Genomic DNA, 217,500 nt, shown 5'->3' with positions numbered 1-217,500 from the left:
CTTATCCCTTTATCAATTTACACGAGAGTGAAAATTCTAAATTTTATGTTATATTATTATTATAGGAGTGTGGTGAGAATGAGCATTAAGTATTCAAACAAAATCAATAAAATCCGGACCTTTGCATTAAGTTTAGTATTTATCGGCCTCTTCATTGCATACTTAGGTGTCTTTTTCCGCGAAAACATTATTGTTATGACAACGTTTATGATGGTTGGCTTTTTAGCTGTTATCGCTAGCACTGTCGTTTACTTTTGGATTGGTATGTTATCTACTAAGACTATCCAAATTATTTGTCCAAGCTGTGATAAGCCAACAAAAATGCTCGGCCGTGTCGATGCATGTATGCACTGCAATCAACCTTTAACACTAGATCGAGATCTAGAAGGAAAAGAATTTGATGAAAAGTATAATAAGAAGAGTTATAAATCATAAGTATCAAGGGAAATACGAGTTTGCAACACTACAAACGTTTCAACTCATTAAAAAGTTGATTTATTAAGAAATCAACTTTTTAATTGTTTTATTAAATTTATTACACCTATTTTTTCGAAATAACAGTAAACATCCCTGTCATGTTAGGCGAATAATCTTTAAAATCATATTTTTCGTAGAATGACGTTTTACCTTGCGACGCAAACAAACCAATGAATGCTTTATCTGGAGCATTCTGATTTAAGTATTCTACTAAAGTATTCATTATTTTCTTTCCAATACCATTCTTTTGATACTCTGGATGAACCACTATATCTTGAATATAGAAATAGATAGCCCCATCCCCAACAATTCTCCCCATGCCGATGATTTGATTATTATCCTTGACTGTTATACAGTAAATCGAATTTTGAAGTGATATTTCCGCCACCTCAAAGTTCATATAATTAGTCCATCCCACAGAATCACATAAATATTTATATTCTTCCAATGTTGGAATGTCACTTTTAATCTCATATTTCTTCAAAATGTCCCCTCCAAGAATTCATTTCCACCAATACAAAGTAAATTCGACAAACTTTTATCTATCCCTTCTTACTAACTTAGCACTGTAAATCCTGATTAACCTCACGCTAATCCTTATATAATAAAGAAAGAGGCTGACGTATAGCCGTCAGCCTCTTTCTTTATTATATATTACGCCTTATGACACTCTGGACAAACGCCATAAATTTCTAAGCGATGACTATTGATAACGAAGCCTGTCGTTTTCGCAGCTTCCTCTTCCAGCTTTTCCAAGCCTCCATAAGGAAAATCAACAATCTTACCACATTTTTCGCAAATTACATGATAATGTTGACTTGTAACATAATCAAATCTACTTGAAGCGTCTCCATAAGTTAATTCCTTTACAAGTCCAACCTCTTTAAACACACGTAAGTTATTATAGACAGTTGCAACACTCATATTTGGAAACTTACCTTCTAATGCTTTATAAATATCATCCGCTGTTGGGTGCGTCATTGATTCCACAAGGTACTCTAAAATAGCATGACGCTGTGGAGTAATGCGTACACCCGTATTTTTCAGCATTTCTAGCGCTTCTTTTAATTCTTCTTTGACCACCGTCATGCACCCCGATTCTATACGGATTATTATTTTATAATTCTTATAAAGAGTGTACTCCTTTTCTTATAAATCGTCAATATTTCTACTATAAGTATGTGGTTTATTTTTATATTCAGGACTTGTTTTTATGTATCTTTCCCTTTTTCTTCATATATTAAATAGAAAAAAGTGCGACATAATCGCACTTGGAATACTATCATCTGAGGAGGTATGCCCTACACTTCCACTTTATGTAAGGCAGTAAAATATGTATAGACACTTGCCTTGTTTCTGCATATTTTATCTCCAACGTAGATTTATTTTATATAAGAAAGAACATCCTCAATATGTCCTTTCACTTTCACTTTACGCCACTCTTTTACAAGTTCACCGTCTTTATTAATAAGGAATGTAGAACGCTCGATTCCCATATACTCTTTCCCAAAGTTCTTTTTTAACTTCCAAACATCGTATAACTCTGCTACTTTATGATCTTCATCTACTAAAAGGGTAAATGGCAATTCATGTTTCTCAATGAATTTCAAATGTCTATTCGCTGAATCAGGACTTACTCCAAGAATAACCGTATCCTTCTCTTGAAATACTCCATACGCATCACGAAAATCACATGCTTCAGTTGTACATCCTGGCGTCATATCTTTCGGGTAAAAATAGAGAACTACATTTTTACCGCGGAAATCAGCTAGGCTAACTTCTTCTCCGTTACTTCCCTCTAATGTGAATTCTGGTGCCATTTCTCCTACTGTAATCATTGTTATCACTCCTACTCTTTTCCTTTACTATAACAAATGCTTCCTTATTTTTCATTGTCTATTACAGACCTCATCACAAAAGCAAAAGGGAGTGTATATCCAATTAGCGCTTCTGCAATTGCAATCCATCGCCCAATTCCAATCGGAGATATGTCACCATATCCAACAGACAATAAAGTAACTGCGCTAAAATATAAACAAACTTCAACGAGTTGAAAAGAATGAGCGTTCAAACTTTCTCCGTCCTCTTTCAAAACTGCGAAACCCATTTCCTCTAATACAACGTAACTTAATCCAAACGCGATCAGTACTGTTGTATAGATCAAAAATAATGTGGCCAAATTATACAGCGAAAAAAAACGCGTTGAATCTGAATAGGAACTCCATAATAATTGGACACTTTTCAAAATAGCGATTGCTGCAATTAATAGAATAAATCCCCATAACATGTCCTCCACCTCATTTTATATGTATGAGGTGGAGGACTGATTTATCCCTTAGAAACGAACAAGCTTCTATAATTAATTACCCGCGCCACGGTATCTTTTTACTCCTTGGTTCCAGAGGTTGATTGCAATTGTAAAACAGATAACACCAACAAGTGGCGTCGCGAATGCATAACTATTCCATTCTGTTTTTCTTAAAAAGTACGCTGCTGGATATACTCCAACAAACGCGAACGGTAAAACAAACGTTAAAATGAAACGAATTACACGATTATAAATATTAACAGGATAGCGCCCGTAATTACCTATGTTATACATAAGGGGCATAATTGAACTTTTCGCATCCGACCAAAAACCAAGGCTCGCAAGCGTAACAAATATCCCTCCATATACAAGTGCTCCTCCTCCTACCATCAATATAAATAAGAAGAAATCATACCAGTAAAAAGATAATTGTAACTCCACAGCTGCATATCCCATTACAACAATCCCTGTAATGGCTCCAATTAAAGATTCAAGTTCCATTCTTTCTAATATAATTTGAAATAGGCTATGGATCGGTCGCGTTAATACACGATCCATCTCCCCTTTAATAATGTATCGATCATTAAAATCCCATATATTAAAGAAAGCTGAAAAGATGGCAAATGGTACTAAAAAGAAACCATAAATAAAGATTACCTCTTCTCGACTCCATCCCTTCAATGCTTGTGTATGCCCAAATACAACGAGAATAAATATTAAATTAACTGCTTGAAGCGATAAATCAGAAAGTAAACCAACGATAAAATCGCCTCGATACTCCAATTTCGTTTTTATATATTGACTTGCATATTGTAAAAATAAGTTTATATATAGCATCTCATCATCCCCCTTGTACAATTAGACGTTTTCTCGCCGTTCTCCACATGAGTACAATTGGAATAATAAGTACAATCGCCCAAATCACTTGAAATACTAAAGCCTCATACAACTTACTCCCCTGTATACCTTCAGAAAAAATCATACTTGGAATATAACTAATAGCCTGAAACGGTAAAAACATCATTGCTTTTTGGGCCCATAACGGATAAAAACTAATTGGTAATAATAGACCTGAAAATAAATCAATAACAACGCGTTTTGCATACATAATCCCACTATTATTAAATAGGAAAAACGTAAGCATTCCCGTCATTAAATTAATTTGTGTATTAATAATAAAACTAAATATTAAGGATAAGAAGAAATATAACCAAGTTTGAAAATTCGTTGTAATTTGCAACGAAAATAATAACGTAACGATAACCATGCCTGGAATGGAAAAGAAGGCAAAACGGAATATCCCCTCGCCAAGACCTTGCATAACTTTCATTCCCAAATAGTTATACGGACGAATTAATTCTACAGCCACACGTCCTTCTTGAATCTCCATCGCAATTTCCCTATCTATATTATTAAAATAGAAGGCACGTGCCATCCACGCGATTGCGATATACGTGGTCATTTGCGAAATAGATAAACTTTCAATATTCTCTTTTCCGCTATAAATTGCTTGCCATAAAAAATAGTAAGCACCGATATTAATCGTATAAATTAAAATCCCACTATAGTAATTTGTACGATACGCAAGCATCATTAAAAAGCGAATTCGAATCATTTCAATATACTTACCCATGCGTAATACCTTCTTCATAAATGTTACGAATAATTTCCTCTGTAGACACTTCGTTAATTTTTAAATCTTTAATTTGAAAGGCTTGTACTACTTTAGAAATCAGCATTGAAATAATAACTTCTTCATTCGGAATTTTTGCAACCCATGCATTTTCCTCTTTTGCTTTCGACCAAACGACATGATTATCTGGCATAACCATTGATAAAGCTTGATAGGAAACTGGTGCAACAAACTGAAAGTGTATTTCCTTCTCTGCTCCCCACTGCGTACGAAGATTATTTAAAGAACCGTCATACATAATATTTCCTTCATCCAGCATGATAACACGCTCACATAAAGCTTCAATATCCGTAATATCATGAGTAGTTAATAAAATTGTTGTTTTATAACGTTCATTCATTTCTTTTAAAAATTCACGTATTTTCAATTTCACAAGTACATCTAACCCAATTGTTGGCTCATCTAAAAATAATAACGGTGGATTATGAATTAAGGCTGCTGCTAATTCACAACGCATTCTTTGACCGAGAGATAATTTTCGAACTGGTTTATCTAATAAAGGCCCTATATCTAACGTTTCAATTACGTGCTCCATATGCTCCTTATACTGAGCGTCTGATACACCATACACTTTCTTTAATAAACGAAACGATTCTTGGACTGCAATATCCCACCAAAGTTGCGAGCGCTGTCCAAAGACAACACCAATTGTTCTTACAAATTCTTCTCTTTGTTTATGTGGATTCATTCCATTTACTGTGATTTGCCCTGATGTCGGAGTCAAAATCCCCGTAAGCATTTTAATTGTTGTTGATTTACCAGCACCGTTCTCACCGATATAACCAACCATTTCACCTTGCTTTACAGTAAAAGATACATCATTTACTGCTGGTACTATTTTATAATTACGATTTAATAAATCGCGAAATGCACCCTTTAAGCCCGGACGACTTGAATAGGCTGTAAACTCTTTACGTAACCCTTGTACCTCAATTACCGATTTCATAATCGGACCCCCCTCCTAAATGTCACAACGAATAGTTTACCCAACTGCCTTCGCTATCACAAACAATACGTCTTTTCGAAAAACATGTTAGAATAATACATAGATTTTTGTAAGGAGATGAATTGTAGTGAAATTCACAAAGTCAGAAGAATTACATAAAGAAGCTTTAGAGCATATCGTTGGCGGTGTTAACAGTCCTTCTCGTTCTTTTAAAGCAGTTGGCGGCGGCGCTCCTGTTGCTATGGAACGCGGGAAAGGCGCTTATTTCTGGGATGTAGACGGAAATAAATATATCGATTATTTAGCAGCATACGGTCCTATTATTACCGGACATGCTCATCCGCATATAACAAAAGCAATTACAACAGCTGCTGAAAATGGGGTACTTTACGGAACACCAACAGCGCTAGAGGTAAAATTCGCAAAAATGTTAAAAGAAGCAATGCCTGCATTAGATAAAGTCCGTTTTGTAAACTCTGGTACAGAAGCAGTGATGACAACGATTCGTGTTGCTCGTGCTTATACAGGTCGCACAAAAATCATGAAATTTGCTGGTTGTTACCACGGCCATTCTGATTTAGTACTTGTGGCAGCTGGATCTGGTCCTTCTACTTTAGGAACTCCTGACTCAGCTGGCGTACCACAAAGTATCGCACAAGAAGTTATTACCGTTCCATTTAATAATGTAGAAACTTTAAAAGAGGCGTTAGATAAATGGGGTCATGAAGTAGCAGCTATCCTTGTAGAACCGATTGTTGGAAACTTCGGTATTGTAGAGCCTAAACCAGGATTCCTTGAAAAAGTGAATGAACTTGTTCACGAAGCTGGCGCACTAGTAATTTACGATGAAGTTATTACTGCTTTCCGCTTTATGTACGGTGGTGCTCAAGACTTACTTGGTGTGACACCTGACTTAACAGCGCTTGGTAAAGTTATTGGCGGCGGTTTACCGATCGGTGCTTACGGTGGTAAGAAAGAAATTATGGAACAAGTTGCTCCGCTTGGACCTGCATACCAAGCTGGTACAATGGCAGGAAACCCTGCTTCTATGGCATCAGGTATCGCTTGTCTAGAAGTGCTTCAACAAGAAGGACTTTATGAGAAATTAGATGAACTTGGTGCAATGCTTGAAAAAGGAATTTTAGAGCAAGCAACGAAACATAATATCGACATTACATTAAACCGTCTAAAAGGAGCTTTAACTGTATACTTCACAACAAATACAATTGAAGATTACGATGCCGCACAAGATACAGACGGTGAAATGTTCGGTAAATTCTTCAAGCTTATGCTTCAAGAAGGAGTTAACTTAGCACCTTCTAAATACGAGGCATGGTTCTTAACGACAGAACATACAAAAGAAGATATTGAATATACAATCGAAGCTGTCGGCAGAGCATTTGCTGCCCTAGCAGACAATAAATAATCCCGTCATTAAAAGGAAAAAAGAAAGCTCACCTTTCTTTTTTCCTTTTTTCTATTTCATAAATCCCGTATTAATAGTATAATTATTCATAATTATCTGTTTTATATTCTTTTACAGCATTACTATCTCTGTGTACAAGGTGATTTGCACCTTAAATAGTAAGATTATTCTAACTTTTACAAGAGGGGGGATTGACGGATGCTCAATACAAAAAATACATGGACACCGTCTTTATTTCGAGATTATAGAAATGCAGAACACGATGCGTGTGGAATCGTTTCCGTTATGGAGAAACGAAAAATTGCTACAAAAGAAAACATTGACCTTTGTATTCAATCACTCGTCAAAATGAATCATAGAGCTGGTTTCATTAATGGTGAGGGCGATGGCATCGGCATTCACATTGATGTACCAAAAGCGCTTTGGAATGAAAAACTAAAAAGTAGCGGATATAATCCAACGATTGTGGATCATCCCCACTTTATCGTTGGACATTTTTTTCTAAATAAAAAAGAAAACATTACTATCTTAAAAGATTATATTCGTACGCAATTAAACAACAAAAAATTTACAATCATTTTCGAAAGTGATGATGTAACAAACTCCGATGCACTCGGTCCACTTGGTAAACAAGAAGAACCTTTATTTTGGCAAGTTGCCCTTATCGCAGAAAACGAAATTACAAATATTGAGCAAACATTATTTTCTGTCACAATAAAAATAGAGGAAAACGAAGCAATTCATGTTGCTTCATTAAGTCGTGATCATGTTGTATATAAAGTTCTAGGTGCTGGCGATACACTTGTTGCCTACTATAATGATTTACAACATTCACTTATCGCTTCAACTATGACATTAGGACATAACCGCTACTCTACTAATACATTATCTAATTTTTTTCGTGTACAACCATTTAGCATTCTCGGACATAATGGTGAAATTAACACAATCGCAAAATTACGCGATCAAGCTGAAATGATTGATGTACCACTTACTGCTGGAGGCAGTGACTCTCAAGATTTAAACCGCACCTTAGAAACTCTACTTGTTCAATACGACTACAGTTTATTTGAAGCAATGGAAATATTGTTCCCTCCAATTATTAATGAAATTAAACTTTATGAAACACCTTTACAAGATTTATATACGTATATACGTGAAGCATGGGGACATTTTGCACAAGGACCAGCTGGCATCATTTCCCGTTTTAAAGATGAAGCTGTTTTCAGTGTTGATTCCCTTGGATTACGCCCAGTATGGAAAGTAGAGACAGAGAGCTCTTATATTTTCTCTTCTGAACCTGGAGTTGTATCACCAACTAAATATGTAGCAGAACCAAAACCACTCGCCCCTGGAGAAAAGGTTGGATTAAAATGGAATGAACAAGATGAACTTGTTCTTTATGAATATGACAAATATCAAATCCAAGTATATAACCGTTTTAAAAAGCGAATTGATACTACCAATTACCATTTAAATTTATCTATCCCTGAAACGAAAAAAATCCAAGGGCTATGTGATTCTGTTCAAGTTGAAACGAAACAATACGTCGCTTTCGGATGGGACCGAGAACATATTCAGCTCCTTGAACAGATGGCAACAAAAGGCGTTGAGCCAATACGCTCACTTGGGCATGACTCACCACTTGCCGCACTCGATACTGATAGACGAAATATCGCTGACTTTATTAAAGAAAGTGTAGCTGTTGTTACAAACCCTGCAATTGACCGTGACCGTGAAATTGAACACTTCTCTACACGTACTGTACTTGGAGAGCGTCCAAGTTTATTAAGCGGCGCAAAACGGCCATTTGTAGTTGAAATGCTTTCACCAATTATTTTAGAAGGCAGCGTGGCACAACCTATTGCAGAGGAATTACACACAATTACGTATGAACAACTCATAGAGCTATTTATGACTCATAACTCTATCGCCACAATCTCTGCTACATTCAGCTCGTCAGAAACCCTGCAATGTGCATTAAGCCGCATTAGTTCTGAAGCGATAGCTGCTGTTAACAATGGTGCTTCTCTACTAGTATTAGATGACGCAAAAGCTCATCTAAATGAACGCTTGTGGATTGATCCACATTTAGTTACCGCTAAAGTACATCAAGCATTAAGTGAAAATAAATTACGCCGCAATTGTTCTCTCGTTATACGTTCTGGTGCCCTTCGCTCCTTACATGACATTGTAACGCTATATGGATTAGGAGCAGATAGTATTAATCCATATTTATTATTCGCGACTGTAAATGATGGAACAAAAATACCAATTACGAATCTGTATAATGCACTTAATAAAGGACTAGAAAAAGTCATTTCAACAATTGGAATTCATGAGTTACGTGGTTACGGACGTCTCTATTCATCTATTGGGTTACATGAGGAAATTGCAAATATATTACAAATTACAAATTTCTTCGGTTCAAATGATTTAGCTTTTTCACTTGAATCACTTACTGAAGATGCAAAAATACGAGCAGAGGATTATAACAATCCTAAAATTAGAATGCGAAAATCATTTCATATATTCCCGCGAATTTGGAAAGCAATTGGCGATGTTGCAAAAGGAAATTCTTATGATGATTACCGTGACAAGTTAAGTGAACTAGAAGAGAATAATCCAATCGCAATCAGACACCTTGTTCAAACGAAACAAACAAAACATGTCGTTCCAACTGAAGAAGTATCTATCGGCATTCAAAATCATAATTTACCATTTATTATTAGTTCTATGTCATTTGGTTCTCAAAACGAAATCGCCTTTCGCGCATATGCAGAAGCGGCCGATCAGCTAAATATGATTAGCTTGAACGGTGAAGGCGGCGAAATTAAAGATATGATTGGGAAATACCCACATACACGTGGACAACAAGTGGCATCTGGACGATTTGGAGTAAATGCCGAACTACTAAACTCATCAAACTTAATTGAAATCAAGATCGGTCAAGGCGCAAAGCCTGGGGAAGGTGGACATTTACCTGGTTCAAAAGTGACAGCCAAAATAGCTGAAGCACGTAATGCGACAATCGGCTCAGATTTAATTTCACCTTCTAATAACCATGATATTTATTCAATTGAAGATTTAGCTCAAATGATTACAGAAATTAAAACAGCTAATCAACTTGCCAAAGTAGCCGTGAAAGTCCCTGTCGTTCCTAATATCGGAACAATTGCTGTCGGTATAGCCAAAGCTGGTGCTGATTTTATTAACATTAGCGGATTCGATGGCGGAACAGGTGCTGCACGTATTCACGCATTGCAGCATGTAGGTCTCCCTGTAGAAATTGGTGTTAAAGCCGCTCACAACGCTTTATTAGAAGCAAGTATGAGACATAAAGTAGAGATTTGGGCAGATGGTGGTATTCGAAGTGTAAATGATGCCTTGAAAATCATGCTCCTCGGAGCAAACCGTATTGGATTTGGCACACTATCAATGATTGCAATCGGCTGTACTACTTGCCGTGGGTGCCATCTAGATACTTGCCATGTTGGAATTGCGACACAAATCGAGTCTGAAGCACAAGCAAAAGAACACGGATTACGCCGCTTCGTTCCGCGCGAATTAGAAAGCGCAGTTGCCGGCCTGTTAAATTTATTCACCTCTTTCGGTGTAGAACTACAACGATTAACAGGACAGCTTGGATATACAAATTTACAAGCAATTGTTGGGCGTTCTGATTTATTAGAGCAAGTTCGAGGCAAAAATTTATTAAACTTATGTAATTTACTACAAATACTAGAACATCCATCTGTTACAACAACAGAAGACGTGCCGGAAAAACAATTTAAAACCGTTCATTCCGCTGACTCAAAAGAATTAGTAGGCGTTGGTGTAGAGCAACGCGTTATGGGTGGTCTAGAATCATGTTATCGCGTTCGCAGTAAACTATATGAAGCTACTCAACTTGAACCACTTACATTAAAGTATACGAATGGTTCTATTCCCGGAAATGGGTTAGGTGCTTACAATAGTGAAAATTTATTTATACACGTAAATGGCGGCGCACAAGATGGCATTGGTAAAACTTCCTTTGGTGGTGGGATTTATATAACGAAATCAAAAGGAAAAGACGGAGTATATTATAACGGTTCTGTCGGAAAAGGATTTGGATATGGCGCACAAAAAGGGGCACTATACGTACAAGGGAACGCTGATGCTCGCGCTGGCATTCGCCTTTCTGGGGCAGACATGATAATTGGAGGTAGAATAACAAAACCACTCCGTGAAAAAGAGCAAGGAAATATAGGTGCATACTCCAATATTAAAGGTTTTGCTTTTGAATATATGACAAATGGGCGAGCGCTTGTTTTAGGTGACCCTGGTCCATGGATTTGCGCTGGCATGACTGGCGGTGTTGTTTATTTGCGTCGCGATTCAAACTTAGGCTTAACAGAACAAGCCTTAAAAAGAAGAATCGCAAAAGGCGCAAATGTTACATTACAACCAATTAGTAAAAATGGTTTGAAAGATGTAACTGAATTATTGCTAGACTATATTCGTGTACTAAACGAGCACGAGCAATATGAGGAAGTTGCTTTGTTAACACCATTATTAGATGATATACAGAACCAGTTTTTTGAGATTATCCCGAAAAAAGAACAGGCAGATCCATCTATCTCAACAGAGTAACATGAGTAATTTTCATTATTAAGAAAAAATTGACGAAGTACACTTCTCATAGTAATCTATAGTAACAATTTGAGACCTGCTGAAATTCAGCAGGTCTTTTTACTAAAAACTGATGTTTAAAAGAAATTAGGAAAAATTATAAAGTGAAACTTTAATTAGCCTACAGCAATTGAGCGTTTACCGGCATCCAGCTACTGAATTTAGAGGCGGGAATCTTACTGTTCACAATTAACGCGATAAAATGAATACTAATTTCTTTTAACGTCACTAAAATATCACTTGCTAACATATTGTAATGAATGTATAGTATCATGTTGTACATTCATTATGACAAGAGAAAGGATCTTATTAAGGGTATGAAACTTGGTGCTCGCATTTTAAAAACGGGTATTGCCATCACGTTAGCTTTATTTGCTTGTATTTTACTTCAATTACCGAGTCCGGTATTTGCGGGAATTTCAGCTATCTTTGCTGTTCAACCGTCTGTATACCGTTCTTATTTAACCGCACTTGAACAAATTCAAGCAAATGTAATCGGTGCGATATTTGCTATCGCATTTGCTACTGCTTTTGGACATAATCCTTTTATTATTGGATTAACATGTATATTAGTAATTGCTCTTACACTGCAATTACGATTAGAAAACACAATATCAATTGCTTTAGTAACAGTTATCGCCATTATGGAGTATCAAGGCGAAGATTTCTTTAGTTTTGCCTTACTTCGCTTTGCGACGATTATGATTGGTATTATTGCGGCTTCACTTGTAAATTTAGTATTTATGCCGCCGAAATATGAAACAAAACTTTATCATCGTATCGTTGATAATACTGAAGAAATTGTAAAATGGATTCGAATGAATAGCAGGCAAGCTTCTGATTTTACAACGCTAAAAACTGATATTGATCGTATGAAAGAAAAAATGATCAAATTAAACCATTACTATTTGCTGTATAAAGAAGAAAGAAGCTACACGAAAAAAGTAAAGTTCGCAAAAATTCGTAAGCTCGTTTTATTCAGACAAATGTTAGCGACAACAAGCCGTGCTTTAAGTACGTTAAAATCATTACACCGTACTGAAAACGAACTGCGTTACATGCCAGAAGAGTTTCAGGAATCTATCCAAAACGAACTTGACTCATTAACGCATTATCATGAACAAGTTTTATTAAAATTTATTGGTAAAGCAAAAAAACAACAATCAGTTGAAATGCTTGATGAAGTTGAAACGGGTAAACAAGAATTAATTGATATCTTTATGGAATATCAAAATAAGGACGATGAAGAAGCATATAAAACATGGCTACATCTCTTCCCTCTTATTTCTTCCATTATTAACTATAGTGAAGAAGTAGAGCATTTAGATTTACTTGTAGATAGCTTCTACACATACCATAAACCAGAAAAAGAACTCCAAATCGATGATAAAAAAGAAGACGAATAAAAAAACAGCTCCTTTTATGCTAAAGGAGCTGTTTCTGTTATATGTTGAAGTTGATATAAATTGTAATAAAATCCTCTTTTTCGCATTAACTCTTCATGAGAACCAGTCTCTTTAATCTCACCTTCTTCAATGTAAATAATCGTATCAACATGCGTAATCGTCGCTAATCGATGTGCGATTATAATCGTCGTCCTGTCAGCAGCTAACGTCTGAAGCGCCTCTTGAATATACCTTTCATTTTCTAAATCCAATGCCGAAGTTGCTTCATCCAATATAAGTACCGACGGATTCTTTAGAAACACTCGTGCAATTGCCACACGTTGTCTTTGCCCGCCCGATAGCTTTACACCACGTTCTCCAACGACAGTATTATAACCCTCTGGTAAGTCTATAATAAAATCATGAATTTGCGCAGCTTTGGCAGCTGCAATCACTTCTTGCTCTGTAGCTTTCGGATTTCCATATAATATATTTGCTCCAATTGTATCGCTAAACAATAAATTATCTTGCAGTACAATTCCAATATTACTACGTAAATTTCTCATATTATACTTTCTTACATCTATCCCATCTACATAAACCGCTCCCTCAGAAACATCATAGAAACGCGGGATCAAACTAGCAAGAGATGACTTTCCTCCCCCACTCGCTCCTACAAGCGCTACTTTCTCTCCAGGCTGCATAGTTAATGACAAGTTGTGTAATATCTCTTTTTCATCTGCATTATAACGAAAAGAAACATTATCAAATACAATTTCTCCATTTAATTTTTTCGTTTGTACCGCATTTGGCACATTAACAATATCGTATTTTTCATCTAACAGTTCAAACACACGGTCCATCGATGCAAAAGATTGTGTTAATGTTGTAGATGAATTAACAAGGCGGCGAAGCGGACTATATAAACTATCCATATATCCAACAAAAGCTACCATCGTCCCTAGCGTTAACTGCCCTTGAATTACTTCATATGCTGCAAAACCAATCACAAGTAATGGACCTAAATCTGTTAACGTATTTACTGCCGAGAATGTTCTCGCCGTCCAACTTGTATGGGTTAATGCTTTCGTTAAAAACTCATTATTTCTTTTTTCAAACTGCTTCCCCTCATACTCTTCTAACGCAAAGCTACGTGTCACTTGCATTCCTTGAATACGTTCATGCAAATACCCTTGCATCGTCGCTAACGCTTGTGAACGCTCTTTCGTCAATTTCCGAAGACGTCCGAAAAAATATTTCACTGCAATTACATAAATAGGTAAAATCAATAATGCAACAAATGTTAATTTTATATTCATAGAAAACATAACAATGATGGCAATAGCAATTGTTGCAGTATCTAACCAGACGTTCATCAAACCAGTAATTACAAAATCCTTCGTTTGTTCTACATCATGGATGACACGCGAAATAATCTCTCCTGTTTTTGTATTGGAGTAATAACGTAAACTTAATTTTTGTAAGTGACCAAAAATATACTTCCGCAAATCATACAGTATTGTATTTGCGATACGCTGCGCGAAATATTGACGATAATATTCAATCGGTGGTCTTAATACCGCAAAAATAAAAAAAGCAATTCCAATCGCTGTTATTAATTGAGATGTTTTATCTTGAAGTGAACCTCCGCCTTGAATTACATCATCGATAATATACTTTAATAACCACGGCATAATAAGTGGGATACCAAACTTAACTAGTCCAATAATAATTGTAATAGCGATAAGCCATCGATATGGTTTAACAAATTGTAAATATCTTTTTATGCCCTGCACATAATCCCCCCTCTAATAGGACAAACCTGCCGGGAAGCCCCCTGCAGGTTTGTTTTAATTTCTGTACATTAAATATCGTTCATACCACATATCTACGAAGTCTGGTGCGAACGGACCTTTTCTTTGATGAATCCACTGTGTTAAATGTGCTACATTTCGTTTTAAAATTGTATCGATAACAGGTGGATACTGCATAATTTGACTATGTTTTTCATACTCATCTTCATCTAGAAGCGTATATGTCATATCTGGATACACTTTAATATCTAAATCATAATCAATATACTTTAATGCTTCAGAATCATACGCAAAAGGGGAGCTTAAATTACAATAATAATATACGCCCTCTTCCCTAAGCATCCCAATCACATTAAACCAATAGTTGGCATGAAAATAACAAATTGCTGGTTCACGCGTAATCCATGTTCGGCCATCCGATTCTGTAACTACTGTACGATCATTCGCTCCGATCACAAGACTCTGTGTCCCTTTTAAAATTGTTGTTTCTTCCCACATTCTATGAATGGAGCCATTATGTTTATAACTATGTATTTGTACTTTTTCTCCTTCTTTGGGAAATCCCATATATGCTCCCTTCTTTCAACTGCAAATGCCCTTTGAACGGCATTCACTTTTCTTCTATTATAACTTTTTTGTCAAAATTTTAAAACTAAAGGGATAAGACTCTATTTTCCACACTGAATATGCAGGAGGTTTATCGTTGAATACAATAATACCCAATCTTCTCAGAAAACAAGGATTGTACTGTATTATTTATAAACGAGGACATGTAATAGAAAAAGCCCCTCTCTATTTGAAGGACTTTTCACCTGAAGGCAATAATATATCTTATCCTAAATTTGAAATCATTTTTTCAGTTGTAAAAGATTGGATTACACTATTCGTTTGTTCTTCAAATTTCTCATGTAACATCTTCAACGCTACTTCTGTTCTATATATTTCCTGACGGATAAAATGCAGTTCTTTTTTATCGCACGTATCTTTTTCATTCATTTCAATTTGTTGATACTTCTCTAAGTGTGATTGCAATTTTAACAGCTCATCCATCGTTTCCAATTGTTCTCCCACCAACTTATCAAAATCGTTCATTACTTACCCCCTTTTGAATTTCTTCATCAGTTATTATTCCTAATTACATATTTCTAATCTTTAACTTCCTTCTCCTTTGACAACATTTGTTGACTTATTAGAAGTTATGTCGTTCACTTTCTTTTCATTACAATGACCCGCACACAAAGAAAACACTTCTCTCGAATTGGAGAAGTGTTTTTCTTTCATTACTCGTTTGAACTAGAAGATTGTGATTGTTTTGCAGCTGACTTAGCATTTTGTTTTTTCACAGCATGCACGTCTGTTTCAGTTGCAAATTCTGTACCATAACTAGCGTTTGCACTTTGTGCACCAGAAGCTTGTGCTTTCTTTGCTTCTGATTGTGCGTTTGCTTGTTTTACTGCTTGTACATTTGTTTCAGTTGCAAACTCTGTACCATAACTAGCATTTGTACTTTGAATGCTAGCACCAGAAGTTGCCTTGTTATAACCTTGTTGTTTTTTACTCATCTTTCTCACCTCCACAATCAATAATGTAACCAATTCAACTAGAAGCTATCCGTAATTTTCTTTTAAAAAAATTCCGCATATATCTCTTGTTACTCATTCAAACTATAGAAAATGGAGGTGGAAATATGTATATAGGACGCGATATGACTGAACTAACGACGCTTTCAAAAAACGAATGGAAAGAAGATGAATTAGCTTATTTTCATCATTCATTACAACAGATTTTGCCCTATTTAAATGCGGAAGGGCAAAGTATTTATAAAGAAATTGTAATAGAGATCGAATCAAGGGGCGGCTTACAAGAAGGTGATGCCAGTTGGACTCATGGGACAAAAATTTCTTACGATTAAAAAAGTGTTCCCAATTTAGGGAACACTTTTTTGTTTATTGCATTGTAATTTTCTCAACACAACTCTCATAAATCGTACGATGCGATTTAGAGAAAGGTAACTGCTCAAATGCTTCTTTCGATACAAGTTTCAATGTATCTGTTTCAACAATATCACCGGTTACTTTTCCGTAAAATACAAATATATCCCAAGTACGATGAGTAAATGTATGTTGTACATTCATTGCGTACTCATCAATAGAAATCGAAAGCTCAAACTTTTCTTTCATATAATCTATAAGCTGTTCTTTCTGACTTCGAATCCCTTCGCCAAGTTCAATATTCGGAAACTCCCACATATTAGCTAATAATCCGCTACTTGGACGTTTATTAATAACGTAACGACCATCTTCAGTTTGAAGTACTCCTGCAACAAGCGGTACCATTGTAGGAGCTTTCGCTTTACTTTTTACTGGTAGTTCTTTTTGAACACCTTCAGCATATCCTCTGCAATGCTCACGTACAGGACAAAGTAAGCAAGATGGATTTTTGGGAATGCAAATCAATGCACCTAACTCCATCAAACCTTGATTAAAATAAGATGGATTTTCTTTCGAAATAATTTCACGCACAATCCCTTCAAAAACTTTTCGAGTCTTTGGTTTTGCAATATCATCCCATACTGATAAAATGCGAGATAATACACGCATAACATTTCCATCAACTGCCGGCTCTGGTATACCATATGCGATACTTAAAATAGCGCCTTTTGTATATGGTCCGACACCTTTTAACTTTTCAATTTTCTTTACATCACTCGGTACAACCCCGCCGTATACTTCTTTTACCTCTTTTACTGCCGCATGTAAATTACGTGCTCTAGAATAATATCCTAAACCTTCCCATGCTTTTAATACTTCTTCATCATCTGCGTTCGCTAACGCTTCAAGTGTAGGAAACTTCCCCATAAAATTTGCGTAATATGGTTTTACAGCTTCTACTCTTGTTTGCTGTAACATAATTTCCGAAACCCAAACGCGGTATGGATCTTTATTTTTTCTCCATGGTAAGTCGCGCTGTTCTTCTTCAAACCAACCAATTAAATCATTTTGAAACTGCTCTATATTAAAATTTTTTAGTATTTCAAGTGTCAAACTTGATCCCCCTCATTTTTTTGCATATAAGTACTATTATAAAGATTTTAGGAAAAAATTTAAGTAAGATGACATAGGAAATTGAAGGCAAAGGACTTGAGGTATCGAATAAAAAGAGTTACATTAATAAAAAACGGAGGTGGATTTCTATGGACACAGCCACTCACCTTGTTATGGGTATCACTTTAGGTAGCTTAGCAACATTAGATCCAGCCATAGCACAAAGTGATATTGGCCCACAAGCTGTTATGCTTGCTACAATTGCTGGTTCCAACATTCCTGACATTGACACAGTTTTAAAATTGCGTAATAACGCTAAATATATAAGAAATCATCGCGGAGTTACTCATTCCATTCCCGCGGTAATTCTTTGGTCATTCCTTATAAGTGGCATCTCTTTCGCCTTCTTTTCAGACGCTCCATATCTTCATCTACTACTTTGGTCATTTATTGCAGTCTTCCTTCACGTCTTTGTAGATATTTTCAACGCCTATGGTACACAAGCATTACGGCCTTTCACAAAAAAATGGGTCGCACTCGGCGTGATTAATACATTCGATACCGTAATTTTCTTTATCCATATACTTGCAATTGCTTGCATGCTCGTCGGTTCTCATAAAGGATACACTGCCTTAGCAGCATATATATTAATGATTGTTTACTATATCGGACGAATTATGATGCACAGAAATATAAGAAGCGTTGTACACAAACGTTTCAAAAATGTCGAAAAGATTATCATTTCTCCTTCTTACCGATTTTATCATTATCATTTAGCAGTCGTTACAGCTGATTATTACTACGTTGCGAGATGGCACCGTGGTAACATCATGATATATGACAAGTTCGATCGGGTACCGTTCCCAGACAATGATATTATGCGAGCAGCTAAACAAGATGAAAACATCTCGGCCTTCCTATCTTTCTCTCCTGTATATCGCTGGGATATTTTTGATCATGATCATTATTACGAAGTACGATTCATTGATTTACGGTATCGAAGTAAAGATTATTATCCATTTGTCGCGATTGTTCAGCTCGACCATAATTTAAATATTATTAGTTCCTATACAGGATGGATTTTTAGTGAAGAAAAACTTCGAAAAAAACTGGAATTACTTCCACATTAAAAAAAGCGACTCAAGTCGCTTTTTTTAATGTTTCAAATGATCTTCTTGATTAATTAAATGACTATACTTCGGATTGTTTGTACGCATTTCATGAAGGCGTACACCATGATTATTAATCCATGATCGTACCACTTGCTCAGTCATTTCCTCACCTTGATAACGCCCTGATTTTGCATAAGTTGTTTGAAAATCTTCCCAAAGTAATTCAACCCATGCACGAGCTTGTCCGTAAGAAAGCTTGTCATTCTTGTCTAATAATTCTTTCGTTAATGCTTCATAAATATCATTCATGTTCTAATCTCCTTTTACCTATTTATCCCTTCATTTCTAAAGGATAGTTTCTTCTGTTTTGCACATTCTATAAGTGATACTTCTTAAAGAGGTATCAACTGATGAGGAGGAGGGCGTTCGCAATGGGTAAACAAGCCGAATTTTGGTCTGAGTCAAAAAACAACAGCAAAATCGACGGTCAGCCGAAAGCGAAATCACGCTTCGCTTCGAAGCGACCTAACGGCACAATTAACACGCACCCACAAGAACGTATGCGTGCTGCAAATCAGCAGGAAGAGTAGTACAAATTAAATTAACTTCCTACACGAGGTGATAAAGATGAGCTACCGTGATCGCTTAGATAGTCGTTCTGAATTATTTAACCATACGTGGACTCGTCCAAAACATGCGAAAGCGCAAGTTAACGGACAGACGCAACAAACCCAGTCTCTCATTATATTGGCAAATGAATGTAAAAAACGCCAATTTTAGAATCTCCTATCTCCTTTAACGCCTACCAAAGATGAAAACCAGAGAGATATGTGCTCTCTGGTTTTTATTTTTCTTGCAATAAGGAAATTGGTATGCCAATCTCTTCATTATCATTTTGCTTATATCCCCAAGCAAATACCCCATTGAAATACGTAATTTTAAATAATACACCAGGTTCTTCTACTAATTCATATATTTCACCAATACGGAACTTGTTTATATCCGTCATATAAGCACGAGCCATTGCCATTTTTCTCATTAATACATCAAATTCATTGACAATCCCAAGCTGCTCAGCTTTTACTGCTTGCTCCTTCAAAGCGCCAATTTCTTCCCTTAGCTCATGCGGTGTCATTTCACTGTAGCGTTTTGGCATATTCATCTTATTCTCCTCATTCCTCTTCGCGTTTCATTTGCAAAAATATCTCAATTTCATCAATAGAGAATCCTTTTCTATATAACGCTTGTTTCATCTTGTTTTCAAATGTCCATCCATCATGCTTCTTATATTTCTCATAATATTTATTCCCATGATAGTGTAACGCTTCTTGTTGCTTTTCGTCATCTCTTTCGTCTTTCAATTCTTCCAAACAAATTTGAATTACTTCTCTAGAATATCCTTTTCGAACAAGCATCTCATCTAACTTTAGCTTCATTTGTAAAAAAGAATGCTTTTGATAAGATTTTTTCTTCTTTTCTATGAGAAACAAGGCATTCTCAATTTGCTTTTCCTTCGGATATTCTTGTAAACTGTGCATAATAAGTAAATCTTGAACACCTTTATTTAACAACTCTCTTTTAATAACAGTTGGACCTTTTCGATTCACATTACTTTGCGTTCGCGTATATAAAACAGCGTACTCTTTATCATTAATATATCGGTCATGTAATAATTTCGAAACGACTTCAGAGATGATGGCTTGTCCCACTTCTTTTTTTCGTAAAAAATCTTCTATTTCTTGTTTTGTTCTCATTTGATAGGATAAATAGGAGATTGCTTGTAAATATGCTTTTTGTACCTCTTCATTGTACAAAATATTTCCTAACTCTATTTCATCAATTTCTAAGCCTTTTTGTAATCCATGTTTCATTAAGATTACTTGATCCACACTAAACCCGTACTCTTCACCTTGGCCTTTATCAATATAAATATTAAATCGTTCTTTCGATCGTTTTTGTACTTCTATTTTTGTAATGACAGCCATACTCTCACCTCTCTATTATTTTAACATAGTCGAGGAACATTTTTTCTTTTCAAGAATATATATAATGAGGAGGAAATACTTGTGAAAATCGCAATTTCTGGTGGTACAGGCTTTATCGGTAAATATCTTTCTACTTTTTTTGTTCAAAAAGGATATACTGTTTACATCCTCACACGAAAAAAAACTACTGAAACTTCCGACCCTAACCTTCAGTATGTTCAATGGACACCAGATTTACAAACCTTCCCCCTCTCTTCTATTGATGTAGTTATTAATCTAGCCGGAGAGTCTATTAATAGTAGATGGACAAAGAAACAAAAGAAAGCCATTTTAAACAGTAGAATTCAAACAACAAAAGGACTCATTAAACAATTGCAGGCACTCCATAAAAAACCACATACATTTATTAATGCAAGTGCTATTGGATACTACGGAACATCTGAAGTAGAGTCTTTTACTGAGCAACAAGAAACTCCCGGAAATGACTTTTTAGCAGAAACAGTATTTTTATGGGAACAAGAAGCAGCTAAAGCATGTTCTCTCGGAATAAGAACAATTTACACAAGATTTGGCGTTGTATTAGGTGCAGATGGCGGAGCCTTGCCAAAAATGTTACTTCCCTATCAATTCTATATCGGCGGCACCATTGGTTCTGGGAAACAATGGTTATCATGGATTCATATAGACGATGTCGTTCGTATGATGGATTTCATCATGCACAAAAAAGAAATTGATGGTCCTCTTAATATGACAGCACCAACACCTATAAGAATGAAGGAATTTGGAAAGACCATCGCTGCTGCAACGAGAAAACCACATTGGCTGCCTGTCCCTTCATTTATGCTTCACGCCTTATTAGGTGAGATGAGCATACTTGTACTAGAAGGGCAACATGTATTACCTAGTAAAGCAATTAAACATGGATATCAATACACATTTCCGGCAATAGACCATGCATTACAAAATATACTTTCGCATACAATGTAGTACTTCTAAAACACAATTTTACATGGGCCCTTTTAAAACTTTCATTTTCTAGGATCCGAAGCATTACCATACAAATAACCTTTCAGTTACTTTCCCTCAACTTCCATTAGCATTATAAAGTAACAGAAATGAGGTACCTATGAAAATATTGCTCAAACAAGCCATTGTATACCCTATTACATCTCCAAAGTTTCAAGGCGATGTACTCGTTACAGGAGAGCGAATTACCGAGGTCAAACCTTTTATTCAACCTACTCAAGATATGACCGTTATAGATGCACGAGCACTCCATCTCTTACCTGGCTTTATTGATGTCCATACTCACCTTGGTCTCTATGATGAAGGTACTGGTTGGGCTGGAAATGATGCCAATGAAACATCTGAAGTTTCAACACCACATATTCGTTCTTTAGATGGAATCCATCCTCTCGATATCGCCTTTCAAGACGCTGTACAAAATGGAATTACAACCGTTCACGTTATGCCTGGCAGTCAAAATATTATCGGGGGTACTACTTGTGTAATAAAAACAGCTGGAACTTGTATTGATCATATGATTATTCAAGAACCTGCTGGTTTAAAGATTGCCTTTGGAGAAAACCCTAAAAAAGTCCATAGTAATGGAACAAAAGAATCCATAACACGTATGGGGATTATGGGGTTACTTCGGGAATCATTCTATGAAGCACAACACTACGGACACGAAGCTGATTTTCGAATGCTTCCTATTTTAAAAGCATTACGTCGTGAAATACCCGTACGTATCCACGCTCACAGAGCAGATGATATTAGTTCTGCGCTACGCTTTGCAACGGAATTCAACCTCGATCTACGTATTGAACATTGTACAGAAGGACACTTTCTTGTTGAAGAGCTTTCGAAACACAATTTGAAGGTTTCAGTTGGTCCCACTCTGACACGCCGTTCTAAAATCGAACTAAAAAACAAGACATGGGATACTTACCATATATTATCCAAAAATGGTGTGGAAGTTTCTATAACAACCGATCATCCTTATACACCCATTCAATATTTAAATATTTGTGCCGCTGTCGCAGTAAGAGAAGGATTAGACGAGAAAACAGCACTAGAAGGAATCACCATATTCCCAGCGCGAAATTTGCGTTTAGAGGATAGAATTGGAAGCATCGAGGTTGGAAAAGACGCCGATCTCGTGTTATGGACTCATCATCCTTTCCATTATTTAGCCAAGCCTGTACTAACTATGATTGATGGAAAAATAATTTACAAAAAAAATAAAAAAAACTAGTTTATTTTTTTGACTAGATAAAGTATTATACGATTATAAACTGAATGAAACCATAATCAATTTGTGTCGTGATTATCATTTTCAAATTGATGAATGGGGAAGGCAAATGGTGCGCCACCAGCGTTAGAAACTGGTTCTAGTGGGTTCGATTCCCACCCCGAAATTTTTTAAAGATTGATATAAAAATTTCGAGGGTGGGGTGTTTTTTCGTCATGCTACCCTCGTGTGAGGAGGAGTTAGTATGTTGAAAAAACGCGACTTACACGACAGCCACGTTCTATACGAGTTAATGGTGGATCCAGCTGTCTTCCCTTTTGTGCGTCAAAAGGCTTATTCTTATGAAGAATATTTATTCTTAACGAAACAAACGATTGAAGCTGAAGAGCGTGGTGAATTAATTTCACGCACAATTTTAGATGAATGGGGTAACCCTATCGGAACAATTACTTTATTTGATGTGCAAGAAAAAGCTGGATTTCTCGGGACATGGCTTGGCAAACCATACCATGGAAAAGGCTATAATAAATTGGCAAAAGATTCATTTTTTAGTGAACTTTTCTACGAATTAGATATTGAAACAATTTTCATGCGTATTCGTAAAATAAATATTCGTTCTATTAAAGCTGCAGAAAAACTGCAATATGTGAATCTAGCAAACGAAACAAGAAAAGCCGTATATGATGAAATTAACGCAAACGAAGAAGTATATAACTTATATGAAATTCCAAAAGATCAATACACACTTGCTACAATGCGAGATACAACCTTCCAAGATGCTCATCAATTAAAAGAAGCATAATCTAAATTTTCTGAAATGATAATCAATCATTAACATTTCCCATATGCGTATATCCCCTCATGTCTTTGGAAACGATAAATAGTAACTTTAAGACACGAGGTGATTTGTAATGGATAAAAAGAAACGTGATAAAGCAAAAAACACATTATCTAGTACACAAGAAGTTCTCTATCAACGCGAATTTCAAAAAGCAGATCGTGCAGCAGGATATCGCTCGAAAAGCATTTAAAGTGAAAATGAATAATTAGAAGTTTCCCCCCTAATTATTCATTTTCATTACATAATTTTCTCGACTGATAGAAGTAAGCAAAAAGGCCCCTTATGCTTATGCATAAGGGGCCTTTTTGCTGTGGACAACTTTATCCACAAAACTGATGCAATTGTTAGTAATTTTCAAAAACACTTAATATTTTTCTATATTAAAGCATATATCAGCTGTTTTAATTGTGGATATTTTTCTAAAAATTGTGGACAATGTGGATATAGTTGTTAATATTCCGACTTTACTGTTTAATGAAAGCGCAATTATTTTGTGGATAACTGGCTAAATTTTCTTTGAAAATAATAAAGAACCCTCTTTACATATACAAAGAGGGTTTCATATTAAGTAAAAGATTGTGCAAGAGCAGGTGATTTAATAGGTATATGACGCGGTTCTGCATGATTTTCTGCCAAAATTGCATCTACAATATGACCAGCTGGCTCTGGAAGATAGATGCTTTTCATTGCTTCTTTCATTTGAAGAAGCTTCACATCATCTTGTAATAATGCCTCTGTTTTTGCGAAAACCTCACTATCATCGCGAATGACAACTGCTGCTCCTTTTTTTTCAAAGTACATCGCATTTTCATTTTCTTGTCCTGGAACAGGCTTATATAAAATGACAGGTACTTGCAACGCTGCTGCTTCACTTAATGTTATTCCGCCTGGCTTCGTAATCATACAAGAAGTAACTCGGAATAATTCATCAATATTTTCAACATACCCAAACACTTTTAATGCATCGGAATTTTGCTTCTGTAAACTTAATAAATCATGTTTTAAAGCTTCATTTTTTCCACAAACGACAACTACTTGTAAATTAGGCACTGACATAAATGATTGGCATAGTTCTTTTACATTTCCTAATACCCCATGAGCACCTGCTACAATTAGTAAAATCTTTTTATTCTTACATAACTGATATTTATTATATATGATGTCTGAATTTACCTTTAACTCAAAACTACTCCGAATTGGAATTCCTGTTTCAACAATTTGTTCCGCAGGTACACCGATATCAACCATCAATTCTTTCACGTAATCCGTTGCAACAAAATAACGATCTACTTCTCGATGAATCCATATTTTGTGCACGCAAAAATCCGTTAATACGTTATAGACAGGAATTGAAATCCCCGTTTGTTTTTTCAATTCTGGTACAGCAATAATTGGAAATGTATTAATTACAATATCTGGTTTCTCCACCTGTAACAGTGTTTTCAAACGTTTTCTTCCAAAGTTCGCATACCAAGATGCTATTTTCTTATCATAAATTTTTTCTACCCCGTAATAAAACAAACGATATAATTCTTTTCCTATTGTATAACTTTTTAAATATAGATATTTTGTAATGTCAGTTATAAATGGATGTGATTCTCCAAACAAGTCGCATACAATAACATCTTCAATTCCTTTTTGGCGAAATGTTTGTTCTAATGTTTTTGCTACTTGCACATGACCATTACCGTAATGTGCAGTTAATATTAAAACCTTGGGGTTTTTTATCAAACAAATCCACTCCTAGCTTTTTGTTTCTCCATATTGCATATACGACAATAGGAAAAACATTTTCCTTAAAAATTACATAAACAGATTCTAATAATTCCCTTTTCAGCTATGTACCTGTCGTGGATATGCAAAGCATATAAGATTGACCCCTTAATCCTATCTGTGCTCATATCTTTACATTATACTTTCCTATAAGAGCTTTCGCAATAACTTACAAATCTTCTCTATTCCATGATACTCACTCTTTTACTTCTTAATTCTTTTTACTATTTTGATTTCCCTTTACAATTATGTAAATTTATCCACTTAATCCGTACAAAATTATGGATATTCTACTTTCAGTATACTCTTTTATCAATATATACTCTAGATTTTATTGTAAAGAAAGCAAAAAGCCTAATCCAATATTTGGATTAGACCGCTTGTAAAATATGTTTAGCATGTTCTACATTTTTCTCAGTAGGTGGTTCTACATTTGCGAGTGGGTACTTGTGTCCAAGCGCCTCCCATTTATATACACCAAGCTTATGATATGGTAACACTTCAACTTTTTGAACATTAGACAGACTTTGAATAAAGCTAGATAGTTTTTGTAGATCCTCTTCATTATCCGTAACACCAGGAACTAATACGTGTCGTACCCAAATCGATTTATTCTTATCCGATAAATAACGAGCAAATTGTAAAATATGTTCATTTGGTTTCCCTGTTAATTTACGATGCTTTTTGGAATCGATATGTTTCAAATCCAATAAAACTAAATCTGTATAATCCATTAAAATATCTAGCTTATTTTGGAATTCTGGTTCCTCAGAATAACACCCACCAGAAGAGTCGATTGTTGTATGGATACCAGCCTCTTTACACTTTTTAAACAACTCAATTAAAAAGTCTAGCTGTAATAATGGCTCTCCACCGCTAACTGTTATACCGCCTCCGGAGGCTTCAATAAATGGAAGGTAACATGTCACATCCTGCATCACTTCTTCAACTGTTATTTCTTTACCTTTACCGATTTCCCACGTATCAGCATTATGACAATATTGACAACGTAATAAACACCCTTGTGTAAATATGACATAACGAATCCCTGGGCCATCAACAGTACCACAAGACTCTACAGAATGTATTCTTCCTTTTACCATGTTACTTCCTCCTTTATTGAAACAGCCTCCCTTCGCTATGTATTAAAAGCGAAGGGACACTTTTTTCATTTACATGCTTTCATGCATTGTACGGTTAATTACATCAATTTGTTGTTCACGAGTTAATTTAATAAAGTTTACAGCGTAACCAGATACGCGAATTGTTAATTGTGGATATTTCTCAGGATGTTCCATTGCATCCATTAATGTTTCACGATTAAATACGTTAATATTTAAGTGATGGCCTTCTTTTACTGCATAGCCATCAAGCATAGATACTAAGTTACGTACTTGTACATCATCTTCTTTACCAAGTGCTTTTGGAATAATAGAGAATGTATTAGAAATACCATCTTGTGCATCTTCATATGGTAATTTAGCTACAGATAATAATGAAGCTAATGCACCTTTTGTATCACGTCCATGCATTGGATTTGCACCTGGTGCAAATGGTTCTCCAGTACGGCGTCCATCTGGAGTGTTACCAGTTTTCTTACCGTATACAACGTTAGATGTAATAGTTAAAATTGACATTGTATGAACGGAATTACGATATGTTTTATGTTTACGCAGTTTATTCATAAATGTTTTCACGAGATTTACAGCGATCTCATCTACACGATCATCATTGTTACCGTATTTTGGGAAGTCTCCTTCAATCTCGAAGTCAACTGCAATACCATTTTCATCACGGATTGGTTTTACTTGTGCGTATTTAATTGCACTTAATGAGTCTGCTACTACAGATAGACCCGCGATACCTGTTGCCATTGTACGAAGAACATTTGTATCATGAAGTGCCATTTCAATACGTTCATAGCTATATTTATCATGCATGTAATGGATAACATTTAATGTGTTTAAATATAGACCCGCTAACCATTCCATTGTCATATCAAACTTATGCATAACTTCTTCGTAATTTAGTACTTCAGAAGTAATTGGTGCGTACTCAGGACCAACTTGTGCTTTTGATTTTTCATCTTTACCACCGTTAATCGCATATAATAATGCTTTCGCTAAGTTTGCACGAGCTCCGAAGAACTGCATTTGCTTACCGATTCTCATTGCAGATACACAACAAGCAATTCCGTAATCATCGCCGTAATCAGCACGCATAATGTCATCATTTTCATATTGAATTGCTGATGTTTTGATGGACATTTTCGCACAGTAGTTTTTAAAGTTCTCTGGTAATTGTTTAGACCAAAGAACTGTTAAATTCGGTTCTGGAGCTGGTCCTAAATTATCTAATGTATGCAAGAAACGGAATGAGTTCTTTGTTACTAATGGACGACCATCTAATGCCATACCACCGATAGATTCAGTTACCCAAGTTGGGTCACCAGAGAATAATTCATTATAATCAGGTGTTCTTGCGAATTTCACAAGACGTAATTTCATAATGAAGTGATCTACAATTTCTTGTACTTCTTCTTCTGTTAAAGTACCATTTGCTAAATCTCTTTCAATGTAAATATCTAAGAATGTAGAAGTACGTCCAAGACTCATTGCAGCTCCGTTTTGCTCTTTAATCGCTGCAAGATATGCGAAGTATAACCACTGGAATGCTTCTTGTGCATTTGTTGCTGGTTTAGAAATATCGAAACCATGAGAAGCAGCCATTTGTTTTAGTTCTTGAAGTGCACGCATTTGCTCAGATAACTCTTCGCGTAAACGCATTGTATCTTCGCTCATTACACCACCAGTTAAATTCAAATCAGCTTTTTTCGCTTCAATTAAATGATCAATACCATATAATGCTACGCGTCGATAGTCACCGATAATGCGTCCACGACCGTATGCATCTGGAAGACCAGTAATAACACCTGATTTACGTGCATTTCTCATTTCTGGTGTATAAGCATCAAATACACCTTGGTTATGAGTCTTTCTCCAATCTCTAAAAATACGACTAAGTTCTTTGTCCATTTCGTATCCATAAGATTCACAAGCTTGTTCTGCCATACGAATACCACCATATGGTTGTAAAGAACGTTTAAATGGTTTATCAGTTTGGAAACCGACTACTTTTTCAATATCTTTATTTAAGTATCCTGGGTCATGTGATGTAATAGAAGAAACAATTTTTGTATCCATATCAAGAACGCCACCGTTTTCACGTTCTTTTGTTGTTAAATCCATTACTTGATCCCAAAGTTGTTTCGTTGCTTCAGTTGCTTCTGCTAAGAAAGATTCGTCTCCTTCGAAAACGTTTACATTATTTAAAATGAAATCGCGAACATCAATCTCTGCTTTCCATTTTTCACCTTTAAAGTTTTCCCATGCGTTTTTAACATTTTCTAATACTTGAGTCATCCTAATCTCCTCCATTTTTGATTAGTACAGGACTAAGATTTTTTATATAACAGCTTACACACTTAGAATACTACTTTTTTACGAAAGTGAACGAAATAGTTGTGACATGTTTGTGAAATGTTGAGCAAACTACTATATATATAGTGTTAACTTCATTTAAAAGTCTTTAAAATTAACCCTTTCCTTAATTGTATTTTTTTGGTATCCTTATATACGAGTCCTATTTTGTAATATAAGAACAATACCCATTGTAGAGCTGTAATACTCTTATCTCCTAATCTGTTATAGTTTTTATAACAGAACAAAAAAGTGTACACATGTTGTACACTTTTTTTGTTACTTCTATAAAACATCTCTTTTTCTATTGCCATCATAGAATCCGCCACGATTGTCTGTTGATGCAATTATTTGCTCTAGTCCTTCTATATGATCACCTATAATTCGAAGTACAGCTGGAGGATGACCTATTTTTGCAAAATGTTCACTGGGACGAATACGGTTCATCTTATCAACCTCAACACGACATACACATGCAATTTCAAATCCAGAAAGAAGAGCCTTCACCTGTGCTACACAAGGTGACAATAAAGATTTATATCCAATTGCTTTCAAACACTTGTGGCTAAATGCATTAGGTACCGCAATAAGTGAGCCTACCCCTAAATCCTTTCTATCACAAGCTAAATTTAGTGCATACTTAAATGCAGTTACAAGATGAAGTGGTACTCTTAAATCTAAATAATGATTTAAATCATTTAATGCGACGTCCTTTCCATCTGCAATAGCTTTTGCAAAAGGATATAGTTCACTAGCTGGAATAACAAAATCACCATCTATAAATAACACAATTTCTCCTTTTGCAAAATAAGTTCCAAGTGAACGCCCTACATCGTTTCCAAGGGCTTCTTTATATACAATGGTTGTTGCGCCTTTGTCTTTTGCAATCGTTGCTGTTTTATCTGACGAACCATTTACGACAACGATGATTTCAAAAGGTTCAATTTTACGAAGCTCTTCTATAACCTTTCCAATTGTTTTCTCTTCATTTTGTACAGGAATAACAACCGATAGTTGCTTTTCTCTATACAAATTGGATGTAACGCCCCATCCTTGATAAAAATCTTCGAAATTTAAAGTATGATAGACGCTATCCCTTTTCCTCTTTCCATCATAATATCCCCCGCGTATATCACTGCTTACTATTCGTTCTGCAACTGCTTCTATATGATCACCTATCATTCGTCTTTCAGATTGAGAAAGGTTCGTGCCATATGCAGCATGTTCAATCGGTCGAAATTTATTCGGCGTAATAACATCAATAGCACAATGACGGTTAATTCTCCATTTACTTTGTGCTATACGTAAATGAGCTACAATAGGATTAACTAAACATTCATATCCAATACTTTGGACGACTTCTTTCGTCAACGCATGAGGTACAGATAATAAAGAATCTATCTTTAATTCTTCACGCTCTAACATTGCATTTAATATTTGACGCCACACTGTAACGGAATGGGGTTTTTGTTTCTTTAAAAACAATGCGTCCAAATTATTTAAAACGATGTCAGTCTGATCATGTAAAATTGGATTAAGAAACAATTGTAATTTGGAAGTTGGAATAGCAAAGTCCCCATCTATAAATAGTAATACATCACCTATCGCATGTTTTGCGCCAACTGCACGCCCAACATCGTTTCCTAATAGTTCTGTATACCTGATTACTTTACAACCTAGCTGATCAGCAACCTCTTCTGTACCATCATTACAACCATTTGCTATGACAATAATCTCTACTGGATTTAACGGTTTTACCGATTGAATAACTCCTGAAATCGTATCTACTTCATTACTTGCAGGAATAATAACTGATAGCGACTTAGCCATTGTTTTCTTCACGAAACCATTTAATAGTTTCTTTCAATCCTTGTTCCCACGTTACTGTCGCTTGAAATTGAACAAGTTCTCTTAACTTTGTTACGTTCGGCCTTCTATTCGGAATTTCTTCAAAGCCATGTGGATATACTTCCTCAAAAGGAACTTGTACAATTTTCGAAGAAGATTTCGTTAGTTTTTTTATTGTTTCTGCTACTTCTTTTATACTCTGTTCGTTCTCAGAACCTATATTAATAATCTCACCATTTACCTTCTCATCCATTGCCCGAATTGTTGCTTCTACCGCATCACTCACATACGTAAAGCAACGTGTCTGCTTTCCATCTCCATATACGAGAATGTCTTCTCCTTGCAAAGCTGCACGGATAAATCGCGGGATTACTCCTGCATATGGACCATCTTTCGCTCTTGGACCATAAATATTAAAATAACGAACAATCGTTACAGGTAAGCCTTCTAATGCGTATCCTAAACATAATGTTTCTTCTAACGTTTTACAAACTGCATAACTCCAACGAATTTTAGAAGTTGCCCCGTACAATCGATCTCCTTCTTCAGAGAAAGGCGGTTTGCCTTTACCATATACTTCTGAAGTAGATGCAAAAACTACTTTCTTCTTTCCTTTTAATGCTGCTTGTAAAATGTTTCTCGTTCCGTCAAAATTCGTTTCAATGAGCTCTATACTTTTTTCCATTGTCGTTTTAACACCTAAAATTGCTGCTAAATGAAACACTACATCATGTTGATTTACTAATTCATAAATAGAGTTTTTATCTAAAACACTTATTGGAATAACCCGAATCTCTCTCATTAGCTCATTATGATACTTATTTTTCCCTTTATAGAAGTTATCCACAATCGTGACTTCATAACCCCTTCTCACCAACTCTTCAGCTAAATGAGATCCAATAAATCCGGCCCCACCTGTAATTAAACATTTCTTACTCATACACTCACCTTCTTTACGATTCCCCGTGTATCTATTACTCGGTTCATTCCTTTAAAAAGCTTCCAATCGATATTAGAGTGGTCAGTTAAAATTAAAATACAACCTGCCTCTTTAACTGTTTGTTCATCCAAAGCAACAGATTGATACACCTTATCTCCAATTTCCGCGGAAGAAATATATGAATCATGGTATTTTATCTCGTATCCTTCTTTTATTAGTAATTGAATAATTGGCAAAGCCGGTGATTCTCTCAAATCATTTACATCTTTCTTATATGCGATTCCTACAATTAAAACTAGTCCGGGTGATTGCACCATGCCCTTTACTTTCCGGACTATTTTCTCTGGCATTTCTTCATTAATTACATGTGCCGCCTCAATTAATTGACTAATTGCCCCATTCTTTTTTATTCTCCATTGAAAATATAAGGGGTCTACGGGAATACAGTGCCCCCCTATCCCTGGTCCTGGCCAATACGGAGTAAATCCAAAAGGTTTTGTAGATGCCGCTTCAATGGCCTCATAAAAATCAATCCCTAAACTTTCACATAATGTGTTTAACTCATTTACTAAAGAGATGTTAACTAAGCGCTGAATATTTTCAAATAACTTACACATCTCTGCTACTTTCGGCGAACTAACAGGTACAACTACGTCAAAAATGGTACTATATAAATCCTGTACTTTTTGTTTACACTTTTCTGTTTGTCCACTAATAACTTTTGGAATAGATTGAACTGAATATTGACTATTTGCTGGATCAATTCTCTCAGGGGAATATCCGATATAGAAATCTTCTCCTACCTTTTGGCCAGCTTGAGAAATAATAGGAATAATAACTTCCTCAAGTGTGCCTGGATATGTGGAACTTTCAAAAATGAAGGTTTGTCCTTTTTGGAGATTTTGTTGTATATAATGCGAAGCTGAAATGAGGGCACTTAAATCTGGTTCTCTTCGTTCATTAATTGGAGTTGGAACAGTAACAATAACATAATCACTACTTTGGAAATCAGTAATACCTTTATCTGGTGTATTTACTATTAATTTATTTTTAGTCAATAAACTTTGCAACACTTTAGAAGAAACATCTGGAATATAACTTTCTCCTTTTATAATCGATTCTATTTTTCTAGTATCTTTATCTAATCCAAGTACGGTATGTCCTCTTTCTGCAAAATGGACTGCTAAAGGAAGACCAACATACCCTAATCCAATAATAGCTACTTTACTACTAGCATTCATCTGTATTCTTTTCTTCCTTTCTCAATTGTTGAATAGTGTCTCTATCGCGATCTCCATCTGTAAAACTCCCACGTTCGTCTGTATATTGCAATAGATAAGCAATCGCCTCAAGTTGATCACCGAAAATACGGTCAAATGCCGGAATACGCCCATTTACAAATCCATGTTGCTCCGGGCGTACCCGATTGGTTTTTATAACATCTACAAATTCTACTGCTGTAATAGAAAAAACCTCCAAAATAGCTTTCATTTGAGCTAATGGCGGAATAACAAGCGAGTCATATCCTATTTTCTCTATTACCCTTTTATGCATAGCATGTGGTACTGCCGTTAATGAGTTATTCCATAAATCCGGTCTTTTCGCTACTAAATTCATAAAATATTTCCCCATACTAATTGGATCTGCAGGATGAAACATATCTAATAAGCATTGTAAATCATTTAAAACCACGTCACTTCCATCTTCAACAGCTTGCAAAAATGGAGTGAGTTTTTTTGCTGGAATAACAAAATCACCATCAACGAATAAACAAATATCGGCTGTGGCATGCATAGCTCCTATTGCTCGAGCTACATTATGTCCGAGTGCTTCCTCGAATTCAATAACGATAACATTCTCTAACTTTGCCTGTTTAACAGTCTCAAAATCTGCTCCATTCGCGACAACAATAATTTCATCTACCCCTGCTTTTTTCACTTCTTGTATAACAGATCTTATCGTCATTTTTTCTTCTGACACTGGTATAATCGCACTATATTTCGCTTTTTCCTTCTCTAATACAACTGGTTTATAGTTCCCTATAAACTCCCTATCCCTGTTTCCCTCCGAAAAACCGCCGCGTTTACCATATGTTTCGATTACATATTGCAAAGCACGTAAATGATCACCCATAATACGGCTAGTCGCTTTCGGATAAGGAGAACCAGGTGATGTTCCTGTATGCACAGGACGAACCTTATTTGTGTGAATTACATCGACCGAAGCCGTATCAACAATATCTACTCCTCTAGACATCGCTATCGCTTGAAATAGTGCTGGATCTGCTAAATTCCACCACCCAAGTTTCTCGATAACTTCCCTGCTCATCGCATGTGGAATTGCGATTAAAGATCCAACAACAAGCTCTTTTTTATTCAAATAGCGATTCAACATGAACTTTCCAACTGTCGTATAATGTGGTCTCATCTTTAAATAAACCGACCATGTTAAATTATTCACAACAATTTGATGCCCTTGTCGAATTCCTTTCACGAAACGTTGTAACTCTTTACTATCAATAACAATATCACCATCTAAAAACAAAACAATTTCACCTTTTGCTTCTCTAGCCCCAATAGCCCGTCCAACATCATTGCCAAGAGAATGTTTATAATAAATCACGTGACAATGATGTTGTAACGCTATGTCTTTCGTTCGATCTGTCGAGCCATTATCTACTACAATAATTTCGTAAGGCTTGAACTTCTCCACTTCTACTAAAACTTGTGATAAAGTACTCGCTTCATTGTGCGCTGGAATAACAACTGATACTCTCATACTTGTATCACACTTACCCTTCCAAGCGAACATAAGCAATAATAGGAGTACGCACGATTACATCTTCCGGTGGTCCATAAGAAGGAGAAGTACGAACACTTACTGCCCCATCCGTCACAGATAACAGAATGCCTGCAACAATTTCTACAGCTGTAACAACTTGCACTAACTCACCAACATGGTTACGCAATTCATCAGTAAATAACATATATAAGTCTCCTTTCTTACGCTTCTTTTATTGATATAATACTTGTAAATGGTAATAAAACTTCAGTTCCTATACCTTCTTGCAATGTTAAGAAATCATCACCAACTGCTACAATCACACCTGTTAATTGTCCAACTGTCACCGTAATTTCAACGTTTTTACCTAAATACTGCTTTGCAATTTCTTTAAAAGGTGATGTATTGCATTCTTTTAAAATGTTACAAATAATAGATTGAAATTGGCTTGATTTTATAAATTCTTCCGTAGCTTGCTTAGAGTTTCTTTGAATAAACCTTGCAAAGTTTTGCGAAAATAAAAGTCGTTCCACAGCAGGCAATAATTTATCATCTAAAAAATAGCTTAATTGTCTATTAAACAATCTTGATAATTTATGCCAATATTTTCTGAACAGACACATACACTTCTCCTCCTATTATTTTTAGATTATAAAATTTTACATCCATACATCTTAATGTATACAAAATAGATATTTTTGTGATAGGTAAGGCATACATTTTCTAAAAGAAATATTTGTTTCAGGGCAAAAAAAAAACTATCCAAAAGGATAGTTTCTTACACTTCAATATTTCGCAACATCGTATAAATGTCATTATTCACTTTACCAAATGATTTAATGTTGTTTTGAATGTTAGATAATAAAACAACATACACACTACCGTTTTTACTAAATCCATTTAAACAATTCCAACCTGGCATTACACCGTGATTCGAATAGCTTCCTGGGTCTACGTACCAGCCAAATCCGTAATCTTTTTTCACGGCTGTAAACATTTGATCGTAACTCGCTTTTGAAATTAACTTTCCAGAGTATAACGCTTCGTTAAATAAATATAAATCATGTGCACTCGTATATATATCACCACAACCATATAGTTGTGACATGCTCGGAATATTAGGTGTTGTCATATTATTATTTACTATTTTATAACCCGTTGATGGGAATCTTGTTTGTTCTAACGCTGTGCCAAAACCAGAATGTTTCATACCGGCAGTAGCAAAAATATGTTGTTTAATATATTCTTCAAGCGACTGTCCACTTACCTTCTCGGCAATGTATGCAAGTATAGAGTAGTTCGAATCGGAATACTTCCACTTCTCTCCTGGACCACTAATACGCTTTTGATTTCCTATTCGCTTTATCAGTTCTTCATGAGAAATATCTTCTTTTCCTTGCTCATATTCGGGAATCCCTGATGTATGTGTTAATAGATGTTTTAGCTGAATACTATTACCTTGTGGAAAATCTGGAATATACTTCGCAACAGTATCTTCTACTTGTAATTTATTTTGATCTTTCAATTGCATAATAGCAGTTGCTACAAACGCCTTTGAAATAGAGCCAATATAAAAAGTCGTCTCTGAATTATTCGGTACTTGCTGCTCTTTATTTGCCATACCGTACCCTTTATTCAGAAGAACTTTTCCGTTCTTCACAATAACAGCTGTCCCGCTAAATCCTGCGTTTTGTAAATACTGGTCCAATTGAGCGTTTTCATTAATTTCTTGAGGTGGTCCTTCAGCAGGCTGTTCCGCAGCTTGCGCTTGCTTCACTTGTTCTTCCTGCTCTTTTTGTTTTTGCTTCTGTACGTCTTGTTTCTTTTTTTCTTCTTTCTTTTTTAGCTCTTCTTGTTTCTTCATTTCTGCTGCCGCTTTTAAAGTTTCTTCTTTCTTATTATGCGCAACAATTTTTGTATACATGAAATATACAAGTGATAATAGTAAGACGAGAATGATTGTCCTTTTTATGTATACAATCGGCCGATTTGCTTTCCCATTCGCATTATTTTTTTCCTGATCCATAATTGCTTTTTTCCCCTTACTCACCAATAATTTAATTCCTCTACTAAAGATTTATTTTAGTAGATTATGGATAATCCATTCTATATCATCCCTACTTTATCACGCACTACACATATTACCAACCCATATGTACAAAAAAGAAAAAGAAAATTTACAAAAGTAAGATTCCCGTTAAATTGTTAACAAAAAAAGAGGATATCCTGTAAAAAATTGATGTTATCAATCTTTTTAGACATCCTCTTATCTCATTATTTATACGTGTTTTTTCATATCATCGGCAACAGATTCAACATTTGTACCTACGATAACTTGTACACTTGTATTACTTAATTTCATAACACCTTTTGCACCAGCACGTTTTAATGCTGCTTCATTTACTTGACCAGCATCTTTTACTTGTAAGCGTAGACGTGTTGCACAGTTATCAATAACTGTTAAGTTTTCTTTTCCGCCTAAAGCTGCTACGTAAGTTTCACCAATTGAACCTGCAACTGGAGCTTCTTCACCTTCAGCTACTTCCTCTTCGTCTTCACGACCAGGAGTTTTTAGGTCGAACTTCTTAATTAAGAAGTAGAATACAACGAAATAAATTACTGCGTAAATTAAGCCGACTCCCGCTAGTAATAATGGTTTTGTTGCAATACCGAAGTTTAAGAAATAATCGATTGCACCGGCACTAAATGTGAAACCATCGTGAATACCAAGAGTTGTTGTAATGAATAAAGAAAGACCTGTTAATACAGCATGAATACCATATAATACTGGTGATAAGAACATGAATGAGAATTCAATTGGTTCTGTAATACCAGTTAAGAATGAAGTTAATGCTAGACCACCTAACATACCTGTAACCATTTTACGTTTTTCTGGTTTAGCAGCCGCAATCATTGCGAAACATGCTGCTGGTAAACCGAACATCATAACTGGGAAGAAACCAGTCATAAACATACCCGCTGTTTTATCTCCGGCAAGGAAGCGAGCAATATCACCATTTACAACATTACCTGCTGCATTTGTAAAGTCACCAAGTACGAACCAGAAATATGTGTTCATTACATGATGTAAACCGATTGGAATTAATAGACGGTTTAATAAACCAAATAGCCCTGAACCAACTGCCCCTAAATTAACAATTCCATGAGCTAATGCATCGATAGCATTTTGAATTGCTGGCCAAATTTGTGCGAATAGAATTCCTAATATTAACATCACAACCGATGTAACAATTGGGACGAAACGTTTTCCAGCAAAGAACCCTAACCATTCTGGAAGTTTAATCTTATGGAATTTATTATAAAGAAGTCCCGCTATAACACCAACAATAATACCACCTAAAACTTTCATATCCACTTTAGTCGATAATTCGGCTGCCTTAGATACTTGTGTCATTGTATCTGCAAGCTTAGATGGATCAACATTAGCGCTATTACCTATTAAATCTTGGACTTTGCCTAATTTATCTTGTAATTCTACAGTAGAATACCCCTTACTAAGTGCATCAATACTGTTTTTCATAACTAGATAACCAATTGCACCTGCAAGACCTGCTGCACCACTACCATCAACTGAAAGACCGATTGCAATACCAATTGCAAAAATGAGTGCTAAATTATCAAAAACTGCTGCACCGGCCTGTGCCATAACAGGAATATCAAATACATCTGGTTGCCCTAAACGAAGCAATAATCCTGCTGCTGGTAGTACGGCGATTGGAAGCATTAACGCTTTACCAATACGTTGTAAAAACTGCAACATTTTAATTCCCCCTATCAAATTTATGAAATCGTTATCATTATAAGTACGCCTTAGAAAACGCTTTCTATTTACATAACCATAATAACATATAGTTGTATAGATGTGTAGTTTTTATTTTCGAATTTTTTATGGATAAATCTCCTATTTCCAAACTGTTATATAAAAGGGGAATTCTCCTTTTTTAATACAAAGGACTTGAAAGAACGACCTACTATAGAACATATAACTTTCGTTTTATCATTCCACTTTTTCATGTTATTATTTATTTCCGAGCATATCGGGAAAAGTAAACTTAGTTAATTCGAAATAGGAGCGTTGGTACTATGCAGTGCATTGAAACAAACAACTTACAACAGTTGTTAGAACAAGTAAAACCATATACGAAAAAAGGAAAACTTGCTACTTATATCCCCGAACTAGGAAATGCAAATCCAGACGATTTAGGGATTGCCATTTTCCATAAAGAAACAGAATATATCCATGCAGGCAACTCACAAACACTATTTACTCTTCAAAGTATTTCCAAAGTAATTACACTTGCCCTTGCCCTTTTAGACCGTGGTGAAGAATATGTATTTTCTAAAGTTGGAATGGAACCAACGGGTGACCCATTTAATTCTATTATTAAGTTAGAAACGACAAGTCCATCCAAACCCCTTAATCCAATGATAAATGCAGGAGCATTAGCTATTACAAGCATGTTAGCAGGAAAAGATAACGAGGAAAAAATGGAACGTATTCTTCATTTTGTACGTGAAATAACAGATAACCCTACTATTAATTATTCCTCTAAAGTTGCCGATTCAGAATTAGAGACAGCTTATCTAAATCGTTCGCTTTGCTATTATATGAAACAAAACGGTATTATCGATTGTGATATTGAAGAACTTATGGATTTATATACTCGTCAATGCGCAGTTGAAGTAAACTGCATCGATTTAGCACGTATCGGCTTAATTTTTGCAATGGATGGATATGATCCATATAAAAAGAAACAAATCATCCCTAAACATATTACAAAAATTTGCAAAACATTTATGGTCACATGTGGTATGTATAACGAATCTGGTGAATTTGCAATACGCGTTGGTATCCCTGCAAAAAGTGGTGTAGCGGGTGGTATTTTCGGCTGCGTAAAAGGCGATATGGGAATCGGCATTTTCGGACCAGCTTTAGATGCAAACGGAAATAGTATTGCTGGTTTTAAAATTCTTGAACTTCTTTCTGCTCAAGAAGGCTGGAGTATTTTTTAATCGCGAGTTATCCTGCTATACTAGCAGGATTTTTTATTTCACCAAAACCTCACTTTTGTCAGTTATCAATCCTCTTACAAAAACAGTGCTGAAAGTTTCTCTATATCATGCATATTTGTTCCCCCCTCCTGAATAATATAGTACAACCTAGCGCTATATGTGGAGGTGTGAAAGATGAAACTAATATTTCAAATGGGAAAACAACCTGTTCTTGAAAAAACAATCCTTCTTTTTATATTGAGTATTGTAGAAAGCTTGAAGTTAAAAGTTGTTTCACTCGACGAAGCTCACCGATACATATTCAATTTAGAAGTACTTGAATTATTAATGGATCGGAACATCGATGATCAAGTACTTGAACTTATTCATTTCGGGATGGGACTTGAAGACATTCATCATGTGCTTCCTGAAGAACTTGAGCATACTATCGAGGAATTAAAATGGCTTTGCATCCAAGTGTTAAGTGAATACAGTATGCATGAAGAATCAGAGCAATTAATTGAAGACATACGCTAAAAAGCACCTATGTAGTATGTAGGTGCTTTTTATTTATTAAGAAGTAAATATCCGATGTCGATATATGCAATTTATTCAAGTATTTCCGAGGAAATGCTCGAACATTGCTTTTCTATTTTCACAACAACTGATCAATCCCAATAAGTATTAATAACACTCCTGCAATAACCGTCGCCCATTTCCCTAAGTATGCTGCTAAATATCGTTTCCCTACATATACAAAACCACTTATGCAAATAAAACTAAACACCCCAGAAATAGTCGCTGTAAGCCAAAGGTTTAAATTTGTTACTCCAGCATCGAACCCACCTGCGATATTATTAATAGACAATGCAACCCCTAAAACAAGTGCTTCAGAAAAACTAATTGTTTTAGATCCATCAAAATCTGCTTTTTCTGGATCACGTAAAATTCCCATAAGTACATTATCATCTTTAGAACCTGCTATATTTTTTTGACTCAAGAAAGGCTGGCATAAAATAAACACCCCGATTATCCCTAAAACGATTGCTCCAATCAAGTTTGCTGTAAACTCTGAAATAAATAACGCAATCCAGTTCCCAAAAAATCCAGCTAGTAAAGTAAATAAAAACCCGAAGAATGCGATGATAAAATTGTTAAACCACGAAATACGAATTTTACGAATGCCATACGCAATTCCAACACCTGCATTATCTAAATTAGAAGCGATCCCGATTAAAAAAATTGAAAATAAGCCTGCCGTACTCATAAATAGTCACCCCTTTTTCTCACTTTTCAATGCATATTATGAAAATGTTGAGCAACTGTGCCTGTCTGTTTCATATACTTGTAATAAATGCTCAACATTTTTTCAACACTAAAAAAGGAGTGCCTACACTATGGCTAATGAAAACCCGAATGATCGGCTTGGTAAATTAATAAAAAAACTTTTAAAAGAACGCGCCCTATCTATGCGCCAACTAGGAATACTTACAAATATTGATCCTGCAACAGTCTCAAGAATTATTAATGGCAAACAACCGCCAAAACAAAAACATCTACAAAAATTTGCAGAATGTCTTCAAGTTCCACCCCAATTGTTATTTGATGAAATGTACCCTGATTCTCCTCACATAAATAAAGAAAAAACGGATATGTACACATCTCTTGATACCATTCAGCAAACTTTACAATCCTCTAACTTATTCGATTTCGATTACACTACAACTCGCGTAAAACAAGAACTCGAAAATTACGAACGCTATGCCCAGACAACAGAAGGCGAAAATCGTATTCGTGACAGTTTCGCAAGCAAATTAGAGCAAATTGATAGTGCTGGTCCTTTTATTGAACAATTAACAGATATGTATCAACAATTTTGCAATGAAACCATTTCAAAAGAAGAACGTGCAGTTCTTGGGAGCGCATTACTTTATTTCATTTTATCGACAGATATTATTCCCGACTATCTCTTTCCAATTGGCTATTTAGATGATGCGATTGCCGTTGAATTAGTAAAAGAGAAATTACTTGAAATGAAACGAAAGACATAGCAAAATAAAGAACTATTTCAGTTGTTTATATTCAACTCTGAAATAGTTCACTAAAAAATCGTACAAGTATACATACTCGTACGATTTTACTATACAAATCTATTTTTTCGTGTGGCACCATTCATATATAAATGTTGTTATCACTTTTGTAAATTCAATTAACTGTTCAATTTCAACTTTCTCATTTACAGAATGTGCTTCTTCTAATGTACCTGGTCCATATATAATCGCTGGAATGTGAAACTCACTAAACCAACCGCCATCAGTTACCGTTGCAGACATATCTAAAATTGCATTTTTTGATAGAATAGACTCGTGTACTGAGCTAAGTTTTTTTACAGCTTTATGTTCACTATCTACTTCTAATGAAGGGAAAATTTCACCACGATCTACAATCATTGATTCTCCGCCCCACTTAAATTGTGGCGGATTTTCACTTAACCATGGATCGGCAGCTGCCACCTTTCCAATATACTCTTCAATTTCGTTTATTATTTGTTCATGTTTTTCATTCGGATAGAAGTGCACTGTTATCCACAATCGGCACTCATCCGCAATAAACGCCGCATGCCTTCCTCCCTCAATAACAGCTGGATTAATTGTTGTTGTTCCAGATGGATAGCCTTCATATGTTTTCATAACTGCCCAGTGGCGCTCTAATTCTTGTAAGCTTTGTACAATTTTCATCATTTTTTCAATCGCACTCGCTCCAAATAAACGTCCTCCAGCATGGATCATTTGTCTGCGCGTTGCATCATGAAACGTTTGTGGACTTTTCACTGTAATCCATCCAGTAATGACACCACCTTGTCCTTGCATATGTAAATCGCTCGTATCCACTACTACTGCAAAATCAGCATCGTAACCCCTTTTGCAGCATTGAAGTGTACCTGCTTCTCCAACTTCTTCTCCAATTACCGATTGAAAAGTTAAATCTCCAGGTAATTCAATACCAGCTTCTTGTAAAAGTTGAATGGCAAATAGCGCTCCAGCCAGCCCACCTTTCATATCTGCTGCGCCACGTCCAACTAACCAGCCATCTTTTATAAATGGATCAAATGGATTTGTTTCCCATGCCTCATCTGCTGACACTTCGGCTACATCCATATGTCCATTAATAATAAGACTTTTATATGAGTCACTTTTTATCCCTTTTTTTACCCCAACAACATTCGGATCATTCGGATATACATCCCATTTATCAATACTAAAATTTCGTTTTCTTAAAAACTCTGCAACAAATTCTTGTGCTTCATTTGTATTTCTCGCTGGCGGTGCTGGTGTTTCAAAACGAATTAATGTTTTTGTAAGTTCTAACAATTCCTCTTTCCTTGAATCTATTTGTTTTAACAACTGCGAAACTTCTGGATTCATCGCTAATTCCCCTTTGCATACATAGTATGTTTCCAGCTTTATTTTCACAAAAAAAGAGACTGTTTACAATTTTACAGTCTCCTAATTAATCACTATTATAAACTCTCTACTTCCGTTGTATTTGTCTTTTCAATATGCTCTACATTACTTCCCTTATTTCTTGTAGCACGATAAAACAGTAAACAAACAATCATAAATGGGATACCACAATACAATGCCATTCTTTGTTCTGGAATAAAGGCCATGCCAACGATTACTGTTAAATTTAATACTAACGCAAGAAGTGGTACAAATGGATACAATGGTGTTTTAAATTTCAAGTCCTTAACATCCCCGCCCCGCTTCATGTATGACCTTCTAGCTAATAAATTTGATAAAGCAATAGATGCCCAAACTAGTATCGCTCCGAATCCAGCGATAGAAAGCAGCCATAAATAAACTGTATCTTCCGCATAAATACCTGATAGTAGTGAGAGACACCCTACAATTGTGCTTACAATTAATGCATAAATAGGAACACCGTTTTTAGATAACTTTCCAAAAATCGGACTAATCATTCCTTGATTAGACATAGACCATAACATACGCGAAGTTGCATATAATCCTGAATTCGCAACGGATAGTACTGCTGTAATAATAACGAAATTTATAATATCTGCTGCATAAGGAATACCAATTTTATCAAATACAACTACGAATGGACTTTCTATTACTCCTGCTTGCTGCCAAGGGAATAGTCCAGCAAGAATAAAAATAGATAGTACAAAGAAAACAAGTATACGCCAAACTGTATTGTTAATTGCCTTCGGGATCGTTTTCTCTGGATTTTCACTCTCACCTGCTGCAATACCAACTAATTCTGTTCCTTGGAAAGAAAAATTAACTGCAATCATTGTAATTAAAATGGCTGATAATCCATTTGGAAACAATCCACCATAATCAGTAAAGCTAGAGAACATTGGCGCTGGTTCATTCCCTTTCATATCTAGAAACCCAAACATTGCTGCCCCGCCCAAAATAATAAATGCAATAATTGTAATTACTTTAATACTTGCAAACCAAAATTCCACTTCCGCAAAACTTCTTGAAGATAACGCATTAATAGCAAAGAGCAGTACCGCGAACACTACACACCAAATCCATGACGGTACATCAGGAAACCAACGTTTCATCAAAATACTAACTGCAATTAATTCAATACCTATCGTAGCAGACCAGTTTAACCACGACATCCATCCGACTACATAACCTGCTGCAGGAGAAATATGCTTTGTCGCATACGTTTGATAAGACCCTGCGTCAGGCATCGCAACCGCTAACTCTCCAAGACAGAGCATCGTTAAATACATTACAAATCCACCGACAAGATACGCTACAATTGCTCCTCCAGGTCCAGCTTCATGAATCGTATAACCTGATCCTAAAAAAAGTCCTGTACCAATAACTCCACCGAGTGCAATCATAAATATGTGCCTGCTTTTCAATTCTCTTTTTAATCCTTGGTTTTGATCCATCATATAAATCCCCCCTTTTCACTTTGCCAATCCATTTAATGTAAGCGTTTTTAAAATTCTTCACCGTAAAAATAATGATTTAAAAGAGCAAAAATACACATCACTTACATTAATCACTGCCTGTTACTAAAAGGTCATCCCTTACTGTTATTAATAACTTTTGATCAGCAATAGCTTGTCCTTCTACTACTTCTAATGATTCAATATAACCACTGATTCCTATCTTAATTTCTACTTTCTGTTTATCTATCGTTTCAATTAACGCTAATTTCTCCCACTCGTATACGTAAGAACTTTCCGTAACAAATAACTTCTCTACTTTTCCATAACAAGGACTATACACACCTTCTATAACTGTCTTCACTTTATAAATCCCTCCCTCTTATTAATTGACACCGAAACGTTGTATATCCTGTAAAAATTCATATTCTCCCCTCTAGAGATTTCAAATATTATTTATGCAAAATGCGTACCAAGTCTCTAATTCATATATTAAATGAGAGTTTTACACAAAAAAGCGTGCACAACCGCAAAATTTTTCTATCATTTGAAAAGTTTTAAAAGGAAAATAGCAAAAAAATTTTGCGGTTTTATAAGAATTTTAATAAAATTATAAAAAGTCAGTCTTCATAGGGTGAAATGAGGAGAAGATAATCTATGCGTACAGAAGACATTAATTTTAAACAGATCATTGAAATGAACATGCTATATGAAACTTTACTCAATGAACTCGATATCGGGATTCATATTATTAATGAGGAAAGTAAAACGATTATCTATAACCGCAAAATGATGGAAATTGAATCAATGGAACGCTCAGATGTATTATATAAAAGTCCTTTAGAAATATTTGCATTTGAAGAAAATAAAAATAGTACTCTTATAGAGGCATTAAAATTAGGAAAAACAAACAAAAATATAAAACAAACGTATTTTAACAATAAAGGACAAGAAATTACAACGATTAACGATACTTTCCCTATAATAGAAAATGGAAAAATTAAAGGCGCTATTGAAATATCAAAAGAAATTAGTAACTTAAAGCAAACAATAAGAATGGGCCCTTCTCGAAAACAAAGTACTAAATTTACCTTTGATCACATAATTGGTGATTCTGAAGCCATTCAATCAATCATTACTGAAGGAAAAAGAGTAATTCGTACATCTTCCTCCATACTTCTAGTAGGAGAAACAGGCACTGGGAAAGAACTATTTGCACAAAGCATCCATAATGAAAGTCAGCGTTCAACAAAACCCTTTATTTCACAGAACTGTGCCGCTATACCTGATACACTCATGGAAAGCTTATTATTCGGTACAAACCGAGGTGCATTTACAGGAGCTATCGATAAAGCTGGTTTATTTGAAGAAGCGAACGGAGGAACTTTGTTATTAGATGAAATCAACTCATTAAGTCCAGCACTTCAAGCGAAGTTACTACGAGCTATACAAGAAAAAACAATACGAAGAATCGGAGGCACACACGAAAAAGAAATTGATGTTCGTATTATAGCAACTATCAATGAAGATCCTTTCGAAGCCATCGCACATAATCGATTAAGAGAAGACTTATATTACCGATTAAGCGTCGTAACTTTATGTCTTCCGCCTTTACGTGAAAGAAAAGAAGATATTCTAGCTCTTGTTCAGCACTTTATTGAAAAATATAATACTCAATTCGGGCTAAACGTAACCGATGTAGATGTAAATGTAAGAGAATTTTTCTATGCATACGATTGGCCTGGGAACGTACGGGAGTTGGAACATATAATTGAAGGTTCCATGAACTTAATAGAAGATGAAACCATCATTACAGCGTTTCATATGCCTACTCGCTTCCGTGAACGAATAAAAACAGAATTCAATATGCAACATGCACTAACTAATCACAATACTGATGCACCAAAAACTTTAAAACACACAATAGAAAAAATGGAAAAGAACTACATTAACCAAATTCTTAAAGAGAATCATGGCAACATCTCACAAGCTGCAAAATTTTTAGGATTAAGTAGGCAAAACTTACAATATCGAATTAAAAAACTGCATTTACACATATGAAATGAACATGTCTCCAAGTGTAAAAACAACTTGGTAAAATATGTTATAATAAACATATAACATGCTAGAAAGGGGCTATATATATGAGTAATGATAAAAAATTAAAGTTATTACAATACTTATACTTTTTCCCTGCCATGCTCTGTATGATGTTATTCATTAATGCCGATGTAAGCAGCTCTCCTTATGCAAAACTATTTGGAACAATTAGCGGCTCCTTTGCAGCTATTATGCTTGCTGCTTTTTGGAATTTGAAGATACGTATAAAAAAAGAGAAATCTTCGTAATACTAAAAAAATCGAGCTACTTAGCCCGATTTTTTTATTTGCCATTAAAACTCAACATTCTCCAAATACAAACCACTCGCCTCAGCAAGACAATTAATTTGATTACGTTGTTTCGCCTCTAGAATTTGTGGAATTGCTTCAGCATCTAATTGTCCTAATCCAACTTCAATTAATGCTCCAACAATTTTTCTTACCATGTTATGAAGGAAGCCGTTACCACTTACTCTAATTTGTACAAACCCTGCCTCTTCCATCACATCAAGTGTATATACTTCTCGAACCATAGATTTTTTCTTTGATTTCGCATTTGAAAAAGCAGTAAAATCATGTGAACCAACTAAATGTTTCGCAGCTGCTTTCATGCTTTCCACATTTAATTTTTTATTCACATGCATGCTGTATTTACGCATAAATGGATTTGTATGCTCTTCATTCCAAATTTTATACAGATATGTTTTTGCTTTAGAATTGTAACGAGCATGGAAACGATCATATACTTCTTCCACATTCGTAATGCTAATATCATTAGGTAAATATTGATTTAAATATTTTTTCACTTTATGTTCCACTAACTTCTCATCACTTTGAAAGTTAGCAACTTGATTCAAAGCATGTACACCAGCGTCTGTTCTACTACAACCGATAATTTCAATTTCTTTTCCGATCATTTCAGATATGACACTTTCGATTTTTCCTTGAATCGTATTATCGTTATTACCGAGACGTTGCCATCCTTTAAAACGTGCACCATCATACTGAATCGTTAATTTATAATTATGCATAATATTCTCCTTCATAGAAAATATTCCCTCATACCATGAGGGAATATTAATAAACTTTACTTTCTAACAAGCTTCACTACATTTTCTACGTGAGCTGTATGCGGGAACATATCAACTGGTTGCACATACTCCACTTCATAGCTCTTCATTAATGCTTGTACATCACGTGCTAATGATGAAGGATTACAAGACACGTACACAACTTGTTTCGGCTTCACTTTTAAAATTGTTTCCAGTAATTTATCATCGCAACCTGTACGTGGTGGATCGACAACAATTACATCTGGACGCCATCCTTCTTTTACCCATTTCGGTAACCATTGTTCAGCTTTACCTGCTTCATATTTCGTATTTGTAAATCCGTGGCGCTTCGCATTTTTTCTTGCATCTGCAATCGCTTCTGGAATTACATCCATACCACGTACTTCCGCTGCATCATTTGCAAGCCAAAGACCGATTGTACCAACACCACAGTAAGCATCCACAATCTTCTCGTTTCCTGTTAACGCAGCTGCTTTTTTCGCCTCATTATATAAAACAACTGTTTGTTCTGGATTCAACTGGAAGAATGCACGTGCTGATAATTCAAATGATAAATCACCAAGTGTTTCTTGAATTACTTCTTTTCCAGCTAATTTAAATGTTTTGTCTCCAAAAATAACAGATGTTTTACGCCAGTTTACATTTTGCATAATTGATTTAACCGCTGGCATCTGTTTTTGTACTTCTGCAACAAATTGTTCTTTATTTGGTAATTCTTCTTTTGTTGTAATAAGTGTAACTTGTACTTCCCCTGTTTGAACTGCAGTACGTGTTACAATTGTGCGTACTAAACCTTTTTGTTTTTTCTCGTTGTAAATAGAAACATTTAATTTTTCTAAAATACGTCTTACAACTTTTGTCGCTTCATTCGTTGCTTTATGTTGAATCATACAGTGAGCAATATCAATTAACTGATGTGAGTTTTGTTTATATAGCCCTGTAATAACCTTTTCGTCTTTACGCCCCACTTGTAATTGACTCTTATTACGGTAATGCCATGGATTTTCCATGCCAAGCGTTGGACGAATTTTCTCTTCCATACTGTTTTTCATGTACTTCTCAAATGCTTGTACAACGATATCACGCTTTTGATTCAATTGTTCTTTATAATCTAAATGTTGCAGCTGACAACCGCCACACTCCTCATATACTGGACACGGTGCTTTCACACGATGCGGTGAAGCTTTACGAACTTTTTTCACTTTCGCTTCAGCGAAGCCACGCTGAATTTTCGTTGTTTCTGCAACAACTTCTTCCCCTGGTAATGCCCCTGGAATGAAAACAACTTGTCTCTTAAAATAACCAACGCCTTCTCCGTTAATCCCAAGACGTTTAATTGTCACAGGAAACGTTTGACCAACTTCCAACTTACTCTCATGTTGCTTTTGTATCATTATTACACCTCTACTCTATACTTTTCCATAAATATAACGCTGCATAACTGCAGTATGGTTCACACTCTTGTTTCACTTTTTCTAAAAATGCATCATCAGGTTTATCATCTAATTGAAATATACCTTGCACTGCACGCTGAATCCCAATGTCCGCTTTCGGGAACATATTTTTCCGTCCAAGCCCAAACATTAAAAAGTTTTGCACTGTCCATGCACCAATTCCCCTAATTGGCAACAATTGTGCTGAAACTTCTTCTTCCGTCCCATTTTCTATACTCGCTAAATTTAATGTACCACTGACAATACTTCGACCTAATCCTACTATATATTCAGCCTTTCGCTGACTAAACTTCTGCTCTCTCAATTCTTCTATTGAAATATTTGCTACTATTTCCGGAGTGGGGAAAAAGAATACACCGTTCTTCTCTGTTCCATACCGTTTCACAAATTGTTCTGTTAACACAGTAGCAAATTTCAAATTTATTTGTTGGTGAATGATACAGCGAAGAAGACAAGCAAAATAATCAAATTCTAAAATAATTGGAGTATAAGCATATGTTTCAAATAGTGGACGTAATGATGTGTTTAAAAAATGATTTTGTATATCTTGAAACGGTTCATTCCAATGAAAAATGGCCCTCATTCGTTTCATGACTTTCTCCGGATTTCCTGTCTGACTAGAAATCCAAAACTGTGGATTTTGAACAGTACCAATCCCTTGTAAGCGAACAATAACCTGTTCCTCGTCTATACAAAGCGGGATATAAATGACTTTCTCATCTAATTGAATGACGTTAAGAGGATCAAAAGATAAACGTTTTAATACTTCTTCAAAATGATACGGATACTCTAACGTAACATGTTCGCTCCACATACGTTTCCCCATCCTTTTTACACATCATTATAGCATGAGAAAACCGTAAGCATACATGCTTACGGTTGATTGCTTTTTACTAAGTCATCTAGACTTTTAAAATGATACCCTTTCTCGCGCAAATCATCAATGATTTTTGCAAGTGCTTCTGCATTATCTTTTGATATTGCATGAAGTAATAAAATAGATCCTGGGTGAATCATCGTCATAACATTATTATGCGCATATTGCCATCCTCTTTGCTGATCCACTTTCCAATCCAAAAATGCAAGTGACCAAAATACATTATAGTAGCCCATTTCTTTCGTAAGAGCTAACGTTCTTTCACTAAATACGCCGCGCGGAGGACGTACATATTTCACTTCTTTTTGCCCAGTTACTTTTTTAATTTCTTCCGTTACACTCGTTAATTCTTCACGAAGCTTCTCATCATTTACCGCTGTAAAATCAGGATGACTCCAAGAATGATTTCCAATAATGTGTCCTTCATCCTTCATTCTTAACAATAAATCTTTTTGTGTTTTAATGTAATGCCCCGTTACAAAGAAAGTTGCTGGTACTTTTTTCTCTTTTAATACATCTAAGATTTTCCCTGTGTATCCATTCTCATATCCATTATCAAATGTTAAATAAATATCTTTTTTCTTCGTATCTCCTAAATAAAACCCGCCATTTTTTTGCAGTAAATCCGTATATAACTTTCCTGCATCTGGTACTGTTTCATTTTTAGGACGCGGGATTCCCCAGTTATGTGGAGTATTTGTATAAGCCAATGCCGAAACTGGAACAAGTGCCATCATAATTGAAAAAATGAGACCGATATATAACCATTTATATTTCATAAATAGTCTCCTTTCCATATATAATCGTACCTGTAGTTTCTGTTTACTTACTTACTTTCATGCTGTGCATGTTTTTCTATATATACCAAAAAATGCATCTCGAAAGATTCGAGATGCATTTTTGTTTATTTAAATACCGGCTCTTTAAAGCTCGCTAATTTTTCAAGTGATGTTTTATCAACATCTGCATGTAAACTATTACCATGAGAGTCCATCGTTACAACTGCTTTAAAACCTTCAATGCGTAAATGCCACATTGCTTCTGGAATACCAAATTGTAAGAAATCAACATCTTTCACTTCTTTAATACATTCAGCATAATATTGCGCCGCACCGCCAATTGCGTTTAAGTACACGCCGCCGTGTTCTTCTAAAGCCGCTAATGTTTTCGCACCCATACCGCCTTTTCCAATAACAGCGCGAATACCAAATTTCTTCATAATATCGCCTTGGTACGGTTCTTCACGAATACTTGTCGTTGGACCTGCCGCTTTAATTTGCCAATTGTCATTGTCATCTTTCACAACAACTGGACCACAGTGGTAAATAATTTGTCCATTTAAATCTACTGGACAATCATTATCCATTAAATGCTTATGGATTGCGTCACGACCTGTATACATCATGCCATTAATTGTTACAACATCACCAACGCGAAGTCCACGAATTTGCTCTTCTGTAATTGGTGCTTGTAATACAATCTCACGTTGCTCTGTTTTTTCTTGTGCTTCATGCTGAAGTGTATCTTCACCTTCTTGATATAACCAATCCATAATTTCACCTGTTTCAGGATGGATTGTTACACCTAGGCGGCGATATGCCCAGCAATTATACGCCACAGATACGTAGAAGCTAGCCGGCAGGCGGTTATACACGCCAATTTTACAGCCCAGTAAAGTTGTTTCTCCACCAAATCCCATTGTACCAATGCCAAGCTTATTCGCATTTTCTAATATGTACTCTTCAAGTTGTTGTAACTCTGGTACTGGATTGACATCATCTAATGTACGGAATAATTGATTTTTTGCTAATTCATAACCTGATGTGCGGTCTCCCCCGATACCAACACCAATTACACCAGCACTACATCCTTGACCTTGTGCTTGGTATACTGCATGAAGAAGGCATTTACGAATTCCTTCTAAATCACGGCCAGCTCGTCCAAGTCCTTCTAGTTCACACGGTAAGCTATATTGAATATTTTTATTCTCACAGCCACCACCTTTTAGGATTAAACGTGCATCAATATAATCTTTTTCCCATTGTTCAAACTTAATAACCGGTGTACCTGGTCCTAAATTATTTCCACTATTGTCTCCAAAAAGAGAGTCAACAGAATTTGGACGAAGTTTACCATCTTTTGTCGCCCGCTCAAGCGCATTATAGATAGCTTCCTTCAACTTTAATTGATTCACACCAACTGGTGTATAAATTTTAAACGTTGGCATCCCTGTATCTTGGCAAATCGGTGAGATGTTATCATCAGCCATTTTAATATTATTTGTAATTGTGCCAAGTGCCATCGCAGAACGAGTCCCTGCATTTTCTCGCTCTTTCGCTTGTTGAATCGCACGACGAACATCTTTCGGTAAGTTCGTTGACGTTTCAACAATTAGTTGATACATGCTTTCTTGAAGCTTTTCCATTGTTACTTCCCCCTCAATTGTGAACGCTACCAAAACGTTATGAGCTGAAAATTCCATTGTTATGCTCTTTAGCTTTTTATTTGTTTCACGCTATTAAAGCATAAATGAAATTTTTCACAACTTGATTATACCTCTTTTTCTATCGTCCTTCTATTATCCGCACAGAAAAAGGCTACCAAATTGGAATTGGCAGCCTTTTTAATATATTATTCGTCTTTTTTAAATTGCTCACATTTTAATTCTAATTCATCTAACATTGCAAGAAGACGATCTACATCTTCTAATTCTACTTCTTCAGGTTCAATTGTATCAATTACTTCAATGAACATATTTAAACGCTCTTTTAAATATACTAATTGTGTATCTTTATCTTGAATTGCTTTTCCCATGAAGGCACTCTCCTTTTAATTCGAGTTGCTTTTATTATACCGCAAAAATGATTGCTATGGGCATGAAATTTCATCAATTTTGTCACAGTCATCCACTATAATGTAAGCCCTCTCTCTTTTCACGCTAAAAAGTTTCGCTTTATAAAAAGCACATATTCTTCTATTATAGAGAATGGACAAATTGTTATTTCAATAGTCAAAGGAGTATTTCATATGACGATATCACAAAAAATGAAGCCGATTACTCCTTCTTACGATCCATGGGAAGCGTATATGGACCTTGAAGAGTACGGCAAACTACTATTAACAAATGTTGAATTTACAACGACGACGTTATGCAATATGCGCTGTGAGCATTGCGCTGTTGGTTACACGTTACAGCCGAAAGACCCAAATCCGCTTCCGATGGATCTTTTATTAAAACGATTAGATGAGATTCCTCATTTACGTTCTTTAAGTATTACTGGCGGAGAACCTATGCTTTCAAAAAAATCCGTCGACAACTATGTAACACCACTCTTAAAATACGCCCATGAACGAGGCGTTCGCACTCAAATCAACTCTAACTTAACTATAGATTTAGCACGTTACGAACAAATTATTCCTTATTTAGACGTGTTGCATATCTCTCATAACTGGGGAACAATTGATGACTTCGTTGAAGGCGGATTTGCAATGATGGAGCGTAAACCTACTTACGAACAACGTGCAAAATTATTCGAAAGAATGATTACAAATAGTAAGGCTCTATCAGATGCAGGTGTACTTGTATCTGCCGAAACAATGTTAAACAAAAGAACTCTACCACATATTGAACATATTCACCGTCAAATCGTCGAAGAGATGGGCTGTAAACGTCATGAAGTTCACCCAATGTATCCAAGTGACTTCGCGAGTAATCTAGAGATTTTAACAAAATCTGAAATTCGTAATGCAATTGAGCATTTACTAGAAATTCGCGATGAAAATGTATGGATGTTATTTGGAACGTTACCTTTCTATGCTTGTAGCGATGACGAGCGAGACATTGCCACATTTAAAAAATTACAAGAGAGCAAAAATGTCACTGTTCGTAATGATCCAGATGGCCGTTCTCGTTTAAATGTAAATATTTTCGATGGAAATATTATTGTGACGGACTTTGGTGATGTTCCACTTCTAGGAAACATACAAACAAACACATTACAAGAAGCATATGACAAATGGAGTGCTTCAAAAACAGCAAAATCATTAAGCTGTCACTGTCCTGCAGTAAAATGTCTTGGACCAAATGTTCTTGTAAAAAACAGCTACTATCCGACAGAAGATTTCTTATCAAAAACAGCAAACATTACATTATAAAAAAACGTCAGCTTATAAGCTGACGTTTTTTTATGTTATTGCGAGTGGGAAGAAGAAATGAATTTAAAAAATAAATAATCATGAATTGGAATCGCCGCTCCAATTCCCTGAGAAGTAATATTTTTCACAACAAGTCTTTTTTGATTTCCCTTTAATACAAGATACACTTCTCCAAATGTTACTTTTCCCTTTTCATTTACCGCTGGTGTATAAGCGTATAAATATCCGAGTTGACTCGGACTAATATTATACACACGCTCATGTCCAGTACCATAACCAATAGTTGTTTTAAACGAAAGGGGCAATTGTACTTTTTCAAGCGCTTTGAGAAGCATCATTTTTTTCACATCTGCAGCATCTTTCATATCTGCTGTTAAATCGCCTTCAACCGTCTTTTGTGTTTCTTGCTTATAGCGAAGTGGATATAAACGGTCTCCTCCGCGATTATCATACACATTTCGATTCACTTGTTTATATTCCCAATTAATCGATGTGTCTACTGATTCATAATGTAAAGCCCATTGACCTAAATAAATTTTTGCCCGGTACCCTACTGCAAGCGGCGCATTTGAAATTGTCGTTTCATTAAACATCCGAATTAAGTCTGGATTTTCAATTTTAATATTAGCTGTTTTCAATAGTTCTTGAGCAAACTTACTTGGCTGTAAACGTGGCAAATCTTGCGCATCATTTGGAAATGTATTGTCTTTTGAAATATTTAAAACAGATGAAGGCATTTTTGTTCCTACTGTTGTCTTTGCAAAACTCATGTTAGGAAATAATAAAATAAACGAGACCATAGTTGAAAGACATATGCTGTATACTCGTTTCACCTGTCTGGCTCCTTCCTATGTAAAGGTATATATACTACTTTGTTTATTGTTTTCTCTGAGCACAATTGTTATGCCTATTTTTCATAATAAATAAAAACCAATTCCCATAATGACATACGCCGCTAGTAAAGTGCCGCCTTCAAACCAGTTTGTATCTCCATCATTTGAAATCGCAATCGTTAAGAAAACGGCTGTAATCATAGATACAAGTTCTGGTATGGTAAATACTAAAGGCATCCTCTGCGCGAAGAACATAGATAGCAATACTAGTACAGGAGCAACAAACATGGCGATTTGTAATGTAGAACCTATTGCAATTTCGACTGCAATATTTACTTTATTTTTATAAGCCATAATAATTGCAGATGCATGTTCCGCTGCATTTCCAACAATTGCAACGATAATAACCCCTATAAATAATTCTGACCAACCAAATGATTTTGCAACAGTTTCAAAAGTATGCACGAGCGCCTCTGATACATAAGCTACCGCCAGTGTTGCTATCGCTAAAATAAGGAGTGCCTTCCCTTTCGACCACTCTGGCTCTTCTTCATGCGCTACTTCGTCACTTTTATGTTGATATACACCACGGTGCGTAACTAACTTAAATAGTAATGCAGCAATGTACATGATAATCATAATAATAGAAACACCTATACTTAATTGATACGTCTTGCCAACGTCCATCTTCATTGAAAAGATCTCTGGAATAACAAAGGCCACGACAACAGCAAATATTAATAAAGCTGAATTATGCCTTGCATCGTAAACGTTAAAGCTTTGCCTTTTATATTTAAGTCCACCTACAAAGAAGGATAGTCCTCCTACTAATAATAAATTTCCAAGTACAGAACCCGTTAAAGAAGCTAACACCACTTCAATTAACCCTGCTTGAAGTGCAAAAATTGAAATGATAAGTTCAACAGCATTACCGAAAGTAGCATTTAATAATCCGCCTATTCTAGGACCAGATACAATTGCTAAACTCTCTGTTGCTCTCCCCATAAAACCAGCTAACGCGATAATCGTAATACAATACACAGCGAACATAATTGTTTCTGGCCAATGAAGTGTTTTTCCAAGTACAGATAGTGGTACACCTATAAGTGCTACTATAAGAAATATTTTATTAAACATGCTTTTCACCCTTCCATCGTATGTATTTCTCCACAATATTATTATTATTCTTCTCCTAACTTGTCCGATTTCATCACAATTACGTTTAAAAAATCGGATTGAAGAAAACAGTATGAAAGATATTTAAATTATCTTGTTTAAACAGACAGAATTATAAATTGTGAAAAGGGGTTAAAATTATGCACTTAAAAGAAAAAATCGCAACTATTATTCAAGGTCAACGTACCGGTGTATTATCTACAGTACGAAATGAGAAACCTCATAGCGCCTTTATGATGTTTTTCCATGAAGATTTTGTACTGTACGTTGCAACAGATCGACAATCAAAAAAGATAACAGATATTGAAAACAATCCTAATGTCCATGTATTACTCGGACGAGAAGGGAAAAAGTTAGATGAAGATTATATTGAAGTTGAAGGATTAGCTTCAATTGAGGAAGACTCGACATTAAAAAACAAGTTTTGGAATAATAGCTTAAAACGTTGGTTACTCGGTCCTGAAGACCCTAATTACGTATTGATAAAAATCAATCCCGACACAATTTATTACATCGATGGTGCCGGTACGACGGAGCCTGAGTTTTTACGACTATAAAATAAAACAAGCCCCCCTTAGGTGGGCTTGTTTTGTCGAAAAGTTCTTTTGAAAAAAACAATAAAATAGGTGGAACTTTCTAAAGATTCTGTTATATAATAGCAGTAACTTAAATAAACTGTATTAAAACAGATTGAGAGGAGAAATAAAATTGATGAAGAGAGAAGAACGCAAAAACATGATTGAGTTTATTGAAAAGAAAAAAGGGATTGAGCGTGACGAATTACTGTTTATGACAGACGATGAAGTAGAACATATTTATAATGTAACGTACTTTTTATATGAGGAAATTGCAGAGTAGTATAATAATCCCCACCTTATTAAAAATATAAGGTGGGGATTATTTCGTTATTTAGCCCACTATTTACAGGCAGTAAAACTCCCACCTTAAAATTCAGGTGGAGCAAGAAGTTAAGTTGAAGTCGTGCTTCCTATAAACCTCAATTGCTTCAACTTTATACATGAGAATCATTTTCATGTATAATACTGTAAGATTGGAGGGATTTTACTATGAGTTCGTGGCTCTTATTTGCACTATTATCAGCAATTGCTGCTGCCCTTGTATCGATTTTTGGAAAGTTTGGTTTAGACGGCATCGATGCAAACGTTGCAACAACAATTCGATCTATTATTATGGCATTATTTATGATAGGCGTTATTATCATACAAGGTAAATTTCAAAATATCGGCGACGTACTGCTAAATAAAAAAGCACTGCTATTTATCACATTAAGTGGGATTGCAGGTGCTTCGTCATGGCTATTTTATTTTCTTGCCCTCAAAACAGGAAAGGTTTCACAAGTAGCTCCTGTCGATAAATTAAGCGTCGTATTTTCTATCATTCTCGCTATGATTATCCTCGGTGAAAAGTTAAACTTTATGACCGGTGTTGGTGTAGTCTTTATTACAGCTGGTGTATTATTTATTGCTTTCAGCTAAAAAAACCGCTATTAGCGGTTTTTCTTTTTCTTTATGTACAACCATACAACACATGTAACAACTGCTGAAATTAATAAAATCCATATTCCATAATGATGTAAACTATACTCAACGAAGCGCCACTTCTCGCCTAACTTCCAGCCAAGCCCAATAAAAACACTTATCCAAATGAGCGCACCACCGTAAGCGTACAAACAAAAACGCCAAAGTGTCAAATTTGATACCCCAGCAAAATATGCTGTTAAATGACGTACTCCCGGTATAAAATAACCAATCATTAAAAGAAATGGCCCATATTTTTCAAATAAAATATGTGTTTTTTCAATGTGATGTTCTTTAATTCTAATTTTCGGTCCATATTTCTTTAAAACAGGGAGCCCAAGTTTTAAACCTAATATGTAGCTTAACGTGATCCCTAACATCGCACCAGCCATCCCACTTAAAAAAGCAGCAGTTCCTGACATAACTCCTTTTGAAACATTATAACCAACAAAGGTCAATAAAAACTCGTCTGGTATCGGTAATCCGACAATCCCACCAGCCAAAGCTATAACAATTCCAAAATAGCCATAATGCGCGATTAACTCGCCAATATGTTGTTCCATTCGGAAGACACATCCTATGCACGATCGTTATTCCACATTGTACCCTTTCTATCTTTAAGGCAAACATGGTATACATATTCACTATACATTGTTTTTATAATGAACTCTACTTCTATTCTTTCCTTTAACAGAGATAAAATTAAACTTCAATCCGCGTGGGTTTTCTTCATCCTCTACTGATTATTAGCCTACATCCATCAGGCTTCTACAGGTATCTCGCCTCCGACATAATTCACTTACATTCACTAATTTTGAGATTAGATTCTTACTGCCTGCAAATGTCCTGATAAAAAATAAAAATTCATATGCGTGTTTTTTTGTTACAATAAAGGAAAGTTACTTTTCGCAACGGTTTAACTCTCAAGAAAAATGATATATCTAGCAAAAACATAGTTTGGTCTATATAATACAACTTCTACCTATTAAAAGAACATGAACCCTTTTACATACAACATCATTTTTCTAAATTATACAGGGGGGAACGAACATGACCATTGAAAATCAATTTATTCAAAAAGTTTACTATAAAACATTTTTAACAGAAGAAACTTCTACTCCTGCATCGGAAGTACTCGGTGAAGCATATATAAATGAATCTAAAAATGAATTCTCCAACATTTCTAATATTCGATTTGCTCAAGGTGAATTTTATTATCAAAATAAAGATTTTGAAGCAGCTATATTTAAATGGGAAAAAGTTAATAATACTCTTGCACTTTGGGCAACAAAAAATATTGCAGATGCTTATTTTGAACTAGGATTCCTACCAAAGGCAGAAGAAATTTATCAATCTATTCAAACAGAAGATACAACTCTTACGATGGAAGTTTCATTACAACTTCTTTCTCTTTATATCGAACAAGATCGTTTAGGACTTGCTTTTAAGACGATTAGTGAAGCTGTTGCATTCCAACCGGATTACCCAAATATTACTGCAATTGCACGTTCTTTCTATGAAAAACAAGAAGATTGGAACAACGCTATCGAACTAGCTGTTCAAGAAGGTATTCGAACACAATCTTTACACTGGTTTGATACATTAATAAATTACATAAACAAAGGATTTACTAAAAATATTAAGCCTGAATATTTCTATGAGTCTTTAAAAGCTCTATATGCTGTTGATCAAGCTCAATTTAAAGAACTTGTTATTGCTCTTTGGAATAGCTACCAACATGAATCCTTATACCTTCCTTGGATTCAAAGTATTAATCATTTATTCTTGCATATTGAAACAGACAATAATGACGATTGGAATGAAATTTCTACTCGCTATCAAGAAACATACTTTGCATTAATTACCGGAAATCATTTTATGCATGAATTAAACGGACTTGTACCAAATCTATTAACGAATTGGTTCAGTTTAACGAAAGCAAAAGATTCTCTAGTTGTCTCTGCAGCAGTATTAGCATGGAATGAAGTCTCACCTACAACTTTAGAATCATTACTCGTAAAAAGTGCTGGATCCTTACTTTCTAATACATCAGCTGAAGCAGATGTAAATATGGAAACAGTTTCTCATTTATTCGAAACAATCGCTGTATGGGCTGAGAAAAATGATGTAGATTTAAGTCATCAATTTACGCTACTCGTCCATGAACTATGTGATTTAAATGTCACACCACTACTAATAGCTGGAACTAGTGACCATGATAAAACATCATTTGTTAATTCAATATTAGGAGAGAACATCTTAACTGAAACTTTAACAACTCCTATTCTATTTAAAGACGCTAGTCAAACTGAAATAACAGAATTTACCGAGTTAGATATCAGAAATATCTCTAACCTTGATGAATTCCATCAAATAACGGCTACATCTGCTCAGTCAGAACTTGAGAAAAAATGTATAGAAATTAAGCTACCAAGTAGATTTTTAAGAAAAAATAAGTTTACATTTCTTATTACACCATCCATTCAAGGACAATTGGATAAAAACAATGCATACTTTGAATACTTACAAGCAGCAGATAGCCTTGTTTACGTATTAAATTCTTCTTCACCATTGCATAGTGAAGAAATTGATACGTTAATTTATTTACGTGAACAAGTACCAAACTTACAAATTCACTTCGTATTACACACAAATAATACGACTACTAATGAAAAACTAATTAGTAAACTTAAAGTACATTTTCCAGATGCACAATTCTTCCCATACTCTCCTTCGCAAGAGAGTAGTCAGCAACTTGGAGATGTAACAGAATCTATTCTCTCTAATCTTGCAAAACGCGATATAGAAAAAGAACGTATAGAAAAGCTAATATGGTTTACGCAAAAGACAATTGCTTATCTCATAAATGAACGTGTGGAATTAGAAAATACATTAGTAAAATCCGTACGCTGGAATAAACACATCTCAGTGAAACTTACTGGATTTATTAATAACCTTACTGCTCTTGAAAAAGATAAAATTCGCTCTATTACCGAATCCTATCTTTTAACGAAAGAAGAAATTACACGAGATATACATTCTCAAATTCCTGAATTATTACAGAGCTGCTCTGATCTTGTTCAAGAAGATAGTGATTTCAAACTAGTTCATGAAGAATTAAATGCTGCAATGAATGAACGAGTTCAAAAGCATGTACAACAGGTACTTCTTCCTAAATTTACTGGATCTATTCAAGAATGGATTGAAACAGCACATAATGAATTTATTCAAGCTCAAGCTTATTTAGATGAAATGAGTGAAACGTTTAATAAATTATATAAAGAAGAACGTATGAAACTTCCTTGCGATTTCAAATTATTAGATGATTGGAATCGAGATGTTGTACGAATGACAAATCGAATTACAGTAACGAACATCAATATTTTATTACGCTTTACACCAACACAGTTTTTCTTAAAAAGTGCCGGAAAATTATTTGGTAATATGCAAAAAAACCAATCTATGCTCGCCAACAAATATAAACAATATATTGAAACAGAAGACTATACAGAAATTGCTCACACAATTTCAAAACAATTCTTCCTACAATTTGAAGTATTTGAAGGTGCATTAGAACGTGATATCATGATGTTCTTTAAAGATCCACTTAGCATATTGAAACAAAATGTGGATGCAGCTCAACTTGAGATAAAGGAAGACGAGCAAACATTAGCAACGCTAAGAAGCAATCCAGAAACATATCATGATCCTTTGGCGTTATTTAAACTACAATTGCTACAACATAAATTCGTTTTAAGTACTACAAAGAAACATGAAGATATGTTTGTATCTAACGAATCTCCTACTGTTTAACAAAAAAACCAAGCAAACTAAAATTTGCTTGGTTTTTTACTTTATTATTTTCATATGTTCAAACGGATAATAAATGCCTGCTAACTTTCCTAACACATCTTCTCTATCAATAAAACCTAAACCATTTCTACTATCTTTACTTATTAAGCGATTATCTCCCATAACAAAAATCTTATTTTTAGGAACTGTAATCGGTCCAAAGTCCTCTGTTAAATTCATAAGTTTTTTTTCTGCTTGTTTTTTATTACTATCCAAATACTCTTCATCTATCACTTCAGAATTCACATATAATTGATCATTTCTCATCTCAATTATATCTCCAGATAATCCAATCACTCTTTTGACATAAAAATTATCTGTTTTCACAACAATAATGTCTTCTCTCCCATAGCTTTCAAATTGTTTTGCTAACTTATTAACAATTACCTTATCTCCATCTTGCAACGTCGGCCTCATGGATGCTCCTTTTACAGTCGTCGGAAAAAACACAAAAATTTTCGCCAAAAACACCAATAAACACGCAATTGCAATAGTTCCAAAGAATTCACGCCAACGTTTTTTCTTTTGCATCATTTCACCATCTCATCATCTTTTTACTTTTATTATAAATAATACAACCGATATTTTTCTACAAAATTCTGAATTATAAAATTATAATATTAGAAATTTCAAAATGGTAATACTGATCAAATTAAACAAGCAAAAAAGATACTCTCAAAATAGTCTATTCACTATTTTGAGAGTATCTTTTTATAATCCCACATATACAATACACATTTGAGCAGCTACATATGTAAACCAAATCCAAAGTGGCTCATACTTCAATTTACGCCCTCCGATATCTGTCACGCCAATAATAAAATCAGAAATCACAAACAGTAAACCACCAAACGCTGGTATCCACCATATTCCTGTATTTTCATAATATAAGGCGAATGCAAAGCAAGCCATTCCTCCAACCCACAATCCGTAAATTAGAGCTCCTATCGTAAACAATTTATCCTGTTTATCATTTCGGATAAAGAAGAACCATCCTACAATTAGAAAGAGCCCATATACGAGTAAGCCAATCCAAAAACCATTCCACGAAATTCCTGTTTGCAAAAATGCTTTTACATAAAAACAATGAGCAAGAGCGAAAGTAACCATCCCACCAATTAACCTGTGACCAATTGGAATCAGCCCAGCCATAAACAAATCTCCCACAGTCGATAAAGTCATACCAAGTGCAACCCACGTACTATACTCTACAGATGGATCTTGTAACCATATCCAAATTGCACTACCTGTTAAAGAAAAACTAAGAATAAGACGGATTGCTAAAGGTAACGGCATATTATCTTTCGTTCTTTTTGTCTGCCGCATTGCATAAATTGCACCAATTAAAAAAAGAAGTATTTGCCCAATTAACACCACGTAAAGTAGATTCATAATATGTTCTCCTCAATAAATGCTTTTTGTATCTTTTTTCGTTACACTTAGTCTATTATCCTTTTTCTATAAAAAAAGAAGAACAGTACTGTTCTTCCATTGTAATCGCTTTTCTGCTTTCTATGCTACTTGTTTTTCTTTCTCTATTTTTTGCTTAGCTGGCGTCCGATTTACCACAATAATTCCCGCGGCTACACATGCTAAACCGAGTAACACAAATGAATGAATTGCTTCACCTAAAATCATGCTCGATAATAACACACCAAATACGGGTATAAAGAACATATACATAGATACTTTTCCAACCTTATTGTACTTCATAATTGTATTCCAAATGCAAAAACCAGCTGCAGATAAGAAAGATAAATAAATCAGCATAAGTAGTGCATGTAGACTAAATGTAAATGGCATTACTCCAACTTGTAAAGCCCCTATACATAATAATCCTATAGAACCAAACATCATTTGGTATGCTGTCATATAGCCAACATCTAACGTTTTACTACCTTCTTTCGCTAATATGTTTCCATATGAATACAGCATTGCTGCACTAAGAAGTAATAAGCTTCCGATTCCAAAATGAAATGATAAGCTACCATCACTCGGCACATTTACTAAAACGACGCCACAAAAGCCAATCGATACGCCAATTATTTTTCTCATATTGAGGGCATCATCTTTATATAAAAAATGGGCGAGTAAAATTTGAAAGAATGATGATGTCCCTGAAATGATAGCTCCTTCAATTCCCGAACTATAACTCATTCCAATATAAAAACAGATATATTGAAGAAACGTTTGGAATAAACCAATTTGTATTAACTGTTTCCCCGTTCCTTTTTTGAAGCTCATATCTTTTCCTAACACTTTAAAGAATAATAAGAGCATGAATCCAGATAAAAAGAAACGATAACCGGCAAATAATATTTGCTCTCCAACTTCTTGTGGTTGAATTCCAAGTTCAACATAACTTAATTTAATAAAAGGAAATGCGCTTCCCCATAAAAAAGTTGCTACTATTGCAGCAATAAATACGCCAATCGGATGGGTAAAAAATTTCTCTGTCTTCACTTGTTGTCTTCCTTTCCGACCTTTTTATGAACAATATTCATATATACCAAAGGAATTGCGAAAACACAAGTTTTCCGTTTATACTTGAAACAAAACCGTACCATCTCATAAAAACATATGATATACTATAGAATAATTACAACATAAGAACGATTAAAAACAGATTCAACAGAAATGCTGCTATCCATTATGGATGGCAGCTTTCGTCGTTTTATAGGGGTTTCGATTTTGATTATTTTTCTCAATAAGAATTCGGAAGGAGCGAGTAGTAATGAACTCAGAAGTAAAAACGTTACACGCAAAAGAAACAATTTCTCATCCCTCTTTATGGGACACATTAAAAAAACATTATGAACTTGTATTTGCAGTAGCATCTGGTATTTTTATTTTAGTTGGTTGGTTATTTACAAAGAACGATGCAATGAATGTAGGTATTACTTGCTATATCCTTGCTTATATAGTTGGTGGATATGCAAAAGCAAAAGAAGGAATTGAAGATACGATTGAAGAAAAAGAGCTAAATGTTGAAATGCTAATGCTTTTTGCAGCTATTGGTGCTGCAATTATTGGCTACTGGGCAGAAGGGGCTATTTTAATCTTCATCTTTGCACTCAGCGGTGCTATGGAATCTTATACGTTAAGTAAGAGCCAAAAAGAAATTTCCGCTCTTCTTGACTTACAGCCTGAAGAAGCATTACGTATTTCCACCGGAACTGAGGAACGTGTTCCTGTTGGAGAGTTACAAATTAACGACATTATTTTAATTAAACCCGGTGAACGTGTTCCTGCTGACGGTACGATTCATAACGGTGAAACAAATATCGATGAGGCAGCAATCACAGGAGAACCTATTCCAAATGAGAAAAGACATGGCGATGAAGTATTTGCCGGTACTGTAAATTTACGTGGTGCTATCGAAGTTAAAATTACGAAGCCGAGCGATCAAACATTATTCCAAAAGATTATCCGTCTCGTCCAAAGTGCACAAAGTGAAAAATCACCATCACAACTATTCATTGAAAAGTTTGAAGGAACATACGTAAAAGGTGTACTACTCGTTGTTGCGCTTATGATGTTCGTTCCTCATTTCTTACTTGACTGGAGCTGGAATGAAACGTTTTATCGCGCTATGATCTTACTTGTAGTCGCATCTCCTTGTGCGCTCGTAGCTGCCATTACACCAGCTACGTTATCAGCCATTTCTAACGGAGCGAGAAACGGTATTCTCTTTAAAGGCGGTATACATTTAGAACGCCTTGCTTCTGTGAAAGCAATCGCGTTTGATAAAACAGGAACATTAACAGAAGGTAAACCTACCGTAACAGATGTATATGTTCGAGAAAATATAACAGAAAAAGAAGTGCTTTATATTACAGCATCAATTGAAAGTCACTCTACACATCCTTTAGCTGAATCCATTGTTAAATATGCACAACATGCGTACGACATTACTTTAAAAAAACCAGAAAAGGTTGAAGATGTAACTGGTTTTGGTCTAAAAGGAATATTGGAAAACAACGCTTATAAAATAGGTAAAGCTGATTTTATCGGTGAAGAAACAAAGACATTTCATAATGGTATTTCTGCCTCACTTGAAAAAGAAGGTAAAACTGTCGTTTATATTAGTGATGAGGAAGGCATTCTTGGACTTATCGCTTTAAAAGATACGCTTCGCCAAGAAACAATAGCTGCTATTCGTGATTTACAAAGCATTGGTGTCGAAGCAATTATGATTACTGGAGATAATGAAGAAACGGCAAAAGCAATTGCCTCTGAAAGTAATATAAAGGAATATTACGCATCATGCTTACCAGAAACAAAAGTTGAAACGATTAAAAAGTTAAAAGAAAAATACGGTACAGTAGCAATGGTTGGAGACGGTATAAATGATGCACCTGCCCTAGCTACTGCTAGCATTGGTGTCGCAATGGGAGAAGGAACAGATGTAGCTTTAGAAACTGCAGATGTTGTACTGATGAAGAACGAACTATCTCACCTTTCCCAAGCAATTCGTTTATCAAAACGAATGAACCGTATTGTGAAGCAAAACGTAATCTTTTCGCTAGCCGTTATTGCCATGCTAATTTGTTCAAACTTCTTGCAATTTTTAGCTCTTCCATTCGGTGTTATTGGCCATGAAGGAAGTACGATTCTTGTCATTTTGAATGGCTTACGATTACTAAAAGGAAGCAAATAAAACGGGTCCCTCATAGAGGACCCGTTTTTTTTAGTGATAGCTATTATGACCGTTCGCACTGCTACTCGTTTTATGCTTTGGATGCGAACTGCTCTTTTGTTTATTATTACTTTTATTATTATGGTTCTTTTTATTATTACTCATGAAATATCCCCCCTGTTCCTTTTTATTATGGAACAAGAACTCATTATTCATTACGGGAATTATTGTCACCGGTTCTATAATGGTGGAGTAAACCATTAATTTCACCGCCAAGTAAAATTACCCATCCAGTTAAATAAAACCATAACATTAAAATAATGATACCACCGAGACCACCATATGTATTGGCGTAATTCGCAAACTTATCTACATAATAAGCAAATGAGTAAGACACCACAATCCATCCTACAGTAGCAAATAACGCCCCTGAAATAACTTCTCTTCTTTTTAACTTTCGATCTGGTGCAAATGTATATAAGAAACTAAACAAAGCAAATAGTACGAAGAAACTCGCTACTAATCGTGTAATGCTCCATACGAAAGAAAAACTATCTGATAAACCGAGTGCTTTAAACACTGCTGCTCCAATAACTTGTCCGAATACCGGAACAATTAACGCAAAGACAATCATAAAAATAATAGCTAATGTAAACACAATTGATAACGCTCTTGTTGTAATAAAAGAACGTGTTTCCTTTACGTCATAAGCGCGGTTAAAAGCATTCATAACCGCATTAACACCATTTGAGGCAAACCATAACATGGATAATAAACCAAATGATAATAAACCACCATTTTGCTGGTTTACAACTTTATCTACATTTACCTCAATTAAGTTCATTGCATCATCTGGTACATAAACCTCTAATAAACTAAGCACATCCTCTGTTTGAATGGGAATAAATCCAAGAAGCGTAATTAAGAAAACGAGCCCAGGAAAAATTGCAAGCAAGAAGAAATAAGCGAGCTGTGCTGCCAAGCCCGCTACATCATCGCGCATCGTCCGGTCATATAAATCTTTACCAAACGAATAAGTACGATTTCTTCTCACCTTTTCTAAAATTTTTCTCATATATGTTTAAACGCTTTTCTTCTCTTCTTTATCTTGCTTTAACTCAATGTACGCTTCAGTTTTTTTTTCCACTGCATTTGAGTCTTTTATAAATAATTCACGCGCTTCTTTCATACCACCATCTTCAGCAACTACTGGCTCTTCTTCTGCTTTCAGCTCATCTACCTTTGGAGATACAGCTTGAATTTCAATCGTTTCTGGCTTTTCTTCTGGCTCAACTTTTTTCTTACTAAAAATTTCTTTCGTTTCTTTTAACGTCTCTACAACAGATGGCGTTAATTTTTTAATTTCTGCTACTTTCGCTTTTACCACATTGAAATCAGCAAGTTCGCGTCCTTTATCTGTAACAGTTTGCACTTTTTCTTTGATCTTTGCATTTTCACCAATTTCAATCATCTTTGTTTTTGCTTTTTCTGCTGTATTTTTTACTTTTTCACGGTTTTCTTTCTTTAACATGGATACAGCTACACCTGCCGCTACACCAATCGCAATGTTTCGAGCAATATTATTTTTCTTTGCCATATTCCTTCACCCTTTCATTTCTTATGTTAGAAAGTATTTCTTTCTAAGCTTCCTCATATTCCTTGTTCATTTCGAATGAAAGCTAATAGCTTTGCACACCCTTCTGTTACAAGGTCATATACTTCTTGGAAATTCCCTGTATAGTAAGGGTCAGGAACGTCTGTCCAGCCACCGTCTGGAACAAAGTCGGACAGCCTACCAATATAGCCTCCAGTTTTACCTAAACTTTTTAAATCTGCTATATTCTTGTTGTCCATGGCAATAATATAATCAAACTTTGTTAAGTCTTCTTTTTCTACTTGCCTTGCTTTAATTCCTTCAAAAGTGACTGCATTTTCTTTTAAAATTTTTTGTGTTCCTTTATGTGGCGGATGGCCAACATGCCAATCTCCAGTTCCTGCAGAATCAATGACAATTTTCTCTTCAAGTCCCTCTTTTACGACAAGATTTCGAAAAATCGCTTCTGCCATCGGAGAACGGCAAATGTTCCCAAGACAAACAAACAATACTTGAACCATGTTTTTGTTTCTTCCCTTCTTGGTGCATTTCTTCATATATACTTATAGTATAAACAACCAATTATGAAATATAAAGGAAATCCCTACTAATTTAATAGGATTGAAAAGATCCATTAACGAAAATGATAAAAAATGTTAAGATAGCCTTATGTTATTTTAAAGGGGGACACTTCGGTGGATTTATCCGTAAAGTCAGAAGAAAACGTTGAATACATGGTCGAAGCTATTAAAGAAAAATTACGTATGGTTAATGCTGGAGCGATGAGAGCTGCTAGTTTTAACGAAGAAATGTACGAAGATTTACGTGACATTTATGATCATGTTATGAAACGTGAAACATTCAGCATTAGTGAAATGCAAGCTATTACAGAAGAATTAGGTACATTAATTAAAAAGTAAAAAAGCCTCTCTTATATGAGGCTCTTTTTTATTTCCAACAAATTCATGACAACTCTTCTCTTTCCCTCAACCAACTGTAAAATATTGTACAATAGAAGTAGAACCTCACCTTAGATTTTTTCTCCATACATACTACTCACAAATAATAGCAACACTACCATTGCTAACTGTTTTTACTGGAGGTGCTTACTTATGAGCAATTGGTACAGTAAGACGAAAGATCAAACATTGATTGACCTAGAAACAAACGAACAAAACGGTTTAACAGATGAGATTGTAAGTGAACGTTTAAAGCAATACGGTTCTAATGAATTAGCTACAAAACAAAAACGCACTTTATGGCAGCGTATTTTCGCCCAAATTAATGACGTCCTCGTATATGTCCTTATTATTGCTGCCCTTATTTCTGCCTTTGTAGGTGAATGGGCGGATGCCAGTATTATCGCGCTTGTTGTAGTTTTAAATGCTGTTATCGGTGTTGTCCAAGAATCGAAAGCAGAACAAGCTTTAGAGGCATTGAAAAAGATGGCAACACCTAAAGCTATCGTCAAGAGAAATGGTGAACTAAAAGAAATTCCATCTGAGCACGTCGTTCCAGGGGATATTGTTATGCTCGACGCCGGACGATATATCCCATGCGATTTACGCCTTATTGAAACCGCAAATTTAAAAGTTGAAGAATCTGCTCTAACTGGCGAATCTGTCCCTGTTGATAAAGATGCAATCTACCACCCTTCCATGCAAAGTGATGAGCAAGTACCACTCGGCGATCAAAAAAACATGGCATTTATGTCCACTCTTGTAACATACGGAAGAGGCGTCGGTGTTGCTGTTGAAACTGGAATGAACTCACAAATTGGTAAGATTGCTACCCTTTTACATGAAGCAGACGATGATATGACACCACTTCAAAAAAGCTTAGCACAAGTCGGAAAATATTTAGGCTTTGTCGCTGTAGCTATTTGTATAGTTATGTTCCTCATCGGTTTTTTACAAGGCCGGGATACGTTAGAAATGTTTATGACTGCTATTAGTTTAGCCGTTGCAGCTATTCCAGAAGGCTTGCCAGCTATCGTTTCCATCGTTCTTGCAATTGGTGTGCAACGTATGATTAAACAAAACGTTATCATTCGGAAACTACCAGCTGTTGAAGCCCTCGGTTCTGTCACAATTATTTGTTCAGATAAAACAGGTACGTTAACGCAAAATAAAATGACCGTTACTCACTTTTATAGTGATAACACATACGATCGCTTAGAAAGTTTAAATGTAAATAATGATGCGCAACGTCTATTGTTAGAAAATATGGTGCTATGTAATGATGCTTCTTACACTAACGAATCACAAACGGGAGACCCGACTGAAATTGCACTTCTCGTTGCTGGAACCACTTTTAACATGCAAAAAGATCATTTAGAAAAAATACATGAACGTGTTAACGAAGTACCTTTCGATTCAGATCGTAAAATGATGTCAACCGTACATACATACGATGAAGGCTACTATAGCATGACGAAAGGCGCTATTGATAAGCTCTTACCTCGATGTACCCATATTTTTAAAAACGGCAAAATCGAGATTTTAACTGATTCTGATAAAAATCAAATATTAGAAGCTGCCGGAGCAATGTCTCAAGAAGCTTTAAGAGTACTTTCATTCGCATTTAAACAATACAATTCAAACAATGTGGATATAAACCATCTTGAAGAAAATCTTATCTTTATTGGTCTTGTCGGTATGATTGATCCACCACGAACTGAAGTGAAAGATTCAATTACAGAATGTAAAAAAGCCGGTATTCGCACAGTTATGATTACTGGTGACCATAAAGATACCGCCTTTGCAATTGCCAAAGAACTTGGCATTGCTGAAGAAATATCGGAAATTATGATTGGAACTGAATTAGATAACATTTCTGATACAGAACTAGCTAGCAAAATTAATCATTTAAATGTATTCGCTAGAGTCTCTCCAGAGCATAAAGTGAAAATTGTAAAGGCATTACGCGCGAAAGGAAATATCGTTTCTATGACTGGTGATGGCGTCAATGATGCACCATCTTTAAAGCAAGCCGATGTCGGCGTAGCGATGGGCATTACAGGAACAGACGTTGCAAAAGGGGCAGCGGATGTTGTGTTAACAGATGATAATTTTTCATCTATCGTGAAAGCTGTTGAAGAAGGTAGAAATATTTATCGCAACATAAAAAAATCAATTCTCTTCCTACTCTCTTGTAACTTCGGAGAAATTATCGCTTTATTTTTAGCAATTTTACTCGGCTGGGCAACACCACTACGACCTATTCATATTTTATGGGTGAATTTAATTACAGATACACTGCCTGCATTATCACTTGGGGTTGATCCTGAAGATCCAGATGTGATGAAGGAAAAACCACGACATGCAAAAGAAAGCTTATTTAGTGGCAGCGTTCCTTTCCTAATTTTCAATGGAGTTATCATTGGACTTTTAACGCTAATAGCTTTTATCGCCGGAGCAAAATTCTATACTGGAGATACAAATTTATTCCCTCTTTTCCCAGAGCGAATTGATGACGATGCTCTATTACACGCTCAAACGATGGCATTTGTCGTTCTTAGTTTTTCTCAGCTCGTTCATTCATTTAACTTGCGTTCAAGAACGAAATCAATTTTTTCAATTGGGATCTTTACAAATAAATATTTAGTTTTCTCCCTTCTTATCGGTGTTCTTATGCAAGTTTGTATCATCTCCATCCCGCCCCTTGCAAATATATTCGGTGTACATGCATTAACGATGCGAGATTGGGGATTTGTTCTCTTATTGAGTATCATTCCACTTATTGTGAATGAGATTATTAAATTAGTGAAGAGAAACTAAAAGGCAATGAGGAATATTCCTCATTGCCTTTTCATTTATCCTTGTAATTCTTTTTTGATATTCTCCGTTAATGTAGCCATACGCTTGCGGCTTTCTTCACGCTCACGTTTATTTTGTTCTTCAATTTGTTGTGTTTCTTGCATACCTCTTGAAATAATGTTCCAAGTTTCCTCAAGCGTTTCCATCTTAATACTAGAAGAACCTGATAATCTCGCTACTTCTACACTTTGCGTTGCGATATTTTGTGCATTTTTCTTAAGTAATTCATTTGTACGGCGATCAAGTTCAGCCATAGAATCTGCAACAAGCTTTTGACGTTTCGCATTTACTGCTTGAATGATACCATTTTTAAAGATAGGAATCGTTGTAATAAATGCTGTATTGATTTTACCAATTAATTTATTATTACCACGTTGAATCATGCGAATTTGCGGCGCTGTAAGTAGCGCAACCATACGCGCTTTTTCTAAATCATCAATACGTTGCTCTAAAATTTCAACCGAGTTTTTAAGCGACTCTAATTCAATACCTGCTAATTGATCATTATTACGCACGCGCTCTTCATACATCGGAACTAATTCTGTATTTAAACGCTCTAATAACATTTCTCCTGCTACTACGTACTTCTCTAAGTCTAAATAATATTTTAAGTTTTGCTCATACAAGCCATCTAACGTTCCAATTGATTTTTTCATCTCATCTTGGTACTTCGTAATTTCCACATAAACCTTATCAATTTCGCGGCCCATCGTTTGATATTTACTAAAGATTTGTTCTATCATTTTATCCGCTTTTTTGAACATGCGCGAGAAGAAACCACTTTTTTCTTCTGCAAAGTCTTTACTATCAAATCTGTCCATAATTTTACCAAGTTGCTTTAACAATTCACCAGAATCTTCTATCTTTGATAATGACATTGTATGTAAAATTTGATCAGCAAAACGTGAAATTTCCATAGAAGGTTCTTTTCCAAGTTCAATTAATTCCAATTGATCTTTAATATCTACTGCGTTATAAATACGTTGCACATCTGCATCTTGTCTAAGTTGCAAGCGAACATCTTGTGCGGTTTGCTCATTCAATTCAGTTTTCGAATCTAGTACGACTGGGTTATTCATATGGTATTCTCCCTTTCCTTATAAAAATGGACGAAATAGTCCTTTTATTGTTTGTGATAAATTTTTATAGGCTGATGAACCATGAAACTCAAGATCGAAATTAACTTCTTCAAGCCAATGGGAATCAAATGCTCCCGCTTCAACATATGGTTCAATATCGTTTCTGCCCGTGGGATTGAAATGGAATACATCTACTCCAATTTGATTTAAAAATAGTAATAAAACAGCGTCAGAACGAGTTAATTCTCCGCTCTTCTCATTATTAAATATAACAATTTTCGGTACATCTTGTGAATAATCAAATTTCTCAAGCTGTTCTAAAATATTGGGTGGTATTTGAGAAAGTTGTGCGAAAACATATAGCGCTACATCTTGTTTCGTCTCTTTCGCAATTGGTTTGCACATTTCACTTTCGCACGTATGGATAATCGCCTCTGCAATCCCATGTTGTAAACCTTCCGGTAAACGCTTATGCGGCCACCAATGGCTATTCATAATTAGATCAGGATGTAATTTTCCAGCTCGGTCCAATGCATCTCGATAATGATATTGGAAGTTTGCTTTTTGCTCTTTCGTAAACGGGAATGTATTAATTAATAAACTGTTATCAAATGATGTAACAGCCTTTAATCGTTGAAAATATTCTTTATCATTCTTTGAAACGCCTGATATTTTCGCAAATAAAGAAGGAATATAAATATGTTTATTTTCAACAAAGAATGTTGGACGTACAAATGCCTTTTCTTTCGTAATTAAAAAGAGTTCATCATATGTCGTTTTTAACGTACGTGCTACAGGTGTATACGAACGGAATTGCCACGGTTTATATAATAGTGAATTATCGTGGTGAAGTACTTGTTCAATTTCTTTCGAAGCTTGATACGCTACTGTTGCAACACGCTCGCGGCGGCGATCAGGGAATGGTTCAAGAGAAATGCGACCCGGATGGGACACAATAAAAGTTCTTCCCTCTTCATCAATATTTTCAAATCCATCTTTTCCTTCGGGGTGATAATAAAGCACATCACAACCGAGCATAATAAGAAAATATAAGAAATATATACGGCTTTCCTGTGCATCACCATACCAAACGATACGTGGCATCTGTTTCTTATAATTAATCGTAGAGAACCACTTCGCTACGTAATTTTCGCTTAGTTTAATTATGTCGATTAAGAAACGACGGAAGCCTTCTGTCTTTAACGACTGATTATGTTGTTTCTCATATAATTTCAATACTGCAATAAACGTCGTATGTATGTAATGCTGTAAATCAGGATTGTCTACTTTCGGTAAAAGTTGTTTCCCAGATAAGTGTGCAACTAGCCTATTTACTGTCAGACCATTTGGTGCTTCTTGATGTAATCCGAACACTTCTTGAATATGACGAAGCTTTTCCGAATCAATCACTTTGTTTAAATTTTGTTCGTGTAAAACTTCGATTCCTTTCGCTTCACTATAATCAAACAGTTCATTAAAATATTCATCTACATCATTAGGAACACCAAGGATTCGACATGCTATATAACTAAATTTCATCTCATTCTCTGTCAGCTCATATTGTGGGCGTTTTTCTAAAAGCGTTTCAAATTGCTTTAAATCTGATTCATCTTTTAATGCATATGGTTGAAGTGTAAAACGTGAAAACACAACAGTTCACCTCCAAAAACATTTACGTTTTTTCTAAGTCCTTCTTCTATTATAAACTATTTTTGGTTATAAAAAATGGGCGCTCGCAAAACGAGCAAACCCATTTCAATTATTTATTGTCTTCTTTAGTAGCTGCAACTTCTTCTCTAGCTTGTCCAGAATTCTTCATGTAGTGAAGTATAAATGTTGCTCCAAATGCTACAACTAAAATAATAAAGAATAGTGTATGACTAATCTCAATCTCGATTAAAGACAGTAACATTTTTGCTGCAATAATTAAGATTAAAATGTATGCTGTCGTTTCAAGCTCTGGAATACGCTCTAACAATTTTAAGAATACACCAGCAATACCACGCATCATTAAAATACCTAGCATTCCGCCTAATAGTAAAATCCAAACTTCATTAGATACACCAAATGCAGCAAGTACGCTATCTACAGAGAATGCGATATCCATTAATTCAACCATCGCAACTGTTCCCCAGAAGACACCAAACATTCTAAAGAGAATACTATTTTGATTCATACCGTGAGCTTCGTCTTCTTCACTTGCACCTTTACGCTTATCAATAAAGTATTTTACTGATAACCAAGCAAGGTAAAGTGCACCAAGAAGTTTTACCCACCATAATTTAATTAAGAACATCCCGATTCCAATCGCAATAAAGCGGAACACATAAGCTCCAATAAGTCCATAGAATAATGCTTTTTTACGTTTTTCTTCCGGAAGGTGTTTTACCATTACCGCTAACACAAGTGCGTTATCAGCAGATAACAACCCTTCAAGTACAACAAGTGTACCTATTAATCCCCAAGATACTGGATCTTGCAACACTTTAATCCACATGTCCAAGTCGAAAAACTGAGCATACGTATCAAGGATTCCTTGCAAAATACTCATCTTACCTTTATCCCCTATTCTTTGCTAGATTTATAGAAAGGTCAAAAAAAGGAAACGAATATCGTTTCCTTTCTATGCATCCAAGCCATACGCTCTTACAAGCGCACCTAAACCACCTTGGAATCCACTTCCTACTGCATTAAACTTCCACTGTCCATTATGACGGTATAATTCACAAAAGACAACTGCTGTTTCGATGGAGAAATCTTCCCCTAAATCAAAACGAAGAACTTCTTCATTCGTCTCTTCATTCGCTAAACGAACAAACGCATTTCCAACTTGCCCAAAGTTTTGACTACGGCCTTCTGCATCATAAATCGTAACTGTAATAGCAATTTTATGAACATCTGCTGGAACCTTCTTCAAATCTACAACAAGTTGCTCATCGTCGCCTTCGCCTTCGCCTGTACGGTTATCTCCTGTATGTAAAACAGATCCACAAGGAGACTGTAAATTATTATAGAAAATAAAATCAGTTTCCTTCGTACATTTTCCGTTTGCATCTAATAAAAAGGCAGATGCATCTAAATCGAAATCTGATCCACCGTCATAAGATTTAATATCCCATCCAAGACCAATTACTGCTTTTGTTAAACCAGGGCTTGTCTTACCTAAATCGATTTTCTGTCCTTTTTGTAATTGAATAACCATCTATATTCACCTCTATATTTTTATCTTTAAAAATATATCCATCGGTATACACGCATTTCACCGATGGATATATAAATCAAATCTATTACTCTACATCTAAACCAAAATTATTACATAGAGACGCTAATCCACCTTGGAATCCACTTCCGATTGCATTGAATTTCCAGTCACCTGCATGACGATATAATTCACCTACTACTACGGCTGTTTCAATAGAGAAATCTTCTCCTAAATCGTAACGAATTAATTCTGCATTCTTTTCTTCATCTAAAATACGTACGAAAGAGTTAGAAACTTGTCCAAAGTTTTGGCTGCGTCCTTCTCCATCGTAAATCGTGATTGTGAAGCAAATACGTTCGATATGTGCAGGTACATTTTTCAAATCTACTTTAATCGATTCGTCATCGCCTTCACCTTCGCCAGTTCGGTTATCTCCTAAATGCTCTACAGCACCATTCGCACCTTTTGGGTTATTATAGAAGACGAAATCCTCTGCACCTGAAACTTTACCGTTAGCACCTACTAAGAAAATACTAACATCTAAATCGAAATCGTTTTGTCCATCATAACGATTCGTATCCCAACCAAGTCCTACAAGAACTTTTGAAAGACCTGGATTCGTTTTTGTTAAGTCTACCTTTTGTCCTTTTTTCAATGAAATTGATGCCATATACAATTCCTCCTCGGTTATTTTATTGATAACGTGATACAATCTCACTTAAGTTTTTATCTTGTGTTCCTTCTCCAACTGCTGAAAACTTCCATTCACTTCCGTGACGATACATTTCACCTGCAATTAGAGTCGTTTTGCCAGCATAATTATCCGATAAATTATAGCGTGCTAATTCTTCACCAGTTTGCGGGTTTTGAATACGAATATATGCATTACGAATCATCCCGAAATCTTGACGACGATTTACACAGTCATAAATATTTACAACGAATACTAAACGATTAATACGGCTCGGAACTTTATGTAATTCTACGAAAATTGTTTCGTCATCACCAGCGCCTTCGCCTGTTAAATTATCTCCTGAATGAATAATACTACCACAAGTAGAAAGTTTATTTCCGAAGTAAACTAAATCATTTTTGTTTAAAAAACGATCTCCTTCTAACATAACAACAGATGCATCACAATCTACATTTGGTTTACTTCCAAATAATGAAGACAGAAATCCACCTGATTGCCCAATTGGATCCCAGCCTAAGCCAACCTGTAGTTTTGCTACTTTTGGTTGTCCTTTCGTTAAATCGATCTTTTGACCTTTTTCTAAAATAATAGGCATGAAGTTTCTCCCTTTCTACAAAGCATTTTCCAAATCGGAAAATATTGTATTCTTCTCTTATATTGTAGCATTATTTACCTAGCGATAAAAAGGATAAATTCTCAGTTATATGAAAACATTCATATAATTTACTTATGATGATGTAAGAAGTGGTAAATAGCACCAATCATTCCTGCACAATTACCGTTTTGTGCAAGTTCAATCTCACAATTATTATAAATCTCTTGATTTAAGTATTTACTGACCTCCTCTTTTACTTCTTTTAAAAACTCATTTCCTCTATCGGTAATTCCTCCACCAATAATAATCGTTTCTGGATTAAAAATATAAGCAAGATTACTAATTCCAATCGCCAAATGTTTAAAGAAGATCCCAACTGCTTGAGCAACTTCCCGATCTCCTTTATCATACAACTCGAAAATTCTTTTCCCATTCCACTCGCCTTTGCCTTTATATTTTCTTACAAGCCGAATTAATCCTGAAATCGAAGCAACCTCTTCAAACGTTTTTCCTTCTATTAACATATTCCCCCATTCACCAGCACTAAATGAATGTCCTCGGTACAATTCTCCATCTATAAAAATTGCTCCCCCAATTCCTGTTCCAAGGGTGAGCATAATAAAGTTCTCTTTCTCTCTTCCACTACCATTCCACTTTTCTCCAAACGCTGCACAATTCACATCATTGTCAATCGATACTGGAACTTTTAATATCTCTTGCAATCTATCAATAATAGGAATAGTACTATATCCCGGAATATGATCCGCACCTCCCGTCATAATTCCTTTATTAATATCAACAATTCCCGTAGTGCTAATACCAATTCCTGCAATAGTATGTTCATTCATTATTTTTTTGGATACATATATAAGTTTTTGAATAATTTGTTCTCCGCCTAAATGAATTTCTGTTGCAACTGTTTTACGCTTTAATACTCTCCCTATTTCTGAAACAATGCCATACTTAATTTGCGTACCGCCAATATCAAACGCTATGTACTCTTTCATCTACTGCCACTTCCTCTACCGTTATGAATGTAAATTCCCCGCCTCTACTATTTGTAGGAAATCTACATTAACTCTTTTCTGCTTTGACAAATACACCACCTTTTTCTATATATAGTTTTTTTTGCATAAAACTCTTTTTCCTAAGAAATATTACAAAGGGATGTATTTTAGATGGAATATTAATTTCTTAGGAGGAAAACCATGACGAAAATCTTCATTTTAGCATCAACACTCTCTTTATCTTTTTTTAGCGGTTTAAATATCGGTAATGCTGCAACTGAGAACTTCCAACCATTAACAAACGCTATTGTACAAAATAGCGATCATTTTGCCGAAGGAAATTTAAAGGATAATAATAAACCTCCAGGAAATAACGGTTCTCAGGACGATAGTGGTTCTGGCGGCAATGGTTCCGGCGGTAATGGTTCCGGCGGTAACGGTTCTGGTGGCAGTGGCTCTGGTGGCAATGGTTCCGGCGGTAACGGTTCTGGTGGCAGTGGCTCTGGTGACAACGGTTCCGGCGGTAACGGTTCTGGTGGCAGTGGCTCTGGCGGCAATGGTTCCGGTGGTAACGGTTCTGGTGGCAGTGGCTCTGGCGGCAATGGTTCTGGTGGCAATGGCTCTGGTGACAATGGCTCTGGTGACAATGGTTCTGGCGGCAGTGGCTCTGGTGACAACGGTTCCGGCGGTAATGGTTCTGGTGGTAGCGGCTCTGGCGGCAATGGTTCCGGTGGTAATGGTTCCGGCGGTAACGGTTCTGGTGGCAATGGTTCCGGTGGTAACGGTTCTGGTGGCAATGGCTCTGGTGGCAATGGCTCTGGTGGCAATGGTTCCAGTGGTAACGGTTCTGGTGGCAATGGCTCTGGTGGCAATGGCTCTGGTGACAATGGTTCTGGCGGTAACGGTTCTGGTGGCAGTGGCTCTCAAGGTGGCAATCGTGTTAAAGGTGATAGCAGTTCTCAGAAGGGCAACGGTTCTCAAGGTGGTAATGTAAAAGATAATACAAAAAAACAAGGTGATAAATTACCTAATACTGCAACGCATTACCCTATATCTATTTTAATGGGTCTTTCAACATTCCTAATTGGTATGTTACTGTTTATTCGTCGTAAAAACGTAAAATAAGAACAACATCCTTCCATCTAAAAAGTACATGAAATACTGTATAAAACCAAAAAGGGCTTTGGATTGCATTTTATTATGCAGCCCAAAGTCCTTTTTATCACCTATCAAAAGAGTATTAATACGCTTTTCCCCAATACACCATTTGTTTAGCTTCTTTACCACAACAAATACATTCTTCAGCTAAATGCTCTTGCTCAAAAGGCATACAACGTGAAGATACTCCCACTTCTTCTTTTAGTTTCTCTTCACAAGCCACTTCCCCGCACCACATTGCTTTAATAAAGCCTTGCTTTTCGTCAGCTACTTTTTTCATCTCTTCGAAATTTGTCACAGCATACGTATTCTCATCGCGAAATGCTTTTGCTTTATTAAATAAAGAACTATGAATTTCTTCAAGTAATGCTGGAATACGTTCTTCTAATTGATCCATTGGTACAAATTCTTTTTCCTTCGTATCTCTTCTTACAAGTACAACTTGGTTCTTTTCAATATCTTTAGGACCAACTTCTAATCGAATTGGAATACCCTTCATTTCATACTCATTAAATTTCCAACCAGGCGTTTTATTACTAGCATCTATTTTTACTCGTGCAACCTTTTGAATATGTCCTTGTAACTCTGTTGCTTTTGCTAAAACTCCTTCTTTATGCTGAGCAATTGGTACAATAACAACTTGCACTGGAGCGACTTTTGGTGGCATTACAAGTCCATTATTATCGCTATGAACCATTATTAGCCCGCCTATCATTCTTGTTGATACACCCCAAGATGTTTGGTGCACATATTGCCATTTACCGTTACGATCTAAAAACTTAATATCAAATGCTTCTGAGAAATTCGTCCCAAAGTTATGAGAGGTTCCTGTTTGAAGCGCTTTTCCATCATGCATTAAACTTTCAATTGTATAAGTTGCCTTTGCTCCAGCAAACTTCTCTTTTTCTGTTTTTTGTCCTTTAATAACCGGTATCGCTAAATAATCCTCACAGAAAGAAGCATATAAGTTTAAAATATTTAATGTTTCAGCCTGCGATTCTTCTGCCGTTTCATGGATTGTATGACCCTCTTGCCATAAAAATTCAGTCGTACGAAGGAATGGTCTAGTTGTCTTCTCCCAACGAACTACTGAACACCACTGATTATATAACTTTGGCAAATCATTATAGGATTGCACAATTTTTGAAAAGTGCTCACAGAATAAAGTTTCAGATGTAGGACGTACACAAAGTCTTTCCGCTAACTTTTCATCCCCGCCATGTGTAACCCATGCTACTTCAGGAGCAAATCCTTCAACATGATCCTTCTCTTTTTGCAATAAACTCTCTGGGATAAACATTGGCATATATACATTTTCATGGCCAGTTTCTTTTAACTTCTCATCCATCACCTTCTGCATATTCTCCCATAAGGCATAACCATACGGACGTAAAATCATGCACCCTTTTACACTTGAATAATCAACAAGTTCGGCTTTTTTTACAATATCGGTATACCACTGCGCAAAGTCCTCTTCCATCTTCGTAATGGCTTGCACTTGTTCTTTTGCCATAGTCAGTCTTCCTCCTTCTAGAAAATACAAAAAAGCCCGCGTCCCTAAATAGGGACCGAGCTTTGCCGGCGTTACCACCCTGATTCATGCACAAAAATTGCGCATGCTCTCTTTTTGATAACGGGAAATTCCCGCTGCATATGCAGAACTCAAAGGCAGGTTCCATATTGCCTTTTTAAGAATCTTTCAGCCTGGCGGATTCTCTCTCTGCTAAAAAGGTTGAATATGTACTAGTCCTTTTTCATCGTTATAACGAAATAAATTTGTTGATTATCATAATACAAATTCTTTTTTAAAACAATAGCTAATTTTCTTATTATTATATATTCTTTTCATTTTTTACAGTTTTATACGTAGCTTTTTCGAGAGATTTTTACAAGTTGATGTGCAATCATACCAATAAGTGTACCTAGTAGAACGAAGAAACCAATAAATCCATATCCCATTCCTTCCCACCCACCAATAACCATCATGGTAACAGGAAATGATGCTAAGCAAAGAAGTATTACAATCAGTGCAAATATAATATCAAACTGTTTGTCTGGAAAACGTTTCTTTAGTAAATATGAAATAGCAAATACAAGGAGAATTGTGATGCCACCAATGATGTAAAATATACCGAATCCATCTAACCAGTCCATACTATTCCCTCCGTCCATAGATTCCCTTATACTTATTATATGTTTAATTTTTCTGAAAATAAACAATAAATTTTATTCAGAAACATATTTTTATTACTAGGTATTAATAGTAATATATAAGAATAGGTTTTATATAATTAGGAGGATTACTTTATGGATAAAGCATTAACGAATCGTGTCATTATTTTATCATTCGACTGTTTATCAGCTTTAGATTTTCCTATACTACAAAAACTACCTCATTTCCAATCTCTAATAAAAAAGGGCACGGTTGTCGAAAAAGTAGAACCAATTTATCCTTCTGTAACATATCCAAGCCACTCAACAATCGTAACCGGTAATTACCCTACCAAGCATGGTGTTGTTAGTAATACGTTACTTCAACCAGGACGTGAATCACCTGATTGGCATTGGTACCGAAAATCGATAAAAGGAACAACATTGTATGATGAAGCGCGTAAAGCAAATTTAACGACAGCTGCCCTTCTATGGCCTGTTACTGGGAGAGCAAACATTGATTACAATTTACCAGAAATTTTCCCCAATAGACCGTGGCAAAATCAAGTATTAGTTTCCTTATTTAGCGGTAGCCCACTATACCAATTAGATTTAAATCGTCGTTTCGGCCATATAAGAAATGGTTTATCACAACCAGAGCTGGATGATTTCGTCCTCGCCTCTGCTGTACACACCATTCAGACGAAAAAGCCTAATGTTATGTTCGTACATTTCACTGATTTAGACACGCAAAGACATTATCATGGCTTTGAATCTAACGAAACAATAGCTGCAATTCATAGACATGATGAGCGGCTCGGGAAAATTATTCAAACTTTAAAAGACAGTGACCTATACGAAGAGAGTACAATTATCGCTCTTGGTGACCATAGCGCTTTAAGTGAAAACAAAGCAATTCAATTAAATGTGCTATTCCAACAAAAAGGCCTCGTATCTATAAATAAAAAAGGGCTATTAATAGATTGGAAGGCCTATTGTCAAAGTTGCGACGGGTCTGCCTATGTATATGTGAAAGACAAAAATGATACGGATACAATTCGAGAAGTACAACTACTCCTTGAAGAACTGCTGCAAAATAAACAGAATGGAATTGAATTTATACTTCATGATGAAGCTGCGAAAGACTGCGGTGCAGATGGTAATTGTTTATTTATGTTAGAAGCGCAAGAGGGGTATTATTTCACTGAAAATTATACAGGAGATTTTATAAAAGAAATTACTGAAAAAGATGTTACGCCTAGTAAAAAATATACATTTGGTACGCATGGATACTCTCCAACAAAACCTAACTATGAAACAATTTTTATCGCTGCTGGAAAAGGAATAAAAACCGGCGTTACCGTCCCGTATATGAGACTTATTGATGAAGGTCCAACTATCGCTAGACTACTCGGTTTACACTTAGGCGAAACAGACGGATCAATTGTAGAGGATTTACTCCAATTGTAAAGAACTGTGTATATATGTAAAAGTTCTGTAAAAATCATCACTGTTTCTCTTTTTATAATTTTTATTTTTGTACACTGTTAGTAGAACAAATTTAAGGGGGAACACTATATGAAAAAAATGTCCAGACAAGAAAAAAGCTGGATATTATACGATTGGGCGAACTCGGTATATTCGCTCGTCATTACAACTGCATTATTTCCAATTTACTTTAAAGCAGCTGCAAAAGAAGCCGGGCTATCTGGTGCAACTTCAACAGCATATTGGGGATATGCAAACTCGTTCGCTACATTTTTAATTTCTATACTTGCTCCTATTCTCGGCACAGTTGCTGATTATAAAGGATTTAAAAAACGATTTTTCACATTCTTCTTTGGACTTGGTATCGTATTTACAAGTATGTTAGCAGTCGTTCCAACATCTCAGTGGTACTTATTATTAGGATGCTATATGCTCGCCTTAGTTGGTTTTGCTGGAGCCAACATTTTCTATGATGCATTTTTAGTAGATGTCACTTCTGAAGATAGAATGGATCGAATTTCTACAAGAGGTTTCGCTTTAGGCTATATTGGGAGTACTATTCCTTTTATCGGTTGTATCGCTCTTATTATTCTTGCTCAAAAAGGAACTATCCCTTTATCAGTTGGCATTGCTAGTCAAATTTCATTCGCGATAACTGCTCTTTGGTGGGGGTTATTTACAATTCCAATGCTTAAAAACGTAGAGCAAACACACTATATTGAGCGTCATCCAAGACCTATTAAAATGAGCTTCAAACGTCTTACTGATACTTTTAAAAATATTAAAGAATATAAAACTGTATTTATGTTTCTAATTGCTTACTTTTTCTATATTGACGGAGTCGATACAATTATTACTATGTCTACAGCTTACGGGACCGACCTCGGTATCAGTGCAACGAATCTATTAATCATATTATTTGTAACACAAATTGTCGCTTGTCCATTTGCGTTACTATACGGAAAACTATCTGAAACATTTACTGGTAAAAAAATGTTATATGTCGGTATCATTATTTATATCATTATTTGCACATATGCTTATTTCTTAAAAACGACACTTGATTTTTGGATTTTAGCAATGTTAGTTGCTACATCTCAAGGTGGTATTCAAGCACTAAGTCGTTCATACTTTGCAAAACTAGTACCAAAAGAATCTGCTAATGAATTCTTCGGATTTTATAATATATTTGGGAAGTTTGCCGCAATTATGGGCCCGGTATTAGTCGGTGTTACAACGCAATTAACAGGAAAAACAAACGCTGGTGTTCTTAGTATTATTGTATTGTTTATTATCGGTGGATTCTTACTCACTAGAGTTCCAGAAAATAATACATCCGTTACACCACCTAGTCCAAAGACTAAAACGCTATAAGAAAAGATCCTCTTCTCATAAGAAGAGGATCTTTTTTATTTTTAACGGTGCGCCTTATAATGAACGACTCTACTGCTTGTACAAAAATAATTTATCAACAGTTGTTCCTAATACTTCAGCTAAACGGAATGCTAACGCTAAGCTTGGATCATATTTATTATTCTCAATTGCATTTATCGTTTGTCTAGAAACCTTGCATTTATCAGCTAATGCGCCTTGTGAAATATTATTTTCAGTGCGTAATTCATAGATTTGATTTTTCACACCATTGCTCCTAACCTGTAAAATTGTTTTTACAACATCAGTATATAATTGGCTCATATAGTTGTCAAAAGTTCCTCAAAGAAAAAGGGAGCAATTTTGCTCCCTTACAATAGTTATTTCGAAGCTAACGAATTTGTTAGTGCCTCTTTATTAGCAACATCTTCTTTTTTTATTTGCATACGTAGAACTGGCCCTATCGCTAATAAAATAAGTGCCATCGCTATACAAAATACAGTAACTAGTGAAGTTAGTTCCTTTAATCCTCCAGCTAGTGAAGTTCCAATTAGCATTGCCCCCATAAACAGTGGTAAAATCGTCCCATTTACTCTTCCAACCATATTTTCTGGTACAAGTTGAATCATAAGCGTACCGACAACAATATTAACACAAGCTAAACAAATACCTGTTCCAAATCTCATGAAACTAGTAATCCAAAATGATGTAGATAGCCCTTCTACTAAAAATGATATCGCTAATATGCCCATACCGAATACAAACATCTTTTTCGGATTCACTTTTGAAGCGAAAATTGCAGCAACAATACCACCGATTAACATACCTATTCCATCAGCTGCTGCTAAATATTGAACAGCTTCTTTTTCCATGCCTAAACGTTCAATTACAAGGAATACTTCTAATGGATTCGTTAATCCAACAGCTAAACCCATAATTGTAAAAGTGATCGTAATCATACGTAAATTTTTCGTGTGAAGAACGTATTTCCACCCTTCTTTTATATCATTTTTTAATGAATCTCTTGCCACTTGCTCTTTTTCAACCCATTTTGGTAAAAATGAAAGGGCGATAGCAGATAACCAAAATAAAATGATTAAGCTATATAGTGACGTAAATAAACCAAGTTGTGTATACACAAGCGATCCTACCACTGGCCCAAAAATTAGAAATAATGACTGTAATGTTTGGTTAAATGCAATCGCATTTGCTACCTGTTCTTCTTTTACATAGCGCTTAAATATACGCGAAGATGAGGGCTGAGAAAACTGACCTACAATCGCGGAAATGAGTGTTGCAAAAAATATAGCCTGCCAATAATCCAGCTTTAACAACAGGACAATTCCTATAATAGACAGTACACTCAACACATCTCCAGCGACCATTGTTCTTTTCGGATTCCAGCGATCTGCTAATGCACCACCAATGAACGAGAAAATAAAGATAGGTGCATACTCCATGACAGATAATAGAGACACTGAAACTGGATCATTATTCGTTCGCTCCATTATGAAATATAAAAGAGCCATATTTCTGATCCAAATTGCAAATTGTTGTAAAATATCAGATGCCATAACGAGCATAAATGCTCGGTTTTTAAATAAAGCTTTCACTTTCATTCCCCTTCCATAAACCGACCGTTCGGTCTATTTTTTTTGTAAGAAAAGCAACTGACTTATTATTCAGCTGCCATTCCTTTTAACAATACATCTATTGCCTTTTTATAAATACGTTTCAACTCTTTATAATCTAACTCGTAGTAAAGTACTCCAAGCCCTGATAATAATCCGTTCACAATATACATAAGATCACGAGTATTATCTTCACGGAACTCTCCAGACTGTATACCTGCTTCAATTAATTTCTCAAACATAACATATGATTCTCTAGTTAAAGCTAACAGTTCATCCAGAATCTCTTTACTTACAACTTGGCTCATAGAGAATTCCTCTATTGCATTTGAAATTGGTTGCTGTATGTCCTCTACATGATATTCCGCGAGACCATATAGTTTTTCAGTACTAGTGCTATACAACTTCTCTTTTTCATTCCATTTTTCAAGCCAATCATACGTATGCTGTTTCACTACAAATAAAAATAAATCTTCTTTACTTTTAAAGTGATAATAAATACTTCCTTTACTTCGCTCTGTAATTTCACAAATCTCTTCCATAGATGTAGCTGCGTAGCCCTTCTGTGAAAATAGACTTTCTGCTTTATATGCAATTTCTTTCTTTATCTCTTCTGCGCTTCTTCTCATATTCACACCTCTTTAAACCGACCGTTCAGTCTAATAATAACAAATCAAAAACCTCTATCGCAAGAGGCTATATTCCTTATTTAAGAAAACGTACTTTCAAACCAAGTTCGAATCATATGTATTGTTCCAAATTTAAATGCTAATTTAACAAGAATTACACCTCCCGCAGCTAATAAAAATAACACTACTTTCCCCTTATTTTTCACTTTCGGTTCCCTTTTCATTTCCATTCCCCTTAATATGTTAAAAATATTAATCAAACGTTTGTTTAACTGTGTTTATGCATATGTAAGCCGACTAATCAAACGTTTGTTTAAAAAGAAATACGCCTATATAAGGCGCATTTTCATCAATCACCACCGCCACCGCAGCTTCCTCCGCTATCTCCCCCAAAAGACCCTCCACAATCATGTGAGCCACCATCATGCGAGCTATCATTATCAGATCCAGCAAAGAAAAATAATGGTGATGAGCTGTTAGATGAATTATGAATGTTATTTTGTTTTGTAAGATTTACCTTCTTTTTGTTCGATCGAACTGCTGTTACGATTATTCCAACTACAACAAATAATAGTATGACAATAATAAATTCCATATAAAAGCCTCCCTTATTCCTCGAATAATTGAATGGTTCTCTCTAAATTTTCAAGTGAAATGAAGCGTGATTCACGAAGAATTTCTTTTCCATTATGAAATAATAAAATTGTTGGCCCTGTAAATACTCCATATCGCCCCGCAATCTCTTGCATGTCTTGTAGTAATATCTCTATTTTCTCTACGTAATCATAATTCTCTAATAAGCAATTTACTTTTCTTAGCATAACATCACAAACACCACAATTTTTCGTTTTAATAAAAAGAAGTACCAATTGTTGTTCTTCGATATAGGTCGCTAATTCTTCTATCGTTTTAAATGTAGTCATCTTATCCCTCTTAGCGTAGTTTACGAAATACTTTGTCTTGATACATACGAAAAGCTGAACTATCTTTAATCTTTCTCTTTTCCATTACCTGCTGAAAACGTAACGTTTTTATTGTTAACTCTTCTCGTAATTTCTTTCTCTCTTCTTCATCATAACAGCAAGCAATTAGATCCTCTATTTTTAATATATCTTTTTGTAGTTCCATCTCTGGTGGAATCATTCCCGCATTTTTTAAAATTTTATAACTCATTCTAAGTTCTGGAGGTACCATTGAAAGATCTTCTAATTGTAGTGGTTTTCCTTTTCCCGGAAGATAATCAAGATCACCATTCCGTATCGCTTGTCGAATTTTTTCTTCAGCAATGTTCAAAAACACATCCACACTGTCCCCTCCTTTACATATTTTTACTATTATTTTACATGATATTTCCTTATCTTTCTACGTCTTTAATAATTGGCTCCATACAATTTTTTCTCAAATTTATTTATAATGAGCTATTTCCTCCCATACCAATCTTTCGTTTTCATATATAGTTTGTATTCAAGCCTTTTTGTATTGAGAAAGTCTTTTACAACTGAATAAAGCGTTTACACTAAATCTTACATTTGTTACGATTTAATCACCCCCAGCTCCCTTGTATAGACTTCGTGATGTCTGATCATTTTATCTAGACGTTTCATACGTCTAGATTCATTTTGATTTATTGGCGTATGCCTTTAAATATATCTTTTATTTTGAAAGGAGAAATGGCTATGAGGTCTCAAAAATTCACACTGCTATTACTATCTCTACTACTTTTCTTACCTCTTTTTCTCACAAATTTTATTACTCCAAATCTCGCATTAGCAGATTCACCAAAGCAAAGTCAAAAAATTGTTGGGTACTTTCCTTCGTGGGGCGTTTACGGACGTAATTATCAAGTTGCTGACATTGATGCATCAAAACTTACTCACCTTAACTATGCTTTCGCGGATATTTGTTGGAATGGAAAACATGGAAATCCTTCTACCCATCCTGATAATCCAAATAAACAAACGTGGAACTGTAAAGAATCTGGTGTACCATTGCAAAATAAAGAGGTTCCTAATGGTACTCTCGTACTCGGTGAACCATGGGCTGATGTTACCAAATCGTATCCTGGCTCAGGTACAACTTGGGAAGATTGCGATAAATATGCCCGTTGCGGAAATTTCGGAGAACTAAAACGATTAAAAGCTAAATATCCTCACTTAAAAACAATTATTTCCGTTGGTGGCTGGACTTGGTCTAACCGCTTTTCTGATATGGCCGCTGATGAAAAAACAAGAAAAGTATTTGCTGAATCTACAGTAGCTTTTCTTCGCGCATATGGGTTTGATGGCGTAGATTTAGACTGGGAATATCCGGGCGTTGAAACGATTCCTGGTGGTAGTTATCGTCCTGAAGATAAACAAAATTTCACTCTCCTTCTTCAAGACGTCCGAAATGCTTTGAATAAAGCAGGTGCTGAAGATGGCAAACAATATTTACTAACAATCGCGTCAGGTGCAAGCCAACGCTACGCTGATCATACAGAGCTAAAGAAAATTTCTCAAATACTCGATTGGATTAATATTATGACATATGATTTCCACGGTGGATGGGAAGCTACTTCTAATCATAATGCAGCTCTATACAAGGATCCAAATGACCCAGCAGCAAATACGAATTTTTACGTAGATGGTGCTATAAATGTTTATACAAATGAAGGTGTTCCAGTCGATAAACTAGTATTAGGCGTACCTTTTTACGGACGTGGATGGAAAAGTTGTGGAAAAGAAAATAACGGACAATATCAACCTTGCAAACCAGGTAGCGATGGGAAACTTGCTTCTAAAGGTACTTGGGATGATTATTCTACCGGTGACACAGGTGTCTATGATTACGGTGATTTAGCAACCAATTACGTTAATAAGAATGGTTTTGTACGCTACTGGAATGACACAGCTAAAGTACCTTACTTATATAATGCGACTACAGGCACATTTATTAGCTACGATGACAATGAATCTATGAAATATAAAACAGACTATATAAAGACGAAGGGTTTAAGTGGAGCAATGTTTTGGGAACTAAGCGGGGATTGCCGTACAAGTCCAAAATATAGTTGTAGTGGTCCAAAATTACTTGATACGCTAGTAAAAGAATTACTTGGTGGACCTATTAGTCAAAAAGATACTGAGCCACCAACGAACGTTAAAAATATTGTAGTTACGAATAAAAATTCAAACTCAGTTCAATTAAACTGGACTGCATCTACTGATAACGTAGGAGTTACGGAATATGAAATTACTGCTGGAGAAGAGAAATGGAGTACAACAACAAATAGCATTACAATTAAAAACTTAAAACCTAATACGGAATACACATTTTCAGTAATTGCCAAAGATGCTGCTGGAAATAAATCACAACCTACCGCTCTTACTGTCAAAACGGATGAAGCTAATACGACACCTCCTGATGGAAATGGCACTGCTACATTTTCAGTCACTTCGAATTGGGGCAGCGGTTATAACTTCTCGATTATAATCAAAAATAATGGAACGACTCCTATTAAAAATTGGAAATTAGAGTTTGATTATAGCGGCAATTTAACACAAGTTTGGGATTCTAAAATTAGTAGTAAAACAAATAATCATTATGTAATTACAAACGCAGGATGGAATGGCGAAATTCCTCCTGGTGGATCTATTACAATCGGTGGTGCAGGAACAGGTAATCCTGCCGAACTTTTAAATGCCGTCATTAGCGAAAACTAGACGTAATATCCATTAATTATTTCACTAAAGTTTGAATTTAGGTTCGAGCAAGACTTCCTAAATTCAAACTTTTAATTTTATGAAAAATCAAAAATATCATAATAACCTATTATAATTATATTTGGTTTCTAATATGAAGTTTATATGAAGTTCATTTGAATTTTACATGAATTTCCTTTAATTTCTATTGTCTTCCTATAATATCCACATTATCCTTTACATATAGGAATTATTTTCATTCCATTTTGAACTATCTATATATATAAAGAAAGATAGTCACCTGTTAGGGAAAGGCTTTCGTATTATTATAAATATAACAAAAGAAAAAGCACGCTTATAAGCGCACCATAAGAGTGCTTCTTCATACAATTCTCATGTAAGAGTTCTCGAAAATCATGTTAATCACAAAGAAAAGGCATTAGCTCATAAAAGCTAATGCCTTTTCTTTATTCATATTGTTCAGCATTCCAATCTTCTATATTCCATACTTTTGTTATCCACGATTCATAGAAAGAAGGTTCATGGGAGACAATTAAAACTGTTCCTTTGTATTGTTGTAACGCTTCCTGTAAAGCCATCTTAGTTTCTACATCCAAATGATTAGTCGGTTCGTCTAAAATTAAAACATTGCTTTTCGTTACGATAAGTTCACATAAACGCACTTTCGTTTGCTCTCCACCGCTTAATAAACGAATAGGTTTTAATACGTGTTCTTCTTTCAATCCACACTTCGCTAATGCTTGGCGCACTTCTTTCTTTGTCATATCTGGTCGTTCTGCCCAAACTTTCTCTAACGGTGTTATTTCTGAAGCAAACTCTTCCTGTGCAAAATAAGCAGGATTTACTCGTTCCCCAACAAAAATTGAACCGCTTAGCGGCTTTATTTGACCTAATAACGTCTTTAACATTGTCGTTTTTCCAATACCGTTATGACCAACAACAGCTATCTTTTCTCCTTTTTTCACTTGTAAATTCAAGTCTGGAAATAACGGCTCACTATAACCCACTCTTAGTTTCTCAGCCTGTAATATACGACTTACTGGTTCATTATAAACAGTAAAAGCAAAACAGGACTGAGGTACATTATTTACCTTTTCAATCCTTCGCATTTTCTCCAATACTTTCTCTCGACTTTTTGCCTGTTTTGCTTTTCGAATTTTATTTTTTTGAATAAATGTTTCTAACTGAGCAATTTCTTTTTGTTGTTTCACATACGCCGATTGTAATTGTTTCCTTTGCACTTGATAACTTTGTAAAAACTTTTCATAATCCCCTACATATCGCTTAACTTTTCGTTCTTCTAGATGGTAAATGACATTCGTAATATTGTTCAAAAACACTTCGTCATGCGAAATGATAATATAAGCTTTTTCATACAACTTCAAGTACGATTGCAACCATTCTATATGTGCTGTATCTAAATAGTTCGTTGGTTCATCTAGCAATAAAACATCAGCTTTTTCTAGAAGAAGCTTTCCTAGTAATAACTTTGTCCGCTGTCCTCCACTTAACTTTGAAACATCCTTTTCCAATCCTATTTCAAACAGCCCTAAACCAATTGCTACTTCTTCAATTTCTGTATGAATTTGATAGAAATTAGAGTTTTCCAATATAGTTTGTAACTCTCCATACCTTACTAACAATTTTTCTACTTCTACTGCCTCAGTCATCTCTTTTGCAATTTTTAACATTTCGTATTCAATTGCATACAAGTTAGAAAATGCACTTTGCAAGTATCCTTCAATTGTTATCCCTTCTTGTAAATCTATATGCTGCTGCAAAAATCCAACCTTCACATGTGGAAACCATTCAATGTTCCCATCATCATGTATAAGTTCTCCTGTTAAAATTCTTAGCAGTGTTGATTTTCCAATCCCATTTTTTCCTACTAACCCAACATGCTCCCCCTTTAATAATCGAAAGCATGCATTATATAAGATGGTTTTCTCACCATACGAATGACTTAAATTTTCTACTGTTAATATACTCATTTTTTTCTCTCCTTTACTTATCGTCCATAAGCTAAATAGAGAGACCAACAGTATGAAGCCTTATTTAATTATGCATATAAAAATGGGTAAGGTGAATACACCTTACCCATTACATATTATCGTAAAAAAGGATTAAGGTTCTTTACCTGCTGTCTTCAATTTAGCTTAATCTTAAAAAATGGGCAGACTTCTCCCATATCAAGCTAAAACCATTTGAAGAACAGTTGATAAAGTCATTTTATCCTTTCACTCCTTTAACATTTGTTATATTAAGAGTATAAACTACTCTGTTATATTCTATTCTCTATTTTCCCTTTTGTTCCTTCTCCATCTTTTCATATTCTAAAAAAAGCCTCTTAACAGTAATTATACTAAAAACTGTTAAAAGGCTTTTTCTATTTTTTCATATAAGGAGCTAACACACTTAAAATCTCTTCTTTATCCTTTTTTAATTCGAGTGATGTTAACATATCCATCGTTCTCGGTCTAGGTAATTTCACTTGTACCTCGCCAACTATTGACGCTGGTCTTTGAGATAAAATAAATACGCGATCTGAAAGCAAGATTGCCTCATCTAAGTCATGTGTAACCATAACGATTGTTTGCTTCTCTTGATGCCAAGAGTTTAAAAGCCAGCTATGTACTTCCATTTTTGTAAATGCATCTAACTTTCCAAAAGGCTCATCAAGCAGCATAATTGGCTTTTCACATAAATATGTGCGCAGAAAACTAATTCTTTGACGCATACCACCAGACAATTCATCTGGATAATGGTCTGCATATTCATCTAGTTCGAACTGCTTTAATGCTTCCATTCCTTCTGTCAGCCTTTGTTTTTTCGGCTTTCCTTCAATTTCTAACGGAAGAACGATATTTTGCAAAGCTGATCGCCACGGTAGTAATAAATCTTGTTGTGGCATATAACTAACAACATCTTGCACTTGTACTTGCTTATCTTTATACATTACGTTCCCGCTTGTTGGTTTTTCAACATTTGCAATCATGTTTAATAATGTGCTTTTCCCGCAACCACTCGGTCCTACAAAGGAAACAAACTCTCCCTCTTGTATAGAGGCACTAATATTCTCTAATACATTCTTTCCGTCGAAAGATTTCACTATATTTTTTATTTGTAATCCGCTCATTTTTCACTTGGAAGGAATTCATTTGTAAAAGCATCTTTTACATCGATTTTCTTTTTAATAACTTTGTTGTCATATAAGAAATTCATGTAATTCGTCCAAATTTCTTCCTTCTGTACTCCCCATGCTTTCGCATCATCTTGATACTTCGTACTTAACCATTTCTGGCTTTCTTGAACTAAATCTTTATTTACATCTGGAACAGCTTTAATTAGAATATCAGCAGCTTCTTTCGGTTCCTTAATTGCAAATTTATAACCTTCTGTTGTTGCACTCATAAACTTTTTCACAAAGTCTTTATCTTGCTTCGTATGTTTTTCACTCGTAATAATAACAGGACTATAGAAATCAAGCGCTGGATCTAAGTCCTTCACCATAATCGTATTTAACTCTTTTCCTTGGCGCTTCGCTTCAATACCATCCCAACCGTAATAAATCCATTCGAAATCTGCATCACGGCCGATTGATTTAAAGAAATCTGTTTGTCCTAAGATGATTTTTTCAACTTTATTAAAATCAGCTTGATGCTTATCCATAATCGTCTTTAATGTCGCTTCTTCCGCTGGTCCTCCCCAGCCACCATAACGTTTACCTTCAAAATCTTTCGGTGACGTCATATTATCTTTCTTAAGCGATGCAAACGCTGAAGTGTTGTGCTGAATAATCGCTCCTACAGATACAACAGGAATTCCTTCCACACGAGCTAATGTTACATTTTCTTGTGCGCTTATTGCGAAGTCTGCTTTTCCTGATGCTATCATTTGCTCTGCTGTTACATTGTCACCTGGTTGAATAATTTCTACATCTAATCCTTGCTTTTTGTAATAATCTTTCGTTTGCGCTACATACAAGCCAGTATGATTCGTATTTGGAAACCAATCTAATACTACTTTTACTTTTTGATCTTTACTTGCACTTTCTTCTTTCTTCGCCGGATTACATCCAGCCACACCTACCGCTACTAAGGCAGCTAACATAACTTTCAAACCTTTTTTCATTTTCTGCCGTCCTTTCTATATATCCATGGTGCTGTTATTCTTGCCATAAACTCTACGATAAAATACAGGCATAATGTCACTATAACGATGATTGCTGCAACACCAAATACTCGGGCAGTCAAAAAGGATTTTGTAGCCCTCGTAAGCATAACGCCTAATCCTTCACTTGCACCGAGCCATTCTCCGATAATTGCCCCCATTACGCTATATGTAACTGCAATTTTTAAACCGGAGAAAAAGTATGGAAGCACTGCTGGAAATTTTACTTTCTGGTAAACTTGCCATTTTGTCGCCTTCATTGTTTGTAACAGCTTCAACATGTTTTTATCTACTGTTTGAAAACCTTCTAAAATACTAAGCGCAATTGGGAAGAAACAAACGAGTATTACGACCATTACTTTCGGCAACATCCCATATCCAAACCAAATAATAAATAGCGGTGCAAGTACAACAATTGGAATTGTTTGCGAAATAACGAGCAATGGATTTATTAAAATACGAAATAAAGGTATAACGTCCATAATAATTGCGATGCTCGTCCCCAATAAAATTGCAAAGAATAGTCCAATTATAACTTCCTGCAGTGTTTGCATCGTATTTGGTAATAGTAAATCTTTCATCCCAATTAATTCTTGAACAATGGCAGAAGGCTTTGGTAAAATCCACGGTTCGATTTTAAATAATGAAACAGATCCTTCCCATATCGCAATGAGAAGGATAAGCCAAATAGTTGTAATAAGTTTAGATTGCTTCTGGTTTTGCATATTCATCACGGTACTTCCAAACCTTTTCATCTATCGTTACACCAGTGCTTGGACGATAATGGATTTTAATAGAAGTAATCACTTCTTCTGCTCCAGCATCGACGCAAGCTTGTTGCGCACGTTTAACGACATCAAGAAGTACATCTAATTCTCCTTCCAAAGTTGTTTCCATTGCCCCTACTTCATAACGAACTCCCGATTGTTGCACAACTTCAATTGCTTTATCGACAACAGAATATACATCTTTCGTTTTCGCTTGTGGTACTACTGAAAATGACATTGTAACTTGTTGTGACATAATAAAATCCCCCTTATAAAATTAAATTTCAAAAATAAGAAAAGGCTTTCCTACTGCGTAGGAAAGCCTTGTATGCAAGTTATTATAGAATAACATATGCTACATCACTTTAAGTAACTCCCTACGCTGGCATTATCCAGATCAGGTTGAGGGTCGATGTTTACTTACATCCTCTCAGCCAATTGGCTCCCCGGTCCTTAATTCGTTTTCATTGTAGCATGATTTATTTTATTGAACAAACAAAAGCATGCATAATCATTTCATTATTTTTGGAAAATATCCAACTTTTTCACCATGAGCTAATAACTGCTGTATAAATTCTTTATTGATTGCTGGTACTATCAATTCTTTTTTCTTAATCCATTCATTCGTTCTACGCGTACCCATTACAATTTCAGATTGCTGCGCTCCATCTCCTGCAACTTGAGAAGCAATTAACTCTGCTATTACTTCATTTTCCTTCGCTAATTCAAGTCCGGTATTTACATATTCTGAAAGTGGAACCATTTTAAGATTGTATCCACACTCTCCAATTAACTGTATAAATTGTTCAAACTCAATTTGATGTGGATGACAAATATGTAACGTCTCTCCTACAATTTGCGAATCTTTTAAATACGATACAATTGATTTACTAGCAAAATCAATTGGTGTGAAATCAACTTTCCACTTCACATTTGGTGCTTTCCCAATTAATAGCATTGTTTTAATAAGACGATAAAATGCGTTTCCTTCAATATTTTGTTGGAACGAACCTGTTTCTGAATGACATGCTAAATTACCTGCACGATAAATATTTCCGCGCAAACCATTTTTCATTGCTTCACGAACAATGTTTTCCGCTTGTAGTTTACTATTTGAATATACATTCTCTAAGTCTACACTGTAATTAAAATCACCAGTTTTCATGTATGTATCCCATTGATCTACCGCTAATTCTAACGGGATACCAATTGTAGAAATAAATTGGAATGTAGCACCTTTCTCCGCTAATGCTAGCATACGGCTAGTTCCTTGGACATTTATATTTTCAAATTGTTTTACATCTCCAAAATGTCTTACATCTGCACCGCAATGAATTATCGTATCCATCTTAGAACTGATGAACATAAATTCTTCTTCGCTCATCCCAAGATACTCTTCCCCCAGATCACCAGCTACGGCCTGTATACGCTGTAACCATTCTTCACATATATCACTAAAGTAGCCTGTTAATGTATCTATAATTCTTTGTTGCACATCTTTGGTTGGTCTTACTAAACAATAAATAGTAGCAGATGTATCTCTCAACAATTCATATAATATGTGTGATCCTAAATAACCAGTAGCTCCTGTTAAAAAGACATTTAAAATCTGGGTTTCTTCCAAAACGTTTGCATACGTAATAGTATCTGGTTCGTGAATCACTTTATATTCACGAAATACTTCTTCTTTCTCTACTTTTACTTCTCGCTCAATTCGAGCTAATCCATATATCGTTCTTTCTTTAAAGAAATCTTGAATTGTTAAATGTGAAAAATCTTCTTTTAACAACGTTAAGACTCGTAATACTTTTAATGAATGTCCACCAATTGTAAAGAAATCATCATGCACTCCAACTTTTGAAATTCCTAATACTTCCGCCCAAGCGCGCGCTATTTGTTTCTCTGCTTTATTAGAAGGTGCAACATATTCTTGTAGACGAACCGGTTCATACTTTTCTTCTAACTGAGCTAACTTCTTAACATCAATCTTTTTATTAGGTGTAAGTGGTAATTCATTAATATAAATTAGTTTAGATGGCACCATATAATCTGGTAATTGCTCTTGTAACTGATAAACTAATTCTGGTATTTCTTTTTTATTTAAAGTTGTATAGAACGCGATTAAATATTGGCTACCTTCCTTACTCTTCTTAGCAAACACAGCATTTTCTTTTATATTATGATTTTGAGAAATTTTACTTTGGATTTCTCCTAGTTCAATACGATGTCCTCTAATCTTTACTTGATCATCTTTCCGATGTAAAAATTCTATATTTCCATCCTCTAACAACTTAACAATATCACCTGTTTTATATATATTAACTATAGGATTAAAAGGGTTCTGAATAAAAGCTTCAATTGTTTTATTAGGCTTATTAAAATACCCTTTTGCTAATCCTACTGAATCTATATATAATTCACCAGGTACACCAATTGGACAAAGATTCATATTCTCATCCAAAATCATAACTTGATAATTAGCACATGGTTTACCAATGGGAATACTCGCAACATCCTCATTTAACTGACTAGGTATTTTATAGGTTGTCGTCACTACAGTACATTCTGTCGGTCCGTATACATTATGAATTTCAACATTTGTACCTATTCTTTCTCTCCACAATTTAATAACCTCTACAGGCAACATTTCACCGCCAATCGCAATTCTTTTTAGGGAAGCTAGCTTATATATATCTTCTTCTGCTAAATAAGTTGCTACTTGTCGAACAAAAATTGTTGCTAATGCCAAGATCGAAGTTGCTTTCACTTTATAGATTGCATTTGCAAATGCTTCTACAGACAATCGCTCTTCCTCTAATAATACATACAAGTTTCCTCCGCAGAATAAAGAAGCAAATGACTCCCATACAGAAGCATCGAAACTAAAAGAAGGAAATTGGGCAAATACATCCTCTTCTGTCAATTCATATTGCTTTTGCATCCAAGTGTACAGATTAACAACGCCTCTATGTGCTAACATCGTTCCCTTTGGATTCCCTGTTGAACCAGATGTATAAATCATATAAGCTACATCATCACAATGAATAGACAACTTTACATCTATATCTTCACAAGTTTCACTATCATACATTGAAACTGTTTGAACCCCATCACATGTTATAGGCGTCTCTTTCATCAATATAACTTTCGCTTGGCTATCTTGAATAATGTACTGTATTCTACTTTCCGGATAATCTGGATCAATCGGAACATACGCTGCACCAGCTTTTAATATAGCTACCATACTTACTACTGTGTCTATGCTACGTTTCATAAATATTCCAACATAGTCTCCTAATTGGACGCCATTTTTAATTAACATATGAGCTATTTGATTACTTTTTTTATTTAGCTCCTCATAAGTTAAAGTACCTTCCCTTGAAGATAAAGCTATACGATTTGGAAATTGAGTAACAGTATTATAGAACATATCGACGATACTTTTCTCAGGATATACTGCTGTCGTATCATTCACTTGACTATAAAGTGCCATCTCGGCCTCTGTAATAATATTAAAATTCTTTATATAATTATTCTTATTTTGTGATGTACAAATTAAAACACCTTGTATTTGTTGTGCATAACGAGTAATCGTTGTTTCCTTCCAATTAACACTATTAAATATTATTTCTACACTTTGCATATTTTTACTAAATACAAATTGTAATGTATTCGTGTCTTGTAGCTCATAATATGTTTCACCAATAATAATAGGTGACATTTCATATAATGTATTACCGTTTTGAAACTCTTCTATTTCTTCCTCATTCATTTCTTTAATTTGTTCCAGTTGCTCTTCAATCTGTAAATTCAAACTTTCATAGGAGAGAAAATTAGAAACTTCAATAGTAATCGGAAATAAACTTCCTCTTACATGATAAAGCACGACAATATGTTTTTCTTTAGAAATATGATATAACCACGTTGCAGTCGCTCCTATTAAATCTACAATGTGAGTCAAATTTGGAAATAGTTCAGTTTTCCTTTTTATCCTAAGTTCCGTTCCTTGCACATCTTTAGGTATTTTAATACTTCCTTCTACTTTCCCTAAAAATTCTTTTACCATCTCATTATAAGAAATTGCTAATTTCATATTTATGTAAATTCCTCTCTTAAATATAATAAAGGTGTGAAAATTCACACCTTTTTCATCCCTTATTAACGGGCAGATTCGTTCAATTCATAATCAGTAGCGGAGATATCCCCTTTGATTAGAATTGAACTTTCTCCTTATTCGCTTTTAAACTCACCAATAAGCTCTTGTAATTCCTGAGAAAGCCAACTTAAAGAAGTCGCTAATTCTGCAATATCTTGTACTGATATTTCTTGCTCTTTCATGCTTTCTTCAACATTACTACTGCTGTTGGCATAAGTGTTTGCAATATGTGATAATTCATTTACGACTTGAACGATATTCTGGCTATTTTGTAAAATGTCACTCGAATTACCCGAAACAGCTTTTACTTGATCTGTAACAGATTGCGCTGATTTGGAGATTTTTTCAAAGAAATTCCCACTACTTTGAACAAGTGAAATTCCAGTTTCTACTTCTTTTGAACCTTTTTGCATTGAAACTACAGCATCTTCTGTCTCAGCTTGTGTTTCACCAATTAATTTCGCTATATCTTTAGCAGACGCTTCCGTTTGTTCTGCTAATTTTCGTACTTCATCAGCAACAACTGCAAACCCTCTCCCCGCTGCTCCAGCACGTGAAGCCTCAATAGAAGCATTTAAAGCTAATAAATTTGTTTGATTTGAAATACCTGTAATTACAGTTACGATATCACTAATTTCTTTTGACCTTGTTTCTAACGAATAAATGATGGAAGATAAATCTTGTACTGCATTTTGAATTAAACTCATTTGATTAATAATTTGTCCAATCACTTCATTACCTTCAATTGAATGTTGCTCCATACCTTCAGAAGCAACCGCAACTTGTTTCGCAGCCCCAGTTATCTCTTCTACCTTATCTTCCATTCCATGTACAATCTCTAAACATTGTTGTACTGAAGTTTTTTGAGACTGTGCCCCTACTCTTAAACCTTCAATAGAACTTGCAATCTCTTGAACTGCCATGCTGTTTTCCTCTGTACTCGCCGACAATTCTTGTGAAGAAGAAGAAACTTGCTCAGCAGTTTGCCTTACTTTATCTATAATCCCTTTAAACTTTTTAATCGTGTTATTGAAATAAACATTAATAATTCCAATATCATCTGGTCTTTCTTTTAATTTAATACTTAAGTCACCTTCACCAATTTTACGTAACCCTTCTCGTAAATCTTTTAATGGAGCTAACGAGTGACGCACGATAAAGAATTGAGTAATAGTCGCAATTGCTAATGAAATAATGATAAAGAGTAAGCCCTGTATCATAAACTTCTCTTTTGTAATAGGAACAATGGAAGCATCTAAGTCAGCCGCAATAATTGCAACAATATTATTTTCTCCATCTGTAATTGGTTCTAATATTGTCACCCACGAACCTATTTCATCTTCATATACTTCTGTCATTTGGGCCTTTTTCGTATCAATGACTTTATCGTATGCCTTCATCCAATGAGCGGGTTGTTCATAATAATCTCCCGGCTTTATAGGGAACGCTTTTGTTAACTCTGTAGTCAAACCAACAAGTTGTAATTCTCGCTTTTCATTCGGCTTTGCTCCTGTAACATACGTTTGTCCAACACTTTTCAATTCTTTTGACACTTCATCTAATTTCTCTGTTAACTTTTCTTTTTTCACTTTTTCGGCTGTAGGATCTTTCGCCATGTCTCTAACTAATTCTACATCCAATTTTTTCAATACTATTTCTCCTGTTTCAATAGACTGCCTTTCAAATAAAGACATCATACTATTTTGAAACATGTTGAAACTTAGTGCACCCATACTTCCAACAAGTGTCAAAATAACTAATACGGTTAATAAGACGTTCTTTTGAAGGAACGATAACTTATGCCAATATTTTTTCATTAATATCCACCTTCCTTAATTAACATAAACAAAAAAACAAAATATATGAATATTTTGTTTGAAAATGTTTCTCAATATGTTCGAGAATAAAAAAAAGCCAATGTAAAAGCATTGGCCAAGACCAACCCTATCCGTCCGGTAACTGGCTAGCGTAGCCTTTCGACCTTAGCTCCTGTAGTTTTGCGTCCTCATGTTTCCATCAGTTTGCCTTTCTCGCTGAACGAGTTGAACGATATGGGAGTTCTATGAGAATTAATTTATTCTCTTTCAAAGATTACAACATATAAATCAAAATGTCTACTTATTTAGAGATATAAATACAAATTTTTAATGCATTGCTTTTTCAAAATAATTTCAAAAAGTACGTGAATGTTACTTTTTTTGTGTTATATAATAAAAAATGTATAAACAACAAGGATTTCTTCGGGTATTTATTTAATTTTCATTCAAATTAAACTATTCGAATATATCTTAACTAATGAATTTCGGAGGTAGTTTATCATGTTTTGGCTACAATTTCTTACCTTGTTACTCTGTATTTTTATTGGTGCACGCCTAGGCGGAGTTGGTTTAGGAGTAATGGGTGGAGTTGGTATGGCAATACTCGTTTTTGTCTTCCACTTACAACCAACCGCGCCTCCTATCGATGTAATGCTTATGATTTTGGCAGTAATTACAGCCGCTGGTGCTTTGCAAGCTGCTGGAGGAATGGACTATCTTGTTCATCTAGCTGAAAAAGCATTGCGAAAAAATCCAAAGCGTATTACTTTTTTTGCTCCAATTGTTACTTATTTATTCACACTATGTGCAGGTACTGGTCACGTTGCCTATTCTGTACTTCCTGTTATTGCAGAAGTCTCTCGTGAATCAGGGATTAGACCGGAACGCCCAATGTCGATTGCCGTAATCGCTTCTCAGCAAGCAATTACAGCTAGTCCAATTTCAGCTGCCACAGTTGCTCTTTTAGCAATGTTAGCTGACTATAAAATCACTTTATTAGATATTTTAAAAGTGAGTATTCCCTCCACTTTCATTGCTTGTATGTTAGCAGCATTCGTTGCTAGTAAGATGGGAAAAGAATTAAGTGAGGACCCTGAATACTTAAAACGATTAACAGAAGGAATGATTCCTAAGCTTGAAGAGAAAAAAGAATTTGTAGGTGTAAAGGGCGCAAAATTATCAGTTATCCTTTTCCTTGTAGGAACCTTCCTTGTTGTACTTCTTGGTTCATTTGAAGCACTTCGTCCAGGATGGATAGTTGATGGGAAGTTAGCTCGCCTTTCCATGCCGAACACAATTGAGATGGTCATGTTAACTATCGCGGCTCTTATTATTATTTTCTGTAAACCAAATGTAGAAAGCATTGTGTCTGGTAACGTCTTTAAAGCAGGAGCAACAGCAGTTGTTGCAATTTTCGGTATCGCTTGGATGGGAGATACTTTCTTTAATGGAAACTTAAATATGATTCAAGGATCTATTCAGCATTTAGTAACAAGTGCGCCTTGGCTATTTGCCATCGCACTATTCATTCTATCTATTTTACTGTACAGCCAAGCAGCAACAGTACGTGCCTTAATGCCACTTGGACTATCCCTTGGTATTCCACCAGCGCTACTGATTGCGATGTTCCCTGCAGTAAATGGATATTTCTTCATTCCGAACTATGGAACAATCGTTGCTGCCATTAACTTTGACCGTACCGGTACAACAGGTATTGGTAAATACGTATTAAATCATAGCTTTATGATTCCAGGCTTAATTGCAACATTTACTTCTATCGGAATTGGAATGCTCTTAATTTCAATTATGTTTTAAAGAAAAAGCACAAACCTTTATTTAAAAAGGTTTGTGCTTTTTTAATCAAACGTTTGTTTAAATTTTTTGGGCAGTCTACTTCTCGATGTAGCACTTAAAATACTACATGTCCTTTTCTACAAACTTCTCTTTACTTCTTCAGCTAATTTTCTCGTACTTTCATATGCAGATTCAGCTAAACTAATTGCTGAAACAACTGAAATACCATCCGCACCCGCTTCTATAACTGCCGCTGTATTTTCAATTGTAATCCCACCAATACCAACGATTGGCACTGTAATTCCTTGTTCTCTAAAATAAGCTAATCCTTTCGTTCCTTGAACCGCTTTCGTATCTTTTTTCGTACTCGTTGGGAAAATAGGTCCAACGCCTAAATAATCTGCTCCGTTTTCGATTGCAAAGCGTGCTTCTTCAATTGTATGAGCAGATACCCCCATAATTTTATCTCCCATTTTTTCACGAACAGATGTAATTCCTTCATCATCTTGTCCTACATGAACACCATCTGCATCTAATTCAATGGCTAATTCTACATCATCATTTACAATGAAAGGAACACTATATTCCTTACAAAGCGTCTGCAATACTTTTGCAAAACGCACTCTATCCTCTCCGATTAAAGAACCTTCCCCCTTCTCGCGAAATTGAAAAAGTGTCACTCCACCATCTAACGCTTCTTTCAATACAGCTAAAGGATCCCTCGTGCAGTTATTACTTCCCATAATAAAATACACTTGTAATAACTTAGACATCTTCTTTGTTTCAATGCGCATCATGTGTTTCATCCCCCCTTACTCTAACTCCTCAATCTTTCCATACTTCTCAATATCACCAGCAGTAGTATTCGCTAACTGATTTAAAAATTCAATTTGGAAACTACCAGGTCCCTTTTCCACGGTCTTAGCAGCTGCCAGTTCCGAAGCTACACCATAAAACGTTAATGCTGCTACTGCTGCTTTTACATAATCTTTTTCCACTGCTACAAATGCTCCTATTACAGACGTTAGTAAACAACCTGTTCCCGTAACTTTCGTTAAAATAGGGTGACCGTTTCGAATAACAATAGTTCTCTCTCCATCTGTAACAACATCTTCTTTTCCAGTAATAACCGCAACTGTATTTAATTCGTCTGCTGCCTGCCTTGCAATACTTACAACATTGCCATTTCCAGTACCAGCGTCTACCCCTTTAATTTCCCATTTCTCATTAATAACATTTGCTATTTCAGCCGCATTGCCGCGGATAATTGCTAAATCTATTTCGGCTGGAATATGTCTCGCAACTTCTGTTCGATACGAAGTTGCTCCTGCACCAACTGGATCAAATAGTACTGGCACATTGTTCACATTTGCTGATTTACCAGCAAGTAACATCGCTTCTACTTCCTCAGGACGAAGTGTTCCCATATTTAATACTAACGCTCCAGCAATGCTAGCCATTTCTGCTACTTCTTCTTTTGCATACGCCATTACAGGCGATGCCCCAAGTGCCAACAAACCGTTAGCAGTAAAATTTGTTACAACAACATTTGTAATATTATGAACGAGCGGATTAGATTCTCTCACCAAATCCACTACTTTACTAATTTCTTTCATATTCATCCTTTTCATCTCCTAACTATAATGATGGGAGATACACAAAAAGACACTTTGCGCGTACGCAAAGTGCCTGAATATGTGCTTTTACACTCTCCCTACGCTGGCATTATCCAACAGGTTCAAATGGTCAATGACGGACTAGTAGCCATACTCTCAGTTTGTATCCACAAACTCCCATGTGTTTCTTATTCATCTACTTCAAAGTCTACTCTTATTCTAGTAAAATAACAAGTTCTTTACTTTTTCTATTTAATATAGAAGCAACTGATAAAGTGAAACTTTAATTAGTTGGGATTTTGTTCCCTCTATTAAAAACAGCTCAAATATGGAGCGAAACTGAATCTCAAGAAGATGTATGCTATATTTAACTTATGGAAATTTGAAAGGATGTTTTTAATATGTCAAAAAGCGTTGTAATCGCTGAAAAACCTTCCGTTGCACGAGATATTGCTCGTGTACTGAAGTGTGATAAAAAAGGAAACGGCTATCTTGAGGGTAATAAATATATTGTAACTTGGGCTTTAGGTCATCTCGTTACATTAGCAGATCCAGAAAGTTATGATGTGAAATATAAAAAGTGGAATTTAGAAGATTTACCGATGCTACCTGAGCGTTTGAAATTAACGGTTATTAAACAAACTGGTAAACAATTTAATGCTGTAAAAAGTCAGCTACTTAGAAAAGATGTAAATGAAATTATTGTAGCAACAGATGCTGGACGTGAAGGGGAATTAGTCGCACGCTGGATTATCGATAAAGTTAAGCTAAATAAACCAATCAAACGTTTATGGATTTCTTCTGTAACCGATAAAGCAATTAAAGATGGTTTTGCAAATTTAAAACCAGGTAAAGCCTATGACAATTTATACGCTTCAGCAGTTGCACGTTCAGAAGCTGACTGGTATATCGGTCTTAATGCAACTCGCGCTTTAACAACTCGCTTTAATGCCCAGTTAAATTGCGGCCGTGTGCAAACTCCTACTGTTGCTATGATCGCTAGTCGTGAGGATGAAATAAAGAACTTCAAAGCACAAACTTACTACGGCATCGAAGCTCAAACAATGGAGAAACTCAAACTTACTTGGCAAGATACAAATGGCAATAGCCGTAGTTTTAATAAAGAAAAAATTGATGGTATTGTAAACAGTTTAGATAAACAAAATGCTACCGTTGTGGAAATTGATAAGAAACAGAAGAAGTCATTCTCTCCTGGTCTTTATGATTTAACTGAATTGCAACGTGATGCAAATAAAAAGTTCGGTTACTCTGCTAAAGAAACATTAAATATTATGCAGAAATTGTATGAACAGCATAAAGTGCTAACGTACCCTCGTACAGATTCACGCTACATTTCATCTGATATCGTTGGAACACTTCCAGAACGTCTAAAAGCATGTGGTGTTGGAGAATACCGTCCCTTCGCACATAAAGTATTACAAAAGCCTATCAAACCTAACAAATCATTTGTTGATGATAGTAAAGTAAGCGATCATCATGCGATTATTCCAACAGAAGGATACGTTAACTTCTCAGCATTCACAGATAAAGAACGCAAAATTTATGATTTAGTTGTAAAACGTTTCTTAGCTGTTTTATTCCCAGCATTCGAATACGAGCAACTAACATTACGTACTAAAGTTGGTAGTGAAACGTTCATTGCACGCGGAAAAACGATTTTACATGCTGGTTGGAAGGAAGTATACGAAAATCGATTTGAAGACGATGATGTAACTGATGACGTAAAAGAGCAGCTTCTACCCCACATCGAAAAGGGCGATACATTAACTGTAAAGTTAATTATGCAAACATCAGGTCAAACGAAAGCACCTGCACGCTTTAATGAAGCAACTTTACTTTCAGCAATGGAGAATCCTACAAAATATATGGATACGCAAAATAAACAACTCGCTGATACATTAAAATCGACTGGTGGATTAGGTACTGTAGCAACGCGTGCTGATATTATCGACAAGCTATTCAATTCGTTCTTAATTGAAAAACGTGGCAAAGATATTCATATTACTTCAAAAGGCCGTCAGTTACTTGATTTAGTACCAGAAGAGTTAAAATCCCCTACACTAACTGGTGAATGGGAACAAAAACTTGAGGCTATCGCAAAAGGTAAGCTGAAAAAAGAAGTATTCATTTCTGAAATGAAGAACTATACGAAAGAAATTGTTTCTGAAATTAAATCGAGTGATAAAAAATATAAACATGACAACATTTCAACGAAGTCTTGTCCAGACTGCGGTAAACCAATGCTAGAAGTAAACGGCAAAAAGGGAAAAATGCTCGTATGCCAAGATCGTGAATGTGGTCATCGTAAAAATGTATCTCGTACAACAAACGCTCGCTGTCCGCAATGTAAGAAGAAACTAGAATTACGTGGTGAAGGTGCAGGTCAAATCTTTGCATGTAAATGTGGCTATCGCGAGAAATTATCAACATTCCAAGAGCGACGTAAAAAAGAATCTGGAAACAAAGCTGATAAACGTGACGTTCAAAAATATATGAAACAACAGAAAAAAGAAGAAGAACCATTAAACAACCCGTTCGCAGACGCATTAAAAAAATTAAAGTTCGATTAAACAAAAAGGTTCCTACCGCTTTCGGTAGGAACCTTTTCTTAATGAATGATTTTACTTCCTTTTGCATTCTCAACAAATTTTTCACTTGATTTGTTAATTGGTGTTTTCAGTAATAACGCAGCAACAATCATAACTACTACGAAAGCACTTAACACAAGTAAATCTCGCGTTACGATATCCCAAAGCATTCCGCCTACTGTTTCACGAATTGCACTAATTGCATATGTGAACGGTAAGAACGGATAAATCGCTTGGAAGAACGCTGGTGTCATTTGGATTGGGAATGTTCCGCCCGATCCTGCTACTTGTAGTACAAGTAAAATGATCGCCATCGATTTCCCAACGTTTCCGAAAATAGAAACGAGTGAGTATACGATACAAACGAAGACTCCACCAATAAATAAACTAAATAACACAAACCAGAACTTATCGACTACGTACGTACCGAGTAAGAATATATCTCCCATCGATACGATAAACGCTTGTGAAAGACCTATCGTTAAGAATGTTAATAAACGTCCGAAGTAAATTTCATGGCTCTTATAATTTGCGCCCTCTTCGTGTACTTCTACCGTTAATAATGAAACCATTAATAATGCGCCTACCCATAATGCAAGCACTGTATAGAATGGTGACATCGCTGAACCGTAGTTCGGCATCGCAAATAATTTATTCTCTTTTAAATTGACTGGATTCGCAAAGTAATCACTTTGCTTTTCAACATCGTTTTTCAATAAGCGTATGATGTCTTTTATATCTTCTTCAGATTCAAAATCACGAATTTTATCTGCTAATTCTTTAATCTTTTTCTCAGTAGCTGGCATTTCAGCTTTAATGTCTGCTAATTTCTTTTTACCATCTACTAAACCTTTTGATGAATCTTCTAGTAATTTTTTAACATCTGGAAGCTTTTTGTCTGCATCATTTAAAATTTGAGTTGTATTTTTCGACATCTCTTTTGTACGAGCAATTGCTGTATTGAAATTAGGTACAATTTCTGAATCATACGTCGATAATACATCTGTTAATTGAGCTGATCCGCCCTTCGCAGCGTTGTTAATACTTTCAATTACATCTTTTGTAGGTTTCTGGCCATTGTTAAGAAGTGTAATCCCCTTATTCGTTGCATCTACACCTTTTTGTAAGCTGCTTTTCGCTTTGTTTAATTTTGCGATTCCATTATTAAGGTTTTTATCACTATTTACATCCGCTAAAACCTTATTTGTACTTTCTAGAACTGGAATCATATCATCAATTAAACCGATTCCAGATTGGAATTGACCATTTAAGCTATTTAAAGCTACTTTCGTTGAATCTAAACCGTTAATACCTCTATTTTGTACATCTTCTTTTGCTTTCTGTAAATCTGCTTTTGCACCTTCAAGGCTATTTTTTGCTTTATCATAATCTGCTTTTGCATTATCATATATTTGATTCGCATCAGCTTTAGCTTGATCTACCGCGCTAACTGCCTTTTTATAATCAGCTACAAACGTTTCATTGTAATCTTTTTCAGCTCGATCGATTAAAGCATTTGTTTCATTTAATTTCTGATTAATTCCATCACGCACATCTTGTTTAACTTCCTGACCTGTGCTAATTAAATCGTTTAAACGTTTAAAACGATTATTTAAATCTTGTTGTCCATTCTTAATATCCGTTAAATGCTCTTTTCTTGTTTTAAAGAAATTTTGTCCAAACTCAGTTTGAGCCCCTTGCTCTAAACGAGCCATAACATCAATTACATAAGAAAGATTGTCAATATGCGTTTGAAGATTATTAGATATAGTCGAAATATTTTTCTTAGCTATCTCTGGATCAACGCTTCCATTTTGCAATCCATCCATAACACTTTGTGCATAAGCTGTTCCTGCACGTGATGAGCTTAGAACATTATTTACTGTTTGATTAATATTTTGTGCTATCCCTTTATACCCATCACTATTCAACTTAGAAAGATCCGGTCTCGCTGGGAATTCAGGTAATCCATTCATTCCAGACAAGTCAGGAATATTTAGTTCTACACCTGGATTCATTAAAAAGTCAGTAAATGCAGCTGCACTATCCATAACGCCTTTTGCTGCTACTAAATCATTTCTTATCGTTCCTGGAGCGTTTTTTAATGTTTGATCTTGTCTTGCAAAGAACTTATCTAAATTCGCCAACGCTTCCTGCCCATCATTTATTACACTCTCTACAACAGGTAAATCTTTCTGCGCTACTTTTACAACATCTTCTGCTCGAGTTGCATCATCTAATGCCTTATCCATGAGTGTATTCATTTCTGGGAACTGCGCTTCTAACTTAAATACAAGATCTTTTACTTTTTCGATACTTGGTAAATTTGTTTCTAAATCGATTCCAAGATCATTGAAAATTTTAAAAATCTCACCGTTTGCTGTTTTAACAAAGTTTTTACTAATTTCTTCTGTAATACCTGATGCACCTTTTGCTGTAATCTTCGGTGCAATCGCGTTTACTTTTTCATTCACATAGTAATCCAGTTCTGGTTTTTTAGGATTTTCATCCAGAACAGTTGCAATTTTTTCAGAGAAGTCTTTTGGAATCGTAATACTTGCATAATAATCCCCACGCTCAACTCCGTAAATTGCTTGTTTCTCATCTACAAATTTCCAGCCAAGATTTTTGTTTTTCTTAAGGGAGTCTACAATCTCTTTCCCGATATTAATATCTTTCCCTCTTAAATTAGAACCTGCATCTTGGTTAGAAACTGCAATGGGAACCTCTTTTGTATTTCCATACGGATCCCAAGAAGCTTTAATGTTAAACCATGCATATAACGATGGTAAAATCATTAATCCTAAAACAATAACAATTGCAGCCCAATGTTTGGCTACATTCCGTAAATCTGTCTTATAAATACGCCAAATCTGTTTCATAGAAGTTATCACCTAATTATATATTTTTCCTTCTTTAGAAAATGATACATGCATTTTGCAATTATATCACTTTCTACATCGTGTATTAACCAAAAACGTACTATTTTTTCCCATTAACTTTCACTTACTTTATTATATAACGAAGTGAGTCAAAGTATGAATACAAAATGACCAAATCGGTTTTACATTCAATAATAACAAATATATATGAAATGTCATAAAAAATACAAGTATTTTCTCTTGGAAATACTTGTATTCCTAAAAAAAATCCTCACAGCTTTTATTCTCTGTGAGGATTTCTTCTATTATATATCCAATTGAACCTCTACACCGAAATGATCTGAAATTACATTTCTGTTTGTACCATTAAAAATAACTTTTGAAGAATGAACTTTTTTACTTTGGTTACACAATATTAGATCGATTCGCAAATTATGTTTATTTTCATCCCAACCAGCAATCTCGCCTTGGACAGTCGTTCCTTCATCCTTCTCTATTGCTAATTCATATGTGTCATACAACCCTTTTTGCATCATATACTCATAACCTTCGCCTTCCAAGCGAGCATTGTTATTAAAATCCCCCATTAAGAAGGCGAGCTTATTGCTATCTACACGCCCCATCAAACGATTGATTTGACCTTTGAATGACTCTTCTTCATCATTCCACCAACCGAGATGGCAAGAGTAAAACGTTATATCTTTACCATTATAAGCAATTGTTGTACTTACAATTTTACGTGTTTTCCAATACGTTGTATCCTCGTTTTCTGAAATGAAGAACGTATCTTCTTTTATAATATTATGCTTCGTTATAATCGCTAATCCTTCTTCATACACGTCATAACCAATATGAGAGAAATCCCAAGTAATATTGTAATCTTTTACATGTAGTGCTTTTAACTCTTCTAATAGTAAAAGTCCAAAATTATCTTCTTTCTTGTTACCGCATACATTTTCAGCTTGTATGGACTGACTTACTTCTTGCAATGCGATGACATCGTACTCTTCTTCTTGAATTACTTTAGCAAGGTATTTTATCTTTTCTATTTGATTCTCTTCTTGCCAAGAATGACAGTTTAAAGTTAGCAATTTCATATTATTACGCACCTAACATATCTTGAATGTCTGACTTTAATACGTCAGCTTTCGGACCATATACTGCTTGTACACCTTTATCTTTTACAATAAGCCCTAAAGCACCATTTTGTTTCCACTGTGCTTCTGGTGCAACAACATCTAAGTCTTTTACTGTTACACGTAAGCGTGTCATACAAGCATCTACGTCAGCAATATTTTCTTTTCCACCTAATAAATCGATAACTTTTGTTGCTAATGAACCATCTTGTACATTTCCTGTTCCTTCTGATGCCTCATCTTCATTATCAATATAGTTACCTGCACGCCCTGGTGTTGGTAAGTTGAATTTTTTAATTAAGAAATTAAATAGTGTAAAGTTAAGACCGAAGAACACTAATGAAACAATAACAAAGTTGATTAAGTCTCTTGTTAAACCTGCGTTAACCATCATTGGTGTACGAGTAATTAACTCAATAAATCCGAATGCATGAACACGTAAGTTAATTAAATCAGCTAGTGCGAATGCAAGTCCTGTTGTAATAGCATATACAACATATAATACTGGAGCAATAAACATGAACATGAATTCAATTGGTTCTGTTACACCTGTTAAGAATACTGCTAATGCTGCTGATAAAAACATTGGTTTATATTTTGCACGCTTTTCTTTATCAACGTTACGGAACATCGCAAATGCAATCCCCATTAACGCTGCTGTTGAGCCGATAACTTGTCCAGCTTTGAAACGAGCTGGTACAACGTTATTTAATAAATCGTTATATGCCTTCGTATCTCCATTTGCTAATAAATTATTTAAATCTGTAATCCATGCAAGCCATAATGGATCTTGTCCTGCTACAACTTGTCCAACTTTTGAACCAGTTAGCATCGTATATGTTCCGCCTAGCTCTGTATAGTTCATCGGAATCGTTAACATATGGTGTAAACCAAATGGTAATAATAAACGCTCTAACGTTCCATATACAAACGGTGCAACAACTGGTGCACTATCTTTTGAAGCTGCAATCCAGCGACCAAATTCATTTAACCCACTTTGGATGAATGGCCATAGAAATGATAATACAATCGCAGTAACTGTAGACCAAAGAATTACAACGAATGGTACAAATCGTTTTCCATTAAAGAATGCTAATGCCTGTGGCAATTTATTATAGTTATAATATTTGTTATATAGATTAGCTCCTAAGAAACCTGTGATAATCCCCACGAAAACTCCCATGTTTAATGCTGGTGCACCAAGTACAGAAGTAAAGTAATCTTTTACAAGTAAATCTCCTGCTATTACTGAAGAAACTGTCGCTTTTGAATCCGCTAACATTTGAGCGTTTACGCCAAATATAGCTCCTGTAATTCGGTTTGTTAAGACGAATGCTAATAGCGCTGCAAATGCACCACCTGCACGATCCTTCGCCCAAGATCCCCCAATTGCTACTGCGAATAAGATGTGTAGATTTGTAATGATTGCCCAACCGATGTCTTCCATTACGCGAGCGATTGTATGAACTGCGTTAACATCCCCAGCAGACATACCAATTAACTTACCGATGGAAATCATTAAACCAGCTGCTGGCATTACGGCTACAACAACTAATAACGCTTTCCCGAACTTTTGCCAAAAATCAAAAGAAGTAATTTTCATCTGTTCTTCCTCCCCTTTATTTATAACAACATAATGATTTAAATTATAATTTCTGTTCCCTTTATGAAAACGATTCCTTATGTTACTTTATTTTTATCTTTACGCAACCGTTTTCATAAATCTATTTTAATAAAAGCGTTTTCACTTTGCAATAGAAATTTATTTTTTTTCATAAAAAAAGATGCTCAAAGAGCATCCTTTTTTATTATGAAATGCGATAAACCCTTGTTTCATAAGGTTTTAAAGCAATTGTTGTTACTTCTTCATGTTCTGCAACTTCATAGTTATTTAAAAGCAAACGTTTGCGTTCTAGTGCAAATGAACCCTCATTATACACAGCTTCCTCTTTTGAGATATTACTAATTACAATGACTTTTTCATCCTGTAACGTACGTGTATATGCATAAATTTGTGGATCGTCTTCTAAAAGTAAATCGTACGTACCATAGTTCAGTACATCGTGCTCTTTTTTCAGGGCAATCATTTTCTTATAGAAATTGAAAATAGACTTTTCTTCATTTTTTTGCTTCTCAACATTAATTTCTTTGTAATTTGGATTCATGCTAAACCAAGGTGTACTTGTTGTGAAACCAGCATTCATCTCATCATTCCACTGCATAGGTGTACGTGAATTATCGCGGCAAGAAGCCCATACAATCTCCATCATATCTTGATGTGGTACGCCCTCTGCAATTTTCTCGCGATATAAATTTTTAATTGCTACATCATCGTAATCTTCAATATTTGGTAACTGAACATTTGTCATACCAATTTCTTGTCCTTGATAAATAAACGGTGTACCGTGCATAAAGAAATACATCGCTCCTAGAGCTGTTGCACTTTCACGCCAATATTGTTTGTCATCTCCCCATGTTGAAACGATACGTGGTTTATCGTGATTCTCAATATATAAAGCGTTCCATCCTTTATTTTCTAATCCTTTTTGCCATTTCGTTAATACTTTTTTCAATCCTACAACATCAAGGTCTTTCTTCTTCTCTGCATCCCATAAACTTAAATGTTCAAACTGGAATACCATATTGAACTTACCTTGCTCTTCTCCAACCCAAAGCTCAGCATCTTCAATCTTAACGCCATTTGCTTCACCAACAGTCATAATATCGTACTTAGAGAATGTATTTTCTTTTAGCTCTTCTAATAAAGGTTGAATACCTTTCACATTCATATGTTTATCAAAAGATGGCACATATTTTAACTCTTTTGGATTTGGCATATCCTTAAGGCCTTCTTCTTTTTTTATATGACTGATCGCATCAACGCGGAAACCATCAATACCTTTATCAAGCCACCAATTAACCGTATCATATAGTACTTCGCGAACTTCTTTATTCTCCCAGTTCAAATCTGGTTGTTTACGTGAGAATAGATGTAAATAATATTGTTCTGTTTCTTCATCATATTCCCATGCCGAACCATTAAAAATACTTTCCCAGTTGTTTGGCTCCGCACCATCTTTACCATCATGCCAAATATACCAATCACGCTTCGGATTATCTTTAGATGAACGTGATTCAATAAACCATGGATGTTCATCACTCGTATGATTAATAACTAAATCAATAATAAGCTTCATATCACGCTTATGAACTTCATCTAGTAAAGCATCAAAGTCTGCCATTGTACCAAACTCATCCATAATATCTTGATAATCACTAATATCATAACCATTATCATCATTAGGCGACTTATACATTGGACAAATCCAAATTACATCTATACCTAAGTCTTTTAAATAATCCAGTTTTGCAATAATACCTTGTAAATCTCCAATACCATCACCATTTGAATCCATAAAGCTTCGTGGATAAATTTGATAAGCAACTGCTTCTTTCCACCATGTCTTATTCATAGTCCTTCTCTCCTTTTGCATCCCATCAGAATTTTATGCAAACGTTTTCGTAACACTATCATAACAAAATATGAACAGTTTGCAACTGTTTTCATTGAACTCTATGTAGATTCTTTATTCTTATGCTTTATTTATTTCTCACAAAGGTAAATCTCATTCTCCACCTCTCCTTGTCCACGCGTATTACAGACATTTTTCATATATTAATAAAAAGCTCTGATTATTTTGGAAAGGAGTAAGAAATTGAAGCAAACAAAATTAACAGGTCGTATCGTTGTTCCCACAGATCCTGACTACGACGTAGCCCGAATGAATTTAAATTTAAGTATTCCAAAACTCCCTTGTATTATTGTTTTTTGTCAAAATAACAAGGATGTATGTAACGCCTTAAAATGGGCACGTGAACGTCATATACCATTTCGGTTAAGAAGTGGACGTCATAGCTATGAAAATTTCTCTCTTTTAAATAGAGGACTTATTATTGATGTGAGTGAAATGCATCGCATTACTGTTAATACAGAGAAATTAACAGCAACAATTGAGGCTGGTGCAAATCTTGGCACTGTTTATAAAGAACTTTGGAATTACGGTGTTACAATTCCTGCTGGTACAAGTGCAAGCGTTGGAATTGTTGGATTAGCACTTGGCGGTGGTATTGGTATGCTTTCACGCTTATTTGGATTAACATGTGATCAATTAATGGAAGTGGAAATGGTACAAGCGTGTGGAAAATTTGGTGCAAAACTCATTCGTGCAAATGAACAAGAAAACTCTAACCTTTTTTGGGCATGCCGTGGTGGCGGTGGTGGAAACTTCGGAATTATCACTTCCTTAACTTTTCGAGTCCACCCCGTAAAAAATGTATCAATTTTCTCAATTACATGGGAATGGGAAGACTTTATTGCTGCATTTCAAGCGTGGCAAAACTGGGCACCTTATATAGATGAACGTCTCACTTCATCGATCGAATTATTCGCCAAGCAACGAAATAAAATCGAAGCACAAGGCGAGTTTGTCGGTTCTCCCTCTGAACTCCATTCCCTATTATCCCCTCTTCTTGAAACTGGTAGCCCCTCTCTCTTTATAGAAGAAGTTCCTTATATAAAGGCTGTTGAATTTTTTAATGGCGGTAACATCCCTGAAAATTTCAAGCGCTCTGGTTCCTATGTCTATAAACCTATTTCCCTTAAAGGCATTCAAATCATGCAATCCTTTCTTTCTCATGCACCAAATAAAGATGCTAGTATTTGGCATCAATCGCTCATAGGTGCTGTTGAAAATATTTCGCCGAATGAAACGGCTTATTTTCATCGTAAAGCAATTATTGCTCAAGAATACATTACCTCTTGGAAATGCGATGATGAAGAAAATCGAAATATACGCTGGGTTAAAGGTTTACGAGAAAGCTTAGATCCTTATACACTAGGTGACTATGTGAACTGGCCCGATATCGACATTAAAAATTGGCAAACTAGTTATTATGGCTCTAACTTTCACAGATTACGTAAAGTAAAAACCATGTATGATCCTTGTGATGTTTTTCATTTCCAACAAAGTATTCCTCCTTTTCATACGTGAAAAAAGGGGATAACATAAAAAAATCATCCAATATACCGTTACCTCGCAGTATGTTGGATGATTCAAGTTGATTTTCTATATCGTTTCAAATTCTTGCTCCTACTCATAAACTTTTACTTACAGATTAATTGTATTTCGTATTATTTTCATGCAATGAATGTAATTTAATATTTGGTACTTTATCTTGTTCAATACCTCTATTATAAGAAACAGGAACTTGAAATTCAAATTGCTTTGTCTCATGTTTTTGTAAATAGACTGGTTTCGGTACTGGATAGCTTTTTGAATTCTCGTTTGCATTATCATATAAAACAACTTTTAATGCTTGTGAATGATTACGATAATTTTTTAAAGTAACAATGCACTTCGGTTGGATATTCTCTCCATTTTTCTCCATTCTACACTGGCTATCTTCTTTTTTATATTCTATTGCTTCTACCCCTGTTTTTCCTGCGTAATACCATGTTTTATTCAATGTCTGGAGGATTGTATTTAAAATAAACGGCATCATTACAATCAAAATACTAATGCCTACTACTTTTATCTTATTTATTTTTCTAAATGCACTAGACTCCTTTTTTCCTAGCCATTTTAAAAATAATATAAATGCAAGTACATGTAGTATGAAAGAAACAATCAATATATTTGAGACTTTATAATCCATATAAACATACGTATGTATCGGAACCTTATAGACATTGAATAGTTTTTCCCCAATTAATTCATTATCATTTGGAATTTTTAATAATAACAAAACCCCTATACTGTAACAAATAGCTACTAATCGATCATACTCAATACGAATCATTCTTTCTCCCCTTCACTTTGTTTTTTATTATCGATTTTAGCTATTATTACCATACTATACAATCTTTTTATAGAGGATAACGTAAAAAAGTTCCTTATAAATATATAAAGAACCTTATTAATATACATTATGAATTAAAAAATCAATATACAATTTTCACATAGAGATTTCTTCAAAATATGTTGGATTGTGTATTGTAATTTTTTTATCTAAAATTGTAACAATGCTATCATTTTTTAATTGTTTTAATACGCTGCTAACTGTCTCTCGAGATGTTCCAGATATTTTGGATATTTCAATTGTTGTAAGTGGACATGAAATTACAATCTTTTCCCCACTCTGTTCTCCTAAATCCTGCATTAAATAATTTAACGTTTGGATAACACGATCTTGTGCATTAGGAATTGTAATATTTTGCACTCGATTTTCATTCAATTTTAATATAAATGATAATTGCTGAACAACGTACATCAATTGCGTTCTGCTCGATTTTACCATATCTTCAAAGATTACCGTTGGAATATAATATACCTCCACATCCGTCATTGCTTCTGCTGTATAGTTATATCCTCTGTCTGTAAACATACCACCATAAGGAAAAATAGAATACCGCTTTACATAGTCATCGTATAATAAGTTCCCATTTTGATTAACCCGCTCTAACTTTACAAAACCATCTAACATGAAGTAAATTCTTTCCCTTGAATCCCCTTCTAAAAATAAAAATTGACCTTTTTTATAAGTTCGCCAATAAACAAACTCTGTTAAGCCTTTCAATTTTTTTTCTGTTAAATGAGCAAATAATTCGAACTGCTTTAAGTCTTTCACTACGTTCCGTCTATTCATAAAATTCCCTCTCTCTTGCTGTATGTTGGAGCGAAAAATCAAGAAAGCGTATTCAATTTGAATTTTATCATAATTAACTTATATATTCAGATTTCATCATGAAAACTTTATGAACAATGAGTACAAAAAATATTAATAAATAAAAAGAATGAAGTTATTAACCTCATTCTTTTTTTTACTATTAAGTAGCGTACATAATAATTTAAACATACATGCATACATTCTGTTTTGAAATAATAGTACCAGCTTTTTCTTCTAGTGCTTCATATACTTTTTCTAAAGACGTAATAATTGTTTTTCTTTTTGGATTTGTATTAACAAAATTAATAGCAGCTTCAATTTTTGGAAGCATGCTTCCCGCAGCAAATTGTTGTTCTTCAATATATTCTTCTAATTGATTCACTGTGACATGCTCTAATTTTTTTTGATTCGGTTGATTATAATTTACATACACATGATCAACTGCAGTTAAAATAACGAGCGTATCGGCATCTACTAATTCTGCTAATTTCTGCGCAGCGAAATCTTTATCGATAACCGCTTCAGTTCCTTTTAACCCTTCTTCGGAATCAATTACTGGAATTCCACCCCCGCCAACAGCTATCACTATGTTTCCATCTTCCACCAAAGAATTAATCACTTTATGTTCATGAATACTTACAGGCTTCGGTGATGGAACAACACGTCTCCATCCTCTACCAGCATCTTCTTTAAACACTGCTTTTGTTTCATCCATTAATCTTCTGGCCTCTTCTTCTGTATAAAAAGGACCAATTGGTTTAGTTGGATTTTTAAATGCCTCATCTTTTTTATCCACAACAACGCGCGTTATAACCGTTGCTACATCTTTTTGTATATTCCGTTTTTTTAATGCCTTTTCAATCGCATTTTCCATCCAATATCCAATCATCCCTTGGCTCATTGCCCCACAAGTATCTAATGGCATTGCAGGTGTCTTTTCCGTTTCTGCAGCTTTTTGCTGTAATAAAATATTCCCCACTTGTGGGCCATTTCCATGCGCAATTACTATATCCACATCATTTTCCATTATTTTCACAAGTTGTTCCGCTGTTTTTTCCAACGCTTCTTGCTGCGCTCCCGCAGTAGCTTCTCCAGACTGTATCGCATTTCCCCCTAGTGCAACTACAATTTTTCTTCGTACCATATTTCAGCCCTCCAGTTCATTTCGCTTTCACAGCGCTTTATAAAGTAATACTGCCTGTAATTAATCCATAAATCGCAAAGAATGCTAAAGCACCAATTGCTACGGATGATGCTAATTCCACTCGAGTAAATATTTGCTTCGAACTCTTTTGCTTTTGAACATTGTAAAAAATAAAAATACCTGGCGCATATAAAGTCATTGTTAATAATAAATACTCTAAACCAGCTGCATAAACTAACCACACACCATAAATACTTGCTATCAAACCAATTATTATATTTTTATTTCGATCTACTTCTTCAGATTTTAAGCTATGCTTCAGTTGATAAAATGCTGAAAAAGCATATGGAATTAAAATGGCTGAAGATGCTAAAGAGAATGCAAAGTTATACGCCTGATCAGAAACGACGAATGTTAACAAGAATATTTGAATTAAACCATTTGTTATCCATAATGAATTTACTGGAGCCTTATTTTTATTTTCTTTTGCGAACCATTTTGGAAATACTCCATCTTTAGCGGCTAAATATGGAATTTCAGAAGCGAGCAAAGTCCAACCTAACCAAGCACCTAATACAGAGATGACCAAACCTAAATTTATAAAGATAGCACCCCATTTTCCAACAACACTTTCAAATAAATAAGCCATAGCTGGATTTTTCAAACCAGCAATATCTGCTTGCTGCATAAGTCCAAGAGACAATAATGTGATTAAAATGTAAATGATGAGTGTACCAATTAAGCCAATAACCGTTGCTTTCCCTACATCACTTCTATTTTTTGCTCGACTGGATAAAACAACAGCCCCTTCTACCCCAATAAATACCCATAGAGTTACAAGCATTGTACTTTTAACTTGGCTGCCAACTGCTCCCCATGAAAAAGAACCAGTTTGCCCCCAAAATCCATCTAAGAATGTATCAATATGAAACGCGAAGATTCCTATGACAATAAATACAAATACAGGTACTAATTTTGCGATTGTAGTTACTAAATTCACAAGTGCTGCTGATTGAACTCCACGTAAAATTAACATGTGAACACACCACAATAATACGCTTGCACCAATAATGGATTCTACATTTTGACCGCCTTCAAAGATCGGGAAGAAATATCCTAATGAAGAAAATAATAATGTACCGTAAGCTACATTCCCAAGCCAAGCAGATAGCCAGTATCCCCACGCACTATTAAATCCCATAAAATTACCAAATCCTGCTTTTGCATAGCTAAAAATACCACCATCTAAATCTGGCCGTTTTACAGTTAGATTTTGAAAAGATAATCCAAGTGCAATCATCCCAATTCCTGTTATAACCCAGCCAATAATAATGGCTCCAGCACCAGCACCTTTTGCCATATCACTCGCTAAATTAAAGGCTCCACCGCCAATCATAGACCCAACTACAAGAGCCGTTAGTGTAAACAACCCTAATTTCTTATCTTCACCCATTCCACTCACCTCTCTTTAATTGCAATAACAATACAAAAGCAATAGTGAATGATAGTGTCTAAAGGAGGAGAAAGAAGAAAGGAAGACTCCCTTTCTTCTTTACTCCATGTTTCCTAAAGTAGCTGCCATAACCGCTTTAATTGTATGCATTCTATTTTCAGCTTGATCAAATACTTTTGAATGTTTACTGCGGAATACTTCGTCAGTTACCTCCATTTCTTTCAACCCATATTTCTCGTAAACTTCTTCGCCATACATCGTTTCAACATCATGAAATGCAGGTAAACAATGTAAGAAAATCACGTTTTCATTCCCTGTTTCTTTAATCATTTTCATATTTACTTGATAAGGTCTCAATAACTCGACACGTTCAGCAAATTTTTCTTCTTCCCCCATAGACACCCATACATCTGTATAAATTACATCTGCATTCGCAACAGCTTCTTCCACATTACTTGTTATCATTACCTGTTCATTATATTTTTTTGCTAAATCAATTACTTCTTGTGCAGGCCATAAAGATTCTGGTGTGCAAATACGTACATCCATTCCAACGATTGCTCCACCAACTAGTAAGCTATTAGCAACATTATTTCGTCCATCTCCAACGTAAACGAGCTTCACATTTTTCAACTTCCCTACATGTTCTCTAATTGTTAATAAATCTGCTAGTGTTTGTGTTGGATGCCACATGTCTGTTAATCCATTCCAAACTGGCACACCAGAATTTTGTGCTAAAGATTCTACAGTCTCATGATTAAATCCACGAAACTCAATTCCGTCAAACATACGCCCTAACACTTTTGCTGTATCCTCTACGGATTCTTTTTTCCCAAGCTGAATATCACCTTTCCCTAAATATTCAGGATTCGCCCCTAAATCTGTACATGCTACTGTAAATGCACAGCGCGTACGAGTGGAGGTTTTTTCAAATAAGAGCGCTACATTCTTATCTTCTAAATAATGATGCGGGATACCATTTTTCTTTTTCTCTTTTAATTCTGCTGCCAAATCTAGAAAATATAACAATTCTTCTTGTGTAAAATCTTTTTCTGCTAGAAAGCTTCTTCCTTTTAAATTTGGTCTAGTCATTAACATACTTCATCCCTACTTTCTCCGTTATTTATACTAAATATCTTTACGAACAATTGGCATACTCATGCAACGTGGACCCCCACGACCACGAGATAATTCCGAACTTAGCACTTCAATTACTTCTATACCGTGCTCCCGTAATAACGTATTGGATACATAGTTGCGATCATATGTAACAACTACACCTGGTGCGATTGCTAATGTGTTCGAGCCATCATTCCATTGTTCACGAGCAGAAGCAATTACATCTCCTCCTCCACATGGAATAAGAACTAATTCACTTAAGCCTAATACCTCTTTTAATGCTTCCATTAAAGAAGTACGATGTGTAATTTTAAGAGTTTCCTCATCTGATCCTTTTTCTAAAATATAAATATTCATATTCCCTTTTGGCCCTTGAATGGCTGGATGAATTGTAAACTTGTCATAATCAACCATTGTAAATACTGTATCTAAATGCATAAATGCTCGGCATTTTGGAATTTCTATTGCTAACACTTTCTTAATTTTATTTTGTCGGCTAAAGAGATTTTTAGCTAAACGTTCAATTGCTTTAGCTGAAGTACGAGCAGACACTCCAATCGCAATTGTTTCTTCATTTAAAATTAGCTCGTCGCCACCTTCAATTGGAAATTTATAATCACGATCTAACCAGATTGGTACATTATGTTTTGCAAATCTTGGGTGATATTTAATGATGTACTCCATGAATAATGATTCACGTCTACGCGCTGGTTCTCTCATCTTATTTATCGTTAGGCCATCGCCCACGCTAGCTGCTGGATCACGAGTAAAATATAAATTAGGCATTGGATCTAAGTAAAACGGATAATGATCTTCCATTAATTCATATAAATGTGTCTTCTTACTTGTTTCAATTTCGTTTTTCCGTACACCGCCCATAATTTTTTGAATTAATTCTTCATTTGAAAAGGAAAGTAAATATTCTTTTAAAGTTTGATGTGCAACATTTACGTCAGCCTGTCCTTCTTTTAAAATACGATCAACAAATTCTTCTCGAAGTTTTTTATCTACTAACGCCTCAGCAGCTAGTTTTTCTAAATAAAGAACTTCAACACCCCGATTGCGTAACGTTTGTGCAAAATAATCATGCTCTTTTTGAATAATTGGTAAGTATGGAATATCGTCAAATAATAATTGCTGCAAATAATCTGGCGTCAAGTTTTCCACTTCTTTACCCGGTCGTTTTAATAAAACCGTTTGTAATTCCCCAATTTCTGAAGTAACATGTATCGGATGTTTCATTTGTTGTACCTCCTTTTAAATATGTTTGATGTCTTACAAGTACATAATAAATGCTCTGCACTTTTATCTTTGTGAAAGCATCCACATTATCATTGTGAAATATTAAACAAGTTATTTTTTTAAAATCATACGAATTTGTATTTTTATAACAAACTCTCTCGCTTTTTCAATAAAAAACACATATATTACGCATATATGTTGAATATTTAACTTCCGTATTTAAACAAAAATCCTGTTTTTAATTTTATTAAAAACAGGATTTTTGCATCTAAATAATTAAATTTAATCTTTCTTCTATAATCTCCCTATCTGATTTCGACTGTGAAATTATAAGGCATGTATCATTTCCACATATACATCCTATTTTTTCTTTCCAATCTAACTCATCAAATAAAACACCAATAACATGTGCATTACCAGGTAATGTTTTAATAACCATTAATTGATCTACACAATCAATTTTCACAACAACTTCTCGTAATTTTTTCTTTAACTTTATATCAGTTTGTAAATGCTCTTCTGAGAAAACTTTATATATCATTAATCCTTCTTGAGAAGGTACCTTCGTTAAGTTTAACTCACGAATATCCCGAGAAACCGTAGCTTGTGTTACTAATACATCTTTTTTTGCTAACAATTCTACTAATCTTTCTTGCTTATCTATTTCATACTCCTTTACAAATTGTTTAATTAACCGTTGTCTTTTTTCTTTTTTCATAAAAGACACCCCTTTTAATATTATAGCTCGCTATAATTTTCATCCGAAAGGGAGAGAAAAGAATGTTGCGGAAACGTTCATAGTTTAACTGTAAATATTAAATCAAACTAAATAAAAAAGAGAAGAACAGCATTCTGTTCTTCCTTTTACATTGAAAATCGTTCAATTGTTTGTTTCAAATCAGTTGCTTGCTTCTCTAAATCCTTTAATAATTGATCGATTACTATCATATTTCTAGACTGTTGTAGCGTTACACGCGCCACTTCTTGCGAACCAGCTGACGTTTCTTCAGCAATTGCTGCTACAGCTTTTGTTTGTGCTCCTGTTTGATGAATGTGGCTCACTTGTTCATTCATATAACTACTAATTTGCTGAGTTGCATCGGCTACTTCCATAACACTTGATGACATTTCTTTTAAAATTAATTCCGTAGCTTCCCCACGTTTCGCCTCTTCTTTAGCTATTTTCACTTGTTCTGTCATTTTCATTGCAACTTGTTGTACTTCATCTTGCATATTCCGTAATAACTGAGATATGTTTCTTGCAGAATGATCACTTTCATCAGCAAGTTTACGTACTTCTTCCGCAACAACCGCAAAACCTCTTCCATGCTCTCCTGCGCGAGCTGCCTCAATAGAAGCATTTAGTGCTAATAAATTCGTTTGGCTAGCAATCGCACTCACAACAGACACAATATGTTCTACTTGTTTCATTCGTTCTTCTAACTTCTGTACATTTTGCATGGAATCTTCATTTTCTTTTGCCAATGTTTGAATACCTTGAATTAAAGACGTAAAGACACGAGTACTATGCCCTAAAGCTTGAACCATTTCTGAAGACAACGTATCAGACTGCTTCGCTTTTTCTTCTACTTCACTTGCAATAGACGTCGTTGTATCAACAGCAGAAACAATTGCTTGAATTGATGCTGCTGATTGCTCAGCGCCTGAAGAAATCTCTGCAAGAGTCTCAGATACACCTTGCGCTTGTCTCGTTGCTTCGCCTGTTTGTTTTCTAATCTGCTGTACTTGATTGTTTGTATAAGAAAATGTTGTATCAATATTTTTTACCATGCCCCTTAAGTTTCCTAACATCATATTAAATGCAACACTTAAAGATTTAATTTCATCATCTGTCTTCGGTAATGGAACATCTTCACGAATATCACCCTCAGCTGCTTTTCTTGCCGCTTCCTCTAACTTGCGAAGCGGTTTAATTAAAAATACGGCTGCTCCATATGCTAAAATTCCAGACCATACTACCCCTAATAACATAACGATAATATTATATACTGTTTGACTTACATAACTTTGAAAATAATCGTATATCACGTAAATAAAAAATATACTTGTTGAATATGTAATGAGAGCTAAAACTGTAGTGAATAGCATAAGTTGTGTACGTAATCCAAAAGAAAATGTTTTCCTTTCTTTTTCCATCTTCCCTTTCCCCCTTTTTATAAGCAATATAAATACTACCTATATATTATTATCCATATTTTCATTATAGAAGGATATAGGGATTTTAAAAATTATTATTTCTTTGAATATCAAATTGCACGAAAAAAATAAAGGATTCTGACAATTTATGACTAATAACAGAAATAAGGGGCAACATTTGTAAAATATATTTTTAACTGGGGGTTTTGTATGATTCAAGTTCGAAATCTAGTAAAATCATTCGGTTCACTTGATGTGTTAAAAGGAATTGATTTAGAAGTAAAAGAAAAAGAAGTTGTTGTTTTAATTGGTGCCAGTGGTTCTGGTAAAAGTACATTACTTCGCTGTCTTAACTTTTTAGAAATGTACGATGAAGGCGAAATTCACTTACAAGGTGAGCGAATTGATCCAAAGCATTCAAATTTAAATAAAGTCCGTGAAAATGTCGGTATGGTTTTTCAGCACTTTAACCTCTTTCCTCATATGACCTCACTAGAAAACATCATAGAAGCACCTATTCACGTAAAAAAATTAGAGAAAGCAAATGCAAAGGATATTGGAAATCAACTTCTCCAAAAAGTCGGCCTTCAAGATAAAGCGGATGTAACTCCTCATCTTCTTTCAGGTGGTCAAAAACAGCGCATTGCCATTGCACGAGCTCTTGCAATGAGCCCTAAGATTATGCTATTTGATGAGCCTACCTCAGCTTTAGACCCTGAACTTGTTGGAGAAGTATTGCAAGTTATGAAAGAACTTGCTGAAGAAGGGATGACAATGGTTATTGTTACTCATGAAATGAATTTCGCAAAAGATGTAGCTGATCGCGTCATCTTTATGGACGATGGAAAGATTGTAGAAGATGCTCCGCCAGCACAATTCTTTTCAGCTCCATCACATGAACGAGCAAAACAATTTTTACGCAACGTTTTATAATGTAACTTCTGTTTCAAACGAAAAGGAATATATTCATACGGTGCACAACTAATCATCCAAATAAAATATTTCAATAACATACTAAAAAACCATTCGTATGATCAATATATAGGAGGGGTTTTATGAAAAGAAAACTATTAACCATTGTTGCGAGCATTACACTATGTACATCCTTCATACTAGGAGCTTGTAGCAAAGAAAGCTCTACTACTTCATCAAATGGTGAAAAAGAATTTCGCTATGCGATGAGTGGATTATACAAACCTTTTAACTATAAAGAAAATGACGGCAAACTTGTCGGCTTTGATGTAGAAATCGGTGAAGCTCTTGCTAAAAAGATGAACATGAAGGCTACGCCAGTTACAAACCCATGGGAAACGCTAATTCAAGGTCTTCAAGCGAAGAAATATGATGTAATACTGGGTAGTATGGCAATTACAGAGGAGCGCTTAAAAGCTGTTAGTTTCTCAAATCCGTACTATCGCTCTGGCGCCCAAATTTTTGTGGCTAAAAAGAATACCGCTATCTCTTCTCCAGAAGATTTAAAAGGTAAGAAAATTGGTGTTGTAAAAGCTAGTACCTTTAAAAATCTTGTTGCAAAATATACAGATCAAATCACAGAATATGACAGTGATATTACTGCTCTTATGGACTTAGAGCCTGGGCGTGTTGATGCAGTAATTACGGATCAAATGGTTGGTCTACGTATGATAAAAGAAGGAAAATCGAATATAAAAGAAGCCGGAAAACCATTAAATCTTGATGAAATGGGAATTGCTATCCGCAAAGATGATAAAGAAATGGTTGAGCAAGTAAATAAAGCGTTAGATGAAATCATTAAAGATGGTACGTATGAAAAGATCAGTAAAAAATGGTTCGGGCGTAATATTCTTGGTGAAGAGGAAAAAACGAAGTAAGTAAGTTAGCCATTCAAAAGATTCATAAACAGTGCCCCACTGATTAAGTGTTCATTTTATGTGGGGCATTTCATTCTCTACTAAAATCTATACAATATGAGGTGAAACGCATGTTTGAAATTTTTATTTCTTCCTATCCCACACTCTTAAAAGCTACTATTGTCACATTACAATTAACATTAACTTCCCTAGTACTCGGTTCATTAATTGGATTATTATTCGCTTTCTTTCGAATCTCTAACAATAAAGTTTTAAATAGTATCGCTCATGTCTACATTGCTATTATTCGTGGTACACCTTTAATTGTTCAAATTGCCATTCTCTATTTTGGAATTACATCCGTTGTTGTTTTCACCCCTTTTTGGGCAGGAGCAATCGCTTTAGCAATTCATAACGGTGCATATATTACCGAAATTTTCCGTGGATCTATTCAATCCGTTGACCGGGGACAATTAGAAGCAGCTCGCTCTTTAGGCATGCCTTATCCTTTAGCTATGCGACGAATTATATTACCACAAGCATTTCGTCTGTCTCTTCCTCCTCTAGGAAACCAATTTATTATCGGATTAAAAGATTCTTCACTTGTTGCTTATGTAGGAATGTCCGAATTATGGGGATCAGGTTTATCAATTGCAGCAGGTAACTTCCAACAATTAGATACTTACATAATCGTTGGTGCATACTATCTCGTACTTGTTCTTCTATTTACTTATTTTGTTAATCTTTTAGAAAAACGATTACAACGAAAAGAAACTAACTCCGTCCAAGTGAGCAGAAAAAACAAGAAAGAAGTTTCTTTATAGCAAAAAAGCAAGCTCACTAAGAGCTTGCTTTTTTGCTATAAAATACATCTATTTTTACTGATTTACTTTTTTAATACTCTCTTTTTCTTCTATATGTTCCTCACGATATGAAATATTATGAGGATCTAGTCCATTTCCTAAAGAACCATAGAAATGCTCTCTATGCGGATCAACTAATTCACTTCCGTGATAATACACACGTGGTGTATTCCAAAGTGCTGCCAATGCTTTTGTCATCGGCATTTCGTGATAGCGTTCCGGCCACATTTCTTTAATCTTCTCTTTTACTAACGGATAGTATTTTGAACTCATAGCAGGAAACAGATGATGTTCTGTATGATATGAGAAGTTGAAATGTAAAACGTCTACCCAGCGCGGCACTGTTACTGATAAACAGTTTGCTAATGGATCATTTACTGGAACAATTGGATTTAAGCGGTGATTTGTTGCGATATATGCCATTACAATAAAGTTAGCAATTAACAACGGAATGACATATGCAAATAACCATTTTCCTGGTCCCATAATAAACAATAAACTAATCCAAACTGTCCAAGGTAAAAGAAGTTGAAGCCATACAGATTTTTGATTGGATGACTTAAATTCTTTTATAAAATGAAAGAACATTCGAGTCGAATGCAATGTAAATTGAATTGTTAGTGACAGAAAACTAAAGAATGAACGTACATGAAGGGGCATACGATATACCCAACTCAAAAACTTACTCTTCTTAAGTTTCTCAAGTGTCGGCCATGCATCTGGATCATTCTCTTCATGCTGTGTATGAACATGATGCGTTGCATTATGCCACTTTCTCCAAAGCTTTGGCCCTGTTGATAATGGCATAAATGCAATCGCGCCTAAGAAGTCACGAAGCCATGCCTTTCTTACAACAGTTCCATGTAAAATTTCATGCCCTAAAAATCCAAGTGAAGCAAAACATAATCCAAGAACAATTGCAATTCCTAGATTCGCCCACACATTCAATTCAAATACACCAATCGCTATTAACCCCGCCAATGCCACAAGCAAATAAGCCAGTCCACCAAATAAACGAGTAGGCACTGGTTTAAATGCTTTTTTCGGCAAATGTGGTGATACACGTGCTGCATACCACCCAAACGTATGAAGCTCCTTCATCCTTTTGCTCCTTTCTTATGCCGCGCCTTGCGCAACTTACATATATTAATTCTTGCTTCCAGATTGATTTTACTAGGTGATCCAAAAAGCATCTATTATAAGGAAAATATACTCACTCTATCGTCACTTATTTTTCGCTTTTATTATCAATGAAAAACATTTCTCTTTTTACTCTCTATCAACCTTTCCACATGATGAATCATAACAATAGAATTTCTATATTGTCAACACCTTTTATGACCTAGTAATAAAAGGTGGTTATATTTTTATAATCATACTTTATTTCACTAAAGAAAATGTATAGATTCCATAAGGATTTACCCAATATATATAGACATTTTCTTAAACGCCATAGACTCTATCTCATTCAATAACTCCCTATGTAATCAACAAAACTGAATCACTTGAATTTAGTTTTATATAAATCCTACTACTTCATAATGCCCCACCTAATTAATTATATTAAAATAATTTATAACCTCTTTTAATAAAAATAGACTACTTCTAAAACAACACACATGAATTTCATATAATATGGAAATATTAAAAGGAAAATTGTTCTAAAATCAGGAGGTTTCCGCAATGACAAGTGATACATTTCCACAACTGCCGCTATCTTATTGGATTGAATCTACTCAGTTTCCTACTTTCCCTCGTTTATCCGAAAATATAAAGACGAAAGTTGCTATTATCGGTGCTGGTATTACAGGTATTACTACTGCCTATTTACTTGCAAAAGAAGGCGTCGATGTTGTTTTAATTGATTCCGGCCGTATTTTAAACGGAACGACTGGGCATACAACAGCGAAAGTAACAGCACAACATGATCTTATTTATGATGAATTAATAAATCATTTCGGTGTAGAAAAGGCCCGGCTTTACTATGAATCAAATAATAAGGCTCTACAATTCATAAATAAAACTGTTCAAACATATAAAATCGACTGTAATTTCTCAAATGAAGATTCATATTTATATACAACTACTGATAACGGATTAAGAAATTTATCGAAAGAATATGAAGCTTATCAAAAATTAAATATACCTTGTGACTATGTTCAATCTCTATCGATTCCTATTCCAGTACAATCTGCGCTTATAATGAAAAATCAAGCACAATTCCATCCCCTTCTTTATTTAAAAACACTTTTAGAAAAGTTTGTGGAGATGGGCGGAAAGGTCTACGAACAAACAACAGCTATGGATGTGGAAAAGGGCGATTATCCACAAATAATTACAAAAGAGGGCCATCATATCACTTGTGAATATGTCGTCTCTTGTTCACATTTTCCTTTTTATGATGCGAATAGCTTTTTCTTTACGCGAATGTACGCAGAACGCTCCTACGCTCTTGCAATAAAAGCAAAAACGGAGTATCCAGGTGGCATGTATTTAAGTATTGATGATCCAAAGCGCTCCTTACGCTATATAACAAACAATGGAGAAAAATTAATTTTGATTGGCGGAGAGAGTCATAAAACAGGTCAGGGAATAAATACGATGCTTCATTATGAAGCACTCTATTCTTTTGCTGAAGCCACTTTTGGAATAGATGAAGTTCCTTATAGATGGTCAGCACAAGATTTAATTACTCTAGATAAGCTTCCTTATATCGGACATATTAACGAAAGAAATCCAAATATATTTGTTGCAACTGGATATCGCAAATGGGGAATGACAACTGGAACTGCTGCCGCTCACCTACTGAAGGACTCCATCCTAAAAGTTCACAGTCCCTATAAAGAACTGTATGCACCATCACGCTTCCATGCAAATCCAGATATAAAAACGTTCCTCTCCCAAAACATTGATGTTGCGAAACATTTAATTGCAGGAAAGATTGAAACCGCATTACGTAAGCCAGAAGATCTCGAAGTTGGTGAAGGATCTGTCGTACATGTTAACGGTAAACGAGCAGGTGCTTATAAGGACAAAGAAGGAAAATTACATATCGTCGATACAACTTGTACACATCTCGGCTGTGAAGTTGAATGGAATAATGGTGATTGTACTTGGGATTGCCCTTGCCATGGTTCTCGTTTTTCAATTGAGGGAGACGTTCTTGAAGGCCCAGCAGATCAACCGTTAAAACGAGTTGATAATGAGTAAACAAATAAAGAAGTTCAACAAAATTACTGTTGAACTTCTTTATTTGTTATAAACCCTTTTCAGATAAAATTCGACACAAGGAGGAAAATATTAACATTAAATAAAATAATATATTCATCTACAAATTAAAAGGGGTGAATATTATGCAACCTTCAGCTCCACCTCATCTAGAATCTACAGAAACTATCTTTCCAAGCTCTATTACAAAACTTGTTGTTTTTATTTGTTGGCTAGCCATTTTAGCTGATGGATATGATTTAGGTATTTACGGTGCCGTTCTACCAAAGCTCCTAGAAGACAAAAGCTGGGCGCTATCACCAGCGCATGCTGGTACAATTGCAAGCTATGCTTTATTTGGGATGTTTATTGGGGCTATTCTAGTTGGAACGATTACAGATCTAATTGGGCGTAAATGGACGCTTATATGCTGTTTAGCACTTTTTTCTATCACAATGGGTTTAGCGGCTATCGCTCCTTCTCCTGAGTTATTTGGATTATCTCGATTTATAGGAGGAATCGGATTAGGCGGTGTTATCCCAACAGCTTCAGCACTTACTGTTGAATATTCACCAAAAAAAAGGCAATCTTTTATTTATGCTCTTATGTTTACTGGCTATCCTTTAGGTATCGTGTTAGGTGCTATTTTGTCCATGCTTATGTTAGAAGATTTCGGATGGAGAATTATGTTTGGTATCGGAATGATTCCACTACTCCTCATTCCTTTCATTATTCGCTATTTACCCGAGTCCATTCAATTTTTATTATCACGTAATCGCCAAGAAGAAGTGAACCAAATTCTTAATCGTTTTCAAATTGAATTTCATGTAAAAGATAAAACTCATCAAGACCCATCTACTATACGAAAGAAAAATGGATTTTTTACTTTATTCTCAAAAGAATACATAAAAGCAACGCTACTTTTTTGGATCACTTATATAATGGGAATGTTTTTAATATATGGTTTAAACACTTGGTTACCACAGATGATGCGCCAGGCAGGATATCCTCTTGGGTCTAGTCTGTCATTTCTACTTATGCTAAATATTACCGCAGCTATCGGCGCATTATTCGCTGGAGCAATTGCTGATCGTATAGGAGCAAAAATTGTTATTAGCATCTCTTATCTTATGGCAGCCATATGTATCGGACTATTAACAATCAAACCATCTGTTACAATCATTTATCTTTTAATTGGCCTTGCTGGTATTGGATCAGTCGGTATTACTCAAATATTAAATGCATATGTAACACAATACTTCCCATCACATATCCGAGCTACCTCCTTAGGCTGGGGACTGGGGCTTGGCCGAGTTGGTGCAATTGCTGGCCCAATTCTCGTCGGTATTATTATGACAATGCAATATGACTTAGCATGGAATTTTTACTTATTCTCCTTTGCAGGTCTTATCGCAGCTATATCTGTTTTCTTCATTCCTACAAAATAAAAAGGGCACAAACTTACTTGTGCTCTTTTTCATATGCTTCAAACAACATATCTCGAAACAATGTATTTAAACTCTCAATATCGATTCCTGATCCCTTTTCAATTCCTTTTACATATTGCTGATAGTAATGAATTTGTTCTTCTAAAAATTGATTTAGCACCTTAATTTTCAATCCAACATCTAATTCAGTACCTGCTTTTTTCTTTATTAACAACTTTTCAATTTCATCTAATACGCTACGTTCTAATGATAATTCTTTAATCAATCGGTCAAATTCTACAGGAGGTAAGGTCGTTTTCTCTTCTAGCCACTTACAAGCTAAAATGGGACGTAATACATAAAAGTACTTTTTCAGCTTTACATTCTCACCTTGCAAAAATTCACGATAATTTTTCGACGCCATATGTAAATAATGATATATCGTTGCTTTTGGATCAAAATTCTTCTCACTCATCTGTTGAAGTAGTTCTGGAAAATTAGAGTTTTTCGAATAAAAAATTGGTGATCGAATCCACTCAAGTAAAGCAGGATTCGACTTCGCGAATAGTTGCAACGCCTTTTTAATATCCCAACCACTTATATCTAAATCATCACTAATTGGATATTCAATTACATCTCGTTTGTCATGAATTGATAAATACCATTCTACCGGATGTATATAAACAAACCTAACATCATAATCGCTATCTTTCGATGGAAAACCCCAAGCACGACTCCCTGATTCTACCGCAAATAAAATTTTCACATCATTCTCTTTTTCAATTCTTTCTAACTCCAACTCGATTTTCTCTCTCATTGCATAACACCTCCATTTTTTGATTATTTCCTTGGAAATTCGACAAATACAATACTAATTTTACTACATACCAAAAAAACTGTCAGAAATTACTGACAGCCTAATGAAACGTCTATTGTTGCTTTTCGATTACAGTAGTAGCAATTCGTTCAAACTCTTTTTGAATCTCCTCTTTATATGCATCTACTATTGAAAAGTCCATAGCAGCAATATAAATTCGTTCTAATTTATCACGAACCGATTTTGCTTTCGCTAAGAAAGACATCGCCTCATTCATTTTTGCTTTATATTGAATGGAAACATCACGAATTTCCTTCGCATATTTCTCATCCGTCCCTGGCGTAACAATAAGGGCATACATATCAATAATTTCATCACCCTCGCGACTTGGAAAATATTCATGTGGTGCGGTGCTATCAAAAATTGCAAAGCCTAATTCTCTTACGATAACCATATCAAGACTATGCGGGTCAAATCCGCAATGATATACTTCAACTTCAAATCCTTTTTCTTCAGCTGCCTTAGCTAACTTTTTGAGCATCGTTGATTTTCCAGAGCCTGGGCGCCCTTTTATAAAATAACGATGTGGTAACCCTTCTGTTAAATTAGGAACAAAATCAACTGCTCCTTTCGGTGTAGCAGCTCCTAAAAAACGATGTTTTACAAGCGATTGTCTCCCGCTTTTATCTGCAAATAATTTCTGGATTAGCTGATTGGTTAGTTCATTTGCTTTATTAAAATCTATATTATCAATATATATCTTCTCCCACTCATCATGTATAACCAATGCCTCTTTAAAACGTGCGTAAGCAGACTGAAAAGCTTTGCTTGCTTCTGAAACAAATCTTTCAATTTCTAACTTCTGCTTTCTTAGTTTATCTGAGTCCCAAGCAATTCCTAAATTTATATACTCTTCAACAACTCCTGGCATTTTTGGCTCAATAACATGCGGCGATGTCCCATCAACAATTCCTACTTTTAATTTTGGGATAATTACACCATCAACCGATTTATTATCAGAAGAACAATGTAAAAATTCAATATCATATCCTTTTTCAATCCATTCACGACCTATTGCCTTTATTAAAGAAGATTTTCCCGTTCCTGGGCCACCCTTTAAGATAAATAATCTGTCTAATCCTTTTAAATTCTCTTCGTATAAATTGTGAAATCCCCTAGCTGTATTACCACCAGCATAATAATTTAATACATTTCCTGTCACTGCACTCACTCCTTCGCAGCATTCTATTTACATAAGCTACAATATGCGAGCAGCTTTATTTGGGTGAATACCTATTTTGTATTGCACGAAAAAAGGAAATGAATTACAATTTAACTATCGGAAAATTCCGATTTTAAAAACTGAATACTTCTTTATCAAGAGAGGCAGAGGGACCGGCCCTTTGAAGCCCAGCAACCTCAGTTTATACAAACTGAATAGGTGCTAATTCCTGCAAAATGCATTGCATTTTGGAAGATAAAACTCAACTAGCATGTAAAGCTCATCTTTCTTGATACTGAAGGATGAGCTTTTTATTATTTGAAAAACATATATTGGAGGTATGTAAAATGAAAGTAATTGATCTATCGCAAACATTTGAAAATAATATGTCTCAATTTCCTGGAACACCTAAAATACAACTAGAAGCTGTTACAAGTGTTGAAGAATCAGGCTATCAAGTTACAGATTTTCATTCTGTCGTTCATGTTGGCACGCATTGTGATGCTCCTGCGCATTTTATTTCAGGCGCAACGACCATCGATCAATTACCGCTGGATCAATTTGTAGGTGAAGCTGTTCTTATAGATGTAACACATATTCAAGAGCGAAAATTACCTAAGGCAGTATTGCATAATACTGACATAAAAGAAGGTGATATTGTTATTTTTCATTCTAATCTATCCACCAAATGGAATACAGAGGCTTATGAGAAGGAAGCATTTTATCTTTCTGAAGAATTAGCTAAAGAACTAGTGCGATTAAAAGTAAAATCTATCGGTTTAGATTTCATTTCTCCTGATGAAGTCACAACAGAAACATCACCGATTCATCACATATTACTAGGGAATAATATTTACTTAATTGAAAACTTAACAAATCTAGATGCTATCGAAGCAAAACGTTTCTTTTTCTCAGCAGCACCTTTAAAAATTAAAAATAGTGACGGTGCTTTCGCAAGAGCATTTGCTGTTATATTTTAAACACAACCTATAAAGTGAACCTTTGATCATTGGAGGTTTTGTTCATCCCATACCTAACTTCTTTGCTTCCGCTGAATTTTGAAGTGGGGGTCTTACTGCCCGGCAAATAGCGGAATTAAAAAAAGCAAAGGCCACTATTGGTCTTTGCTTCTATATTTTCTATTTAAATTAAGAAAGAATTGTTCCACACGGGGACGCACCCAAGCTAAACAATCTATCTCTTTCTTCTTTGTGCAAGCTATCTCTTCTCCATCTACCATTTCAACAAGTTCTAGTTCTAACAGTTGCCTCGTGAATGCTAACATATTCACTTCTTCGGATGGATACTCTTCTTTTAATTTCTCCTCAATTTCCCCCAATAAAAAACCGTCACGCATCATTGCCAATGCATCAATCCAAAGTGGCGGCATTTCATATTTTTCTCCTGTAATTGTATCTTTTACAATATAATTCTTTTGCTCTTTTCGAAATTGAATCGTGTGTAAACATACAGTCGAATTTAATGTTAATTCCATCATACCACCTCTTTCATAATATCTGCATAGAAAAAAGGATGCGTGTGCACCCCTTCTTATCTTTTCATAACACCACTGAACCGCTACATGAGCAATCAATCTCATGTCGATATTTTCCTCCATTATAAACGAAGTATTTTATAAAAAAAACCCTTCTTGAAACATTTTATAAAATGTTTATATTTACACAACAAGAACACTTTTCTGAAAAATCTTTTCTCCCAATACATTAAACGGTCGGCAGAAAAATTTCTACTTTCGTTCCTACTCCTAGACTACTTTGGATCGTGATACTCCCTTGATGTTCCTTAATAATTTTATATGTAATCATTAACCCAAGTCCTGTACCAGTCTCCTTTGTTGTGTAAAACGCCTTGCCGATTTTTTCTAATTTATCATTCTCTATACCAAATCCTTGGTCTTCAACAGAAATACACAAATGTCCTTGCGTTTTTTGATATGCACGGATATGAATTTCTCCGCCCTCTGGCATTGATTCTATTCCATTTTTAATGATATTTAATAACACTTGTTTTAATTGCTTATCATCACCGTTTATAGCCGGTAAATTCCCATCTACTTGTATATGACATTTAACTCTATATTGCGTTGCATAACTTTCCATTAGATGCACAACATATAGAAGGATATCTCGTATATTACACCTTTCATAATTTGTTGGCTTTGGTTTTCCTAACAACATCAATTCACTAACAAATCCATTAACCCTTTCAATTTCTTGTAGCATAATGTCGTAGCTCATCGTATCAGTTGGATTTCTTTCTTTTTGCATTTGCGTAAACCCTTTTAACGCTGTTAGCGGATTTCGAATTTCATGGGCAATTGTTGTAGACATAGTCCCAATCACAGCTAAATTTTCCGTCTCTTTCATATTGTTCATCATTTCAACCACTGTTCTTACATAAGATTGAAATCGTTTTAATAAAGAATGTGAAATAATGAAATAGAATATACATAAAACAAGTGGAATTACCACTTTTAAATCTTGTAATAGCAATGTGAAAAATACGTACTTTCCAATTACACTAAAGGACACTAAATAAAAGTATTTTCTATTCACGAAAACTGGGGCAAATAAAATTAATAACATTTCTACCATACTACCATGTTCAAAAGGTCTATCCGTTCGCAAATAAATCATTAAATTATTCACAAGATTGATAAACATGTACCCAAATAAAAATAAATATTTTACAGAATATACATACCCTCTTTTTTGAAGATATATAGAAATAGGAAATAATGCTATTACAAATATAGGCACACCTATCCCAAGACTACCTTCTGGCCAACCTACCGCTGTTCCACTAATATTCATAGCAGGATATACAAAATAATATATAGCGTCATATAAAAAGAATATAATATAAAATAATAATATAAATACCTTTAAGGCTCTTCTTTCTTCATAAATCAAGCTCTTGTATTTATTCATATAAAAACTCCCCTTGATCGATACAAAAAACTTTCATTGTTATCTCCTTAAAGTATAAGTATGAAATTGCTTTCAGGGCAATATTTAACCTTATAATAATGAAAGGAAGGAGATCTCCCCTTCCTTTTGGTAACAACTTACATCCATCTTACCCTGTCATGTAACAATCCATCCGTAAAATTATTATGCCCTATTACAAAATCCTTCATATATAAATTTAAATACTCACCGTACTTACTTTCTGTATTTAATAACAACTCCTCAACGTAATAAGCACCTTGTTCAAATTGATCTAAAAGTAAACTGGACAAGCCCGCATAAATCCCGCACCCTACTTGAAAATACGTTGCATTCGTTTTATATTTACGAAAAACTTGGCTACTATTCATCACATTATACATATATGTCTCACTATTTTCATAAACGAGTAACACACCGACCAAGTCCTCTCCAGCAACCTCTTCTTCCGCTGGATTAAACACTTTACGATTCCAGTTCCATAAATCTTCTACTTGATCTAAGTTCTGTCTAATTATATTTGTTGTATACTCATTAATTCGGTAAAGAAAACCAACTTCCATATTAAAGTTTTTCCCTAAAATTAATACTTCCTCATGTGGCATTAAACAACCATAGAATTCTTTTTCTCCTAACTTCACTTTATACTCTGAAGCATATACATCTTCATAAAAGTAAAGAGGACGATGATGACTCATATACATCGGATAACTCCAGATTGCTTCATCTAAAAATCGCTCTACTGCCCATGAAGCATAAAGTGTATGTGGCTTTATAAGTGCTGTATCATTCAAAAACGATGTGTCATGTTCTACAATATAACATGCTCTTGGCCTTTCATTTGGTCGTTCCTTCATAAGCTCAACAACCATCCATTGAACAACACCTGGATTCATACCTGCACCTATAATCGCTTTTGTATTTGTAAATTTCTCTTTCTCCTTCTCAAACCTTGTATATCTTTCCGTAAGCTGAAAGCCGATTAAGCTATCGTCCTGATCTACTGCCTCATTTTCCAAGGCTGAGTTAATATAACAAATTCCTAGTTCATTACAGCAGCTTAATACTCTAATTGTATCTGCCCCTGAAACATCAATCACAACACTCGTTCTTTTTTCTTTTAAATGTTGTTTAAATTCCACTACATTTTGAAGGTTTATTTCATATAAATATAATTGACTTTTCAAATTCGAAAACAAATCATCATAATAAGTCCTATCTTTTTGTTTTATATCCACCAAATGAAATTTGGCATTCTTTAATACTTCATAAATTGGATCTTTTTCATTTGCTATCGCTTGATTTAAAATTGCTAAAACTGCTTTTGCTGCTCCACCAGCACTACCAAGCAATGTAATTGATAACGAATTCGGAAACTGCTCCACAAACAAAACCCCTTTAATAAATTAGTTGAGCAGCTCCTCCTCAAAAAATAAATTGAATACATAAAAAGATAGCTCGTACACAATTTTTATAAGTTAGTGTAAAGTTACCTTTTAAAAAATCACACTATACTATGTTTATATTCAATTCATTTTTCCCCTCATCTTCAAATTAAACTAAAACAAATAGGCTCGACCTTTTCTTCTGCATATAAAAGAAAAAGTCAGCCCTTCCAACTAATCTACGGACAATGGACGGATTTTACATGTTGAATATTCACATACATTTTTGCATCACGTGCTTTTGATATTTCAATATGACCTTCATCAATTTTCGCCATTTTTCCAATTTTATTGGACTCCTCACCTAAATCAAACACCATAATTTTCCCAGTCATTTTAATAAGCTGTTCTTCAAATGTTCTAGCTAATGTAATATTTAACGGATTTACGGGGAGTTCATTTTTATTGAGGGCATACGGTACTTGGTTTTCTTTATACGGAATTAACCATTTTAAATGCTTTAAAGATATATATACCGTTTTATAAACCGGACTATAAAAAACAATATAGTCGTTCATCACACTTGTAACATAACCATGTATTGGAGCATTTCCTGCTACATAAACTTCTGTAAAAATCCCTTTAGAAGTACTTAATACTTTTCTCAAAGAAATTGAAGGGGATTCCCTCTTAATTACAGAATCAACATCTGGTTTTAGTATGTCTTCGTCATGTGGTCTTAAAAATTTATAGTATTGTACATGATATAAAGATATATATACATAGTCTTGTCCATTGTAAAGAACAATAATGTCATTTCCTACGTCTATTAATATACCTTTAAACCTTTTTTCACCGATTAATTTAACATATATATTTTCCCCAATACTTTTGTTTAACTCATTCATCTATATCCTCCTTCCTATGAATTTTAGCTTTCCTATCTTCCGTTTCAAAAAAATAATCAGGGCAATGTTCTGTCTTAATAGTAAGTAATTCCTTTTCATACTATCGAAATAAGAAATTGTTCTTCTCTTTCCCTCATAATGCCCCTCTTATTTATTAAACATTATTCATCTTCATTCTTTTTACATTTCACTACTTGACTCACACTCTTAATATGATAATTAATGATATAAATAACTTCATCACCGTTTACTAGCGTAATACATTCTTCATGCACTTCACTTAATAGGCCTTCTACACACTCTGGGCCGCCACGGTTAATCTTTACCCACTTATACTTCAAGTCACGTAATACATCGACGAAAGTATCATCATCAGAGCAGAAACATGAAACATAGCCATCGCCACATTTACTTTCTTTCACTTTCTTAACTAGACTCTTCACATGTTTCAATTGGTAATATACTAATTCACCAAGAAGAAGTTGTAATGTAAGGTAATCTCTTCCTAACGATACAAGTACCCCCACTCGACTCTCTGGTCCACGAAGATTTACTTTTACAGTCTCACCGACTAAGCCTTTAATTTGTTCACAGCATAATACATTCTCCAATTTCGTATCCCCCTTTCTTATTATCTTCCTCTACTTGATTGTCTTTGTGCACGAGCACGACCTGAATTATCGCTACTTTCCTTACTATCGTCGCTCTCATCACTCTCTCCGCATGCTAAAGCATTATAGTTAACACTTTTAATATGCTTTATTGCAATTAATATAATTTCTTCTTTTACGATTAATGTTACGAAGTCACAAGAAACATCTTGCAAAATGCCTTCCACTTTCTCTGGACCGCCGCGATTAATTTTCACCCAGCAATATTTGAAACTTTCAAGTAGTGCTTCAAAATCTTCTGCACAGGCGCAATCTTCCCACTCACAATCACTTGATCCACATTCTTTCGCATTTTTTGTAATACTTTTTAGATGTTTAAGTTGATAGTAATAAAGCTCACCTTTTTCATTCTTCAATACGAAGTAGTCCTGACATACTGATATTATTGTTCCTTTTTGAGATTCTGGACCACCCCTGTTTACTCTCACAAAAGATCCAATTAAGTCTTTCAAAAAATCACAATGAAATAAACTCACGAGAAAACCCCTTCCATTAATTTATAAGCTTTTGCACTGATAGTATATGTATCTGTACAGGTTACGTTCTCTATGTTTGTCCTAGCTAGAAAAAAATATGCTTTTAACATGGTAGACTACTACCTATCAAAAACATAAGGAATTCTGCATGCCCATTAGGCTTTCGATACCTTTAGACAAAAAATCCCGTATGAAGATACATTTCTGCATATCTTCATACGGGATTTCCCAAAGTTTAGTCTTCGTCTTTAACATCCATATCTTCTGGAATTGGTTCGTTTAATATTTCTTCCACTAACTGCTTATATTTCTCCATTTGTTCTAAATGCGTATTGAATTGTTCTTTATTTACTAAATATTGCTCTCCATCGAATAGCGCACGAATTTTCTTTTGCTGAATTAACTCTTCAATATACGATTTTGGTAAATTCAAATACTCCGCAGTCTCTTCTACTGTTATATACAATGCGTTCATTCCTTTATTATTTTTTCATCTATACTGTATCTTACTTTACTTTATTTTTGTAAACAAATAAAAAAGATTTTGTAAATGCAGTTCAAAAAGCAGGTAGATGCATTCCATATATTGTATAGTATTATATAGTAAGAATTTTTTAAATATAGAATGGTATTACCCATTTACACAAAGGAGAGTTAACATATGGCTACTCGTCACATCATTACAATGTTAGAAAAAACACTACAAGTTGAAACAGAAAACACAATTTCTCATTTGAATGTATCTTTATCTGATCGTTTTCTTTCTCAAAGCACAGCAATACATGAAAACAATTGTTATCATACAATTGGTGAATGGTACAAAAATCATTTCTTATTCCAACAAGATGATTTCCTTTGGGCTAAATATGCTTTCTATGACGCATATTGTGAAGCCATCAAAAAACAAGGCCATCTTACAAAACGCGTCCGTCAAATATTAGAATCATTGGCTCGAAAACATGGAAAACAATATATTGCTTCTATACTAAATATGCCATTTCCTAATGAACGCGCTAAAGGGACAGCTTAATTTATCCATGTTCTGCGTAAGCAAAACATAGCTAAATTGTTTTCTAAGATGCTTTACCAATAAAAATGTTCATATCATATGAACTGATGAAACCGGTGTCATTATAATGATTGAAAATATAGTAAACAGGAAAACCCCCACGTACATCTCTCATCCATTTGAATAGAGAAGTATGTGGGGGTATACTTGTTCCTTATTATTTTATCATCTGCTTAATCAGTTCGCGATTTCTCTTCTTAAATACTTCATTATGAGAAGAAACCATTCCGTACTCACTTGCATCTGGTTGGATAAATTGCTTTGCTTTATTCACAGCATTTCCAGCATCTTGGAATGCACCTGCAATTAAGTGTAGTTTCCCTTCGTGCTTTAAAATATCTCCAGCAGCATATAATCCATCTACTGAAGACTCACTATTTGCATTACCTGCAATATAATAATTATCTATAATTGCAACGTCTAACTCACTATTTTCTAATAATGTAATGTCGCGTTCATATCCATGATTAATAATAACTTCATCAATAGGTAAGTGAGAAACCTCACCTGTTTCATGATTTGTTAATTCTACATATTCGATCGCTTCATGATTATCACCAGCAATTAATTTTGTAATCGATGTATTAAAGAAACACTCCGCTGAGCTGTTCATAAGTTGTTTTACTTGTGCTTCATGACCAGATAATTCTTCTTTTCTATAGGCTACATACACTTTTTTCGCAATTGGTTCCAATTCATTTGCCCAATCAACAGCAGAATTGCCTCCACCGGAAATAATAACTGTTTTACCTTTGAAACGCTTTAAAGATTTAACTGTATAATTTAAATTCGATACTTCAAATCGCTCAGCACCTTCAATAGATAACTTTTGCGGTTTCAATATACCACTTCCTGTTGCGACGATAACTGTTTTTGAAAAGTGGTCTTCGCCAGTACTTGTTTTTAATGTAAAAGTACCATCTTGATTACGAATAATCGATTCTACTTTTGTATCTAATACAACTTCCGGCTTAAATGTTAACCCTTGCTGTACAAGTTGTTCAATTAACTTATCACCTGTAACTGGCAATAGTCCTCCTACATCCCAAATCATTTTTTCCGGATACACATGTATTTTTCCACCTAAATGTGGTTGAAATTCTATTATTTTTGTTTTCATTTCTCTGAGTCCACTATAAAAAGCTGAATAAAGCCCTGCAGGTCCTCCGCCTATCACGGTTACATCAAACAATTCTTCTCGATTCATTCGTGCTCACTCCTCAGCTATTAATCATTGATTATCATTCTCAATAAAATATAACCTGTTTCCGCAAAATTTACAATCAAAATTACTATTGACAATACACCTATATAAAATTATATTATTTAAAGAATCAATAGTGATAATCATTATCATTTTGTTAATAATTAGCAAATTTGAGATTACATCTTCTTTCATTAATATGGTTAATACTATATTATAAAATCTCATATTCAAGATTTTTAATAAATCATTTTGCTTTACCACTACTCTTTCAAAAAGATTACAGTTAAACAAATTATTGTATACACATATCATCTATGTTAAAGGAGAAAGACGATGAAAAAGTTATTTATTTCACTAACAGTTCTTTTCGTTCTTGTTATGAGTGCTTGTAGCAATGGCTCTACAGACAAAAAGAACGATGCAAAAGGTAGTAAATCAGAAACAATTACATACCAATCTGAAAATGGTAAAGTAGAAGTTCCTGCAAATCCAAAACGCGTTGTTGTACTATCATCATTCGCTGGTAACGTAATGTCATTAGGTGTAAATCTTGTTGGGGTAGATTCATGGTCTAAACAAAACCCACGTTTTGATAGCAAACTTAAAGATGTTGCTGAAGTATCAGATGAAAATGTTGAAAAAATCGCTGAACTAAATCCAGATTTAATCATTGGTTTATCAAATGTTAAAAATGTCGATAAGTTAAAGAAAATTGCTCCTACTGTAACATACACTTACGGAAAAGTTGATTACTTAACACAGCATTTAGAAATTGGTAAGTTATTAAACAAAGAAAAAGAAGCAAAAACTTGGGTTGATGACTTCAAGAAACGTGCACAAGAAGCTGGTAAAGAAATTAAAGCAAAAATCGGTGAAGATGCAACAGTTTCTGTTGTAGAAAACTTCAACAAACAGCTTTATGTATACGGCGAAAACTGGGGCCGCGGAACAGAAATTCTGTACCAAGAAATGAAATTAAAAATGCCTGAAAAAGTAAAAGAAAAAGCATTAAAAGAAGGTTACTACGCATTATCTACTGAGGTATTACCTGAATTTGCTGGTGATTACTTAATCGTAAGTAAAAACAAAGATACTGATAACTCATTCCAAGAGACAGAATCATATAAAAACATCCCAGCAGTAAAAAATAATCGTGTATATGAAGCAAACATGATGGAATTCTATTTCAATGATCCACTTACATTAGATTTCCAACTAGACTTCTTCAAGAAGAGCTTTCTTGGTAAATAATACAAACATGAGGAATTCTTAATTTAAGAATTCCTCTTCCTTTATTCTATGAACAGAAAAGATGTGAAACGAATGACAAAAGATCATGATAATCCACGTTCTATAGCTTTTACATACAAACTAATTTTAAGCTTAATTGCATTCTTTCTTATTTTTATGGTTGCAATGGTATTAGGTGCTGCAGATACTTCGATAAAAGATGTATGGTTAGCACTCACTTCCTCCGCTAAAGGAGACAAAATATCTATTATTCGAGAAATACGTTTACCACGTGAAGTTGCTGCTATTTTTGTAGGAGCTGGATTAGCCGTTTCTGGAGCAATTATGCAAGGATTAACAAGAAATCCACTTGCGGACCCTGGATTATTAGGGCTATCTGGTGGAGCAAATGCTGCGCTTGCACTAACACTTGCTTTCAATCCTTCCATCAGCTATCTTTACTTAACGTTAGCTTGCTTTATCGGTGCTGCAATTGGCGCAATTATGGTATTTGGAATTGGTATGGTGAAAAAAGGCGGCCTTTCTCCTCTTCGAATTGTATTAGCGGGCGCTGCAGTTTCAGCATTTCTACTCGCAATTTCAGAAGGAATTGGCATTTACTTTAAAATTTCACAAGATGTATCACTTTGGACTGCTGGGGGCGTAATTGGAACAACTTGGAGCCAATTAAAAATTATTATTCCAGTCATTTCAATTAGTATCTTTATCGCTATCTTACTAGCAAAAAAATTGACAGTTCTTAGTTTCAGTGAGGAAGTGGCTATTGGACTAGGTCAAAAAATTATTGTTATTAAAACTATTTTATTTATCATTATTATCTTACTTGCAGGTGCATCTGTAGCGCTTGTTGGAAATATGGCATTTATCGGTTTAATGGTACCTCACATGGTACGCCCAATTGTCGGTCCAGATTACCGATTTGTTATACCGATGTCAGCCATTGCTGGAGCTTCCTTTATGCTACTTGCAGATACAATCGGACGTACTATTAACGCTCCGTACGAAACACCAGTTGCGGCAATTGTCGCGATTGTAGGATTACCATTCTTCCTATTCATTGTACGTAAAGGAGGAAAAACATTCTCATGATGCAATCTATTTTAAGAAAACAACGTCTCATTATACTCGCTTTACTTATAGTAATCATCACAACCATTGTAATTGGAATGGGACTTGGTTCAGCATCTTTATCTTATGATCGACTACTCCCAACATTAATGGGGCAAGGGGCTTTTAAAGAGGAGTTCGTTTTATACTCTTTAAGACTACCTAGAATTGTCATTACATTATTAGCTGGTATGGCTCTCGCTTTATCAGGGGCTATTCTGCAAGGAATTACCCGAAATGATTTAGCTGAACCTGGTATTCTTGGTATTAACTCTGGGGCTGGTGTTGCTGTTGCTATTTTCTTTTTATACTTTCCAATAGACGTAGGTTCATTTCTTTACTTACTACCTGTCGTTGGATTTATTGGGGCATTTCTGACAGCTGTTCTAATTTACGTATTTTCATATAGTAAATCAACTGGACTTCAGCCGGTGCGATTAACATTAACTGGTATCGGTTTTGCATTTGCACTATCTGGAACGATGATTGTCCTTATTTCATCCGCTGATCGTATGAAAGTGGACTTTATCTCAAAATGGATTGCCGGAAACATTTGGGGAGATGATTGGACATTTGTTTTAGCAATGCTTCCATGGCTAATTGTATTAATCCCATTTGTCTTCTATAAAGCAAATCGATTAAACATTCTAGCATTAAACGAACCGGTCGCAATCGGTGTTGGAATTGAAATTGAAAAAGAACGAAGATACTTATTAATCGCAGCCGTTGCACTTGCAGCTGCAGCTGTTTCCGTAACAGGAGGAATTAGCTTTATCGGATTAATGGCTCCTCATATCGCGAAATCTTTAGTAGGTCCAAGACATCAAATCTTCATGCCTATCGCCCTTTTAATCGGCGGATGGTTATTACTACTAGCAGACACAATCGGGCGAAATATCGTTGATCCTAATGGCATTCCAGCAGGTATTGTCGTTGCTTTAATTGGGGCTCCTTACTTTATGTATTTGTTGCTTAAGAAAGCGTAAAAACATCCTCAATTTTGAGGATGTTTTTTCCTTTCGTTTCCTTCTCCTAACCCTTTATTCACCATTCATATTTCCTACCTCAATACAATTCCTGAACAAAATATTTTTGATTATAAACTCTATTAATGTTATATTATCACATATAACTTTTACGTTTTAAGGAGTATCGTATAATGAAAGCTATTTCTATTATTCTTATCTTAATTGGAATTTTTGGTATCTTAATGGGCGGAATGATGTTCGGAGATATCGGTATTGCTGCAATTATTGGTTCATTAGCAGCACTATTCTCAGGAATCGGTTTTTGGAAATTAGATTCGCAACTCAAAAATATATCTAAATAATTAAAATCCTAAAATGGCCATGGAAGAATATATATTCTTTCACGGCCATTTTAATACACATTGAATAACATTTCCGTTAGATTTCTACTGTTGCCCATACCCTTCAAACTTCTTCGCCAAATTCTCCATCTCGTCTTCTGGCAGTAACTTCGGTTCTCCGACGCTTTTTGTTTGATAATAAATTTGAGCACAAAACTCAATCTCTTCTGCAATAGTAAACGCCATTTTTATATTATTTGCCCCAGCAATTAAACCGTGATTCGCAAGTAACACTGCACGGCGATCAATCATGCCTTCAAAAGCAGCATCTGCTAATTGCTTCGTACCAAATGTCTCATACGGCGCACAGCGTACATTCGGGCCTGCAAAAGCAATTAAATACGATACTGCAGGAAGTTCCCATCCTAATGATGCAATCGTCTTTGCATAAGGAGAATGTGTGTGTACAAGTGCATTTATATCTTCACGCTTTCTATAATAAATAAGGTGCATATCTAGTTCACTTGATGGCTTTCTTTCTCCTTCTACTACTTCACCATCTAAGTTTAATATAACTACATCTTCAGGCTTTGTTTCATAATAATCTAAACCACTTGGACTAATCGCAACAAGACCTTGTTCACGATTAAAGATACTAATATTACCGCCCGTCCCCTTTGTTAAACCACTAGAAATCATTTTCTTTCCATACGCTACAATTTCTTCTCTTTCTTTTTGTAATAACATATACATCCCCCTAAGTATGAAGCTTATGATGACTGACTTTTATATTTATCTACTTATTGAAATAGCTTTTTTAAATTCTCCGTAAACGGTGCCTTTACAATCCCTTTTTCTGTAATAATCGCTGTTACATTTTCATGTGGAGTAACATCAAATGCTGGATTATATACTTTACTTTCTTTCGGAGCTGAATATTGTCCAAAACGATTAATCACTTCAGAAGCATCTCTTTCTTCAATCGGAATTTCTTTTCCTGTCGATGTCTTTAAATCAATTGTCGGTGTTGGCGCTGCTACATAAAACGGAATGTTGTAGTACTTAGCTAAAATAGATACGCCTAATGTGCCAATTTTATTTGCTACATCACCATTTGCTGCCACACGGTCGCATCCAACGATTACTGCATCAATCTTCCCTTGTGACATGACCATAGCTGCCATATTATCCGTAATAACAGTAACGTCAATACCCGCTCGCTGCAGTTCTAATGCTGTTAACGTTGAACCTTGTAATCTAGGACGCGTTTCATCCGAATAAATTTTTAAATTCCATCCTTTTTCTTTCGCTAAATACATTGGAGCCGTCGCAGTACCATACTTAGTCGTCGCTAAAGCACCTGCATTACAATGCGTTAATACTCCCATTTCATCATGGAATAATGTTAATGCATGCTCTCCAATTTGACGGTTAATTTCTTCATCTTCTCTATGAATTTCTTTTGCCTCTTCTAGTAATCTATTTTTCAGCTGTGAGATTGATAAGTGAGCATTATCTGTCGCTACACTTTCCATTCTTTCAAGCGCCCAAAATAAATTTACTGCAGTCGGTCTTGATGTCGCCAAGTATGTACATACCTTTCTTACTTCATCCATAAATCCTTCTTCCGTACTTTCAGCAAATTCCTTTATCCCTAAATACACTCCATAAGCAGCTGAAACACCAATCGCGGGTGCACCTCGCACTTTCATTACTTGTATTGCATCCCACACACTTTCAGCTGTTTTAAAAGATTCATAGACAATTTCATTTGGTAATAACGTTTGATCTAACAAAACTAAGGCATCATCTTTCCACTGAATTGGTATTAATTGCTCTTCCATCATATTCTCCCCTTACTTCGCGTAGTGCATTGACTGTTCTTTTAACGTTTCTACAAAACTTGTGCCCGTTCTATATTGATTCGCTCGTAAAATAAAACTCTTCGCTACTTGAAGACAAATTCGCTCCGCTCTAGCACGTGCTTCCTCATTCCCAATACAAGTAATATCTTTTACTTTCGCTAATCCAACAATACGGCGAATTAATTCCAGACCTGTCACTGCAGCTGTATCCTCTAATACAGATTGCAAATAGACTTCGCTAAAGCCTTCTTCCTTCGCCATAATCTCGGTCACATGAATATCCCAAGCACCTAAAAACTTCTGCTTAAATAAATCAATTACCTCTACCATCGTAGTTTGTAACCAATCCATATACGTATCTTTCTCAGCTCCAGGTGACATCGTTGCATCTGCATTCACCCAAGCAAACATTAAATTCGCCATTACATTCCCAACGTCATATCCCATAGGTCCATAAAAAGCAAACTCAGGATCAATAACCTTTGTAGAATCATCTCTTACAAAAACAGAACCAGTATGTAAATCACCATGAAGTAATGCCTGTGCATTCGTCATAAAAGAAAATTTACGTTTCGCTACTTCCATACGAAGCTCTTTATCACTATAAATATGTTCCCTAATCCATCCCTCATTTAACGGAAATAACTCATTACGCTTATTATGATTGGTAAATGGTTCTGAATATACGAGGTCCTCTGTAATCTCACATAATTCAGGATTTATATAATTCTTCACAAATTCCTTCTTCTCTTTATGATTCATTACAACATCCGATGTTAACAAAAGTGTATTTACCATAAAAGTAGTTAAATCATCCGCAAGCCTCGGAAATATTTGATGATTTATAAGTGCTGTACGTAATATTGTGTGATTCGATAAATCTTCCATTACGCAACAATTCATCACACTATCAAATAAATACACCTTAGGAACAAGTCCAGGTGCTAACTCATCCTCTAACTGCAAAAGATCTGATTCTATACGAATACGATTCGTCGACAACTTAAACTCATCTGAAATGCGAGCTGTATCCCCAGCTTGCTTTACGATGACAGACATGTTCTCTTTTTCATCCCAAACGCGGAACACATAATTTAAATTGCCATCACCTATTTCTTTACACTGTAACCCCTTTGCATTTTCAAACTTAGATAATTTCTCTTTCACATATGCAATCACATCTTTAGCTTCCATTAAAAAATACTTCGTGAACTTAGACATGGTTTCCCCTCCATACTAATTGTAAGCGTTTTCTAAAAGCTATAAAAAATAATAGGTTGAATTTTTTCATCCTATAAATATGTATTCTTCTTTTTGAAAGGTATATCTAGGTTTTATTATATCTTGTTAGCACTTTGAGTCAATGTTTCTAACTATCATCGTAATATACTTCCTAATTATATATTTGGGATGACAAAAATTGTTCAAAAATTTTCCGATTCATTTTATTTTATTTATCACAAAATTCTTTGTAAAATAGAAGTAAGCAGTTCCTTTTCAAAACTACAACTTCTAAGAAATATTTCCTTCCCAAGAAATTAAACTTACACACTATCTCTAACATACACACTAAACTTTCAACTACTCATCTAAAATTTATAGACTTAAAATTACCTTTCCATTCCCTGTTAGTCTTAATTGAGAATAAATATTAATTAAATTGGTATAAAGTTGGTTTATTCTCTTGACAAAATAACCACTTCTATATGATAATTAATATCGAATTAGAATTATTATAGTTAATTAAAAAATATATTTTATGAGCACACTATTTTTTGATGCTCAAAACCAACATTTAGGAGGAATTTTAACATGTTATTAATCGGCACAGAAGTAAAACCGTTTAAAGCTAATGCTTACCATAATGGAGAATTTATCCAAGTTACTGACGAAAGTTTAAAAGGAAAATGGAGTGTAGTTTGTTTCTACCCAGCTGACTTCACATTCGTTTGCCCAACTGAACTTGAAGACTTACAAAACCAATATGCAACTCTAAAAGACTTAGGCGTTGAAGTATACTCTGTATCTACAGACACTCACTTCACTCACAAAGCATGGCATGATAGCTCAGAAACTATCGGCAAAATCGAGTACATCATGATTGGTGACCCAACTCGCACAATCACTACAAACTTCAACGTTTTAATGGAAGAAGAAGGTCTTGCTGCTCGTGGTACATTCATCATCGATCCAGACGGCGTTATCCAATCTATGGAAATCAATGCTGACGGTATCGGCCGTGACGCAAGCATTCTTGTTAACAAAATTAAAGCTGCTCAATACGTACGTAACAACCCAGGTGAAGTTTGCCCAGCTAAATGGCAAGAGGGTTCTGCAACACTTAAACCAAGCCTTGACCTTGTAGGCAAAATCTAAGGAGTTCGATCAAAATGATACTAGATGCAGATATAAAAACACAACTATCCCAATACCTTCAGTTAATGGAGAACGATATTTTACTTAAAGTAAGCGCAGGAGACGATAACGTATCTAAAGATATGTTAGCTCTAGTAGACGAATTAGCTACTATGTCATCTAAGATTACAGTAGAAAAAGTTGAATTAGAGAGAACACCAAGCTTTAGCGTAAACCGCCCTGGTGAAGACACTGGTGTCGTATTCGCTGGTATTCCATTAGGACACGAATTTACATCATTAGTGCTAGCTTTACTACAAGTAAGTGGACGCGCTCCAAAAATTGAACAAAAATTAATCGATCAAATTAAAAACATTCAAGGCGAATATCATTTTGAATCTTATATCAGCCTAAGTTGTCATAACTGTCCTGATGTTGTACAAGCTCTTAACGTAATGAGCGTTCTTAACCCTGGTATTACACATACTATGATTGATGGCGCTGCATTCAAAGAGGAAGTAGAAAGCAAAGACATTATGGCAGTACCAACTGTTTACCTAAACGGCGAATCTTTCGGAAGCGGTCGTATGACACTTGAAGAAATTTTAGCTAAAATGGGTAACGGTCCAGATGCATCAGAGCTTTCTGATAAAGATCCATACGATGTTCTTGTTGTTGGTGGCGGCCCTGCTGGTGCAAGTGCAGCAATTTACGCAGCACGTAAAGGCATCCGCACTGGTATCGTTGCTGAGCGCTTCGGTGGTCAAGTAATGGATACTATGGGCATTGAGAACTTCATCAGCGTGAAAAAGACTGAAGGTCCTAAGCTAGTAGCAAGCCTTGAAGAGCACGTAAAAGAATACGACATCGATGTAATGAATCTACAACGTGCGAAACGTTTAGAGAAAAAAGAACTTATTGAAGTGGAACTTGAAAACGGCGCTATTCTGAAAAGTAAGAGCGTAATCGTTTCTACAGGTGCTCGCTGGCGTAATGTTGGCGTACCAGGTGAAGCTGAGTTCAAAAATAAAGGTGTAGCATACTGCCCACACTGTGACGGTCCATTATTCACTGGAAAAGACGTAGCAGTTATCGGCGGAGGTAACTCTGGTATTGAAGCAGCTATCGACTTAGCGGGTATCGTTAAGCACGTAACTGTTCTTGAATTCATGCCAGAATTAAAAGCTGATGCTGTATTACAAGAGCGTCTTAACAGCTTACCAAACGTAACTGTTCTGAAAAACGTTCAAACGAAAGAAATCACTGGTACTGATAAAGTAAACGGTATTTCTTACATCGATCGTGAAACTGAAGAAGTTCATCACGTTGAATTACAAGGTGTATTCGTACAAATCGGTCTTGTGCCAAACACAGACTGGTTAGGCGAAACAGTTGAACGCGCTCGCGGTGAAATCGTAACAGACAAGCACGGCGCTACAAACGTACCAGGAGTGTTTGCTGCAGGTGACTGTACAAATAATCCGTACAAACAAATCATCATCTCTATGGGTTCAGGTGCAAACGCAGCTTTAGGTGCATTTGATTACTTAATCCGTAACTAATAAAAAAAACAGGTGCCTTGGCACCTGTTTTTTTATTACCCTAATGTATAAACTAAAAACCTCTCATTCCCATTCTTCTCATAAGCACCTGACAATCTAACTTCTTTCTTCAGCTCAAACGCAGTCTGATTTTCTAAGAAAAAAATATAGTCCTCAGAAGGATAATATAAAATAATATCCACTTCTCTCCCCGTTTCTTCTACCGAAAGTAAAATGTTATTTACTACATTCATAAACACTTGTACAGAAAACGGATTAAAGAAATAAAATCTATTATCATGTGGATCAATCTCATATTCCTGCGCTAAACAACATTGGAATTGAATTTTCCCCTTACTATTTCGTGCCTTTCGTGCATAACGATCTCGATTATCCATCGCTTCTTTATAAAACTCTTCATTCATTTCAATTCCAACTGCTGAAGCACCACATTTATGATGCATATAAAAGTTTAATCGCCCTTTTCCGCACCCAAAGTCTACAATTCGGTCGCTACTTCGTATTTCATATTGATTCAATAACTCATCTAACCCGCTATACGGTGTCGGTTCATAGCGATGATAATGCATAGACTTGTTAAACCCTTTTTGCTCACCGACTGTTTTTATATGTAAAACTGCATCGTAATATTGTTCGTTCATTCGTTTTCTCCTATTAAAAAATGGTACTTATTATTATACACCATGTACTGGAGGCTCATTTTTTATCAAATTAATAGGTACGTGAAATTATATTAACGATTTTCTTAATATATCTATCGTAACTTCAAATATATCAACGATTTTCTCAATATATCTATCATAACTCAAAATATATCAACGGTTTTTCAAATATATCGATTTGCCGACAATTCACGACAAAAAAACAGGAGCTCTCTAGCCCCTGTCTTCTAACACTTTCAATACAGTTTGTTTCAATATTTCTACCCCATCCATAATACAACTATGATCAAACCTCATATACGGATGGTGTAATCCAGGTTGTAGGTCTGCTCCTAGTCCAAGCATGACAGCTTTTAAATGTGGTCTTTTCACTGTATAGTAATGGAAATCATCGCTTCCTGTCGTATAGAGAGGCCCTGTGCATCTCTCTTCCCCATACACTTCGAGAATACCTTTACGCATAAAGCGCTCTGCTTCTTCGGAAACCTCTGCTCCTGGTGCAAGATCCATCCATTCGTATGAAGTTTTCGACCCCATCGATGCAGCTGATTCTATTACATGCTCAATCTTTTTCTTTAATTCTTCTAATAGTATATTACTCTCTGCTCTTACATCTAAACTGAAATGACCATTTCCCGGAATAATATTTAAATTATCACCACCAGCTTGGCATCTCGTCATTTTTACTGAATAAGAACTTTGCGGTGGCAGCCAAATATTTTTCAAACCGATATTAATCATGGAAATGACATCAATTGCATTCACACCTTGGTGTGGTCTTGCCCCATGTGCATCCTCCCCATGAATCATACCCTCTAAAAATCCTGCTGCTCCATGACGAATAGATGGGGCTGCTTGTTTCAAAGATAGTTCTTCAATCGGTCTTAGATGAACGCCAAATAAGAAATCAGCATCATCTACAGCACCTTTCTCCACCATCTTCAAAGCACCATTACCCTTCTCTTCTGCCGGCTGAAAAATAAATCTAACCGTACCACTTTTCCATCTCATATTTTTCAATTGTAAAATAAGTCCCATTACAATGGTCATATGAGCATCATGGCCACATGAATGGTTCGCTTTAAATTCTCCATTTACTTCTTGCCAAAGTGCATCCATATCAGCACGAATCGCAATAACTGGATTCCCGCCTCCAATCTCAGCAATTACACCTGGACAATCATCAAATGTTCTATATGAAATTCCTTCTTCTTTTAAAAAGTCAGTAATATACGCTGTCGTTTCATATTCTTTCCAACTTACTTCAGGGTTTTCGTGTAAATGCTGAAAAATCTCCGTTAAGCGCTCTTGTAGTTCTAATGTTTTCAACGTTCCAGTCTCCTTCCCACATTACAAACGATTCGGGTTAATTATATTTATGAAAAACAGATGTTTTTATGAACATATTGAATTTTAAGAAAAAAGTCAATTGTTTATTTTTAAATACTTAAAAAGCTTACTACTCACCTATATTACAAACTAAACAAACAACTAGAACATTCCTTATTTTCTGTTTTTTATGTTGACGCTTACATAAACTTTTAGTTATCATAACCTAATAAACGTCTATTTTACGACAATTCTAAAAATACAAACAAACATACGTAACAAGGAGGAACTTTATGAAAAAAGAAATACCTTTTGGAATAGCGATTATCCCTATTATCATTACCGTTGCAGTTATGATGGTTACAATTGTTGTATTAAAACAAACCCCTCACGTTCCACTTATTATCGGTACAACCGTTGCCTCTATTGTCGCTTGGCGTTACGGTTACAAATGGAATGATCTTGAAGAAGCAATGTATAAAGGGATTCGTCTTGCATTACCCGCTATCGTCATTATTATTCTTGTCGGTTTAACAATTGGTGCTTGGATTGGCGGTGGAATCGTCGCAACGATGATTTATTACGGTTTAAAACTTTTAACTCCATCACTATTTTTAGTTTCCATTACCGTCATTTGTTCTATCGTTGCATTAGCAATTGGTAGCTCTTGGTCTACAATGGGAACAATTGGTGTTGCTGGAATGGGAATTGGCCTAAGTATGGGAATCCCAGCTCCAATGGTTGCTGGTGCCATTATTTCAGGCTCTTATTTTGGCGATAAAATGTCACCGCTTTCAGATACAACTAACTTAGCCGCAGGATTAACAAATACAGATTTATTCGCACACATTCGTCATATGTTATTTACTACAGTTCCAGGTTTAATTATTACTCTTATCGTCTACGCAGTCTTAGGAAGAAGCTTCGGCGCTAACAATATTGATGCGAAGAGCATCGATCAAACGTTACAAGTATTGCAACAAAATTTTGTTATCTCGCCTTTCCTACTCATTATACCCGTAGTCGTTATGGTATTGGTCGCTAAAAAAGTCCCTGCTATACCAGCGATTCTCGTCGGTATTATTTTAGGATTCTTATCACAAGTCTTTATTCAAGGTGGTTCTGTCTCAGCATCTGTCGGTGCACTCCAAGCTGGATTTGTTATAGACACTGGAAACAAGCTAGTAGACGAACTATTTAACCGCGGTGGCTTAGATTCGATGATGAATACAGTCTCTATGACAATTGTCGCTATGACTTTCGGAGGAGTATTAGAACATACAGGTATTCTTCGCTCAATTGTAAATCAAATTTTAAAGTTAGCGAAATCAGCAAAAGGGCTTATCGCTTCTACTATCGCATCTTGTTTTGCAACAAACCTTACTTGCTCTGAACAATATATTTCAATTGTTGTCCCTTCAAGAATGTACGCAAATGCATACACGGAAAAAGGACTACATTCAAAAAACTTATCCAGAGCATTAGAAGATGGTGGAACATTAACTTCTGTCTTCGTTCCTTGGAATACGTGCGGTGTATTTATTCTCGCAACACTTGGCGTAGGTGCATTTGAATATGCTCCTTATGCTATTTTGAATTTCATCGTACCTATTATCTCAATCATTTATGGTATAACAGGCTTCACAATTGTAAAACTATCAGACATTGAAAAAGCAGAACTACTAAAGAAACAAAAAGCTCAACTAGAAGCTTAAAAATAGCGGTAAATTCAGTTCATATAGTGCACGAGGTCGCCCTTGTTGATAGGGCATTTCCTCGCCGCAAATATGAGCATACCCGTAATCAACTAATTTCTTTAACAACCTTTCTGTCGATCTTCGAGTTACTTGTAAGTACTCAGAAAGGTCAGCTGCTGTAAACTTCAATGACGGGTGCGATTGACTAAATTGAATGATTTTTGACAAGTTGGCCGGACTAAGCTTTGTTTCCTTCGCTATTTTCATTAGTTCCGGATTATCATTTTTCAAACTTTGTACTCTCTGTTCTTTCGGGAACGGACCAAACAAATCTTTATCACTTGTTAGTATATAAAAACAACGATCTATTGGATTGTTCTTTGCAAAACTTTGAGCAATTTTTGCATTTTGCTCCGCTTCTTTCACGGTTTTCCCATAACCAAATCCAATAGCTATCGTTCCTTCTAAGCTCGCAAACAAGTTATCTATCGCATTTGTTTTAATAATTGATTCGATATCACCACGAGTTGTATACAAAATGCATGTCATTTCATCCACTTGTTTAAATGAACCACGTAGTTCTTTTGAAATGACATCTAGTTTTTCAAGCAAACTCGCTCGTAATTCTAAGGAAGAAATTATACAAGCACCAACAGTAGCTGAATAGCTTTTTGCTAACTCAGCTTTTATTTTTGCATCTTTTAGCCCATGTATAATGGACTGTGTTGGATCAATCATACGCTCTGAAGGAATACCTATTTTTTGAAGCTCGTCGTAAACAGCGTGAATACTAGTTAAAGCTAAATGAGCCTCTCCAGATTGATATTTAGCTACATGAAAATCGATAACTCTATTTATTTCATCTTTACTCCACAGCATATTTTCATAATCCAACACTTGCGGGCTTTCTTTTATACCGATATCATGGAACACATTTGTAATAAACGAGCGGTCTACTAAATCGATGGAAATGTTATGTGGTTGAATACTTTGATGATACATGATAGAAAGAATTGAAGATGCGACAGTTGTCTCGTCTTGCTGTAAGTATGTACTTGGAATTCGTAATTGTTCTCTTATTTCTTTTGCCATATAATAAGGTAAAGCACCTGAGAAAAAGATGACATCACAAGGCTTTAAACACTTTAATAGTTCAGAAGATTCCGCCGGATGAAGGTAAATATATGGATCAATTTCTATTCCTTCTAATTTTTGAGCAATAGGAAAAAGGTTCTCCATAAACTCCTTTGAACCGACAACTGCAATTTTTATCATCATTTTCTCTAACTCCTTATCATTAATTAACGACTATTTAACGTCAACTATATCAAATGTATAAAACTATTGTAAACAGGAAGGGGTTTCTATTCAATGAAAATTACAGCTATTCATCTTTACGCAATTCGTTTACCGCTTCGCAATCCGTTTGTTATTAGTTATGGCTCTTATTCTGATATGCCCTCTATTATCGTCAAAATGGAAACAGATGAAGGTATTATCGGTTACGGTGAAGGCGTTGCTGATGATCACGTCACAGGTGAATCGTGGGAAAGTACTTTCCATACTTTAAAACATACGCTAGCCCCTGCTCTAATTGGGGAAAATCCAATGAATATCGAAAAAATACACGACATGATGGACAATACAATTTACGGTGTTCCAACAGCGAAAGCCGCAATTGATATTGCTTGTTTTGATATAATGGGCAAAAAACTAAATCAACCTGTATATCAATTAATTGGCGGGCGCTACCATGAAGAATTCCCTGTCACTCACGTTTTAAGTATTACCGATCCTAAAGATATGGCTGGAGAAGCTGCTTCTATGATTCAAAAAGGTTACCGATCTTTCAAAATGAAAGTTGGTACAAATGTAAAAGAAGATGTGAAACGTATTGAAGCTGTACGTGAACGTGTAGGAAATGACATCGCTATTCGCGTTGATGTAAACCAAGGCTGGAAAAATAGCGCAAACACATTAACAGCACTGCGTTCATTAGGACATTTAAACATTGACTGGATTGAACAACCTGTTATCGCGGACGATATTGATGCCATGGCTCATATTCGTTCTAAAACAGACCTCCCGCTTATGATTGATGAAGGATTAAAAAGCTCTCGTGAAATGCGCCAAATTATTAAATTAGAAGCTGCTGATAAAGTGAATATAAAACTAATGAAATGCGGCGGCATATATCCAGCTGTAAAGCTCGCTCATCAAGCAGAAATGGCAGGCATTGAATGCCAAGTGGGATCAATGGTCGAATCATCTGTTGCCTCTTCAGCAGGATTCCATGTCGCTTTCTCAAAAAAAATCATTACGAGCGTAGAGCTAACAGGACCATTAAAATTCACGAAAGACATTGGAAACTTACATTACGATGTACCATTCATTCGCTTAAACGAAAAGCCAGGACTCGGCATTGAAATAAACGAAGATACACTACAAGAACTAACCGTCTTTCAAGACGTTGTACGCTAAAGGAGGACTATCATATGACGGCTCTATACGAAGGAACATTAAAACAAAATAACGAATCATTTCACGTTACATTACTATCACTAGAGCACATCGAACAAATTTTATCACTACAAAACATTGTAGTTGAAGCACTAGAAGATAAAAGTCGTTTACAACCACTCTCACAAGCAGAATTTCAATACATTCTAGAAGGAAACGGCATGATGATCGGTGCTTTTATCGAAAACGAACTCATCGCATTTCGCGCTCTACTCGTCCCTCCTATCGACGATGAACATTTAGGGCTTGATATTGGTCTATCAGAAAGTGAACTGCACCGCGTCATCTATCAAGAAATCTCAAACGTTCATCCGGGATGCAGAGGAAATGGGATGCAAAAAACATTAGCAAACGTCATCATGGACGAATTACAAAAAGAAGATAGCAAATATGATTATGTATGCTGTACCGTTGCTCCTTTTAACATCCCGAGTTTGAAGGATAAATTTGCGCAAGGGATGGAGATTGCTGCGCTGAAGGAGAAGTATGGTGGTAGTCTGCGATATGTTTTTGTGAAGAAATTGCGCGGAGATAAAGAAAGCGATTGGACGGATGTTCAAAGTATTCTAATGAGTGATGCTAGTGGACAGCAGGCTTTGCTTTCGGAGGGGTATCGTGGGTATGAGATGGAGAAAGTGGATGGAGATTTTGTTGTGAAGTTTGGACGATAATCTATATACTCGAAAAAAGGAGATGTCTGCTGTGACATCTCCTCTTTTCAATTTGTTGAACAATCCTGTAGTAAATGAAATTATATCAACGATTTTTCGAATATATCTATCATAACTTACAATATATCAACGATTTTTAAAATATATCTATCAAAACTCACAATATATCAACGATTCGACAAGAAATATCGATTTACAGACAAAAATCGATATCCCTTCCTAAACCGTCATCTTCCAACTAGATAAGGCTAACCAATTCTCCATTTCTTTATAATCAGGCATTATCTTCCCGACAAGACGCCAAAAAGAGCGATCATGATTTAAATGAACCATATGACACATTTCATGAACGACTACATAGTCAATTACTCGCTGTGGTGCCATTGCTAGCTTCCAATTGAATGTTAGTTGTAAATTCGAATCGCAAGTACCCCAAGTACGACTACTATCTGTAATACGAATAGAACGTGGCTTTGTCTTAAAGTTACTTTGATGCACTTTAATGCTCTTCTCTACTAAAGTTTTACACTGCTTATAATAAAATCGTTTTAAAGCTTGCTGTATTTTCTCATCCTTTAGCTCTTTTACATAAATATGTAACTTATCCCCTTCAAAAATCGCATTGTCTTGCTCAATGCTTACATCTTGGGAAATCTGTATCGGATACGTATTCCCTAAATACAAAAAGCCTTCTCCTTGATCGTAATCCTTTTCCTGTGGTCCACGCGCTCGCTCCGCCATTTCCTTACGTGTTGTCTGAATCCAATCCCACTTTTCCTCTAGCAACTGGACTAAGTATTCAACAGGTGTCCCTTTCGGAGCCTGCACTTCCACATTTCCATACGAATCCACAAAAAGACGCACGGACTTTTTTTTCTTATAAGTTATATGAAAATTAATTGTCTCACCTAAATATGTATGTACCATTTCATCACCTAGCATAGTATTTTTACAAATAAAAAAGAGTAGGATACGAACGTCCTACTCTATCTATTATATCATTTAATGCTTTAGCAAGCTTATTACCCTCTATACTTTACACCTAATCCCTTAATGAAATTCCTTGCGTATCTATCGCCGCACTCTTTGTAATTTTTATGGCCTTTCTTTCTTAATAGAGCGCCTAACTCTCCTTTTGTTACCGTAACGCCTACGCTATCTAATATATCAAGTACATCCTCACTCGTTAAAGATAGTGCGATTTTCATTTTCTTTAGAAGAAGGTTATTGGCACTCTCCTTGCTCTGTACAGGTGCAGGCTGCCCTGGTTTCGGATCTTGCTTTCCTCTTTTTAAAGTAATAAATCCATTTAAAAATGCCTCTAACATCATCATATCGCATGTTAATACGTACTCATCTTCAACTACCTCATCATTTTCAGCTTCATGCTGAGGAGCTCTCTTTATTTTTGTAAGCATATCAACTACGTCTTCTTTCGTTACTTCCATCCCGCCAAGTTTAAAGATTTCTACCATATCTATATCTTTTATATCTAAAGCGTATCTTACTCTTTTTAATATATCGTTGTTGCTCATTGCCATTGTTTTGCCTCCTGAAATATTGATTATAGTAATGCTTTTAGCATGTGTAAATTAATGTCGTTAAGTTACTACTTTAACATTTTAGGGGGAGGTTTTGTAGTCTTAACCAAATTTATGATTATAGAGGCTATACTACAATCCAAGCAATAATTTGATTCTATAGAAGGGTTACAGTAACTTTTCGGTTCATTTTTTCTTAGTTCATTAGATCTACATTCTATTTTATATTTGTTAACTATAAAAGCAGTGCATTGATTCCTCAAATACACTGCTCGTCTCTTACATTGTTATATTTCTTCTATACAAACTAGAGTTTATGGGTTTCGGTGAATTTTATCCATATAGGAGACTATTGCATATCATAAATTAGCCACTTTCCGTCAACTTTCTTCAAATCAATAGTAATATTGTCAGGATTAGGGCCGTATAAAGGTTTTGGAGAGATATCTATCGTAACTTTTAATTTTGCTCTATCTCCAACTTTTCTTTCTTCTATATTCAATATATCTATTGACGCATTTTTTGGAATTCCAATACGTTTTCCAGCTTCTACATCCCAAGGGAGACTCGGATGTATATACTCACCTGCTTTGTTTAAATCTCTTGATTCAAGAGCTTTAAAAAAGCCTTTTACTTTTTCTTGTGGACTATTATTTTGAATTAGAACGTTAACTAATATAACTATAAACACAATCCCAATTATCCACACGTACCAAGGAGATTTTTTTGCAATTCTTATTAATTTTATGTTTTTATCATTTCTATTTTGGGGCGTAATATCGTTATGGAATTCTCCATTATCAAATAGTTCTTCTGATTCATCCAAATTTATTCTCTCTGTACCACAACTAGTACAGTACTTATTTGTTTTCAATAATTTCTTATTACATGCTGTACAATTCATTATTTTATTTCTCCCTGCCCTATTATTAAAATCAAATCCCCAAAGTTTCACATATTAATTTTCTATTATTTTCAATTTTTTTGATGTAGTAGCATTAAAATTACCTGATGAATCCAATTCTGTATGATAAATGTACGTTTTGACTCTAAAATTTTTATGTGGAAACTTTTTATTTACAACACTTACCACTAAATTGTTAATTTCATTTCCGATTTTCACAGCTTCTTCTACCGTAGACTTATTATCAACTCGAACTTTTATCGGAAAATCAGCTGTATAATACATATTTGGATTATCATACAGCGTTGCTTGAAATAAAAATGGGGCTAATCCGGTTTGTTCAATAAGTAAATCCTTCGTATCATAAACTTTTATATTTGCAATATTCTTTCCTACTTCCGATCCTGCCTCTGCATCAAAGGGTTCTAATTTCTCGTTAGCAACACTTGTTTCATTTCCTACCGCCTTACCCTTATAATTCATTTCAATAAATTTCACATTACCATCCCGGTCACAATCCAACCAAACAGTACCTTCTTTATTTTTGAAAGCCCCATCCACACTTACAGATATGCTACCGCCCCCAGTTCCTGAAAACTTCTCAATCTGCACACTTTCCGCATCATTTCCTCGAACATCATATTTTGCATACCCTTCCGCCTCAGTGCCTTCTGATTCAATTTTAGTACCTAACATAATATCAAGACCTAATAATTTGAAGGCATCCTTATACTTCAAATCTTTTGGCTCTAATAATTCAATCTTAATATGATTAATAATTTTCCCATCACTTTCAAATGTATATTTAGCATAATTATCTACATATAACCATCTAGTTTCCTCTTTTGTTCTTGGGGATGAAAGCGTTCTCTCTAAATCTTCAAGTCGATAAGTTTTTTTTAGGTACATTGCTATTCCACTTAAATTTGAAGTCGAAATATCATTGCTCTCATTCGTCATAATTTTCTTCTCATCTTGCTTAACATTTTGGCTTACTTCTTTTGTTGGTACTGATTCTGTTGATTTTTGACAACCCGATGTAATTAATCCTGCTGTAAGTAAAGCTATTAATACTTTCTTCATAATTTCCCTCCAATTAAAATAAAAAAATTCTGGTAGCTCCTATAAGAAAAAATCTTCAAATCAGAAGAAAATTCCACAGTACTCTAAAATTATTATCGAATATTTAAAAATAACTATTATTCAAAAGATCTTCATACCAATACTAAATAATTAACTTTATAAATTATGTCGAAAGAAGTCGAAAAACAATATTTTTATAATCGGAAATTTAGATTTAATTTTTCCGCTGTTACATTAATTAATTTGAACATAAAATAGGACCTCCTTACATGCACTCTGCATGTAAGGAGGTCCTATTTAGATAAAAATCATACATTTTCTTAACTTGATGGCCATGCTCAAATAAAGAGATTTTTTATTTCTGTCTATTATTCAGATTACATTTCATACCTCGATAGAGCCTAATGTACTCTACTCCAGCTCTTGTCATTTTTCTCCTTACGAGTATTCGTTAGTTCATTATATTCTCAAAGACTTCTTTTTTCAGCAAGCAGACTGTATCAACAAAAAAAGTTACATTCACAAAAAAACTCAAAACTAAATAAAATAACTACCCACAAATTAATACAATCCATTTCCCTCTATCTTCAAAGTATTACACCGTCTCACTATCCTGAGCCACACCAACACTATCCTCAAACTTATCCAACAAAGCACGCACCTCATCAGTCGATTTCGTACTCATCAATTGATTTCTCAATTCAGCAGCTCCAGGGAAGCCTTTTACATAAATTTTGAAGAAGCGGTGAAGCCCTGTGATTGAGCGTGGCAGTACTTCTGCATATTGATCTTGAAGATCAAGTTGTAGTCTTAAAAGATCTAGATGTTCTTTACTGCTATGCTCTCTTGGCTCTTTTTCAAACGCAAATGGATTTTTGAAGATGCCTCTTCCGATCATTACGCCATCAATGCCGTATTTTTCAGCAAGTTCCAGCCCCATTTTACGATCAAGGATGTCTCCATTGATTGTTATTAACGTATTTGGCGCAATACGGTCACGTAATTTTTTTATTTCCGGAATTAGTTCCCAGTGCGCATCTACTTGGCTCATTTCTTCTCTTGTGCGTAAATGAATAGAAAGGTTCGCAATATCTTGTTTGAAGATGTGCGTTAACCAATCTTCCCACTCGCTTAACTCTTTAAAGCCAAGTCTTGTTTTTACGCTGACAGGTAGTCCGCCCGCTTTTGCTGCTTGAATAAGTTCTGCTGCAACGTCTGGACGTAGAATAAGGCCACTACCTTTCCCTCTTGATGCTACATTCGGTACTGGGCAACCCATATTAATATCGATGCCTTTAAATCCTAGTTCTGCCATACCGATACTCATTTGACGGAAGTATTCGGGATTGTCTCCCCAAATATGTGCTACCATCGGTTGTTCATCTTCTGTAAAAATTAAACGGCCACGTACACTTTTCATACCTTCTGGATGGCAATAGCTATCCGAGTTTGTAAACTCTGTGAAGAATACGTCCGGACGACCAGCTTCACTTACTACGTGACGGAAAACAACGTCTGTCACATCTTCCATTGGTGCAAGTACGAAAAATGGTCGTGGTAATTCACGCCAAAAATTATCTATCATTTCAAATTCAAATCCTCTCACTATGAATACAATTTCAAAATCTAAATTTATAATTTGTGAAAATCAGCAATATTTATTTTAACTAAAATCGCTTATGAATGGTATTTTTGTAAACCAAAAAGCAGGTGGTATAGATTTTTTCTATATCAACTGCTTTCCTATTATACTAACTTAAGCCAAGCCACACACTCCACATGCGTCGTATGCGGGAACATATCAACAGGTTGTACTTCCTGTGTTTTATATCCGCCTTCTTCTAGTACTTTTAAATCACGTGCTAATGTTGCTGGGTTACACGATACGTATACGACGCGGTTTGGCTTCATGTCGATGATTGTGTTTAGTAATGCTTCATCACAGCCTTTACGCGGTGGGTCTACGACCATTGTGTCGGCGATTACGCCTTCTTTGTACCATTTTGGAATAACTACTTCTGCTTCTCCTACGCCAAATTCAGCGTTTGTCATGTTGTTTAGTGCTGCGTTTCGGTTTGCGTCTTCAATTGCTTCTGGGACGATTTCAACGCCGTACACTTTTTTCGCTTTTTGCGCTAGGAATAACGAGATTGATCCGATTCCGCAATAGGCATCGATTACTGTTTCGTTACCATTTAATTTTGCGTATTCTAACGTTTTATCGTATAGCACTTTCGTTTGTTCTGGGTTTACTTGATAGAATGAACGTGCTGAAATCGCAAATTTAATGTCACCGATAAAGTCATAAATATATTCTGATCCGTACAGTACTGTCGTTTTGTCTCCGAAAATTACATTCGTACGCTTCGTATTTACGTTTTGAACAATCGATTTTACTTCTGGGAATTTCGCTGCAATTTCTTCAATGATTGCTTTTTTGTTCGGCAATTCTGCTGTACGCGTAATGAAGACAAGCATAATTTCCCCTGTTACTTGCCCGTAACGAGCCATTACGTGACGAAGTGTTCCTTTGTTACGCTCTTCGTTGTACGCAGTGATACCGTGCTTTTCACAAATACGTTTTACTTCTTGAATTAATGTATCGTTTTCTTCTGCCTGAATTAAGCATGATTCCATATTAATGATGTCATGCGTTCCTTGGCGATAGAAACCAGCTACAAGTCCGCCTTCACGTTCTCCGATTGGTACTTGTGCTTTATTACGGTATACCCACGGATTCTTCATGCCAAGTACAGGATGAACAGGAACATCAGCTAGTCCTCCGATACGCTGCATAACGTCACGTACTTGTTTTTCTTTCGCTTGTAATTGTCCTTCATAAGTTAAGTGCTGAAGCTGACAACCGCCGCACTGATTATATACTGGGCATTCAGCATCTTTACGATATGGACTTTCTGTATGAAGCTTCATTAAACGACCAAATGCGAAGTTTTTCTTCACTTTAATAATTTTAATTTGCGCTTCTTCACCTGGTAATCCGTTTTTAACGAAAATAGGATAGCCTTTTACTTTCGCAACACCGGCACCATCATGTGTTAAATCTTCAAATACTACATCTATAAACTCGTTTTTCTCAACTGGTGGCGTCATTTTAGTACTCATTTTCCGACCTCTCTTTTTCATAACACTGCGTTACATTTTATCATACTTATATGGTCTTTTTCTATTGGAAGAAAAAAAGCTATTGACGATACTTCTCTGTTAATGTTACGCTACTACTAATTTAATACGGACGATGTTACCTCATATATACTTGATAATATGGATCGAGAGTTTCTACCCGGCAACCTTAAATTGCTGGACTATGGGGAAAACTAATGAATATTAGCCTATGCGCAAAAAAGGACTCATATTGATTAGCTTTCTCTCATAGATGAAAGTGAATCCATATGGGTCTTTTTTTATTTTTCTAAAAGGTCAGACATCTTACGTATGACATAAAACCTCGTTCTTTTATTTTTAGTAATATAACGAGCGTTTTATGTACAAACTTTATACGAACTTCTGAAAGGGGCAACTACATGCAATATGTAATGAGCATTATCGGTATTCTTGCCGTGTTAGGTTTATGTTTTGCTTTGTCAAACAACAAAAGTAAAATCAACTTCCGTGCAATTGCAATTATGATTGGTTTCCAAATTTTAATCGGTTGGTTTATGTTTGCTACAAAGGTTGGTCAACAAATCATTATTTTCATTAGTAAAGTTTTCAACAAACTAATTAAACTTGGTACGACAGGTGTCGATTTTCTCTTTAATGGAATTCACAGAGATTTTGTCTTTTTCTTAAACGTATTATTAATTATCGTATTTTTCTCAGCACTACTTTCAATCTTTAGTTATTTAGGTGTTTTACCATTCATCGTTCGTGTTGTCGGCGGTGCAATTTCAAAAATTACTGGTTTGCCACGCGTTGAGTCATTCCACGCAGTAAACTCTGTATTCTTCGGTTCAAGTGAAGCGTTAATCGTTATTAAAAACGATTTACAGCATTTCAATAAAAACCGTATGTTTATCATTTGTTGTTCTGCGATGAGCTCCGTTTCTGCTTCTGTTACAGCATCATACGTAATGATGTTAGATGCAAAATACGTGCTAGCAGCTCTTCCGCTAAATTTATTCTCAAGCTTAATCGTTTGTTCGTTATTAACACCAGTTGATACGAAAAAAGAAGATGAAGTGATTCAGAAATTTGATAGAACTCTATTCGGAGACAGCTTTATCGGCGCAATGATTAACGGTGCGCTTGATGGTTTAAAAGTCGCTGGTATCGTTGCCGCATTAATGATCGCCTTTATCGGTGTGATGGAAGTTGTAAACTACGTAATTAGTGCAGCTTCAGGCGCAATGGGACATGCTGTTACTTTACAACAAATCTTCGGTTACGTACTTTCTCCATTCGCATTCTTAATGGGTATTCCAACTCAAGATATTATCCCAGCTGGTGGTATTATGGGTACGAAGATTGTTTTAAATGAGTTTGTAGCAATCCTTGATTTAAAAGACACAGCTACAACATTAGCTCCACGTACAGTTGGAATCGTTACAGTATTCTTAATTAGCTTCGCAAGTATTAGCCAAATTGGTGCAATCGTTGGTACAATCCGTGCCCTTTCTGAAAAACAAGGAAGCGTTGTTTCTAAATTTGGTTGGAAAATGCTATTTGCATCAACACTTGCTTCTATTTTATCTGCGACAATCGCTGGATTGTTTATTTAATAAAAAATCACCTTACTTTAACGAGTAAGGTGATTTTTTTGATTCTTTATGAAATCGAACGGAATTCGACTACTTCCTCGTTACTAATAAGTTTTCCTTCGTGTATGCCTTTTACTGAAATAACCATAACAGATTTATCTTCTCCTTCAAGCTTTCCTAAAGAGAATAAATAGATTAAATTTTCTTTTTGTAACATCCATTGTTTTCCATTTACTCGACCTAATATTCTTTTTTCTGAAGATGGCTTTATTTCTCCAACATACTGACATTCTCCAAAAGAAGTTTTTATTATATTCTTCTCTGTATCAATTACTAGATGCTGGAATAGTTCTAGGTTTCTACTTGAAACAATTTCAATTTCATGGTTACTTTTTTGCTTAAATTGAATTTTTCCATCACTTGTATTAGATAAACTACTATTCTCAACGGCGTTTCTAAAAAAGTTATATTCTTCTTCTGTAATACCAAAGTTAGGATGATACGGCTTCACCTGTTTATCTATATGCCCTGATATGTAGTTTACGTACCACTCTTTATCATTCTTCACATGATCACTCATCTTTTTAGTAATAACCTCTACTTTTTTACGTGTATCACGATCCATCTCTAGTGTCATGATATCCGCCGTCACTTCCGCATTCATAAGATGCGATGGAATATACTCTTCCACACTATTCGCTTTACTCACTTCACTTTGGCAACCAACTATAAATAGTGAAATGAAAAAGATATATATTATTTTTTTATATTTCATTTCTATTCTCCACTCCATACATTATTCTTACTTAGTTTTATAGCGGTTTTTATTATAGTATAAAATCTTTATATTTTAATAAAATCCATATCTGTATGCGAAATTGCATATTAATAAGTCTTCTTCTTACTTTAAAATTAGCTTAAATCACTTTCCAAATTATACAAATAACAAGTTTAAAATGTTATAATTTTCAAAAAACCATTGGAGGATATTATGAAAGCCCACGCAATTTTCGATTTCTTACATTTACTAGTCTTAACGCTGAAAAGCTATTATGTATGGGGAATGCCTATCTATGTCTTCGTTATTCCTCTTATCTTTGTAGTCGGTTATATTATTATTAATTCTAATAAGAAACAAAAAAATACATCTATTCAAAGTCACTAATCTATTACCTTAATAGCCTCCTAAAAATCATATTCCCCTCATTTTCTTCAAATGATATGATGAACAAGGGTATATCCCCACCACTCTTATAGCGGTGGGGATTTTAATGTCAATATGCAACATACTACACAATAGAAGGTGATTTTCATGAGAAAATACGCAGCAATTGCTTTATGTACGTCTGCCATTCTAGCAGGCTGTAATACTAACAATGTAAGTCCAGAACCTAAAAAAGAGAAAACGGCTCAAGGGATTAAGAAACAAGAAGAGACTGTGCAAGAACAAGGTAAAATCTCATATAATGCAGTTACACACGAATCTACAAACACAAGTATTCATATTACAGACATAAAAGATTCTTTAAATGAAGTACAATATAAAATTTGGCGCACAGCTGATGGCAAGGAAAGTGCTAAATTTTTTTCTTCTAAAGAAAAAGAGAAACAATTCACACTTCCTTTTGATATAAAGGAATTTGGAGGAAAACGCGGTGAGTTCCAAATTGAAGCAATAGGAATGAAAGAAGATGGGAAAACAATCCCGCTTACGAAATCTACTATTACTTTCGAACAAAAGGTTCCTGTTCTTATGTATCACGCAATTGATGATTATCATGGTCAAGGTATTAAAGACTTATTCGTATCACCAGCTAACTTTGAAGCACAAATGAAACATTTAAAGGACAATGGTTATACGCTGTTAACGTTTGAACGCTGGGGCGATATAAATAAAGTAAATAAGCCGATTTTCGTTACATTTGATGACGGTATGAAAAATAATATGAATGCATTTCGCGTTTTACAAAAGCTAAAAGATGATACTTTTAAACCGGCAGCAACAGAATATATGATTGTTGATAACGTTGATGTAGAAGGAGCATTGTCTACTTCTGAAATAAAAGAAATGGTTGATTCCGGCATTTTCTCGGTGCAATCTCATACTGCAACACATGCAGACTTGCCGAAAATTACAAACTATGAGGAAGAGTTAAAAGGTTCAAAAGAAAAGCTAGAAAAAATAACAGGTAAGCCTGTTATCGCGATTGCTTATCCATTCGGTCATGTAGATGATAAGGTTGTTGCAGAAACGAAGAAGTATTATCAATTTGCGACGACGACAAAGCCTGGGCAATTCATTACGAAGGGTGAACCTGATGAATTGTTAAAGATGAAGCGCGTTCGTATACACCATACAACGACTGTAGAGCAGTTTGCTTCTTCAATTAAGTAAATGTAAGAGCTCAATACATTTTGAGCTCTCTTTTTACTTTATATTTATATATATTTTTAGAATTTTCTTGTATTATATATAGTAAGAAATCTTTCAAATTAAAGGAGATTATACATATGTCATTTGAACAAACGTTAGAGAAATATGCTGCTCTTGCAGTTAATGTTGGTGTTAATATTCAACCTGGACAAACTTTATCAATTAGTGCACCTCTTGAAGCTGTACAATTTGTACGCCTCGTTACAGAGAAAGCATATAAATCTGGTGCAAAACACGTATATGTGGATTGGAATGATGAGACGTTAACACGCTTAAAGTTCGATCTAGCTCCTGAAGAAGCTTTCTCTGAATTCCCTTCTTGGAAAGCACATGCTCGTGAAGAATTAGCAAAAGAAGGCGCTGCATTTATGTCTATCTATGCAGAAAACCCTGATTTATTAAAAGGTGTAGAAGCAACACGTATCGCAACAGCTCATAAAGTAGCTGGAGAAGCGATGAAAGTATACCGTGATTACGTACAAGCCGATAAAGTAAGCTGGTGTGTAATTTCTGTTCCTACGAAAGAATGGGCTGCGAAAGTATTCCCTGACGTAGCGCCAGAAGAACAAGAAGCAAAGTTATGGGATGCTATTTTCAAAGCTACTCGTGCTGATTTAGAAAATCCTGTAGAAGCATGGAAAGAACATGATGAAACATTACATACAAAAGTGGATTACTTAAACGAAAAGCATTATAAAGCTCTTCACTATACAGGTCCTGGAACAGATTTAACAATCGAACTTCCAGAAAAACATGTATGGGCTGGTGCTGGTAGCTTAAATGAAAAGAACGTACCATTTATGGCTAATATTCCAACTGAAGAAGTATTTACAATGCCACTTAAAACAGGTGTAAACGGCCAAGTTTCTAGTACAAAACCGTTAGTATTTGCAGGTAATATTATCGATAATTTCACGTTAACATTTGAAAACGGACGTATCGTAGACTATAAAGCTGAAGCTGGTGAAGAAGCTTTAAAACATTTAGTAGAAACAGATGAAGGTTCTCACTTCTTAGGAGAAGTAGCTTTAGTACCTCATGACTCACCAATTTCAAACACAAATGTTTTATTCTACAATACACTATTTGACGAAAATGCATCTTGCCACCTTGCAATCGGAAATGCTTATGCATTTAACTTAGTTGGCGGAAAAACAATGTCTAAAGAAGAACTTGCTGAAAACGGCGCAAACGCTAGTATTACACACAACGACTTCATGATTGGATCCGCTGAGCTTGATATCGATGGTATTACAGCTGATGGCAGACATGAGCCTATCTTCCGTAAAGGTAACTGGGCATTTTAATAAAGTGAAACTTTAATCAGCCCTCACCAATTGGGCTTTTACGGGCAGCCCGATCCCCCACCTAACTTCTTTGCTTTCGCTGAATTTTGAGGTAGAGGTCTTACTGCCCGGAAAATAGCGGGATAAAAGTAAAGGCTATCTCCCACACAGGAAGATAGCCTTTTATGATGCCGATGAAACCTTAAGACCAATGACACCCAAAACAATAAAGAGAATACAAAATGCTTGGAATAAGCTAATATGCTCTTTAAAAAAGTACACACTAATGATTGTAATAAGTAACGTTCCAACGCCAGACCAAATGGCATAAGCAATACTTAAATGAATCTTTTTAACGACGATAGCAAATACGCTGAAACAAATTCCATAAAATACGAAAATAAGTACACTTGGAACGAGCTTTGTTAAACCATTTGATAGTTTCATTGCGATTGTTCCAGCTACTTCAAAAATAATTGTAACAAGTAATAATAGCCAATATACCATACTAGAATCTCCTTCTCTGTTACCTTATAGAGATTCTAGTATACTACTTATAGTCCTAATGAAATATATTTAATTTCTAAATATTCCTCGATGCCGAAATGGCCTCCTTCACGGCCGATACCACTTTCTTTAAATCCACCGAATGGTGCTTGTGCAACTGATGGAAGACCATCGTTTAGACCGATAATACCGTACTCTAACGCTTCACTAATTTGGAATGCTTGGCTAATGTCTTTCGTGAAAATATACGCAGCTAAACCGTATGGTGTATTATTTGCACGTTCGATTACTTCATCAACTGTTTTAAATTTCGCAACTGGTGCCACTGGCCCAAATGTTTCTTCATTCATACAAAGCATCGTATCATTTGCCAACCCAATTACAGTCGGTTGAATGAAATGTCCCTCTAACTCTGCGACCTTTTGACCACCATATAAAACTGTTCCACCTTTTTGAATAGCATCTTCAATATGTTCTTGTACTTTTGAAACTGCATTCTCATCAATAAGTGGCCCGACAGTCGTTCCGTCACCGAAACCGTCTCCTACTTTCAAGTGCCCTACTGCCTTTTGGAACTTCTCTACAAATACTTCGTATACTTCTTCTTGAACGAATACTCGGTTTGTACATATACACGTTTGTCCTGCATTACGGAATTTCGAACCAATCACCGCTTCTACTGCTTTATCTAAATCTGCATCATTCATTACGATAAACGGAGCGTGTCCCCCTAACTCAAGCGAAACTTTTTTCATCGTTTGCGCCGCACTAGCCATTAACTCTTTCCCGATTTCCGTTGACCCTGTAAAGGACACTTTTCGAACGCGACCATCTTCCATCCATGTATCAGCAATTGCTTTTGCACTACCTGTTACGATATTGATTACGCCCTTTGGAATATCTGCTTCATGGGCTAATTCAGCTAATTTCAATGCAGTTAATGGCGTTTGACTTGCCGGTTTCACAACGGCTGTACAGCCTGCTGCAAGCGCTGGGGCTACCTTTCTCGTAATCATAGCAGCTGGGAAGTTCCAAGGTGTAATAGCTGCCATAACGCCAACTGGTTGCTTCATAACTAAAATGCGCTTATTCGGATGAGAAGCAGGAATCATTTCACCGTATACGCGTTTCCCCTCTTCTGCATACCATTCAACAAAACTGTTTGCATAATTTACTTCACCAAGCGCTTCTGCAAACGGCTTTCCTTGTTCCTTCGTCATAATCGCTGCGATCTCTTCTTTATTTTCATCAATAAGCGTAAACCACTTTTTTAACTTCGTGGCACGATCTGCTGCCGTTAACTTAGACCACGTTTTAAAAGCTTCATGCGCAGCATCAACAGCTTGCTTTGCCTCTGTTACTCCGCCTTTTGGTACAGTTGCAAATATTTCCTTCGTCGCAGGATTATTTACTTCAATTTGTTCTTGTAGTGTAATCCACTCACCATTTATATACATCGCCTTTTTATCTATACTCACGAAAGTCGCCTTTTTATCCAATGTTTTCTTCCTCCTCTATGAACTTCTTAATTTTCCTAGTAGCAGCAGATTGACTAATTTGCAAAAACTCAGCCACTTTATAACTTGATCCATACGTTTTATACGCTTTAAGAATAATATTTCTCTCTACCTCTTCCAGCATTTTATAAAGACTTTGCCCTGATTGTTCAACTGCAGCCTCTTGCATAGAGAGTGGCAAATCCTCTACCGTTACAACATCATCGACAGTAATAACAATTCTCTCAATTACATTCTCTATTTCTCTATTGTTTCCTTCCCACGGATATCCGACAAACATTTGTAACGTACTCGGCGCTAGTTTCACATCACGTCCGTACTTTTTATTAAAGTGCTGCAAGTAATAATAAATAAGCGGCAAAATATCTTCTGTTCTCTCCCTAAGCGGGGGAATTGCAATTGGAATAACATTCAAACGATAGTATAAATCTTTCCGAAATGTTCCTTGTTTCACCATCTCGCTTAAATCTCTATTTGTTGCCGCCACAATTCGAACATCTACTTTTTTTAATTCTCTTCCGCCTATAGGACGAAATGTTTTTTCTTGCAATACTTGCAAAAGCTTCGCTTGAATTTCAATCGGCATTTCACCGATTTCATCTAAAAAAAGAGTTCCTTTATGCGCGGATTCTAATAGTCCCTTTTTCCCTTCACGATTCGCACCTGTAAAAGATCCACCTGAATATCCAAAGAGCTCCGATTCAATTAAATTAGTTGGCAATGCCGCACAATTAATTTCATAGAAACTTTCATTCTTACGGTGACTCACTTCATGTAAATGGCGTACTAATCGGCTTTTTCCTACTCCAGTCTCGCCTAAAACGAGAACAGTACTATCCACTACAGATACTTTTTTGATTGTATCGACTATTTTTTGCATAGCTAGACTTTTAAAAATAAGTCCTTCATGCTCATATGTTTCTCTTAATTCTTTTTTATATGTTTTTAGCTGATTATCCATTTCCTCTACCTTTTGACGTAATTGATAGAGTTCAGTAAGGTCGCGAGAATAACTAATCACTCTTCTTAAATTTCCCTCATCATCAAAAACAGGCCTTGTACGAACGTGTAAATACTCTCCTGATTTTGTAGTTTGAACGAGTTCAATTGGCCTCTTTTTTTCAATCACTTCTAATGTCGCTGATGGATAAAAGATTCCATCCTTTTGTAGTTCTTTTACATGCTTACCAACTAACTCTTCTGCAGCTAGTTGGTAGTGCCTTTCACATGTACTATTTACACGCACAACGATCCCTTGCTCATCTGTAACAAAAATTTCGTCAAACGCATATTCAAATACATCTTTTAAATCCATTAACACTCGTTCCTTTTCTGCAACCATCCTAGCCACCCCTAACTTCAAATACATCGATCCACTTCACTACCTTTATTATAAAGTGAATTTTCTGCATTTAATATAGAGTCAGCTAGAATGTTTGCTATTTATACTTCCGTTTTTAAACGCGAGCGATGTTCGTTTGCTCATAACAAGCTTGCAATGATTCTTCAATTATTGTTAAACCTTCTTCAAGTTGATCATCTGTAATAACTAAAGGCATTAACACACGGATAACATTTCCATATGTTCCTGCTGATAATAACAGTAACCCGCGCTTATTTGCTTCTGCACATAGATTAGCCGTTAACGTTTTGTCAGGTGCTTTCGTCTTACGATCTTGAACGACCTCAAATGCACACATTGCTCCTAACCCACGCACATCACCAATGCAATGATATTTATTTTTCATCTCTTCGAATCGGTTCATTACGACTTTTCCTAATTCTATCGCTCTATCATTTAATTTCTCATTTTCTATTACATCGAGAACAGCTAAGGCAGCCGCACATCCTAATGGACTTCCTGCATACGTTCCACCGAGTTCACCTGGTGCAGATTCATTCATAATTTCTTTACGTCCAATGACACCACTTATCGGTACACCAGCCCCTAATGATTTAGACACTGTAATTAAATCTGGAACGACATCATAATGATCAATTGCAAAATATTTTCCTGTACGACTAAAGCCTGTTTGTATTTCATCCGCTACAAATAAGATGCCGTTCTCTGAACAAATGCGACGTACTTCTTGAACAAATTTCTTACTTGGGACGATAAATCCACCTTCCCCTTGAACAGGTTCCATTACAACAGCTGCAATTGTTTCTGGTGCTACTTCCGATATGAAGAAGTTCTTAAACTCTTCAATAATAAAATCATCATACTGCTCTTCCGTTAATCCCTCTGGGCGACGGTATTCGTATGGAAATGGCGCTTTATATACTTCTGGAGCAAAGGGACCAAACCCAAATTTATATGGCTTCACTTTACTTGTCATCGTCATTGTCATTAATGTACGCCCGTGGAAACCTTTAGAAAATGCGATAATACCAGGTCTCTTCGTATATTTACGAGCGATTTTCACCGCGTTCTCAACTGCTTCTGCACCACTATTTAAAAATAGGACTTGCTTATCGAAACTTCCTGGTGCCAATGCCGCAAGCTTTTCCGCTAATTCAATATATGGCTCATACATCATGACATTAAATCCAGTATGAATGTATTGATCGACTTGTTTATGGAGCGCCTCTTTAACCGTTGGATGACAATGTCCTACGTTAATTGTCCCGATTGCTCCTGCAAAATCAATGTACTGATTGCCATCAACATCTGTTACAAGAGCACCATTTGCAGATTGTACAAACGTTGGGATGCCGTTACTTACTCCTTTTGGTACTATATTTTGACGGCGTTCCAATAAAGATGCCGCTTTCGGTCCTGGAATTTGTTCATTTACTTTAGCAAATTTTTTTGTATTCATTGCGTACCCCATCCTTTTCTTTACATTGTTTTCTCTTCTTATTGCAAAATATATGCCAACTTTCTTTTCTAGCATTTATCCTATATTCTTTGTATCCAGGCATAAAAAATAAGTCTATAAAGACTCATTAAGAGTCTTTATAGACTTATTTTCCTTACACATTAGACTTTTCTTTCTCCCAGAAAAACTTACCCGATTGAGAAATAAACTCCCCAACAGAATCTAACACTAAATCAGCAAGTGGTTCTAATGTTGGACGATCCCCCGTACCAGAAAGGACTCCAATTGCATAGCAATCACCGCCATTTTTAGCTAAATGTAAATCCGTTGGCGTATCTCCAACAACCGCAACCTCACATGATTCTAAATTAAATTTCTCACAAAACACTTCTATAATCTTTTTATCTGGTTTTTGCGCAGGGAATGTATCCGAGGCTATAATATAATCAAAAAAGTTCTCCAACTTATATTGTTTTAAAAATAATTCTGTTGGTGCAAAATCATCCGCCGTGACAACCCCTAATATAAATCCTTTATCTTTTAATGCCTGTAACACTTTCGGTAAATCCGCTGTCATTTTCATATGCGAACGATACTCATACATAAGGGAAAATAACTTCTCACTTACCCAATGATGCATCTCTTCTTCTCTAGCAGACTCAATATAATTACAAAGCCCCTTCGCTACATCAAGGCTTGTTCCAGCAGCTATTGCACTCCTCGGATTAACAAATGCTCCCTCTACACCAATCTCTTCTAATAAGGTCTGCCCTATTGTACTTGGTAAATGATATAAACTTATACATTCAGCTACAAGTTCTTCAGCTACTTTTATCCATATTGAATGAAAATCCATTAATGTCCCATCTTTATCAAATAGTATTGCTTTTACCTTCTCCATAGCATCCTACCTCTCGTTTCTTATCTCCTCCAGTGTATCAATAAAATATGGATGTAAAATAAAAGAATTGTAAAAATACCATAAAAATCAAACTAACTCCCAATTTACAATTCATTTTAACAAAGTAAAAAAGGATGCCTTTACAGGGCATCCTCTTGATGTTCAGGAACAAATAGTTCTAAACAATGATATATATTTTCGAATTCCATCGGTGCATCTCCACCATACTCACCATCTAAATTAATCATTAGTTTATCTGGTGAATGTACTTTAATTCGGTTCGCTTGTGTATATAACACTTTTGGATTGTTAATATGTTCACCACGTTGTGCTTGTGTTGCTGCTTTAATCAAATCAGCGATAGAACCTTTTTTCAGTACTAATAGATCAAATAACCCATCGTTAATAGATGCATACGGTGCTACCTTTTCAAATCCACCTACTGAACGAGTATTCGTAATTAAAAACATTGTAATTTCTTCTTGTAGTAATTTTCCATCATACTCAATTTCAACATATGTTGGATGTAATGATGGTAACATCTCGATACCTTTTAGGTAATAAGCAAGTTGTCCTAATACTGTCTTTAACTTACTCGGTACCTCGTATGTTAATTCTGTAATACGACCGCCACCAGCGATGTTAATAAAATATGTATCGTTCGCTCTACCAAGGTCTAATGGCACTGTTTTTCCTTCGCAAATAATATCTGCTGCCTCTTCAATAGAACGAGGTACACCAATCGCACGTGCAAAGTCATTTGTCGTTCCAACTGGAATAATTCCAAATTTCGGACGGAATTCATGCCCAACTAAACCGTTTACTACTTCATTTAACGTACCGTCGCCACCAGCCGCAATAACAACATCAAACTTACGATCCGCAGCTTGCCTCGCCGCCACAGTAGCGTCTCCAGGACCCGTTGTCGCATGACAAGATGTCTCATAGCCAGCTTGTTCTAATTTTTGTAATACTTCTGGTAAGCTCTTCTTAAATAGCTCACGCCCAGAAGTAGGATTATAAATAATTCTTGCTCGCTTCATCATTTATTAGCACAGGAAATTTCTTTATGTATCGAAAAAGAACATACTGAACTTCTATTCAGTATTCCCATGCCTACCTCCTCTCATCTTGCTATCCTTCTTTTATCCCGCTCAAACAGGCAGTAAGAACCCGATTCGTGTAGTCCATCAAAAGTAAATATTCATTTCAATGGTTTTTTTATTTGACCCAAAAATTTATCCCGCTATTTGCAGGCAGTAAATGCCCGATTGGTGAGGGCTAATAATCAGTGTTGGATGAACCTCCTACTGATTAAAGTTTCACTTTATTTCTATCCATTCTTCCATAAAAATTTACATATAACGAATAATAACTATCTATTATTTCATGAGATGAAAAAAACCTCTATGTTTAGATTTATCATTATTCCCACCTTTTTGCAACTATCATACCATAGTTGCTATACAAACATTTTTCCACTTTTGACAGTTAATCAAACGTTTGTTTAAACGATTTTGTCTCATTTAAACAAACGTTTGATTAACCTAGAAAAACACCCATGTACGGGTGTTTTTCTGCTTAATCTTTAAAAGTCACTACTATTATCGCTTATTAATCTCTTCAAGTAAGATTTTGTTAACAAGCGGTGGATTTGCTTGTCCTTTTGTAGCTTTCATAATTTGACCAACTAAGAAGCCAATTGCACGGTCTTTACCGTTTTTAAAGTCTTCGATAGATTGCTCATTATTATCAAGAATTTCTGTTACAACTTTACGAAGTGTACCCTCGTCAGAAATTTGAACAAGACCTTTCGCTTTTACGATTTCTTCTGGGTCTCCACCTTTTTCAATTAATTCATTAAATACTTTCTTCGCGATTTTAGAAGAAATTGTACCTTTTTCAATTAATTGAACCATTTTAGATAAACCAGCAGGCGTTAATGCAACGTCTTTTAATTCTTTTTGTTGTTTGTTTAAGTATGCAAGTACTTCACCCATTAACCAGTTCGATGTTAATTTCGCATCAGCACCGTCTGCAACAGTTGCTTCAAAGAAATCAGACATCTCTTTCGTTAATGTTAACACGTGTGCATCATAAGCTGGTAAGCCTAGTTCTGCAACGTAGCGAGCTTTACGTGCATCTGGAAGTTCTGGAATAGAAGCTCGAACTGCTTCTTTCCACTCATCATCGATGTAAAGTTCAACTAAGTCTGGCTCTGGGAAGTAACGGTAATCGTCAGATCCTTCTTTCACACGCATTAAGATTGTTTTCTTCGTTGCTTCATCATAACGACGTGTTTCTTGTTGGATGATACCACCAGATAACAATTCTTTTTCTTGGCGCACTTGCTCATGCTCAAGACCTTTTTGTACGTAAGTGAATGAGTTTAAGTTTTTCAGTTCCGCTTTTGTACCGAACTTTTCTTGTCCAACTGGACGAAGAGAAATGTTCGCATCACAACGCAGAGAACCTTCTTCCATCTTACAATCAGATACACCGGTGTATTGAATGATTGATTTTAACTTCTCTAAGTATGCATATGCTTCTTCTGGCGTACGCATATCTGGCTCAGATACGATCTCGATTAAAGGCATACCTTGACGGTTGTAGTCTACTAATGAACCATCAGCTGTATGCGTTGATTTACCAGCATCTTCTTCTAAATGAAGACGTGTAATACCGATACGTTTCTTTTTACCGTCTACTTCGATTTCAATCCAACCATTTTCACCAATTGGCTTATCAAATTGAGAGATTTGGTAAGCTTTCGGGTTATCTGGATAGAAATAGTTTTTACGGTCAAACTTCGTTTCCGTTGCGATTTCACAGTTTAATGCCATTGCAGCTTTCATTGCAAAGTTAACTGCTTCTTTATTTAAAGTAGGAAGTACCCCTGGGTATCCTAAGTCAATTACACTTGTTTGTGTATTTGGCTCCGCTCCGAATTCTGTTGGACTCGCAGAGAAAATTTTCGAATTTGTTTTTAACTCAACGTGAACCTCTAAACCAATAATTGTTTCTAAATTCATCTATGCTCGCCTCCTTACAGACTTGCTTTTTTTGTATGATAGTCTGTTGCTTGCTCAAACGCATGTGCAACGCGGTAAATTGTCGCTTCATCGAAGTGTTTACCAATGATTTGTAGACCAAGTGGCATGTTGTTAGCACCAAATCCACATGGAACTGAAATCGCTGGAACACCCGCTAAGTTTACTGGGATTGTTAAAATGTCATTTGCATACATCGTCATTGGATCGTCAACTTTTTCTCCCACTTTAAATGCCGGAGTTGGTGTTGTTGGTCCAATAATAACATCATAGTTAGCAAATACATTTTCAAAATCGTTCTTAATTAATGTACGTACTTGTTGTGCTTTTTTGTAATATGCATCATAGTAACCAGAGCTAAGAGCAAATGTACCAAGCATAATACGACGTTTAACTTCATCACCGAAACCTTCACTACGTGTGTTTTTGTAAAGATCTAATAAGTTATTTACATTATCAGAACGAACACCGTAACGCACGCCATCAAAGCGTGAAAGGTTAGCAGATGCTTCAGAAGAAGATAGTAAGTAATACGTTGCTAGAGCGTATTTAGAGTGTGGAAGAGATACTTCCTCCCAAGTTGCGCCCATACCTTCTAATACTTTTAAAGCAGCTAGTACTGACTCACGAGCTTCTTCGCCAACACCTTCGCCTAAGTATTCTTTCGGTACAGCAATGCGTAAACCTTTAACATCGCCTGTTAAACCAGCTAAATAGTTTCCAACTTCAACGTTTGCAGAAGTTGCATCCATGCGGTCAATACCTGAAATAGCTTGTAATAAGTATGCATTGTCTTCTACTGTACGTGTAATCGGTCCGATTTGGTCAAGTGAAGATGCGAATGCTACTAATCCGTAACGAGATACGCGTCCGTAAGTTGGTTTTAAACCTACAACACCGCAATATGCAGCTGGCTGACGGATAGAACCACCCGTATCAGAACCTAGAGAGAATAGTACTTCTCCTGCTGCTACAGCTGCTGCAGAACCACCACTAGATCCGCCCGGAACGTAATCTAAGTTCCATGGGTTTTTCGTAGCGTAGAATCCTGAGTTTTCATTTGAAGAACCCATTGCAAACTCGTCCATGTTTAATTTACCGATTGTAATCGTGTCAGCAGCTTTTAGCTTTTGCACAACTGTCGCATCATAAATTGGATCGAAGTTTGCTAGCATTTTGCTCGCACAAGTTGTACGAAGGCCGTTAGTTACAATGTTATCTTTTACACCAATTGGCATACCGAATAATAAACCATTATCTTCAGCGCCGATTTTTGCATCTAATTCTTTCGCTTTTGCGCGTGCATTTTCTTCATCTAATGTAAGAAAAGCTTTTACGTTATCTTCAACATCCGCAATACGTTTGTAAGATTCTTCTACTAAATCCGTAACGGAAATTTCTTTGCTGTTTAACTTCTTATGTAACTCTGATACTGAATGATCAAATAATGACATCGAAATTCCCCTCCTCTATTCTAATACTGCTGGAACACGGATTTGATTATCTTTGTGATCCGGTGCATTTTTTAATACTTCTTCGACTGGTAAACCTTTTTCTGGTACATCTTCACGCATAACATTTTTCATCGTTAATACATGAGTTGTTGGTTTTACATCTGTTGTATCTAATTCATTTAACTGTTCTGCAAATGTAACAATTGCATCTAGTTGTTTTTGAAATTTTTCTGCTTCTTGATCAGTAATTGCAAGACGTGCTAAATGTGCTACGTGCTTTACATTCTCAACGGAAATTCTTGACACGGCTAGGCCACCTCCATAATATATCGTTCAATCTACAATACTATTGATGATACCAAATTTTCAGTACTTCAAGCAAGTCAACACACAGTACTTACGCCATTTTTACATAAAAAAAGAAAGGCAAATGCCTTTCTTTACAATTTACTCTTTATCTAACGGTTTATTTTTCGGAAATCTCTCGTTATCTTCTTCATTATCACGAATTGTTTTTTGTAATACAAAACAAGACATCGTTAAAAATAATGTTCCAATTAAATAGTATCCTTTTACACTAAGCGTTTCATCTAACGTATAAATCCCAATTAGCATACCTGAAAGCGCACAAACAAATGAAGTCCATGCTAAAAACGTGAACGCTTGCGTATTACGTCTTCTCATCGTTCTCCCCCTCGTTAGCTGTATACCCATTATAGATAAGTATATTTACCATGATGGATTTTTATGTAAATTCTAGTTTTATATTTATAAATCTATCATAAAAGAATACTATTTCAAAGAAAGTTTTCTGCCTAATCTGAAAAAATAATTAAAATCATTGACAATTATTTCTATTCTACATAAAATAAAAATAAATATTACGAACCTCGAAATATACGGGAGTGGAATTAATTGTTGCAATATGAACATTTTTTAGACTTACTGCTAGATAACGCCAAGAAACTTTTCTATCCTGAAGAATGGGTAAGCCTAGATTTAACACTTTCTAAAACAGAAGTATTTTGTTTACTTTGGATGGAACGAAATACAGATATTACAATGACGAAAATTGCTGACCTTCTTGATATACCGATGAGTACAACGACGGGCGTTGTAAATCGCCTTGTAAAAAAGGGATATATTGAACGCTACCGTGATGAAAACGACCGACGTATTGTATTAATTCGGTTAACAGAAACCGGCGTAATGCTCGTTCAAGAAGTAAAACAAAATGCAGCCCATTACTTTAGCTTAGTGACAGAAGCATTGTCAGAAGAAGAAAAAGCATTCTTACTACAAATCTTCCAAAAGATTATGAATCACATTGCTACCTCACAGCAAAAAACAGAAGAAAAGGTTTCTACACCTAAAATGAAAAACATTCCGATTGAATAAAACCCTATCTGGGTTTTTATTCAACCATTTACTTCGACACTCGTAATATTCGACATTCGAAACAAAGGGGATATGAATGATGAGAATTATCTTGTATACAGGTAAAGGCGGCGTAGGAAAAACTAGCATTTCAGCAGCAACAGCAATTCAAAGCGCAAAACAAGGATTAAAAACTTTAGTCATGAGTACAGATCCTGCTCATAGTTTAGGAGATTCATTTGGTATAAAGCTATCTTCTGAGCCATTAGAAATTCGTGAAAATTTGTGGGCACAAGAAATTAATACGATTTATGAGATGGAAAAAGGATGGGGAAAATTACAGAAATATATTACACTACTCTTCACTTCCAAAGCAGCCGATGATATTACAACAGAAGAATTAACGATGTTTCCTGGTATGGAAGATTTAATTAGCTTACTTCGCGTACTCGATTATTATAAACAAAACACATATGATGTTATCATTATTGATTGTGCTCCAACAGGAGAAACATTAGCAATGCTAAGCTTTCCAGACATGCTCGGCTGGTGGATGGAAAAATTGTTTCCTATTAAAAGAAAAGTTTTAAAAGTCGTTCGTCCTGTAGCTCAACCACTCCTTGGTGTCCCTCTTCCAACCGACGATATTATGGACGAATTAACAAATACACTTGAACAGCTCGGAGAAATGAGAGATATTTTATCAAATCGAGAAGTAACAAGTATCCGCATCGTTGTAAATCCTGAAAAAATGGTCATTAAAGAAGCTCAGCGTAGCTTTACTTATTTAAATTTATACGATTATAACGTAGATGCCATTATGATTAATCGCGTCATCCCTAACACCGTCACCGATCCTTATTTTCAAGCATGGAAAGATACGCAAAAGAAATATAAAACATTAATTCAAAATAGTTTTGATCCACTTCCTATTTACGAAGCTCCAATGTTTGAACAAGAAGTTGTTGGTTTACCTATGTTAGAGCGTGTAGGAGATGCTTTATTTAAAACTGATCATTGTCCTACTGAAGTTAAATTTAACGGCCGCACACAATATGTAAGAAAAGATGGCGATGAGTATATTTTCATTCTTTCTATTCCCTTCTCAAACAAAAGTGAACTTTCATTAAATCAAAAAGGTGATGAGCTAATTATTCGAGCTGGCTCTGTGAAACGAAATATTACATTGCCAAAAACGTTAACACACCTTTCTATTCAAGGAGCAAAATTTGAAGAAGATATACTAAACATTCGGTTTGGAGGTGTAGTGCATGCATGAGGAACTACTACGAAGGGTAATTCGTACAAAAGTAAAAGTCGGGATGCATATATTAGAAGAGCTACCTAATCCAATCCAGCAATCAGCTAAGCAAATATTAAATATTTTGCAAGAGGAGCTAGCTGCTTATCCGAAAGAACGAGAGCATCATGAAAATAATTTAAAAAATATCATAATTGAATAACTATCTGTATAGAGGGCCTTTTTTAGGCTTTCTATACTTTATTGGAGTGATGTAAGTTGATGAAAAAGCATTCCACTACTATACTCTGGATCATTCCCTTATTATTTTTCATTCATAACCTTGAAGAAGCTTTCCAAATGCCACAATATCTTGCTAATCAATTTTCAATCTGCCTTATAACTAGCCAACAATTTTTCATTGCCATTTCCGTATTAACAATCTTTGTATTACTTATCATCTTTCTATATCAACTGAACTTCTTGTCTTCTATATACTGGATTATTTTTATACAAGGGGCTATCTTCTTCAACTCTGTTCAACATATTGTTTTGTTTTTCATTTATCGCTCCTATAACCCCGGCGTAATATCCGCAGTTTTCATTGTTATCTTTTCTATTTTCTTTTTTTCATCCCAAAAACACTTAATTCATAAAAAGCAATTCGTAATTATACTCATGTTCAGCTTATTTTCTTACCCCATTATAATTTGGATTACCTTACTATTTGCTAGTTGCTTTCATTCATAAAGTAAAACTTTAATCAGTAGGGGTTTTACGGGGTAAAAAAAGACCAGGAAAACTCCTGGTCCATTACTCTACTTAACAAACATGGGATTCTATGTTATACAAAATTGGAAGGTACAGAATTAGGGTTTGTTTGTTAAGTAGATTATATGTTGAACGAACTAACAGCGGAGGGGTTCCTTCTGTTAGTCCATTAAACCCAATGATTATTTCACGATTTTTTCAAGCTCCTCAAGTGAAAGATCTACTGAAATTGAACCATCATTTGTTTCTTTCTTAATTGCATCTGTTACTTCTTTTGAATGGTATAATTCAATTACTTTTTTCAGTGTTGGATCATCTTTATCTTTCGTACGAGCTGCGAAAATATTAATATAAGGCTTCGCATTTTCATTCTTTGGATCTTCTAAGAAAATAGGATCCTTCGCTGGATCTAATCCAGCTTGACCAGCAACACCGTTATTAATAACTGATGCCGCTACATCTTTTAACACACGAGGTGTTTGCTGTGCGATAACCGGCGTGATTTTTAACTTCTTCGGATTTTCAGCAATGCCGCTTGGATCTCCAAATAGACCAAAATCCTTTTTCAGCTTTAATAATCCAGCTGCATCAAGAAGTTTTAATGCACGTGCTTGGTTCGTTGGATCGTTTGGAATTGCAATTTCTGAACCATCTGGAATTTCATTTGCCTTCTTATATTTTTCAGAGTATAAACCCATTGGCGCAATTTGTGTTGTACCAACAGCTGTAATATCTAACTTATGCTCTTTTTTAAATTGCTCTAAGAAAGCAATATGCTGAAATGAGTTTAATTCAATATCTCCATCAGCTAAAGCTTTATTTGGAGTTGTATAATCAGAGAACTCCACCAGTTTAATCTTAATCCCTTCTTTTTCAGCTTTTTTCTTCAAAATTTCCCAAGCGTCTCCATCCGTTCCAGTTACACCGACGCGAACTACTTTTTCTTTCGCTCCTGCACCCGTGTCTCCACTTGAGCAGCCACTTAATGCTGAGACTCCTACAATCGCTGATAATGCAAATGCTAAAATTTTCTTCATTTTCTTTTCCTCTCTTCCTTTTTATGATCTACGTAACAAGACTTTCGCAAAGTAGTTTCCTAAATTTTGAGCTATCTGTACGAGAATAATAAGTAAAACAACCGTTACAAACATAACTGATGTATCAAAACGTTGATAACCATATGTCATTGCCAAGTCACCAAGACCGCCACCACCGACAAGCCCAGCAACTGCAGAAAATTCAATTAAACCAACTGTCATAAATGTGACACCTAAGATTAATGGTGCTAACGCTTCTGGTACAAGGATTTCAAAAACGATTCTAATTGGCGAGGCGCCCATTGCTTGTGCTGCCTCAATTACTCCTTTCGGAACGGAAACAAGATTTGTTTCAACCATTCTAGCAATACCAATTGATGCGACTAACGTCATCGGGAAAATTGCTGCTGCTGTTCCAATCGTCGTTCCAATAACGCTTCTCGTTAGTGGACTTAAAGCTACTAAAAAGATAATGAATGGTACCGGACGAATTGTATTAATTATGATGTTAAGAATAGAAAAGACCCATTTATTTTCTAAAAAGTTTCCTTTTCTCGTTACATATAAAAGTAAACCTAGAGGTATACCCAGAATTGTAGCGAATATAAGGGTTACAATTACCATTAAGAGGGTATCCCCCGTCGCATCTAGTATGCGCGGCCAAAATATACTCCAATCAACTCGCATGAGCTTCTACCTCCTTCAGCTGCACTTGCAGTCTTAGATGTTGTAATGCTTTTTGAATTTCCCTCTGCTCACCTTGCAATTCTACAAGCAGATTTCCAAATAGCACATTTTGAAGTTCAATAATATTTCCGTACAGTACATTTACATCGACGTTATAGTTTTTTGCGATATATGATAGTACCGGCTGTCCTGTCTCCTCACCAGTAAATGTTAGACGATAAATTTGACCACCATTTTGAATTTTCGCTAGAACACTTTCTGGTAAATGATCATTAATAACAGAACGTACAAAGTTTTGAGTCGTCTTTGTTTTGGATTGCGTGAAAACATCGAACAGTTTTCCTTCTTCAATAACTTTTCCCTTCTCCATTACAGCTACACGGTGACAAATTTCTTTCACAACATGCATTTCATGTGTAATAAGAAGGATTGTTAAATTGTATTCTCGATTTACTTTCTTTAATAAGTTTAGAATTTCTGTCGTCGTTTCTGGATCTAAGGCTGATGTTGCCTCATCACATATAAGAATATCTGGCGATGTCGCAAGTGCTCTAGCAATACCAACACGTTGCTTTTGTCCCCCTGATAGCTGTTCTGGATAATAGTTTGCTTTATCTTCTAACCCTACAAACTTCAGCAGTTCATTCACTCGTTCCTTTATCTCGTTCTTTGGCAATTTCGCTAACTTTAATGGATAAGCAATATTCCCAAATACTGTTCTTGAATTAAATAAATTAAAGCTTTGAAAAATCATTCCGATTCTTTGTCTTAGTTTGCGTAATTCTTTCGTCGATAATGATGTAATATCTTTATCATCTATTGCAATCGTTCCTGACGTTGGTCTCTCTAACATATTTACTAAGCGTAATAATGTACTCTTTCCAGCGCCACTAAAACCGATAATGCCAAAAATTTCGCCTTTCTCAACTGATAATGTTACATCCTCCACCGCATGAACAGATTGCCCAGCTGATTCATACACTTTACTTACATTGTTAAAAGAAATCATTTTTTCCCCTCCTATATGCTGTAAAAACTTGAAGTAGAGCTTTCGAGGTAAAATAAAAAGTGCTCTCCTTCTTATCAACCATAAAGATAAGAAGGAGAGCACTTATATGTACTCGTTCACAACTTCTCATCTTCCAAGCCTTTATATGGCTTGCTGGAGTTAGCACGGTATTAAAAAACCCGTTGCTGAGGTATCGTAGGGCCAGTCCCTCCACCTCTCTGGATAAGAATGTATCGATTTAATTGTCATTTAATTAATTCTCATTATAGAACTCAGAATAATAAGAGTCAATACATTTTTTAGAAAAATATTAATTATTCCTTTATTAAAATTTTCAGATGAAAATTCATGAGAAAATAGTAACTTTCAAGGTTATTTAAAATTCTTCTTCCTCATATTTTTAAACAGGAGAATCCTCTCTACGAATTGAATAAATTTATTTGAATATGAAACTCGGAGGCAGATAAATATATGAAAACAGCTCTTTTACTCGTCGATATTCAAAACGATTATTTTCCAAATGGAAAGATGGAATTGCGTAATCCAGTAGAAGCAAGCGAATATGCTAATCAGTTATTACAACACTTTAGAACAAACAGCGAATCTATTTTTCATATCCAACACGTAGCTATAAAAGATAACGCTACTTTTTTCCTACCTAATACAGAAGGTGTACATATTCACGAAAGCGTACGTCCACTTAGAGAAGAAACAGTTATAGTCAAACATTATCCAAATAGCTTCCGAGAAACTAATCTTCTAGAGCAATTACAGCGTTTAGACATTGAACATGTCGTCGTATGCGGGATGATGACTCATATGTGTATTGATGCTACAGTAAGGGCTGCATTTGATTTTGGTTTTCAATGTACCGTTATACACGATGCTTGTGCTACAAAAGACCTTTCTTTTAAGAACGCTACTATACCAGCTGTTTATATTCACAATACAATTTTAGCTAGTTTAAATGGCGTATATGCAAATGTAATAAGCACGAAAGAATTTTTAGCTACATAAAAAAACACTCCTTTCAGTGAGCAAAACCGAAAGGAGTGTTCCTTGTCGAACCATAGATTTTCTTTCAAATTGTATTATACAGGAAATTCTCAAAATGAATACTAAAAAATATGACTAATACGTCAACTTTTCTCATTATTTTATTTCTGTTTACATGTTTATCCCGCTATTAATAGGTTTTAGCTCATTCTCTTCGAACGACGGTAATATATGGGGTTTCAATTTTAAAAGGAGCTCTTCACATTTTGTGAAGAGCTCCTCTACTATTTCTTATAAAGTTTCAGAAGTAGTTTTTGCTTGCATGTGAAGTGCTAAGTAATCAGGTCCACCAGCTTTAGAGTCTGTACCAGACATGTTAAAGCCACCGAATGGTTGGTAACCTACGATTGCACCAGTACATCCACGGTTGAAGTATAAGTTACCAACGTGGAAGTCTTCACGTGCTTTTTCAATATGGTCACGGTTGTTAGTAATAACAGCACCTGTTAAACCGTATTCCGTATTGTTTGCAATTGCAAGTGCATGATCGAAGTCTTTTGCTTTACAGAATGCTACTACTGGTCCGAAGATTTCTTCTTTCATTAAGCGAGCATCTTCTGCAACATCAGCAACGATTGTTGGTTGGATGAACCAGCCTTTAGAATCGTCTCCTTCACCACCTGCTAAGATTCTACCTTCTTCTTTACCAATTGCAACATAGCTCATTACTTTATCGAATGCAGCTTGGTCATTAACAGGACCCATGTTTGTACCTAATACTGCTGGGTTAGCAACTGTTAATTCTTTTGTTAATTCAACAGCACGATTTAATACGTGATCGTATACATCTTCGTGGATTACTGCACGAGAACATGCAGAACATTTTTGTCCTGAGAATCCGAATGCTGATGCAACGATAGACTTAGCTGCTAATTCAAGATCTGCTTCTTTATCAACAACGATTGTATCTTTACCGCCCATTTCAGCGATAACGCGTTTTAACCAAATTTGGCCTGGGTTTACTTTCGCTGCACGCTCATAGATACGGATACCTACATCACGAGATCCCGTGAAGCTTACGAAACGTGTACGAGGATGATCTACTAAGTAGTCACCAACTTCAGAACCATTACCTGGAACGAAGTTTACTACGCCAGCTGGTAAGCCAGCTTCTTCTAATACTTCCATAAATTTCGCTGCTACTACAGGAGTTGTACTAGCTGGTTTTAGTAATACTGTGTTACCAGAAACTAAAGCAGCTGTTGTCATACCTGCCATAATTGCGAATGGGAAGTTCCAAGGAGAAATGATAACACCTACTCCTAATGGAATGTAAGAGAAACGATTATATTCAATTGGACGGCTTTCTACTGGAATACCGTCTTTTAATTTTAACATTTGACGACCATAATATTCCATAAAGTCGATTGCTTCTGCTGTATCAGCATCTGCCTCATTCCATGGCTTACCTGCTTCTTTTACAAGAATAGCAGAGAATTCATGTTTTCTGCGACGAACGATTGCTGCAGCACGGAATAAAATGTCTGCACGCATTTCTGGCTTTGATTTTCTCCAAGTTTGGAATGTTTCATCCGCTACTTGCATTGCTTTTTCAGCTAACTCACGGCTTGCTTTTGAAACACGACCAACAAGTTCCTCTTTATTTGCAGGGTTTACAGAAACAATTTTGTCTTCTGTAGTGATTTTTTCTCCCCCAATAATTAATGGATAGTCTTGTCCAAGATAAGATTCTACTTTCTTTAAACCTTCTTCAAACGCTAATTTGTTAGCCTCCACTGAAAAATCTGTAAATGGCTCATGTTTGTATGCTACTACCATTTTTTTTAGCCTCCCCTTAGAAAAACGTTTACATTTTACAACATTATTCTACACGATAATTTAGATTTATTCAAATATTCCTAGACTTATATTTTAAAAATTAATAAATTTTTAAAATATAATAAAAAAAAGAGATTCATACATGCGTATGAATCTACAAAATATGAGTATATTCCAAAACATTTTTCCCGATCAATAATATAGTAACCAATAAAAATAAAGTCCTTACATATCCAACGCCTTTTTGAACCGCAAACTTCGATCCCAAATAAGCACCTAAGATCATTGATAATCCCATGATAATACCGTATTCAAAATGAATTATGTCTAAAAATAAAAAAGTAATTAAAGATACAATATTACTAACAAAGTTCAAAAGTTTTCCAGATGCTGCCGCTTGAATAAAATCCAAACCAATTAATAAAAATGCAAAAATTAAAAATGACCCTGTCCCTGGTCCAAAAAATCCATCATAAAATCCTATCATTAAAATAACAAAGAAAAATATTAATGTTTTTCTTTGCGTCATCTTCTTATAGGTAGACACACTTCCCCAATTCTTTTTTGCAATAATATAAATAGCAATAAATACCAACATTACAAGTACTAATGGGCGTAAAATATCCGATGGAATAAATTTTACTACTAAAGCACCTGCAACAGCTCCAACAATAGTTAACGGGATTAACTTTCCTACAATTTTAAAATCAACTTTTCCTGATCGAATGAAATACATCGCACTCGTAAACGTCCCCATTGTTGCCGCTAATTTATTCGTTGCAATTGCTGAAGCCGGCGATAAGCCAACAAACATAAGCGCAGGAAGCGAAATTAACCCTCCTCCTCCAACAACGGAATCAATGAAAGCTGCTAAAAAACCGAATGCAATTAATAAAATAATGACTTGAAAACTTAATTCTTCCATGAACTTTACCCCTTACCCCTATTATTTACAACATTTTAAATTATAACAAAATTACATAAGAAAAAAAGCTGTTCCATAGAGGAACAGCCTTCATATTTAATCTAAAATTTTCACAAGTGGTTCATCTTGTTTTGCTTCACGTATAATAATAGCTTCTGGGCGTTCTACAGATTTAATCGTTACTTGTACTTTCATATAATTCGGGAAGTATTCCATAACAAGCCCTGCCACATATTGTGTAAAACCAATTATTTCAGCTTTTCCATTAAACTGGACAGGAATATCAAGCTTCATTTCTCTTAATTCATCATCTCTATACATACCAGTACCAATAACAGCTGTATAGTCGCCTTGGAAATAATCGCTTAGTTTTGCCTTAAAGTTGGATACTCTTGCAAGATCTTCACGTTTATTATCTGTTTTCGCTTGCTCTGATGGGAACAAATAGTATTTCTCATTAATTTGTTTCCAATCTTCAACCGTTTCACTACCTTTTTCTACATTTGCATAAGAAACAAAGTTACCTGGTACGAGCGAAGACTTTGGAGCTTGGCGATAAATCGCAAATGTTATCGGAATATTTTTTGTATCAGGTTGTTTTTGATGTATGACTTTCAAAATTTCTTGCGCCATTTTTTTCCCTTCAGCTAACATCTTTTCATCCGGGATGGCAGCTTCACGTGGATAACCATGCTCTTCGTTAAAATATTGAACAGAATTCATTGCTAATCCAACTACCATACCAACACGTTCCTCGCTGTTATCGCCTTTTTTCACATAATAATCATGCTCTAAAATATTTGAAATATATATTGGATTTTTTTTATTTTTCACTTCTAGTGATTCGGATCCCGTTCCTAATGCAGGGTTTAATCCTATATTAGGAAATTTAACTGCATCTTTTTTTAATTTGTCCTCTAGTTCCTTTTGTTCAGCATCTGTACGTTTTCTTTTAACAAGCATCTGTATCACTTGAGTATCTAGAGCACTTCCGCCTTTTAAAAAATTATCTTTCGTATTAAATGATTCTTTTGCAATTCGCATTAATCCTGTTTCAAATTCATCTATATCAAGACGACTATTTAGCCCTTGCACCACTAAACCACGTGCATTTCCACCATCAAATGGAATAGTCGTCTTATAATATTCATCCGAAATAGCGTATTTTGGAACAACTGATTGTTCTTTTGCTTTCCCCGATTTCTCAGCCACTTTTTCATCTTTGTCGGCACCTGCACTACACCCACTTACAAGTAGGCCCAGGCTTAATATCGCTAATGCTATTTTTTTCATGGTAAGTTTGCACCTCTTACTTATTTAGCTCTTGTAAGAACCTCTCTTCATTCCAAACCTCAACATTATGTTTCTCCGCTTGTGCTAATTTCGAACCAGCTGCTTCACCTGCAACAACCAAATCCGTACTCTTACTAACACTTCCTGTTACTTTTCCACCTAATGCCTCAATCTTCTTCTTCGCTTCACTTCGTCCCATAACTTCTAGCTTACCTGTTAAAACAACCGTTTTTCCTGCGAAGTAAGATTCAACATTTTGTAAATCTGCAATTTTTATACCTTTGTATGTCATATTCACGCCATACTCTTTAAACTGCTGTAATAATTCTAATACATCTTCATTATCAAAATATGTCACAACAGATTGAGCCATTTTTTCGCCAATTTCATTAATTGCTTTTAGTTCTTCTTCTGTTGCTTTTACAAGCTCATCCATCGTTTCAAAGTGCTCTGCAAATGTACGTGCTGCTTTCGCTCCAACGTGGCGAATTCCAAGACCAAATAATAATCGCTCTAACGAGTTTTCTTTAGAATTTTCAATTGCTTGTATTAAGTTTGTTGCTGATTTTTCACCAAAACGTTCTAACTGTAATAATTGCTCTTTCGTCAATGCATATAAATCAGCAAATGTACGAATATAATCTGCATCAAAGAGTTGTGTAATGACACGTTCTCCAAGTCCATCAATATTCATCGCATTTCTTGAAACGAAATGGATTAATCCCTCTCGAATTTGAGCCGGACAAGTCGGATTTATACATCGAAGTGCTACTTCTTCTTCTAAACGAACAAGTTCACTCTCACATGCTGGACAATGCGTTGGCATACGGTATTCTTCTTCTTCACCAGTACGCTTATCAAAAATAACGTTCACAACTTCAGGAATAATATCTCCAGCCTTCTTCACAACAACGTAGTCACCAATTCGAATGTCTTTTTCACGAATCAAATCTTCGTTATGTAAAGAAGCACGGCGAACAATCGTACCAGCAACTCTCACTGGCTCTAGCTCTGCAGTCGGCGTTACAACTCCTGTTCGGCCAACACTTAATTCAATGCCTGTTAGTCTCGTTACAACTTCTTCAGCTGGGAATTTATAAGCAATCGCCCATCGTGGACTCTTCGCTGTAGTTCCTAGACTTTCTTGAAGAGCAACATCATCTACTTTTATAACGATTCCATCAATCTCATAATCAAGATGCGGACGTTTTTCTTGCCATTCTTCTACATAAGCTATAACCTCTTCGATTGTTTCACATGTACGGCGATTTGGATTTGTCTTAAATCCGAGTTCACCTAAGAAATCAAGCGATTCACTGTGCGATGGAATTGTTTTTTCTTCTACATTCGCAAGACCGTACACAAACATAGATAAGTTACGCTTCGCTGCAATTTTCGGATCAAGTTGACGTATTGAACCTGCTGCTGCATTACGCGGATTCGCAAATACATCTTCTCCATTTTGCTCTTTTTCTTCATTTAGTTTAACGAATGAACGCTTCGGCATATAAGCTTCGCCTCGTGCTTCTAACGTTACTTCTTCATTTAAACGAAGTGGGATAGCTTTAATCGTTTTTAAATTTTGAGTAATATCTTCACCCGTTACACCATCACCACGTGTCGCCCCTTGAATGAAGCGTCCTTTTTCATAATGAAGCGAAACGGCAAGCCCGTCAATTTTTAATTCACATATATATCTTACATTCGCACCATCAATTCCTTGACATACTCTTCTGTCGAAATCACGCAAATCCCCTTCGTTAAATGCATTCCCTAAACTTAACATTGGTGACTTATGTGTTACTTTTTCAAATATATCAAGAATAGTTCCCCCAACGCGAACGGAGGGAGAATCTTCACTCATAAACTCTGGGTTCTCTGCTTCTAATTTTATAAGCTCCTGCATATCACGGTCATATTCCGCATCAGAAACAGAAGGATTGTCTAATACGTGATATTGATAATTAAATGTATTTAACAAATCACGCAGTTCTTCTATACGTTTTTTTGCTATCTCTTTTGACATATCCTCATTCCTTTCTATTGTTTCGTCACAGGTGCAAATTTTGCTAACAAACGTTTAACACCAATCGGGCTTGGGAACGCAATATCTAATTCTTTTGCATCACCTTCACCTTTTACACTTACAACTGTACCGATTCCCCATTTTTGGTGAGAAGCTTTATCGCCTACTGCCCAGCCAATTTGCTCACCGCCTGTCGTCTTAGCTGCTGGACGCGCGAAAGCTGAACGAGAGCGTGTTGTGGTTGTCGTTGTCATTTTACTGCTACTTGCTGTTCTGCCTTTTGCACCAAACGAATTTTCACGCTTCGGCGCTGTTTCATTTAATGATTCCACTAGTTCTGCCGGGATTTCTGTAATGAAGCGAGACGCAGCATTCATACTTGTTCTACCAAATAAAGTACGCATTTGCGCATTAGATAAATATAACTCTTCTTCTGCACGAGTAATACCTACATAAGCAAGACGACGTTCTTCTTGCATTTCATCCTCTTCCATAAGAGAACGAGTATGAGGGAATATCCCTTCCTCTAAACCAACAATAAAGACAACCGGGAACTCTAATCCTTTTGCTGAGTGCATCGTCATTAAAATAACTTCTTCACCAGCAGTTGGGTCTTCATCTACACGATCAATATCAGCAACAAGTGCTAAATCTGTTAAGAATGCAACAAGGCTCTTATCTTCACTTTGAGATTCAAATGTTTGCGTAACAGATAAGAATTCGTCTAAGTTTTCTAAACGACCTTCCGCTTCTAAAGAACGCTCATTTTTCAACATATCGCGATAGCCTGTTTTTTCAATAACTTCTTCTACTAATTCTGTAACAGATAAATACTCTTGCATATTTACCCAGTTGTGTAATAAACTTGCGAATTCTTTTACTGCCTTTGTAATTTTTGCACTTACTCCAACATGCTCAATCTCATCAAATACAGCAGTTAATGAAATTCCGTTTTGCACACCATAATTAATAATTTTATCGATAGAAGTCGCACCAATACCACGCTTTGGCATGTTAATAATACGTGCAAAACTAATTTCATCATCTGGATTACCGATTAAACGTAAGTACGCCAAAATATCTTTAATCTCTTTACGGTCGTAGAACTTAGTTCCCCCGACAATTTTGTAAGGAATGTTAGATTTAAGGAAAATCTCCTCGACCATACGAGACTGAGCATTCGTACGATATAGCACTGCAAAATCAGTGTATTTTCGTTTCCCCATTTGAAGATCGTCACGAATTTTTTTCGCAACAAAATATGCTTCGTCCTTTTCAGTTGCGGCACGATAATACGAGATTTTACTTCCAACTTGATTGTCTGTCCATAATTTCTTCGGTTTACGATTCGTATTTTTTTCAATAACAGCATTCGCTGCATTTAAAATATTTTGTGACGAACGATAGTTTTGTTCTAACAAAATTACCTGTGCATTCTCATAGTCTTTTTCAAATGACAAAATGTTAGAAATATCTGCACCACGCCAGCGATAAATAGACTGGTCAGAGTCACCTACAACGCAAAGATTTTTAAAACGTGCTGCCAAATGTTTAACAAGAAGATATTGCGCTTTGTTCGTATCTTGATACTCATCAACATGAATATATTGGAACTTACGCTGATAAAACTCTAATACTTCTGGAACACGTTCAAATAGCTGAATCGTCGTCATAATTAAATCATCAAAGTCTAATGAATTATTTTTCAAAAGACGTTTTTGATACTCTGTGTATACATCGCTCGTTAATTTTTCATATGGATCAGCCATTGTAATTTTTTTTGCATATTTATCCGCAGATAACAATTCATTTTTTGCATTACTAATACCCGCTAAAATAGAGCGCGGCTCAAATTTCTTCGGATCAATATTGCGCTCTTTCATAATTTTTTTGACTACAGTTAGCTGATCACCTGAATCTAAGATTGTAAAGTTACGATTAATACCAATACGATCGATATCGCGTCGTAAAATACGTACACACATAGAGTGGAACGTCGAAATCCAAATATCTTCTGCTTCTGGTCCCACAAGTTTATCAATACGCTCGCGCATTTCACGAGCTGCTTTATTTGTGAAGGTAATAGCTAGTACATTCCATGGTGCTACACCTTTTTCACCAAGCAAATACGCAATACGGTGTGTTAACACGCGTGTCTTACCACTACCTGCACCTGCCATTAGTAGCAGTGGTCCATTCGTTGTTTGTACTGCTTTTTGTTGCTGTGGATTTAAACCGTTTAATAACTTATCTGTCATACTCATATACGCCTGCACCTACTCTCCTTTTACTGCTTTAACTGTTTTTAACGCCGATTTTATATCATCATAAATGATATTTCCAACAACTACTGTATCAGCATATTGCGCCATTTCTTTCGCCTGTTCTGCATTAGAAATACCACCGCCATAATATAACTTGGCTTGTTTCAATTCTGCTTTTACATTTTTAACAAGTTCAACATCTCCATACGTACCGCTATATTCTAAATAAAATATCGGTAAATGTAATAACTTGTCTGCTAAACGCGCATATGCAATAACGTCATCTTCTGTTAAATCACATTTCGCATCTGTAAGCTGGGCTACTTTCGCTTCGGGATTTAAAACACAATACCCTTCCATAAAAATTTCGTCCCAGTCCATAATATCCCCAAATTCTTTCAATGCCTCATGATGAACACCTGTTACCCATTCTACTTTTCGGCTATTTAAAACACTTGGGATGTAATAAAAATCAAATCCTGGTGTAATTGCTTCTACATCAGAAACCTCTAATACACAAGGAACTGCATATCTACGAATGCTAACTAGCATGTGTAATACGTTATCAATTGTAACTCCATCACTTCCGCCTACAATAACAGCATCCGTTCCAGACTCACAAATCATTTCTAAATATTCATCGCTTAACTCCTTATTTGGATCAAGCTTAAATACATGTTTCCATCCGGAAATATCGTACATGAAAACACCCTTCCTTTTCTCTAGTTATATCTATAGTTCTGTTTAAAATAACAGTTAGTTTTTATCTTGATTTTTTAAAATAGCTATTAAATATTTTTCAAAAAAAAGGATTTAATTTCACCTTCTTTTTATGCATTCTTTCATTATAACAAAAAAAGCTACTGACACACACGCCGATTCCAACATCTTTTTCAACGTCAAATGTTGGATTACATATCCCAAAAATCACACGGGATACTAATAAGAGAAGTAGTATTTACTATTTCAATTTTCATAAAAAGGAGTGTTTTTCTAATGAAGCAAAACATCGGGACAATAAACGCTCTAATTCGAATTACACTTGGGCTTGTCCTCTTCGGATGTAGTGCAACTAAACTTGTACGCAAGCCGTGGTGCACTTGGTCTAACATTTTTCTATGGATTGGTGCAATGAAAGTTGCAGAGGGAATTGTTCGCTTCTGCCCTATTGTTGAAGCGTGGAAATTTGGAAAATACATGAATATGGGCGCATTTAAAATGCCTGGCATGAATTTTGCTGAAAAAGGACATGCTAAAGAAGAAGTGAATCAAACTTCCGCTCATGACAAGCCAAAGTCAAAGGGAAGTTATGACGCTTCTGACAAAGAGATTGAGTCAGCGATTGAAGAAATAATCCTGGCAAAACCGCTTTGAATCATTTGTCACGATGCAAGATGCTCTCAAAGGGACTTAGCTGCTGCAGTGGGCGGTTAAGTCTTCTTTATTTTACCATAAAACAGAACGTATATTCTTATTTCTAACTTTAAAATGTACATAAAAGATATCAATCAATAAATTTCAGAAAATTAGGTGCATACCCCTTGCTTAAAATGATATAAAAGTGATATCATTTTTATATCAGGAGGCGATCATATGAAAGAAAAACAAGTATTTTATGTAAATGGTTTTCTCGGTATTATTGGAATTTTGATTTTAGCTGCTATCGGTGTATTTTTCCTTGCGCAAGAAATTTTCGTAGGAGCAGCACTAACTATTATATTAGCGGCAATTCTCGCTACAGGTATCGGTATTGTTCAACCGAATCAAGCGAAAGTTATTACGTTCTTTGGTAATTATTTAGGAACAATTCGTCAAAATGGTTTATTTTTAACAATTCCATTCGCATTCCGTCAAACTGTCTCGTTACGTGTTGAAAACTTTAATAGTAAGAAATTAAAAGTAAACGATGTTGAGGGAAATCCGATTGAAATTGCAGCTGTTATTGTATATAAAGTAGTTGATTCTGCAAAAGCAATGTTCGGTGTTGAACATTACGATCGATTTGTAGAAATTCAAAGTGAAACAGCAATCCGCCACGTCGCAACAAAATATCCTTATGACAATTTCCAAGATGAAACTTGCATTACGTTACGCGGGAATACTGAAGAAATCTCTGAAGAATTAAAGCGTGAGTTAGAAGCGCGCCTTGAAATCGCAGGCGTAGAAGTATTAGAAACTCGTTTAACACATTTAGCTTATGCAACAGAAATTGCCCATGCGATGCTACAACGTCAACAAGCAAAAGCGGTATTAGCTGCTAGAAAAGAGATTGTTGAAGGTGCTGTGAAGATGGCGAAGGATTCAATCCATATGTTAGATGAGGAAGGCGTACTTGAATTAGATGACGAGCGTAAAGCGAATATGGTAAACAACCTATTAGTTGCCATCGTTTCAGATAAAGGTGCGCAACCAGTTATTAATACAGGAAGCCTATACTAAGGGCTATAAGTAATTATGGCTAAAAAGAAAAGCTTTCCATTACGTATTGATCCTGAATTACACGCAGTCATCGAAAAATGGGCAAATGATGAGTTTCGTAGCGTCAATGCACACATCGAGTATTTACTTCGAGAAATGGCAAAGCAAAAAGGAAAATTGAAGAAAGATAAAGATGCATGAACAAACAGCCCACTGAATTTTCAGCGGGCTGTTTTTATACAAAGCAAGTTATCAATAAACTTGCTTAACGCTGCTGTTCTCACACTATCTTTCCGATAAATAAAATAAGTCGGAATAAACCTGTTTTCATGTACTAACGGTGTATGAATAAGTTCTTTATGGCTATCAAATTGCTCTGCTACTTCACGTGGTAACATAGACACCCCAAGTCCAGCTTTTACGCATCCAATAATACCGTCTAAAGAATTTAATTCCATTATTTTTTTTGGAACAATCCCTTCAGATAGTAACCATTCTTCTAAAACTTTTCTATAAAAACAACCTGATTGAAAAACGATAAAAGACTGCGATTCCGAATATCCGTTATCCCACAAAACATTCCGCTTTGAAAGTAACATCATTTCCTCTTGGAATACTTCTATCTTTTCTAAAGCTGGATCAGCTATACAATCAGCTACAAATGCCCCCTCTATTTCATATAAGAGTACCTTCTTCGTTAATTCTTCCGTATTGTGCGTTTGCAACATAATTTCCACTTCTGGATAGCGCATATGATAATTAGCTAAAATCGTGGGCAATCTAACAGCTGCTGCTGTTTCCATCGCTCCAATTTTCAATACTCCTCCAGGCTCCGCTGTATGTTTCACTTGCCTTTTTGATTCATTTAATAATTGAATCATTTTTTCAGCGTATGTTAACAACTTTTCTCCGGCTGGTGTTAATGTAACTCCATCTCGATGCCTATAAAATAATTGTGTTTCATATTCAGCTTCTAGCCGTTTTATTTTTGCTGTTATGTTTGATTGAACAAAATTCAACCGAATAGCTGCTCTTGAAATACTTTTCTCCTGCGCGACCATATAAAAAGCTACAAAATCTTGTAAGTTCATTCGTTCATATCCCTTCGTTCATATCATTAATTTTGATATTACATATAAAAAATCAGTATTTTACGCCCCATATATATTCCTCTATCATATATATTAGAAGATATTTCAAGAAGGGAGATTATATGAAAGAAACAAAAACATGGAAAATGATTATAGCTGGGATATGTTCTTTAATAGCTGTCATGGGTATTAGTCGGTTCGCCTACACACCGATTATTTCTTTTATGGAAAAGCAAGCCCATATAGAAGATGACCTCGCTGGATATTTAGCGTCCAGTAATTATCTTGGTTATTTACTTGGGGCATTCTTTATTGGATTCATGACGATAAAAAATCGTGAAAAAATATTACACCACTGTTTATTCTTCAATGTTCTTTCAACTCTTTGTATGGGCTTAACCTCTTATATCTTTTTATGGTTTCCCCTTCGCTTTATCGGTGGTTTCACAAGTGCAATTGTATTTGTTCTTGCCTCTAGTATTGTTTTAGATTATTTATTTCAAAGTAATAAAGTCATGCTAGGTGGCATGATTTATAGCGGTGTTGGAATTGGCATTATTTTCTCTGGAAGTTTCGCACCTTTATTCAACTCAATTTGGAATTGGCAAGGTGCATGGATTGGGTTAGGACTTATTAGTTTTAGTTTAGCTATCCTTGTATGGAAATGGTTAAGAGAGGACAGTAGACATACTATACAGCAACCAAAAAGTACTATACAAGCTACATCTTATAGAAAAAACGATTTATTTTGGCTTATTTTAGCTTACGGATTCGAAGGATTTGGCTATATCATTACAGGGACCTTCCTTGTCACCATTGTAGAAAGAATTACACTATCACCCTTCTATGCATCTTGTAGCTGGATTATTGTCGGTATTGCTGTCATCCCATCTAGTTACCTTTGGTCCACTGTTGCTCGGAAGTACGGACCAACACGAGCTCTTACATCCGCCTATATGTTACAAATTATAAGTGTACTTTCTCCACTCCTTATTCCAAACCTTTTTGGGGCATTTCTAAGTGCATTCCTTCTAGGTGCTACATTCGTCGGAATTACAATTTTAACAACTACAGAAGCAAAACGAATAAGACCGAATGAAAGTAATAAAATCATTGGTTATACGACAGGTGTTTATGGGATTGGCCAAATTATCGGTCCAATCTTTACAGGTATTATTGCGGAGCAAATGCAAAGTTTTTCCCTCCCACTCCTTGTCGCTGCTCTTACGTTAATCATCTCAATACTACTATTATTAATTGGAGAAATAAGATGTAAGCAGGTAGAGAAAAAGTGTATATAGATACAAATAGTTTATAATCTCTTGAAAAGATTCAACGTACTATACTCTATTTCCTATAAAAAAAGAAGCTAACATATGTTAGCTTCGCGTAATCTCATACCCAATCGCACGATATCCTATATCACTACGATAAAATAAGCCATCGCTCTCAATCTTTGCGATTTCTTTATACACTCTATCTTTCGCTTCTTGTAAGTCTTTCGCTTTATAAGCAATAAATAGTACACGGCCACCATTCGTTACAAAATCCCCATGCTTCATCGCTGTACCTGAATGAAAGACAATAGCATCTTCTAAACGATCTAATCCTGTAATAATTTCACCTTTTTTATACGCTTCTGGATATCCTTTTGAAGCAAGTACAACACCAATTAATGCTTCCTCTGACCACTCTAACACTAACTCACTTTCATCTAATACAGCGTTACATACATCAACTAAATCATTTTCTAAGCGAGGTAATACAACTTCTGTTTCAGGATCACCAAAGCGTGCATTAAATTCAATTACCTTTGGACCATCATTTGTTAAAATAAGCCCTGCATATAAAATCCCTGTAAACGATCGATTTTCTTGGATCATTGCTTGAGCAGTTGGATGTAATACGGTTTGAATCGCTTCTTGGACTGCTGATTCTGGAATTTGTGGTACTGGAGAATATGCACCCATTCCGCCTGTATTTGGGCCTTTATCAGCATCAAAAGCTCGTTTATGGTCCTGAGCGATTACCATCGGATGTACAGTTGTTCCATTTACAAATGCCATTAATGAAAATTCTTGTCCATCTAAAAACTCTTCAATAACAACCTTCTTACTTGCCGCGCCGAACTTCACATCTTGTAGCATTTCTTTCACAGCCTGTAATGCCTCTTCAAGCGTCATTGCTACCGTTACCCCTTTACCAGCAGCTAATCCGTCAGCTTTAATAACGATTGGTGCACCAACTTTTTGAATATACTGTACTGCTTCTTCATAATCGGTAAAAGTTTCGTACGCCGCAGTTGGAATATCATACTTTTTCATAAGCTCTTTTGTAAAAGCTTTACTACCTTCAATAACAGCAGCCGCTTTATTCGGACCAAATACGCGAAGTCCCTCTTCTTTAAAACGATCAACAATTCCATTCATAAGTGGAATTTCTGGTCCAACGAAAGTTAACTCAATATTATTCTCTTTGGCAAATAAAACTAATGCATCAAAATCATTTTCATCAATATCAACTGGTATTGCAACATCTCGCATACCTTCATTACCTGGTGCTACATATACCTTTTTCACTTTTGCAGATTGTGCAAACTTCCAAGCTAAAGCATGCTCACGCCCACCGCGGCCAATTACTAAAACATTCATATTTCATCCCCCAATAATTAAATAAGTACAAACTAGAAGCTATGCTCCTAGTTTGCTTTTTCATATCAATAAAAGGTTATCTTGACCGGACTTTTTAAACATCCATCTCAATAAAGGTTTAAAAAGGAGGATCAAGAGCACCGAGCAGGTCTAGGCGCATTTGCCAGGAGGACACGGAGTGTAGCTTTCCTACATGAGTACCGCACTGGCGATGCAACGACGACATGCGAAGGTTATCTTGACCGGACTTTTTAAACATCCTCTATTAGTGTTTGAAATGACGTACGCCAGTGAACACCATAGCAATCCCATACGTATCTGCCACTTTAATAGAATCTTCATCACGGATCGATCCGCCTGGTTGAATGATTGCTGTAATTCCCGCTTTTGCTGCTTCTTCTAATGTATCTGGCATTGGGAAGAAAGCATCAGATGCAAGTGCGCTACCTTGTGCTTTTTCACCAGCTTGTGTAATCGCGATTTTTGCAGAGCCTACACGGTTCATCTGTCCCGCACCGACACCAATTGTCATGTCATCTTTCGCTAAAACAATTGCATTTGATTTCACATGTTTTACAACTTTCCAAGCTAGTTTTAAATCTTTCCATTCTTGCTCTGAAGGTTCACGTTTCGTTGGAATTGAAATTGTACTTTCATCTAATGATAACGTATCTTCCTCTTGAACGAGAAGTCCGCCTTGTACAGAAGTTAGTTTTTTGCTTGCACTTGTCGCTTTTTCAATATTTATAGTTAATAAACGTAAGTTCTTCTTACTTTGCAACACTTCTAAAGCTTCTTGCGAGAACGAAGGTGCGATAACAATTTCTAAGAAAATTTCATGTAACTTTTCTGCTGTAGCTTTATCAATTTCACGATTTGCTGCAATAATACCGCCGAAGATTGATACTGGATCTGCTTCATAAGCACGAGTATATGCTTCGTGAATATTAGTTCCTACTCCAACACCACATGGATTCATATGTTTTACTGCTACTACTGCTGGTTCTGTAAATTCTTTTACGATGCTAAGCGCTGCGTCTGCATCATTAATATTGTTATACGATAATTCTTTACCGTGTAATTGTTCTGCGTATGCAACAGAAGAAGTTGCTGCGAATGGCGCTTTATAGAAAGTTGCTTTTTGATGTGGGTTCTCGCCATAACGTAAGTCTTGCTTTTTCTCAAATGTCACAGTTAATGTTTCTGGACTTTCTTCACCCATTTGCTCTGTTAAGTAGTTAGAAATTAACGCATCATACGCTGCTGTATGACGGAATACTTTCGCTGCTAGTTTACGTTTCGTTTCCTCTGCTACTTCACCGTTCTCTTTCAGTTCTGCTAACACAATATCATAATCTACCGGATCTACAATTACAGATACGAATTTATGATTTTTCGCAGCAGAGCGAATCATTGTCGGGCCACCGATATCAATATTTTCAATTGCATCAGCAAATGTTACATCAGGCTTAGCGATTGTTTCTTTAAATGGGTATAAGTTAACAACAACAAAATCAATTGCTTGAATACCTAATTCATTCATTTGCGCTACATGTGTTTCATTATCACGAACTGCTAATAGACCACCATGAATATTTGGATGTAAAGTTTTCACACGACCATCCATAATTTCAGGGAAACCAGTTACTTCAGAAATACCAATTACTTGTAAGCCGTTTTCTTCTAGTAACTTTTTCGTACCACCTGTTGAAATAACTTCAATCCCTTGCTCTAGTAACCCTTTAACAAATTCTACTACTCCTGTTTTATCTGAAACACTTACTAATGCACGCTTTTTCATTTATCCTTCACCCCTGGTTGTATGTTAGTTAACAGTTGTTTCTTTCACAGACTGAACAATTTGATTCACTGTATTTACGTATAATTTATGTTCAACTTGCTGAATTTTCTTTTGTAAGCTTTCTCTCGTATCCCCTTCAGAAACAACCACTGCTTCTTGCGCAATAATTGGTCCTGTATCCATACCTGCATCTACATAATGAATTGTTACTCCAGTTACTTTCACACCTGCTTCTAACGCTTGACCGACAGCATCTTTACCCGGAAAGCTCGGTAGTAATGATGGATGAATATTAATAATCTTTCCGCCGTATGCTTCTAGTAACGTCGGCCCGATTAAACGCATATATCCAGCTAAAATAATATAATCAACTTCATATTCTTCTAGCTTCTTTAATATCTCTTTTTCAAACGCTTCTTTGGACTCATATGCTTTCGCTGAAAAAGCGAAACACGGAATATGATGATAATTTGCCCGTCCAACAGCGCGTGCTTCTGGTTTATCACATACTAATAAACTAATTTCTGCATCCAATCTTTTTTCTTCTACCGCATTAACGAGAGATTGAAAGTTAGATCCGCTTCCAGAAGCAAAAACTGCTAATCTACTCATAGTGCTGTGCCCCCATTAAAAGTAACGCCAGCTCCTTGTATAGTACGTCCAATAATACGAGCCGTTTCTCCTTGCTCTTCAAGAAGACGAACAACATCTTTTGCATCTTCTTCCTTCACTGCTACTACCATACCAATACCCATGTTAAAAATATTGAACATTTCTTTCTCTTCCAGTTTCCCAACTTCTTGAAGCAAATGGAAGATCGGCTGAATTTTCCAAGATCCTAGTTCAATCTCAGCACCAATTCCTTCTGGCAACATACGTGGGATATTTTCAATAAATCCGCCCCCTGTAATATGCGCCATACCGTATACTTCATGCTTCTTCAATAGTTCTAAAATAGGTTTGACATAAATTTTCGTTGGTTTTAATAATTCTTCACCAAGAGGTAGTTCTAACCGTCCATAAATACGCTCTAAAGATAGTTCTCCATCTTCTAGTAACACTTTTCGTACTAAAGAGTAACCATTGCTATGAATACCGCTAGATGCTAAGCCAATTAGCACGTGACCAGCTTCAATCTTTTCACCTGTTACAATTTTCTTTTTATCAACAATCCCAACTGTAAAACCAGCTAAATCATATTCTTCCGTAGAATACATTCCTGGCATTTCAGCTGTTTCTCCACCGATTAATGCACAACCAGCTTGGCGACAGCCCTCTGATATACCTTTGACGATGTTTTCAATTTTACTAGGTTCAGCTTTACCACAAGCAATATAATCAAGGAAGAAAAGCGGCTCTGCTCCTTGGACAACAATATCATTTACACACATTGCTACTGCATCAATACCAATTGTGTCATGTTTATCTGCCATAAAAGCGAGCATCAATTTTGTTCCCACGCCATCTGTTCCAGATACTAATACAGGTTCTTCTAATGCAAATTTTGATAGATCAAACATACCTCCAAAACCGCCTAAACCGCCTAGTACTTCTTTTCTCATAGTTGTTTGTACGTGTTTTTTCATGCGAGATACCGCTTCATATCCAGCTTCAATATCTACTCCTGCTTGCTTATATGCATTCGCCATCGTTATTTACACCTCGTCTTTTAATTTCTCCCCATCCAGGGCGGGCCGTTTTAAGAAAAAAGCTAGCTTCTACAGCAAAAGAAGTAGAAGCTTTTTTCACTTTTCTTATTTCATACTTTCTAAAAGCTCTTGCTCATAATCATAAAGAGCTGTTGGATAGTCCCCATTAAAGTAAGCCATGCATAGGCCGCCATATTTCCCTTCATATGGACGTCCAATTGCATCTACTAATCCATCTTCGCTTAAAAATGTTAAAGAATCTGCTCCGATCATTTCGCGGATTTCTTCTACTGTATTATTTGCTGCAATTAATTCTTTTCTCGTTTGAATATCAATACCATAGAAACATGGATATTTCAGAGGTGGTGAAGCAATTCTTACATGAACTTCTGTCGCTCCAGCCTCACGAAGCATACGAACAATTCGTTTACTTGTCGTTCCTCTTACGATAGAATCATCAATCATAACAACTCGTTTCCCCTCAACCACACCTCTTACTGCGGAAAGCTTCATCTTAACCCCTTGCTCACGCAGTTCTTGAGAAGGCTGGATAAAAGTACGTCCAACGTAACGATTTTTAATTAATCCTAATTCATACGGAATGCCTGTTGCCTCCGCATAGCCAATCGCAGCTGAAATACTAGAGTCTGGTACACCAGTAACAACATCCGCTTCAATAGGAGCTTCCGCTGCTAAACGTTTTCCCATATTTTTACGCGCTGCATGAACGTTAACACCAGCAATATTAGAATCTGGTCGTGCAAAGTAAATATATTCCATACTACAAATCGCATGTTCTACATCGTTTGTGAAACGATCTACGTGAATTCCTTCATCATTAATGATAAGTAATTCACCAGGTTCTACATCGCGAATGTATGTAGCACCTACTACATCAAAAGCACATGTTTCAGATGCTACAACGTAAGCATCCCCCATCTTTCCAATTGAAAGCGGACGGAATCCATTTGGATCTAACGCAACGATCATTTCATTTCCAGTTAGTAAAAGATACGCAAACGCACCTTTCACTTTATTCAGAGCCTCTTTTACACTTTCAATTAAAGAGTCTTTCGTACTACGTTTAATAAGATGTAAAAGTACTTCTGTATCTGAACTAGTTTGAAAAATACTTCCCTCTGCTTCTAATTCACGACGAAGCATTTTTGCGTTAATTAAATTTCCGTTATGAGCTAACGCCATACTATGATCGGAAAAACGGAACAACAATGGTTGAACGTTAGCAACTTCACTTCCACCAGCTGTTGCATATCGTACATGCCCGATTGCTGATTTTCCATTTAATCCTTCTAACTCACCTCTTGAAAACACTTCTGATATTAAACCTAACCCCTTGTGACCGACGATTTTTTCTCCATTATTTACGACAATGCCTGCGCCTTCTTGCCCACGGTGCTGTAAACTGTGCAATCCGTAGTATGAAACTTGTGCTGCATTTTCATGCCCCCAAATTCCGAAAACGCCACATTCTTCGTTTAACCCCTTTATTTCAGCAAGCATGGGATTGCCCCTTTCCAAGCCTTTCTCATTTCATCTACATTTGCTGTAAGTAATACTTCATTTTCTTCATTATGAATTGTTACTTCATTTGTACTTGTTACTTCTCCAACTTGGATTGCTTCTACCGTTTTCTCAAACGCCTCTTTATTTTCACGTTTTACAGTTATCACGAAGCGAGACTGTGATTCAGCGAATAATGCTGCTGTTGCTTCTCCATCTAATTTCACAGTAGCACCTAAGCCGTTAGCACCAATTGCACTTTCTGAAATTGCAACTGCTAAACCACCCTCAGCAACATCATGTGCAGATTGAACAAGACCAGCTTGAATTGCTTCTAATACTTGTTTTTGGCGTTTTAATTCTACATCTAGATCGATACTTGGTGATTGACCGAAAATTTTTCCGTGAATCATTTTCTGTAATTCACTTCCGCCAAACTCAGCTTTCGTCTCACCGATTATATAAACTAAATCACCAGCTTGCTTAAACTCTTGTGTTGTTACATGTTTTAAGTCATGTACAAGTCCGACCATCCCAACAGTTGGTGTTGGATATACAGCTTCGCCACTACGTTCGTTATACATCGATACATTTCCGCCGATAACTGGTGTTTGTAATGTGCGACAAGCTTCACTCATACCGTCTACTGATTTCTCAATTTGCCAGAAGATTTCTGGTTTTTCTGGGTTACCGAAGTTTAAGCAATCTGTAATTGCAAGTGGCTCACCGCCAGAGCATACGATATTACGCGCTGCCTCTGCTACTGCAATTTTACCGCCCATTTCTGGATCTAGATAAATGTAGCGAGAATTACAATCTGTCGTCATTGCTAATCCTTTTTCTGTACCGCGTACACGTACAACTGCTGCATCTGAACCTGGTGTAACAACTGTGCTTGTACGAACTTGGTAATCGTATTGATCGTATACCCACTCTTTACTTGCAATTGTTGGTTGCTGTAATAGAGCGAATAACGCTTCTTTATAATTTTCTACTTTTGGCGTTTCCATTTTCATTGCTTGGAATTCAGCAAAGTATGCTGCTTCTTTTGATGGTTTATGATAAATTGGTGCTTCTTCTGCTAAAGCATCTGCTGGAACTTCAGCTACCTTTTCACCTTTATGGAATAAACGAAGCATTTTATCTTCCGTTACTTTCCCCATCGTAACCGCTGCAAGACCATACTTCTCAAATAAATCTACTATTTCTTGTTCTCTACCTTTTTTCACAACAATTAACATACGCTCTTGTGATTCAGATAGCATCATTTCATATGGTGTCATTCCTGTTTCACGCTGTGGTACATCATCTAAGTACATTTCAATACCCATTCCTGCTTTACTTGCCATTTCTGCAGATGATGATGTTAAACCAGCCGCACCCATATCTTGAATTCCAACAAGTGCATCAGATTGAATTAATTCTAAACACGCTTCAATAAGAAGTTTTTCCATAAATGGATCCCCTACTTGAACCGCTGGACGTTTCGCTTCTGAGCTTTCAGATAGTTCTTCCGACGCGAATGTTGCACCGTGAATACCGTCACGACCAGTTGATGCTCCTACGTACATTACTGTGTTACCAGCACCGTGCGCTTGCCCTTTTTTAATGTCTTCGTGGTTAATCAAACCTACGCACATTGCATTTACAAGTGGATTTCCTTCATAACATGGATCAAATTGTACTTCGCCGCCAACAGTCGGAATACCGATGCAGTTACCGTATCCTGCAATTCCTGCTACTACTTCTTCGAATAAATATTTCACACGTGGTGACTGTAATTCACCGAAACGAAGTGAGTTTAATAGAGCTACCGGACGTGCTCCCATAGAGAATACATCACGAATAATACCACCAACACCTGTTGCTGCTCCTTGATATGGTTCAATAGCTGAAGGATGGTTATGACTTTCCATTTTAAATACAACTGCTTGATTATCACCGATATCTACAATTCCAGCGCCTTCTCCAGGTCCTTGCAGAACGCGCTCACCTGTCGTTGGAAACTTACGAAGAACTGGTTTTGAATTTTTATAACTACAATGTTCAGACCACATTACAGAGAACAATCCTGTTTCTGTATAATTTGGCAGACGACCTAAAATCTTTTCAACCATGGCAAACTCTTCGTCTGTTAGCCCCATTTCCGCATATATACGCTCTTCTTTAATTTGTGTTGGATTTGGTTCAAGCATTAACGACATATGTTTCCCTCCACTGTTTTAAGATAGATTGAAAGACTTTTAACCCTTCAGCACCGCCAAGTAATTCATCTACAGCACGCTCTGGATGTGGCATCATACCAAGTACATTTCCTTTTTCGTTTACAATACCAGCAATATCTGAAACGCTACCGTTAGGATTTTCTACGTAACGGAATGCGATTTGATTATTCTCTTCTAATCTTTTAAGAGTCTCTTCGTCACAATAGTAATTCCCCTCACCATGAGCGATTGGAATATTGATTACTTCATTTTTTTCATATTGTAATGTAAACATTGTTTCATTATTTTCAACACGCAACTGAACAGTACGACACATAAATTTTAAGTTTTCGTTTCTCATTAATGCTCCTGGTAGTAATCCTGATTCAACAAGAATCTGGAATCCATTACATACACCTAAAATCGGCTTTCCTTGCTCAGCAGCTTTTTGTACTGCTTTCATTGCATTAGCAAAGCGAGAAATAGCACCGCAGCGTAAGTAGTCACCGTAAGAGAATCCACCTGGTAGTAAAATTGCATCATATTCATCTAAATTCTCTGTATCGTGCCAAACGTAATCTACTTCTTCGCCAAGCTCATCTTTAATTGCATGGAACATATCGACATCACAGTTCGAACCTGGAAATACTATTACGGCAAATTTCACTGTGCGACAACCTCCTCAACTTCATAACGGAAGTCTTCCATTACAACGTTCGCTAATAGTTTTTCACACATTTCTTTTACCTTGCTATCTAAGTCAGATACAGATTTATCAATTGTTAGTTCCATGTACTTTCCGATTCGAACGTCTTGTACTTCTGTGAATGAAAGACTATGAAGAGCTCCTTTTACCGCTGTTCCTTGTGGATCTAATACGCTTTCTCTTAATGTTACATATACCTTAACTTTATACATGTGAAATTCCCCCTAAACGTTTTAAAATCTCTTCATAAGCATCTGTTAAATTTCCAAGATCGCGACGGAATACGTCTTTATCAAACTTCTCATTGCTCGTTTCATCCCATAAACGGCAAGTATCTGGTGAAATTTCATCCGCTAATATGATTTCTCCCTCTTCCGTTACACCAAACTCTAATTTGAAATCTACTAATCTTACACGACAGCTTGCGAAATGATCAATCAACACTTGATTGATTTGTAGAGCCATATCTCGTAATACGCTTACTTGCTCTGGCGATGCAACGTTTAATACACGAATATGATCTTCCGTTACAAGCGGATCTCCTAAATTATCATCTTTGAAGTAAAATTCTACGATTGGTTCTGCAAGTACAGTTCCCTCTTCCATTCCTAATCGTTTTGAAAGACTTCCTGCAATTACATTTCTTGTGACAACTTCTAAAGGAATAATACTCACTTTTTTAACAAGTTGTTCTGTTTCAGATAACTTCTCAACAAAATGTGTTTTAATTCCTACTTCTTGTAACTTTCTGAACAATAAAGTTGTAATCTCATTGTTCAAACGACCTTTTCCTGTAATCGTCTCTTTTTTCTCCCCATTGAAAGCAGTCGCACTATCTTTGTACTCTACCCAAACCATATCTGCTGATTCTGTACGATAAATTCTTTTTGCCTTACCTTCATACAGCAATTCTAGCTTTTGCATTTCGCAAGCCCCCTGTAGTTTGAAAAATGTGAATAATATTTTTATAAAGAATGGCACAGAATGACTCTATTCTGTGCCATATGAAATTTTACGCTTCGTTTAATCCAAGTCGTTCAAAGATTGTATCAACGTGTTGCATATGATGCTCATAGTTGAAGCATTCATTAATTTCTTCTTGTGTTAACTTGCTTGTAATGCGCTCATCAGCTTCTACAAGCTCTTTAAATTGTACTTGTGTTTCCCAAGCTTCCATCGCTTTAGGCTGTACGATATCATAAGCTTCTTCACGTACCATACCTTTGTCGATTAGTGTAAGCATTACGCGCTGAGAATAAATTAAGCCGTATGTTCTTGTCATATTGCGTTTCATATTCTCTGGGTATACAGTTAAGTTTTTAACGATATTACCAAAGCGATTTAACATGTAATTTAATGCGATTGTAGCATCTGGTAAAATTACGCGTTCTGCTGAAGAGTGAGAAATGTCACGCTCATGCCACAATGGAACATTCTCATAAGCTGTCATCATATAACCGCGGATAACACGAGCTAAACCAGTCATATTTTCAGATCCAATTGGATTACGCTTATGTGGCATTGCAGAAGAACCTTTTTGGCCTTTTGCGAAAGCTTCTTCAACTTCACGTGTTTCACTCTTTTGTAAGCCACGAATCTCAACTGCCATCTTTTCGATAGATGTTGCGATTAATGCAAGTGTTGACATGTAGTGTGCGTGACGATCACGTTGCAATGTTTGTGTTGAAATTGGTGCTGCTTCTAATCCTAGATTTTCACAAACATATTTTTCTACGAATGGATCGATATTTGCATATGTACCAACCGCACCAGATAGTTTACCAACACGAACTGTATCAGCAGCTTGTTTGAAACGTTCTACGTTACGTTTCATCTCTTCATACCAAAGACCAAGTTTTAAACCGAATGTTGTTGGTTCTGCATGAACACCGTGTGTTCTTCCCATCATGATTGTGTATTTATGCTCTTTCGCTTTGTTAGCTAAAATGCTTACAAAGTTCTCTAAGTCTTTTAATATAATTTCATTCGCTTGTTTTAAGATGTAAGATAATGCTGTATCTACTACATCTGTAGATGTTAAACCGTAATGAACCCATTTACGTTCTTCGCCTAGTGCTGGCGTTTCTGATACAGCACGAGTGAATGCAACTACGTCATGACGTGTTTCTTTTTCAATTTCATAAATACGATCAATATCAAATGATGCATGTTCACGAATTTTTTTAACATCTTCTTTTGGAATATCGCCAAGCTCAGCCCATGCTTCACAAGCTAAAATCTCAACTTCTAACCACGCTTTAAATTTGTTCTCTTCCGTCCAAATCGCACCCATTTCAGGGCGTGTATAACGACTAATCATCTTTTTCCCTCCAACAGTTGTTCTTGATGGTCCCAAATATGCAAACTCTTTGCTTTTTCTAGAGCGACTTCAATATTATCATTTAAAATATTAACATGCCCCATTTTTCGCTGTGCTTTTGCTTCTTCTTTTCCATACAAGTGTAAATAGCACCCGGTTAATCTATTCACTTGTCTTAGGACCCCTTCTATATGTTCGCCTAAAATGTTTACCATGACAACTGGTTTTAACAAATTTGTTTCTCCTAGAGGTAAATTACAGATTGCTCGAATATGTTGACCAAATTGGCTCGTTTCACATGCATCCTGTGTATAGTGTCCTGAATTGTGAGGTCTTGGTGCTAATTCATTAATGTAAATCTCACCATTAGCTGTAGCAAACATCTCTACAGCTAGTGTTCCCACAAGTTTTAATTCATCCGCAAGTACCTTTGCATAAGCAATTGCTTTTTGAGAAAGCTCTTCTGTAATACGAGCTGGAACGATAGATTCATGCAAAATGTTATTTACATGAATATTTTCCGCTACCGGAAATACTTTCGTTTCACCACTTACACTACGAATCACAATAACGGATACTTCTTTTTCAAAAGGCACCCATTTCTCTAAAATACACTCTGCTTTATCCACAAGATCTCTTGCTGTCTCAACATCAGCCTCACTTCTTAAAACAACTTGCCCTTTCCCATCATATCCACCTGTCGTCGTTTTTAAGACGGAAGGGAATGATAACTCAGCAATTGCTTCTGTAAGCTGATCTTGATTTTGAACTAATCTATACGTTGCTACCGGTAACCCAGCCTTCTCAATTGCATTCTTTTCTGTAAAACGATTTTGCGTTTTATTTAACAACTGACTACCTTGTGGCAAGTAAGCATGTTTTTCAAGCCATTGTAAACATCTATAATCAATATTCTCAAATTCATATGTGACAACATCACTTATCTCTGCTAAATGCTGAATTGCCTTTAAATCGTCATACGGTGCAACAATTTCAATATCAGCAACTTGTGCACATGGTGAATGCTTTGTAGGATCTAAAACAGCAATTTTATATCCCATCTCCTTGGCTGCCAATGCCATCATTCTTCCTAGCTGGCCGCCTCCAATAATGCCGATTTTTTTTCCAGGTAAAATGATTCTCGTCATACTAGCTCACTACCTTCACGCACATCTTTTTCAATCGCTTCTCGTCTCAATTCTAATGCATCATGTATATCATCATGGAATGATCCAAGTATTTGTGCAGCAAGTAATCCAGCATTCGTTGAACCGGCTTTACCAATTGCAACAGTTGCAACTGGAACACCTCCTGGCATTTGGACGATGGATAATAATGAATCTAAGCCGTTTAATGCTTTTGATTGAACTGGAACTCCAATTACAGGAAGATTTGTCTTCGCTGCAACCATTCCTGGTAAATGTGCTGCTCCACCAGCTCCAGCAATAATAACTTTCAATCCACGTTCACGAGCCGTCTCTGCATATTCAAACATATAATCCGGAGTCCGATGAGCGGATACAACTTTTTTCTCATACGGTATATTTAATTCATCTAAAATGTCACAAGCATATTTCATTGTTTCCCAGTCTGATGTACTTCCCATTATGACTCCAACTAGTGATTTCATATTAGAATCCCCCCGATTCAAATAAAAAAAGCCTGAAATAGAACAGTTTCTCTTTTACTATGAGAGAAAGCGCTCTACTCAGGCATACGTATCCCTTGTGAATAGAAAAATACCGAGTGACTTTCCCTCATAGTCTAACGAATAACGGTCGTTAGGTAGAGACTTGCAGGCCATATCCCCGCGATTATATGAGGTCTTATATTATTGTTTCTATGGCTATATTAACAATATTTCATAAACGATGTCAATAAATAATCGAATGTTTTTTTATTAGTAGTCAATAACGTTCGTGTTTTAGTTATATTCAAAAGAAGAATTGCAACTATATGCAAGAAGAAAAGGGAATTAGAATATATATTTCTAGAGATCTATTTACTTATAATCGTTTATATAGTACTTCAGTATGTTTTAAATCACAATATGTACAATCTTGTATTCTACACATCAATAGAACTTTTATTATAACGATTTAATTTCTAAGGAGGATAAACGTGAAATAAAGAACTACGCTATTATCCTATTCATTTTTTCTATCGCAGTAATTGTTGTAATTATTGAATACTTATTTATAGCATCTCATTATTTAAAATATATACTTATGATAGAAATAATGTTTCCTATTTTAAGTATTGCTTTAGCGGTATTAGGAAAATCCGGAACACAAAAAATCATTGCTATTATTTTAAACAGTCTCTATTTCATTCTTTTTTCGTCTTTAGCGTTATTAAATTTATGGATTATAACATTCGATAAATAAAAATAAACACAAAAAAACCTAAGTCGAAACGACTTAGGTTTTTGCTTGGCGACGTCCTACTCTCACAGGGACAAGGTCCCAACTACCATCGGCGCTAGAGAGCTTAACTTCCGTGTTCGGTATGGGAACGGGTGTGACCTCTCTGCCATCATCACCAAACTATGAAGGCATATTCCTTCAAAACTAGATAACATTTGCTACATATTATATGGTTAAGTCCTCGATCTATTAGTATTCGTCAGCTCCACATGTCACCATGCTTCCACCTCGAACCTATCAACCTGATCATCTTTCAGGGATCTTACTAGCTTACGCTATGGGAAATCTCATCTTGAGGGGGGCTTCATGCTTAGATGCTTTCAGCACTTATCCCTTCCGCACATAGCTACCCAGCTATGCCCTTGGCAGAACAACTGGTACACCAGCGGTGCGTCCATCCCGGTCCTCTCGTACTAAGGACAGCTCCTCTCAAATTTCCTACGCCCACGACGGATAGGGACCGAACTGTCTCACGACGTTCTGAACCCAGCTCGCGTACCGCTTTAATGGGCGAACAGCCCAACCCTTGGGACCGACTACAGCCCCAGGATGCGATGAGCCGACATCGAGGTGCCAAACCTCCCCGTCGATGTGGACTCTTGGGGGAGATAAGCCTGTTATCCCCGGGGTAGCTTTTATCCGTTGAGCGATGGCCCTTCCATGCGGAACCACCGGATCACTAAGCCCGACTTTCGTCCCTGCTCGACTTGTAGGTCTCGCAGTCAAGCTCCCTTATGCCTTTGCACTCTACGAATGATTTCCAACCATTCTGAGGGAACCTTTGGGCGCCTCCGTTACACTTTAGGAGGCGACCGCCCCAGTCAAACTGCCCACCTGACACTGTCTCCCGGGTCGATAAGACCCGTAGGTTAGAATTTCAATACAGTCAGGGCGGTATCCCACCAGCGCCTCCACCGAAGCTAGCGCTCCGGTTTCAATGGCTCCCGCCTATCCTGTACAAACTGTACCAAAATTCAATATCAGGCTACAGTAAAGCTCCACGGGGTCTTTCCGTCCTGTCGCGGGTAACCTGCATCTTCACAGGTACTATAATTTCACCGAGTCTCTGGTTGAGACAGTGCCCAAATCGTTACACCTTTCGTGCGGGTCGGAACTTACCCGACAAGGAATTTCGCTACCTTAGGACCGTTATAGTTACGGCCGCCGTTTACTGGGGCTTCAGTTCAGAGCTTCGCTTACGCTAACCCCTCTCCTTAACCTTCCAGCACCGGGCAGGTGTCACCCCCTATACTTCGCCTTACGGCTTCGCAGAGAGCTGTGTTTTTGCTAAACAGTCGCTTGGGCCTATTCACTGCGGCT

The 217,500-nt window shown here is 35.7% G+C and carries 201 protein-coding genes, 2 rRNA genes, 3 pseudogenes, 7 riboswitches and 1 other annotated feature (1 of these 214 only partly in view); of the genes and pseudogenes, 62 read left to right on the top strand and 144 right to left on the bottom strand.

Features of this window, described 5'->3' with window-relative positions; all coding sequences use genetic code 11:
- The first annotated feature begins 78 nt into the window (after positions 1-78).
- Positions 79-435 carry a YgzB family protein gene (locus tag QCI81_RS16995; RefSeq protein WP_000025067.1) on the top strand — a complete coding sequence of 119 codons (357 nt, stop codon included), beginning with the start codon at positions 79-81 and terminating at the stop codon, positions 433-435.
- Positions 436-541: 106 nt separating this feature from the next.
- Here the strand turns inward: QCI81_RS16995 and QCI81_RS16990 are convergent, their stop codons facing one another.
- The 7 genes from QCI81_RS16990 to QCI81_RS16960 form a co-directional block, all read right to left on the bottom strand.
- Positions 542-961, bottom strand: coding sequence for a GNAT family N-acetyltransferase (locus QCI81_RS16990; protein WP_000759743.1), 420 nt, complete (start codon positions 959-961; stop codon positions 542-544).
- Between the two features lie 170 nt (positions 962-1,131).
- Complete coding sequence (gene perR / locus QCI81_RS16985) at positions 1,132-1,560, bottom strand: peroxide-responsive transcriptional repressor PerR (protein WP_000237829.1); 429 nt, start codon at positions 1,558-1,560, stop codon at positions 1,132-1,134.
- A 299-nt stretch (positions 1,561-1,859) separates the two neighbouring features.
- A complete protein-coding gene (bcp, locus tag QCI81_RS16980; protein WP_000633711.1) occupies positions 1,860-2,315 on the bottom strand; it encodes a thioredoxin-dependent thiol peroxidase in 456 nt (151 codons plus the stop codon).
- Between the two features lie 44 nt (positions 2,316-2,359).
- A complete protein-coding gene (locus QCI81_RS16975) occupies positions 2,360-2,764 on the bottom strand; it encodes a potassium channel family protein (protein ID WP_000964343.1) in 405 nt (134 codons plus the stop codon).
- A 72-nt stretch (positions 2,765-2,836) separates the two neighbouring features.
- Positions 2,837-3,622 (bottom strand): ABC transporter permease, encoded by a 786-nt coding sequence (locus tag QCI81_RS16970; protein WP_000965774.1) that lies wholly within the window; start codon positions 3,620-3,622, stop codon positions 2,837-2,839.
- A 4-nt stretch (positions 3,623-3,626) separates the two neighbouring features.
- Positions 3,627-4,418, bottom strand: a complete 792-nt coding sequence (locus tag QCI81_RS16965; protein ID WP_000521519.1) for an ABC transporter permease — start codon at positions 4,416-4,418, stop codon at positions 3,627-3,629.
- Positions 4,411-5,424 (bottom strand): ABC transporter ATP-binding protein, encoded by a 1,014-nt coding sequence (locus QCI81_RS16960; protein ID WP_000843655.1) that lies wholly within the window; start codon positions 5,422-5,424, stop codon positions 4,411-4,413. Before QCI81_RS16960 ends, QCI81_RS16965 begins: the two co-directional genes overlap by 8 nt.
- Before the next feature lie 127 nt (positions 5,425-5,551).
- Between QCI81_RS16960 and hemL the strand changes: the two genes are divergently transcribed.
- Both hemL and QCI81_RS16950 read left to right on the top strand, forming a co-directional pair.
- Positions 5,552-6,850: a glutamate-1-semialdehyde-2,1-aminomutase gene (gene hemL, locus QCI81_RS16955; RefSeq protein WP_053565316.1), complete on the top strand. Its 1,299-nt coding sequence runs from the start codon at positions 5,552-5,554 to the stop codon at positions 6,848-6,850.
- A 198-nt stretch (positions 6,851-7,048) separates the two neighbouring features.
- Entirely contained in the window at positions 7,049-11,485 is a 4,437-nt protein-coding gene (locus QCI81_RS16950) for a glutamate synthase-related protein (protein WP_071730637.1), read from the top strand.
- A 160-nt stretch (positions 11,486-11,645) separates the two neighbouring features.
- On the opposite strand, the gene QCI81_RS16945 is transcribed toward QCI81_RS16950, so the two are convergent.
- Positions 11,646-11,798 (bottom strand): hypothetical protein, encoded by a 153-nt coding sequence (locus QCI81_RS16945; protein ID WP_153601216.1) that lies wholly within the window; start codon positions 11,796-11,798, stop codon positions 11,646-11,648.
- Between the two features lie 43 nt (positions 11,799-11,841).
- Between QCI81_RS16945 and QCI81_RS16940 the strand changes: the two genes are divergently transcribed.
- Entirely contained in the window at positions 11,842-12,930 is a 1,089-nt protein-coding gene (locus QCI81_RS16940; protein WP_000765787.1) for an aromatic acid exporter family protein, read from the top strand.
- 14 nt (positions 12,931-12,944) lie between these two features.
- Here the strand turns inward: QCI81_RS16940 and QCI81_RS16935 are convergent, their stop codons facing one another.
- The 4 genes from QCI81_RS16935 to QCI81_RS16920 all read right to left on the bottom strand — a co-directional run bounded on the left by QCI81_RS16935 (position 12,945) and on the right by QCI81_RS16920 (position 16,285).
- Positions 12,945-14,705, bottom strand: a complete 1,761-nt coding sequence (locus QCI81_RS16935) for an ABC transporter ATP-binding protein (RefSeq protein WP_071730636.1) — start codon at positions 14,703-14,705, stop codon at positions 12,945-12,947.
- A 54-nt stretch (positions 14,706-14,759) separates the two neighbouring features.
- Positions 14,760-15,290 carry a nucleoside tri-diphosphate phosphatase gene (gene ntdP / locus QCI81_RS16930; protein WP_000506627.1) on the bottom strand — a complete coding sequence of 177 codons (531 nt, stop codon included), beginning with the start codon at positions 15,288-15,290 and terminating at the stop codon, positions 14,760-14,762.
- A gap of 264 nt (positions 15,291-15,554) precedes the next feature.
- On the bottom strand, positions 15,555-15,815 hold the full coding sequence (locus QCI81_RS16925; RefSeq protein WP_000997586.1) for a YgaB family protein: 261 nt from the start codon (positions 15,813-15,815) through the stop codon (positions 15,555-15,557).
- 188 nt (positions 15,816-16,003) lie between these two features.
- Complete coding sequence (locus QCI81_RS16920) at positions 16,004-16,285, bottom strand: gamma-type small acid-soluble spore protein (RefSeq protein ID WP_000039034.1); 282 nt, start codon at positions 16,283-16,285, stop codon at positions 16,004-16,006.
- A gap of 125 nt (positions 16,286-16,410) precedes the next feature.
- On the opposite strand from QCI81_RS16920, the gene QCI81_RS16915 reads away from it, so the two are divergent.
- Positions 16,411-16,635, top strand: coding sequence for a hypothetical protein (locus tag QCI81_RS16915; RefSeq protein WP_071730634.1), 225 nt, complete (start codon positions 16,411-16,413; stop codon positions 16,633-16,635).
- A 34-nt stretch (positions 16,636-16,669) separates the two neighbouring features.
- Here the strand turns inward: QCI81_RS16915 and mutY are convergent, their stop codons facing one another.
- Positions 16,670-17,767 carry an A/G-specific adenine glycosylase gene (gene mutY / locus QCI81_RS16910; protein ID WP_353810858.1) on the bottom strand — a complete coding sequence of 366 codons (1,098 nt, stop codon included), beginning with the start codon at positions 17,765-17,767 and terminating at the stop codon, positions 16,670-16,672.
- Between the two features lie 149 nt (positions 17,768-17,916).
- On the opposite strand from mutY, the gene QCI81_RS16905 reads away from it, so the two are divergent.
- A complete protein-coding gene (locus QCI81_RS16905; RefSeq protein ID WP_000379115.1) occupies positions 17,917-18,897 on the top strand; it encodes a metal-dependent hydrolase in 981 nt (326 codons plus the stop codon).
- Between the two features lie 24 nt (positions 18,898-18,921).
- Here the strand turns inward: QCI81_RS16905 and QCI81_RS16900 are convergent, their stop codons facing one another.
- A complete protein-coding gene (locus QCI81_RS16900; RefSeq protein ID WP_000998159.1) occupies positions 18,922-19,188 on the bottom strand; it encodes a YfhJ family protein in 267 nt (88 codons plus the stop codon).
- A gap of 122 nt (positions 19,189-19,310) precedes the next feature.
- On the opposite strand from QCI81_RS16900, the gene QCI81_RS16895 reads away from it, so the two are divergent.
- Together QCI81_RS16895 and QCI81_RS16890 are read left to right on the top strand one after the other, a co-directional pair.
- The gene (locus tag QCI81_RS16895) at positions 19,311-19,469 is read left to right on the top strand and encodes a small, acid-soluble spore protein K (RefSeq protein ID WP_000517891.1); all 159 of its coding nucleotides are present in this window, start codon (positions 19,311-19,313) and stop codon (positions 19,467-19,469) included.
- A gap of 37 nt (positions 19,470-19,506) precedes the next feature.
- Positions 19,507-19,659 (top strand): YpzG family protein, encoded by a 153-nt coding sequence (locus tag QCI81_RS16890; RefSeq protein ID WP_000122093.1) that lies wholly within the window; start codon positions 19,507-19,509, stop codon positions 19,657-19,659.
- Between the two features lie 64 nt (positions 19,660-19,723).
- Here the strand turns inward: QCI81_RS16890 and QCI81_RS16885 are convergent, their stop codons facing one another.
- Both QCI81_RS16885 and recX read right to left on the bottom strand, forming a co-directional pair.
- Positions 19,724-20,041, bottom strand: coding sequence for a YfhH family protein (locus QCI81_RS16885; protein WP_001057023.1), 318 nt, complete (start codon positions 20,039-20,041; stop codon positions 19,724-19,726).
- A gap of 10 nt (positions 20,042-20,051) precedes the next feature.
- Positions 20,052-20,864, bottom strand: coding sequence for a recombination regulator RecX (recX, locus tag QCI81_RS16880; RefSeq protein ID WP_000268513.1), 813 nt, complete (start codon positions 20,862-20,864; stop codon positions 20,052-20,054).
- Between the two features lie 81 nt (positions 20,865-20,945).
- Here recX and QCI81_RS16875 point away from each other — a divergent pair, with 81 nt between their 5' ends.
- From QCI81_RS16875 to QCI81_RS16860, 4 genes are all read left to right on the top strand, one after another.
- Complete coding sequence (locus QCI81_RS16875) at positions 20,946-21,851, top strand: TIGR01777 family oxidoreductase (protein WP_071730632.1); 906 nt, start codon at positions 20,946-20,948, stop codon at positions 21,849-21,851.
- 139 nt (positions 21,852-21,990) lie between these two features.
- A complete protein-coding gene (locus QCI81_RS16870; RefSeq protein ID WP_000698297.1) occupies positions 21,991-23,121 on the top strand; it encodes an amidohydrolase in 1,131 nt (376 codons plus the stop codon).
- Between the two features lie 241 nt (positions 23,122-23,362).
- Positions 23,363-23,920: a GNAT family N-acetyltransferase gene (locus tag QCI81_RS16865; protein WP_000914737.1), complete on the top strand. Its 558-nt coding sequence runs from the start codon at positions 23,363-23,365 to the stop codon at positions 23,918-23,920.
- A gap of 109 nt (positions 23,921-24,029) precedes the next feature.
- Positions 24,030-24,149, top strand: a complete 120-nt coding sequence (locus tag QCI81_RS16860) for a YfhE family protein (protein ID WP_000358482.1) — start codon at positions 24,030-24,032, stop codon at positions 24,147-24,149.
- Between the two features lie 374 nt (positions 24,150-24,523).
- On the opposite strand, the gene QCI81_RS16855 is transcribed toward QCI81_RS16860, so the two are convergent.
- From QCI81_RS16855 to QCI81_RS16795, 13 genes and pseudogenes are all read right to left on the bottom strand, one after another.
- A complete protein-coding gene (locus tag QCI81_RS16855) occupies positions 24,524-25,690 on the bottom strand; it encodes a diglucosyl diacylglycerol synthase (protein ID WP_053565322.1) in 1,167 nt (388 codons plus the stop codon).
- 413 nt (positions 25,691-26,103) lie between these two features.
- Positions 26,104-26,835 carry a pyruvate formate-lyase-activating protein gene (gene pflA / locus QCI81_RS16850; protein WP_353810857.1) on the bottom strand — a complete coding sequence of 244 codons (732 nt, stop codon included), beginning with the start codon at positions 26,833-26,835 and terminating at the stop codon, positions 26,104-26,106.
- A 69-nt stretch (positions 26,836-26,904) separates the two neighbouring features.
- Positions 26,905-29,154 (bottom strand): formate C-acetyltransferase, encoded by a 2,250-nt coding sequence (pflB, locus tag QCI81_RS16845; protein ID WP_000195468.1) that lies wholly within the window; start codon positions 29,152-29,154, stop codon positions 26,905-26,907.
- Positions 29,155-29,306: 152 nt separating this feature from the next.
- The gene (locus QCI81_RS16840; RefSeq protein ID WP_002094217.1) at positions 29,307-29,528 is read right to left on the bottom strand and encodes a hypothetical protein; all 222 of its coding nucleotides are present in this window, start codon (positions 29,526-29,528) and stop codon (positions 29,307-29,309) included.
- Positions 29,497-31,041 carry a glycosyltransferase family 2 protein gene (locus tag QCI81_RS16835; protein ID WP_071730630.1) on the bottom strand — a complete coding sequence of 515 codons (1,545 nt, stop codon included), beginning with the start codon at positions 31,039-31,041 and terminating at the stop codon, positions 29,497-29,499. Before QCI81_RS16835 ends, QCI81_RS16840 begins: the two co-directional genes overlap by 32 nt.
- Complete coding sequence (locus QCI81_RS16830; RefSeq protein ID WP_064532189.1) at positions 31,034-31,999, bottom strand: NAD-dependent epimerase/dehydratase family protein; 966 nt, start codon at positions 31,997-31,999, stop codon at positions 31,034-31,036. Before QCI81_RS16830 ends, QCI81_RS16835 begins: the two co-directional genes overlap by 8 nt.
- The gene (locus tag QCI81_RS16825) at positions 31,996-33,240 is read right to left on the bottom strand and encodes a nucleotide sugar dehydrogenase (protein WP_071730629.1); all 1,245 of its coding nucleotides are present in this window, start codon (positions 33,238-33,240) and stop codon (positions 31,996-31,998) included. The genes QCI81_RS16830 and QCI81_RS16825 overlap by 4 nt, the downstream gene beginning before the upstream one ends.
- The gene (locus tag QCI81_RS16820; RefSeq protein ID WP_353810944.1) at positions 33,230-34,777 is read right to left on the bottom strand and encodes a glycosyltransferase family 2 protein; all 1,548 of its coding nucleotides are present in this window, start codon (positions 34,775-34,777) and stop codon (positions 33,230-33,232) included. The genes QCI81_RS16825 and QCI81_RS16820 overlap by 11 nt, the downstream gene beginning before the upstream one ends.
- A 13-nt stretch (positions 34,778-34,790) precedes the next feature.
- A complete protein-coding gene (locus tag QCI81_RS16815) occupies positions 34,791-34,985 on the bottom strand; it encodes a hypothetical protein (protein ID WP_000899471.1) in 195 nt (64 codons plus the stop codon).
- A gap of 16 nt (positions 34,986-35,001) precedes the next feature.
- Complete coding sequence (locus tag QCI81_RS16810) at positions 35,002-35,403, bottom strand: LSm family protein (RefSeq protein ID WP_048563992.1); 402 nt, start codon at positions 35,401-35,403, stop codon at positions 35,002-35,004.
- Between the two features lie 155 nt (positions 35,404-35,558).
- Positions 35,559-36,806 (bottom strand): serine hydrolase domain-containing protein, encoded by a 1,248-nt coding sequence (locus QCI81_RS16805; protein ID WP_071730625.1) that lies wholly within the window; start codon positions 36,804-36,806, stop codon positions 35,559-35,561.
- Positions 36,807-37,058: 252 nt separating this feature from the next.
- Positions 37,059-38,561, bottom strand: coding sequence for an N-acetylglucosamine-specific PTS transporter subunit IIBC (gene nagE, locus QCI81_RS16800; protein ID WP_000938907.1), 1,503 nt, complete (start codon positions 38,559-38,561; stop codon positions 37,059-37,061).
- 141 nt (positions 38,562-38,702) lie between these two features.
- Positions 38,703-38,815: pseudogene (locus tag QCI81_RS16795) on the bottom strand (transcriptional regulator).
- Between the two features lie 69 nt (positions 38,816-38,884).
- Here QCI81_RS16795 and glsA point away from each other — a divergent pair.
- Both glsA and QCI81_RS16785 read left to right on the top strand, forming a co-directional pair.
- Positions 38,885-39,814: a glutaminase A gene (gene glsA, locus QCI81_RS16790; protein WP_001149850.1), complete on the top strand. Its 930-nt coding sequence runs from the start codon at positions 38,885-38,887 to the stop codon at positions 39,812-39,814.
- A 174-nt stretch (positions 39,815-39,988) separates the two neighbouring features.
- Entirely contained in the window at positions 39,989-40,330 is a 342-nt protein-coding gene (locus QCI81_RS16785; RefSeq protein ID WP_000766603.1) for a DUF3969 family protein, read from the top strand.
- Between the two features lie 118 nt (positions 40,331-40,448).
- Here the strand turns inward: QCI81_RS16785 and ytaF are convergent, their stop codons facing one another.
- Positions 40,449-41,060, bottom strand: coding sequence for a sporulation membrane protein YtaF (gene ytaF, locus QCI81_RS16780; protein WP_071730624.1), 612 nt, complete (start codon positions 41,058-41,060; stop codon positions 40,449-40,451).
- 130 nt (positions 41,061-41,190) lie between these two features.
- Here ytaF and QCI81_RS16775 point away from each other — a divergent pair, with 130 nt between their 5' ends.
- Entirely contained in the window at positions 41,191-41,844 is a 654-nt protein-coding gene (locus tag QCI81_RS16775; protein WP_071730622.1) for a DUF1232 domain-containing protein, read from the top strand.
- A gap of 99 nt (positions 41,845-41,943) precedes the next feature.
- Here QCI81_RS16775 and QCI81_RS16770 read toward each other — a convergent pair whose 3' ends face one another.
- From QCI81_RS16770 to QCI81_RS16760, 3 genes are all read right to left on the bottom strand, one after another.
- Positions 41,944-43,218 (bottom strand): acetylornithine deacetylase, encoded by a 1,275-nt coding sequence (locus QCI81_RS16770; RefSeq protein WP_071730620.1) that lies wholly within the window; start codon positions 43,216-43,218, stop codon positions 41,944-41,946.
- Between the two features lie 95 nt (positions 43,219-43,313).
- A complete protein-coding gene (locus QCI81_RS16765; RefSeq protein ID WP_000969253.1) occupies positions 43,314-44,735 on the bottom strand; it encodes an amino acid permease in 1,422 nt (473 codons plus the stop codon).
- A gap of 106 nt (positions 44,736-44,841) precedes the next feature.
- Entirely contained in the window at positions 44,842-45,096 is a 255-nt protein-coding gene (locus QCI81_RS16760) for a biotin/lipoyl attachment domain-containing protein (protein WP_000859489.1), read from the bottom strand.
- Positions 45,097-45,389: 293 nt separating this feature from the next.
- On the opposite strand from QCI81_RS16760, the gene QCI81_RS16755 reads away from it, so the two are divergent.
- Entirely contained in the window at positions 45,390-46,793 is a 1,404-nt protein-coding gene (locus QCI81_RS16755) for a sigma-54 interaction domain-containing protein (protein WP_001258420.1), read from the top strand.
- Between the two features lie 83 nt (positions 46,794-46,876).
- Positions 46,877-47,080: a hypothetical protein gene (locus QCI81_RS16750; protein ID WP_000063858.1), complete on the top strand. Its 204-nt coding sequence runs from the start codon at positions 46,877-46,879 to the stop codon at positions 47,078-47,080.
- A 44-nt stretch (positions 47,081-47,124) separates the two neighbouring features.
- On the opposite strand, the gene truA is transcribed toward QCI81_RS16750, so the two are convergent.
- The 6 genes from truA to QCI81_RS16720 all read right to left on the bottom strand — a co-directional run bounded on the left by truA (position 47,125) and on the right by QCI81_RS16720 (position 53,049).
- Positions 47,125-47,862, bottom strand: a complete 738-nt coding sequence (gene truA / locus QCI81_RS16745) for a tRNA pseudouridine(38-40) synthase TruA (RefSeq protein ID WP_048538466.1) — start codon at positions 47,860-47,862, stop codon at positions 47,125-47,127.
- A gap of 56 nt (positions 47,863-47,918) precedes the next feature.
- Positions 47,919-49,298, bottom strand: coding sequence for a 23S rRNA (uracil(1939)-C(5))-methyltransferase RlmD (gene rlmD, locus QCI81_RS16740; protein ID WP_017657168.1), 1,380 nt, complete (start codon positions 49,296-49,298; stop codon positions 47,919-47,921).
- Between the two features lie 10 nt (positions 49,299-49,308).
- Positions 49,309-50,172: a DNA-3-methyladenine glycosylase family protein gene (locus tag QCI81_RS16735; protein WP_065481908.1), complete on the bottom strand. Its 864-nt coding sequence runs from the start codon at positions 50,170-50,172 to the stop codon at positions 49,309-49,311.
- Positions 50,173-50,231: 59 nt separating this feature from the next.
- On the bottom strand, positions 50,232-51,014 hold the full coding sequence (gene pdaA, locus QCI81_RS16730) for a delta-lactam-biosynthetic de-N-acetylase (protein ID WP_000875957.1): 783 nt from the start codon (positions 51,012-51,014) through the stop codon (positions 50,232-50,234).
- Positions 51,015-51,139: 125 nt separating this feature from the next.
- Positions 51,140-52,660 (bottom strand): class I fumarate hydratase, encoded by a 1,521-nt coding sequence (gene fumA, locus QCI81_RS16725; RefSeq protein WP_081366307.1) that lies wholly within the window; start codon positions 52,658-52,660, stop codon positions 51,140-51,142.
- A gap of 206 nt (positions 52,661-52,866) precedes the next feature.
- Positions 52,867-53,049: an SE1561 family protein gene (locus tag QCI81_RS16720; RefSeq protein WP_000513558.1), complete on the bottom strand. Its 183-nt coding sequence runs from the start codon at positions 53,047-53,049 to the stop codon at positions 52,867-52,869.
- Positions 53,050-53,262: 213 nt separating this feature from the next.
- Between QCI81_RS16720 and yfkAB the strand changes: the two genes are divergently transcribed.
- A complete protein-coding gene (gene yfkAB, locus QCI81_RS16715) occupies positions 53,263-54,390 on the top strand; it encodes a radical SAM/CxCxxxxC motif protein YfkAB (RefSeq protein WP_071730616.1) in 1,128 nt (375 codons plus the stop codon).
- A gap of 35 nt (positions 54,391-54,425) precedes the next feature.
- Here the strand turns inward: yfkAB and QCI81_RS16710 are convergent, their stop codons facing one another.
- Positions 54,426-55,223, bottom strand: a complete 798-nt coding sequence (locus QCI81_RS16710) for a YfkD famly protein (protein WP_002098868.1) — start codon at positions 55,221-55,223, stop codon at positions 54,426-54,428.
- Between the two features lie 81 nt (positions 55,224-55,304).
- Complete coding sequence (gene cax / locus QCI81_RS16705; RefSeq protein WP_000482136.1) at positions 55,305-56,360, bottom strand: calcium/proton exchanger; 1,056 nt, start codon at positions 56,358-56,360, stop codon at positions 55,305-55,307.
- A gap of 179 nt (positions 56,361-56,539) precedes the next feature.
- Here cax and QCI81_RS16700 point away from each other — a divergent pair, with 179 nt between their 5' ends.
- From QCI81_RS16700 to QCI81_RS16690, 3 genes are all read left to right on the top strand, one after another.
- Positions 56,540-56,956, top strand: coding sequence for a pyridoxamine 5'-phosphate oxidase family protein (locus QCI81_RS16700; protein WP_000550219.1), 417 nt, complete (start codon positions 56,540-56,542; stop codon positions 56,954-56,956).
- Positions 56,957-57,110: 154 nt separating this feature from the next.
- Positions 57,111-57,257 (top strand): BH0509 family protein, encoded by a 147-nt coding sequence (locus QCI81_RS16695; protein WP_000817786.1) that lies wholly within the window; start codon positions 57,111-57,113, stop codon positions 57,255-57,257.
- 209 nt (positions 57,258-57,466) lie between these two features.
- Positions 57,467-57,895, top strand: coding sequence for an EamA family transporter (locus QCI81_RS16690; protein ID WP_000100295.1), 429 nt, complete (start codon positions 57,467-57,469; stop codon positions 57,893-57,895).
- Positions 57,896-57,906: 11 nt separating this feature from the next.
- Here QCI81_RS16690 and QCI81_RS16685 read toward each other — a convergent pair whose 3' ends face one another.
- Complete coding sequence (locus QCI81_RS16685) at positions 57,907-58,500, bottom strand: DedA family protein (protein ID WP_000434878.1); 594 nt, start codon at positions 58,498-58,500, stop codon at positions 57,907-57,909.
- A gap of 487 nt (positions 58,501-58,987) precedes the next feature.
- On the opposite strand from QCI81_RS16685, the gene QCI81_RS16680 reads away from it, so the two are divergent.
- Positions 58,988-61,750: a tetratricopeptide repeat protein gene (locus QCI81_RS16680; protein ID WP_353810856.1), complete on the top strand. Its 2,763-nt coding sequence runs from the start codon at positions 58,988-58,990 to the stop codon at positions 61,748-61,750.
- A 36-nt stretch (positions 61,751-61,786) separates the two neighbouring features.
- Here QCI81_RS16680 and lepB read toward each other — a convergent pair whose 3' ends face one another.
- The 3 genes from lepB to QCI81_RS16665 form a co-directional block, all read right to left on the bottom strand.
- Positions 61,787-62,323, bottom strand: coding sequence for a signal peptidase I (gene lepB, locus QCI81_RS16675; protein ID WP_071730611.1), 537 nt, complete (start codon positions 62,321-62,323; stop codon positions 61,787-61,789).
- 177 nt (positions 62,324-62,500) lie between these two features.
- Positions 62,501-63,181: a lysoplasmalogenase gene (locus QCI81_RS16670; RefSeq protein WP_001051080.1), complete on the bottom strand. Its 681-nt coding sequence runs from the start codon at positions 63,179-63,181 to the stop codon at positions 62,501-62,503.
- A gap of 120 nt (positions 63,182-63,301) precedes the next feature.
- Complete coding sequence (locus QCI81_RS16665; RefSeq protein WP_063546354.1) at positions 63,302-64,252, bottom strand: DMT family transporter; 951 nt, start codon at positions 64,250-64,252, stop codon at positions 63,302-63,304.
- Between the two features lie 271 nt (positions 64,253-64,523).
- Between QCI81_RS16665 and QCI81_RS16660 the strand changes: the two genes are divergently transcribed.
- Entirely contained in the window at positions 64,524-66,449 is a 1,926-nt protein-coding gene (locus QCI81_RS16660) for a heavy metal translocating P-type ATPase (protein ID WP_071730609.1), read from the top strand.
- 187 nt (positions 66,450-66,636) lie between these two features.
- Here the strand turns inward: QCI81_RS16660 and QCI81_RS16655 are convergent, their stop codons facing one another.
- Genes QCI81_RS16655 through QCI81_RS16645 form a run of 3 tightly spaced genes read right to left on the bottom strand, consistent with a single transcriptional unit; the run spans position 66,637 to position 68,543 of the window.
- Positions 66,637-67,503, bottom strand: a complete 867-nt coding sequence (locus tag QCI81_RS16655; protein ID WP_001226536.1) for a YihY/virulence factor BrkB family protein — start codon at positions 67,501-67,503, stop codon at positions 66,637-66,639.
- A 6-nt stretch (positions 67,504-67,509) separates the two neighbouring features.
- Positions 67,510-68,025 (bottom strand): DUF4075 domain-containing protein, encoded by a 516-nt coding sequence (locus QCI81_RS16650; protein ID WP_001085387.1) that lies wholly within the window; start codon positions 68,023-68,025, stop codon positions 67,510-67,512.
- 53 nt (positions 68,026-68,078) lie between these two features.
- Positions 68,079-68,543: a low molecular weight protein-tyrosine-phosphatase gene (locus QCI81_RS16645; protein ID WP_000250916.1), complete on the bottom strand. Its 465-nt coding sequence runs from the start codon at positions 68,541-68,543 to the stop codon at positions 68,079-68,081.
- Between the two features lie 174 nt (positions 68,544-68,717).
- Here QCI81_RS16645 and QCI81_RS16640 point away from each other — a divergent pair, with 174 nt between their 5' ends.
- Entirely contained in the window at positions 68,718-68,942 is a 225-nt protein-coding gene (locus QCI81_RS16640) for a DUF1128 domain-containing protein (RefSeq protein WP_000366196.1), read from the top strand.
- A 192-nt stretch (positions 68,943-69,134) separates the two neighbouring features.
- On the top strand, positions 69,135-71,801 hold the full coding sequence (locus QCI81_RS16635; protein WP_064532173.1) for a cation-translocating P-type ATPase: 2,667 nt from the start codon (positions 69,135-69,137) through the stop codon (positions 71,799-71,801).
- 35 nt (positions 71,802-71,836) lie between these two features.
- On the opposite strand, the gene QCI81_RS16630 is transcribed toward QCI81_RS16635, so the two are convergent.
- The 7 genes from QCI81_RS16630 to QCI81_RS16600 form a co-directional block, all read right to left on the bottom strand.
- Positions 71,837-72,919, bottom strand: a complete 1,083-nt coding sequence (locus QCI81_RS16630; protein WP_001064413.1) for a toxic anion resistance protein — start codon at positions 72,917-72,919, stop codon at positions 71,837-71,839.
- A gap of 18 nt (positions 72,920-72,937) precedes the next feature.
- Complete coding sequence (locus QCI81_RS16625; protein ID WP_069354909.1) at positions 72,938-74,569, bottom strand: YceG family protein; 1,632 nt, start codon at positions 74,567-74,569, stop codon at positions 72,938-72,940.
- A gap of 109 nt (positions 74,570-74,678) precedes the next feature.
- Positions 74,679-75,470, bottom strand: a complete 792-nt coding sequence (locus QCI81_RS16620; RefSeq protein WP_000025704.1) for a TerC family protein — start codon at positions 75,468-75,470, stop codon at positions 74,679-74,681.
- Positions 75,471-75,542: 72 nt separating this feature from the next.
- Positions 75,543-76,121 carry a TerD family protein gene (locus tag QCI81_RS16615; RefSeq protein WP_000236649.1) on the bottom strand — a complete coding sequence of 193 codons (579 nt, stop codon included), beginning with the start codon at positions 76,119-76,121 and terminating at the stop codon, positions 75,543-75,545.
- A gap of 85 nt (positions 76,122-76,206) precedes the next feature.
- The gene (locus tag QCI81_RS16610) at positions 76,207-76,791 is read right to left on the bottom strand and encodes a TerD family protein (RefSeq protein WP_000146729.1); all 585 of its coding nucleotides are present in this window, start codon (positions 76,789-76,791) and stop codon (positions 76,207-76,209) included.
- A gap of 22 nt (positions 76,792-76,813) precedes the next feature.
- Positions 76,814-77,410, bottom strand: coding sequence for a TerD family protein (locus QCI81_RS16605; RefSeq protein WP_001121586.1), 597 nt, complete (start codon positions 77,408-77,410; stop codon positions 76,814-76,816).
- A 128-nt stretch (positions 77,411-77,538) separates the two neighbouring features.
- Positions 77,539-78,417 (bottom strand): ROK family protein, encoded by an 879-nt coding sequence (locus QCI81_RS16600; protein ID WP_053565339.1) that lies wholly within the window; start codon positions 78,415-78,417, stop codon positions 77,539-77,541.
- A gap of 201 nt (positions 78,418-78,618) precedes the next feature.
- Between QCI81_RS16600 and QCI81_RS16595 the strand changes: the two genes are divergently transcribed.
- Positions 78,619-79,542, top strand: a complete 924-nt coding sequence (locus QCI81_RS16595) for an LPXTG cell wall anchor domain-containing protein (RefSeq protein ID WP_353810855.1) — start codon at positions 78,619-78,621, stop codon at positions 79,540-79,542.
- A gap of 115 nt (positions 79,543-79,657) precedes the next feature.
- Here the strand turns inward: QCI81_RS16595 and proS are convergent, their stop codons facing one another.
- Both proS and QCI81_RS16585 read right to left on the bottom strand, forming a co-directional pair.
- Positions 79,658-81,088, bottom strand: a complete 1,431-nt coding sequence (gene proS, locus QCI81_RS16590; RefSeq protein ID WP_071731308.1) for a proline--tRNA ligase — start codon at positions 81,086-81,088, stop codon at positions 79,658-79,660.
- A gap of 47 nt (positions 81,089-81,135) precedes the next feature.
- Positions 81,136-81,342, bottom strand: a binding site (T-box leader).
- Positions 81,343-81,435: 93 nt separating this feature from the next.
- Positions 81,436-81,729: a YesK-like family protein gene (locus tag QCI81_RS16585; protein WP_000383860.1), complete on the bottom strand. Its 294-nt coding sequence runs from the start codon at positions 81,727-81,729 to the stop codon at positions 81,436-81,438.
- A gap of 153 nt (positions 81,730-81,882) precedes the next feature.
- Between QCI81_RS16585 and QCI81_RS16580 the strand changes: the two genes are divergently transcribed.
- Together QCI81_RS16580 and QCI81_RS16575 are read left to right on the top strand one after the other, a co-directional pair.
- Entirely contained in the window at positions 81,883-83,196 is a 1,314-nt protein-coding gene (locus QCI81_RS16580) for an alkaline phosphatase family protein (protein WP_071731309.1), read from the top strand.
- Positions 83,197-83,304: 108 nt separating this feature from the next.
- Entirely contained in the window at positions 83,305-84,588 is a 1,284-nt protein-coding gene (locus QCI81_RS16575; RefSeq protein ID WP_071731310.1) for an MFS transporter, read from the top strand.
- A 69-nt stretch (positions 84,589-84,657) separates the two neighbouring features.
- Here QCI81_RS16575 and QCI81_RS16570 read toward each other — a convergent pair whose 3' ends face one another.
- The 7 genes from QCI81_RS16570 to QCI81_RS16540 form a co-directional block, all read right to left on the bottom strand.
- On the bottom strand, positions 84,658-84,909 hold the full coding sequence (locus QCI81_RS16570; RefSeq protein ID WP_002023181.1) for a helix-turn-helix transcriptional regulator: 252 nt from the start codon (positions 84,907-84,909) through the stop codon (positions 84,658-84,660).
- A 56-nt stretch (positions 84,910-84,965) separates the two neighbouring features.
- Positions 84,966-86,198 carry an MFS transporter gene (locus QCI81_RS16565; RefSeq protein ID WP_023520985.1) on the bottom strand — a complete coding sequence of 411 codons (1,233 nt, stop codon included), beginning with the start codon at positions 86,196-86,198 and terminating at the stop codon, positions 84,966-84,968.
- A gap of 65 nt (positions 86,199-86,263) precedes the next feature.
- Entirely contained in the window at positions 86,264-86,845 is a 582-nt protein-coding gene (locus tag QCI81_RS16560) for a TetR/AcrR family transcriptional regulator (RefSeq protein ID WP_001254432.1), read from the bottom strand.
- An 80-nt stretch (positions 86,846-86,925) separates the two neighbouring features.
- Positions 86,926-87,069 (bottom strand): hypothetical protein, encoded by a 144-nt coding sequence (locus QCI81_RS16555; protein ID WP_000817985.1) that lies wholly within the window; start codon positions 87,067-87,069, stop codon positions 86,926-86,928.
- A gap of 125 nt (positions 87,070-87,194) precedes the next feature.
- Positions 87,195-87,440, bottom strand: coding sequence for a hypothetical protein (locus QCI81_RS16550; RefSeq protein WP_000394364.1), 246 nt, complete (start codon positions 87,438-87,440; stop codon positions 87,195-87,197).
- Between the two features lie 13 nt (positions 87,441-87,453).
- Positions 87,454-87,768, bottom strand: a complete 315-nt coding sequence (locus QCI81_RS16545) for a thioredoxin family protein (protein ID WP_000206518.1) — start codon at positions 87,766-87,768, stop codon at positions 87,454-87,456.
- 10 nt (positions 87,769-87,778) lie between these two features.
- Positions 87,779-88,150, bottom strand: a complete 372-nt coding sequence (locus QCI81_RS16540) for a DnaJ family domain-containing protein (protein ID WP_000382377.1) — start codon at positions 88,148-88,150, stop codon at positions 87,779-87,781.
- A gap of 371 nt (positions 88,151-88,521) precedes the next feature.
- Between QCI81_RS16540 and QCI81_RS16535 the strand changes: the two genes are divergently transcribed.
- Positions 88,522-90,546: a glycosyl hydrolase family 18 protein gene (locus tag QCI81_RS16535; RefSeq protein WP_071731312.1), complete on the top strand. Its 2,025-nt coding sequence runs from the start codon at positions 88,522-88,524 to the stop codon at positions 90,544-90,546.
- Positions 90,547-90,992: 446 nt separating this feature from the next.
- Here the strand turns inward: QCI81_RS16535 and QCI81_RS16530 are convergent, their stop codons facing one another.
- From QCI81_RS16530 to QCI81_RS16500, 7 genes are all read right to left on the bottom strand, one after another.
- Positions 90,993-92,537, bottom strand: coding sequence for an ABC-F family ATP-binding cassette domain-containing protein (locus QCI81_RS16530; RefSeq protein WP_071731313.1), 1,545 nt, complete (start codon positions 92,535-92,537; stop codon positions 90,993-90,995).
- Between the two features lie 395 nt (positions 92,538-92,932).
- Positions 92,933-93,682, bottom strand: coding sequence for an ABC transporter ATP-binding protein (locus tag QCI81_RS16525; RefSeq protein ID WP_000016080.1), 750 nt, complete (start codon positions 93,680-93,682; stop codon positions 92,933-92,935).
- The gene (locus QCI81_RS16520) at positions 93,679-94,677 is read right to left on the bottom strand and encodes an ABC transporter substrate-binding protein (RefSeq protein ID WP_071731314.1); all 999 of its coding nucleotides are present in this window, start codon (positions 94,675-94,677) and stop codon (positions 93,679-93,681) included. The genes QCI81_RS16525 and QCI81_RS16520 overlap by 4 nt, the downstream gene beginning before the upstream one ends.
- The gene (locus tag QCI81_RS16515) at positions 94,674-95,447 is read right to left on the bottom strand and encodes an ABC transporter permease (RefSeq protein WP_001057164.1); all 774 of its coding nucleotides are present in this window, start codon (positions 95,445-95,447) and stop codon (positions 94,674-94,676) included. Before QCI81_RS16515 ends, QCI81_RS16520 begins: the two co-directional genes overlap by 4 nt.
- Positions 95,419-95,739, bottom strand: a complete 321-nt coding sequence (locus QCI81_RS16510) for an MTH1187 family thiamine-binding protein (RefSeq protein ID WP_000082906.1) — start codon at positions 95,737-95,739, stop codon at positions 95,419-95,421. Before QCI81_RS16510 ends, QCI81_RS16515 begins: the two co-directional genes overlap by 29 nt.
- Before the next feature lie 101 nt (positions 95,740-95,840).
- Positions 95,841-95,942: riboswitch (TPP riboswitch) on the bottom strand.
- Between the two features lie 52 nt (positions 95,943-95,994).
- Positions 95,995-99,576, bottom strand: a complete 3,582-nt coding sequence (locus QCI81_RS16505) for a non-ribosomal peptide synthetase family protein (protein WP_071731316.1) — start codon at positions 99,574-99,576, stop codon at positions 95,995-95,997.
- A 137-nt stretch (positions 99,577-99,713) separates the two neighbouring features.
- Positions 99,714-101,456, bottom strand: coding sequence for a methyl-accepting chemotaxis protein (locus tag QCI81_RS16500; protein WP_353810854.1), 1,743 nt, complete (start codon positions 101,454-101,456; stop codon positions 99,714-99,716).
- Positions 101,457-101,590: 134 nt separating this feature from the next.
- A riboswitch (cyclic di-GMP riboswitch) is annotated at positions 101,591-101,675 on the bottom strand.
- A gap of 282 nt (positions 101,676-101,957) precedes the next feature.
- Here QCI81_RS16500 and QCI81_RS16495 point away from each other — a divergent pair.
- Complete coding sequence (locus tag QCI81_RS16495) at positions 101,958-103,271, top strand: anaerobic C4-dicarboxylate transporter family protein (protein WP_353810853.1); 1,314 nt, start codon at positions 101,958-101,960, stop codon at positions 103,269-103,271.
- Positions 103,272-103,387: 116 nt separating this feature from the next.
- On the opposite strand, the gene thiE is transcribed toward QCI81_RS16495, so the two are convergent.
- Positions 103,388-104,047 carry a thiamine phosphate synthase gene (gene thiE, locus QCI81_RS16490; RefSeq protein ID WP_071731318.1) on the bottom strand — a complete coding sequence of 220 codons (660 nt, stop codon included), beginning with the start codon at positions 104,045-104,047 and terminating at the stop codon, positions 103,388-103,390.
- Between the two features lie 15 nt (positions 104,048-104,062).
- The gene (gene thiM, locus QCI81_RS16485; protein WP_001056105.1) at positions 104,063-104,872 is read right to left on the bottom strand and encodes a hydroxyethylthiazole kinase; all 810 of its coding nucleotides are present in this window, start codon (positions 104,870-104,872) and stop codon (positions 104,063-104,065) included.
- Positions 104,873-104,944: 72 nt separating this feature from the next.
- A riboswitch (TPP riboswitch) is annotated at positions 104,945-105,057 on the bottom strand.
- 210 nt (positions 105,058-105,267) lie between these two features.
- Between thiM and topB the strand changes: the two genes are divergently transcribed.
- Complete coding sequence (gene topB / locus QCI81_RS16480; RefSeq protein WP_071731320.1) at positions 105,268-107,457, top strand: DNA topoisomerase III; 2,190 nt, start codon at positions 105,268-105,270, stop codon at positions 107,455-107,457.
- A 38-nt stretch (positions 107,458-107,495) separates the two neighbouring features.
- On the opposite strand, the gene QCI81_RS16475 is transcribed toward topB, so the two are convergent.
- The 4 genes from QCI81_RS16475 to QCI81_RS16460 form a co-directional block, all read right to left on the bottom strand.
- Positions 107,496-110,357 carry a YhgE/Pip domain-containing protein gene (locus tag QCI81_RS16475; protein ID WP_071731321.1) on the bottom strand — a complete coding sequence of 954 codons (2,862 nt, stop codon included), beginning with the start codon at positions 110,355-110,357 and terminating at the stop codon, positions 107,496-107,498.
- Between the two features lie 305 nt (positions 110,358-110,662).
- Entirely contained in the window at positions 110,663-111,454 is a 792-nt protein-coding gene (locus tag QCI81_RS16470; RefSeq protein WP_071731322.1) for an endonuclease/exonuclease/phosphatase family protein, read from the bottom strand.
- 4 nt (positions 111,455-111,458) lie between these two features.
- Entirely contained in the window at positions 111,459-113,096 is a 1,638-nt protein-coding gene (locus QCI81_RS16465; RefSeq protein WP_000705566.1) for a PTS transporter subunit IIBC, read from the bottom strand.
- A gap of 205 nt (positions 113,097-113,301) precedes the next feature.
- Positions 113,302-114,966 carry a glycoside hydrolase family 13 protein gene (locus tag QCI81_RS16460; protein ID WP_001044706.1) on the bottom strand — a complete coding sequence of 555 codons (1,665 nt, stop codon included), beginning with the start codon at positions 114,964-114,966 and terminating at the stop codon, positions 113,302-113,304.
- Positions 114,967-115,209: 243 nt separating this feature from the next.
- Between QCI81_RS16460 and QCI81_RS16455 the strand changes: the two genes are divergently transcribed.
- Positions 115,210-116,544, top strand: coding sequence for an FAD-binding oxidoreductase (locus QCI81_RS16455; protein WP_000814894.1), 1,335 nt, complete (start codon positions 115,210-115,212; stop codon positions 116,542-116,544).
- A gap of 124 nt (positions 116,545-116,668) precedes the next feature.
- Here the strand turns inward: QCI81_RS16455 and QCI81_RS16450 are convergent, their stop codons facing one another.
- The 9 genes and pseudogenes from QCI81_RS16450 to QCI81_RS27190 all read right to left on the bottom strand — a co-directional run.
- Complete coding sequence (locus QCI81_RS16450; protein WP_071731323.1) at positions 116,669-117,352, bottom strand: ABC transporter permease; 684 nt, start codon at positions 117,350-117,352, stop codon at positions 116,669-116,671.
- 156 nt (positions 117,353-117,508) lie between these two features.
- Positions 117,509-118,198: a Crp/Fnr family transcriptional regulator gene (locus tag QCI81_RS16445; protein ID WP_071731324.1), complete on the bottom strand. Its 690-nt coding sequence runs from the start codon at positions 118,196-118,198 to the stop codon at positions 117,509-117,511.
- A 202-nt stretch (positions 118,199-118,400) separates the two neighbouring features.
- Positions 118,401-119,363, bottom strand: coding sequence for a carbamate kinase (arcC, locus tag QCI81_RS16440; RefSeq protein ID WP_063546325.1), 963 nt, complete (start codon positions 119,361-119,363; stop codon positions 118,401-118,403).
- A 37-nt stretch (positions 119,364-119,400) separates the two neighbouring features.
- Positions 119,401-120,816 (bottom strand): arginine-ornithine antiporter, encoded by a 1,416-nt coding sequence (arcD, locus tag QCI81_RS16435; RefSeq protein WP_000503413.1) that lies wholly within the window; start codon positions 120,814-120,816, stop codon positions 119,401-119,403.
- A 99-nt stretch (positions 120,817-120,915) separates the two neighbouring features.
- Complete coding sequence (argF, locus tag QCI81_RS16430) at positions 120,916-121,914, bottom strand: ornithine carbamoyltransferase (protein WP_000930283.1); 999 nt, start codon at positions 121,912-121,914, stop codon at positions 120,916-120,918.
- Between the two features lie 30 nt (positions 121,915-121,944).
- Positions 121,945-123,177, bottom strand: a complete 1,233-nt coding sequence (gene arcA, locus QCI81_RS16425) for an arginine deiminase (protein ID WP_000682331.1) — start codon at positions 123,175-123,177, stop codon at positions 121,945-121,947.
- Between the two features lie 268 nt (positions 123,178-123,445).
- On the bottom strand, positions 123,446-123,895 hold the full coding sequence (argR, locus tag QCI81_RS16420) for an arginine repressor (RefSeq protein WP_000711826.1): 450 nt from the start codon (positions 123,893-123,895) through the stop codon (positions 123,446-123,448).
- Positions 123,896-124,041: 146 nt separating this feature from the next.
- Positions 124,042-124,614, bottom strand: a pseudogene (locus QCI81_RS27195) (methyl-accepting chemotaxis protein); the annotation flags it as partial.
- Between the two features lie 369 nt (positions 124,615-124,983).
- A pseudogene (locus tag QCI81_RS27190) lies at positions 124,984-125,169 on the bottom strand (HAMP domain-containing protein); the annotation flags it as partial.
- Positions 125,170-125,544: 375 nt separating this feature from the next.
- Here QCI81_RS27190 and QCI81_RS16410 point away from each other — a divergent pair.
- The 3 genes from QCI81_RS16410 to QCI81_RS16400 all read left to right on the top strand — a co-directional run bounded on the left by QCI81_RS16410 (position 125,545) and on the right by QCI81_RS16400 (position 127,987).
- On the top strand, positions 125,545-126,267 hold the full coding sequence (locus tag QCI81_RS16410) for an amino acid ABC transporter ATP-binding protein (protein ID WP_000616920.1): 723 nt from the start codon (positions 125,545-125,547) through the stop codon (positions 126,265-126,267).
- A 122-nt stretch (positions 126,268-126,389) separates the two neighbouring features.
- Entirely contained in the window at positions 126,390-127,184 is a 795-nt protein-coding gene (locus tag QCI81_RS16405; RefSeq protein ID WP_000823755.1) for an ABC transporter substrate-binding protein, read from the top strand.
- A gap of 47 nt (positions 127,185-127,231) precedes the next feature.
- A complete protein-coding gene (locus QCI81_RS16400) occupies positions 127,232-127,987 on the top strand; it encodes an amino acid ABC transporter permease (RefSeq protein ID WP_003269335.1) in 756 nt (251 codons plus the stop codon).
- Between the two features lie 54 nt (positions 127,988-128,041).
- Here the strand turns inward: QCI81_RS16400 and desB are convergent, their stop codons facing one another.
- Positions 128,042-129,127, bottom strand: a complete 1,086-nt coding sequence (gene desB, locus QCI81_RS16395) for a Delta(10) desaturase DesB (protein WP_000661208.1) — start codon at positions 129,125-129,127, stop codon at positions 128,042-128,044.
- Positions 129,128-129,709: 582 nt separating this feature from the next.
- Here desB and QCI81_RS16390 point away from each other — a divergent pair.
- Entirely contained in the window at positions 129,710-131,236 is a 1,527-nt protein-coding gene (locus QCI81_RS16390; protein WP_071731325.1) for an FAD-dependent oxidoreductase, read from the top strand.
- A gap of 143 nt (positions 131,237-131,379) precedes the next feature.
- On the top strand, positions 131,380-132,681 hold the full coding sequence (locus QCI81_RS16385; protein WP_001183082.1) for an MFS transporter: 1,302 nt from the start codon (positions 131,380-131,382) through the stop codon (positions 132,679-132,681).
- Between the two features lie 13 nt (positions 132,682-132,694).
- Here the strand turns inward: QCI81_RS16385 and QCI81_RS16380 are convergent, their stop codons facing one another.
- Complete coding sequence (locus QCI81_RS16380; protein ID WP_071731326.1) at positions 132,695-133,477, bottom strand: nucleotidyltransferase domain-containing protein; 783 nt, start codon at positions 133,475-133,477, stop codon at positions 132,695-132,697.
- A 112-nt stretch (positions 133,478-133,589) separates the two neighbouring features.
- Positions 133,590-134,699, bottom strand: a complete 1,110-nt coding sequence (locus QCI81_RS16375; protein ID WP_000147459.1) for a PRK06851 family protein — start codon at positions 134,697-134,699, stop codon at positions 133,590-133,592.
- A 149-nt stretch (positions 134,700-134,848) separates the two neighbouring features.
- Positions 134,849-134,961, top strand: a riboswitch (SAM riboswitch).
- 85 nt (positions 134,962-135,046) lie between these two features.
- On the opposite strand from QCI81_RS16375, the gene QCI81_RS16370 reads away from it, so the two are divergent.
- Positions 135,047-135,679, top strand: coding sequence for a cyclase family protein (locus QCI81_RS16370; protein WP_000862977.1), 633 nt, complete (start codon positions 135,047-135,049; stop codon positions 135,677-135,679).
- A gap of 134 nt (positions 135,680-135,813) precedes the next feature.
- Here the strand turns inward: QCI81_RS16370 and QCI81_RS16365 are convergent, their stop codons facing one another.
- From QCI81_RS16365 to QCI81_RS16335, 7 genes are all read right to left on the bottom strand, one after another.
- On the bottom strand, positions 135,814-136,194 hold the full coding sequence (locus tag QCI81_RS16365; RefSeq protein ID WP_000424116.1) for a hypothetical protein: 381 nt from the start codon (positions 136,192-136,194) through the stop codon (positions 135,814-135,816).
- A gap of 229 nt (positions 136,195-136,423) precedes the next feature.
- Positions 136,424-137,650 carry an ATP-binding protein gene (locus QCI81_RS16360; protein WP_001046108.1) on the bottom strand — a complete coding sequence of 409 codons (1,227 nt, stop codon included), beginning with the start codon at positions 137,648-137,650 and terminating at the stop codon, positions 136,424-136,426.
- A gap of 137 nt (positions 137,651-137,787) precedes the next feature.
- Entirely contained in the window at positions 137,788-139,053 is a 1,266-nt protein-coding gene (locus QCI81_RS16355; RefSeq protein ID WP_071731328.1) for an S-adenosylmethionine decarboxylase related protein, read from the bottom strand.
- 239 nt (positions 139,054-139,292) lie between these two features.
- On the bottom strand, positions 139,293-139,961 hold the full coding sequence (locus tag QCI81_RS16350; RefSeq protein ID WP_001004268.1) for an LSm family protein: 669 nt from the start codon (positions 139,959-139,961) through the stop codon (positions 139,293-139,295).
- 161 nt (positions 139,962-140,122) lie between these two features.
- Positions 140,123-140,572 (bottom strand): spore coat protein, encoded by a 450-nt coding sequence (locus QCI81_RS16345; protein ID WP_353810852.1) that lies wholly within the window; start codon positions 140,570-140,572, stop codon positions 140,123-140,125.
- A 20-nt stretch (positions 140,573-140,592) separates the two neighbouring features.
- Positions 140,593-141,108 (bottom strand): spore coat protein B, encoded by a 516-nt coding sequence (locus tag QCI81_RS16340; RefSeq protein ID WP_000051525.1) that lies wholly within the window; start codon positions 141,106-141,108, stop codon positions 140,593-140,595.
- 235 nt (positions 141,109-141,343) lie between these two features.
- Positions 141,344-141,583 (bottom strand): helix-turn-helix domain-containing protein, encoded by a 240-nt coding sequence (locus QCI81_RS16335; protein ID WP_001998970.1) that lies wholly within the window; start codon positions 141,581-141,583, stop codon positions 141,344-141,346.
- A 186-nt stretch (positions 141,584-141,769) separates the two neighbouring features.
- On the opposite strand from QCI81_RS16335, the gene QCI81_RS16330 reads away from it, so the two are divergent.
- Positions 141,770-142,138 (top strand): hypothetical protein, encoded by a 369-nt coding sequence (locus QCI81_RS16330; protein WP_000235474.1) that lies wholly within the window; start codon positions 141,770-141,772, stop codon positions 142,136-142,138.
- Between the two features lie 196 nt (positions 142,139-142,334).
- Here QCI81_RS16330 and QCI81_RS16325 read toward each other — a convergent pair whose 3' ends face one another.
- Entirely contained in the window at positions 142,335-143,384 is a 1,050-nt protein-coding gene (locus QCI81_RS16325) for an NAD(P)/FAD-dependent oxidoreductase (protein WP_071731330.1), read from the bottom strand.
- A 333-nt stretch (positions 143,385-143,717) separates the two neighbouring features.
- Between QCI81_RS16325 and QCI81_RS16320 the strand changes: the two genes are divergently transcribed.
- The 4 genes from QCI81_RS16320 to QCI81_RS16305 all read left to right on the top strand — a co-directional run bounded on the left by QCI81_RS16320 (position 143,718) and on the right by QCI81_RS16305 (position 147,072).
- Positions 143,718-144,635 (top strand): iron-hydroxamate ABC transporter substrate-binding protein, encoded by a 918-nt coding sequence (locus tag QCI81_RS16320; RefSeq protein WP_000732579.1) that lies wholly within the window; start codon positions 143,718-143,720, stop codon positions 144,633-144,635.
- 48 nt (positions 144,636-144,683) lie between these two features.
- Positions 144,684-145,724: a FecCD family ABC transporter permease gene (locus QCI81_RS16315; RefSeq protein ID WP_002025239.1), complete on the top strand. Its 1,041-nt coding sequence runs from the start codon at positions 144,684-144,686 to the stop codon at positions 145,722-145,724.
- Positions 145,721-146,728: a FecCD family ABC transporter permease gene (locus tag QCI81_RS16310; RefSeq protein ID WP_071731331.1), complete on the top strand. Its 1,008-nt coding sequence runs from the start codon at positions 145,721-145,723 to the stop codon at positions 146,726-146,728. Before QCI81_RS16315 ends, QCI81_RS16310 begins: the two co-directional genes overlap by 4 nt.
- Before the next feature lie 173 nt (positions 146,729-146,901).
- Positions 146,902-147,072 carry a hypothetical protein gene (locus QCI81_RS16305; RefSeq protein ID WP_000644466.1) on the top strand — a complete coding sequence of 57 codons (171 nt, stop codon included), beginning with the start codon at positions 146,902-146,904 and terminating at the stop codon, positions 147,070-147,072.
- 84 nt (positions 147,073-147,156) lie between these two features.
- On the opposite strand, the gene QCI81_RS16300 is transcribed toward QCI81_RS16305, so the two are convergent.
- The 3 genes from QCI81_RS16300 to mtnK are packed head-to-tail and all read right to left on the bottom strand — an operon-like array spanning position 147,157 to position 150,137.
- Positions 147,157-147,798, bottom strand: coding sequence for an L-fuculose-phosphate aldolase (locus QCI81_RS16300; RefSeq protein ID WP_000926548.1), 642 nt, complete (start codon positions 147,796-147,798; stop codon positions 147,157-147,159).
- Between the two features lie 53 nt (positions 147,799-147,851).
- Positions 147,852-148,898: an S-methyl-5-thioribose-1-phosphate isomerase gene (gene mtnA, locus QCI81_RS16295; protein ID WP_061666185.1), complete on the bottom strand. Its 1,047-nt coding sequence runs from the start codon at positions 148,896-148,898 to the stop codon at positions 147,852-147,854.
- Positions 148,899-148,907: 9 nt separating this feature from the next.
- On the bottom strand, positions 148,908-150,137 hold the full coding sequence (gene mtnK, locus QCI81_RS16290) for an S-methyl-5-thioribose kinase (protein ID WP_053565378.1): 1,230 nt from the start codon (positions 150,135-150,137) through the stop codon (positions 148,908-148,910).
- Between the two features lie 591 nt (positions 150,138-150,728).
- Here mtnK and ahpC point away from each other — a divergent pair.
- Together ahpC and ahpF are read left to right on the top strand one after the other, a co-directional pair.
- Positions 150,729-151,292, top strand: coding sequence for an alkyl hydroperoxide reductase subunit C (gene ahpC / locus QCI81_RS16285; RefSeq protein ID WP_000924420.1), 564 nt, complete (start codon positions 150,729-150,731; stop codon positions 151,290-151,292).
- Positions 151,293-151,306: 14 nt separating this feature from the next.
- Positions 151,307-152,833 (top strand): alkyl hydroperoxide reductase subunit F, encoded by a 1,527-nt coding sequence (gene ahpF / locus QCI81_RS16280; protein ID WP_071731333.1) that lies wholly within the window; start codon positions 151,307-151,309, stop codon positions 152,831-152,833.
- 35 nt (positions 152,834-152,868) lie between these two features.
- Here ahpF and QCI81_RS16275 read toward each other — a convergent pair whose 3' ends face one another.
- Both QCI81_RS16275 and QCI81_RS16270 read right to left on the bottom strand, forming a co-directional pair.
- Positions 152,869-153,474 carry an SAM-dependent methyltransferase gene (locus QCI81_RS16275; RefSeq protein ID WP_001005627.1) on the bottom strand — a complete coding sequence of 202 codons (606 nt, stop codon included), beginning with the start codon at positions 153,472-153,474 and terminating at the stop codon, positions 152,869-152,871.
- A gap of 234 nt (positions 153,475-153,708) precedes the next feature.
- Positions 153,709-154,824, bottom strand: coding sequence for a M20 peptidase aminoacylase family protein (locus tag QCI81_RS16270; RefSeq protein WP_000853516.1), 1,116 nt, complete (start codon positions 154,822-154,824; stop codon positions 153,709-153,711).
- 293 nt (positions 154,825-155,117) lie between these two features.
- On the opposite strand from QCI81_RS16270, the gene nhaC reads away from it, so the two are divergent.
- Positions 155,118-156,539: a Na+/H+ antiporter NhaC gene (nhaC, locus tag QCI81_RS16265; RefSeq protein ID WP_000711525.1), complete on the top strand. Its 1,422-nt coding sequence runs from the start codon at positions 155,118-155,120 to the stop codon at positions 156,537-156,539.
- On the opposite strand, the gene QCI81_RS16260 is transcribed toward nhaC, so the two are convergent.
- Positions 156,528-157,799: a transcriptional regulator gene (locus QCI81_RS16260; protein WP_071731335.1), complete on the bottom strand. Its 1,272-nt coding sequence runs from the start codon at positions 157,797-157,799 to the stop codon at positions 156,528-156,530. The two genes, nhaC and QCI81_RS16260, sit on opposite strands and share 12 nt — an antisense overlap.
- A 93-nt stretch (positions 157,800-157,892) precedes the next feature.
- Here QCI81_RS16260 and QCI81_RS16255 point away from each other — a divergent pair, with 93 nt between their 5' ends.
- On the top strand, positions 157,893-159,002 hold the full coding sequence (locus QCI81_RS16255; protein WP_071731336.1) for a mandelate racemase/muconate lactonizing enzyme family protein: 1,110 nt from the start codon (positions 157,893-157,895) through the stop codon (positions 159,000-159,002).
- Between the two features lie 14 nt (positions 159,003-159,016).
- The gene (locus QCI81_RS16250) at positions 159,017-159,712 is read left to right on the top strand and encodes an N-acetyltransferase (RefSeq protein WP_071731337.1); all 696 of its coding nucleotides are present in this window, start codon (positions 159,017-159,019) and stop codon (positions 159,710-159,712) included.
- A 219-nt stretch (positions 159,713-159,931) separates the two neighbouring features.
- On the opposite strand, the gene QCI81_RS16245 is transcribed toward QCI81_RS16250, so the two are convergent.
- The 6 genes from QCI81_RS16245 to rlmD (QCI81_RS16220) form a co-directional block, all read right to left on the bottom strand.
- On the bottom strand, positions 159,932-160,639 hold the full coding sequence (locus tag QCI81_RS16245) for a M48 family metallopeptidase (protein WP_000233764.1): 708 nt from the start codon (positions 160,637-160,639) through the stop codon (positions 159,932-159,934).
- Positions 160,640-160,734: 95 nt separating this feature from the next.
- The gene (locus tag QCI81_RS16240) at positions 160,735-161,253 is read right to left on the bottom strand and encodes a YehS family protein (RefSeq protein ID WP_064532127.1); all 519 of its coding nucleotides are present in this window, start codon (positions 161,251-161,253) and stop codon (positions 160,735-160,737) included.
- A 349-nt stretch (positions 161,254-161,602) separates the two neighbouring features.
- Entirely contained in the window at positions 161,603-162,157 is a 555-nt protein-coding gene (locus QCI81_RS16235) for a zinc ribbon domain-containing protein (protein ID WP_071731338.1), read from the bottom strand.
- A gap of 54 nt (positions 162,158-162,211) precedes the next feature.
- Positions 162,212-163,240 (bottom strand): hypothetical protein, encoded by a 1,029-nt coding sequence (locus QCI81_RS16230; protein ID WP_353810851.1) that lies wholly within the window; start codon positions 163,238-163,240, stop codon positions 162,212-162,214.
- A 595-nt stretch (positions 163,241-163,835) separates the two neighbouring features.
- On the bottom strand, positions 163,836-164,825 hold the full coding sequence (locus QCI81_RS16225; protein ID WP_000566708.1) for a tRNA dihydrouridine synthase: 990 nt from the start codon (positions 164,823-164,825) through the stop codon (positions 163,836-163,838).
- Between the two features lie 161 nt (positions 164,826-164,986).
- Complete coding sequence (gene rlmD / locus QCI81_RS16220; RefSeq protein ID WP_000105019.1) at positions 164,987-166,363, bottom strand: 23S rRNA (uracil(1939)-C(5))-methyltransferase RlmD; 1,377 nt, start codon at positions 166,361-166,363, stop codon at positions 164,987-164,989.
- Positions 166,364-166,484: 121 nt separating this feature from the next.
- Positions 166,485-166,586: riboswitch (purine riboswitch) on the top strand.
- Between the two features lie 196 nt (positions 166,587-166,782).
- Here rlmD (QCI81_RS16220) and QCI81_RS16215 point away from each other — a divergent pair.
- The gene (locus QCI81_RS16215) at positions 166,783-167,979 is read left to right on the top strand and encodes a NupC/NupG family nucleoside CNT transporter (RefSeq protein WP_001200494.1); all 1,197 of its coding nucleotides are present in this window, start codon (positions 166,783-166,785) and stop codon (positions 167,977-167,979) included.
- A gap of 46 nt (positions 167,980-168,025) precedes the next feature.
- On the opposite strand, the gene QCI81_RS16210 is transcribed toward QCI81_RS16215, so the two are convergent.
- Positions 168,026-168,733: a hypothetical protein gene (locus QCI81_RS16210; protein WP_353810850.1), complete on the bottom strand. Its 708-nt coding sequence runs from the start codon at positions 168,731-168,733 to the stop codon at positions 168,026-168,028.
- Between the two features lie 216 nt (positions 168,734-168,949).
- Between QCI81_RS16210 and QCI81_RS16205 the strand changes: the two genes are divergently transcribed.
- From QCI81_RS16205 to QCI81_RS16195, 3 genes are all read left to right on the top strand, one after another.
- Positions 168,950-169,123 (top strand): hypothetical protein, encoded by a 174-nt coding sequence (locus tag QCI81_RS16205; RefSeq protein WP_000643594.1) that lies wholly within the window; start codon positions 168,950-168,952, stop codon positions 169,121-169,123.
- A 147-nt stretch (positions 169,124-169,270) separates the two neighbouring features.
- Complete coding sequence (locus QCI81_RS16200; protein ID WP_001233710.1) at positions 169,271-170,353, top strand: polysaccharide deacetylase family protein; 1,083 nt, start codon at positions 169,271-169,273, stop codon at positions 170,351-170,353.
- Between the two features lie 116 nt (positions 170,354-170,469).
- Positions 170,470-171,699, top strand: a complete 1,230-nt coding sequence (locus tag QCI81_RS16195; protein ID WP_000007372.1) for an aminopeptidase — start codon at positions 170,470-170,472, stop codon at positions 171,697-171,699.
- Positions 171,700-171,861: 162 nt separating this feature from the next.
- Here the strand turns inward: QCI81_RS16195 and QCI81_RS16190 are convergent, their stop codons facing one another.
- The 10 genes from QCI81_RS16190 to QCI81_RS16145 form a co-directional block, all read right to left on the bottom strand.
- Positions 171,862-172,185 carry a DMT family transporter gene (locus QCI81_RS16190; RefSeq protein WP_000263262.1) on the bottom strand — a complete coding sequence of 108 codons (324 nt, stop codon included), beginning with the start codon at positions 172,183-172,185 and terminating at the stop codon, positions 171,862-171,864.
- Positions 172,186-172,232: 47 nt separating this feature from the next.
- A complete protein-coding gene (gene gabD, locus QCI81_RS16185; protein WP_063546285.1) occupies positions 172,233-173,684 on the bottom strand; it encodes an NADP-dependent succinate-semialdehyde dehydrogenase in 1,452 nt (483 codons plus the stop codon).
- Complete coding sequence (locus QCI81_RS16180; RefSeq protein ID WP_071731339.1) at positions 173,677-175,044, bottom strand: sigma-54 interaction domain-containing protein; 1,368 nt, start codon at positions 175,042-175,044, stop codon at positions 173,677-173,679. The genes gabD and QCI81_RS16180 overlap by 8 nt, the downstream gene beginning before the upstream one ends.
- 115 nt (positions 175,045-175,159) lie before the next feature.
- Positions 175,160-176,524 carry a 4-aminobutyrate--2-oxoglutarate transaminase gene (gabT, locus tag QCI81_RS16175; RefSeq protein ID WP_063546281.1) on the bottom strand — a complete coding sequence of 455 codons (1,365 nt, stop codon included), beginning with the start codon at positions 176,522-176,524 and terminating at the stop codon, positions 175,160-175,162.
- 154 nt (positions 176,525-176,678) lie between these two features.
- On the bottom strand, positions 176,679-177,425 hold the full coding sequence (locus tag QCI81_RS16170; RefSeq protein WP_071731340.1) for an HAD family hydrolase: 747 nt from the start codon (positions 177,423-177,425) through the stop codon (positions 176,679-176,681).
- A 140-nt stretch (positions 177,426-177,565) separates the two neighbouring features.
- On the bottom strand, positions 177,566-178,471 hold the full coding sequence (locus QCI81_RS16165; RefSeq protein ID WP_000977679.1) for a diacylglycerol kinase: 906 nt from the start codon (positions 178,469-178,471) through the stop codon (positions 177,566-177,568).
- A gap of 558 nt (positions 178,472-179,029) precedes the next feature.
- Entirely contained in the window at positions 179,030-180,457 is a 1,428-nt protein-coding gene (gatB, locus tag QCI81_RS16160) for an Asp-tRNA(Asn)/Glu-tRNA(Gln) amidotransferase subunit GatB (RefSeq protein ID WP_001047685.1), read from the bottom strand.
- A gap of 14 nt (positions 180,458-180,471) precedes the next feature.
- Entirely contained in the window at positions 180,472-181,929 is a 1,458-nt protein-coding gene (gene gatA / locus QCI81_RS16155; RefSeq protein ID WP_000051455.1) for an Asp-tRNA(Asn)/Glu-tRNA(Gln) amidotransferase subunit GatA, read from the bottom strand.
- A 15-nt stretch (positions 181,930-181,944) separates the two neighbouring features.
- The gene (gatC, locus tag QCI81_RS16150; protein WP_000086999.1) at positions 181,945-182,235 is read right to left on the bottom strand and encodes an Asp-tRNA(Asn)/Glu-tRNA(Gln) amidotransferase subunit GatC; all 291 of its coding nucleotides are present in this window, start codon (positions 182,233-182,235) and stop codon (positions 181,945-181,947) included.
- 141 nt (positions 182,236-182,376) lie between these two features.
- Positions 182,377-182,613 carry a YiaA/YiaB family inner membrane protein gene (locus QCI81_RS16145; RefSeq protein ID WP_001254393.1) on the bottom strand — a complete coding sequence of 79 codons (237 nt, stop codon included), beginning with the start codon at positions 182,611-182,613 and terminating at the stop codon, positions 182,377-182,379.
- Between the two features lie 231 nt (positions 182,614-182,844).
- On the opposite strand from QCI81_RS16145, the gene QCI81_RS16140 reads away from it, so the two are divergent.
- From QCI81_RS16140 to QCI81_RS16125, 4 genes are all read left to right on the top strand, one after another.
- Positions 182,845-183,327 (top strand): MarR family winged helix-turn-helix transcriptional regulator, encoded by a 483-nt coding sequence (locus QCI81_RS16140; protein WP_000942489.1) that lies wholly within the window; start codon positions 182,845-182,847, stop codon positions 183,325-183,327.
- 76 nt (positions 183,328-183,403) lie between these two features.
- The gene (locus tag QCI81_RS16135; RefSeq protein ID WP_094194458.1) at positions 183,404-184,585 is read left to right on the top strand and encodes an ArsA family ATPase; all 1,182 of its coding nucleotides are present in this window, start codon (positions 183,404-183,406) and stop codon (positions 184,583-184,585) included.
- Complete coding sequence (locus QCI81_RS16130) at positions 184,578-184,769, top strand: DUF3926 domain-containing protein (RefSeq protein ID WP_000544108.1); 192 nt, start codon at positions 184,578-184,580, stop codon at positions 184,767-184,769. The genes QCI81_RS16135 and QCI81_RS16130 overlap by 8 nt, the downstream gene beginning before the upstream one ends.
- 59 nt (positions 184,770-184,828) lie before the next feature.
- The gene (locus tag QCI81_RS16125) at positions 184,829-185,296 is read left to right on the top strand and encodes an HXXEE domain-containing protein (protein ID WP_071731342.1); all 468 of its coding nucleotides are present in this window, start codon (positions 184,829-184,831) and stop codon (positions 185,294-185,296) included.
- Positions 185,297-185,499: 203 nt separating this feature from the next.
- On the opposite strand, the gene QCI81_RS16120 is transcribed toward QCI81_RS16125, so the two are convergent.
- The 3 genes from QCI81_RS16120 to QCI81_RS16110 are packed head-to-tail and all read right to left on the bottom strand — an operon-like array spanning position 185,500 to position 188,050.
- On the bottom strand, positions 185,500-186,354 hold the full coding sequence (locus tag QCI81_RS16120; protein ID WP_000721596.1) for a MetQ/NlpA family ABC transporter substrate-binding protein: 855 nt from the start codon (positions 186,352-186,354) through the stop codon (positions 185,500-185,502).
- Positions 186,355-186,375: 21 nt separating this feature from the next.
- Positions 186,376-187,041 (bottom strand): methionine ABC transporter permease, encoded by a 666-nt coding sequence (locus tag QCI81_RS16115; RefSeq protein WP_001261865.1) that lies wholly within the window; start codon positions 187,039-187,041, stop codon positions 186,376-186,378.
- On the bottom strand, positions 187,031-188,050 hold the full coding sequence (locus QCI81_RS16110) for a methionine ABC transporter ATP-binding protein (RefSeq protein ID WP_353810849.1): 1,020 nt from the start codon (positions 188,048-188,050) through the stop codon (positions 187,031-187,033). The genes QCI81_RS16115 and QCI81_RS16110 overlap by 11 nt, the downstream gene beginning before the upstream one ends.
- A gap of 123 nt (positions 188,051-188,173) precedes the next feature.
- A riboswitch (SAM riboswitch) is annotated at positions 188,174-188,279 on the bottom strand.
- A 242-nt stretch (positions 188,280-188,521) separates the two neighbouring features.
- Between QCI81_RS16110 and QCI81_RS16105 the strand changes: the two genes are divergently transcribed.
- A complete protein-coding gene (locus QCI81_RS16105; protein WP_000844913.1) occupies positions 188,522-189,067 on the top strand; it encodes a cysteine hydrolase family protein in 546 nt (181 codons plus the stop codon).
- A gap of 270 nt (positions 189,068-189,337) precedes the next feature.
- Here QCI81_RS16105 and pruA read toward each other — a convergent pair whose 3' ends face one another.
- From pruA to pcrB, 6 genes are all read right to left on the bottom strand, one after another.
- A complete protein-coding gene (gene pruA, locus QCI81_RS16100) occupies positions 189,338-190,885 on the bottom strand; it encodes an L-glutamate gamma-semialdehyde dehydrogenase (RefSeq protein ID WP_000259555.1) in 1,548 nt (515 codons plus the stop codon).
- Positions 190,886-191,039: 154 nt separating this feature from the next.
- Positions 191,040-191,810, bottom strand: coding sequence for a TSUP family transporter (locus QCI81_RS16095; RefSeq protein ID WP_000391979.1), 771 nt, complete (start codon positions 191,808-191,810; stop codon positions 191,040-191,042).
- A gap of 96 nt (positions 191,811-191,906) precedes the next feature.
- Positions 191,907-193,103: a CamS family sex pheromone protein gene (locus QCI81_RS16090; protein ID WP_000717010.1), complete on the bottom strand. Its 1,197-nt coding sequence runs from the start codon at positions 193,101-193,103 to the stop codon at positions 191,907-191,909.
- 16 nt (positions 193,104-193,119) lie between these two features.
- Positions 193,120-195,129 carry an NAD-dependent DNA ligase LigA gene (ligA, locus tag QCI81_RS16085; protein ID WP_023520911.1) on the bottom strand — a complete coding sequence of 670 codons (2,010 nt, stop codon included), beginning with the start codon at positions 195,127-195,129 and terminating at the stop codon, positions 193,120-193,122.
- Positions 195,130-195,143: 14 nt separating this feature from the next.
- Positions 195,144-197,393 carry a DNA helicase PcrA gene (pcrA, locus tag QCI81_RS16080; RefSeq protein WP_002094226.1) on the bottom strand — a complete coding sequence of 750 codons (2,250 nt, stop codon included), beginning with the start codon at positions 197,391-197,393 and terminating at the stop codon, positions 195,144-195,146.
- A gap of 12 nt (positions 197,394-197,405) precedes the next feature.
- Positions 197,406-198,095, bottom strand: a complete 690-nt coding sequence (pcrB, locus tag QCI81_RS16075; RefSeq protein WP_000272109.1) for a heptaprenylglyceryl phosphate synthase — start codon at positions 198,093-198,095, stop codon at positions 197,406-197,408.
- A gap of 294 nt (positions 198,096-198,389) precedes the next feature.
- Between pcrB and QCI81_RS16070 the strand changes: the two genes are divergently transcribed.
- The 3 genes from QCI81_RS16070 to QCI81_RS16060 all read left to right on the top strand — a co-directional run bounded on the left by QCI81_RS16070 (position 198,390) and on the right by QCI81_RS16060 (position 200,012).
- Entirely contained in the window at positions 198,390-198,767 is a 378-nt protein-coding gene (locus tag QCI81_RS16070) for a YgaP family membrane protein (protein ID WP_000812340.1), read from the top strand.
- Positions 198,768-198,986: 219 nt separating this feature from the next.
- Positions 198,987-199,832 carry an SPFH domain-containing protein gene (locus QCI81_RS16065; protein WP_000660675.1) on the top strand — a complete coding sequence of 282 codons (846 nt, stop codon included), beginning with the start codon at positions 198,987-198,989 and terminating at the stop codon, positions 199,830-199,832.
- Between the two features lie 15 nt (positions 199,833-199,847).
- Positions 199,848-200,012, top strand: coding sequence for a type II toxin-antitoxin system antitoxin (locus tag QCI81_RS16060; RefSeq protein ID WP_001085171.1), 165 nt, complete (start codon positions 199,848-199,850; stop codon positions 200,010-200,012).
- 20 nt (positions 200,013-200,032) lie between these two features.
- Here QCI81_RS16060 and QCI81_RS16055 read toward each other — a convergent pair whose 3' ends face one another.
- Positions 200,033-200,902 carry a LysR family transcriptional regulator gene (locus tag QCI81_RS16055; protein ID WP_001053119.1) on the bottom strand — a complete coding sequence of 290 codons (870 nt, stop codon included), beginning with the start codon at positions 200,900-200,902 and terminating at the stop codon, positions 200,033-200,035.
- Between the two features lie 122 nt (positions 200,903-201,024).
- Here QCI81_RS16055 and QCI81_RS16050 point away from each other — a divergent pair, with 122 nt between their 5' ends.
- Complete coding sequence (locus QCI81_RS16050) at positions 201,025-202,203, top strand: YbfB/YjiJ family MFS transporter (protein ID WP_071731344.1); 1,179 nt, start codon at positions 201,025-201,027, stop codon at positions 202,201-202,203.
- Positions 202,204-202,281: 78 nt separating this feature from the next.
- Here QCI81_RS16050 and purD read toward each other — a convergent pair whose 3' ends face one another.
- The 12 genes from purD to purE all read right to left on the bottom strand — a co-directional run bounded on the left by purD (position 202,282) and on the right by purE (position 215,384).
- On the bottom strand, positions 202,282-203,553 hold the full coding sequence (gene purD / locus QCI81_RS16045) for a phosphoribosylamine--glycine ligase (protein ID WP_071731345.1): 1,272 nt from the start codon (positions 203,551-203,553) through the stop codon (positions 202,282-202,284).
- Between the two features lie 265 nt (positions 203,554-203,818).
- Positions 203,819-205,354, bottom strand: coding sequence for a bifunctional phosphoribosylaminoimidazolecarboxamide formyltransferase/IMP cyclohydrolase (gene purH, locus QCI81_RS16040; RefSeq protein ID WP_000745406.1), 1,536 nt, complete (start codon positions 205,352-205,354; stop codon positions 203,819-203,821).
- A gap of 24 nt (positions 205,355-205,378) precedes the next feature.
- Positions 205,379-205,966 (bottom strand): phosphoribosylglycinamide formyltransferase, encoded by a 588-nt coding sequence (purN, locus tag QCI81_RS16035; protein ID WP_000088590.1) that lies wholly within the window; start codon positions 205,964-205,966, stop codon positions 205,379-205,381.
- Positions 205,963-207,003 carry a phosphoribosylformylglycinamidine cyclo-ligase gene (gene purM, locus QCI81_RS16030; RefSeq protein WP_001262441.1) on the bottom strand — a complete coding sequence of 347 codons (1,041 nt, stop codon included), beginning with the start codon at positions 207,001-207,003 and terminating at the stop codon, positions 205,963-205,965. The genes purN and purM overlap by 4 nt, the downstream gene beginning before the upstream one ends.
- Before the next feature lie 105 nt (positions 207,004-207,108).
- Positions 207,109-208,524, bottom strand: coding sequence for an amidophosphoribosyltransferase (gene purF, locus QCI81_RS16025; RefSeq protein ID WP_000879026.1), 1,416 nt, complete (start codon positions 208,522-208,524; stop codon positions 207,109-207,111).
- Positions 208,509-210,728 carry a phosphoribosylformylglycinamidine synthase II gene (gene purL / locus QCI81_RS16020; RefSeq protein WP_071731346.1) on the bottom strand — a complete coding sequence of 740 codons (2,220 nt, stop codon included), beginning with the start codon at positions 210,726-210,728 and terminating at the stop codon, positions 208,509-208,511. Before purL ends, purF begins: the two co-directional genes overlap by 16 nt.
- A complete protein-coding gene (purQ, locus tag QCI81_RS16015) occupies positions 210,712-211,395 on the bottom strand; it encodes a phosphoribosylformylglycinamidine synthase subunit PurQ (protein WP_353810848.1) in 684 nt (227 codons plus the stop codon). Before purQ ends, purL begins: the two co-directional genes overlap by 17 nt.
- The gene (gene purS, locus QCI81_RS16010; RefSeq protein WP_000278823.1) at positions 211,392-211,646 is read right to left on the bottom strand and encodes a phosphoribosylformylglycinamidine synthase subunit PurS; all 255 of its coding nucleotides are present in this window, start codon (positions 211,644-211,646) and stop codon (positions 211,392-211,394) included. Before purS ends, purQ begins: the two co-directional genes overlap by 4 nt.
- Entirely contained in the window at positions 211,639-212,358 is a 720-nt protein-coding gene (gene purC / locus QCI81_RS16005; RefSeq protein ID WP_001170549.1) for a phosphoribosylaminoimidazolesuccinocarboxamide synthase, read from the bottom strand. Before purC ends, purS begins: the two co-directional genes overlap by 8 nt.
- A gap of 88 nt (positions 212,359-212,446) precedes the next feature.
- On the bottom strand, positions 212,447-213,754 hold the full coding sequence (gene purB, locus QCI81_RS16000) for an adenylosuccinate lyase (RefSeq protein ID WP_000625682.1): 1,308 nt from the start codon (positions 213,752-213,754) through the stop codon (positions 212,447-212,449).
- A complete protein-coding gene (gene purK / locus QCI81_RS15995; RefSeq protein ID WP_071731347.1) occupies positions 213,751-214,902 on the bottom strand; it encodes a 5-(carboxyamino)imidazole ribonucleotide synthase in 1,152 nt (383 codons plus the stop codon). Before purK ends, purB begins: the two co-directional genes overlap by 4 nt.
- The gene (purE, locus tag QCI81_RS15990) at positions 214,899-215,384 is read right to left on the bottom strand and encodes a 5-(carboxyamino)imidazole ribonucleotide mutase (RefSeq protein WP_000839367.1); all 486 of its coding nucleotides are present in this window, start codon (positions 215,382-215,384) and stop codon (positions 214,899-214,901) included. The genes purK and purE overlap by 4 nt, the downstream gene beginning before the upstream one ends.
- A gap of 110 nt (positions 215,385-215,494) precedes the next feature.
- A riboswitch (purine riboswitch) is annotated at positions 215,495-215,596 on the bottom strand.
- Positions 215,597-215,880: 284 nt separating this feature from the next.
- Here purE and QCI81_RS15985 point away from each other — a divergent pair.
- Positions 215,881-216,141, top strand: a complete 261-nt coding sequence (locus QCI81_RS15985) for a hypothetical protein (protein ID WP_071731348.1) — start codon at positions 215,881-215,883, stop codon at positions 216,139-216,141.
- 43 nt (positions 216,142-216,184) lie between these two features.
- Here the strand turns inward: QCI81_RS15985 and rrf are convergent.
- Positions 216,185-216,300 (bottom strand): 5S ribosomal RNA (gene rrf, locus QCI81_RS15980).
- 49 nt (positions 216,301-216,349) lie between these two features.
- A 23S ribosomal RNA gene (locus tag QCI81_RS15975) occupies positions 216,350-217,500 on the bottom strand; it runs 1,771 nt beyond the window's last position.

The sequence above is a fragment of the Bacillus cereus group sp. MG20 genome (assembly GCF_040459885.1).
Classification (GTDB): domain Bacteria; phylum Bacillota; class Bacilli; order Bacillales; family Bacillaceae_G; genus Bacillus_A; species Bacillus_A cereus.
This window is presented reverse-complemented; position numbering and strand designations above follow the sequence as displayed.

What these genes read in the sequence shown, in the direction of transcription:
- QCI81_RS16995 (WP_000025067.1), top strand. Translation starts at nt 79, where the DNA reads ATGAGCATTAAGTATTCAAACAAAATCAATAAAATCCGGACCTTTGCA.
- bcp (WP_000633711.1), bottom strand. Translation starts at nt 2,315, where the DNA reads ATGATTACAGTAGGAGAAATGGCACCAGAATTCACATTAGAGGGAAGT.
- QCI81_RS16975 (WP_000964343.1), bottom strand. Translation starts at nt 2,764, where the DNA reads ATGTTATGGGGATTTATTCTATTAATTGCAGCAATCGCTATTTTGAAA.
- QCI81_RS16970 (WP_000965774.1), bottom strand. Translation starts at nt 3,622, where the DNA reads ATGCTATATATAAACTTATTTTTACAATATGCAAGTCAATATATAAAA.
- QCI81_RS16965 (WP_000521519.1), bottom strand. Translation starts at nt 4,418, where the DNA reads ATGGGTAAGTATATTGAAATGATTCGAATTCGCTTTTTAATGATGCTT.
- QCI81_RS16960 (WP_000843655.1), bottom strand. Translation starts at nt 5,424, where the DNA reads ATGAAATCGGTAATTGAGGTACAAGGGTTACGTAAAGAGTTTACAGCC.
- QCI81_RS16950 (WP_071730637.1), top strand. Translation starts at nt 7,049, where the DNA reads ATGCTCAATACAAAAAATACATGGACACCGTCTTTATTTCGAGATTAT.
- QCI81_RS16945 (WP_153601216.1), bottom strand. Translation starts at nt 11,798, where the DNA reads ATGATACTATACATTCATTACAATATGTTAGCAAGTGATATTTTAGTG.
- QCI81_RS16940 (WP_000765787.1), top strand. Translation starts at nt 11,842, where the DNA reads ATGAAACTTGGTGCTCGCATTTTAAAAACGGGTATTGCCATCACGTTA.
- ntdP (WP_000506627.1), bottom strand. Translation starts at nt 15,290, where the DNA reads ATGGGATTTCCCAAAGAAGGAGAAAAAGTACAAATACATAGTTATAAA.
- QCI81_RS16925 (WP_000997586.1), bottom strand. Translation starts at nt 15,815, where the DNA reads ATGAACGATTTTGATAAGTTGGTGGGAGAACAATTGGAAACGATGGAT.
- QCI81_RS16920 (WP_000039034.1), bottom strand. Translation starts at nt 16,285, where the DNA reads ATGAGTAAAAAACAACAAGGTTATAACAAGGCAACTTCTGGTGCTAGC.
- QCI81_RS16915 (WP_071730634.1), top strand. Translation starts at nt 16,411, where the DNA reads ATGTATATAGGACGCGATATGACTGAACTAACGACGCTTTCAAAAAAC.
- QCI81_RS16905 (WP_000379115.1), top strand. Translation starts at nt 17,917, where the DNA reads ATGGACACAGCCACTCACCTTGTTATGGGTATCACTTTAGGTAGCTTA.
- QCI81_RS16900 (WP_000998159.1), bottom strand. Translation starts at nt 19,188, where the DNA reads ATGAATGATATTTATGAAGCATTAACGAAAGAATTATTAGACAAGAAT.
- QCI81_RS16895 (WP_000517891.1), top strand. Translation starts at nt 19,311, where the DNA reads ATGGGTAAACAAGCCGAATTTTGGTCTGAGTCAAAAAACAACAGCAAA.
- QCI81_RS16890 (WP_000122093.1), top strand. Translation starts at nt 19,507, where the DNA reads ATGAGCTACCGTGATCGCTTAGATAGTCGTTCTGAATTATTTAACCAT.
- QCI81_RS16885 (WP_001057023.1), bottom strand. Translation starts at nt 20,041, where the DNA reads ATGAATATGCCAAAACGCTACAGTGAAATGACACCGCATGAGCTAAGG.
- recX (WP_000268513.1), bottom strand. Translation starts at nt 20,864, where the DNA reads ATGGCTGTCATTACAAAAATAGAAGTACAAAAACGATCGAAAGAACGA.
- QCI81_RS16870 (WP_000698297.1), top strand. Translation starts at nt 21,991, where the DNA reads ATGAAAATATTGCTCAAACAAGCCATTGTATACCCTATTACATCTCCA.
- QCI81_RS16865 (WP_000914737.1), top strand. Translation starts at nt 23,363, where the DNA reads ATGTTGAAAAAACGCGACTTACACGACAGCCACGTTCTATACGAGTTA.
- QCI81_RS16860 (WP_000358482.1), top strand. Translation starts at nt 24,030, where the DNA reads ATGGATAAAAAGAAACGTGATAAAGCAAAAAACACATTATCTAGTACA.
- pflA (WP_353810857.1), bottom strand. Translation starts at nt 26,835, where the DNA reads ATGGTAAAAGGAAGAATACATTCTGTAGAGTCTTGTGGTACTGTTGAT.
- pflB (WP_000195468.1), bottom strand. Translation starts at nt 29,154, where the DNA reads ATGACTCAAGTATTAGAAAATGTTAAAAACGCATGGGAAAACTTTAAA.
- QCI81_RS16840 (WP_002094217.1), bottom strand. Translation starts at nt 29,528, where the DNA reads ATGATGGCAATAGAAAAAGAGATGTTTTATAGAAGTAACAAAAAAAGT.
- QCI81_RS16835 (WP_071730630.1), bottom strand. Translation starts at nt 31,041, where the DNA reads ATGGCTAAGTCGCTATCAGTTATTATTCCTGCAAGTAATGAAGTAGAT.
- QCI81_RS16830 (WP_064532189.1), bottom strand. Translation starts at nt 31,999, where the DNA reads ATGAGTAAGAAATGTTTAATTACAGGTGGGGCCGGATTTATTGGATCT.
- QCI81_RS16825 (WP_071730629.1), bottom strand. Translation starts at nt 33,240, where the DNA reads ATGAATGCTAGTAGTAAAGTAGCTATTATTGGATTAGGGTATGTTGGT.
- QCI81_RS16820 (WP_353810944.1), bottom strand. Translation starts at nt 34,777, where the DNA reads ATGAGAGTATCAGTTGTTATTCCAGCGCACAATGAAGCGAGTACTTTA.
- QCI81_RS16815 (WP_000899471.1), bottom strand. Translation starts at nt 34,985, where the DNA reads ATGTTATTTACTGATGAATTGCGTAACCATGTTGGTGAGTTAGTGCAA.
- QCI81_RS16810 (WP_048563992.1), bottom strand. Translation starts at nt 35,403, where the DNA reads ATGTGTCTGTTCAGAAAATATTGGCATAAATTATCAAGATTGTTTAAT.
- QCI81_RS16805 (WP_071730625.1), bottom strand. Translation starts at nt 36,806, where the DNA reads ATGGATCAGGAAAAAAATAATGCGAATGGGAAAGCAAATCGGCCGATT.
- nagE (WP_000938907.1), bottom strand. Translation starts at nt 38,561, where the DNA reads ATGTTGCAGTTTTTACAACGTATTGGTAAAGCGTTAATGCTTCCAATC.
- glsA (WP_001149850.1), top strand. Translation starts at nt 38,885, where the DNA reads ATGCAGTGCATTGAAACAAACAACTTACAACAGTTGTTAGAACAAGTA.
- QCI81_RS16785 (WP_000766603.1), top strand. Translation starts at nt 39,989, where the DNA reads ATGAAACTAATATTTCAAATGGGAAAACAACCTGTTCTTGAAAAAACA.
- ytaF (WP_071730624.1), bottom strand. Translation starts at nt 41,060, where the DNA reads ATGAGTACGGCAGGCTTATTTTCAATTTTTTTAATCGGGATCGCTTCT.
- QCI81_RS16775 (WP_071730622.1), top strand. Translation starts at nt 41,191, where the DNA reads ATGGCTAATGAAAACCCGAATGATCGGCTTGGTAAATTAATAAAAAAA.
- QCI81_RS16770 (WP_071730620.1), bottom strand. Translation starts at nt 43,218, where the DNA reads ATGAATCCAGAAGTTTCGCAGTTGTTAAAACAAATAGATTCAAGGAAA.
- QCI81_RS16765 (WP_000969253.1), bottom strand. Translation starts at nt 44,735, where the DNA reads ATGATGGATCAAAACCAAGGATTAAAAAGAGAATTGAAAAGCAGGCAC.
- QCI81_RS16755 (WP_001258420.1), top strand. Translation starts at nt 45,390, where the DNA reads ATGCGTACAGAAGACATTAATTTTAAACAGATCATTGAAATGAACATG.
- QCI81_RS16750 (WP_000063858.1), top strand. Translation starts at nt 46,877, where the DNA reads ATGAGTAATGATAAAAAATTAAAGTTATTACAATACTTATACTTTTTC.
- truA (WP_048538466.1), bottom strand. Translation starts at nt 47,862, where the DNA reads ATGCATAATTATAAATTAACGATTCAGTATGATGGTGCACGTTTTAAA.
- rlmD (WP_017657168.1), bottom strand. Translation starts at nt 49,298, where the DNA reads ATGATACAAAAGCAACATGAGAGTAAGTTGGAAGTTGGTCAAACGTTT.
- QCI81_RS16735 (WP_065481908.1), bottom strand. Translation starts at nt 50,172, where the DNA reads ATGTGGAGCGAACATGTTACGTTAGAGTATCCGTATCATTTTGAAGAA.
- pdaA (WP_000875957.1), bottom strand. Translation starts at nt 51,014, where the DNA reads ATGAAATATAAATGGTTATATATCGGTCTCATTTTTTCAATTATGATG.
- fumA (WP_081366307.1), bottom strand. Translation starts at nt 52,660, where the DNA reads ATGGAAAAGCTTCAAGAAAGCATGTATCAACTAATTGTTGAAACGTCA.
- QCI81_RS16720 (WP_000513558.1), bottom strand. Translation starts at nt 53,049, where the DNA reads ATGGGAAAAGCAATTCAAGATAAAGATACACAATTAGTATATTTAAAA.
- yfkAB (WP_071730616.1), top strand. Translation starts at nt 53,263, where the DNA reads ATGACGATATCACAAAAAATGAAGCCGATTACTCCTTCTTACGATCCA.
- cax (WP_000482136.1), bottom strand. Translation starts at nt 56,360, where the DNA reads ATGTTTAATAAAATATTTCTTATAGTAGCACTTATAGGTGTACCACTA.
- QCI81_RS16700 (WP_000550219.1), top strand. Translation starts at nt 56,540, where the DNA reads ATGCACTTAAAAGAAAAAATCGCAACTATTATTCAAGGTCAACGTACC.
- QCI81_RS16695 (WP_000817786.1), top strand. Translation starts at nt 57,111, where the DNA reads ATGAAGAGAGAAGAACGCAAAAACATGATTGAGTTTATTGAAAAGAAA.
- QCI81_RS16690 (WP_000100295.1), top strand. Translation starts at nt 57,467, where the DNA reads ATGAGTTCGTGGCTCTTATTTGCACTATTATCAGCAATTGCTGCTGCC.
- QCI81_RS16685 (WP_000434878.1), bottom strand. Translation starts at nt 58,500, where the DNA reads ATGGAACAACATATTGGCGAGTTAATCGCGCATTATGGCTATTTTGGA.
- QCI81_RS16680 (WP_353810856.1), top strand. Translation starts at nt 58,988, where the DNA reads ATGACCATTGAAAATCAATTTATTCAAAAAGTTTACTATAAAACATTT.
- lepB (WP_071730611.1), bottom strand. Translation starts at nt 62,323, where the DNA reads ATGATGCAAAAGAAAAAACGTTGGCGTGAATTCTTTGGAACTATTGCA.
- QCI81_RS16670 (WP_001051080.1), bottom strand. Translation starts at nt 63,181, where the DNA reads ATGAATCTACTTTACGTGGTGTTAATTGGGCAAATACTTCTTTTTTTA.
- QCI81_RS16660 (WP_071730609.1), top strand. Translation starts at nt 64,524, where the DNA reads ATGAACTCAGAAGTAAAAACGTTACACGCAAAAGAAACAATTTCTCAT.
- QCI81_RS16655 (WP_001226536.1), bottom strand. Translation starts at nt 67,503, where the DNA reads ATGAGAAAAATTTTAGAAAAGGTGAGAAGAAATCGTACTTATTCGTTT.
- QCI81_RS16650 (WP_001085387.1), bottom strand. Translation starts at nt 68,025, where the DNA reads ATGGCAAAGAAAAATAATATTGCTCGAAACATTGCGATTGGTGTAGCG.
- QCI81_RS16645 (WP_000250916.1), bottom strand. Translation starts at nt 68,543, where the DNA reads ATGGTTCAAGTATTGTTTGTTTGTCTTGGGAACATTTGCCGTTCTCCG.
- QCI81_RS16635 (WP_064532173.1), top strand. Translation starts at nt 69,135, where the DNA reads ATGAGCAATTGGTACAGTAAGACGAAAGATCAAACATTGATTGACCTA.
- QCI81_RS16630 (WP_001064413.1), bottom strand. Translation starts at nt 72,919, where the DNA reads ATGAATAACCCAGTCGTACTAGATTCGAAAACTGAATTGAATGAGCAA.
- QCI81_RS16620 (WP_000025704.1), bottom strand. Translation starts at nt 75,470, where the DNA reads ATGAGTATTTTGCAAGGAATCCTTGATACGTATGCTCAGTTTTTCGAC.
- QCI81_RS16615 (WP_000236649.1), bottom strand. Translation starts at nt 76,121, where the DNA reads ATGGTTATTCAATTACAAAAAGGACAGAAAATCGATTTAGGTAAGACA.
- QCI81_RS16610 (WP_000146729.1), bottom strand. Translation starts at nt 76,791, where the DNA reads ATGGCATCAATTTCATTGAAAAAAGGACAAAAGGTAGACTTAACAAAA.
- QCI81_RS16605 (WP_001121586.1), bottom strand. Translation starts at nt 77,410, where the DNA reads ATGCCTATTATTTTAGAAAAAGGTCAAAAGATCGATTTAACGAAAGGA.
- QCI81_RS16600 (WP_053565339.1), bottom strand. Translation starts at nt 78,417, where the DNA reads ATGAAAGAGTACATAGCGTTTGATATTGGCGGTACGCAAATTAAGTAT.
- QCI81_RS16595 (WP_353810855.1), top strand. Translation starts at nt 78,619, where the DNA reads ATGACGAAAATCTTCATTTTAGCATCAACACTCTCTTTATCTTTTTTT.
- proS (WP_071731308.1), bottom strand. Translation starts at nt 81,088, where the DNA reads ATGGCAAAAGAACAAGTGCAAGCCATTACGAAGATGGAAGAGGACTTT.
- QCI81_RS16585 (WP_000383860.1), bottom strand. Translation starts at nt 81,729, where the DNA reads ATGGACTGGTTAGATGGATTCGGTATATTTTACATCATTGGTGGCATC.
- QCI81_RS16580 (WP_071731309.1), top strand. Translation starts at nt 81,883, where the DNA reads ATGGATAAAGCATTAACGAATCGTGTCATTATTTTATCATTCGACTGT.
- QCI81_RS16575 (WP_071731310.1), top strand. Translation starts at nt 83,305, where the DNA reads ATGAAAAAAATGTCCAGACAAGAAAAAAGCTGGATATTATACGATTGG.
- QCI81_RS16570 (WP_002023181.1), bottom strand. Translation starts at nt 84,909, where the DNA reads ATGAGCCAATTATATACTGATGTTGTAAAAACAATTTTACAGGTTAGG.
- QCI81_RS16560 (WP_001254432.1), bottom strand. Translation starts at nt 86,845, where the DNA reads ATGAGAAGAAGCGCAGAAGAGATAAAGAAAGAAATTGCATATAAAGCA.
- QCI81_RS16555 (WP_000817985.1), bottom strand. Translation starts at nt 87,069, where the DNA reads ATGAAAAGGGAACCGAAAGTGAAAAATAAGGGGAAAGTAGTGTTATTT.
- QCI81_RS16550 (WP_000394364.1), bottom strand. Translation starts at nt 87,440, where the DNA reads ATGGAATTTATTATTGTCATACTATTATTTGTTGTAGTTGGAATAATC.
- QCI81_RS16545 (WP_000206518.1), bottom strand. Translation starts at nt 87,768, where the DNA reads ATGACTACATTTAAAACGATAGAAGAATTAGCGACCTATATCGAAGAA.
- QCI81_RS16535 (WP_071731312.1), top strand. Translation starts at nt 88,522, where the DNA reads ATGAGGTCTCAAAAATTCACACTGCTATTACTATCTCTACTACTTTTC.
- QCI81_RS16530 (WP_071731313.1), bottom strand. Translation starts at nt 92,537, where the DNA reads ATGAGTATATTAACAGTAGAAAATTTAAGTCATTCGTATGGTGAGAAA.
- QCI81_RS16525 (WP_000016080.1), bottom strand. Translation starts at nt 93,682, where the DNA reads ATGAGCGGATTACAAATAAAAAATATAGTGAAATCTTTCGACGGAAAG.
- QCI81_RS16520 (WP_071731314.1), bottom strand. Translation starts at nt 94,677, where the DNA reads ATGAAAAAAGGTTTGAAAGTTATGTTAGCTGCCTTAGTAGCGGTAGGT.
- QCI81_RS16515 (WP_001057164.1), bottom strand. Translation starts at nt 95,447, where the DNA reads ATGAATATGCAAAACCAGAAGCAATCTAAACTTATTACAACTATTTGG.
- QCI81_RS16510 (WP_000082906.1), bottom strand. Translation starts at nt 95,739, where the DNA reads ATGTCACAACAAGTTACAATGTCATTTTCAGTAGTACCACAAGCGAAA.
- QCI81_RS16505 (WP_071731316.1), bottom strand. Translation starts at nt 99,576, where the DNA reads ATGAAATTAGCAATTTCTTATAATGAGATGGTAAAAGAATTTTTAGGG.
- QCI81_RS16500 (WP_353810854.1), bottom strand. Translation starts at nt 101,456, where the DNA reads ATGAAAAAATATTGGCATAAGTTATCGTTCCTTCAAAAGAACGTCTTA.
- QCI81_RS16495 (WP_353810853.1), top strand. Translation starts at nt 101,958, where the DNA reads ATGTTTTGGCTACAATTTCTTACCTTGTTACTCTGTATTTTTATTGGT.
- thiE (WP_071731318.1), bottom strand. Translation starts at nt 104,047, where the DNA reads ATGATGCGCATTGAAACAAAGAAGATGTCTAAGTTATTACAAGTGTAT.
- thiM (WP_001056105.1), bottom strand. Translation starts at nt 104,872, where the DNA reads ATGAATATGAAAGAAATTAGTAAAGTAGTGGATTTGGTGAGAGAATCT.
- topB (WP_071731320.1), top strand. Translation starts at nt 105,268, where the DNA reads ATGTCAAAAAGCGTTGTAATCGCTGAAAAACCTTCCGTTGCACGAGAT.
- QCI81_RS16475 (WP_071731321.1), bottom strand. Translation starts at nt 110,357, where the DNA reads ATGAAACAGATTTGGCGTATTTATAAGACAGATTTACGGAATGTAGCC.
- QCI81_RS16470 (WP_071731322.1), bottom strand. Translation starts at nt 111,454, where the DNA reads ATGAAATTGCTAACTTTAAACTGTCATTCTTGGCAAGAAGAGAATCAA.
- QCI81_RS16465 (WP_000705566.1), bottom strand. Translation starts at nt 113,096, where the DNA reads ATGAAAATTACTTCTTTTGATTTTTGGCAAAAGTTCGGGAAAGCGTTA.
- QCI81_RS16460 (WP_001044706.1), bottom strand. Translation starts at nt 114,966, where the DNA reads ATGAATAAGACATGGTGGAAAGAAGCAGTTGCTTATCAAATTTATCCA.
- QCI81_RS16450 (WP_071731323.1), bottom strand. Translation starts at nt 117,352, where the DNA reads ATGATTCGTATTGAGTATGATCGATTAGTAGCTATTTGTTACAGTATA.
- QCI81_RS16445 (WP_071731324.1), bottom strand. Translation starts at nt 118,198, where the DNA reads ATGAATAGACGGAACGTAGTGAAAGACTTAAAGCAGTTCGAATTATTT.
- arcC (WP_063546325.1), bottom strand. Translation starts at nt 119,363, where the DNA reads ATGGTACGAAGAAAAATTGTAGTTGCACTAGGGGGAAATGCGATACAG.
- arcD (WP_000503413.1), bottom strand. Translation starts at nt 120,816, where the DNA reads ATGGGTGAAGATAAGAAATTAGGGTTGTTTACACTAACGGCTCTTGTA.
- argF (WP_000930283.1), bottom strand. Translation starts at nt 121,914, where the DNA reads ATGTTAATGACTAGACCAAATTTAAAAGGAAGAAGCTTTCTAGCAGAA.
- arcA (WP_000682331.1), bottom strand. Translation starts at nt 123,177, where the DNA reads ATGAAACATCCGATACATGTTACTTCAGAAATTGGGGAATTACAAACG.
- argR (WP_000711826.1), bottom strand. Translation starts at nt 123,895, where the DNA reads ATGAAAAAAGAAAAAAGACAACGGTTAATTAAACAATTTGTAAAGGAG.
- QCI81_RS16410 (WP_000616920.1), top strand. Translation starts at nt 125,545, where the DNA reads ATGATTCAAGTTCGAAATCTAGTAAAATCATTCGGTTCACTTGATGTG.
- QCI81_RS16405 (WP_000823755.1), top strand. Translation starts at nt 126,390, where the DNA reads ATGAAAAGAAAACTATTAACCATTGTTGCGAGCATTACACTATGTACA.
- desB (WP_000661208.1), bottom strand. Translation starts at nt 129,127, where the DNA reads ATGAAGGAGCTTCATACGTTTGGGTGGTATGCAGCACGTGTATCACCA.
- QCI81_RS16390 (WP_071731325.1), top strand. Translation starts at nt 129,710, where the DNA reads ATGACAAGTGATACATTTCCACAACTGCCGCTATCTTATTGGATTGAA.
- QCI81_RS16385 (WP_001183082.1), top strand. Translation starts at nt 131,380, where the DNA reads ATGCAACCTTCAGCTCCACCTCATCTAGAATCTACAGAAACTATCTTT.
- QCI81_RS16380 (WP_071731326.1), bottom strand. Translation starts at nt 133,477, where the DNA reads ATGAGAGAGAAAATCGAGTTGGAGTTAGAAAGAATTGAAAAAGAGAAT.
- QCI81_RS16370 (WP_000862977.1), top strand. Translation starts at nt 135,047, where the DNA reads ATGAAAGTAATTGATCTATCGCAAACATTTGAAAATAATATGTCTCAA.
- QCI81_RS16365 (WP_000424116.1), bottom strand. Translation starts at nt 136,194, where the DNA reads ATGGAATTAACATTAAATTCGACTGTATGTTTACACACGATTCAATTT.
- QCI81_RS16360 (WP_001046108.1), bottom strand. Translation starts at nt 137,650, where the DNA reads ATGAATAAATACAAGAGCTTGATTTATGAAGAAAGAAGAGCCTTAAAG.
- QCI81_RS16350 (WP_001004268.1), bottom strand. Translation starts at nt 139,961, where the DNA reads ATGAATGAGTTAAACAAAAGTATTGGGGAAAATATATATGTTAAATTA.
- QCI81_RS16335 (WP_001998970.1), bottom strand. Translation starts at nt 141,583, where the DNA reads ATGAACGCATTGTATATAACAGTAGAAGAGACTGCGGAGTATTTGAAT.
- QCI81_RS16330 (WP_000235474.1), top strand. Translation starts at nt 141,770, where the DNA reads ATGGCTACTCGTCACATCATTACAATGTTAGAAAAAACACTACAAGTT.
- QCI81_RS16325 (WP_071731330.1), bottom strand. Translation starts at nt 143,384, where the DNA reads ATGAATCGAGAAGAATTGTTTGATGTAACCGTGATAGGCGGAGGACCT.
- QCI81_RS16320 (WP_000732579.1), top strand. Translation starts at nt 143,718, where the DNA reads ATGAAAAAGTTATTTATTTCACTAACAGTTCTTTTCGTTCTTGTTATG.
- QCI81_RS16315 (WP_002025239.1), top strand. Translation starts at nt 144,684, where the DNA reads ATGAACAGAAAAGATGTGAAACGAATGACAAAAGATCATGATAATCCA.
- QCI81_RS16310 (WP_071731331.1), top strand. Translation starts at nt 145,721, where the DNA reads ATGATGCAATCTATTTTAAGAAAACAACGTCTCATTATACTCGCTTTA.
- QCI81_RS16305 (WP_000644466.1), top strand. Translation starts at nt 146,902, where the DNA reads ATGAAAGCTATTTCTATTATTCTTATCTTAATTGGAATTTTTGGTATC.
- QCI81_RS16300 (WP_000926548.1), bottom strand. Translation starts at nt 147,798, where the DNA reads ATGTTATTACAAAAAGAAAGAGAAGAAATTGTAGCGTATGGAAAGAAA.
- mtnA (WP_061666185.1), bottom strand. Translation starts at nt 148,898, where the DNA reads ATGATGGAAGAGCAATTAATACCAATTCAGTGGAAAGATGATGCCTTA.
- mtnK (WP_053565378.1), bottom strand. Translation starts at nt 150,137, where the DNA reads ATGTCTAAGTTCACGAAGTATTTTTTAATGGAAGCTAAAGATGTGATT.
- ahpC (WP_000924420.1), top strand. Translation starts at nt 150,729, where the DNA reads ATGTTATTAATCGGCACAGAAGTAAAACCGTTTAAAGCTAATGCTTAC.
- ahpF (WP_071731333.1), top strand. Translation starts at nt 151,307, where the DNA reads ATGATACTAGATGCAGATATAAAAACACAACTATCCCAATACCTTCAG.
- QCI81_RS16275 (WP_001005627.1), bottom strand. Translation starts at nt 153,474, where the DNA reads ATGAACGAACAATATTACGATGCAGTTTTACATATAAAAACAGTCGGT.
- nhaC (WP_000711525.1), top strand. Translation starts at nt 155,118, where the DNA reads ATGAAAAAAGAAATACCTTTTGGAATAGCGATTATCCCTATTATCATT.
- QCI81_RS16260 (WP_071731335.1), bottom strand. Translation starts at nt 157,799, where the DNA reads ATGATGATAAAAATTGCAGTTGTCGGTTCAAAGGAGTTTATGGAGAAC.
- QCI81_RS16255 (WP_071731336.1), top strand. Translation starts at nt 157,893, where the DNA reads ATGAAAATTACAGCTATTCATCTTTACGCAATTCGTTTACCGCTTCGC.
- QCI81_RS16250 (WP_071731337.1), top strand. Translation starts at nt 159,017, where the DNA reads ATGACGGCTCTATACGAAGGAACATTAAAACAAAATAACGAATCATTT.
- QCI81_RS16245 (WP_000233764.1), bottom strand. Translation starts at nt 160,639, where the DNA reads ATGGTACATACATATTTAGGTGAGACAATTAATTTTCATATAACTTAT.
- QCI81_RS16240 (WP_064532127.1), bottom strand. Translation starts at nt 161,253, where the DNA reads ATGGCAATGAGCAACAACGATATATTAAAAAGAGTAAGATACGCTTTA.
- QCI81_RS16235 (WP_071731338.1), bottom strand. Translation starts at nt 162,157, where the DNA reads ATGAATTGTACAGCATGTAATAAGAAATTATTGAAAACAAATAAGTAC.
- QCI81_RS16230 (WP_353810851.1), bottom strand. Translation starts at nt 163,240, where the DNA reads ATGAAGAAAGTATTAATAGCTTTACTTACAGCAGGATTAATTACATCG.
- QCI81_RS16225 (WP_000566708.1), bottom strand. Translation starts at nt 164,825, where the DNA reads ATGATAGATAATTTTTGGCGTGAATTACCACGACCATTTTTCGTACTT.
- rlmD (WP_000105019.1), bottom strand. Translation starts at nt 166,363, where the DNA reads ATGAGTACTAAAATGACGCCACCAGTTGAGAAAAACGAGTTTATAGAT.
- QCI81_RS16215 (WP_001200494.1), top strand. Translation starts at nt 166,783, where the DNA reads ATGCAATATGTAATGAGCATTATCGGTATTCTTGCCGTGTTAGGTTTA.
- QCI81_RS16210 (WP_353810850.1), bottom strand. Translation starts at nt 168,733, where the DNA reads ATGAAATATAAAAAAATAATATATATCTTTTTCATTTCACTATTTATA.
- QCI81_RS16205 (WP_000643594.1), top strand. Translation starts at nt 168,950, where the DNA reads ATGAAAGCCCACGCAATTTTCGATTTCTTACATTTACTAGTCTTAACG.
- QCI81_RS16200 (WP_001233710.1), top strand. Translation starts at nt 169,271, where the DNA reads ATGAGAAAATACGCAGCAATTGCTTTATGTACGTCTGCCATTCTAGCA.
- QCI81_RS16195 (WP_000007372.1), top strand. Translation starts at nt 170,470, where the DNA reads ATGTCATTTGAACAAACGTTAGAGAAATATGCTGCTCTTGCAGTTAAT.
- QCI81_RS16190 (WP_000263262.1), bottom strand. Translation starts at nt 172,185, where the DNA reads ATGGTATATTGGCTATTATTACTTGTTACAATTATTTTTGAAGTAGCT.
- QCI81_RS16180 (WP_071731339.1), bottom strand. Translation starts at nt 175,044, where the DNA reads ATGGTTGCAGAAAAGGAACGAGTGTTAATGGATTTAAAAGATGTATTT.
- gabT (WP_063546281.1), bottom strand. Translation starts at nt 176,524, where the DNA reads ATGAATACAAAAAAATTTGCTAAAGTAAATGAACAAATTCCAGGACCG.
- QCI81_RS16170 (WP_071731340.1), bottom strand. Translation starts at nt 177,425, where the DNA reads ATGGAGAAGGTAAAAGCAATACTATTTGATAAAGATGGGACATTAATG.
- QCI81_RS16165 (WP_000977679.1), bottom strand. Translation starts at nt 178,471, where the DNA reads ATGATGAAGCGAGCAAGAATTATTTATAATCCTACTTCTGGGCGTGAG.
- gatB (WP_001047685.1), bottom strand. Translation starts at nt 180,457, where the DNA reads ATGAATTTAGAAACAATTATTGGTTTAGAGGTTCACGTTGAGTTAAAA.
- gatA (WP_000051455.1), bottom strand. Translation starts at nt 181,929, where the DNA reads ATGTCATTATTTGATCATTCAGTATCAGAGTTACATAAGAAGTTAAAC.
- QCI81_RS16145 (WP_001254393.1), bottom strand. Translation starts at nt 182,613, where the DNA reads ATGAGAAGACGTAATACGCAAGCGTTCACGTTTTTAGCATGGACTTCA.
- QCI81_RS16135 (WP_094194458.1), top strand. Translation starts at nt 183,404, where the DNA reads ATGATGAGAATTATCTTGTATACAGGTAAAGGCGGCGTAGGAAAAACT.
- QCI81_RS16130 (WP_000544108.1), top strand. Translation starts at nt 184,578, where the DNA reads ATGCATGAGGAACTACTACGAAGGGTAATTCGTACAAAAGTAAAAGTC.
- QCI81_RS16125 (WP_071731342.1), top strand. Translation starts at nt 184,829, where the DNA reads ATGAAAAAGCATTCCACTACTATACTCTGGATCATTCCCTTATTATTT.
- QCI81_RS16120 (WP_000721596.1), bottom strand. Translation starts at nt 186,354, where the DNA reads ATGAAGAAAATTTTAGCATTTGCATTATCAGCGATTGTAGGAGTCTCA.
- QCI81_RS16115 (WP_001261865.1), bottom strand. Translation starts at nt 187,041, where the DNA reads ATGCGAGTTGATTGGAGTATATTTTGGCCGCGCATACTAGATGCGACG.
- QCI81_RS16110 (WP_353810849.1), bottom strand. Translation starts at nt 188,050, where the DNA reads ATGATTTCTTTTAACAATGTAAGTAAAGTGTATGAATCAGCTGGGCAA.
- QCI81_RS16105 (WP_000844913.1), top strand. Translation starts at nt 188,522, where the DNA reads ATGAAAACAGCTCTTTTACTCGTCGATATTCAAAACGATTATTTTCCA.
- pruA (WP_000259555.1), bottom strand. Translation starts at nt 190,885, where the DNA reads ATGGTAGTAGCATACAAACATGAGCCATTTACAGATTTTTCAGTGGAG.
- QCI81_RS16095 (WP_000391979.1), bottom strand. Translation starts at nt 191,810, where the DNA reads ATGGAAGAATTAAGTTTTCAAGTCATTATTTTATTAATTGCATTCGGT.
- QCI81_RS16090 (WP_000717010.1), bottom strand. Translation starts at nt 193,103, where the DNA reads ATGAAAAAAATAGCATTAGCGATATTAAGCCTGGGCCTACTTGTAAGT.
- ligA (WP_023520911.1), bottom strand. Translation starts at nt 195,129, where the DNA reads ATGTCAAAAGAGATAGCAAAAAAACGTATAGAAGAACTGCGTGATTTG.
- pcrA (WP_002094226.1), bottom strand. Translation starts at nt 197,393, where the DNA reads ATGAGTATGACAGATAAGTTATTAAACGGTTTAAATCCACAGCAACAA.
- pcrB (WP_000272109.1), bottom strand. Translation starts at nt 198,095, where the DNA reads ATGTACGATATTTCCGGATGGAAACATGTATTTAAGCTTGATCCAAAT.
- QCI81_RS16070 (WP_000812340.1), top strand. Translation starts at nt 198,390, where the DNA reads ATGAAGCAAAACATCGGGACAATAAACGCTCTAATTCGAATTACACTT.
- QCI81_RS16065 (WP_000660675.1), top strand. Translation starts at nt 198,987, where the DNA reads ATGAAAGAAAAACAAGTATTTTATGTAAATGGTTTTCTCGGTATTATT.
- QCI81_RS16060 (WP_001085171.1), top strand. Translation starts at nt 199,848, where the DNA reads ATGGCTAAAAAGAAAAGCTTTCCATTACGTATTGATCCTGAATTACAC.
- QCI81_RS16055 (WP_001053119.1), bottom strand. Translation starts at nt 200,902, where the DNA reads ATGAACTTACAAGATTTTGTAGCTTTTTATATGGTCGCGCAGGAGAAA.
- QCI81_RS16050 (WP_071731344.1), top strand. Translation starts at nt 201,025, where the DNA reads ATGAAAGAAACAAAAACATGGAAAATGATTATAGCTGGGATATGTTCT.
- purD (WP_071731345.1), bottom strand. Translation starts at nt 203,553, where the DNA reads ATGAATGTTTTAGTAATTGGCCGCGGTGGGCGTGAGCATGCTTTAGCT.
- purH (WP_000745406.1), bottom strand. Translation starts at nt 205,354, where the DNA reads ATGAAAAAGCGTGCATTAGTAAGTGTTTCAGATAAAACAGGAGTAGTA.
- purN (WP_000088590.1), bottom strand. Translation starts at nt 205,966, where the DNA reads ATGAGTAGATTAGCAGTTTTTGCTTCTGGAAGCGGATCTAACTTTCAA.
- purM (WP_001262441.1), bottom strand. Translation starts at nt 207,003, where the DNA reads ATGGCGAATGCATATAAGCAAGCAGGAGTAGATATTGAAGCTGGATAT.
- purF (WP_000879026.1), bottom strand. Translation starts at nt 208,524, where the DNA reads ATGCTTGCTGAAATAAAGGGGTTAAACGAAGAATGTGGCGTTTTCGGA.
- purL (WP_071731346.1), bottom strand. Translation starts at nt 210,728, where the DNA reads ATGTCGTTAATGCTTGAACCAAATCCAACACAAATTAAAGAAGAGCGT.
- purS (WP_000278823.1), bottom strand. Translation starts at nt 211,646, where the DNA reads ATGTATAAAGTTAAGGTATATGTAACATTAAGAGAAAGCGTATTAGAT.
- purC (WP_001170549.1), bottom strand. Translation starts at nt 212,358, where the DNA reads ATGCAAAAGCTAGAATTGCTGTATGAAGGTAAGGCAAAAAGAATTTAT.
- purB (WP_000625682.1), bottom strand. Translation starts at nt 213,754, where the DNA reads ATGATTAGTCGTTATACACGCCCTGAAATGGGTGCGATTTGGACGGAA.
- purK (WP_071731347.1), bottom strand. Translation starts at nt 214,902, where the DNA reads ATGACGAGAATCATTTTACCTGGAAAAAAAATCGGCATTATTGGAGGC.
- purE (WP_000839367.1), bottom strand. Translation starts at nt 215,384, where the DNA reads ATGAAATCACTAGTTGGAGTCATAATGGGAAGTACATCAGACTGGGAA.